General features: G+C 72.7%; 138 protein-coding genes, 3 pseudogenes and 2 riboswitches (1 of these 143 only partly in view). Of the genes and pseudogenes, 74 read left to right on the plus strand and 67 right to left on the minus strand.

The window, feature by feature from the left end; genetic code table 11:
* From QC282_RS05665 to QC282_RS05675, 3 genes are all read left to right on the plus strand, one after another.
* Positions 1-617, plus strand: partial view of an MFS transporter gene (locus QC282_RS05665; RefSeq protein ID WP_279548083.1) — the 3' portion only. Its footprint begins 613 nt before the window's first position; only the last 617 of its 1,230 coding nucleotides appear in the window; its start codon lies beyond the left edge, outside the window; its stop codon occupies positions 615-617.
* Positions 618-901: 284 nt separating this feature from the next.
* A complete protein-coding gene (locus QC282_RS05670; RefSeq protein ID WP_279548084.1) occupies positions 902-1,132 on the plus strand; it encodes a hypothetical protein in 231 nt (76 codons plus the stop codon).
* A 132-nt stretch (positions 1,133-1,264) separates the two neighbouring features.
* On the plus strand, positions 1,265-2,743 hold the full coding sequence (locus QC282_RS05675) for an FG-GAP-like repeat-containing protein (RefSeq protein ID WP_279548085.1): 1,479 nt from the start codon (positions 1,265-1,267) through the stop codon (positions 2,741-2,743).
* 145 nt (positions 2,744-2,888) lie between these two features.
* Here QC282_RS05675 and glnA (QC282_RS05680) read toward each other — a convergent pair whose 3' ends face one another.
* Positions 2,889-4,250: a type I glutamate--ammonia ligase gene (gene glnA / locus QC282_RS05680; RefSeq protein ID WP_279548086.1), complete on the minus strand. Its 1,362-nt coding sequence runs from the start codon at positions 4,248-4,250 to the stop codon at positions 2,889-2,891.
* Positions 4,251-4,647: 397 nt separating this feature from the next.
* Here glnA (QC282_RS05680) and QC282_RS05685 point away from each other — a divergent pair, with 397 nt between their 5' ends.
* The 3 genes from QC282_RS05685 to QC282_RS05695 all read left to right on the plus strand — a co-directional run bounded on the left by QC282_RS05685 (position 4,648) and on the right by QC282_RS05695 (position 8,366).
* Entirely contained in the window at positions 4,648-5,265 is a 618-nt protein-coding gene (locus QC282_RS05685) for a DUF3105 domain-containing protein (protein ID WP_279548212.1), read from the plus strand.
* Positions 5,262-5,888 carry a DUF305 domain-containing protein gene (locus QC282_RS05690; protein ID WP_279548087.1) on the plus strand — a complete coding sequence of 209 codons (627 nt, stop codon included), beginning with the start codon at positions 5,262-5,264 and terminating at the stop codon, positions 5,886-5,888. The genes QC282_RS05685 and QC282_RS05690 overlap by 4 nt, the downstream gene beginning before the upstream one ends.
* Positions 5,889-6,611: 723 nt before the next feature.
* Positions 6,612-8,366, plus strand: coding sequence for an NAD+ synthase (locus QC282_RS05695; RefSeq protein ID WP_279548088.1), 1,755 nt, complete (start codon positions 6,612-6,614; stop codon positions 8,364-8,366).
* Between the two features lie 5 nt (positions 8,367-8,371).
* Here the strand turns inward: QC282_RS05695 and QC282_RS05700 are convergent.
* A pseudogene (locus QC282_RS05700) lies at positions 8,372-8,580 on the minus strand (DUF397 domain-containing protein).
* Positions 8,581-9,018: 438 nt separating this feature from the next.
* Between QC282_RS05700 and QC282_RS05705 the strand changes: the two are divergent.
* Positions 9,019-10,566 (plus strand): pectate lyase, encoded by a 1,548-nt coding sequence (locus QC282_RS05705; protein WP_279548089.1) that lies wholly within the window; start codon positions 9,019-9,021, stop codon positions 10,564-10,566.
* A gap of 38 nt (positions 10,567-10,604) precedes the next feature.
* On the opposite strand, the gene QC282_RS05710 is transcribed toward QC282_RS05705, so the two are convergent.
* Together QC282_RS05710 and QC282_RS05715 are read right to left on the minus strand one after the other, a co-directional pair.
* The gene (locus tag QC282_RS05710; protein ID WP_279548090.1) at positions 10,605-11,054 is read right to left on the minus strand and encodes a VOC family protein; all 450 of its coding nucleotides are present in this window, start codon (positions 11,052-11,054) and stop codon (positions 10,605-10,607) included.
* A gap of 28 nt (positions 11,055-11,082) precedes the next feature.
* The gene (locus tag QC282_RS05715) at positions 11,083-11,601 is read right to left on the minus strand and encodes a pyridoxamine 5'-phosphate oxidase family protein (protein WP_279548091.1); all 519 of its coding nucleotides are present in this window, start codon (positions 11,599-11,601) and stop codon (positions 11,083-11,085) included.
* Between the two features lie 190 nt (positions 11,602-11,791).
* Here QC282_RS05715 and QC282_RS05720 point away from each other — a divergent pair, with 190 nt between their 5' ends.
* The gene (locus QC282_RS05720) at positions 11,792-14,797 is read left to right on the plus strand and encodes a bifunctional [glutamine synthetase] adenylyltransferase/[glutamine synthetase]-adenylyl-L-tyrosine phosphorylase (RefSeq protein ID WP_279548092.1); all 3,006 of its coding nucleotides are present in this window, start codon (positions 11,792-11,794) and stop codon (positions 14,795-14,797) included.
* Here QC282_RS05720 and QC282_RS05725 read toward each other — a convergent pair.
* Together QC282_RS05725 and QC282_RS05730 are read right to left on the minus strand one after the other, a co-directional pair.
* Positions 14,785-15,657, minus strand: a complete 873-nt coding sequence (locus QC282_RS05725) for a phosphatase PAP2 family protein (protein WP_279548093.1) — start codon at positions 15,655-15,657, stop codon at positions 14,785-14,787. The two genes, QC282_RS05720 and QC282_RS05725, sit on opposite strands and share 13 nt — an antisense overlap.
* Positions 15,658-15,787: 130 nt before the next feature.
* Complete coding sequence (locus QC282_RS05730) at positions 15,788-16,822, minus strand: LacI family DNA-binding transcriptional regulator (protein WP_279548094.1); 1,035 nt, start codon at positions 16,820-16,822, stop codon at positions 15,788-15,790.
* A gap of 425 nt (positions 16,823-17,247) precedes the next feature.
* On the opposite strand from QC282_RS05730, the gene QC282_RS05735 reads away from it, so the two are divergent.
* From QC282_RS05735 to QC282_RS05765, 7 genes are all read left to right on the plus strand, one after another.
* The gene (locus QC282_RS05735) at positions 17,248-18,519 is read left to right on the plus strand and encodes an extracellular solute-binding protein (RefSeq protein ID WP_279548095.1); all 1,272 of its coding nucleotides are present in this window, start codon (positions 17,248-17,250) and stop codon (positions 18,517-18,519) included.
* Between the two features lie 102 nt (positions 18,520-18,621).
* Entirely contained in the window at positions 18,622-19,626 is a 1,005-nt protein-coding gene (locus QC282_RS05740; protein WP_279548096.1) for a sugar ABC transporter permease, read from the plus strand.
* A 13-nt stretch (positions 19,627-19,639) separates the two neighbouring features.
* Positions 19,640-20,551, plus strand: coding sequence for a sugar ABC transporter permease (locus tag QC282_RS05745; protein WP_279548097.1), 912 nt, complete (start codon positions 19,640-19,642; stop codon positions 20,549-20,551).
* Positions 20,552-20,694: 143 nt separating this feature from the next.
* Complete coding sequence (locus QC282_RS05750; RefSeq protein WP_279548213.1) at positions 20,695-22,383, plus strand: glycoside hydrolase family 13 protein; 1,689 nt, start codon at positions 20,695-20,697, stop codon at positions 22,381-22,383.
* 224 nt (positions 22,384-22,607) lie between these two features.
* Positions 22,608-23,981: an alpha-amylase family protein gene (locus QC282_RS05755; RefSeq protein WP_279548098.1), complete on the plus strand. Its 1,374-nt coding sequence runs from the start codon at positions 22,608-22,610 to the stop codon at positions 23,979-23,981.
* A gap of 1,042 nt (positions 23,982-25,023) precedes the next feature.
* Positions 25,024-30,447 carry a pullulanase-type alpha-1,6-glucosidase gene (pulA, locus tag QC282_RS05760; RefSeq protein ID WP_279548214.1) on the plus strand — a complete coding sequence of 1,808 codons (5,424 nt, stop codon included), beginning with the start codon at positions 25,024-25,026 and terminating at the stop codon, positions 30,445-30,447.
* Between the two features lie 86 nt (positions 30,448-30,533).
* Entirely contained in the window at positions 30,534-30,890 is a 357-nt protein-coding gene (locus tag QC282_RS05765; protein WP_279548099.1) for a 5-carboxymethyl-2-hydroxymuconate Delta-isomerase, read from the plus strand.
* A gap of 6 nt (positions 30,891-30,896) precedes the next feature.
* Here the strand turns inward: QC282_RS05765 and QC282_RS05770 are convergent, their stop codons facing one another.
* The 4 genes from QC282_RS05770 to QC282_RS05785 form a co-directional block, all read right to left on the minus strand.
* Positions 30,897-31,586, minus strand: coding sequence for a TetR/AcrR family transcriptional regulator (locus QC282_RS05770; protein ID WP_279548100.1), 690 nt, complete (start codon positions 31,584-31,586; stop codon positions 30,897-30,899).
* A gap of 68 nt (positions 31,587-31,654) precedes the next feature.
* The gene (locus QC282_RS05775) at positions 31,655-32,713 is read right to left on the minus strand and encodes a PDR/VanB family oxidoreductase (protein ID WP_279548101.1); all 1,059 of its coding nucleotides are present in this window, start codon (positions 32,711-32,713) and stop codon (positions 31,655-31,657) included.
* A gap of 120 nt (positions 32,714-32,833) precedes the next feature.
* Positions 32,834-34,756 (minus strand): hypothetical protein, encoded by a 1,923-nt coding sequence (locus tag QC282_RS05780; RefSeq protein WP_279548102.1) that lies wholly within the window; start codon positions 34,754-34,756, stop codon positions 32,834-32,836.
* A gap of 35 nt (positions 34,757-34,791) precedes the next feature.
* Complete coding sequence (locus QC282_RS05785; protein WP_279548103.1) at positions 34,792-35,313, minus strand: tetratricopeptide repeat protein; 522 nt, start codon at positions 35,311-35,313, stop codon at positions 34,792-34,794.
* 148 nt (positions 35,314-35,461) lie between these two features.
* Here QC282_RS05785 and QC282_RS05790 point away from each other — a divergent pair, with 148 nt between their 5' ends.
* Positions 35,462-35,992, plus strand: a complete 531-nt coding sequence (locus tag QC282_RS05790) for a hypothetical protein (protein WP_279548104.1) — start codon at positions 35,462-35,464, stop codon at positions 35,990-35,992.
* An 89-nt stretch (positions 35,993-36,081) separates the two neighbouring features.
* Here the strand turns inward: QC282_RS05790 and QC282_RS05795 are convergent, their stop codons facing one another.
* The 6 genes from QC282_RS05795 to QC282_RS05820 form a co-directional block, all read right to left on the minus strand.
* Positions 36,082-37,596, minus strand: coding sequence for a DUF1996 domain-containing protein (locus tag QC282_RS05795; protein WP_279548105.1), 1,515 nt, complete (start codon positions 37,594-37,596; stop codon positions 36,082-36,084).
* Positions 37,597-37,741: 145 nt separating this feature from the next.
* Positions 37,742-38,761, minus strand: a complete 1,020-nt coding sequence (locus QC282_RS05800; RefSeq protein ID WP_279548106.1) for an SDR family oxidoreductase — start codon at positions 38,759-38,761, stop codon at positions 37,742-37,744.
* Positions 38,762-38,821: 60 nt separating this feature from the next.
* Positions 38,822-39,400, minus strand: coding sequence for a winged helix-turn-helix domain-containing protein (locus tag QC282_RS05805; protein WP_279548107.1), 579 nt, complete (start codon positions 39,398-39,400; stop codon positions 38,822-38,824).
* Positions 39,401-39,826: 426 nt separating this feature from the next.
* The gene (glnII, locus tag QC282_RS05810; protein ID WP_279548108.1) at positions 39,827-40,858 is read right to left on the minus strand and encodes a glutamine synthetase; all 1,032 of its coding nucleotides are present in this window, start codon (positions 40,856-40,858) and stop codon (positions 39,827-39,829) included.
* 413 nt (positions 40,859-41,271) lie between these two features.
* Entirely contained in the window at positions 41,272-42,168 is an 897-nt protein-coding gene (locus tag QC282_RS05815) for a hypothetical protein (RefSeq protein WP_279548109.1), read from the minus strand.
* Positions 42,169-42,226: 58 nt separating this feature from the next.
* Complete coding sequence (locus tag QC282_RS05820) at positions 42,227-42,586, minus strand: arsenate reductase family protein (RefSeq protein WP_279548110.1); 360 nt, start codon at positions 42,584-42,586, stop codon at positions 42,227-42,229.
* 175 nt (positions 42,587-42,761) lie between these two features.
* Here QC282_RS05820 and QC282_RS05825 point away from each other — a divergent pair, with 175 nt between their 5' ends.
* Positions 42,762-43,076 carry a hypothetical protein gene (locus tag QC282_RS05825; RefSeq protein WP_279548111.1) on the plus strand — a complete coding sequence of 105 codons (315 nt, stop codon included), beginning with the start codon at positions 42,762-42,764 and terminating at the stop codon, positions 43,074-43,076.
* A 146-nt stretch (positions 43,077-43,222) separates the two neighbouring features.
* Here QC282_RS05825 and QC282_RS05830 read toward each other — a convergent pair whose 3' ends face one another.
* From QC282_RS05830 to glnA (QC282_RS05840), 3 genes are all read right to left on the minus strand, one after another.
* Positions 43,223-44,407, minus strand: a complete 1,185-nt coding sequence (locus tag QC282_RS05830; RefSeq protein WP_279548112.1) for a winged helix DNA-binding domain-containing protein — start codon at positions 44,405-44,407, stop codon at positions 43,223-43,225.
* A 96-nt stretch (positions 44,408-44,503) separates the two neighbouring features.
* On the minus strand, positions 44,504-44,776 hold the full coding sequence (locus QC282_RS05835; RefSeq protein WP_279548215.1) for a hypothetical protein: 273 nt from the start codon (positions 44,774-44,776) through the stop codon (positions 44,504-44,506).
* A 174-nt stretch (positions 44,777-44,950) separates the two neighbouring features.
* Positions 44,951-46,360: a type I glutamate--ammonia ligase gene (gene glnA / locus QC282_RS05840; RefSeq protein WP_279548113.1), complete on the minus strand. Its 1,410-nt coding sequence runs from the start codon at positions 46,358-46,360 to the stop codon at positions 44,951-44,953.
* A 210-nt stretch (positions 46,361-46,570) separates the two neighbouring features.
* Here glnA (QC282_RS05840) and QC282_RS05845 point away from each other — a divergent pair, with 210 nt between their 5' ends.
* Positions 46,571-47,038, plus strand: a complete 468-nt coding sequence (locus QC282_RS05845; protein ID WP_279548114.1) for an RDD family protein — start codon at positions 46,571-46,573, stop codon at positions 47,036-47,038.
* A gap of 98 nt (positions 47,039-47,136) precedes the next feature.
* Here the strand turns inward: QC282_RS05845 and QC282_RS05850 are convergent, their stop codons facing one another.
* From QC282_RS05850 to lipB, 4 genes are all read right to left on the minus strand, one after another.
* Complete coding sequence (locus QC282_RS05850) at positions 47,137-47,838, minus strand: DUF4191 domain-containing protein (RefSeq protein ID WP_279548115.1); 702 nt, start codon at positions 47,836-47,838, stop codon at positions 47,137-47,139.
* Between the two features lie 91 nt (positions 47,839-47,929).
* Positions 47,930-48,130 carry a hypothetical protein gene (locus tag QC282_RS05855; RefSeq protein ID WP_279548116.1) on the minus strand — a complete coding sequence of 67 codons (201 nt, stop codon included), beginning with the start codon at positions 48,128-48,130 and terminating at the stop codon, positions 47,930-47,932.
* Positions 48,131-48,397: 267 nt separating this feature from the next.
* Complete coding sequence (lipA, locus tag QC282_RS05860) at positions 48,398-49,387, minus strand: lipoyl synthase (RefSeq protein WP_279548117.1); 990 nt, start codon at positions 49,385-49,387, stop codon at positions 48,398-48,400.
* A gap of 150 nt (positions 49,388-49,537) precedes the next feature.
* The gene (lipB, locus tag QC282_RS05865; RefSeq protein ID WP_279548118.1) at positions 49,538-50,335 is read right to left on the minus strand and encodes a lipoyl(octanoyl) transferase LipB; all 798 of its coding nucleotides are present in this window, start codon (positions 50,333-50,335) and stop codon (positions 49,538-49,540) included.
* Positions 50,336-50,567: 232 nt separating this feature from the next.
* Between lipB and QC282_RS05870 the strand changes: the two genes are divergently transcribed.
* Positions 50,568-52,031 carry a regulator gene (locus QC282_RS05870; RefSeq protein ID WP_279548119.1) on the plus strand — a complete coding sequence of 488 codons (1,464 nt, stop codon included), beginning with the start codon at positions 50,568-50,570 and terminating at the stop codon, positions 52,029-52,031.
* 12 nt (positions 52,032-52,043) lie between these two features.
* On the opposite strand, the gene QC282_RS05875 is transcribed toward QC282_RS05870, so the two are convergent.
* Positions 52,044-53,447: an NAD(P)/FAD-dependent oxidoreductase gene (locus QC282_RS05875; RefSeq protein ID WP_279548120.1), complete on the minus strand. Its 1,404-nt coding sequence runs from the start codon at positions 53,445-53,447 to the stop codon at positions 52,044-52,046.
* Between the two features lie 179 nt (positions 53,448-53,626).
* A complete protein-coding gene (locus QC282_RS05880) occupies positions 53,627-54,529 on the minus strand; it encodes a TIGR01777 family oxidoreductase (RefSeq protein ID WP_279548121.1) in 903 nt (300 codons plus the stop codon).
* A 73-nt stretch (positions 54,530-54,602) separates the two neighbouring features.
* On the opposite strand from QC282_RS05880, the gene QC282_RS05885 reads away from it, so the two are divergent.
* Positions 54,603-55,103 carry a GNAT family N-acetyltransferase gene (locus QC282_RS05885; RefSeq protein WP_279548122.1) on the plus strand — a complete coding sequence of 167 codons (501 nt, stop codon included), beginning with the start codon at positions 54,603-54,605 and terminating at the stop codon, positions 55,101-55,103.
* 262 nt (positions 55,104-55,365) lie between these two features.
* Complete coding sequence (locus QC282_RS05890) at positions 55,366-56,166, plus strand: peptidoglycan recognition protein (protein ID WP_279548123.1); 801 nt, start codon at positions 55,366-55,368, stop codon at positions 56,164-56,166.
* Between the two features lie 7 nt (positions 56,167-56,173).
* Here the strand turns inward: QC282_RS05890 and QC282_RS05895 are convergent, their stop codons facing one another.
* From QC282_RS05895 to QC282_RS05925, 7 genes are all read right to left on the minus strand, one after another.
* The gene (locus QC282_RS05895; protein WP_279548216.1) at positions 56,174-56,692 is read right to left on the minus strand and encodes a DUF4240 domain-containing protein; all 519 of its coding nucleotides are present in this window, start codon (positions 56,690-56,692) and stop codon (positions 56,174-56,176) included.
* A 56-nt stretch (positions 56,693-56,748) separates the two neighbouring features.
* Positions 56,749-57,735 carry a YafY family protein gene (locus QC282_RS05900; protein WP_279548124.1) on the minus strand — a complete coding sequence of 329 codons (987 nt, stop codon included), beginning with the start codon at positions 57,733-57,735 and terminating at the stop codon, positions 56,749-56,751.
* A gap of 60 nt (positions 57,736-57,795) precedes the next feature.
* The gene (gene aceE / locus QC282_RS05905) at positions 57,796-60,498 is read right to left on the minus strand and encodes a pyruvate dehydrogenase (acetyl-transferring), homodimeric type (RefSeq protein WP_279548125.1); all 2,703 of its coding nucleotides are present in this window, start codon (positions 60,496-60,498) and stop codon (positions 57,796-57,798) included.
* Positions 60,499-60,762: 264 nt separating this feature from the next.
* The gene (locus QC282_RS05910; protein WP_279548126.1) at positions 60,763-61,392 is read right to left on the minus strand and encodes a GntR family transcriptional regulator; all 630 of its coding nucleotides are present in this window, start codon (positions 61,390-61,392) and stop codon (positions 60,763-60,765) included.
* A gap of 305 nt (positions 61,393-61,697) precedes the next feature.
* Positions 61,698-63,170, minus strand: a complete 1,473-nt coding sequence (gene sucB, locus QC282_RS05915; protein ID WP_279548127.1) for a 2-oxoglutarate dehydrogenase, E2 component, dihydrolipoamide succinyltransferase — start codon at positions 63,168-63,170, stop codon at positions 61,698-61,700.
* Between the two features lie 57 nt (positions 63,171-63,227).
* Positions 63,228-64,616 (minus strand): dihydrolipoyl dehydrogenase, encoded by a 1,389-nt coding sequence (gene lpdA, locus QC282_RS05920; RefSeq protein ID WP_279548128.1) that lies wholly within the window; start codon positions 64,614-64,616, stop codon positions 63,228-63,230.
* Positions 64,617-64,859: 243 nt separating this feature from the next.
* Positions 64,860-66,419, minus strand: a complete 1,560-nt coding sequence (locus QC282_RS05925) for a leucyl aminopeptidase (protein ID WP_279548129.1) — start codon at positions 66,417-66,419, stop codon at positions 64,860-64,862.
* Between the two features lie 351 nt (positions 66,420-66,770).
* On the opposite strand from QC282_RS05925, the gene QC282_RS05930 reads away from it, so the two are divergent.
* The 5 genes from QC282_RS05930 to QC282_RS05950 all read left to right on the plus strand — a co-directional run bounded on the left by QC282_RS05930 (position 66,771) and on the right by QC282_RS05950 (position 73,512).
* Positions 66,771-68,822, plus strand: a complete 2,052-nt coding sequence (locus QC282_RS05930) for a hypothetical protein (protein ID WP_279548130.1) — start codon at positions 66,771-66,773, stop codon at positions 68,820-68,822.
* A gap of 121 nt (positions 68,823-68,943) precedes the next feature.
* Positions 68,944-70,464 (plus strand): GT4 family glycosyltransferase PelF, encoded by a 1,521-nt coding sequence (gene pelF, locus QC282_RS05935; protein WP_279548131.1) that lies wholly within the window; start codon positions 68,944-68,946, stop codon positions 70,462-70,464.
* Entirely contained in the window at positions 70,461-71,981 is a 1,521-nt protein-coding gene (locus tag QC282_RS05940) for a hypothetical protein (RefSeq protein ID WP_279548132.1), read from the plus strand. Before pelF ends, QC282_RS05940 begins: the two co-directional genes overlap by 4 nt.
* Entirely contained in the window at positions 71,978-72,709 is a 732-nt protein-coding gene (locus QC282_RS05945; protein WP_279548133.1) for a spherulation-specific family 4 protein, read from the plus strand. The genes QC282_RS05940 and QC282_RS05945 overlap by 4 nt, the downstream gene beginning before the upstream one ends.
* Positions 72,706-73,512 carry an endo alpha-1,4 polygalactosaminidase gene (locus QC282_RS05950; protein WP_279548134.1) on the plus strand — a complete coding sequence of 269 codons (807 nt, stop codon included), beginning with the start codon at positions 72,706-72,708 and terminating at the stop codon, positions 73,510-73,512. Before QC282_RS05945 ends, QC282_RS05950 begins: the two co-directional genes overlap by 4 nt.
* Positions 73,513-73,577: 65 nt before the next feature.
* Here the strand turns inward: QC282_RS05950 and QC282_RS05955 are convergent, their stop codons facing one another.
* Entirely contained in the window at positions 73,578-74,360 is a 783-nt protein-coding gene (locus QC282_RS05955; RefSeq protein WP_279548135.1) for an adenosylcobinamide-GDP ribazoletransferase, read from the minus strand.
* Positions 74,361-74,481: 121 nt separating this feature from the next.
* Positions 74,482-75,732 (minus strand): nicotinate-nucleotide--dimethylbenzimidazole phosphoribosyltransferase, encoded by a 1,251-nt coding sequence (gene cobT / locus QC282_RS05960; protein WP_279548136.1) that lies wholly within the window; start codon positions 75,730-75,732, stop codon positions 74,482-74,484.
* Positions 75,733-75,839: 107 nt separating this feature from the next.
* Here cobT and QC282_RS05965 point away from each other — a divergent pair, with 107 nt between their 5' ends.
* The gene (locus tag QC282_RS05965) at positions 75,840-76,748 is read left to right on the plus strand and encodes a class I SAM-dependent methyltransferase (RefSeq protein WP_279548137.1); all 909 of its coding nucleotides are present in this window, start codon (positions 75,840-75,842) and stop codon (positions 76,746-76,748) included.
* Positions 76,749-76,984: 236 nt separating this feature from the next.
* Here QC282_RS05965 and QC282_RS05970 read toward each other — a convergent pair whose 3' ends face one another.
* Positions 76,985-78,184: a bifunctional adenosylcobinamide kinase/adenosylcobinamide-phosphate guanylyltransferase gene (locus QC282_RS05970; protein WP_279548138.1), complete on the minus strand. Its 1,200-nt coding sequence runs from the start codon at positions 78,182-78,184 to the stop codon at positions 76,985-76,987.
* Between the two features lie 113 nt (positions 78,185-78,297).
* On the opposite strand from QC282_RS05970, the gene QC282_RS05975 reads away from it, so the two are divergent.
* The gene (locus tag QC282_RS05975) at positions 78,298-78,510 is read left to right on the plus strand and encodes a hypothetical protein (protein ID WP_279548139.1); all 213 of its coding nucleotides are present in this window, start codon (positions 78,298-78,300) and stop codon (positions 78,508-78,510) included.
* Positions 78,511-78,570: 60 nt separating this feature from the next.
* Here QC282_RS05975 and QC282_RS05980 read toward each other — a convergent pair whose 3' ends face one another.
* Both QC282_RS05980 and QC282_RS05985 read right to left on the minus strand, forming a co-directional pair.
* Complete coding sequence (locus QC282_RS05980; RefSeq protein ID WP_279548140.1) at positions 78,571-79,308, minus strand: bifunctional 2-polyprenyl-6-hydroxyphenol methylase/3-demethylubiquinol 3-O-methyltransferase UbiG; 738 nt, start codon at positions 79,306-79,308, stop codon at positions 78,571-78,573.
* An 86-nt stretch (positions 79,309-79,394) separates the two neighbouring features.
* Positions 79,395-80,018, minus strand: coding sequence for a DUF3043 domain-containing protein (locus tag QC282_RS05985; RefSeq protein ID WP_279548141.1), 624 nt, complete (start codon positions 80,016-80,018; stop codon positions 79,395-79,397).
* Positions 80,019-80,276: 258 nt separating this feature from the next.
* On the opposite strand from QC282_RS05985, the gene QC282_RS05990 reads away from it, so the two are divergent.
* From QC282_RS05990 to QC282_RS06010, 5 genes are all read left to right on the plus strand, one after another.
* A complete protein-coding gene (locus QC282_RS05990) occupies positions 80,277-81,062 on the plus strand; it encodes a PspA/IM30 family protein (protein ID WP_279548142.1) in 786 nt (261 codons plus the stop codon).
* A gap of 40 nt (positions 81,063-81,102) precedes the next feature.
* A complete protein-coding gene (locus tag QC282_RS05995; protein ID WP_279548143.1) occupies positions 81,103-81,387 on the plus strand; it encodes a hypothetical protein in 285 nt (94 codons plus the stop codon).
* Between the two features lie 98 nt (positions 81,388-81,485).
* Entirely contained in the window at positions 81,486-82,715 is a 1,230-nt protein-coding gene (locus QC282_RS06000; RefSeq protein WP_279548144.1) for a sensor histidine kinase, read from the plus strand.
* Positions 82,716-82,767: 52 nt separating this feature from the next.
* Positions 82,768-83,448, plus strand: a complete 681-nt coding sequence (locus QC282_RS06005; protein WP_279548145.1) for a response regulator transcription factor — start codon at positions 82,768-82,770, stop codon at positions 83,446-83,448.
* Between the two features lie 187 nt (positions 83,449-83,635).
* A complete protein-coding gene (locus QC282_RS06010) occupies positions 83,636-86,743 on the plus strand; it encodes an efflux RND transporter permease subunit (RefSeq protein ID WP_279548146.1) in 3,108 nt (1,035 codons plus the stop codon).
* A gap of 148 nt (positions 86,744-86,891) precedes the next feature.
* Here QC282_RS06010 and nadA read toward each other — a convergent pair whose 3' ends face one another.
* Complete coding sequence (gene nadA, locus QC282_RS06015; RefSeq protein WP_279548147.1) at positions 86,892-88,076, minus strand: quinolinate synthase NadA; 1,185 nt, start codon at positions 88,074-88,076, stop codon at positions 86,892-86,894.
* Positions 88,077-88,400: 324 nt separating this feature from the next.
* On the opposite strand from nadA, the gene erpA reads away from it, so the two are divergent.
* Positions 88,401-88,757, plus strand: coding sequence for an iron-sulfur cluster insertion protein ErpA (gene erpA, locus QC282_RS06020; RefSeq protein WP_279548148.1), 357 nt, complete (start codon positions 88,401-88,403; stop codon positions 88,755-88,757).
* Between the two features lie 94 nt (positions 88,758-88,851).
* Here erpA and QC282_RS06025 read toward each other — a convergent pair whose 3' ends face one another.
* The gene (locus QC282_RS06025; protein ID WP_279548149.1) at positions 88,852-90,417 is read right to left on the minus strand and encodes a hypothetical protein; all 1,566 of its coding nucleotides are present in this window, start codon (positions 90,415-90,417) and stop codon (positions 88,852-88,854) included.
* Between the two features lie 88 nt (positions 90,418-90,505).
* Positions 90,506-90,715: a hypothetical protein gene (locus QC282_RS06030; RefSeq protein WP_279548150.1), complete on the minus strand. Its 210-nt coding sequence runs from the start codon at positions 90,713-90,715 to the stop codon at positions 90,506-90,508.
* A 129-nt stretch (positions 90,716-90,844) separates the two neighbouring features.
* On the opposite strand from QC282_RS06030, the gene QC282_RS06035 reads away from it, so the two are divergent.
* Positions 90,845-91,819: a carbohydrate kinase family protein gene (locus tag QC282_RS06035; protein WP_279548151.1), complete on the plus strand. Its 975-nt coding sequence runs from the start codon at positions 90,845-90,847 to the stop codon at positions 91,817-91,819.
* Between the two features lie 15 nt (positions 91,820-91,834).
* Here the strand turns inward: QC282_RS06035 and QC282_RS06040 are convergent, their stop codons facing one another.
* A complete protein-coding gene (locus QC282_RS06040; protein WP_279548152.1) occupies positions 91,835-93,220 on the minus strand; it encodes a cysteine desulfurase/sulfurtransferase TusA family protein in 1,386 nt (461 codons plus the stop codon).
* 303 nt (positions 93,221-93,523) lie between these two features.
* Here QC282_RS06040 and coxB point away from each other — a divergent pair, with 303 nt between their 5' ends.
* From coxB to QC282_RS06060, 4 genes are all read left to right on the plus strand, one after another.
* On the plus strand, positions 93,524-94,483 hold the full coding sequence (coxB, locus tag QC282_RS06045) for a cytochrome c oxidase subunit II (protein ID WP_279548153.1): 960 nt from the start codon (positions 93,524-93,526) through the stop codon (positions 94,481-94,483).
* Entirely contained in the window at positions 94,480-96,222 is a 1,743-nt protein-coding gene (gene ctaD / locus QC282_RS06050; protein WP_279548154.1) for a cytochrome c oxidase subunit I, read from the plus strand. The genes coxB and ctaD overlap by 4 nt, the downstream gene beginning before the upstream one ends.
* The gene (locus QC282_RS06055) at positions 96,219-96,617 is read left to right on the plus strand and encodes a cytochrome c oxidase subunit 4 (protein ID WP_279548155.1); all 399 of its coding nucleotides are present in this window, start codon (positions 96,219-96,221) and stop codon (positions 96,615-96,617) included. The genes ctaD and QC282_RS06055 overlap by 4 nt, the downstream gene beginning before the upstream one ends.
* Before the next feature lie 129 nt (positions 96,618-96,746).
* Positions 96,747-98,015 carry an Ig-like domain-containing protein gene (locus tag QC282_RS06060; protein ID WP_279548156.1) on the plus strand — a complete coding sequence of 423 codons (1,269 nt, stop codon included), beginning with the start codon at positions 96,747-96,749 and terminating at the stop codon, positions 98,013-98,015.
* A gap of 28 nt (positions 98,016-98,043) precedes the next feature.
* Here the strand turns inward: QC282_RS06060 and QC282_RS06065 are convergent, their stop codons facing one another.
* Positions 98,044-98,445 (minus strand): hypothetical protein, encoded by a 402-nt coding sequence (locus tag QC282_RS06065; RefSeq protein WP_279548157.1) that lies wholly within the window; start codon positions 98,443-98,445, stop codon positions 98,044-98,046.
* 144 nt (positions 98,446-98,589) lie between these two features.
* Between QC282_RS06065 and QC282_RS06070 the strand changes: the two genes are divergently transcribed.
* The 6 genes from QC282_RS06070 (at position 98,590) to QC282_RS06095 (ending at position 105,755) form a co-directional block, all read left to right on the plus strand.
* On the plus strand, positions 98,590-99,210 hold the full coding sequence (locus QC282_RS06070) for a heme-copper oxidase subunit III (RefSeq protein ID WP_279548158.1): 621 nt from the start codon (positions 98,590-98,592) through the stop codon (positions 99,208-99,210).
* A 66-nt stretch (positions 99,211-99,276) separates the two neighbouring features.
* Positions 99,277-100,086, plus strand: coding sequence for a c-type cytochrome (locus QC282_RS06075; protein ID WP_279548159.1), 810 nt, complete (start codon positions 99,277-99,279; stop codon positions 100,084-100,086).
* Positions 100,083-101,141 (plus strand): ubiquinol-cytochrome c reductase iron-sulfur subunit, encoded by a 1,059-nt coding sequence (locus QC282_RS06080; RefSeq protein WP_279548160.1) that lies wholly within the window; start codon positions 100,083-100,085, stop codon positions 101,139-101,141. The genes QC282_RS06075 and QC282_RS06080 overlap by 4 nt, the downstream gene beginning before the upstream one ends.
* The gene (locus QC282_RS06085; protein WP_279548161.1) at positions 101,138-102,796 is read left to right on the plus strand and encodes a cytochrome bc complex cytochrome b subunit; all 1,659 of its coding nucleotides are present in this window, start codon (positions 101,138-101,140) and stop codon (positions 102,794-102,796) included. Before QC282_RS06080 ends, QC282_RS06085 begins: the two co-directional genes overlap by 4 nt.
* A 124-nt stretch (positions 102,797-102,920) precedes the next feature.
* On the plus strand, positions 102,921-103,985 hold the full coding sequence (gene trpD / locus QC282_RS06090) for an anthranilate phosphoribosyltransferase (protein ID WP_279548162.1): 1,065 nt from the start codon (positions 102,921-102,923) through the stop codon (positions 103,983-103,985).
* Between the two features lie 79 nt (positions 103,986-104,064).
* Positions 104,065-104,181: riboswitch (SAM riboswitch) on the plus strand.
* 191 nt (positions 104,182-104,372) lie between these two features.
* Positions 104,373-105,755: an aminotransferase class V-fold PLP-dependent enzyme gene (locus QC282_RS06095; RefSeq protein WP_279548163.1), complete on the plus strand. Its 1,383-nt coding sequence runs from the start codon at positions 104,373-104,375 to the stop codon at positions 105,753-105,755.
* On the opposite strand, the gene QC282_RS06100 is transcribed toward QC282_RS06095, so the two are convergent.
* The 7 genes from QC282_RS06100 to QC282_RS06130 all read right to left on the minus strand — a co-directional run bounded on the left by QC282_RS06100 (position 105,695) and on the right by QC282_RS06130 (position 112,102).
* A complete protein-coding gene (locus QC282_RS06100; RefSeq protein ID WP_279548164.1) occupies positions 105,695-106,903 on the minus strand; it encodes a glycerate kinase in 1,209 nt (402 codons plus the stop codon). The genes QC282_RS06095 and QC282_RS06100 overlap by 61 nt on opposite strands.
* Positions 106,904-106,914: 11 nt before the next feature.
* Positions 106,915-108,330: an SLC13 family permease gene (locus tag QC282_RS06105; RefSeq protein WP_279548165.1), complete on the minus strand. Its 1,416-nt coding sequence runs from the start codon at positions 108,328-108,330 to the stop codon at positions 106,915-106,917.
* Between the two features lie 196 nt (positions 108,331-108,526).
* On the minus strand, positions 108,527-109,189 hold the full coding sequence (locus tag QC282_RS06110; RefSeq protein WP_279548166.1) for a response regulator transcription factor: 663 nt from the start codon (positions 109,187-109,189) through the stop codon (positions 108,527-108,529).
* Positions 109,186-110,550 carry an ATP-binding protein gene (locus QC282_RS06115; protein WP_279548217.1) on the minus strand — a complete coding sequence of 455 codons (1,365 nt, stop codon included), beginning with the start codon at positions 110,548-110,550 and terminating at the stop codon, positions 109,186-109,188. Before QC282_RS06115 ends, QC282_RS06110 begins: the two co-directional genes overlap by 4 nt.
* A gap of 58 nt (positions 110,551-110,608) precedes the next feature.
* The gene (locus QC282_RS06120; protein WP_279548167.1) at positions 110,609-110,977 is read right to left on the minus strand and encodes a small secreted hydrophilic protein; all 369 of its coding nucleotides are present in this window, start codon (positions 110,975-110,977) and stop codon (positions 110,609-110,611) included.
* A gap of 112 nt (positions 110,978-111,089) precedes the next feature.
* Entirely contained in the window at positions 111,090-111,371 is a 282-nt protein-coding gene (locus tag QC282_RS06125; RefSeq protein WP_279548168.1) for an Lrp/AsnC ligand binding domain-containing protein, read from the minus strand.
* A complete protein-coding gene (locus QC282_RS06130; RefSeq protein ID WP_279548169.1) occupies positions 111,368-112,102 on the minus strand; it encodes a rhomboid family intramembrane serine protease in 735 nt (244 codons plus the stop codon). The genes QC282_RS06125 and QC282_RS06130 overlap by 4 nt, the downstream gene beginning before the upstream one ends.
* A 155-nt stretch (positions 112,103-112,257) precedes the next feature.
* Here QC282_RS06130 and QC282_RS06135 point away from each other — a divergent pair, with 155 nt between their 5' ends.
* The 5 genes from QC282_RS06135 to QC282_RS06155 all read left to right on the plus strand — a co-directional run bounded on the left by QC282_RS06135 (position 112,258) and on the right by QC282_RS06155 (position 117,696).
* The gene (locus tag QC282_RS06135; RefSeq protein WP_279548170.1) at positions 112,258-112,497 is read left to right on the plus strand and encodes a hypothetical protein; all 240 of its coding nucleotides are present in this window, start codon (positions 112,258-112,260) and stop codon (positions 112,495-112,497) included.
* Positions 112,498-112,581: 84 nt separating this feature from the next.
* A complete protein-coding gene (locus QC282_RS06140; RefSeq protein ID WP_279548171.1) occupies positions 112,582-113,925 on the plus strand; it encodes an NYN domain-containing protein in 1,344 nt (447 codons plus the stop codon).
* Positions 113,926-114,157: 232 nt separating this feature from the next.
* Complete coding sequence (locus tag QC282_RS06145; protein WP_279548172.1) at positions 114,158-115,198, plus strand: NlpC/P60 family protein; 1,041 nt, start codon at positions 114,158-114,160, stop codon at positions 115,196-115,198.
* A 251-nt stretch (positions 115,199-115,449) separates the two neighbouring features.
* Positions 115,450-116,472 (plus strand): NlpC/P60 family protein, encoded by a 1,023-nt coding sequence (locus QC282_RS06150; protein ID WP_279548173.1) that lies wholly within the window; start codon positions 115,450-115,452, stop codon positions 116,470-116,472.
* 33 nt (positions 116,473-116,505) lie between these two features.
* Positions 116,506-117,696 (plus strand): hypothetical protein, encoded by a 1,191-nt coding sequence (locus tag QC282_RS06155; protein WP_279548174.1) that lies wholly within the window; start codon positions 116,506-116,508, stop codon positions 117,694-117,696.
* On the opposite strand, the gene QC282_RS06160 is transcribed toward QC282_RS06155, so the two are convergent.
* Positions 117,653-118,906, minus strand: a complete 1,254-nt coding sequence (locus QC282_RS06160) for a glycosyltransferase 87 family protein (RefSeq protein ID WP_279548175.1) — start codon at positions 118,904-118,906, stop codon at positions 117,653-117,655. The genes QC282_RS06155 and QC282_RS06160 overlap by 44 nt on opposite strands.
* Before the next feature lie 121 nt (positions 118,907-119,027).
* Between QC282_RS06160 and QC282_RS06165 the strand changes: the two genes are divergently transcribed.
* Entirely contained in the window at positions 119,028-120,170 is a 1,143-nt protein-coding gene (locus tag QC282_RS06165; RefSeq protein WP_279548176.1) for a glycosyltransferase family 4 protein, read from the plus strand.
* A gap of 105 nt (positions 120,171-120,275) precedes the next feature.
* On the opposite strand, the gene QC282_RS06170 is transcribed toward QC282_RS06165, so the two are convergent.
* Positions 120,276-122,072 carry an AMP-dependent synthetase/ligase gene (locus tag QC282_RS06170; protein ID WP_279548177.1) on the minus strand — a complete coding sequence of 599 codons (1,797 nt, stop codon included), beginning with the start codon at positions 122,070-122,072 and terminating at the stop codon, positions 120,276-120,278.
* Between the two features lie 314 nt (positions 122,073-122,386).
* Between QC282_RS06170 and QC282_RS06175 the strand changes: the two genes are divergently transcribed.
* The 6 genes from QC282_RS06175 (at position 122,387) to QC282_RS06200 (ending at position 127,703) form a co-directional block, all read left to right on the plus strand.
* On the plus strand, positions 122,387-123,184 hold the full coding sequence (locus QC282_RS06175) for a metallophosphoesterase (protein ID WP_279548178.1): 798 nt from the start codon (positions 122,387-122,389) through the stop codon (positions 123,182-123,184).
* 136 nt (positions 123,185-123,320) lie between these two features.
* Entirely contained in the window at positions 123,321-123,761 is a 441-nt protein-coding gene (locus QC282_RS06180) for an SRPBCC family protein (RefSeq protein ID WP_279548179.1), read from the plus strand.
* A 288-nt stretch (positions 123,762-124,049) separates the two neighbouring features.
* On the plus strand, positions 124,050-125,219 hold the full coding sequence (locus QC282_RS06185; RefSeq protein ID WP_279548180.1) for an ArsA family ATPase: 1,170 nt from the start codon (positions 124,050-124,052) through the stop codon (positions 125,217-125,219).
* Between the two features lie 57 nt (positions 125,220-125,276).
* Positions 125,277-125,795, plus strand: a complete 519-nt coding sequence (locus QC282_RS06190) for a DUF5304 family protein (RefSeq protein WP_279548181.1) — start codon at positions 125,277-125,279, stop codon at positions 125,793-125,795.
* 55 nt (positions 125,796-125,850) lie between these two features.
* A complete protein-coding gene (locus tag QC282_RS06195) occupies positions 125,851-126,804 on the plus strand; it encodes an ROK family glucokinase (protein WP_279548182.1) in 954 nt (317 codons plus the stop codon).
* A gap of 146 nt (positions 126,805-126,950) precedes the next feature.
* Positions 126,951-127,703 (plus strand): endonuclease/exonuclease/phosphatase family protein, encoded by a 753-nt coding sequence (locus QC282_RS06200; RefSeq protein ID WP_279548183.1) that lies wholly within the window; start codon positions 126,951-126,953, stop codon positions 127,701-127,703.
* Positions 127,704-127,798: 95 nt separating this feature from the next.
* On the opposite strand, the gene QC282_RS06205 is transcribed toward QC282_RS06200, so the two are convergent.
* Together QC282_RS06205 and QC282_RS06210 are read right to left on the minus strand one after the other, a co-directional pair.
* Positions 127,799-128,398: a hypothetical protein gene (locus tag QC282_RS06205; protein WP_279548184.1), complete on the minus strand. Its 600-nt coding sequence runs from the start codon at positions 128,396-128,398 to the stop codon at positions 127,799-127,801.
* Positions 128,391-129,170 carry a carboxylesterase gene (locus tag QC282_RS06210; RefSeq protein ID WP_279548185.1) on the minus strand — a complete coding sequence of 260 codons (780 nt, stop codon included), beginning with the start codon at positions 129,168-129,170 and terminating at the stop codon, positions 128,391-128,393. The genes QC282_RS06205 and QC282_RS06210 overlap by 8 nt, the downstream gene beginning before the upstream one ends.
* Before the next feature lie 188 nt (positions 129,171-129,358).
* Between QC282_RS06210 and QC282_RS06215 the strand changes: the two genes are divergently transcribed.
* The 5 genes and pseudogenes from QC282_RS06215 to QC282_RS06235 all read left to right on the plus strand — a co-directional run bounded on the left by QC282_RS06215 (position 129,359) and on the right by QC282_RS06235 (position 134,318).
* Positions 129,359-130,147, plus strand: a complete 789-nt coding sequence (locus QC282_RS06215; protein ID WP_279548186.1) for a lysophospholipid acyltransferase family protein — start codon at positions 129,359-129,361, stop codon at positions 130,145-130,147.
* Positions 130,148-130,234: 87 nt separating this feature from the next.
* On the plus strand, positions 130,235-131,488 hold the full coding sequence (macS, locus tag QC282_RS06220) for a MacS family sensor histidine kinase (protein ID WP_279548187.1): 1,254 nt from the start codon (positions 130,235-130,237) through the stop codon (positions 131,486-131,488).
* Positions 131,481-132,164 (plus strand): response regulator transcription factor, encoded by a 684-nt coding sequence (locus tag QC282_RS06225; protein ID WP_279548188.1) that lies wholly within the window; start codon positions 131,481-131,483, stop codon positions 132,162-132,164. Before macS ends, QC282_RS06225 begins: the two co-directional genes overlap by 8 nt.
* A 71-nt stretch (positions 132,165-132,235) precedes the next feature.
* On the plus strand, positions 132,236-133,255 hold the full coding sequence (locus tag QC282_RS06230) for a 6-phosphofructokinase (protein WP_279548189.1): 1,020 nt from the start codon (positions 132,236-132,238) through the stop codon (positions 133,253-133,255).
* A gap of 68 nt (positions 133,256-133,323) precedes the next feature.
* Positions 133,324-134,318 (plus strand): annotated as a pseudogene (locus QC282_RS06235) (2-hydroxyacid dehydrogenase).
* Here the strand turns inward: QC282_RS06235 and QC282_RS06240 are convergent.
* Positions 134,270-136,177, minus strand: coding sequence for an anthranilate synthase family protein (locus tag QC282_RS06240; RefSeq protein WP_279548190.1), 1,908 nt, complete (start codon positions 136,175-136,177; stop codon positions 134,270-134,272). The pseudogene QC282_RS06235 and the gene QC282_RS06240 overlap by 49 nt on opposite strands.
* A gap of 99 nt (positions 136,178-136,276) precedes the next feature.
* Positions 136,277-136,333: a trp operon leader peptide gene (locus QC282_RS32395; RefSeq protein ID WP_121888102.1), complete on the minus strand. Its 57-nt coding sequence runs from the start codon at positions 136,331-136,333 to the stop codon at positions 136,277-136,279.
* 97 nt (positions 136,334-136,430) lie between these two features.
* Between QC282_RS32395 and QC282_RS06245 the strand changes: the two genes are divergently transcribed.
* Together QC282_RS06245 and QC282_RS06250 are read left to right on the plus strand one after the other, a co-directional pair.
* Positions 136,431-137,783 (plus strand): class II 3-deoxy-7-phosphoheptulonate synthase, encoded by a 1,353-nt coding sequence (locus QC282_RS06245; RefSeq protein WP_279548191.1) that lies wholly within the window; start codon positions 136,431-136,433, stop codon positions 137,781-137,783.
* Between the two features lie 145 nt (positions 137,784-137,928).
* Entirely contained in the window at positions 137,929-138,180 is a 252-nt protein-coding gene (locus QC282_RS06250) for a (2Fe-2S)-binding protein (protein ID WP_279548192.1), read from the plus strand.
* Positions 138,181-138,280: 100 nt separating this feature from the next.
* On the opposite strand, the gene bfr is transcribed toward QC282_RS06250, so the two are convergent.
* Positions 138,281-138,760, minus strand: coding sequence for a bacterioferritin (gene bfr, locus QC282_RS06255; RefSeq protein ID WP_279548193.1), 480 nt, complete (start codon positions 138,758-138,760; stop codon positions 138,281-138,283).
* Between the two features lie 195 nt (positions 138,761-138,955).
* Here bfr and QC282_RS06260 point away from each other — a divergent pair, with 195 nt between their 5' ends.
* Complete coding sequence (locus tag QC282_RS06260; protein ID WP_279548194.1) at positions 138,956-139,603, plus strand: sulfite oxidase-like oxidoreductase; 648 nt, start codon at positions 138,956-138,958, stop codon at positions 139,601-139,603.
* A 1-nt stretch (position 139,604) separates the two neighbouring features.
* On the opposite strand, the gene QC282_RS06265 is transcribed toward QC282_RS06260, so the two are convergent.
* From QC282_RS06265 to thiO, 5 genes and pseudogenes are all read right to left on the minus strand, one after another.
* A complete protein-coding gene (locus QC282_RS06265) occupies positions 139,605-140,489 on the minus strand; it encodes a deoxyribonuclease IV (RefSeq protein WP_279548195.1) in 885 nt (294 codons plus the stop codon).
* Between the two features lie 34 nt (positions 140,490-140,523).
* Entirely contained in the window at positions 140,524-142,452 is a 1,929-nt protein-coding gene (pknB, locus tag QC282_RS06270; RefSeq protein ID WP_279548196.1) for a Stk1 family PASTA domain-containing Ser/Thr kinase, read from the minus strand.
* A 188-nt stretch (positions 142,453-142,640) separates the two neighbouring features.
* A pseudogene (locus tag QC282_RS06275) lies at positions 142,641-143,432 on the minus strand (thiazole synthase); the annotation flags it as partial.
* 2 nt (positions 143,433-143,434) lie between these two features.
* The gene (gene thiS, locus QC282_RS06280) at positions 143,435-143,635 is read right to left on the minus strand and encodes a sulfur carrier protein ThiS (RefSeq protein WP_279548197.1); all 201 of its coding nucleotides are present in this window, start codon (positions 143,633-143,635) and stop codon (positions 143,435-143,437) included.
* A complete protein-coding gene (gene thiO, locus QC282_RS06285; RefSeq protein WP_279548198.1) occupies positions 143,632-144,816 on the minus strand; it encodes a glycine oxidase ThiO in 1,185 nt (394 codons plus the stop codon). Before thiO ends, thiS begins: the two co-directional genes overlap by 4 nt.
* A riboswitch (TPP riboswitch) is annotated at positions 144,814-144,925 on the minus strand. It overlaps the preceding gene by 3 nt.
* A gap of 65 nt (positions 144,926-144,990) precedes the next feature.
* Here thiO and QC282_RS06290 point away from each other — a divergent pair.
* The 6 genes from QC282_RS06290 (at position 144,991) to QC282_RS06315 (ending at position 149,983) form a co-directional block, all read left to right on the plus strand.
* On the plus strand, positions 144,991-145,344 hold the full coding sequence (locus tag QC282_RS06290; protein ID WP_279548199.1) for a hypothetical protein: 354 nt from the start codon (positions 144,991-144,993) through the stop codon (positions 145,342-145,344).
* Positions 145,345-145,372: 28 nt separating this feature from the next.
* Positions 145,373-146,614, plus strand: a complete 1,242-nt coding sequence (locus tag QC282_RS06295) for an FAD-dependent oxidoreductase (protein ID WP_279548200.1) — start codon at positions 145,373-145,375, stop codon at positions 146,612-146,614.
* 95 nt (positions 146,615-146,709) lie between these two features.
* A complete protein-coding gene (locus tag QC282_RS06300) occupies positions 146,710-147,075 on the plus strand; it encodes an Rv2175c family DNA-binding protein (protein WP_086855209.1) in 366 nt (121 codons plus the stop codon).
* 208 nt (positions 147,076-147,283) lie between these two features.
* On the plus strand, positions 147,284-147,937 hold the full coding sequence (gene thiE, locus QC282_RS06305; protein ID WP_279548201.1) for a thiamine phosphate synthase: 654 nt from the start codon (positions 147,284-147,286) through the stop codon (positions 147,935-147,937).
* Between the two features lie 130 nt (positions 147,938-148,067).
* Positions 148,068-148,991, plus strand: a complete 924-nt coding sequence (metF, locus tag QC282_RS06310) for a methylenetetrahydrofolate reductase [NAD(P)H] (protein ID WP_279548202.1) — start codon at positions 148,068-148,070, stop codon at positions 148,989-148,991.
* 56 nt (positions 148,992-149,047) lie between these two features.
* Complete coding sequence (locus tag QC282_RS06315; protein ID WP_279548203.1) at positions 149,048-149,983, plus strand: hypothetical protein; 936 nt, start codon at positions 149,048-149,050, stop codon at positions 149,981-149,983.
* A gap of 33 nt (positions 149,984-150,016) precedes the next feature.
* Here QC282_RS06315 and QC282_RS06320 read toward each other — a convergent pair whose 3' ends face one another.
* The 4 genes from QC282_RS06320 to QC282_RS06335 all read right to left on the minus strand — a co-directional run bounded on the left by QC282_RS06320 (position 150,017) and on the right by QC282_RS06335 (position 155,668).
* Positions 150,017-151,534, minus strand: coding sequence for an NAD(P)/FAD-dependent oxidoreductase (locus QC282_RS06320; protein WP_279548204.1), 1,518 nt, complete (start codon positions 151,532-151,534; stop codon positions 150,017-150,019).
* A 486-nt stretch (positions 151,535-152,020) separates the two neighbouring features.
* Entirely contained in the window at positions 152,021-152,650 is a 630-nt protein-coding gene (locus tag QC282_RS06325; RefSeq protein WP_279548205.1) for a TetR/AcrR family transcriptional regulator, read from the minus strand.
* Between the two features lie 50 nt (positions 152,651-152,700).
* Entirely contained in the window at positions 152,701-154,785 is a 2,085-nt protein-coding gene (locus tag QC282_RS06330; RefSeq protein ID WP_279548206.1) for a YhgE/Pip domain-containing protein, read from the minus strand.
* Positions 154,757-155,668: an ATP-binding cassette domain-containing protein gene (locus QC282_RS06335; RefSeq protein WP_279548207.1), complete on the minus strand. Its 912-nt coding sequence runs from the start codon at positions 155,666-155,668 to the stop codon at positions 154,757-154,759. The genes QC282_RS06330 and QC282_RS06335 overlap by 29 nt, the downstream gene beginning before the upstream one ends.
* Before the next feature lie 194 nt (positions 155,669-155,862).
* On the opposite strand from QC282_RS06335, the gene QC282_RS06340 reads away from it, so the two are divergent.
* The 3 genes from QC282_RS06340 to QC282_RS06350 all read left to right on the plus strand — a co-directional run bounded on the left by QC282_RS06340 (position 155,863) and on the right by QC282_RS06350 (position 158,198).
* On the plus strand, positions 155,863-156,438 hold the full coding sequence (locus tag QC282_RS06340; RefSeq protein WP_279548208.1) for an SAV_6107 family HEPN domain-containing protein: 576 nt from the start codon (positions 155,863-155,865) through the stop codon (positions 156,436-156,438).
* 261 nt (positions 156,439-156,699) lie between these two features.
* Positions 156,700-157,527, plus strand: coding sequence for a methyltransferase (locus tag QC282_RS06345; RefSeq protein WP_279548209.1), 828 nt, complete (start codon positions 156,700-156,702; stop codon positions 157,525-157,527).
* Positions 157,528-157,805: 278 nt separating this feature from the next.
* A complete protein-coding gene (locus QC282_RS06350; RefSeq protein WP_279548210.1) occupies positions 157,806-158,198 on the plus strand; it encodes a DUF3040 domain-containing protein in 393 nt (130 codons plus the stop codon).
* Between the two features lie 238 nt (positions 158,199-158,436).
* Here the strand turns inward: QC282_RS06350 and QC282_RS06355 are convergent, their stop codons facing one another.
* Together QC282_RS06355 and QC282_RS06360 are read right to left on the minus strand one after the other, a co-directional pair.
* Positions 158,437-160,824 carry a DUF3488 and transglutaminase-like domain-containing protein gene (locus QC282_RS06355; protein ID WP_279548211.1) on the minus strand — a complete coding sequence of 796 codons (2,388 nt, stop codon included), beginning with the start codon at positions 160,822-160,824 and terminating at the stop codon, positions 158,437-158,439.
* Positions 160,821-162,194: a DUF58 domain-containing protein gene (locus tag QC282_RS06360; RefSeq protein WP_279548218.1), complete on the minus strand. Its 1,374-nt coding sequence runs from the start codon at positions 162,192-162,194 to the stop codon at positions 160,821-160,823. Before QC282_RS06360 ends, QC282_RS06355 begins: the two co-directional genes overlap by 4 nt.
* Positions 162,195-162,226 lie beyond the last annotated feature (32 nt).

Raw genomic sequence — 162,226 nt, forward strand, 5'->3', positions numbered from 1 at the left:
CCCTCGGCACCACGGTCGCGGGCTTCGGCGCGCTGTTCGCGGCGTACAGCTACATCACGCCGATGCTCACCGACTCCGCCGGGTACGCCGACACCAGCGTCACCCTGCTGCTGGCGCTGTTCGGCGTCGGCGCGACGGCCGGCAACCTGCTGGGCGGCCGGCTGGCCGACCACGCGATGCGCGGCACGCTGTTCGGCGGCCTGACGGCCCTCGTCGTGACGCTGGCGGCGTTCCCGCTCCTCATGAGCACGCAGTGGACGGCCGCGGTGGCGGTCACCCTGCTCGGCATGGCGGCCTTCGTCACCGGCTCGCCGCTGCAACTGATGGTCATGGAGAAGGCGTCGGCGGCCCCGTCCCTGGCGTCCTCCGCCAACCAGGCCGCGTTCAACCTGGCCAACGCCGGCGGCGCCTGGATCGGCGGCCTCGCCCTCGCGGCGGGCCTGGGCACGACCTCCCCGGCACTGGCCGGCGCGGCCCTGGCCGTCCTCGGCCTGGCCGTCGCGGCGACGGCGTACGCGGTGGACCACCGCCGCGCGAACACGCCCCGCGTGTCGAAGGAACGCCTGGTGGCGTCGCATGTGCCGGAGCACGCGGACACGTCGACACCGGTGCGGTGAGCGCGTAGCCGCGCGGCAGGAGGAGAGGGCGCCCGGCTGGTGCCGGGCGCCCTCTTCGTCACCAGGCATCGCAGTGCTCACGGGCGGTGGCCTCCTCGCCCTGGGCTGGCGCATCCCCGGCATCGTGCAGTTGGTCGTCCTCGGAGGCGGGGCGATGCTGGTCCCTTCACTTGCCGCCGGTGGATAGCGCGCGCCTGCCGCGTCAGAAATCTCCGTTCGACGAGTCGACGAGTCAACGAGGACGGCGTCCGCCCGCACGTCGATGGCCAGGTCCCGGCCCGCCAGTGCGCCGCGTCGCCGCGCGGCATCCGGTCACGGTGGCCCGGCTGGTCGCTCCCGTGAAGACGGTCACTGGAGCCCTGCTGTCGCGGTACAGAACCGCCTTCGACACCCGGGGACTCCTGCTGGCCGTGCTGGCCGTGCTGGTCACGCCGGCGTCCACGACCGACCGGGACGCCGCCCGCATCCCGCTGCCCACGGCAAAGAGGCACTTCCGGTGGCCGGCGCGGGTCTGAGCCGACGGCGGCTACGCCGGCCACCTCACAGCGGTGTGGGCCAGTCCCGACCGATGGCGCAGGGCAACCATGCAGTCGGCCCACGGGTCACCTGTGTGAACACAGTCCCAACCGAGGGTGAAGAGGGTCGACGTGCGTAGAAGACTTCTGGCAGCCACAGCCGTGGCCGTGCTCGCGGCAGGCGGCCTGGCCCTGCCCCTCGCGGCTCCCGCCTCCGCCGTCGGCGCCACAGCCGACGACTTCAACGGCGACGACTTCAACGGCGACGGCTACAAGGACCTGGTGGTCGCCACTCCCAAGGCCACGGTGAACGGACAGACGCAGGCGGGGCAGTTGACCGTCCTGTACGGCTCGGCCTCCGGCGTCTCGGCCGGCCGTTCCGCACTGATCAGCCAGTACACCGCGGGAGTTCCGGGCACGGCGGAGGCGTACGACAAGTTCGGCACGTCCTACGCCACGGGCGACCTCGACGGCGACGGCTACACCGACCTGGCTGTCGGCGTGCCGTCGGAGAAGGCCTCGGCCGCTCCCGACTTCGGCATCGTCCAGATCCTGTGGGGTGGCTCCAGAGGGCTCGTCAACGGGGCGCTGACCGTGTACGCGGCGTCGGACTCGTCCTCCCGCTACCTGTACGGCTCCAACCTCGCGGTCGGCGACTTCGACGGCGACGGCCACGACCAGCTCGCCGTCACCGGCCACTCCGGAATCTCGGTGTTCGACGACGGATTCACGCGCAGCACGGCGCCCGCCCGGACCGACCTGTCGACCGGCCCCTCCGGGGCGACCCGGGGGACCGGAGCGATCGTGGCGGGCGACTTCGACGGCAACGGCGCCGCCGATCTGGCCGTCTCGGGGGACAACGACTACGAGGACGACGAGCACGGGGAAACGGGCGTGTGGCTCGGCTACTACGCGGGCGGCACCGACGGCATGACGTTCACCGACAATCCAGCGAGCGTGCCGCTCACCGCCGCGCACGCACGCGCGGCGGGCGACTTCGACAAGGACGGGTACGACGACCTGGTCACCTACGGACAGGGGGCCTCGGGAGCAGGCACCATCGCCGTCCACTACGGGGGCACCGGCGGCATCCCGGGCAGCACGCGCAGTCGGCTGATCGACCAGGACACCGCGGGGGTCCCGGGCGCGAACGAGTCGGGCGACGGCTTCGGCGGCTCCGTCTCCGCCGGCGACGTCAACGGCGACGGCTACGCGGATGCGGCAGTGAGCGCGTCCGCCGAGGCTGTCGGCACCCTCGAGTACGCCGGAGCGGTCTGGCTGCTCAAGGGCTCGGCCTCCGGACTGACCGGCACCGGTGCCCAGTCCTTCACACAGAACACCACGGGTGTGCCCGGCACCGCCGAGTTCGCGGACCACATGGGATCGGGCCTCCGGCTTCAGGACCTGAACGGCGACGGCCGCGCGGACCTCACCGCCGCCGCCCGCGGTGAGGACGTCTTCGACGACGACGTCCACTACTCCGACGGTGCCGACTGGATCCTGCGCGGCAGCGCCTCGGGGCTCACGACGTCCGGCGCGGTGTCGTTCAGCGAGAAGGCGTTCGGCCTGACCTACCGCAACAAGTCCTTCGGATCGGTGCTCGGAGGCTGACCGGACGACGGCCGGGCGGCCGGGGCGGCGAGTGGGCCACCTGCCGCTGAGCTGGGGCTTCGGTACCTGGTTGCGACGGGGCCGACGGTCCGTGACCGTCGGCCCCATTCGCTGAATCAGCGGGAAACCCCGCCCTGACCTGCGCTTACAGCACCGGCAGGTTCTTGCGCAGCTCGAAGGCGGTCACCTCGGAGCGGTACTCCTCCCACTCCTGCTTCTTGTTGCGCAGGAAGAAGTCGAAGACGTGCTCGCCGAGCGTTTCTGCGACCAGGTCGCTGCGCTGCATCAGGTCCAGGGCCTCGCCCAGGTTCTGGGGCAGGGGCTCGATGCCCATCGCGCGGCGTTCCCCGTCGGACAGGGCCCACACGTCGTCCTCGGCGCCCGGCGGGAGCTCGTAGCCCTCCTCGATGCCCTTCAGGCCGGCGGCCAGCAGGACGGCGTAGGACAGGTACGGGTTGGCGCCGGAGTCCAGGGAGCGGACCTCGACGCGGGCCGAGCCGGTCTTGCCCGGCTTGTACATCGGCACCCGCACCAGCGCCGAGCGGTTGTTGTGGCCCCAGCAGATGTACGACGGCGCCTCGCCGCCCGCGCCCGCCGTGCGCTCCGTGCCGCCCCAGATGCGCTTGTACGAGTTGACCCACTGGTTCGTCACCGCGGAGACCTCCGCCGCGTGCCTGAGCAGACCCGCGATGAAGGAGCGGCCGACCTTGGACAGCTGGTACTCGGCGCCCGACTCGTAGAACGCGTTGCGGTCGCCCTCGAAGAGGGAGAGGTGCGTGTGCATGCCGCTGCCGGGGTGCTCCGAGAACGGCTTCGGCATGAACGTCGCCTGCACGCCCTGCTCCAGCGCCACCTGCTTCATCACCAGGCGGAACGTCATGATGTTGTCGGCCGTCGACAGCGCGTCCGCGTACCGCAGGTCGATCTCCTGCTGGCCCGGGGCGCCCTCGTGGTGGGAGAACTCCACCGAGATGCCCATCGACTCCAGCATCGTGATCGCCTGGCGGCGGAAGTCCATGCCGACGTTCTGCGGGGTGTGGTCGAAGTAGCCCGAGTTGTCGGCCGGGGTCGGGCGGGAGCCGTCGACCGGCTTGTCCTTCAGCAGGAAGAACTCGATCTCCGGGTGCGTGTAGAACGTGAAGCCCAGGTCCGAGGCGCGCGCCAGGGCACGCTTGAGGACGTAGCGCGGGTCGGCGAAGGACGGCGAGCCGTCCGGCATGAGGATGTCGCAGAACATCCGGGCCGTGCCGGGCGCCTCCGCGCGCCAGGGCAGCACCTGGAAGGTGGACGGGTCCGGCTTGGCGATCATGTCGGACTCGTACACCCGGGCGAAGCCCTCGATCGCGGAGCCGTCGAAGCCGATGCCCTCGTCGAAGGCCTGCTCCAGCTCGGCGGGGGCCACGGCGACCGACTTGAGGAAGCCCAGCACGTCCGTGAACCACAGGCGTACGAAACGGATGTCGCGCTCCTCCAACGTACGGAGCACGAACTCCTGCTGCTTGTCCATCTTCCGCTTCCCATCCTTGCTGGTCAGGCCGCCTGTCTCCGGTACCGCGGGAGGCGGTCGGGCACCTGAGCATCCCACCACAACACCATTTCATGCGCGTTGCGGACCCTGATCGGGCGGCCGACCCCGGTCTTAACGCCTGGCGTACGGCGGGTTACCGCTCTGCCGCCCATCTTGCCTGCTGCCTGCTGTGCGCGTAACGGCGGGACGGACGGAACCCGGTTCGCGGTCTCGGCTGTTTCTTCGCATCCCAGTACGATCAGCGGGCCTCGTCCGTCACCTGCCCCGAAGGACACGAACCATGGGTTCCGCGAAGAACGGCTCCGGCAAGGCCGGCAAGACCGGCAGCACCGGCAACAACAGCAGCGGCTCCGCCCGTCAGGCCCGGATAGCCGAGATGCGGCGTGCGGAGCAGGCACGCGACCGGCGCAACCGGGCGCTGACCATCGGCGCCAGTGCCGTGGTCGTCGCCGCCCTCGTCGTGGGCGGCGTGGTGCTGGTGCGGTCGCAGTCCGACTCCGGCTCGTCCGACAGCGCCTCCGGCGACTCCAAGGGGTCCGGGAAGTTCGTGACCGGCGCGGACGGGGTGAAGGAGTGGAAGGGCAAGCTGGCCCGCAACCACGTCACCAAGGCCGTGGAGTACCCGACCGAGCCGCCCGTCGGGGGCGACCACAACCAGGTCTGGATGAACTGCAACGGGGACGTCTACACCAAGGCGATCAACAACGTGAACGCCGTGCACTCGCTGGAGCACGGGGCCGTGTGGGTGACGTACAACGCGAAGGCAGACAAGGCCGACGTGGACGCGCTCGCGGCGAAGGTGAAGAAGACGCCGTACTCGCTGATGAGCCCCGTGGAGGGGCAGCAGGACCCGATCATGCTGACGGCGTGGGGGCACCAGCGGACGGTGAGCGGGGCCGACGACCCTAACGTCGACAAGTTCTTCGAGAAGTTCGTGCAGGGCGCGCAGACGCCGGAGCCGGGGGCCGCCTGTACGGGTGGGCTGCCGCAGTGAGGCGCGCCGGCTGGATCGCGGGCGGCGCGGCGGCGGTGCTGGTCGCCGTCGGCGCGGTGACGTTCGCGGTTGCCGGGGACGCCGGGGACGCCGCGAGCGACGGGGCGGGCGTCGAGGTGCCGGCCGCGTCGTCCGCCGACGCCGGGTTCGCCCGCGACATGGCCGTGCATCACCAGCAGGCCGTGGAGATGTCGTACATCGTGCGGGACCGTACCGACGACGTGGAGGTGCGGCGGCTCGCGTACGACATCGCGCAGACGCAGGCGAACCAGCGGGGGATGCTGCTGGGTTGGCTGACCCTGTGGGGGCTGCCGAAGGTGTCGTCGGATCCGCCGATGACCTGGATGGGGATGAGCGGGGCGCCGTCCAAGGGGGACGGGGCGCTGATGCCGGGGATGGCGACGGACGCGGAACTGGAGCGGCTGGGGGAGCTGCGGGGGCGGGCGGCGGAGGTCTACTACCTGCGGCTGATGACCGAGCACCACAAGGGTGGGGTGCACATGGCGGAGGGGTGTGCCGCGAAGTGCACGGTCGAGGTGGAGAAGCGGCTGGCGCGGGGGATGGTGGAGGCGCAGGAGTCGGAGATCCGGCTGATGGCGGAGATGGTGCGGGAGCGGTCGTAGCGTCGTGGCGGTCGTGGCGGTCGTGGCGGTCGGTGGTGGCTGGGCTGGATGTGATGCCTGCGGCGGCCTGTGCGGGGCGGTGGGTGGCTTGCGTTGCGCCGTCGGTTCGGTGGCGGGTCAGCGCTGCGCTGTGCCTCCGGCGGTTGGCGGGGTGCCTGCGGCGGCCTGTGCGGGGCCGTGGGTGGCTTGCGTAGCGCCTTGTGCCGGTGGGTGGGTCGGGGCCGCGCCGGGGGGTGTCCGTCCTCGGAACGGCGCGGAATCGGTCACTTGAAAACGCCCTGGCGTTGACGCGCCAACCGCTGCGGGCGGACACCCCCCGACACGTCCCCTTCCCGCCGTACGCGACTGCGGCCCGGTGATCCGTCCTGTCCCGCCCATCCCGCGCGGCGGCTGCGGTGGCAGGGCGGCGGCACGCCGCAACCCGCGGGCAGTCGTGCCGCTGGGGCGGCACGGGTGGGCGCGGGCGGCAACCCGTCAGCGCCGGGCCGCGCGACCCACCCCCCGTGCACGCCAACGCCGGGCCGCGCGAACCCCTGCGGCAACATCAACGCCGGGTCGCCCGGACCCCCTGCGGGAACACCGACGCCGGGTCGCCCGGACCCCCGAGGGAACGCCAACGCCGGGTCGCCCGGACCCCCCGCGGGCACCGTGAACGCGGGCGGCGCGTTCGTCGTCACACCCGTCCGCCCCCCATTGCGTCGAAATGACGATTACACTGACCCCGTGCCTCAACTACGCCTCGCCCTGAATCAGATCGACTCGCGCGTCGGCGACCTCGTCGGGAACAGCGAGAGCATCGTCCGCTGGACCCGTCGTTCCGCCGAGCAGGGAGCGCATCTCGTGGCGTTCCCGGAGATGGCGCTGACCGGGTATCCCGTCGAGGACCTGGCCCTGCGGTCGTCCTTCGTGGAGGCGTCCCGTGCCGCGCTGCGCGCTCTCGCCGTCCGGCTGGCCGACGAGGGGTTCGGTGGGCTGCCGGTGGTCGTCGGCTACCTCGACCGCTGCGAGACCGCCCAGCCGAAGTACGGTCAGCCCGCCGGCGCCCCGCAGAACGCCGCGGCCGTGCTGTACGGCGGCGACGTCGTGCTCACCTTCGCCAAGCACCACCTGCCGAACTACGGCGTCTTCGACGAGTTCCGGTACTTCGTGCCCGGCGACACCCTGCCCGTGCTGCGGGTGCACGGGGTGGATGTGGCGCTGGCCATCTGCGAGGACCTCTGGCAGGACGGCGGGCGCGTGCCGGCGGCGCGGTCGGCGCGGGCCGGGCTGCTGCTGTCGGTGAACGCCTCGCCGTACGAGCGGGAGAAGGACGACACCCGGCTGGAGCTCGTCCGCAAGCGGGCCCAGGAGGCCGGCTGCACCACCGCCTACCTCGCCATGGTGGGCGGGCAGGACGAGCTGGTCTTCGACGGCGACTCCATCGTCGTGGACGCCGGTGGTGAAGTCCTCGCCCGTTCCCCGCAGTTCGCGGAGGAATGCCTCGTGCTCGACCTGCGGTTGCCCGCCGCCTCCGCGGACGCCCCCAGCGGCGTCGTGGACGACGGGCTGCGCATCGAGCGGGTCGTGCTGTCCGAGGAGCCCCTGCCCGCCTACGAGGCCGTGGCGAGCGGGACCTACGCCGCTCGGCTCGACGACGACGAAGAGGTGTACTCCGCCCTGGTCGTCGGGCTGCGCGCCTACGTCGAGAAGAACGGGTTCCGGTCCGTCCTCGTCGGGCTGTCCGGCGGCATCGACTCGTCCCTCGTCGCCGCCATCGCCTGCGACGCCGTCGGCGCGGGGAACGTGTACGGCATCTCCATGCCGTCCAAGTACTCCTCCCGGCACTCCCGCGACGACGCCGCCGAGCTCGCGCGCCGGACCGGGCTCAACTTCCGTACCGTGTCCATCGAGCCGATGTTCGACGCCTACATGGGCGCCCTGGGGCTGACCGGGCTCGCCGAGGAGAACCTCCAGTCCCGGTTGCGCGGGACGCTGCTCATGGCCGTCTCCAACCAGGAGGGGCACCTCGTCCTCGCCCCCGGCAACAAGTCCGAGCTGGCGGTGGGGTATTCGACGCTGTACGGCGACTCCGTGGGCGCCTACGGGCCCATCAAGGACGTCTACAAGACGCTGGTCTTCCGGCTCGCCGAGTGGCGCAACCGGGCCGCCGTCGCACGGGGGCAGACCCCGCCCATTCCGGAGAACTCCATCACCAAGCCGCCCAGCGCCGAGCTGCGGCCGGGGCAGGTCGACACCGACTCGCTGCCCGACTACCCCGTGCTCGACGCGATCCTGGCGCGGTACGTCGACCGGGACCAGGGGGCCGACCGGATCGTCGCCGCCGGGTTCGATCCCGCGCTCGTGACGAAGACGCTGCGCATGGTCGACACCGCCGAGTACAAGCGGCGCCAGTACCCGCCGGGCACCAAGATCTCCCCCAAGGGGTTCGGCAAGGACCGGCGGCTGCCCATCACCAACCGGTGGCGCGAAACCGGCTGAGGACCTCACCCCTGGCGGGCCTGGGCCACCGGACCGGCCCAGGCCCCGGGGGAGAGGGCCGGTCGGGGGCCCTGGGGGCCTTGGAGTCCCGGACACGGACAGCGCCGGTGGTCATGGCTGTTTCCACGCAGTCGTTGCCCTCGCCGCTGCTGCTGTAACTGCTCTTGAACCACGCCAGTGCGGAGGTGCCCGCGACGGCCGGGCCGTGGGTCATGACTCTCCAAGCCTCTGAGCGACCCGCCCGCCCCCAGCACCTCGTCCGCGCGCTGCAGGTGCTCCGGACGGGGAATCCGCTTGCCGCCCTGGCACGCCCCCGGGTGACCACGCCGTTCCGGCGTGATCCGGAATGGGGCCCTCCATAACTGTGCGGAGCCTTGCCACCTCCGTCGGCGGCATCCTATGGTGCGCGAACAGAAAGCGCTTTCCCGGTGAGGTGTGGGAGCGATCCCACCTGTCAACTCGGCGGCTGTCGCCGCTGGTTGGAGCGTCACCCGCAAGAGCCGTGCGAGCCGCCGCGGTGTCATGGCCCGCCCCTGGGCGGGGTGGCCGTGATGCGGCGGACTGTCATGCCCATGACACTCGGTTGCCCGTGGCCAAGGGCAGCCCGGCGCGGCGCGCACCACCCGTATCGATGACGAAAGGTGAGGCGAGAATGAGACGACCAGTCGCACTGCGACTCTGTGCGGTGCTGGCCACGGGGGCCGTCGCCGCCGCGGCCGGAGTGGCGCTGTCGATGCCCGAGGCGTCGGCCGCGACCGCCGGCGCCACCGGCTTCGCGAGCCAGAACGGCGGGACCACCGGCGGAGCGGGCGGGCAGACCGTCCGTGCCACCACGGGCACCGCGATCCACCAGGCCCTGTGCACCCGGGCCAGCAGCAGCACCCCCATCACCATCCAGGTGGAGGGGACCGTCAACCACGGCAACACCAGCAAGGTGTCCGGCCCCAGTTGCAGCACCGCCGACGGCGTGATCGAGCTGAAGCAGATCAGCAACGTCACCATCGTGGGCGTCGGCAGCGGCGCCGTCTTCGACCAGGTGGGCATCCACATCCGCGACGCCCGCAACATCATCATCCAGAACGTGACGGTCAGGAACGTCAAGAAGTCGGGCTCGCCCACCTCCAACGGCGGTGACGCCATCGGCATGGAGAGCAACGTCCGCAACGTCTGGGTCGACCACACCACGCTGGAGGCGTCCGGCGGGGAGTCGGAGGGCTACGACGGCCTGTTCGACATGAAGAACAACACCCAGTACGTGACCCTGTCGTACAGCGTCCTGCGCAACTCCGGCCGCGGCGGCCTCATCGGGTCCAGCGAGAGCGACCTGTCCAACGGCTACGTCACGTTCCACCACAACCTGTACGAGAACATCGACTCCCGCGCGCCCCTGCTGCGCGGCGGCATCGGCCACATGTACAACAACCACTACAAGAGCCTCAACGACTCCGGCATCAACTCCCGGGCCGGCGCCAAGGCCAAGGTGGACAACAACTACTTCGAGGACTCCAAGGACGTCCTCGGCACCTTCTACACCGACGCCAAGGGCTACTGGCAGGTCGGCGGCAACATCTTCGACAACGTGACCTGGTCCAGCCCCGGCACCGACAACTACCCCGCCGGGCCCAATCCGACGTCCAACACCACCGTGAGCATCCCGTACGCCTTCAGCCCCGACCCGGCCACCTGCGTGCCGAGCGTCGTGAGCCAGACGGCGGGCGCGGGCAAGGGACTTCGCGTGTCCGACGGCAGCTGCACCCCGCAGACCCCGAGCCCCACGCCGACCACCCCCACGCCCGACCCCACCGACCCCACGCCCACCCCGACCCGGCCCGGCGGCACCAACCTCAGCCTCGCGGCCGGCGCCGACGGCACCAGCAAGGCCGACGGGACCAGCTACGGCAACGTGCGCGACGGTGACCTGAGCACCCACTGGTCGCCGTCCGGCTCCACCGGCTCCGTCTCCGTGAAGTGGGGCTCCGCCACCACCGTCTCCACGGTCACCATCCGGGAGGCGGCGGGCTCCGCGGGCGCGATCGGGTCCTGGAGGGTCGTCAACCACGACACCGGCGCCGTCCTCGCCACCGGAAGCGGCGCGGGCGTCATCGACATCCCGACGACCACCCTGAGCAAGATCACGTTCCAGATCACCGGCTCGACCGGCACCCCGAAGGTCGCCGAGTTCGAGACGTACGCGAGCTAGGACGGGCGCGGGGGCCGCAGCCGACCGCGGTCCCCGCGCTACGCCCCGCCGCGCGCCGCCAGCGCCGCCAGCAGCCTGTGCAGCGGTTCCGTCGCCCTGCGCCGGTACTCCTGGACCGCCCAGCCGTTGCCGTCCGGGTCCGAGAAGTACATGAACGTCGCGCCGTCGTCCGGGGCGTACCGGACCGGCTCGGAGACGTCCAGGCCGCGCCCGACCAGTTCCGCGCGGGCCGCCCCGATGTCGGCGACGCACAGCTGGAGCCCTTGGTAGGAGCCGGGGGCCGGGCGGGGGCCCTTCGTCATCTCCCAGATGCTGTCGCCGAGCGCGACGGAACAGCCCGAGCCGGGCGGCGTCAGCTGCACGATCCGCAGTCCCGGCATGACCTCCTGGTCGATGTCGACGTGGAAGCCGACCTTGTCCCGGTAGAAGTCCCTGGCCCGGTCGATGTCGCTCACCGGAAGGGGGATCACTTCGAGGGTCATGTCCATGGACCCGGCTCCTTCGTCGCCGCGGGCGTCAGTCGAACCGCCACCGCGTCTGGCTGAACGGCTCCCCCTTACCGAACCCGAAAACGGTGCGCGGCGCCACCGAGAACACCACGGCGTGCCCGGGACCGTGGTGGAAGTACCCGTCGCGCACCTCGAAGTGCCAGAAGCCGCCGTACTTCGCCTCCCACGCGGCGGCCAGCTCCCGCAGCCTGCCGTCGTCGGACACCCGGACCGCCTCGCCCTCCACGACCAGGTCGTAGCCCCGGTTCCAGATGTTGGTGCCGGTGGTCAGCACGACGTGCGGGTTGGCGGCGATGTTGCGGGCCTTGCGCTCGTCGGGCCCGGTGCAGAAGTGCAGCGCGCCCCCCGACCACACCGCGGGCAGCGGCGTCACGTGCGGCCGCCCGTCCGGCCGTACCGTCGAGATCCAGAACAGTTCGGCCGAGGCGAGCAGCGACTCGGCGTCCGCCCACGGCGGCGCGGTGGCCGACGGGTCGCTGTAACGGGGATCGACGCGGGCCTCGGGCTCGCTCGTCGGATGCGTCATCGGTGTCCTCCCAACCGGGACGGTCCCGCGGCGGGCCGTCCCCGCGCGGGCCGCCCTCTTCACGGCGTTCCCCCGGCAGGTTCGACCACGCATGCCGGCGGAACTCATCGCTCCCGGCCCCGGAGCCGGGCCCCGGCCCTGCGGTTAGGCTCGACCCCGTACGGCATCGACGCAGGGCAGGAGGCCGAGGATGACGGCGCCGGGGCGCAGGAGCAGCACCTTCACGCGACTGCTGCGGCACGGCTTCACCGATGCCTCCGCCGCCGAACGGCTCCTGGACAGCCCGGAGCTCGCCCCGCTGCGCGACGACCCGGTCCTGCTGGACGCCCTCGGCGCCACCGCCGACCCCGACCTCGCCCTGCGGGGCCTGGTGCGGCTGCTGGAGGCACAGCCGGACGCCACCGCCCGCCGTGGACTGCTCGACACGGTGATCGCCGCCAAGCCGCTGCGCGACCGCCTCCTGGGCGTCCTCGGCGCGTCCGCCGCGCTCGCCGACCACCTGGCCCGGCACGCCGGCGACTGGCGGGCGCTCGTGATGTACGAGCCGCGCGATCTGCACCCCGGCGTGGCCGAGTTCGAACGCGGGCTCGCCGAGGCCGGCGACCCGGTCGCGCTGCGCGTCGCCTACCGGCGCTGCCTGCTGTCCATCGCCGCCCGCGACGTGTGTGGCACCACCGGCATCGCCGAGACCGCCGCCGAGCTCGCCGACCTCGCCACCGCCACCCTGCGCGCCGCCCTCGGCCTCGCGCGGGCCGCCGCGCCCGACGACGCGGCGCTGTGCCGGCTCGCGGTGATCGCGATGGGCAAGTGCGGCGGGCACGAGCTGAACTACGTCTCCGACGTCGACGTGATCTTCGTCGGGGAGGCCGTCGAGGGCGCCGACGAGGACAAGGCGCTGCGCGCCGCTACCCGGCTCGCAGCGCACATGATGCGGATCTGCTCGGAGACGACCGTCGAGGGCTCGATCTGGCCCGTGGACGCCAACCTGCGCCCCGAGGGCCGCAACGGCCCGCTCGTGCGCACCCTCAGCAGCCACGTCGCCTACTACCAGCGCTGGGCGAAGACCTGGGAGTTCCAGGCGCTCCTCAAGGCCCGCCCGGTGGCCGGCGACCTGGAGCTCGGAGAGCAGTACGTCGCCGCCGTGGAACCCCTGGTGTGGCAGGCGGCGGAGCGGGAGAACTTCGTCGCCGACGTGCAGAAGATGCGCCGCCGGGTGGTGGAGAACATCCCCGTCGCCGAGGTCGACCGCCAGCTCAAGCTCGGCCCCGGCGGCCTCAGGGACGTCGAGTTCGCCGTGCAGCTGCTCCAGCTGGTGCACGGCCGGGCGGACGCCTCCCTGCGCAGCGGGACGACGCTGGCCGCGCTGAACGCCCTCGCGGCGGGCGGCTACGTGGGCCGGGCCGACGCCGCCCAGCTCGACGAGGCGTACCGGTTCCTGCGCTCCATGGAGCACCGCATCCAGCTGTTCCGGCTGCGCCGCACCCACCTGGTGCCCGAGGACGAGGCCGACCTGCGCCGCATCGGACGCTCCCTGGGCCTGCGCACCGACCCGGTGTCCGACCTGCACCGGGAGTGGAAGCGGCACGCCGGCGCCGTACGACGCCTGCACGAGAAGCTGTTCTACCGGCCGCTGCTCGACGCGGTCGCCCAGCTCGCCCCCGGCGAGGCCCGGCTCAGCACCGAGGCGGCCCGCGAACGCCTGGTCGCCCTCGGCTACGCCGACCCGGCGTCCGCGCTGCGCCACCTGGAGGCGCTGGCCTCCGGCGTCAGCCGCAAGGCCGCGATCCAGCGCACGCTGCTGCCGGTGCTGCTGGGCTGGTTCGCGGACTCCGCCGACCCGGACGCGGGCCTGCTGAACTTCCGCAAGGTGTCGGACGCGCTCGGCAGGACGCCCTGGTACCTGCGGCTGCTGCGGGACGAGGGCGCGGCGGCGGAGAACCTGGCGCGTGTGCTGTCGGCGGGGCGGCTCGCCCCCGACCTGCTGATGCGGGCCCCGGAGGCCGTGGCGCTGCTCGGCGACGGCGACACCGGCGGGCGCGGCGGTCTGGAGCCGCGCGGGCGGGCCCAGCTGGAGCAGGAGGTCCTCGCGGCGGTCCGGCGCGCGGACGGCGCCGCACAGGGCGTCACGGCGGCGCGCGGGGTGCGGCGCCGCGAGCTGTTCCGCACGGCGGCGGCCGACATCGTCGGCTCCTACGGCACGGAGGCGCAGCCCGCCGAGGCCGACCAGGGCGCGCTGGTGGACCTGGTCGGCGGCGCGGTGTCCGACCTGACGGCGGCGACGCTGGCGGGCACGCTGCGGGCGGTCGTCCGGGAGGGCTGGGGCGACACCCTGCCGACCCGGTTCGCGATCATCGCCATGGGCCGGTTCGGCGGCCACGAGCTGGGCTACGGCTCCGACGCCGACGTGCTGTTCGTGCACGAGCCCCGGGACGGCGTCGAGGAGCGGGAGGCCGCCGACGCGGCGAACAAGGTCGTCTCCGAGATGCGCCGCCTGCTGCAACTGCCCACCTCGGACCCGCCGCTGCTGATCGACGCCGACCTGCGCCCGGAGGGCAAGTCGGGGCCGATGGTGCGCACCCTGAAGTCGTACGAGGCGTACTACCGGCGCTGGTCGCTGGCGTGGGAGTCGCACGCGCTGCTGCGGGCCGAGGCGGTCGCCGGGGACGAGGAGCTGGGCCGCCGGTTCATGGCGCTGGTCGACCCGCTGCGCTACCCGGCGGACGGGCTGGGGGAGGAGGCCGTACGGGAGATCCGGCGGCTGAAGGCCCGCATGGAGTCGGAGCGGCTGCCGCGCGGCGCCGATCCCCGGCTGCACACCAAGCTGGGTCCGGGCGGGCTGTCCGACGTGGAGTGGACCGTGCAGCTCATGCAGTTGCGGCACGGCGCCGAGGTGCCGGGGCTGCGCACGACGCGCACCCGGCAGGCGCTGGCCGCGGCGCGCGAGGCCGGGCTGATCGGGGCGGAGGACGCGGCGACGCTGGACGAGGCGTGGGTGCTGGCGACCCGGGTGCGCAACGCCGTGATGCTGGTGCGGGGCCGGGCCGGCGACACGTTCCCCTCGGAGGGCCGGGAGCTGGCGGCCGTGGGCCGCTACCTGGGCTACGGGCCCGGTCACGCGGGCGACATGCTGGACGACTACCGCCGCACCACCCGTCGGGCACGCGCGGTCGTCGACGCGCTGTTCTACGGCACCTGAGCGCGCCGGCGCCGGCGCGGTGCCGGCAGCGCCGGGCGCGGCGGCACCACCTTCGGCAGCGCGTACGGCGTCGCCCCGTACCAGGCACCGGCCACCGCGAAGCCGAACGCGAGGCACAGCATGCCGCCCACCGCGTCCAGCCAGAAGTGGTTGGCGGTGGCGACGATCACGACCAGCGTGGCCGCCGGGTAGAGCAGGCCCAGCACGCGGACCCAGGGGACGGTGGCGAGGGCGAAGATCGTCAGGCCGCTCCACAGCGACCAGCCGATGTGCATCGACGGCATCGCGGCGTACTGGTTCGACATGTTCTTCAGGTCGCCGGACGCCATCGAGCCCCAGGTCTGGTGGACCATGACCGTGTCGATGAAGTGGCCGCCGTTCATCAGGCGGGGCGGCGCGAGCGGGAACAGGTAGTAACCGACCAGGGCCACGCCCGTCGTCGAGAACAGCACGAGCCGGGTCGCCCCGTAGCGCCCGGGATGCGCGCGGTACAGCCACACCAAGACGCCGAGCGTCACCACGAAGTGCAGCGTCGCGTAGTAGTAGTTCATGCCGACGATCAGCCAGGTCACCGAATTCGCGGCGTGGTTGACGGACTGCTCGAAGGCGAGGCCCAGTTGGTGCTCGAACTCCCAGATCCAGTCGGCGTTGCGCAGCGCCTCGCCCCGCTGCTCGGGGACGGCGTTGCGGATGAGCGAGTAGGTCCAGTAACTCACCGCGATCAGCAGGATCTCGAACCAGAGCCGTGGCCTTCCCGGAGCCCGCAGCCGGCGCAGGAAGTCCTGGTCCGCGTCGTCCGCGACGAGGTGCGGAACGGCCTCGTCGCGGCCTTCCAGAGTCGTCACGGTCGTGTCACCCATGGGCACAGAGTCTGCCAGATAAGCCTTTCCCGACCGATCATCCTCCGGTCGGGTCCGGGACGCATGTTCTCCACCGGGAGGGGGCCCGGCGACTACCGCGCGCGCAGGGGGCGCGCGCCGCGCCTCCACCCTACGGACGATTCCGGTCTCCGGGTGCCGAAGCGGTCGAACCGCGCACCACCAGTTCCGGCATGAACACGAACTCGCTGTGCGGCGCGGGCGTCCCGCCGATCTCCTCCAGCAGCGTGCGCACCGCGGCCTGCCCCATCGCCGGGACCGGCTTGCGGACCGTCGTCAGGGGCGGGTCGGTGAACGCGATCAGCGGGGAGTCGTCGAAACCGACCACGGAGATGTCCTTCGGGACCTCCAGGCCGTGCTGCCGCGCCGCCCTTATCGCGCCGAGCGCCATCATGTCGCTGGCGCAGACCACCGCCGTGCAGTCCCGCTCGATCAGCGCCGTCGCGGCGGCCTGACCGCCCTCCAGCGTGTACAGCGAGTGCTGCACCAGCTCGGTCTCCACGGTCTGCGCGCTCAGGCCCAGCTGCTCCTGCACCGTGCGCACGAAGCCCTCGATCTTGCGCTGCACGGGGACGAAACGCTTCGGCCCCAGGGCCAGTCCGATGCGGGTGTGACCGAGGGAGGCGAGGTGCGTGACCGCCAGCGCCATCGCCGCGCGGTCGTCGGGGGAGATGAACGGCGCCTGCACCTTCGGCGAGAAGCCGTCCACGAGCACGAACGGCACGCCCTGGGCGCGCAGTCGTTCGTAGCGCTGCATGTCGGCCGTGGTGTCCGCGTGCAGTCCGGAGACGTAGATGATCCCGGCGACGCCGCGGTCCACGAGCATCTCCGTCAGCTCGTCCTCCGTCGAGCCGCCCGGCGTCTGCGTGGCCAGCACCGGCGTGTAGCCCTGCCTGGTCAGCGCCTGCCCTATGACCTGGGCCAGGGCCGGGAATATCGGGTTCTCCAGCTCCGGGGTTATCAGGCCCACCAGGCCCTCGCTGCGCTGCCGCAGCCGCACCGGGCGCTCGTAGCCCAGGACGTCGAGGGCGGCCAGTACGGACTGGCGGGTGGTGGCGGCGACGCCCGGCTTGCCGTTGAGGACGCGGCTGACGGTCGCCTCGCTCACCCCCGCCTGAGCAGCGATGTCGGCAAGGCGTGTGGTCACAGCACCGGACTGTAGCGGGCGTATGTCGCCTTGCCCACCGACCGGACGCCTGGTGCGCGCCGGTGAGCGGCGCGCCGCGGGTTGCTGCGTCATCGCGATCCCTCATGTCGTGGTCGGCGTCCTGTCCCGCAACGGATGATTCACCCGGCGGTAACGGATGGCAAGTGCTTGCAGAGTCTTGCACAACCCCCCGTTGGGCCGCCGTACCGCCCGTGGGCAGGGTTGCACGGTGGTGGCGGACAGGTCACGGCGGCGTAACTCTCGGCAGGCCTTGCACTTTTTTTCTGCAAGGTCTTTCGCGACGATTGCATCGCTGTTACGTTCACGTCGCCCGGCGCGGCGGCAACGACGCAGTCGGCAAGTCGAGCAGGAGCGGCAGACGGGGCCCCCTGCACCACACGGGCTTTCACCCTCAAGGAGAACTCATGCGGCGTGGCATAGCGGCCACCGCGCTGGTGGCGTCCCTCGCCCTCGCGGCGACGGCCTGCGGCGGCGACAGCGACAGCGGCGACAAGGCCGGCGGCCCGGTCACCCTCACCTGGTGGGACACGTCCAACGCCACCAACGAGGCGCCGACGTACCAGGCCCTGGTCAAGGAATTCGAGGCCGCCAACAAGGGCATCAAGGTCAACTACGTCAACGTGCCGTTCGACCAGGCGCAGAACAAGTTCGACACGGCCGCCGGCTCCAAGGGCGCGCCCGACGTGCTGCGTTCCGAGGTCGGCTGGACCCCCGCCTTCGCCAAGAAGGGCTACTTCCTGCCGCTGGACGGCACCGAGGCCCTCAAGGACCAGGGCAAGTTCCAGCCCAGCCTGATCGAGCAGGCCAAGTACGAGGGCAAGACGTACGGCGTGCCGTTCACCACGGACACCCTCGCCCTCGTCTACAACAAGGCCCTCTTCGAGAAGGCCGGCGTCGAGGCCCCCGAGACCTGGGACGACCTGAAGAAGGCCGCCGCCACGATCAAGGACAAGACGGGCGTCGACGGCTACTGGGGCTCCACCCAGGCCTACTACGCGCAGTCGTTCCTCTACGGCGAGGGCGCCGACACCGTCGACGTCGACGCCAAGAAGATCACCGTCGCCTCCCCCGAGGCCAAGAAGGCCTACGGCACCTGGCTGAGCCTGTTCGACGGCAAGGGCCTGCACAAGGCCGACACCACCGCCGACGCCTACGCCCACATCCAGGACGCGTTCGTCAACGGCAAGGTCGCCGCGATCGTCCAGGGCCCGTGGGAGATCACGAACTTCTACAAGGGCGCCGCGTTCAAGGACAAGAAGAACCTGGGCATCGCACCCGTCCCGGCCGGCTCCACCGGCAAGGCGGGCGCCCCGACCGGCGGCCACAACCTGTCGGTCTACGCCGGCTCCGACGAGGCCAAGCAGAAGGCCGCGCTGAAGTTCGTGAACTTCATGACCTCGGCCAAGGCGCAGGAGACCATCGCGCTGAAGAACTCCACGCTGCCCACCCGCGAGGACGCCTACAGCGTCAAGGTCGTCGCCGACCCGGGCATCGCCGGCTACCAGGGCGTGCTGTCCGCCGCCCAGCCGCGCCCGGCGCTGCCGGAATACAGCTCCCTGTGGGGTCCGCTCGACGAGGAGCTGCCGAAGATCGCGAGCGGCAAGGTGTCCCTGGACAAGGGCCTGAGCAACGCCGAACTCGCCATGGCCAAGCTGGTCCCGGACTTCAGCAAGTGATCCGGCCGGCCGCCGCATCCGCCCCGCGGGGACGGGTCCGGCGGCCGTCGGCCTGCCCGGCCACCCCTTCAGTGCCGTAGAACTTTCCAGAAGGTGTCGAACATGACAGTCGCCATCGACCGCGCGACCGGCAAGCGCCGCGGTGACCGCGCGCCGCGGCCCGGGCTGGGCCGGCGCTTCAAGCACAGCTACCAGAAGTACTGGTACGCCTACGCCATGATCGCGCCGGTGGCCGTCGTGCTCGGCGTCCTCGTGCTGTATCCGCTGGCGTACGGCTTCTACCTGACGCTCACCGACGCCAACAGCCTCAACACGGCCCGCACGATCGGCGTCAACGAGATCGAGGCCACCTACAAGTTCATCGGCCTCGACAACTACGCCGACATCCTGTGGGGACCGACGGCCTACGACCGGTTCTGGTCGCACTTCGTCTGGACGATCGTGTGGACCGCGCTGTGCGTCGGACTGCACTACACCATCGGCCTCGGCCTCGCCCTGCTGCTCAACCAGAGGCTGCGCGGCCGGACCCTGTACCGGCTGATCCTGGTCCTGCCGTGGGCCGTGCCGACCTTCGTCACCGTGTTCGGCTGGCGCTTCATGCTCGCCGACGCCGGCATCATCAACTCCTTCCTGGAGACGCTGCACCTGCCGACGCCGCTGTGGCTGGAGGACACCTTCTGGCAGCGGTTCGCCGCGATCATGGTCAACACCTGGTGCGGTGTGCCGTTCATGATGGTCTCGCTGCTCGGCGGCCTGCAGTCCATCGACTCCACGCTGTACGAGGCGGCCGAGATGGACGGCGCCACGGCCTGGCAGCGGTTCCGCTACGTCACCCTGCCCGGGCTCAGGTCGGTCAGCTCCACCGTCGTCCTGCTCGGCATCATCTGGACGTTCAACCAGTTCGCCGTGATCTTCCTGCTGTTCGGCAACACCGCCCCGGACGCCCAGATCCTCGTGACCTGGGCCTACTACCTGGGCTTCGGGCAGCAGCCGCGCGACTTCGCCCAGTCCGCCGCCTACGGCATCCTGCTGCTGGGCATCCTGATCGTCTTCACCTCCTTCTACCGCCGCTGGCTGAACCGCAATGACCAGCAGCTCGCGATCTGAGGCAGGAGTCCCCATGAGTACGACCACAGCCAAGACCCCCGCCGCAGCCGTCGACAAGGTCCCCGTGGCCCCCGAGCAGGGCAGGGTCCGCCGCCGCGGCGAGAGCGGCCTCGGCGCGTCCCTCGCCTCCCACGGCATCCTGATCGCCGCGAGCCTCACCGCGCTGTTCCCGATCGCCTGGCTGGTGTTCCTGTCGCTCGGCCCCGACAAGGACGACTATCTGCACCCCGGTGACATCTGGGGGAAGATGACGCTCGACAACTACGCGTTCGTCCTGCAGAACACGAACTTCTTCGACTGGCTGAAGAGCACGCTCGTCGTCTCGCTCGGCACCACGCTGATCGGCGTGATCATCGCCGCCACCACCGGCTACGCGGTGTCCCGCATGCGGTTCCCCGGGTACCGGAAGTTCATGTGGGTCCTCCTGGTCACCCAGATGTTCCCGGTGGCCGTCCTCATGGTGCCGATGTACCAGATCCTGTCGGAACTCCAGCTCATCGACACCTACTTCGGCCTCATCCTCGTCTACTGCTCGACCGCGGTGCCGTACTGCGCCTGGCTGCTCAAGGGCTACTTCGACACCATCCCGTTCGAGATCGACGAGGCGGGCCGCGTCGACGGACTCACCCCGTTCGGCACCTTCCTGCGGCTGATCCTGCCGCTGGCCAAGCCGGGCCTGGCCGTCGCCGGCTTCTACAGCTTCATCACCGCGTTCGGCGAGGTCGCCTTCGCGTCGACGTTCCTGCTCGACGACACGAAGTACACCTTCGCCGTCGGCCTGCAGAGCTTCGTCAGCGAGCACGACGCGCAGCGCAACCTGATGGCGGCCACCGCCGTGCTGGTCGCGATACCCGTCTCCGCGTTCTTCTACCTCGTGCAGAAGAACCTGGTGACCGGCCTCACCGCCGGCGGCACGAAGGGCTGACGCCGGTGACCGGACTCCCGCGCGCCTGACCGCGCGGGTGGCGGCCGCGGTGCCCATCCGACCCCGCTGACACCGCGGCCGCCTCGTCGCCACCCGCAGCCGACACCCCACACCCGATGACCCCGTTACGTTTCAAGGACGCCATGAGCCAGCAGCACTCCGCCGCCCCGGCCACCACCACCGCCTCCGCCACGGCCACCGTCTCCCGGCACCGCGACTGGTGGCGGGACGCGGTGATCTACCAGGTCTATCCGCGCAGCTTCGCCGACAGCAACGGCGACGGCATGGGCGACCTCGAAGGCGTACGCCGTCGCCTGCCGTACCTGCGCGACCTCGGCGTGGACGCCGTGTGGCTCAGCCCCTTCTACGCCTCGCCGCAGGCCGACGCCGGCTACGACGTCGCCGACTACCGGGCCGTCGACCCCATGTTCGGCACGCTCCTCGACGCCGACGCGCTGATCCGCGACGCGCACGGGCTGGGCCTGCGCATCATCGTCGACCTGGTGCCCAACCACTCCTCCGACCAGCACGAGTGGTTCAAGCGCGCCCTGGCGGAGGGCCCCGGCTCCCCGCTCCGGGAGCGGTACCACTTCCGGCCCGGCAAGGGCGCGGACGGCGAACTGCCGCCCAACGACTGGGAGTCCATCTTCGGCGGCCCCGCCTGGACCCGGATCACCGAGCCGGACGGCACCCCCGGCGAGTGGTACCTGCACCTGTTCGCCCCCGAGCAGCCCGACTTCAACTGGGAACACCCGGCGGTCGGCGACGAGTTCCGCTCCATCCTGCGCTTCTGGCTGGACATGGGCGTCGACGGCTTCCGCATCGACGTCGCCCACGGCCTGGTCAAGGCCGCCGGACTGCCCGACCTCGGCTCCGACGAACAGCTGAAGCTGCTGGGCAACGATGTCACCCCGTTCTTCGACCAGGACGGCGTGCACGAGATCTACCGGCAGTGGCGCACGATCCTCGACGAGTACGCGGGCGAGCGGATCTTCGTCGCCGAGGCGTGGACGCCGACCGTCGAGCGCACCGCCAACTACGTGCGCCCCGACGAGCTGCACCAGGCGTTCAACTTCCAGTACCTCAGCACCGCCTGGGACGCCGAGGAACTGCGCACCGTCATCGACCGCACCCTGGAGGCGATGCGCCCGGTCGGCGCCCCCGCCACCTGGGTGCTGTCCAACCACGACGTCACGCGGCACGCCACCCGGTTCGCCAACCCGCCCGGCCTCGGCACCCAGATCCGCCTCGCAGGCGACCGCGAACTCGGCCTGCGCCGCGCCCGTGCCGCCACGCTGCTGATGCTGGCGCTGCCGGGATCGGCGTACGTCTACCAGGGCGAGGAACTGGGCCTGCCGGACGTCGTGGACCTGCCCGACGAGGTGCGCCAGGACCCGGCGTACTTCCGCGGCGCGGGCCAGGACGGCTTCCGCGACGGCTGCCGGGTGCCGATCCCGTGGACGCGCACCGGTTCGTCGTACGGCTTCGGCGACGGCGGCAGCTGGCTCCCGCAGCCGGCGGGCTGGGGCGAGCTGAGCGTCGAGGCGCAGACGGGCGAGCCCGGTTCCACGCTGGAGCTGTACCGGGCGGCGCTCGCGGTGCGCCGGGAGCAGGCCGACCTGGGCGCGGGCGACGCGGTGGAGTGGCTGCGGGCGCCCGAGGGCGTACTGGCCTTCCGGCGCGGGGAGTTCGTGTGCGTCGCGAACACCACGGGGGAGTCGGTGACGACGCCGACGTACGGACGGGTGCTGCTCGCCAGCGGTGAGGTGGCCGAGGCGGACGGCGAGGCGAAGGTCCCGGCCGACACGACGGTGTGGTTCACCACCGCCTGAGAAACCGCTCGCCGGGGGCCCGTCGGGGCGGACGGATGTCCGCCCGGGCGGGCCCCCGCAAGTTTTTTCATTGAATTCCATACGGCCCGCTGCCTTTTCAGGCGGCGGGCCTTTAACATCTGCGTCACCGCAAGGTTGCTGGAAAGTTTCAGCAAGAACCGTCAGCGGTACCACCGGCCTTCCCCGGGCCGTCCCCACAGCCTTCGACGAAGAAGGAACCCCACATGGCACGCAGAACCCTCTCCGGGGCGCTCGCCCTCACGGCGGCCGCATTTGTCATGGCCCCGACCGCAGTCGAGGCCTCCCCGCCCGGCACCAAGGACGTCACGGCCGTCCTCTTCGAGTGGAACTTCGCCTCCGTCGCCAAGGAGTGCAGGAACACCCTCGGCCCGGCCGGCTTCGGATACGTACAGGTCTCCCCGCCCGCCGAGCACATCCAGGGCTCGCAGTGGTGGACGTCGTACCAGCCGGTCAGCTACCGGATAGCCGGCCGGCTCGGCGACCGCGCGGCCTTCCAGAACATGGTGAACACCTGCCACGCGGCCGGGGTGAAGGTCGTGGTCGACACGGTCATCAACCACATGTCGGCGGGCAGCGGCACGGGCACGGGCGGCTCGTCGTACACCAAGTACAACTACCCGGGCCTGTACAGCTCCTACGACTTCGACAACTGCACGTCGCAGATCACCAACTACCAGGACCGCTGGAACGTCCAGAACTGCGAACTGGTGGGCCTGGCGGACCTGGACACGGGCGAGGAGTACGTCCGCTCGGCGATCGCCAAGTACATGAACGACCTGCTCTCCCTCGGCGTGGACGGCTTCCGCGTCGACGCGGCGAAGCACATGCCGGCGGCCGACCTGGCGAACATCAAGTCCCGGCTGACGAATCCTTCCGCCTACTGGAAGCAGGAGGTCATCCACGGCGCGGGCGAGGCGGTCCAGCCCACCGAGTACACCGGCAACGGGGACGTCCAGGAGTTCCGCTACGCGTACGACCTCAAGCGGGTCTTCAACAACGAGAACCTCGCGTACCTGAAGAACTACGGCGAGGGCTGGGGCTACCTGAGCAGCTCCTCGGCCGGCGTCTTCGTCGACAACCACGACACCGAGCGCAACGGGTCGACGCTCAGCTACAAGGACAACGCCACCTACACGATGGCGAACGTCTTCATGCTGGCCTGGCCGTACGGGGCGCCGGACATCAACTCGGGTTACGAGTTCACCGACCACGACGCGGGTCCGCCCAACGGGGGCCGGGTGGACGCCTGCTGGCAGAGCGGCTGGAAGTGCCAGCACGCCTGGCCGGAGATCAAGTCGATGGTGGGCTTCCGCAACGCGACGCGGGGGCAGTCGGTGACGAACTGGTGGGACAACGGGGGTGACGCGATCGCCTTCGGCCGGGGCAGCAAGGGCTTCGTGGCGATCAACCACGAGTCGGGTTCGCTGACCCGCACCTACCAGACGTCCCTCCCGGCGGGGACGTACTGCAACGTGCAGAACAACACGCAGGTCACGGTGAACGGTTCGGGCCAGCTGAGCGCGACGCTGGCGTCGAACACGGCGCTGGCGATCTACGCGGGCAAGTCGACCTGCTGACACCCTGACGCCGGGCGCCGCGGTGCCAGACGTCCCGTCGACGCCGGGCGCCGTTCGGCTGCCCGGCGTTGGCGTGACCGCGGGGGGTTCGCGCGGCCCGGCGCCACGGGGTTGCCGCCCGCGCCGTGGCGCCCCGGGCGGCGCGCATGCCCGCGGCGCGCGACGTGCCGCCGCCCCGCTGCCCGGCGCTCGGCTGTCCGGCGTTGTCCGGTTGCCCGGCGTTGGCGTGACCGCGGGGTGGGTCGCGCGGCCCGGCGCTGACGGGTTGCCGCCCGCGCCCACCCGTGCCGCCCCAGCGGCACGACTGCCCGCGGCTTGCGGCAGCCGGTTGCCGCCCGACCGCCCGCTGCTTGGCACCCGCGTGGGACGGGCCACCGGGCCGCAGTCGCCCGCGGGGATGGGTGGGGCGGGACGGGCCACCGGGCGGCAGTCGCGTACGGCGGGAAGGGGACGTGTCGGGGGGTGTCCGCCCGCAGCGGTTGGCGCGTCAACGCCAGGGCGTTTTCAAGTGACCGATTTCGCGCCGTTCCGAGGACGGACACCCCCCGGCGCGGCCCCGACCCACCCACCGAACCGACAGCGCAACGCACGCCACCACCGCACCCGCACAGGCCGCCGCAGGCACCCGCCCAACCGCCGGAGTCACAGCGCCGCGCTGACCCGCCACCGAACGACGGCGCAACGCAAGCCACCCACCGACCCCGCACAGCCGCCGCAGGCACCCCGCGCGACCGCCGGAGTCACAGCGCGGCGCTGACCCGCCACCGAACCGACGGCGCAACGCAAGCCACCCACCGACCCCGCACAGCCGCCGCAGGCACCCCCCGCCCCACCGCCGGAGGCCCACGTAACGATCCGGCATGCAACCTCTTGCCGTCCCTTTCACGCCTCTTGCTGCAACCCTTGCGGCGGCGATACCGTCGCGCGGACGCCCGGCGATGGAGGCGGATATCGGCTGTCAGCCATCCGTAATCCGCCATCCGCCATCCCGAGGCGCAGGGGTCGGACCCGAATGAGCCGCAGTCGCAAGGAGTTCACGCCTGTGATACCGAGATGGCCGGCGCCGCCCAGGCGCCGCACCCCGCGCAGCAGACGGCTCGCGGCCGTCACCACCGCCGCACTCGCGGCATCCCTCGCCGCATCCCTCGTCCAGCCACTGCCCGCCGGAGCGGACACCACGGACACCGCACCCCCACCCGCCCCACCGTCCGACGCGAAGCTCGCCGCACAGCCCGCCCGCCACGACGCCACCCGCGAACAGTTCTACTTCGTCCTGCCGGACCGTTTCGCCAACGGCGACCCCCGCAACGACGAGGGCGGTCTGACCGGTTCACGCCTCACCACCGGCTACGACCCCACCGACAAGGGCTTCTACCAGGGCGGCGACCTCAAGGGCCTCACCAAGAAGCTCGACTACATCAAGGGCCTCGGCACCACCGCCATCTGGATGGCCCCCATCTTCAAGAACCAGCCCGTGCAGGGCGAGGGCGCCAACGCCTCCGCCGGCTACCACGGCTACTGGATCACCGACTTCACCCAGGTCGACCCGCACTTCGGCACCAACGCCGACCTGGAGACCCTCATCGACAAGGCCCACGCCAAGGGCATGAAGGTCTACTTCGACGTCATCACCAACCACACCGCGGACGTCGTCGACTACGAGGAGAAGTCCTACAGCTACCTCTCCAAGGGTGCCTTCCCGTACCTCACCAAGGACGGCACCCCCTTCGACGACGCGGACCACGCCACCACGGACACCTCCGACCGCTTCCCCGCAGTGACCCGCGACAGCTTCCCCCGCACCCCGACCGTCCCCACCGCCAAGAAGAACGTCAAGGTCCCGTCGTGGCTCAACGACCCGACGATGTACCACAACCGCGGTGACTCGACCTATGCCGGCGAGTCCACCACCTACGGCGACTTCTCCGGCCTGGACGACCTGTGGACCGAGCGCCCCGAGGTCGTCGAGGGCATGGCGAAGATCTACCAGCGCTGGGTCAGGGACTTCGGCATCGACGGCTTCCGCATCGACACGGTCAAGCACGTCAACATGGAGTTCTGGACCCAGTGGGCCACGGCCCTGGACGCCTACGCGGCCAAGCGCGGCCGCGACGACTTCTTCATGTTCGGCGAGGTCTACTCCGCGGACACGGCGATCACCTCGCCGTACGTCACGCAGGGCCGCCTGGACGCCACGCTGGACTTCCCGTTCCAGGAGACGGCCCGCCAGTACGCCTCCCAGGGCGGCAGCGCCCGGAAGCTGAAGTCGGTCTTCGCCGACGACTACCGGTACACGACGGACAAGGCCAACGCCTACGAGCAGGTCACGTTCCTCGGCAACCACGACATGGGCCGCATCGGGTACTTCCTGAACCAGGACAACCCGAAGGCCACGGACGCCGCCCTGCTGAAGCGCGCGAAGCTGGCCAACGAGCTGATGTTCCTCAGCCGCGGCAACCCGGTCGTCTACTACGGCGACGAGCAGGGCTTCACCGGCAGCGGCGGCGACAAGGACGCCCGCCAGCCGCTGTTCGCGTCCCGCACCGCCGACTACCTGGACGACGACCGGATCGGCACGGACCGCACGCACGCCGACGCCGCGTACGACACGGACGGCCCGCTGTACGAACAGATCAGCGCGCTCGCCGAGCTCCGCAGGGCGAACCCGGCCCTCACGGACGGCGTCCAGACCGAGCGATACGCGGCGGACGGCCCCGGCGTCTACGCGTTCTCCCGTACGGACACCCGGACCCGCACCGAGTACGTCGTCGCCTTCAACAACGCCACGGAGGCCAAGTCCGCGACGTTCGCCACGGGTTCGCCGGACACCGCCTTCACCGGCATCCACGGCACCGAGGCGACCGTCGGTGCGGACGAGGACGGGAAGATCGCCGTCACCGTCCCGGCCCAGTCGGCGGTCGTGCTGAAGGCCGCCCGCCCGCAGCCCGAGCCGGCCACCGCGCCGTCGCTCACCCTCAAGGCCCCGGCGGCGGGCGCCACCGGCACGGTGGAGGTGACCGCCGGCACCGACGAGGGAAACCGCGTCGTCTTCGCCGCGCAGACCGGCAACGCCGACTGGCGCGTCCTCGGCTCCGCCGACCACGCCCCGTACAAGGTCACGCACACCGTCGGCGCGGACGTACCCGCGGGCACCGCGCTGCGCTACAAGGCGGTCGTGATCGACGCGGCGGGCCGGATCAGGAGCGCCACCGCGGCGAGCACCACCGGCACGCCGCCCACCGAAGCGCCCCCCACCGCGTCCTCCCGCGACTACGCGATCGTCCACTACAAGCGGGACGACGGGAACTACGCCGACTGGGGCCTGTACGCCTGGGGCGACCTGGCCGACGGCGAGGCCACGGACTGGCCGGACAGCCACCCCTTCACCGGCCGTGACGCGTACGGCGCCTTCGCCTACGTGAAGCTGAAGCCCGGCGCGTCCGACGTCGGCTTCCTGGTGATCGACAAGGACGGCAACAAGGACGTCGCGACCGACCGCACGATCGACGTCACGAAGACCGGCGAGGTCTGGATCGAGCAGGGCAAGGACACCGTCCGCACCGAGCGGCCCGAGTACCCGGCGCAGGACACCTCCAAGGCGGTCCTGCACTACCACCGGGCCGACGGCGACTACGACGGCTGGGGCCTGCACGTGTGGACCGGCGCCGCGAACCCCACCGAGTGGTCGAATCCGCTGAAGCCGGTGAGGACCGACGCGTACGGCGCCGTCTTCGAGGTGCCGCTCACCGAGGGTGCCACCAGCCTCAGTTACATCCTCCACAAGGGCGACGAGAAGGACCTGCCCAGCGACCAGTCCCTGGACCTCACCGCGAACGGCCACGAGGTGTGGCTGCTGAACGGCCAGGAGAAGTACCTGCTGCCGCAGCCCGCGGGGTCCGCGGCGGCCGTCGACCTGACCACCTCCAAGGCGGTCTGGATCGACCGGGACACCGTCGTGTGGAACGGCTCCGACGCCGCCGCCTCCACCCAGCTGCTGTACTCCCGAAGCGGCTCCGTCAAGGCCGTGAACGGCACCCTGACCGGGGACGACGCACGCTGGCTGCGGCTGGCGAAGACGTCCCTGACCGACGCCCAGAAGGCCAAGTTCCCGCACCTGAGGAACCACACCGCCTTCTCCGTCGACCCGCGTGACCGGGACCGCGTCCGCGAGGCGCTGCGCGGCCAGGTCGTCGCCGCCCAGCGGGCCGTGAACGGCGCGGTGCTCGCCGCGACCGGCGTGCAGACCGCCGGCGTACTGGACGACCTGTACGACGCGACGAAGGCGGACCTCGGCCCGGTCTTCGCGGGCGGCCGGCCCACGCTGTCGGTGTGGGCGCCCACCGCGCAGTCGGTGCGGCTGGAGATCGACGGCTCCACGGTCGCCATGAAGCGGGACTCCGCCACCGGCGTCTGGTCGGTCACGGGCCCCGGCTCCTGGCGGAACAAGCCGTACCGGTACGTCGTGAAGGTGTGGGCGCCCAGCGTCCGCGAGGTCGTCACCAACAAGGCCACCGACCCGTACTCGGTCGCCCTCACCACCGACTCGAAGCAGAGCCTCGTCGTCGACCTCGGCGACCGGGCCCTCGCGCCGAGCGGCTGGTCCGCCCTGAAGAAGCCGAAGGCCGTGCCGCTCAGGGACGCCCAGATCCAGGAACTGCACATCCGGGACTTCTCCGTGGAGGACCGGACGGCGCGGAACCGGGGCACCTACCTGGCCTTCACCGACAAGGACAGCGCCGGCAGCAGGCACCTGCGCAGGCTCGCCGAGGCGGGCACGTCGTACGTGCACCTGCTGCCCGCGTTCGACATCGCGACCATCCCCGAGAACAAGTCCGACCGGGCGACCGTGGACTGCGACCTGGCCTCCTACCCGGCCGACTCGGCCGAGCAGCAGAAGTGCGTGGCGAAGGCCGCCGCGAAGGACGCCTACAACTGGGGCTACGACCCGTACCACTACACGGTCCCGGAGGGCTCCTACGCGACCGACCCGGACGGCACCGCCCGCACGGTCGAGTTCCGCAGGATGGTCAAGGCGCTCAACGAGGACGGTCTGCGCGTCGTCATGGACGTCGTCTACAACCACACGGCGGCCAGCGGCCAGGCGAACACCTCGGTGCTCGACCGGATCGTGCCCGGCTACTACCAGCGGCTCCTGGCGGACGGCTCGGTGGCGAACAGCACCTGCTGCGCCAACACCGCCACCGAGAACGCCATGATGGGCAAGCTCGTCGTGGACTCGATCGTCACGTGGGCCACGGAGTACAAGGTCGACGGCTTCCGCTTCGACCTGATGGGGCACCACCCGAAGGCGAACATCCTCGCCGTGCGCAAGGCCCTCGACGCCCTCACCCTCGACAAGGACGGCGTGGACGGCAAGAAGATCATCCTGTACGGGGAGGGCTGGAACTTCGGCGAGATCGCCGACGACGCCCGCTTCGAGCAGGCCACCCAGAAGAACATGGCGGGCACGGGCGTCGCGACGTTCTCCGACCGGGCCCGTGACGCGGTGCGCGGCGGCGGCCCCTTCGACGAGGACCCCGGCGTCCAGGGCTTCGCGTCCGGCCTGTACACCGACCCCAACCCGGCGGCGGACAACGGCACGCGGGCCGAGCAGAGGGCGCGCCTGCTGCACTACCAGGACCTGATCAAGGTGGGCCTGTCCGGCAACCTGGCGAGGTACCGCTTCACCGACACCGACGGCAAGGAGGTCACCGGCGACCGCGTCGACTACAACGGCGCCCCGGCCGGCTACGCGGACGCACCCGGCGACGCCCTCGCCTACGCCGACGCGCACGACAACGAGACGCTGTTCGACGCGCTCGCCTTCAAGCTGCCGAAGGACACCCCGGCCGCCGACCGGGCGCGGGCGCAGGTGCTGGCGATGGCCACGGCCGCCCTCTCGCAGGGCCCGGCCCTGTCGCAGGCGGGCACCGACCTGCTGCGCTCGAAGTCGCTGGACCGCAACTCCTACGACAGCGGCGACTGGTTCAACGCCATCCACTGGAGTTGTGCCGACGGCAACGGCTTCGGGCGCGGACTGCCGCCGGCGGCCGACAACGAGGCCAAGTGGCCGTATGCCAAGCCGCTGCTGAAGTCGGTCGCGGTGGGCTGCGAGCAGATCGACGGGGCCGCTGCCGCCTACCGGGACCTGCTGAAGATCCGTACGACGGAGCGGGCGTTCTCGCTCGGCACCGCCGAGCAGGTGCAGGCGAAGCTGTCCTTCCCGCTGTCCGGCAAGGACGAGACGCCCGGCGTGATCACCATGAAGCTCGGTGATCTGGTCGTGGTGTTCAACGCGACGCCCGAGGCGCGGGAGCAGCGCGTCTCCTCGCTCGCCGGGACGGCCCACCGGCTGCACCCGGTGCAGGCGTCCGGCGCCGACCCGGTCGTCAAGAAGGCGTCGTACGACGCGGACAGCGGCACGTTCCGCGTGCCGGCCAGGACGGTGGCCGTCTTCACCCGCTGACGGAAACCGCTTTCTGGACACGCGCGGCCGACGGGGCCGCCCGGAGTTAGGGTGGCCCCGTCGCCGTAGAACAGGAGTGCCCACCCATGCCGCAGATCACCGTCGACTACTCGGACCGGCTGGCGGACGACTTCGACCGTCCGGGCTTCGCGCGGGCCCTGCATGCCGCGACGGTCGAGATCGCGGCCGCCAAACCGCCCGCGTGCAAGACGCAGTTCCGCAGGACGCAGGACACGACCGTCGGCCCGGACACCGAGGGGCACGCCGTCGTGCACGTCGTGATCGGTCTGCTGGCCGGCCGCACCGACGAGACGAAGGCCCGGCTCACCGAGGCGGTCGTGGAACTGCTGAAGCGGTACGTGAAGCCCGCGGACGGTCTCGCCCTGCACGTGTCGGCCGAGGTGCGGGATCTGGACCCGTCGTACCGGAAGTACGAGAGCTGACCCGGTTCAGGACGCGAGGGCGATCAGCCGGGACGCCAGGTCGTTGAACGGGCCGTCGACCGGCTCGTCCTTGAGGACGCGGCGCAGCAGGGCGTTCAGCTCGTCGTCGTAGGCGGCGCTGACGGCCGCGAGCGCGGCGAAGTCGTGCACGAGCTGGGTCTCCAGCTCGGCGCGCGGAATGCGCCGCCCGTCCAGCCAGATCAGCGCCGTCGACTCCACGAGCGAGATCCACGAGCGTATGACCAGTTCCAGTCGGGCGGGCGGCTCGTCGACCCGCAGATGCGAAAGAATCTGGTCATACGCGGCCTGCCGCACGGCGTCGATGAGCGCGTTCGTGGTCGAGGACCCGACCGCCGGACCGCCGCGCATCAGGGCGGAGAAACCGGGCCCGTGCTCCTCCACGAAGTCGAAGAAGCGGCGCATCACCCGCAGCAGCCGGAGCCCCAGAGGGCCCTCCTTCGGCTCGACGAAGCGGGCCGCCAGATCGTCCGAGGCTCGCTTCAACGCGGCCTCGTACAGGCTGAGTTTGCCGGGGAAGTAGTGATAGACCAGCGGGCGCGAAATGCCCGCGGCCGATGCGATCTCGTCGATGGAGACCTCGTCGGGCGAGCGGCGGCTGAACAGTTCGAGGGCGACGCCGATCAACTGCTGCCGCCGCTCCTCGACTCCCATCCTGCGGCGAACCCCGGTAGTCATGCGGACACCTTACCGATCGAATCCGGCCTTCAACGGGTCCGATCCGACAAGGATGTTCGCAGGCACCGTCACATGTCGAGCACGAGCCGCTCGCCGCGGGCGCGGGAGACACAGATCAGCATCGAGTCGCCACGCTCCGCGTCCGTGAGCAGGTCGTCCCGGTGGTCGACCTCGCCCTCGACCACTCGCTGCTGACAGGTCCCGCACCAGCCCTGCTCGCACGAGGACGCGGTCTCCGGCAGTACCTCGCGCACCGCGGCCAGCACCGTCGTGCCGGCCGGCACGGTCACCGCCCGCCCGGTGCGGAGCAGTTCGACCTCGAAGGCGCCGTCGCCGCCCGCCGTGCGCGGCGCGAACCGCTCCAGATGCAGCTGCGACCCCTCGGGCAGCCGCTCCTCGACCGCCGCCAGCAGCCCCTCCGGGCCGCAGCAGTAGACGGCCGCGCCCTCGGGGACGTCCGCGAACAGCGCGTCGAGGTCGGGCGGTCCGGCCTCGTCCTCCGGGACCACGGTGACCCGGCCGCCCCGGGCGGCGAGCTTCTCGATCTCCTCCAGGAACGGCATCGAGGCCCGCGTCCGCCCGCCGTACAGCAGCCGCCAGTCGGTGCCCTCCGGCAGGGCGCGCAGCATCGGCAGGATCGGGGTGATGCCGATGCCGCCGGCGACGAAGACGTAGGAGTCGGCCGCGACGAGCGGGAACCGGTTGCGCGGGCCGCGCACCTCCAGCTCCATGCCCTCCCGCACCTGCTCGTGCACCTCGCGCGAGCCGCCGCGCCCGTCCTCGACCAGCCGGGCGGCGACGGTGTACGAGGAGGTGTCCTCCGGGTCCCCGCACAGCGAGTACTGCCGCACGAGTCCCGACGGCAGCACCAGGTCGAGGTGCGCGCCGGGCTCCCAGGGCTGGAGTTCCGTTCCCTCCAGGCGGAGTTGGACGACTCCGTCGGCGATCCGCTCGTGCGCGGTGACCAGCAGGCCGAGGTCCCGCGAGCGCGGCGGCACGGACTCGGACGGGCGGGGGATCGGGGCCCGGCCCCGGCGGTGGCGCAGGGCCCGCGTGGCGAGCAGTGCGACTCCCGCGGCGAGGGCGACGGTCCGGGGCTTCGTCAACAGGCGGCTCTTGTGGGACATGGCGTCAATGTACTGACGAGTAAGTCCGGGGTGAACCCCTGCGCGGGCTCTTATTTACATTTCTGTCAGCAAGAGGCGGTCGGCCGCGTGGCCGGTGCCGCACCCCCGGGAGCGGACCCGTCAGCCGAGACCGCTGATCGTCCGCCCGTCCCGCAGCGTCCCCTTCAGGCCCGCCTGCGCACCCTGCCCGGCCCGCACCGCCAGCACATTGCCGTGCACGGAGCCGCTGACGCCGCCGGTCGTGCGGATCGACTCGGTGTCGCGGCTGCCCGCCGCCAGCAGATACCAGTCCCCGGCCCCCGACTTCCACAGCACCCCGGCCAGCACGTGCGGGTCCTTCGCGCCGCACGCCGTCACGTTCTCCGCCTGCGCCACCACCGCCCCGTAGGTCCCGCCCGGCGTGTGGAACTGCGCCAGCACCCGCTCGCCGCCGCCCCGCCACGTCTCCGCGCGCGTGCACATCCACGCGGCCGAGCCGCTTCCGTCGGGCAGCCGCTGCTCGGCGTACTCCCAGGCGTTCACGCTCCGCACGCCCGCCGAACGCACCGCGGCCAGCGAGCAGGCGTACGGCGCCCAGGCGCGCCGCTCCCCGGCGCCGGTGGCCTCGGCGGCCGAGCCGGGGCGGCCCGTGGTGAGGCGGGCCGGTACCAGCTCGCCGAGGTCCGTCATCAGACGCGCACCGGTGCCGTCGGCCACCTTCAGCACGTGCCACGACGCGCACGCCCCCGACTGCCGGGCGGCCGGGCTCGCCAGCGGCGCCGTCACACCGCCGATGATCGCGAGCTCCTGCTCGGCGGAACCGGGCTTCGCGAGGTCCACGACGGACGCCCGCTTCACCCAGGGCGCCGTCAGATAGCGCACGTTGCCGTCGGTCCGCTCCAGCACCACCGCGCTCGCCTCGGCCCGGCCCGCGCCGTCGACCCGCGCGAAGTCGAGCGCGGCGCCCTGCGTGCCGTCCTTCGGCTCCGCGTACCGGGCGATGCGCAGACCGTCGTGCAGGATCACCACACGCGCGTTGCCGACGCTCCCGGCGTACAGCAGCTGGGGCGGTCCGGACGGGCCGCCGGACTGGGTGCCGGGCGTCGCCGACACCCGCACGGTCTCGCCGGGGCGGGCCCACACCGCCAGGGCGCGGCGCAACAGGGCCTTGTCGCCCGTGAGTTCGCCGCGCGCGGGCCACACGGAGAAGTCGGTGCGCGCGGAGGTCTGCCACGCGGCGGGCGCCACCCTCGTCAGCTTCCCCGGGTCCAGCGCCGCCTCGGCCGCGGGATTGCGCGCGTACGGCGGCGCGGCGGCACCGTCCGGGCCCCAGGCGTCACCGGGCAGACCGAGCAGCGCCCCGCACACCACCAGCGCCGCCCCGGCGGCGAGCGCCGCCCTCAGGTGCTGCCTGCGCCGCATCAGGTCCGTGGGCCGGGCCTGGAGCGAACAGGCGTCGAACTCGGGGGAGTCCAGCAGCGCGTACCGCTCCGGCACCTCACCGGCCGCGCGCAGCGCCTCCGCCACGTCGGCGACGCCCGCCTCGGCCAGCACCTCGCGCACGTCGCCCTCGGGAAGCCGCTCCAGGCCGCGCAGCACGTACGCGGCGCGGGCCGGGCCGGACAGCGCGGACAGCCGCTGGTCCAGGGCGAGTTCGTCGGCGCCGCCCGAGCGCGGGAACAGCTTCAGCCCCCACGCCTGGGGCAGCATCGGCGGCAGCTGGGAACGCCGGGGCAGCACCCGGAACCGGTACGGCAGATCCGCCTCCAGCGCCGTGCGCAGCACCCGCAGGCGGACCAGCGCGTAGCCCGGGTCGGCGTTCCGGCCGGTCGGCTGCCCCGGGACCAGGGGCGCGGGCGTGCGGCCGCGGGGCAGGGCGCGCTGGGTGAGGGCGTGCGCGGTCAGGACCCGCCTGTTGCGGCCGAGGCGGGGCGGCAGGACCAGGTAGGCGAGCCGGACCAGCCGGGAATAGTGCTCGACGAGCGCGGCCTCGGCCTGTTCGACGTCCACGGCCGGGTCGGCGGGGGAGGGAGCGGGGTGCGGGGCGACATCCTGTGACTGCACGTTCAGCAGAACGAGCGAATCGTTGGATGGTCACTTCACGCGCCCGGGGCACTCTCCGGAGCGGTCAGCAGCCGCGCGTAGTTCGCCATCGACCGCTGGTAGCGCGGCAGATGGGGCGCGAGGGCGCCCAGGACGAGCGACAGGCCCTCGCGGTCGCGGCCCAGGCTCGACAGGCACAGCGCGAGCGTCGCGCGGACCGCGTCGTCCAACTCGTCGGAGGGGGCGGTCAGTTCGGGCGTGAGCAGCTCGACGCCCTCGTGGGCCCGGCCGATGTTCCGCAGCGAGCTCGACAGCTGGATCTTCGTCCGGCGCGCCCGGTACGGGCTGACCTCGCCGAGACCGCGCGCCAGCGCCTCCCGGTACAGCGGGACGGCCTGGTCCGAACGACCCGTCGAGTCCCAGGCGCAGGCCCGCTCGAACGGGCCGAGCGGGCTGTCTTCGGGCAGTTCGGCGACGAGCCCGTCGATCACCGCGCGGAACTCGGCCGCCCGGTCGTCGCCGTAGTCGTCGAAGGACGCCCAGGCGGCGGCCACGCGGTCTTCCCAGTCCTGGTTCACCGGCACACCTTCGCACGGCGGGGCGGGTGAGGGCACGTGGTTTTGAGCGCGGTGCGTCCCGCGCCCGTATCCAGCGACGGGCCCCGGGCCGGGGCCGACCGCGGCATGCCGCTGCGCCGTGCCGCCGCAAGGGACCGGAGGAGACACGATGAGGGTGACCCGACCGAGGCTCGCGCTGACCGGGGCCGTGCCGGCGGCACTGGCACTGGCACTGGCGGGCTGCGACGACGGCGGCGACGGCGGCGGCGACGGCGGCGGGACCCGTGGGGCCGCGCCGCCCGGCACGGCGACCGGCAGCCGGGAGCAGCTGGCCGCCGCGGCGAAGTGCGAGCCGGACATGCAGACCGACGCGGACGAGATCCGCCAGGCCCTCTGCGGGACCGGCGACGGCAGGTACGTCCTCGCCACCTTCGCCACCGACCGCGGCCAGCGCGAGTGGATCAACACGGCCAAGGACTACGGCGGTCACTACCTCGTCGGCCGCAAGTGGGTCGCCGTCGGCCACGCGGACGTGGTGCGGTCGCTGCGCGGACGGCTGGGCGGGACGCTGGAGGAGGGCACCTCGCACGAGGGCCACACCGGGGGTGGCGGGGGCACTGGCGGCACCGGGGACACTGGCGGTACTGGCGGTACTGGTGGCACCGGCGGTTCGGGTTCGGTTTCTGATTCACACCACTGAGCGCGCACCGGAGCCGGCGGCGGGAACGCATCCCACCGCCGGCTCCTTGCCAGCCCTGTCGCCCCTGCCGCTGCCGGTCCGCTACCGGGTCACCGGCAGTCCTCGCCGTTGTTGATGCAGTCGACCACCCGGTTCATCAGCTCCTCGTCCATGACGTTGATGAAGTCGTCGTGGTCGGTGACCGGCTTGTGCAGCTGCTCCGGGAAACCGTCGACCGCGAACGGGTTCCGCACCTGCCCGTTCTCGATGCTGGGCCGCGGCACGTCGTAGACCAGGTTCATCGTCAGCTGCGGGATGGCCTGGAAGCCCTCCGGGCAGGCACCGGTGGCCGGGTCGGCGAACGCCACGTGGTCACGGTGGTTGGCGCTGTCGATGTTCTGGCCGTCCCAGCAGCTCTGGAAGTCGAAGATCCGGACCACCTTGGAGCCGTCCGGGCACAGCGGGTACTTGTCCGCGAGCACCCGGTCCTCGAAGCCGGTGCACGACCAGCCGGCGTTGGCGTTGGCGTCGCCGTTGGTGAAGGCCTTCGCGTCACCGGTGATGATGCGCAGGAACTTCGGCATCGCGACGACCTTGCTGCGCGGGTTGCCGACGAACCTGATCTCGGCGCTCTCCGCCTTCAGGATCGTGCCGACGTTGCCCTCGGCGCCGCCGCCCGGTTCGTTCGCGTCGAACTCCCGGCTGCCGTCCTGGAGCCGCAGCACCGGCCAGTAGTACGTGGATCTGTCGCCCGGGTTCTGGCAGCTCGTCTCGGCGTTCGCGAGGTCGTCGTCGCTGGAGAACGCGTCGTTGTCCTGGTTGCCGACGTAGTCGTGCGTGTGGTGCGCGCCGTTGTCGACGCCGGGCGCCACGATCAGGTTGTCGCTGTTGAACAGGTCGTTCTCGTTCACACCGCACTCGGTCGTGAACGTGCCCGTCGAGGCGTCCTCGCCCTGCTGCGGCTGCTGCACGTTGGGTTCGACTGCCGTGATGTCGGCGAAGTCCTCGGCGACCGGGCCCGCGGCCCCGTTGCCGTTGTCGTCCTGCCGGCCGCCGCCCTGGTCCTGACCGCCGTCCTGGCCGCCGCCCTGGTCCTGACCGCCGTCCTGGCCGCCGTCCTGGTCCTGGCCGTCGCCCTCGTCGGTCCCGGGCTGTTCGGCCGGGATGCCCCGGCACTCGGCGAACCGGTCCAGGCCGTCCGGCACGCTGCCGCCCGCCCGGCGGATGTTGATGCCGATCCGGTCGAGGGCGGCGCCGCGCTTCGACTTCAGCGGGCCGAGGACGGAGTTCTGCACGAACCCCGGGTCGCCCGCCTGGGCCCGGCGCGTCGACGCGAGACGGGCGTACGCCTCGGTGATCTGCTCGTCCAGGTTCGCCAGCTCCCTGTCGACGCCGGAGCGGGCCCCCCTCGGCAGGCGCCTGAGCTGCTGGCCGACGTCCGGACAGTCGATTGTGGCGATCTGCGCCCCCGCCGACCGGGTCCGGCCGTCCCGGCCGTCGGACTCGTGCGCCGAGGCGTGGAAATTCGCCCAGACCAGCCCGCCCCCACCGAGCGCCAGTGCCGCCGATGCGGCAATGGCCTTCGTGGCCAGTGGCGTACGGCGTTTTCGTGTAGTGCGTCCCATGGAACTCCTCTGACTTCCTTGCGGGGCAGCGAGGCGCCCGACAGGAGTGAAGCGGCGCCCTCCCATACGGAGTTGGTCCCACAGGTGTTCAGTCGTCCCGGGAATCGCCGGGAACGTGTGCTCGGCGATCGGGCCGGACCCCGGGTCAGGGGGTGGTGCCGGCCGCACCCCCGGCGAGCACCTTCGCCTCCACCTCCGGGTCGAGCCCCTTGCGGGTCCGGTCCGGCCGCTGCGGCGCCGTGCCGCCGATCTCCCGGAGCCACGCCCAGGTGTCGGCGACGGTGTCCGCCACGGGCCGGCAGCGCAGCCCCGCCGCGACCGCCCGCGACACGTCCGCGGCGTGCAGCGCGTCGTGCATGTCGCTGCCCGGCGGCACCCACACCGGCAGCTCCGTCCACGGCTCGATGCCCGCCGCCAGGATCACCTCCGGCTCGGTCCACCGCAGGTCGGCGCCGCCCCCGGTCACCCGGGCGCAGGCCTCCAGCAACTCGCCCATTGTCGCGTGCCCCTGAGGGCTGATCAGGTTGTACGGCCCGCTCAGCCCGCCCTGCGCCGCGTCGAGCGTCCACTCGGCGAGGTCGCGCACGTCGACGTACTCCAGCGGCAGGTCCCGCGGCCCCGGAGCCAGCACCGGGCCGCCGCGCGCCATGCGGTTCAGCCACCAGGGCAGCCGCCCCACGTTCTCGTACGGGCCGAGGATGAGCCCGGCCCGGACCAGCAGCGCCCGGTCCGCGCCGAAGGCATCCAGCGCCGCGAGCTCACCGCCCCGCTTGTCCTCCGCGTACGAGGTCTGCTCCGCGTCGGGCGAGGCGTCCTCGACCACCGGCGCGTCCTCGGTGTACCCGGCGGGCGGCGCCCAGGTGTACACCGAGCAGCTCGACACGTACACGTACCGCCCGGCGCGGTCCCGCAGCAGCCGCGCCGCGTCCCGCACCGCGCGGGGCGCCGCCGACCACGTGTCGACGACGACGTCCCACTCGGTGCCGTCCGCGGCGAGCGCGGCGAGCCCGTCCGGGGCGGTGCGGTCGCCGTGCAGGGACCGCACCCCCGGCGGGGCCGCGTGCCGGCCCCGGTTGAACACCGTCACGTCCCAGCCGCGCCCCAGCGCCGCCTCCACGACGGCCCGCCCCGCGAACTCCGTACCACCCAGCACCAGAAGCCTCATGCCGGTCACTCTGCCCGGCCCGGTCGGGGGACGGAACGGGAATCTGCCGTCAGCAGATCCTCAGCGCCCGGTCGGCGGCACGTACTTGTAGCCGACGCGGCGCACCGTCTGGATCGCCGCCCGGTGCTCGGGGCCCAGCTTGCGGCGCAGCCGGGCCACGTGGACGTCGACCGTGCGGCCGTCGCCCACGTGCCCGTAGCCCCACACCGTGCTCACCAGCTGGTCCCGGGTGTGCACCCGGCCCGGGTGGGCGACGAGGTGGGCGAGCAGCTCGAACTCCAGGTAGGTCAGGTCGAGTTCACGGCCGTCGACTTCGGCGGTGCGCCGCACGGTGTCGACCCGGACGAGCGGGACGCCCTCGTCGTGGCCGGGCGGGTCGCCGGCTTCCGGCCGGGCGGGCGCCGCCCCGAACGGCGGCTGCTGGTCGGCCGGGACGAGCACCAGATAGCCGATCATCGGCGGCCGGCCCGGCAGCGTGGGCAGAGTGTGCGGCGGGGCGGGCAGCCAGGTCGCGCCCGGCGGCAGCAGGTCCGTCACGTCGACGACCTCGTCCCGGTCGACGGGGCGCAGCCGGTGCCGCGGGGCGCCGGGGGAGTGGGCGGGGAACGTGGCGGAGGACAGGGGACGGGAGGTCGCCATGAGAGGTCAGCTCTTTCGCGCGAGGAGTTCGTCGGGAAAGGGCGACGGCCGCGAGTTCGTGATCGGGCGCGCCGCGGGACGTACGTCGTCCGCGCTGGCCGAAGGCCGGGGTACGGCTTTAAAGGGCCCGCGCGTTCACCGCGCGGCAACACACCCGGTCGAAGTCGTGGTGCTGACGGGAAGGCCAGAAGGGCTCCAGGTCGTGACGACCCGTCGCGGGGAACTTCTGGAAGCCGGTCATGAACCCATTGAAGCAGACACCCGCCGTCCGCAGCAGCGGTCTGTCACACACGGGACGCCGGCCCGGCCGCGCACCGCCCGGCCGCCGCCGTCGATCTGTGTGCCCCCCACCAGGACACGCGCCGCCGACGACGCGAGGGGGCGCCCACCGTGACGGTGGACGCCCCCTCGCGGGAAGCGGCGGGATCAGACCTGGCCGGCCTTCTCCAGCGCGGAGCAGCAGGTGTCGACGAGCAGGCGGGTCACCACGTACGGGTCGACGTTGGCGTTGGGACGGCGGTCCTCGATGTAGCCCTTGCCGTCCTTCTCGACCTGCCACGGGATACGGACCGAGGCGCCGCGGTTGGAGACGCCGTAGGAGTACTCGTTCCACGGGGCGGTCTCGTGCAGGCCCGTGAGACGGTCGTCGATGCCGGCGCCGTAGTTCTTGACGTGGTCGAGCGGCTTGGAGCCCTCGCCGAGCGACTCGCACGCGGTGATGATCGCGTCGTAGCCCTCGCGCATCGCCTTCGTGGAGAAGTTGGTGTGCGCGCCGGCGCCGTTCCAGTCGCCCTTGACCGGCTTCGGGTCCAGGGTGGCGGCGATGCCGAAGTCCTCGGCGGTGCGGTACAGCAGCCAGCGGGCCACCCACAGCTGGTCGGAGACCTCCAGCGGCGCGAGCGGGCCGACCTGGAACTCCCACTGGCCCGGCATGACCTCGGCGTTGATGCCGGACAGGCCGAGGCCCGCCTTCAGGCAGTTGTCCAGGTGCGCCTCGACCACGTCACGGCCGAAGATCTCGTCCGAGCCGACACCGCAGTAGTAGCCGCCCTGCGGGGCCGGGAAGCCGCCCTTGGGGAAGCCCAGCGGGTAGCCGTCCTTGAAGAACGTGTACTCCTGCTCGATGCCGAAGATCGGCTCCTGCGCGGCGAACTTCTCCGCGACCTCGACGAGCGCGGCACGCGTGTTGGTGGCGTGCGGGGTCATGTCCGTGTTGAGGACCTCGCACAGCACCAGGACGTCGTCGCCGCCGCGGATCGGGTCCGGGCAGCAGAAGACCGGCTTGAGCACACAGTCCGAGGCGTGACCCGCGGCCTGGTTCGTGGAGGAACCGTCGAAGCCCCAGATCGGCAGCGCGTCCAGGCCCGCGGGCTCACCCACGATGATCTTCGTCTTGGAACGCAGCTTGGCCGTCGGCTCGGTGCCGTCGATCCAGATGTACTCAGCCTTGAAGGTCACGGGCCACATCCTTCGGGGGTGGGTCTGGGCGCACTTGCGGGTGCTGCGGCGCTGCGGCACTGGGGCGCCGCGGATGGACGGAAGCCTGTCAACAGGCGATTTCCCGGCCATTGCCCGAATGTGAACCCCGTGTTACCTGGAGGTCGTGTGGCGCGATTCACGCTGTGAGGGAGCGCGCGCGCCGACCGGTCCCCGGAAAGCCGCTGATCAGGGCCGCGCGGCGGCACCGGCGCGACGGCTCGTATGCGATGGGAATGAGCCGGCGGGTGCTCGCGGGCGCACGCGGCGGCCCCGCCGCGCACGGAAACCACCGGCCGCCGCCGCAGCGACCTCCGCCACAAGAAGGCCGCAGCAACCCCCGTCACCAGAAGGCCGCAGCAAGCTCCGTCACCGGAAAGTCGCGGGGTGCCGCGTCACGCCCCGTCCTCGCCCTGCTCGTACGCCGCGACCCTGTCGTTCACGTACTGGAGCAGGTCCTCCGTCTGCCCGGTGAGCGCCGCCTCGCCGGTCTCGGCGCCGTCGCCCCACTGCCCGTTGGCGAAGACCACCGACCGCACGGTCATCACCCGCCGGAAGACACCGGCCGAGCCCGGCGGCACCGTCGGCAGGCCGGCCCCGGGCGGCGGATCGAGCGAGACGACCTGATACGACACCGGGTCCATCGAGGCCATCGCCATGACCCGGGAGGCGTCCTCGACGCGCTCGAAGCTCAGCACGGTGACCGTCACCTGCGAACGCCGCTCGGCGTCCGTGAACAGGGCCGCCGTCAGCCGCAGGCACTCCTCGCCCTGTTCGACGAGCTGGGCGAGGCCCGGCGACATGCCCCGTGCGCAGTCGGTGGTCGTGGCCAGGTCGACCCGCTCGTAGCGCGCGCCGCCGCTCAGCCGCACGCTCTTCTCCGGGAACGCCCGCTCCGGGCGGATCACCGGCCGGGCGAGCAGCGAGGGCAGGGCGGACGGGGCACCGGAGGGCAGTTCGGCGGCGACGGAGGGGGCCGCGTCGCCGGTCGCGGAGGGCACGGCCGCCGCGCCTTCCTCGCCGGTGTCGCCCCCGCCGCCGGTCGCCAGCACCACGCCCACGCCGATGGCCGCGACGAGCACCAGGCCCACCGTGCCGCCGGCGACACGCCGCAGCCGCCGGCCCCGGCGTATCCGCTCCTGCGCGGCGGCCCACTGGGCGTGCGGGTCGGGAGCCCCGTAGGGGTGCGGTCCCGGCTGTCCGTACGGGGTGCCGTAGGGGCCGCCGTACGGGGTGCCGTGAGGGTCTCCGTACGGGCTTCCGTGCGGGCTTCCATGATCACCGAAGGTCATGGCCGCGCAGGGTAACAGCGCACGGTGCCCGCAGCCGCACCGAGCGGCAAAACGTCAACTACCGGGACAGAGCATCCCGTACGGCCTCGTCGGTGCGGGCCACGACCGCCGTGCCGTCGTCCGCCGTGATGATCGGGCGCTGGAGCAGCTTGGGATGCCCGGCGAGCGCCGCGATCCAGCGGTCGCGCGAACCGGCGTCCCGCGGCCAGTCCTTGAGGCCCAGCTCCTTCGCGGCGGCCTCCTGGGTGCGGGTGATGTCCCAGGGTTCGAGACCGAGCCGGTCCAGTACGCCCCTGATCTCGTCCTCGCTGGGCACGTCCTCCAGATACCGGCGGACGGTGTAGTCGGCACCCTCCGCGTCGAGCAGTTCGACGGCGCTGCGGCACTTGGAACAGGCCGGGTTGATCCAGATCTCCATGCCGCCCACGGTACGCGAGAACCCGTCTGCCACCCGCGTCACACCACCCCCGAAAGCCCTTGTGGCCAGGGGCTTTTGTCAGTGGCGGGCAGTAGAATAGAAGCAGTGTTCGAGAGTGGCGCCGGGGTCGCCGAGGTCCCCGTGCCGGCGCTCTCACCGCGACAGGAGGATGCCTGTGCCCGCTGCCGCACTGAAGGCCAAGCCGCTGCCCACCCAGTCCACCGCGAAGCGTCCCGTCCTGCTCGACCTGCCCTACGCCCCCGTGGAGAAGCGCCCGTTGCCGCCGGGCCGCCCCCGCGAGTGGTACATCACGCACAACCGGCGTCTGAAGGCGATGCGGCTCGCGATCGCCCTGCTCGACTCCGGCGTCCACGTCCCGAACCAGGCCCGCAACGAGACCATACGGAAGGCGGCGCAGACCATCGGCGTCCACCCGCCGTCGGACACGACGTGCCACATGGTGCGGGCGTTGATGCGCTACTGCCGGTGACACGACCGGTGCCGGGTGCCCCGCGTGCGCGGGGTGCCCGGCTCTCGCGTGACCTTCGTCCCAGGGCTTGCCTGACAGGCGGCCAAGGGCATGCCTGACGGGCGTCCAGGGCATGCCCGACGGGCGGGGCATGCCCGCCGGGCGGCCTAGGCCGTCAACTCCCGCTCCAGCGGCGTCCGGAAGCGCGGAGTCACCCGCGTCGCCCCCGCCCAGCCGCGCAGCCGTCCGGCCTCCGAGGCGATCGCCGCCTCCGCGTCGCGGCCCACGTCCCGCGTGTCGAGGAGCCGCCAGACCACCTCCCCGTCGGCGCGCTGCGCCCAGCCGCCGACCACCCGTCCGTTCCACCACACCGTCGGCCCCACGTTCCCGCTGCGGTCGAACAGGGCCGCCCGCAGCTCCGGCGCCAGATACCAGTCCCGCTCCTGCCACGCCATCGCCGTCGGGTCCAGGGCCGGCAGGAGCGCCGCCCACGGCTCGCCGGGACCGGCCACCGCGTCCTCGTCGCCCTCGGCCACGTACCCCGTGCCCGCGTCCAGCGACACCGGCCGCGCCCCGATCGCGGTGAGCGCCCGGCGCACGTCGGTCACGCGCCACCCCGTCCACCACTTCAGGTCCGCCTCCGTCGCCGGCCCGCACGCCGTCAGCCAGTGCCGCAGCAGCGCGGCCCGGGCCTCGGCGGGGTCCAGCTCCGGATGGCGCGGGGCGAGCGCCCAGCGGAACCGGCTCGACGTCCAGGAACCGAGCGGCCGGCCCCGTACGACCTTGCCCTCCACGCCCAGCACCTTCAGCAGCCGCGTCGAAACGGTGTGGACGCCCTCGTAGCGCTTGCCGGCCGCGTACACGAACTGTTCCCTCAACCGCGGCTCCTCCACGGCGAGTTCGGCAGCCGTGGCCTGGCCGAGCCGGCCCAGCGCCGCCAGCGTCGACTCCTCGACCTCCTTCAGCCAGGCCGCGTCCGGCGCCCCTGCCGCCGCCATGTGCTGCAGCAGCGCGGCGCGCTCGCGGGCGGCGACGGTGAGGCCCGTCGAGGCGTGCACGACGGCGGTCAGCTCGGCGGGGAACACGAACACCGTGTGCCGCATGCCATGCATCCGCACCAGAGCCCGGTCCTCGTACAGGGCCCGCTCGGTCTCCGGCACGGTCCTCGCCGCGTCCGCGAGCCGCGCGCCGACCGCCAGATACACCGTCGCGGGGTCCGTGCCGTGCAGCGCCACCAGGGAACGGGCGACCTCCTCCGGGCTCGCCGCCCGGGCCGTCCCGGCCAGCCGGTGCCGCACCGCGAGCCGCGCCCGCCGCTCCGCCGTCGTGATGTGCCGCAACGTCTCACCCATGCACGCCTCCACCGTCACGTGGTCCGTCCGGCCATCGTCCCGGACACCACTGACAACGGGCCGGCGACGGCGGCACGGGGCGGTGCCGGACCGGCGTCAGAACGGCGGGCGGAAGCCCCCGTAGCCGAGCAGCACGATCAGGGCGGCCATGCCGCCGAGTACCAGGACGGTCGACAGCCAGGCCGGGCGGTGCCGGGAGAGCCCGCGGGAGCGGGCGGCGGGCTCGGGCCGGAAGGGGACCGGACCGGGCGGGTTGTGCTTCCAGCGCGCGGCCAGCATCCGGGCACGGGCCGAGGGCTCCTTGTGCTCGGCGCCGTCCGCCCACCGGAGGTCGTATTCTCGCTGTTCGAAGTCGTCCCGCTCGGACATCCCGGTCATCCCCGTCGTCTGTCGAACACCCGTCCCGGTCCAGGATCCCTCGTGCGGGCCGGTTCTGTGAAGCGGCACCGGCCCGCAGGGCGCCCGGACACGGCGAGGGCCCGCCGCCCCGGCTGGGGTGGCGGGCCCTCGAACAGCCCTCCGGGTCGGCGGACCCGGCGTCTGTCACACGTCGAAGTACAGCTCGAACTCGTGCGGGTGCGGACGCAGCTGCAGCGGCGCGATCTCGTTCGCGCGCTTGAAGTCGATCCACGTCTCGATCAGGTCGGGCGTGAAGACGTCGCCCTGGAGCAGGAACTCGTGGTCGGCCTCCAGGCGGTCCAGGACCGCGCCGAGGGAGGTCGGGACCTGCGCCACGTTGGCGTGCTCCTCGGGAGCCAGCTCGTAGAGGTCCTTGTCGATCGGCTCGGCCGGCTCGATCTTGTTCTTGATGCCGTCCAGGCCGGCCAGCAGCAGCGCCGAGAAGGCCAGGTACGGGTTGCCGGAGGCGTCGGGCGCGCGGAACTCGACGCGCTTGGCCTTCGGGTTCGAACCGGTGATCGGGATGCGCATCGCGGCGGAGCGGTTGCGCTGCGAGTACACCAGGTTCACCGGCGCCTCGAAGCCCGGCACCAGGCGGTGGTAGGAGTTCACCGTCGGGTTGGTGAACGCCAGCAGCGACGGGGCGTGCTTGAGGATGCCGCCGATGTAGTAGCGGGCGGTGTCCGACAGGCCCGCGTAACCGGCCTCGTCGTAGAACAGCGGGTCGCCGTTGCTCCACAGCGACTGGTGGACGTGCATGCCCGAGCCGTTGTCGCCGAAGATCGGCTTCGGCATGAAGGTCGCGGTCTTGCCGTTGCGCCAGGCCACGTTCTTCACGATGTACTTGAACAGCTGGAGGTCGTCGGCCGCGGCGAGCAGCGTGTTGAACCTGTAGTTGATCTCCGCCTGGCCGGCGGTGCCCACCTCGTGGTGCTGGCGCTCGACCTTCAGGCCGGCCCGGTCGAGCTCCAGGGAGATCTCGGCGCGCAGGTCGGCGAAGTGGTCGACCGGCGGGACCGGGAAGTAGCCGCCCTTGTAGCGGACCTTGTAACCGCGGTTGTCCTCCAGGGCGCCGGTGTTCCAGGCGCCGGCCTCGGAGTCGATGTGGTAGAAGGACTCGTTCGCGCTGGTCGCGAAGCGGACGCTGTCGAAGACGTAGAACTCCGCCTCGGGGCCGAAGTACGCGGTGTCGGCGATGCCGGTGGACGCGAGGTAGGCCTCGGCCTTCTTCGCCACGTTCCGCGGGTCACGGGAGTACTGCTCGCCGGTGATCGGGTCGTGGATGAAGAAGTTGACGTTGAGCGTCTTGTCGCGGCGGAACGGGTCGACCCGGGCGGTCGACAGGTCCGCGCGCAGCGCCATGTCGGACTCGTGAATGGCCTGGAAGCCGCGGATGGAGGAGCCGTCGAAGGCGAGCTCCTCGTCCGGGTCGAACGCCTCGGCGGGCACCGTGAAGTGCTGCATGACGCCCGGGAGGTCGCAGAACCGGACGTCGATGAACTTGACGTCCTCGTCCGCGATGAACTTCTTGGCCTCGTCGGCGTTCTGGAACATCCAGCTCCTCCTACTCCCGACCGTCCCGCCGGGGTGGTAGTTCGTTCGTGCGGCCAGTGCGGGTGGCACACGCTGACCTCGACCCTAGGGACGCGTGATTTCTCCGGCGTGACCCATTTGTTTCGCACAAGTTAACCGGCTCTCGTTCAACCGTAGCCCCGGAACACCCCACCGTCCCCCGGTCATGCGCGCGCGCAGTACCGTTGACGGGTGGACAACAGGCAAGCATTCGGATCATGGCTGTCGGGGCCGCGCGAGGCCCTGGAGAACGCGGGTGCGGATCTCGGTTACCGGGGCGAGCAGCTGGGTCTGCCGGAGGAGGGCCCCGGCTCGATCGCCCGGCCGGGGCGGCGCCTCGGCGCACTGGCGGTGGACTGGGGCCTGTGCCTGTTGATCGCATACGGTCTGATCACCGACGGCTACGACCAGGCCACCAGCAACTGGACGTTGCTGATCTTCTTCGTCCTGAGCGTCCTCACCGTCGGCACGATCGGCTGCACGCCCGGCAAGCGGATCTTCGGCATCCGGGTGCTCACCCTGGCCACCGGCACGGTCAACCCGCTGCGTGTCCTGCTGCGCACGGTGCTGCTGTGCCTGGCGATCCCGCCCCTGATCTGGGACCGCGACGGCCGCGGCCTCCACGACCGGCTGGCCGGCACGGTCGAGGTCCGCATCTGACCTGCGCCCCGCCCGCGCGTACGCGGACGCGGGGACGACGAAGGGGCGCCCGGAGTGATCCGGGCGCCCCTTTCCGTATGACGGGGTGACGGGCGTCGTCAGCGGGCCTTCGGTCCGCCCTTCGGCAGCTTCATGCCCTTCGGCATGGGCCCCTTCGGCAGCGGCATGTTGCTCATCAGGTCGCCCAGCGCGCGCAGCCGGTCGTTGGTCGCGGTGATCTGCGGGCCGGTGAGCACGCGCGGCAGCTTCAGCATCGTGGTGCGCAGCTTCTTCAGCTCGACCTGGCCCTCGCCGGTGCCGACGATCAGGTCGTGCACCGGTACGTCGGCCACGATGCGGTTCATCTTCTTCTTCTCGGCGGCCAGCAGGCCCTTGACCCGGTTCGGGTTGCCCTCGGCGACCAGCACGATGCCGGCCTTGCCGACGGCCCGGTGCACCACGTCCTGGCTGCGGTTCATCGCCACAGCGGGGGTCGTGGTCCAGCCCCGGCCGATGTTGTCCAGCACGGCCGCGGCCGCGCCCGGCTGGCCCTCCATCTGCCCGAAGGCGGCCCGCTCGGCCCGGCGCCCGAACACGATCGCCGTCGCGAGCAAGGCGAGCAGGAGGCCCAGGATGCCGAGATAGATGGGGTGACCGATCAAGAAACCGATCGCGAGGAAGACACCGAAGGTGACGATTCCGACTGCCGCGAGTACAAGACCGATCTTCTTGTCGGCCCTGCGGGTCATCTTGTAGGTCAGGGCGATCTGCTTCAGTCGCCCGGGGTTCGCAGCGTCCGCTGCGGTTTCCTTCCTCGCCATGCCACGAAGTCTACGTGCCCCCGGAAGCGCGGACGACGGCAGTGTCCCGGCGGGACACGGGCGGCGGGCCGGGCCGGAGGGAGCGGGAAGGTCAGGCGCGGCCGGACACGGTCTCGTCGAGAACGCGCTGCGCCTCGACCCGGTCCTTGGCGCGGCGGCGGTCCTCCAGCACGGAGGTCCAGGCGTTGCGACGGGCGGTGCGCTGGCCGCTGCTCAGCAGCAGCGACTCGACGGCGCGCAGCGCGGTGCCGAACGACGGAATGGCGGTGGCGCGAACGGGCGCGGCCTGCATCGTGGAGGTCCCCCCTCGGAGCGGCAATGGGTCTACGACCTGTGATTCCAGGGTCACTGATTGGTGTTACCAGGGCGTGACCGACCGGTCAAACACCCATGAAGCCCTGATGTGGCGCACCGGAACACGGACGCGGCCCCGGCGTACGCCCTCAACTGGGAGGACGGCCGGGGCCGCGGCTTCTCGGTCACTACCGGGGAGTAGTCGCTTGTGCGCGAATTCACACGCTCGCCGGACGCCGTGCGGGCGACGGGGGGTGACGGTACGTCAGACGGCCTGCGCGGCGATGTGGGCGCCGCCCTGCCGCTCGGCGGCCGAGTCGCGCTGCTCGATCGCCATCCGGTACAGCCGCCCGGCGCGGTACGAGGACCGCACCAGCGGGCCGGACATCACGCCGGAGAAGCCGATCTGCTCGGCCTCCTCCTGCAGCTCCACGAACTCGTGCGGCTTCACCCAGCGCTCCACGGGGTGGTGGCGCACCGACGGGCGCAGGTACTGCGTGATGGTGACCAGCTCGCAGCCCGCCTCGTGCAGCTGCTTGAGCGCCTCGCTGACCTCCTCGCGGGTCTCGCCCATGCCGAGGATCAGGTTCGACTTGGTGACCAGGCCGTAGTCGCGGGCGGCCGTGATGACCTGCAGCGAACGCTCGTAGCGGAAGCCGGGGCGGATGCGCTTGAAGATCCGCGGGACCGTCTCGACGTTGTGCGCGAAGACCTCGGGGCGGGAGGAGAAGACCTCCGCCAGCTGCTCCGGGACCGCGTTGAAGTCGGGGGCGAGCAGCTCGACCTTGGTGCGGCCGGCCTCGCGGTCCGCCGTCTGCCGGTGGATCTGGCGCACGGTCTCCGCGTACAGCCAGGCGCCGCCGTCCTCCAGGTCGTCGCGGGCGACGCCGGTGATGGTGGCGTAGTTGAGGTCCATCGTGACCACGGACTCGCCCACGCGGCGCGGCTCGTCACGGTCGAGGGCCTCGGGCTTGCCGGTGTCGATCTGGCAGAAGTCGCAGCGCCGGGTGCACTGGTCGCCGCCGATGAGGAAGGTCGCCTCGCGGTCCTCCCAGCACTCGTAGATGTTCGGGCAGCCGGCTTCCTGGCAGACCGTGTGCAGGCCCTCGCTCTTCACGAGGTTCTGCATCTTCGTGTACTCGGGACCCATTTTCGCCCGGGTCTTGATCCACTCGGGCTTGCGCTCGATGGGGGTCTGGCTGTTGCGGACCTCCAGGCGCAGCATCTTGCGTCCGTCGGGTGCGACTGCGGACACGTCGGCTCCCTAGCGTTGATTCTTCGGCGTCCTCAAGGGTACGCCCGTGGTTTCGGTGGTCCGGCGCCGGTGCGGGGCTGCCTGGGGGCTGCCGCCCCCATCCCCGGCCTCGGCCTGAACGGCCTCGTCCTCGAACGCCGGACGGGCAGGTCAAGCCGGCGTCTTCTCGATGACGCGCGGCTTGAGGTCCGCGTTCTCCAGGACGTCCCGCAGGTGGCGCTCGATGACCGGCAGGACCTCCTCGATCGTGACGTCCCGGCCCAGCTCGTTGGCCAGGGAGGCGACGCCGGCGTCGCGGATGCCGCACGGGATGATCCTGTCGAACCACTTGTTGTCGGGGTTCACGTTCAGCGCGAAGCCGTGCATCGTCACGCCCTTGGCGACGCGGATGCCGATGGCCGCGATCTTGCGGTCCTCGCGGCGCTGGCCCGCGTTGGAGGGCGCGTACTCGGGGCCGTTCAGGCGCGGGTCGAACTCGTCGTCCTGCAGGCGCGGGTCGAAGTCCAGGGACAGCCCGCCGAGCGCGGGGCGCTGCTCGACCGGGTCGCCGAGCACCCACACGCCGCTGCGGCCCTCGACCCGGGTGGTCTCCAGGCCGAAGTCGGCGCAGGTGCGGATCAGGGCCTCCTCCAGGCGGCGCACGTGCGCCACGACGTCCACCGGGCGCGGCAGCTTCTGGATCGGGTAGCCGACGAGCTGGCCCGGGCCGTGCCAGGTGATCTTGCCGCCGCGGTCCACGTCGATGACCGGGGTGCCGTCCAGGGGGCGCTCGTTGTCGGCGGTGCGGCGGCCCGCCGTGTACACCGGCGGGTGCTCCAGGAGCAGCACGGTGTCGGGGACGCGGTCCTCGAAGCGCGCCGCGTGCACCCGGCGCTGCTCGTCCCACGCCACCCGGTAGTCCACGGCCTCGGCACCGAAACCCATGCGGACGAACCGCAGCTCACTCACGGCAAGCGCCTCCCTCGAAGGTCGTAAGGCACGAAACGCGCCTACGCCACTGTACGACCGGACTCACGTCGTCAGCCTCGGGGTCAATCCTCACACGATCGGATGAATGCCTGGGGAAGTGTGCGATCACCCGGCTACGCTCCGCTACATTCGCGCCGACCACGAGGCCATAAGGGCTGCTCACAGGCAATCCGGGCACTTCGTTCCCGGAAGGCAGGAGACCGCACCGCAGATGACGGAACGACCCGCGCAGCGCACTCCCAACCGACAGCTCGCCGCGCTCATCGCAGAAGCGGGATTCTCCAACGCAGGTCTGGCCCGTCGCGTCGACCAGCTCGGTCTCGAACACGGGCTGGACCTGAGATACGACAAGACGTCCGTCACCCGCTGGCTGCGCGGGCAGCAGCCGCGCGGCACCACCCCCGCCCTGATCGCCGAGGTGTTCACCCGCCGTCTCGGCCGTCGGCTCACCGCGCAGGACCTCGGGCTCGACGCCTGCGCGCCCGTCTACGCCGGGCTGGAGTTCGCCGCCACCCCGGAGGAGGCCGTCGACATCGTCAGCGGGCTGTGGCGCAAGGACTCCGGCAGCCACGCCGAACTCCGCAAGATCGCGTTCACCCCGGCGGGACTCGTCGTGCCCAGCCGGGACTGGCTCATCGGCCGCCCCGACGACAAGGTCGCCCGCAGCGAGGTGCCCGTCCGGGTACCGGCCCAGGGCCGCCCGGCGGTACGGCGCCCGGCCGGACCCGCCACCTTGCCCGGCCGGCGCGGGCAGACCGACCGCAGCCCCGGCCAGCGGGTCACCGGCGGCGACATCGCCGCGCTCCGCTCCGTCGGGGAGCTGTTCCGCACCCTGGACGACATGTACGGCGGCGGCCACGCCCGCCAGGCCCTCGTGCGCTACCTGGAGCACGAGTGCGAGCCGATGCTGCGCGGCAGCTACGGCGAGCAGGCCGGGCGCCGCCTGTTCGCCGCGGCGGCCGACCTGACCAGACTCGCCGGCTGGACGTCGTACGACATCGCCGCGCACGGGCTCGCGCAGCGCTACTTCGTGCAGGCGCTGCGGCTCGCGCAGGCGGCGGCGGACCGGGCCTACGGCGCGTACGTGCTGATCACCATGAGCCGGCAGGCCGTCTACCTCGGCCACGGCCGGGAGGCCGTGCAGCTCGCGCGCGTGGCGCAGCAGGGCGTCGGGACCACCGTGCCACCCGCCCTGCAGGCACTGCTGCACGCCGCCGAGGCGCGCGGGCACGGCGTGCTCGGCGAGGTGCGCGCCTGCACCGCGTCCCTCGTGCGGGCCGAGCGCGCCCTGGAGACCGCCCGACCCGGCGACGAGGTGCCGCACTGGGCAAGGTTCTTCGACGAGGCGCAGCTCGCCGACGAGTTCGGGCACTGCCACCGCGACCTGCAGCAGTTCCGCGCCGCCGCGCAGCACGCCGAGCGCTCGCTGCAACTGCGCGCCCCCGTCTACGCCCGCAGCCGGGTGTTCTGCAAGGTCGTCCTCGCCACCGCCCGCCTGGGCCTCGGCGAACTCGACGAGGCCTGCCGCCTCGCCGCGGAGGCGGCGGGCCAGGCGGCCGAGATGCGCTCGGTGCGCGCCCTGGAGTACGTCAGGGACTTCGAACGCCGCCTGGAGCCCTACAAGGACGCGGCCCCGGCCCGGAGTTACCGGGACCGGGTGGCCGCCCTGGTCTGACCCCCGCCCGGCTCATGCCGCCGACGGCATCGACCGAGGCGGTTCCGCCGTGTGCATCGAGCCGCCCGCGCCCAGGTCCGTCAGGATGGCCGCCGACGCCCGGTGGCCCGAGTGCAGGGCGCCCTGGACGGTGCTGGTGTCCCGGTGGTCGCCGCACACGTAGAGCCCCGCCAGCAGCCGGACCGGCCGGCACAGGTCGTGCGGGGCGCCCATCGCCGGGACCGCCTCGGGGGTGTGGCGCACGGCGAGCGTCTCCCAGCCCGTGGTCGACGTGCCGTACAGCCGGGCGAGGTGCATGCGGACGGCGGTGTCGACGTCCGGCGGCGGTGCGCCGAGGACCGCCGACGTCACCAGCGTGCGGCCGGCCGGCGCGCGGGACGGGTCCACGCGGCTGACCACCGCCGTGTGCGCCACGGGCCCGCCCCGGTCCGCGTCCAGCACCAGGGACGCGCCCGTGGGCGGCGGCTCCGGGGTGGTGTGGTGCAGCACCGTCACCGGATGGAAGTCCGGCACCCGCAGACCGGGCAGCAGCTCGGCGGCGGCCCGCGCGTCCGTCGCCACCAGCACCGCGCGGCAGCGGATCTCGCCGTGCTCGGCCGTCGTCACCGACGTCGTGGAGACCGCGGTGACCCGCACCCCGGTGTGCACCGTGCCCGCCGGCAGCGACCGCGCCAGCAGCTCGGGCAGCGCCTCCGCGCCGCCCTCCGGCAGGCACAGCCGCCCCGCCGCGAACGCCCGCAGGGCGAGGTCCGCGCACCGGCTGGACGTGGTCAGCTCCGCGTCGCACAGCAGGGCCGCGAGCAGCGGCCTGAGGAACCCGTCGATGGTGCGGGCGGGCAGGCCGCGCGCCGCGAGAGCCTCGGCCGCCGGCAACTCGGGCCGTGCCAGCATCCGTTCGACGGGCGTGCCCGCGAGCCGGGTGAGCGCGGCACCGAGCCGCGCCTGGTCGACGGCGCCGCCGAGCGGGGCACCGGCCCGGCTCCGCGGCACCGCGGCGGGCCGCCCGGGCGTCCTGGCGGGCGGGGACCTGCGGGGCGCCGGCACCGACCTGGGGCCGCTCGCGAGGGCGCGTACGGCGTGGAGTGCGCCCCTTGCGCCCCCCGCGCCGGTCTGCGCGCCCGCGCGGTGATGCCGCCCGTCGCTGTGCAGCAGCACCCCCGGCGCGAACGGGCGCAGCACCAGCCCGTCCAGACCCGGCGTCAGCCGCAGCCCCGGATACGCCGTGGACAGCAACTGTCCGATTCTGTCGAGCCTGAAGCCGTCGACCTTCTCCGTCGCCATCCGGCCGCCCACCCCATGGGCGGCCTCCAGCACCACGGTCGACACTCCTGCGCCGGTCAGCCGATGCGCCGCCGCGAGCCCGGCGACCCCGGCTCCCACGACGACGACGTCCGCCTGATTCACGGGCTCAAGCACGTGCCCCTCCTCGAGGTTGCGCGGCCGCTGGAAACGTCATGCCCCCAACCGGCTCCAGGGATACCCGAGTTCGGCTTGAGGTTAGGCCCGTGATCGGCCCGGGGGAGTCGCGCACGCACAGGGCACGGGCGCACGACGGTCGCATGCCCGCCCGCGCCTGCGCCGCCCCGGCACCCGCGTCACAGCGCCGCCCGGATCGCCTCCTCGACCTCCGGGAACGCGAACCGGAACCCCGACTCCAGCAGCCGCGCCGGCAGCACCCGCGCGCTGCCCAGCACGTCCCCGGCCATCTCGCCGAGCACTCCCCGCAGCACCGGCGCCGGCACCGCGAACGGCGTCGGCCGGTGCAGCACCCGCCCCATCGCCGCCGTCACCTCACGGTTCGTCACCGGGTGCGGGGCGGTGAGGTTGAACGGCCCCGACAGCCCGTCCGTGTCCAGGAGATGGCGCAGCGCGGCCACCTCGTCGTGCAGCGCGACGAACGACCAGTACTGCCGCCCGTCGCCCAGCCGCCCCCCGAGCCCCGCCCGGAACAAAGGGAACAGCCGCCCCCACGCGCCGCCGCCCCGGGCCACCACCAGCCCCGTGCGGGCCAGCACCGTCCGCACGCCCGCCTCCCGCGCGGGCTCCGTGGCCGCCTCCCACTCCACGCACAGCGACGGCAGGAACCCCTCGCCCGCGGGCGCGCTCTCGTCCACGGCCCGGTCGCCGGTGTCCCCGTAGAAGCCGATCGCGCTGCCGTTCACGAACACCCGGGGCCGCTCGCCGGGGTCCAGCGCGGCGAGGGCCCCGGCGAGCGCCGCCGTCCCGTCCACCCGGCTGGAGCGGATCCGCGCCTTGTACGCCTGTGTCCAGCGGCGGTCGCCGACCCCGGCCCCGGCCAGATTGACCACCGCGTCGCACCCGGCCAGCGCCGCCGCGTCCACGGACCGCCGCTCCGGCTCCCACCGCGCCTCGTCCGCCGCCCGGGGCGCCCGGCGCACCAGGCGCACCACCTCGTGCCCGTCCGCGGTCAGGGACCGCACCAGGGCGCTGCCGACAAGACCGGACGCGCCGGCCACCGCGATACGGGAAGCTGCCATGGGCCCATCCTGCCGGGCCCGCCCGCGAAAAACAGGCGACCGGCCCCGACACGCGCGCCGTACAGTGACCGTCATGCCGCATCCCTCCATACGCCACGCCACCCGCGCCGACGAGGACTCGCTCGCGCGGCTCGACCTGGCCGCCTGGTCGCCCCTGCACGCGGTCACCCCGCGTCCCGAGCGCCCGGAGCCGTTCTTCCGCGAGCGCTGCGGGCCGCAGGACCACCTCGTCGCCGAGCTCTCCGGCCGCGTCGTGGGCTACGTGCGGCTCGGCTTCCCCACCGAGCTCGCCTCCAACGCGCACGTCCGGCAGATCCGCGGCCTCGCCGTCGCGGACGAGGCCCGCGGCCTGGGCGTCGGCCGGGCCCTGGTCCGGGCCGCCGTCGAGGAGGCCCGCCGCCTCGGCGCCCGCCGCATCACCCTGCGCGTGCTGGGCCACAACACCCCGGCCCGCAAGCTGTACGAGTCCGAGGGCTTCGTCGTCGAGGGTGTCCAGCCGGAGGAGTTCTGCCTGGACGGCACCTACGTCGACGACGTGCTGATGGGCCAGTCCCTGGTCCCGCTCGACGGCTGACCGCCGCCCGGCCGGCCTACGGCGTCGCCGGCCCCCCGGTGGCCACCGGCGCCGTCGCGTCCGCGGCGCGCGCCCGTCGTCCGCGACCTCGGACATCCCTCTCTTACGCGGGAGACGGCCCCGGTGAGCAGCGCCGCGCGGGGAGCCGCCGGAAACGGGCACACGCGCGTGCAGCACGAGAAACGCCGCGGACCGGCCCACGGTTCCACCGGGTGGCACAGCACACGTCGCGGGCCGGGCGGATCGGCCCGACAGTGGGACCATGCGTGTCGTCCGAAGCGCCCGAGGCGCACGGCAACCGCGCGCGGGCCGGACACCCGGCCTGCCAGGCGCCGTCCCGGCGGTGCTGGGCTGGCTGCCGGGGCTCGCCGCCGTCGCGGCACTCGTGCTCTGCGCGCACGGCGTCGACCGGCGCCCCGCCGCCCCCACGGCCCGCCCCGCCGCGCAGTACCACGCCCCCCGGCCGCACATCGTGCCGCGCTCCGCCTGGCTGGGCGACGCCGCCCGCCCGCAGCCCCGGCCGCGCTACGACGACGAGGTCGTCGCCGTGTTCGTCCACCACACCGACACGCCCAACGACTACGACTGCGCCGACACCCCCCGCATCCTGCGCGACCTCTACACCGGCCAGACCGGCGCCCGCGACTGGGACGACCTCGGCTACAACTTCGTCGTCGACCGCTGCGGCACCGTCTACGAGGGCCGCGCCGGAGGCGTCACCCGGGCCGTCACCGGCGCCCACACCCAGGGCTTCAACCACCGCACCACCGGCATCGCCGCCCTCGGCACCTTCACCGCGGGCGTCCCCGTGCCGCAGGAGATCGTCGAGGCCGTCGCCGCCGTGGCCGCCTGGAAACTCGGCCCGTCCGGCACCGACCCGCGCGCCATGGTCGACCTGGTCTCCAGCAACGGCCACAGCCGGTACGCCGCCGGCGCCACCGCCTCCCTGCCCGCCGTCGCCGGCCACAACGACGGCTACATGACCACCTGCCCCGGCGCCGAACTCACCGCCCGCCTCCCCGCGATCCGCGGACTGGCCGCCCAGTTGCAGGGCAGGCCGTGAGCCGCCGTCAGGCCCGGAACCGGTCCCACAGGCGGGGATACCGCTCCGCCAGCGCCCGCTCGTTCTCGAAGTCGACCGGCGTGCCCTCCGGCTCCGCCGGCGGCGGCGCGATGTCCAGGTCCGGCGCGACGGTGCCGGTGAGCTGCTCGTACGCCTCGTCCGCCGCGTAACCGAGCTCCTCGGCGTCGCCGTCGAGCTCCTCGTCGAAGTCGCCCAGCAGATCGGCGAGCGCGTCCGGGTCGTGCAGCGCCCCCTCGAACACCTCGCGCCCCTGGCCGATCAGCCAGCACCGGAAGAAGTCGAAGGCGTCGTCGCTCGCGCCGTCCAGCAGCACCCAGGCGGCGCCCCACAGGTCCCAGCGGTAGGCGCGGTTGTAGCGGACCTCGAAATGGCGGGCGAAATCCAGGACCGCCTCCGGATCGAGCCCCAGCAGGCGCTCCACGAGCTGGTCGGCCTGCTCCTCGGGATCGCCGTCGGCGGCCTCCCGGGCGTCGTCCACCAGCTGCCAGAACTCCGTCTCGTCCATCACGGGTCCAGCATCGGCCCTCGGCGCACCGGCCGCACGCGGAGTGCGGCGGATCGTTATGTGCCGTACAGCGCCGCGAGCCGCCGCGCGTCCGCCGCGAACCGCGCCCGCAGCGCGTTCGGCGCGAGCACCTCCACCTCCGGCCCGAGCGCCGCGAGCTGCGCGTGGGCGACATCCTCCGACTCCACCGGCAGGGTCACCGTCACCCAGCCGTCGCCGTCCGGACCGCCCGCCGCGTCCAGCGCCTCCCGCGCGGCCGGCGCGTCCACCGTGTACGGCAGCATGCGCACCCCCTCCGGGGACAGCCGCACCTCGACCCGCGCCCGCAGGATGGACCGCGCGAACTGCTCCGCCCGCTCCTCCCAGAACGCCGGCAGATCGAAGTCCTCCTCGCGCTCGAAGCGCTCCTCGCCCGCCTCCACCGACGTGAACCGGTCGATCCGGTACACCCGGAACGACCCGCTGCCCGCCACCCGGGCGCACAGGTACCAGACCCCCGCCTTGAGCACGAGCCCGTACGGCTCCAGCTCCCGGACCACGTCCCGCCCGTGCTCCGCCTCCCCGCGCCGGTAGCGCGCGGCGATCCGCCGGTCGTCCCACACCGCGTCCGCGACCGCCGGCAGCAGCGCAGGCGTCTCCGGTTCACGGAACCAGTTCGGCGCGTCCAGATGGAACCGCTGCGCCGCCGTGCGCGAGGCGTCCCTGAGCGACGGCAGCAGGGCCGCCGACACCTTCAGCCGGGCCGCCGACGCCGCGTCCTTGAGACCCATCTCGCGCAGCGCCCCCGGCACCCCCGACAGGAACAGCGCCTCGGCCTCGCTGCGGTGCAGCCCCGTCAGCCGCGTCCGGTACCCGCCGACCAGCCGGTAGCCGCCGGCCCGGCCCCGGTCCGCGTACACCGGCACGCCCGCCTCCGACAGCGCCTGCGCGTCGCGCGTGACCGTCCGCTCCGACACCTCCAGCTCCCGCGCCAGCTCGGCGGCGGTCATGGAGGGCCGGGACTGGAGCAACAGCACCATCTTGATGAGCCGGGCAGCACGCATGGACCACATCATGCAGGAGGCCCCCGCCGCGGCGGGGGCCTCCCAAGAACCGGCCGTGCCTTACAGGCCGTAGCGCTCGCGCGCCTCCTTCACGGCCGTCGCCTTGACCTCGCCGCGCCGGGCGAGCTGGGCCAGGGCGGCGACGACGATCGACTCCGCGTCGACACCGAAGTGGCGGCGGGCCGCGTCACGGGTGTCCGACAGGCCGAAGCCGTCGGCGCCCAGCGACGAGTAGTCCTGTTCGACCCACTGCGCGATCTGGTCCGGGACCTGACGCATGTAGTCGGACACCGCCAGCACCGGGCCCTCGGCGCCCTGCAGCGCCCGGCGCAGGAACGGCACCCGCTCCTCGCCGCGCAGCAGCGCCTCGTCGGCCTCCAGCGCGTCGCGGCGCAGCTCGCCCCAGGACGTCGCCGACCACACGTCGGCGGCCACGCCCCACTCCTCGCACAGCATCCGCTGCGCCTTGAGCGCCCAGTGGATCGCCGTGCCGGAGCCGAGCAGCTGGAGGCGCGGCGCGTTCGCGACCGGGGTCAGGCCCGCCGACTCCGCCGTGTTGAAGCGGTACAGGCCCTTGACGATGCCCTCGTCGATGCCGGGGACGGACGGCTTGGCCGGCTGCGGCAGGGGCTCGTTGTAGACGGTCAGGTAGTAGAAGACGTTCGGGTCCTCGCCCGGGGCCGCCTCGCCGTACATGCGGCGCAGACCGTCCTTGACGATGGCGGCGACCTCGTACGCGAACGCCGGGTCGTACGTCAGCGCGGCCGGGTTGGTCGCGGCGATGACGGGGGAGTGGCCGTCGGCGTGCTGCAGGCCCTCACCGGTCAGCGTCGTACGGCCCGCCGTGGCGCCGATGAGGAAGCCGCGGCCGAGCTGGTCGCCGAGCTGCCACATCTGGTCGGCCGTGCGCTGCCAGCCGAACATCGAGTAGAAGATGTAGAACGGGATCATCGCCTCGCCGTGCGTCGCGTACGACGTCGAAGCGGCGATGAAGTCGGCCATCGAACCGGCCTCGGTGATCCCCTCGTTGAGGATCTGGCCGTTCTTGGCCTCCTTGTAGTACATCAGCTGGTCGCGGTCGACCGGCTCGTACGTCTGGCCCTTGGGCGAGTAGATGCCGAGCGACGGGAACAGCGACTCCATGCCGAAGGTGCGCGCCTCGTCGGGGACGATCGGCACCCAGCGCTTGCCCGTCTCCTTGTCGCGGACCAGGTCCTTGACCAGTCGGACGAAGGCCATGGTGGTGGCCACGTTCTGCGAACCGGAGCCCTTGTCGAAGGAGGCGAAGGCCTTCTCGGCGGGCGCGGGCAGCGGCGCGACCGGGTGCACCCGGCGGGCCGGGGCCGGACCGCCGAGGGCCGCGCGGCGCTCCTGGAGGTAGCGGACCTCGGGGGAGTCGGCGCCCGGGTGGCCGTAGGGGACCACGCCGTCGACGAAGTCGCTGTCCTTGATCGGCAGGCCGAGGCGGTCGCGCATCGCCTTGAACTCGTCCACCGTCAGCTTCTTCATCTGGTGGTTGGCGTTCTTCGACGCGAAGCCCTCGCCGAGGGTGTGGCCCTTGACCGTCTGGGCCAGGATCACGGTCGGCGCGCCCTTGTGCGCGAGTGCCTTCTTGTACGCCGCGTACACCTTGCGGGACTCGTGACCACCGCGCGAGAAGTGGAAGCACTCCACGATCTTGTCGTCGCTCAGCAGCTTCGCCATCTCGACGAGCGCCGGGTCCTTGCCGAAGAAGTCGGCGCGGATGTAGGCGGCGTCGCGGGTCTGGTACGTCTGGATCTGCGCGTCCGGTACCTCGCGCAGGCGGCGTACCAGCGCGCCGGTGGTGTCCAGCTGGAACAGCTCGTCCCAGGCGGAGCCCCACAGCGTCTTGACGACGTTCCAGCCGGCGCCGCGGAACTGGGCCTCCAGCTCCTGCACGATCTTGAAGTTGGCGCGGACCGGGCCGTCGAGGCGCTGCAGGTTGCAGTTGATGACGAACGTGAGGTTGTCGAGCTCCTCGCGGGCGGCGAGCGCGAGGGCCGCCGTCGACTCGGGCTCGTCCATCTCGCCGTCGCCGAGGAACGCCCACACGTGCGAGCCGGCGGTGTCCTTGATGCCGCGGTGGGTCAGGTAGCGGTTGAAGCGCGCCTGGTAGATCGCGGAGAGCGGGCCGAGACCCATGGAGACCGTCGGGAACTCCCACAGCCAGGGCAGCCGGCGCGGGTGCGGGTACGACGGGAGGCCGTCGCCGCCCGCCTCGCGGCGGAAGTTGTCGAGGTGGCCCTCGTTCAGCCGGCCGTCGAGGAAGGCGCGGGCGTAGATGCCGGGGGAGGCGTGGCCCTGGATGTAGAGCTGGTCGCCGGAGCCGTCCTGCTCCTTGCCCCGGAAGAAGTGGTTGAAGCCGGTCTCGTACAGCCAGGCCGCGGAGGCGAAGGTGGCGATGTGGCCGCCGACGCCGTATTTCGAGCCGCGGGTCACCATGGCCGCCGCGTTCCAGCGGTTCCAGGCCGTGATCCGGGACTCCATCTCCTCGTCACCGTCCACGGCGGGCTCGGCGGCGGTCGGGATGGTGTTGACGTAGTCGGTCTCGAGGAGCTTCGGCAACGCGATGCCGGCGCCCTCGGCGCGCTCCAGTGTGCGGCGCATCAGGTACGCGGCACGGTGCGGCCCGGCCGCCTTGGCGACGGCGTCCAGCGAGGCCTGCCATTCGGCAGTCTCCTCGGGGTCGCGGTCCGGGAGCTGGTCGAGCTCGCTCGGCTGGATGGCGTAGGGGTCGGTCATGTCGCCGCCTTCCTCAGTCGAAGGGGGTTCCCTCATCGGTGTAAGGGTTCAGGGGTGCCCTTGATCTTTGGCAGGACAGGGCTGGAGGCTCTGGTGAGAGCCCGTCGGCGACTGTAACTCCCTGATCGATGATCGATCAAAGGGTTCGGGGCGAAAACCTCTTGATCACGAGAAAGTAGGCACGGGGTGCCTGCGACAAAGACACCGGGTGCCGCGTTATGGGGCTGTTTCCGCAGGTGGGACGTCGTTTGAGCGGGGTGCCGCTCAGGCTTCGTGACGGGGCGCGCAGCCCAGCACGTGCGCCTTCACGAGCTCCGCGATACGCGGGTCACGGCGCTTGAACGCGGCCACCAGCTCCTCGTGCTCCTCGGCGTACGACTGCTGGACCGTGCCCAGCCAGCGGATCGACAGCGCCGTGAACACCTCGATGCCCAGGCCCTCCCAGGTGTGCAGCAGCACCGAGTTGCCCGCCGCCCGCACCAGCTCCCGGTGGAACGCTACCGTGTGCCGCACCTGCCCCGTGCCGTCCGCCATGCGGTCCGCCTCGTACAGCGCGGAGACGTGCGGCTCCAGCGCCGAGCAGTCCTCCGCGAGACGCGCCGCGGCCAGCTCCGCCGCGATGGCCTCCAGACCGGCCCGGACCGGATAGCTCTCCTCCAGGTCGGCGGCGGTCAGATTCCGCACCCGCACGCCCTTGTTGGGCGCCGACTCGATCAGCCGCAGCGACTCCAGCTCCCGCAGCGCCTCCCGGACCGGCGTCTGGCTGACCTCCAGCTCGGTCGCGATCCGCCGCTCCACGATCCGCTCGCCCGGCTGCCAGCGCCCACTGATGATCCCTTCCAGGATGTGCTCGCGGATCTGCTCGCGGAGCGAGTGGACGACGGGCGCGGTCATGAGAGCTCCTTAGGGAGGGCCGGTCCAGTACAGCGGCCCGAAGGGCCCCGTCGAGGGGTGGCGGTCGGGCGACGGGTGGGACCCCGGGGGCGTTCGACGTTTAGACAATACGGCGCGTTCGCTCCGCGGGTAGGGCGCGCAGGGGGGCTTTTGCGCAGGTGAGACGAGGCGCACACGGCGCGTGAGGGCTGGGGGACGCAGTGACCGAGGTGCCTCGCCCAGTGGTGCCGTCCGACACGGGCCGAGCCCCCGCCCGGAGTGGAAATCCGGGCGGGGGCTCGGCTGTTGGTGCTTGATCCGGCAGGTCAGAGGCCGAGCTCGACCTCGAACTCGCCCGCCTCCAGGATCGCCTTGACCGCCGTCAGGTAACGGGCCGCGTCGGCACCGTCCACCAGACGGTGGTCGTACGACAGCGTCAGGTACGTCATGTCGCGGATGCCGATGACCGTACCCTCCTCCGTCTCGATGACGGCGGGACGCTTCACCGTGGCACCGATGCCGAGGATCGCGACCTGCCCCGGCGGCACGATGATCGTGTCGAACAGCGCACCGCGCGAACCGGTGTTGGAGATGGTGAAGGTCGCCCCGGACAGCTCGTCCGGCGTGATCTTGTTGGCGCGGACCTTGCCGGCCAGCTCCGCCGTGGCCTTGGCGATGCCGGCGAGGTTGAGACCGCCGGCGTTCTTGATGACCGGGGTCATCAGGCCCTTCTCGGAGTCCACCGCGATACCGATGTTCTCGGTGTCGAAGTAGGTGATGGTCCCCTCGGCCTCGTTGATCTTCGCGTTGATGACCGGGTGGGCCTTCAGCGCCTGGGCCGCCGCCTTGACGAAGAACGGCATCGGGGAGAGCTTGACGCCCTCGCGCGCCGCGAACGCGTCCTTGGCCCGGCCGCGCAGCTTCATCAGGCGCGTGACGTCGACCTCGACGACCGACGACAGCTGGGCCTGCTCGGTGAGCGCCTTGACCATGTTGTCGCCGATGACCTTGCGGATGCGCGGCATCTTCACGGTCTGACCGCGCAGCGGCGAGGCCTCCAGGACGGGGGCCTTCTTGCCGGCCGGCGCGGCCGCGGCCGGGGCCGGGGCGGCGGCGGCGGTCTTCGCGGCCTCGGCGGCGGCGATGACGTCCTGCTTGCGGATCCGGCCGCCGACGCCGGTGCCCTTGACGGTGGCCAGGTCGACGCCGTTCTCGGCGGCGAGCTTGCGCACCAGCGGGGTGACGTAGGCGCCGTCGTCACCGGCGGTCGCGGCGGGCGCCGGGGCCGGGGTGACGGGGGCGGGCGCCGGAGCGGCCGGGGCCGGCTCGGGAGCCGGGGGGACCTGCTGCTGCGGGGCCGGAGCCGCCGGGGCCTGCGGAGCCGGAGCCGGGGCCGCGGGAGCGGCCGGGGCGGCGGGCGCCTGGGCGGGCTGCGCCGGAGCCTGGGCGGGCTGCGCCGGAGCCGGGGCGGGCTCCGCCGGGGCGGGGGCGGGCTCCGCCGGGGCCTGGGCCGGCTGCGCGGGGGCGGCCGGAGCGGCGGGGGCGGCGGCCGGGGCGGCACCCGGCTGACCGATGACGGCCAGCTTCGCGCCGACCTCGGCGGTCTCGTCCTCGCCGACGACGATCTCGACCAGGACACCGGCGGCGGGCGAGGGGATCTCGGTGTCGACCTTGTCGGTGGAGACCTCGAGCAGCGGCTCGTCGGCCTCGACGCTGTCGCCGACCGACTTCAGCCAGCGGGTGACGGTGCCCTCGGTGACGCACTCGCCGAGCGCCGGAAGGGTTACGGAAACCGCCATGGTTTCGGTTGCTCCTTAGAAGTGCGGAAGTCTGTGTCGTCGCGCCCGGGGGCTCGCTCAGTCGTGCGCGTGCAGCGGCTTGCCCGCGAGGGCCAGGTGGGCCTCGCCGAGCGCCTCGTTCTGCGTCGGGTGGGCGTGGACGAGCTGGGCCACCTCGGCCGGCAGCGCCTCCCAGTTGTAGATCAGCTGGGCTTCGCCGACCTGCTCGCCCATGCGGTCGCCGACCATGTGGACGCCGACCACCGCACCGTCCTTGACCTGGACGAGCTTGATCTCGCCCGCGGTCTTGAGGATCTTGCTCCTGCCGTTGCCCGCCAGGTTGTACTTCAGAGCGACGACCTTGTCCGCGCCGTAGATCTCCTTGGCCTTGGCCTCGGTGATGCCCACGGAGGCGACCTCGGGGTGGCAGTACGTCACCCGCGGCACGCCGTCGTAGTCGATCGGAACGGTCTTCAGACCGGCGAGACGCTCCGCCACCAGGATGCCCTCGGCGAAGCCGACGTGCGCGAGCTGGAGCGTCGGGACCAGGTCACCGACGGCGGAGATCGTCGGGACGTTCGTCCGCATGTACTCGTCGACCAGGACGTGGCCGCGGTCCATGGCGACCCCGGCCTCCTCGTAGCCCAGGCCCTGCGAGACCGGGCCGCGGCCGACGGCCACCAGCAGCACCTCGGCCTCGAACTCCTTGCCGTCGGCGAGGGTGACCTTGACACCGTCCTGGGTGTACTCGGCCTTCTCGAAGAAGGTGCCCAGGTTGAACTTGATGCCGCGCTTGCGGAACGCGCGCTCCAGCAGCTTCGAGCTGTTCTCGTCCTCGACCGGGACGAGGTGCTTCAGGCCCTCGATGATCGTGACGTCCGCGCCGAAGGACTTCCACGCGGAGGCGAACTCGACGCCGATGACACCGCCGCCGAGGACGATCGCGGACTTCGGCACACGGTCCAGGACGAGAGCGTGGTCCGAGGAGATGATCCGGTTGCCGTCGATCTCCAGGCCCGGCAGCGACTTCGGCACGGAGCCGGTCGCCAGCAGGATGTGGCGGCCCTGGACGCGCCGGCCGTTCACGTCGACGGAGGTGGGGGAGGACAGCCGGCCCTCACCCTCGATGTAGGTCACCTTGCGGGAGGCGATGAGCCCCTGCAGGCCCTTGTACAGGCCCGAGACGACGTCGTCCTTGTACTTGTGGACGGCCGGGACGTCGATGCCCTCGAAGCTGGCCTTCACGCCGAACTGCTCGCTCTCGCGGGCCTGGTCGGCGATCTCGCCCGCGTGCAGCAGGGCCTTGGTGGGGATGCATCCTCGGTGCAGGCAGGTGCCGCCGACCTTGTCCTTCTCGATCAGGGCGACGTCCAGGCCCAGCTGCGCCCCGCGCAGGGCCGCGGCGTAACCACCGCTACCACCGCCGAGGATCACTAGGTCGAAAACGGTGCTGGCGTCGTTCGCCACGTCACGTCCTCCATGCATGTGCGCCGTACGCCGGTCGTCGGTGACCGGCAGGCGGCTGGTGTCCGGCCGCTCTTGCTTCGGCCCTTCGGTGGGGCCCTGTCCTGCCGAGCCCCATCTTCGCACTTGTCGGCGCACAAGGAGACGCGGGGCCGGTGTGTGAGACATGCCACCCGTTCGCCGCATCGGGACAAAACGGCCCCGCGGTGCCACGCACCCGGGGCCGTCGCCGCACAGTGACCGACCTCAGCCCAGGTCGCCCGCCGCGGTGAGCTCCGCCAGGCGCACCAGCGTCCGCACCGCGGTCCCGGTCCCGCCCTTGGGCGTGTACCCGAACGCGCCGCCCTCGTTGAACGCCGGGCCCGCGATGTCGAGGTGCGCCCAGGTGATGCCCTCGCCCACGAACTCGCGCAGGAACAAACCGGCGACCAGGCCGCCGCCCATCCGCTCGCCCATGTTCGCGATGTCGGCGGTCGTGGACTCCATGCCCTTGCGCAGGTGCTCCGGCAGCGGCATCGGCCACGCGGCCTCGCCGACCTCCTCGGCGGCCTCGTGCACCGCGGTGCGGAACGCGTCGTCGTTCGCCATGATGCCGAACGTGCGGCTGCCCAGCGCCAGCATCATCGCGCCGGTCAGGGTCGCCACGTCCACGATGGCGTCCGGCTTCTCCTGGGAGGCGGCCCACAGCGCGTCGGCGAGCACGAGCCGGCCCTCGGCGTCGGTGTTGAGGACCTCGACGGTCTTGCCGCTGTACATGCGCAGCACGTCGCCCGGGCGGGTCGCCGAGCCGGACGGCATGTTCTCGGCGAGCGCCAGCCAGCCGGTGACGTTGACGTCCAGGCCCAGGCGGGCGGCGGCGACGACCGCGGCGAACACGGCGGCGGCGCCGCTCATGTCGCACTTCATCGTCTCGTTGTGCCCGGCCGGCTTCAGCGAGATGCCGCCCGAGTCGTAGGTGATGCCCTTGCCGACGAACGCCAGGTGCTTCTTCGCCTTGGAGGAGGTGTACGACAGCTTCACCAGGCGCGGCGGGGACGCCGAGCCGGCGCCGACGCCGAGGATGCCGCCGTAGCCGCCCTTGGCGAGCGCCTTCTCGTCGAGCACCTGCACCTTGATGCCGTGCTCCTTGGCCGCGGCCTGCGCGACGGCCGCGCACGACTCGGGGTTGAGGTCGTTCGGCGGGGTGTTGACGAGGTCGCGGGCGCGGTTGAGCTCCTCGGAGACCGCGGCGGCGCGCTCCACGGCCGCCTTGTAGGCCTTGTCGCGGGGCTTGCCGCCGAGCAGCACCGCCTCGGCCAGCGGAGCCTTGCCGTCCTTCGCAGCGTTCTTGTCGTTCTTGTCGTTCTTGCCGTTCTTCTTGTACGCGTCGAAGGAGTACGCGCCGAGCAGCACACCCTCGCCGACGGCACCGGCGTCCGCCGCGTCGGCGACCGGCAGGGCGAAGGCGGCCTTCTTCGAGCCGGCGAGGGCGCGGGCGGCGGCACCGGCGGCCCGGCGCAGCGCCTCGGCGCCGTAGGCACCCTCGTCGCCCTTCGCGGGCTCCTCGCCCAGGCCCACCGCCACGACGAGCGGGGCCTTGAAGCCGGACGGCGCGGGCACCTTCGTCACCTCGCCCTCGGCACCGGAGGCGCCGAGGGTCTCCAGGACGCCGGCCAGCTTGCCGTCGTACGCGTTGTCCACGTCCTCGGCGCCCGCGGCGACGATCAGGTTCCCGGACCTGGATGCCGCGCCCTTGGCGACACCGATCACGATCGCGTCGGCCCGCAGGCCGGGCGCCGCGGCGGTGCTGAGAGTGAGAGCAGTCACGGTGGTGAATTCTCGCTTCCGATGTGAAGTTGCTGTGGCCGAGCGGGTGGGTCGACCGGGCCCGACGCCAGACCCTAGCTCCACGTGCACGGTGGACTGAGGGTGCGGTACCCGCCGGGGCCTTCACCCTGTCGGCGAACACCCGGGACGAGCCTACGCTCGTGGTCGCCCTCGCTCATTCCTGCGGGCGTTCACCCGCCGGTGGCGTCGCGGCCATGTCCCGACTCCCGCGCCCGGTGACCTGAGTCACACTCATCGCGTTCCGGTGAGTGGCTCGCTCACCGCTTTGCATGATTTCCACGGATCCTTCGCTTATCGACCGCGAGAGGATCATCTGGGGGGAGGACCGCCATGGCGCACCGTGCGCACCGCTGGACCCGACTGACCCGTCCGAGAGGCCCCGCCGCCGTGCTGACGGCCGCAGGGCTGCTGGCGCTGGGCCCGGGGGCACCCGGCGCCTCGGCAGCCGAGACACCGCGCGTCGACCTGAGGGTGCTGGTCGTCGACAACGGCGACAGCTCCGTCGGCGCGATCACCGACCGGCTCAGGAGCACGGGCGTCCCGTACACCACCGTCGACCTGACCGACCCGGGCCGCCCGGCCGTCACCGAGGCCTTCCTCAGCGACACGGTCAACGGCCGGCCCCGCGCCAGGTACCAGGGCGTCGTGCTGCCCAACGAGGCCCCGTTCGGCGCGGGTTCGGCCGAGCAGGCCGCCCTGGAGGCCTACGAGCGGACGTACGGCATCCCGCAGGTCGACGCCTACACCTGGGCCCACCCCGGAGTCGGCCTCGACCACACCGACGAGGGCGGCTGGGCCGGCTCCCTCGACGGCCGCGAGGCCACGGTCACCGAGGCCGGGCGGGCCGGGCCCTTCGGCTATCTGGAGGGCGCGTTCACCTTCGAGGACAACTCACCGGCCACCCTGGAGAGTTACGGCTACGTCGCCCGGCCCCGCGCCGGTTTCACCAGCTACGTCGACTCGCCGGTGCCCGGCGGGCAGGGCCGCGGCAGCCTGGTCGGCGAGTACCGCCACGACGGGCGCCGCGAGCTCGTGGTGACCTTCGCGTACAACCAGCACCAGCAGCAGTTCCGGATGCTCGCGCGCGGCATCGTCGAATGGCTCACCCAGGGCGTCCACCTGGGCCGGTCCCGCAACCACTTCGCCGTGCACGTGGACGACGTGTTCGCGCCCGACAGCCGCTGGGACACCGAACGCAACTGCACCCCCGGCGACTTCGACTGCGCCGGCGGCGACGGCGAGGGCACCGCGCCGATCCGCATGACCGCCGACGACGCGCGGTACGCCGCCCAGTGGCAGCGCGAGCGCGGCTTCACGCTCGACATGGTCTACAACGCGGGCTCCGGCGAGCAGTGGAAGAGCGAGCACGGCGGCACCGACGCGCTCACCGCACAACTCCTCGCCGACAAGGGCCAGTACCGCTGGATCAACCACACCTACACCCACCCCTACCTCGGCTGCGTGCAGGACACCTCCACCGTGCCGTGGAGCTGCGCGAAGAACGCCGACGGGTCGGTGAAGTGGATGGGCCGCGCCCAGATCGCCGCGCAGATCCGCGACAACCACGACTGGGCCGTGAACAAGGGGCTGCCCGTCGACCGCACCGAGCTGGTCACCGGCGAGCACTCCGGCCTGAAGACCCTGCCGCAGCAGCCGACGGACAACCCCAACCTCGCGGGCGCCCTCGCCGACAACGGCGTCAGGTGGATCGCCTCGGACAACTCCCGCGAGTCCGGCCAGCGCGCGGTGGGCGCCGCCGTCACCGTGCCCCGGCACCCGATGAACGTGTACTACAACGTCAGCACCGAGGCCGAGATGACCGACGAGTACAACTGGATCTACACCTCCCGCGCCGACGGCGGCAGCGGCGTCTGCGAGACCGACCCCACCTCCACCTGCCTGCCCGGACCACTGGACCCGGCCACCGGCTACGACACGCACATCGCCCCGCAGGAGGCGCGCACCGCCCTCGGCCACGTCCTCTCGGGCGACCCGCGCCCGCACTACGTCCACCAGTCCAACCTGGCCGAGGACCGCATCCTCTACCCGGTCCTGGACAAGGTGCTCGCCGACTACGCGGCCCTGTTCGCCGCCGACACCCCCCTGGAGAACCTGCCCCAGAAGGCCATCGGCACCGAACTCCAGCGCCGCGCCGCCTGGCAGACCGCCCTCGACAACAACCGCGTCACCGCCTACCGCATCGGCGACACCGTCACCGTGACGGCCCCGTCCGGGACCCACGTCCCGATCACCGCACCGGAGGGCACGAGGAAGCAACTCCTGCTGGGCACGGCCGCGTTCGGCACGCCGTACGCGGGTGGACGCTCCGCGTGGACGGCACCGGAGCTGCTGCAGTCCGCGGTCACTCTCGAACTGCCGTAACACCAACGCCCTCGAAAGGGCGCGGGGAACTGCGCGACCAGCCCACCACCGGCCCGCGGCCGGGCGACGGGCGGCAGTTCCCCGCACGACATCCGCATCATCCGGGGGGAGCCGCGCAGCGATGCGTACCGGCCGTCACGTCACCATGCTCACCGAAGGCACCTATCCGCACGTCCACGGAGGGGTCAGCACCTGGTGCGACCAACTCGTCAAGGGCATGCCCGAGGTCGACTTCCACGTCGTGTCGCTCACGGGCACCGGGCGCGAACCCGTGACCTGGGAGCTGCCGACCAACATCCGCCGGCACACCACCGTGCCGACCTCGGGCCCGCGCCCCGGCCGCGCCCGGCCCCCGTACGGCCGGGCCCGGCGCCGCTTCCTCGACACCTACGAACGGTTCCTGCTGTCGTTCCTCGACCCCGAAAGCCCCTTCGACTTCGGCGAGGCCCTGTACGAGCTGGCCGTGCTCGCCCGCGACGGTCGCCTCCCGGCGGCCCTGCGCACCGAGGCGGCCCTCAGGTCCCTGATGTGGACGTGGACCTCGCCCCACCTGCCGACGGCCGCCGCCCACCCCACCGTGCACGACGCGCTGACCGCCACCGACCTGCTGGAACACGCCCTGCGCCCGCTCGGCGCCCGCATCGCCGAGGACACCGTGGCGCACGCCGTCAGCAGCGGCCTCGCCACGCTGCCCGCGCTCGCCGCCCGCCACCTGGACGGCGTACCGTTCCTGCTCACCGAGCACGGCATCTACCTGCGCGAGCGCTACCTCGGCTACCGCCGCGACGCGCAGCGCTGGCCCGTGAAGGCCCTGATGCTCGGCTTCTACCGCGCGCTGAACACCCTCGGCTACCGCGCCGCCGACCTCATCACCCCGTGCAACCAGTACAACCGCCGCTGGGAGGAGCGCGGCGGCGCCGACGCCGGCAAGATCCGCACCGTCTACAACGGCGTCGACCCGCAGGCCTTCCCGCACGCCGGGCCCGAACCCGCGGCACCCACGCTGAGCTGGTGCGGCCGGGTCGACCCCATCAAGGACCTGGAGACCCTGATCCGCGCCTACGCCATGGTCCGCGCCGAAATCCCCGAGACCCGGCTGCGGCTGTTCGGCCCGGTCCCGCCGGGCGGCGAGGCCTACCGCACCCGGCTGGAGAAACTCGCCGCCGAACTCGGCGTCACCGACGGCCTGACCTTCGAGGGCCGCGTCACCGAGGTGTGGCGGGCCTACGCGGCCGGGCACGTCGTGATGCTGTCCTCCATATCCGAGGGCTTCCCGTTCTCCATCATCGAGGCCATGTCCTGCGGCCGTACGACGGTGTCGACGGACGTCGGGGGAGTGCGCGAGGCCGTCGGCGACACCGGGCTCGTGGTGCCGCCGCGCGAGCCGGAGAAGATGGCCGCCGCCGCGCTGACCCTGCTGCGCGACGGCGAACGGCGCCGCGCACTGGGCGAGTTGGCGCGCAGCCGGGTCATCGAACGCTTCACCCTGCGCCGTTCCGTGGACGCCTTCCGCACCATCTACCAGGAACTCGCCGGGCTGCCCCAGGTCTACGAGCCCGCGGTCGAGTCCGTCGCCGACTGGACCGCCGAACTGCGCGACCCCTGGTACGCGGCCGTCGCGACGGACGGGACCGACTGGTGAGCGGAAGCGTCTGGCTGCCGCCGGGCTTCCGCCCGGACACCCTGCCCGCGATCCCCCGGCAGCGCACCCCCGCCTGGGCGCAGCCCGACCCCGTGGACGAACTCGCCGACCGGCTCGACGACTTCGTGGCCGCCGCCGTCCACCCCGACGAGATAGCCGCCCTGCTGGAGTCCGACGGCCTGACCGACGACCGGATACGCGAGCGGTACGGCGCGAAGAACTCCTTCGCGCTCGCCGAGGAGCTCTACGAGCGGGTCGCCCGCCGCTACCCCGAACCGGCGGGCCCGGCCCACGACCCCTGGCAGACGGGCCTGCTGGGCTGTCTGCTGCGCGGCGTGGTCTTCGCGCTGCCCGGCCTCGCCTACGTCCTCGGCGCGCCCCTGCTGACGGGCCCGCGCGACCTCGGTCTGCCGGCGGGCACCGTGCCGCTGCTGGCGGGCGCGCTGTGGGGCTGGGCGTGGAACCAGGGCCTGTCCCACCGGGCGTACGCGTGGCTGGGCCTCGGGGACCGGGACGCCGCCCGGCGCTGTCTCCTCCTCGGGGCCGTGACCGGCGCCGTGCTCGGCGCCCTGGTCGCCCTGGCCGCCGCCGGCACCGCCGGTCCGGGCGCGGTGGCCTTCGCCGCGGGGCAGTCCTGCTACCTGGGCGCGGCGACCGTGCTGCTGGTCATGGGCCGCGAGAAGGCCTTGCTCGCCGCGCTGCTGCCGATGGCGGCGGGCGCGGCGTACGCCCTCGCGCGGCCGCTGCCGGACGCGCCGCGCTTCGCCCTGCTGCTGGGCTCCCTGCTGGCGGTGGCGGTCCTCGCGGTGCGTGAAGCGGCGCCCGCGCTGCGCGCACCGGGCGGCTGGAGCGCCGGACTGGCCGCGCTGCTGCCCTTCGGCGCGTCCGGCGCGTTCGGTGCCGTGCCCGCCGAACGGCGCCGCCCGGCCGGGCCCCGGCTCACCGGCTCGCTGCCGTACGCCCTGTTCGGGCTCGGCAGCGGAGTCCTCGTGCTGTACGCGGCGCTCGGCGACACCCTCGCCGGCCGGCAGACGAGCGCGGTCGCCGCACCGGCCGCCGTCGCCCTCACCCTCAGCATGGGGCCCGCCGAATGGCTGCTGTACCGCTTCCGCAGCAACAGCCTCGCCGGGCTGCGCTCCACCAGCACCCCGCGCGCCTTCCGCCGGGCCACCGCACGGACCGTCGCCACGTGCCTCACCGGCTACCTGGCCGCCCTGCTCGCGCTGGCCCTGGCCGGCTCCGCCCTGTGGCCCGGCGCCCCGCTCCTCGGCGGCGTCCGGCTGACCGGCCTGCTCCTGCTCGGCGTGGTGGTGTGGGCGGGCCTGCTGCTCCAGTCCTTCGGCGCGGTCCTCGCCGCGACGGCCGTGTGCTGCGCCGCCGCCCTCGCCCAGACCCTCACCCTCCTCACCCGCGCGGGCGACCCGCACCTGGTGGGCCTCGCCGTGTACGGCACGGCCGCCGCCGCACAGGCCGCCCTGGCGTGCGCGCTGCTGGGGAGAGCGACGGCCCACCGATGAGCCACCTGCCGCACCACGGCGCAGTGCCGTCCGAGTCCGCCGAGTCGCCGCGCGAGGGGAGCGAACCGGCCTGTCCGCCCGGCCAGTTGCTGGTCCCCTACTACGAGCACCCCACCGTCCGCCCCGCCGAATGGGACGCGATCGTCGCCGCCGCCCCGCGCCTGTACGGCGTCGTCCTCAACCCGGCCAGCGGTCCCGGCGAGCGTCCCGACCCGGCGTTCGCCGAGATCGCGGCCCGGCTGCGGGCGGCGCGGGTGCGCGTCCTCGGCTACGCCGACACCGGCTACGGCCGCCGCCCCCACGACGACGTGGTCCGCGACCTCGCCCGGCACCGCGACTGGTACGGCACCGACGGCGCCTTCCTCGACCAGGCCGCAGCCGGACCCGGTGAGTTCGCGTACTACCGGCGCCTCGCGACCGCCGCCTGGGCCGCCGGCTGCGGCACGCTCGCCCTCAACCACGGCACGGCACCCCACCCGTCGTACGCCCGCCTCGCCGACCTCCTCGTCACCTTCGAGGGGAGCTGGCAGTCGTACCGCGCCCTGCGCCACCCGCCGTGGCGCGGCTCCGGCGACGTGCGGCTGTGCCACCTGGTGTACGGCGTGCCGCCCGGCGTCGATTTCGCCGCCCGGGCCCGCGCGTCCGGCGCCGCCGTGCACTGTGCGGTTCCGGGCGACGGAGATCATCCTTGGGGTACGTTGCCCCACACCCTGGAGACCGCCCGGTGAGACGCCCGCCCCTGTTCGCCGCCCTGCTGGGCGCCCTGCTCCTGCTCCTGGCGGGCTGCACCGACGACCCCGACGGCAAGCCGGGGGAGGGCGCCACGGACGGCGCCCGCTGGCAGCCGCGCCCCGGCACGGACTGGCAGTGGCAGCTCAGCGGCCGCCTCGACACCTCCGTCGACGTGCCCGTGTACGACATCGACGGCTTCGACCACTCCGCGCAGACGGTCGCCCGACTGCACCGCGACGGCCGCAAGGTCATCTGCTACGTCTCGACCGGCGCCTGGGAGGACTTCCGCCCGGACGCCGGCGACTTCCCCCGCTCGGTGCTGGGCCGCGGCAACGGCTGGCAGGGCGAACGCTGGCTCGACATCCGCCGCGTCGACGTCCTCGAACCCCTCATGGCGGCCCGCCTCGACATGTGCCGCGACAAGGGCTTCGACGCGGTCGAGCCCGACAACATGGACGGCTACCGCAACCGCACCGGCTTCCCGCTCACCGCCGCCGACCAGCTGCGCTACAACCGCCTCGTCGCGCGGCTCGCCCACGAGCGCGGCATGTCCGTCGGCCTGAAGAACGACCTCGACCAGATCCCCGAACTCCTCGACGACTTCGACTTCGCGGTCAACGAGCAGTGCGCCCAGTACGACGAGTGCGAGGCCCTCACCCCGTTCGTCGAGGCCGGCAAGGCGGTCTTCCACGTCGAGTACGAACTGCCGACGCGCCGCTTCTGCCCGCAGGCCCGCGAGCTCCGGCTGAGTTCGATGCTCAAGAAGTACGAACTGGGCCCGTGGCGACGCGCGTGCTGAGCTCCACCGCGCGCGGCGGACGGGCGGAAGCGGCGCGTGGGGATCGTTTCAGCCCCGTGGTCGTTTCAGCCCAGTGACAGCACGACGAGCGCCGCCGTCGCCGCCGTCTCCGCGAGCCCGCCGAACACATCGCCGGTGACGCCGCCGAAGCGGCGCGTGCAGTGCCGGAGCAACAGTTCGGCCGCGCCGAGCGCGACGAGCACCGCCAGCGCCGTACGGACCACGCCGTCCGCCCCGAGGAACGCGCCGGACGCCGCCGCGAGCACGGTGACGGCCACGGCCACGCCCGCGGCGCCGCGCACCGGCACGACCCCGGCGACGGCCGCGCCGAGCCCCTCCGGCCGGGCCGCCGGCACACCGGTCCTGGCCGCCAGGGTCAGCGCGAGCCGGGCCACGGTGCCCGCGACGACGGCGGCCAGCGCGCCCCGCGCCCAGGAGTCGGCGTACGCCGCGGCCAGCGCGGCGACCTGCGCGAGCAGCACGAACACGAGGGTGATCACGCCGAACGGGCCGATGTCCGACTGCTTCATGATCCGCAGCGCGTCCTCGGCGGGCTTCCCGCTGCCCAGCCCGTCGGCGGTGTCGGCCAGCCCGTCCAGATGCAGCCCACGGGTGAGCAGCGCGGGCACGGCCGCCGAAGCGACGGCGGCGAGCGGCGCACCGGCACCGAGGAACAGCAGCGCCGACCCGGCGGCGGCGGCCCCGGCCCCGACGACCAGTCCGGCCAGCGGGGCGCACAGCATGCCGCCGCGCGCGGCGCCCCGGTCCCAGCGGGTCACCGCGACCGGGAGCACGGTGAGGGTGCCGAAGGAGAAACGCAGGCCGTCGGCCGATGGGGTACTGAACACCGGCGCAGATTACCGGGCGGTCAGGGAAGGGCCCGCGGCAGCCGCGGACAAAGTGTGCGTACGGGGCATCGACCGGAGCGGAACGCCATCGCGCCGGGCGGCCGGCCGCTGCTCCGCGCGCTCACCTCTCCGTGTCTCCCGCCGCTCCGGTTGCACCGGTTGCGCCGGTGGCCCCGGTCGCCCCGGTGGTTCCGTCGGCTCCGGTTGTCTCCGACGCTTCCGTCGCCCCGGTGGTCCTGGTGGTCCCGGCGGCCCCGGTAGTCTCCACCGTCTCCCACGCCCCGATCGCCCCGCCGGCCCCGGTCGTCTCCGCCGTCTCCGTCTCCTTCGGCTGCTCGGGCAGTTCCGCCGCCAGAGCGGCCGCCGCCTGGACCAGCGGGAGGGCCAGCAGGGCGCCCGCGCCCTCACCGACCGTCACCCCGTGGGACAGCAGCGGCTCCAGGGCCATCCGGTCCAGCGCCTTCGCCTGGCCCGGCTCCCCGCTGTCGTGCCCGGCCAGCCACCAGTCCGGCGCCCGGAACGCGATCCGCTGGCCCACCAGCGCACAGGCCGCCGCCACGACGCCGTCCAGCACCACCGGCATCTTCCGCACCGCGCTCTGCAGCAGGAACCCCGTCATCGCCGTGAGGTCGGCGCCGCCCACCGCGGCCAGCAACTGCAACTGGTCGCCGAGCACCGGCCGCGCCCGGCGCAGCCCGTCCCGGATCGCCGCGCACTTGCGCATCCACGCCAGGTCGTCGATGGCCAGCCCGCCCCGCCCGGTCACGACGGACGCGTCCGTCCCGCACAGCGCCGCGACCAGTACGCCCGCGGCGGTCGTACCGCCGACGCTGATGTCGCCGAGGACCACCAGGTCCGTGCCCGAGTCGGCCTCCACGTCGGCCACCGCGACACCCGCCCGGAAGGCGGCCTCCGCCTCCTCGGCGGTCAGTGTGTCCTCGATGTCGAGGCGTCCGCCGCCGCGCCGCACCCGGTGGCGTACGACGTCGGCGGGCAGCGTCTCGGGGTCGCAGTCCAGCGCCATGTCGACGATCCGCAGCGGCACGCCGAGCCGCCGCGCCAGCACCGACACCGGCCGGCCGCCCTCCAGGACCTCCCGCGCCAACTGCCCCGCGGTGCCCGCCGGCCGCGCCGACACCCCCAGCTCGGCGACGCCGTGGTCGCCGGCGAAGAGCACGACCTTCGGCCGCTCCACCGGCCGCACCGGTACGGCCGACTGCGCCGCCGCCAGCCACTCACCCAGCTCGTCGAGCCGCCCACGCGATCCGGGCGGCACGACCTGGCGGTCCCGGCGTGCCTCCGCGTCGCGGCGCACCCCGCCGTCGGGGCGCTCGATCAGATCGGTGAAGTCGTCGAGATTCAGCGAGCTCATTCGCCGAACAGTACCGGCCCGGGTCGAACAGCTCGCCGCCACATCGCCACCCCGTCACGGTGACGTCGTTGCACCGAAGATCGGTATCCCATACGTTCCGGTTTGTCATGGATCGCCGTTCGTCCCCGGGAGCCGCCGTGCCGTCCGTACCGTCCTCCTCTCGGGCCGCCGGCCGGCGCCGGGCCGCCGACCGCGTCGAACCCGCCCACGCCCGCGCCGACTTCCACGAGCCGCGCCGTCCCGACTGCCCCTGGTGCGGTTCACAGCGGGTGAGCCCCCGGCCGCCGGCCCCGTCGGGCGCGCGGCGGCTGCGCGCCGGGCTGACCGTCGCGCACCTCGCGCAGGGCGGCCCGGGCGACGTCCCGCTCGACGCGTGCGGGGACTGCGGGCACGTCTTCCAGAACCCCCGGCTCACCGCGGAGGGCCTCGCCCGCCACCTCCACGGCCGCGCCGAGGGCCGCGTGGCACGCCCCCTCGAACGCCGCCTCACCGCCCTCCGCCACCGCTCCGCCGCCCGCGCGCTGCTGCCCTTCCCCGAACCGGAGGGCTGGCTGGACGTCGGCACGGGCGAGGGCCACTTCCCGGCCGCCGCGCAGGAGTTCTTCCCGTACACGTCGTTCGACGGGGTGGACACCGACCGCCGCGTGGTCCGGGCCTACGCGGCAGGCCGCGTCGAGGAGGCCCACGTCGGCCGCCTGACCGACCCGCACATCGCCGCCCGGCTGCGCGCCCGCTACGACGTCGTGAGCATGCTCCACCACCTGGAGCGCACGCCGGACCCCCGCGCGGAACTCCTCGCCGCCCTCACGGTGCTCCGTCCCGGCGGCCACCTCCTGCTCGAACTCACCGGTCCGCGGGGCAGCTGGTGGACGGCCCCCGCCGACCCCGCCGACCTGCACCTGCCGCACCCGGCGAACGTCGAGGCGGAACTCCACGCCGAGGGCTGCACGATCCTCACGGCGCCCCGCCGCGCCCGCCCTTCCGGCCGGTACCGGGTCCTGGCCCGCCGGAACTGACCGGGTCGCCTGCCCGACTTGGCCGACCGGTCGCCGGAACTGCTCGGCCCGGCACGGAAATCGACCGGCCGCCTGCCGAACGCGGCAACGGGTCGGCCGTCTGCCGGAACTGCCCGGCCGAGCGCGGGACCCGGCCGACCGGTCGCCGGAACTGCCCGGCCGACCCCGGGGTGAAGCAGGGCGGCGGCCGACGGCGTCGCACACCACCGCACCCGGGCAGCACGCCGACCGCCCCCTCACCCCCGCAGCACCACCGCCTGCCCCGCGACGACGAGCACCACGTGCTCGCACTCCCCGGCGAACGCCGAGTTCAGCCGCCCCAGCTCGTCCCGGTACCGCCGTCCCGACGCGGTCGCCGGCACGATCCCCGACCCCACCTCGTTCGACACGGCGACCACGGTCCGCCGCGTCTCGCGCACCGCCCCGGTCAACTCCCGTACCCGCTCGCGCAACGCCCGCTCCCCGCCGTCCGCCCACTCGGCGTCGTCCCAGGCGCCCACGGCGTCCATCGCGTCCGTCAGCCACAGCGACAGGCAGTCCACGAGCAGCGGCGGCCCGTCGTCCTTCAGCAGCGGCACCAGATCGCAGGTCTCCACGGTCCGCCAGGACCCCGGCCGCCGCTCCCGGTGCGCGGTGACCCGCGCCGCCCACTCCGTGTCGCCGTTGCGGGAGCCGCCCGTCGCCACGTACAGCACGTCGGGGAAGGCCTCCAGGCGCCGCTCGGCCTCCACCGACTTCCCGGACCGCGCCCCGCCCAGCACCAGCGTCCGCCGGGGCACGTCGGGCACGTCCTCGTATGCGCCGACGGTCAGCGTCGTCCCGTCCGGCACCGCCCGTGCCCCGGCCGCCGCGAGCCGCCGCCGCAGCTCGGCGCCCGGCGGCACGTCGTGGTCGAGGTGCACGGCGACGACGTCGGTGGTCGGCCCGGCCGCGCCCACCGCGCGCAGCTTCGCGAGTCCGTCCGGCCGCCCCACGACGTCCGTGAGGATCATGTCGTACGGCTCGGCGGGCTCCTCAAGACCCGCCGGGGCGCCGCCCGGCGGCAGATACAGCAGCCGCTGCCCGTCCGGCCCGGTCACGGCGTACCCGGTGCCCGGCGCGTCCATCGCCACGGCCCGCACCCGATGTCCCGTCAGCAGCGCCAGTTCCCGCCCGTCCGGCACCCGCCCCGGCTGCGGCAGCCCCGCCGGCACCTCCACCGCGGGCCCGTCGTGCGGATGCGTCAGCAGCACCTGCCCCACGCCGCTCAGCGAGCGCCCCGCCCGCGCGGCGGCGAACGCCGCGCCGGGTGTCAGGTCGAGCAGCAGCGCCCCGTCCACGAGCACGGCGGTGGCCGCCCGCGCGTCCTCGCCGAGGGCGGACGCGCAGGCCGCGCAGGAACAGTCGGGGCGGGGAAGCCCCGCGGGAGCGCCGGTACCGAGCAGAGTGATGTCCACGCCCCCGATTTTCACGTGTCCGGGCGGGTCTTGCGCGTCCGGCTAGGCTCTGGGCAGGAGCCGGACCAAGATCCGGCTTCCGCTCTGCATGTGCTCAGACCTGGGAGGCGTACATGGCGGCATGGACGTGGCGGTTCGAGGCGGCCGACGGGACGGAGGTCCAGCCCGCGGTGCAGCCCGAGGAGTTCACCACGCAGGGGGACGCCGAGTCCTGGATCGGGGAGCAGTGGAAGGCCCTGCTCGACGGCGGCGTGGACCGGGTGCGGCTGTTCGAGGACTCCACGGAGATCTACGGGCCGATGAGCCTGCACGCGGACGAGTCGTGACCCGCTGACGCACGACGAAGGGGGCGGCCCACCGGGGCCGCCCCCTTCGTCGTGCCGTGCTCAGTCCCGCACGCCGCACAGGTGCAGCAGCGCGGCCACCCCGCGGTACGGGTCCGTGCGCCCCGCCCGCTCCTCGACCGCGAGCAGCGTCCCCGGGTCGGCCGGCGGCTCCGCGTCGTCGGCCGCCGTGTCCGTGAAGACCCGCACCCCGTACCAGGTGTGCAGCGGCGCCCCGATGCCCGCGAGCGTTCCCGTCAGCTTGCTCAGCCGGTCGGCCCGCCCGTCGGACACCGCCCGGACCGGCGTTCCCCCGTCCGGGCGAACCCGGGGGTGGGGCAGACGCTCGGCCGTGTCGAACGCGGCCAGCGCCCCGGCCCAGTCGCCGGACAGACCCGGCCGCATCGCGAGCGCGTCGCCGTTGCGGACCACCAGGGACAGCAGCCCGCCGTGCGCGAGCATCCGCGCGAGCCCGGCCAGCAGCGGGTCCGGCTCCTCGACGTGCATCAGCACACCGTGGCACAGCACCACGTCGAAGCTGCCCGGCAGGAAGTGCACGCCGGTGTCGCGGCCGTCGCCCTCGATGATCCGCATCCGCTCCCGGACGCCCTCCGGCTCGCCCGCCAGCGCCGTACGCGCCGCGGCGATCAGCGCCGGGTCCTGCTCAAGACCGGTCACCTGATGCCCGGCCCGCACCAGCCGCAGCGCCTGCGCGCCCCGGCCCATGCCGACGTCGAGCACCCGCAGCCGGCGCCCGACCGGGAACCGTCCGGCGAGCTGCTCGTCGAGCTGCCGGGCCACCAGTTCCCGACGGACGAGATCACGCAGTCCGCCCGGCCCGCTCAGCCGGGCGGCATCGGCCGTACCCGAGGTGAACGACGTCGTGCTCAGGGCCGCTCTCCGCGCTTGACCTGCGGCTTCGGCAGCCGGAGCCGGCGCATCTGCAGCGACCGCATCAGCGCGTAGGCGACGGCGCCGCGCTTGTTCTCGTCGGGGAAGCGCTCGTTCAGCTGCTTCTTCAGCCGGAAACCGGTGACCACGGAGTCGAGCACGATCAGCACGATCACCACGAGCCACAGCAGCAGCGCGACGTTCTGCAGGGAGGCCACGCGCACCATGCTCAGCACGAGGATGACGACGGCCATCGGCAGGAAGAACTCCGCGATGTTGAACCGGGAGTCGACGAAGTCACGCGCGAAGCGGCGGACCGGGCCCTTGTCGCGGGCCGGCAGGTACCGCTCGTCGCCGCTGGCCAGCGCCTGGCGCTGACGCTCCAGCGCGGCACGGCGCTCCTCGCGCTGCCGCTTCGCCGCGTCCTTGCGGGACATCGACGTGTTGGCGACGCTGCGGCGCTGCGACTGGGCCTGGCTGCGCTTGGGCGTGGGGCGGCCCTTGGGGGCCTCCGGATGACGGGGGTTCTTGGAGTCGGTCACCGTCTCGGCGGACGGAGCCTTCTCTTCCTTGGCACGGCTACGGAACACAAAGCCCAAGGGTACGGGGTGCGGCGGCATGGGCAGCAGCCCGGTGGGGAACGATCCCGCAACACCAGTCGTCTCTTACAGGACAGAAGGGGACGGCACCGGACAGCGAGTACGGGGATCACCTACTCCCTGCGCCGGACCGCGCGAGCAGTCAGTCGTCCTTGGGGATGAGCGCATCCGTCCCCGAACAGTGCGGTAATGGATGCAGGGCCCGTACTGTGGGTTCTGTCGCAGCAGCTGGAGCCGGAGTCCGTCAGAAGGGGGCGCGCGAAGCCCATGAGCGGTGTCATGAAGCGTATGGGGATGATCTTCCGCGCGAAGGCGAACAAGGCCCTTGACCGGGCCGAGGACCCGCGCGAGACCCTCGATTACTCGTACCAGAAGCAGCTTGAGCTGCTCCAGAAGGTGCGCCGTGGCGTGGCCGACGTGGCCACGTCGCGCAAGCGCCTGGAGCTCCAGCTCAACCAGCTGCAGTCCCAGTCCTCCAAGCTGGAGGACCAGGGCCGCAAGGCGCTCGCGCTGGGCCGCGAGGACCTGGCCCGCGAGGCGCTCTCCCGCCGCGCCGCCCTCCAGCAGCAGGTCACGGACCTGGAGACCCAGCACGCCACCCTCCAGGGCGAGGAGGAGAAGCTCACCCTGGCGGCCCAGCGCCTGCAGGCCAAGGTCGACGCCTTCCGCACGAAGAAGGAGACGATCAAGGCCACCTACACCGCGGCCCAGGCGCAGACCCGGATCGGCGAGGCCTTCTCCGGCATTTCCGAGGAGATGGGCGACGTCGGCCTGGCGATCCAGCGGGCCGAGGACAAGACCGCGCAGCTCCAGGCGCGGGCCGGCGCGATCGACGAGCTGCTCGCCTCCGGCGCCCTGGACGACCAGTCCGGCATGCACAAGGACGACATCCAGGCCGAGCTGGACCGGCTCTCCGGTGGTACGGATGTAGAGCTGGAACTGCAGCGCATGAAGGCGGAGCTGGCCGGAGGTTCGGCCGACGGACAGCAGGCCATCGAGGGCGGCACGGGCCGGCAGCAGTCCCAGCAGCAGCCGCAGGACACCCCGCGCTTCGACAAGCAGTAACCACCACGCAGCGGCCGGGGCCCACGCCGAGGAGGGCGACATGATCGTACGGATCATGGGGGAGGGACAGGTGAGGCTGGCCGACAGCCACCTCGCCGAACTCGACAAACTGGACGACGAGCTCCTGGCCGAGATGGAGAACGGCGACGGACCGGGCTTCCGCCGCACGCTCCAGGCCCTCCTCGCCGAGGTCCGCGCCCTCGGCGAGCCCCTGCCGGACGAGTCCCTGGAGCCCTCCGACCTGATCCTGCCGTCCTCGGACGCGACGCTGGACGAGGTGAGGGAACTGCTCAGCGACAACGGCGGCCTGATCCCCGGAGCCTGAGCGGGCCGGTCGGGGCCGAAGGTGGCCCGGGGCGCGGCCCGGCCCGGTCGCGCCGACGCCGGCCACGAAACGGCCGCGGGTCCGTACAGTTGGCAGGCGTGACCTCCCTCGACCGCGCCAGACGCCGGCTCAAGGCCCACCCCATGGCGCTCGACGCGGCCATCGCGGCCGGCGTGCTCGCATGCATGGTCGCCGGATCGTTCGTCGAGCCGCACCACGGCAACCGCATCACCTGGGGCGTACGCACCCCGGACGCGCTGAGCCTGGTGCTCATGACCCTGTGCGCCGCCGCGCTCGTCCTGCGCCGCCGGGTCCCGAGAACGGTGCTCGCCGTCACCGGCACCCTGTCCCTCGTCGAGTTCGTCACCGGCGACCCCCGCGCCCCCGTCGCCATGTCCGCCGTCATCGCCCTCTACACGGTGGCCGCCTCCACCGACCGCCCCACCGCCTGGCGCATCGGCCTGCTCACCATGTCCGTGCTGACCGGCGTCGCCATGATCGCCGGCCCGCTGCCCTGGTACGCGCAGGAGAACCTGGGCATCTTCGCCTGGACCGGCATGGCCGCGGCCGCCGGCGACGCCATCCGCAGCCGCCGCGCCTTCGTCCAGGCCGTGCAGGAACGCGCCGAACGCGCCGAACGCACCCGCGAGGAGGAGGCCCGCCGGCGCGTCGCCGAGGAGCGGCTGCGCATCGCACGGGACCTGCACGACGTCGTCGCCCACCACATCGCCCTGGTCAACGTGCAGGCCGGCGTCGCCGCGCACGTCATGGACAAGCGGCCCGACCAGGCCAAGGAGGCCCTCGCGCACGTACGGGAGGCCAGCCGGTCGGCGCTCAACGAACTGCGCGCCACCGTCGGCCTGCTGCGCCAGTCCGGCGACCCGGAGGCCCCCACCGAACCGGCGCCGGGCCTGGACCGCCTGGACGAACTCGTCGGCACCTTCCGCAGCGCCGGACTGCACGTCGAGGTCGCCCGCGCCGACCAGGGCAGCACCCCGCCCGCCGCCGTCGACCTGGCCGCGTACCGGATCATCCAGGAGGCCCTCACCAACGTGCAGAAGCACGCGGGTACCGAGGCGAGGGCGGAGGTCAGCGTCGTACGCGTGGGACCCCACATCGAGATCACCGTCCTGGACGACGGGACCGGCGAGGCCGAGCGCCCGGTGTCCGGCGGCGGGCACGGGCTGCTCGGCATGCGGGAGCGCGTCACCGCCCTGCGCGGCACCCTCACCACCGGTCCCCGCTTCGGGGGCGGCTTCCGCGTCCATGCGATCCTGCCGCTCAAGGCCCGCACGCCCGCCACACCAGAGACCGAACCGTCCACGTGACACCGGCCGCACGACAGCGTCCACGTGGCCGCCGCACCCGGGGGGACCCCGCATGACCATCCGTGTCCTGCTCGCCGACGACCAGGCACTGCTGCGCAGCGCGTTCCGGGTCCTCGTCGACTCCGAGCCCGACATGGAGGTGGTCGGGGAGGCGTCCGACGGCGCCGAGGCCGTGCGGCTGGCGAAGGAGCGGCAGGCCGACGTCGTGCTGATGGACATCCGGATGCCCGGCACCGACGGCCTCGCCGCCACCCGCCTGATCAGCGCCGACCCCTCCCTCGCTCAGGTCCGCGTGGTCATACTGACCACCTTCGAGGTGGACGACTACGTGGTGCAGTCGCTGCGCGCGGGCGCCTCCGGCTTCCTCGGCAAGGGCTCCGAGCCCGACGAGCTGCTGAACGCGATCCGCGTCGCGGCGGGCGGCGAGGCGCTGCTGTCGCCGACCGCGACGAAGGGCCTGATCGCCCGCTTCCTCGCCCAGCGGGACACCGACGACGAACGGGACCCGGCCCGCGCCGAGCGACTGGACGCGCTGACGGTGCGGGAGCGCGAGGTGCTGGTGCAGGTCGCGGGCGGCCACTCCAACGACGAGATCGCCGAGCGCCTGGAGGTCAGCCCGCTCACGGTCAAGACGCACGTCAACCGGGCCATGGCCAAGCTCGGCGCCCGCGACCGGGCCCAACTCGTGGTGATGGCGTACGAGTCCGGGCTGGTACGTCCAAGGGTGGACTGAGCCCGGCACGGCCCTACTGCGCCCGCAGTACGGGCCGCCCGGGAAATGGACCAGAGGGCTACGACCGGGCCGCCTTCCGTGGCCCAGGGTGTAGGAGGCGGGCACGGCATGCCCGCGCCTTCGTGCTTCTGCCGGCTCCGATCCCAGAAGCGCTTCGCCGTTTTCCACGGAAGAGGGACCCTCACCCATGTCCTGGCTGTCGAGATTCAGCCTCGCCCAACGGGCCCTGATAGGCCTCATGTCGATCGTCGCGCTCGTCTTCGGGGCGATCGCGATCCCGCAGCTGAAGCAGCAACTCCTGCCCACCATCGAACTGCCCATGGTGTCGGTGCTCGCCCCCTACCGGGGCGCCTCCCCCGACGTCGTCGAGAAGCAGGTCGTCGAGCCCATCGAGGACAACCTCGAAGCCGTCGACGGCATCACCGGCGTCACCTCCACGGCCAGTGAGGGCAACGCCGTCATCATGGCGTCCTTCGACTACGGCAACGACACCAAGCAACTCGTCGCCGACGTCCAGCAGGCCGTCAACCGGGCCCGGGTGATGCTTCCCGACGACGTGGAACCGCAGGTCGTCGCCGGCTCCACGGACGACATCCCGACCGTCGTCCTCGCCGTCACCTCCGACAAGGACCAGCAGGCCCTGGCCGACCAGCTCGACCGGACCGTCGTGCCGGACCTGAAGGGCATCGACGGCGTCGGCCAGGTCACGGTCGACGGCGTCCGCGACGTCGAGATCACCGTCACGCCCGACGACGCGAAACTCGCCAGGGCCGGCCTGACCACGCAGGCCCTCGCGCAGGCCCTCCAGGCGGGCGGCGCGACCGTCCCGGCCGGCTCCTTCGACGAGGACGGTGCCAACCGCACCGTCCAGGTGGGCGGCGGCTTCACCTCGGTCAAGCAGATCAAGGACCTGACGGTCCGGGGCGAGGGCAGGAAGCCGGTGCGCCTCGGCGACGTCGCCACCGTCGCGCAGGAGGAGGCCGGGGCCGACTCCATCGCCCGCACCAACGGCCGCCCCAGCCTCGCCGTCGCCCTCACCATGGACCACGACGGCAGCGCGGTCGCCGTCTCCGAGGCCGTCCAGGACATGCTCCCCGAGCTGCGCGCCGACCTCGGTGCGGGCGCCACGCTCACCGTGGTCAGCGACCAGGGCCCGGCCGTGTCCAAGTCCATCGAGGGCCTGACCACCGAGGGCGGGCTCGGCCTGCTCTTCGCCGTCCTCGTCATCCTGGTCTTCCTCGCGTCGATCCGCTCGACGCTCGTGACGGCGGTGAGCATCCCGCTGTCCGTCGTGCTCGCCCTGATCGTGCTGTGGACGCGGGACCTGTCCCTCAACATGCTCACGCTGGGCGCGCTGACCATCGCGGTCGGCCGCGTCGTCGACGACTCCATCGTCGTCCTGGAGAACATCAAGCGGCACCTCGGCTACGGCGAGGCGCGCCAGGAGGCCATCCTCAAGGCGGTCCGCGAGGTCGCGGGCGCGGTCACCTCCTCCACGCTCACCACGGTCGCCGTGTTCCTGCCGATCGGCCTGGTCGGCGGCATGGTGGGCGAGCTGTTCGGCTCGTTCAGCCTGACGGTGACGGCCGCCCTGCTGGCGTCCCTCCTCGTCTCCCTGACGGTCGTGCCGGTCCTGTCGTACTGGTTCCTGCGCCCGCCGAAGGGCACCCCCGAGGACGCCGGCGAGGCGCGCCGGCTCGCGGAGGAGAAGGAGGCCAGGAGCCGCCTGCAGCGGATCTACGTCCCCGTCCTGCGTTTCGCCACCCGCCGCCGGCTCACCAGCGTGCTGCTCGCGGCCGTGGTCCTCATCGGCACGTTCGGCATGGCGCCGCTGCTGAAGACGAACTTCTTCGACCAGGGCGAGCAGCAAGTCCTCAGCGTCAAGCAGGAGTTGGAGCCCGGCACCAGCCTCGCGGCGACCGACGCGGCGGCCCGCGAGGTGGAGAAGATGCTCGCCGGCGTGGACGGCGTCAAGGACTACCAGGTGACCGTCGGCTCGTCCGGCTTCATGGCGGCCTTCGGCGGCGGCACCGACACCAACCAGGCCTCGTACCAGGTGATGCTGGAGGACTCCGCGTCCTTCGAGGACGTACGCGACGACATCGAGGCCGGGCTGAAGAGGCTCGACGGCGCCGGCACCACCAGGGTCGCCGCCGGTGACGGCTTCGGCAGCCAGGACCTGAGCGTCGTCGTGAAGGCGGCCGACGCCGAGGTGCTGCGCCGGGCGGCCGACCAGGTCCGCGACACGGTGGCCGGCCTGGACGACGTCACGGACGTCACCAGCGACCTGTCGCAGAGCGTGCCGCGCATCTCGGTGCGGGCCAACGAGAAGGCCGCGGCGGCCGGTGTGGACCAGCAGACCCTGGGCGCGGCCGTCGCCAACGCCGTACGCGGCACCACGGCCGGCAAGGCGGTCCTGGACGACACCGAGCGCGACATCGTCATCCGCTCGGCGAAGCCGGCCAGGACGCTGGAGGAGCTGAAGAAGCTGCCGCTCGGCCCGGTGAAGCTCGGCGACGTCGCCACCGTGCGGCTGGTGGACGGCCCGGTCTCCATGACCCGCATCGACGGGCAGCGCGCGGCGACGATCACCGCGCGGCCGACCGCCGACAACACGGGCGCGGTCAGCGGCGAACTCCAGTCGGAGATCGACGCGTTGAAGCTCCCGGCGGGCGCCACGGCGGAGATCGGCGGTGTCTCGCAGGACCAGGACGAGGCGTTCGCGAACCTCGGCCTCGCCATGCTGGCGGCCATCGCGATCGTGTTCATGCTGCTGGTCGGCACGTTCCGCTCGCTCGCGCAGCCGCTGATCCTGCTGGTGTCCATCCCGTTCGCGGCGACCGGCGCGATCGGCCTGCTGGTCGCCACGGGCACCCCGATGGGCGTCCCGGCGATGATCGGCATGCTGATGCTGATCGGCATCGTGGTGACGAACGCGATCGTCCTGATCGACCTGATCAACCAGTACCGCAAGCAGGGCTACGGCGTCGTCGAGGCGGTCGTCGAGGGCGGCCGGCACCGGCTGCGGCCCATCCTGATGACGGCGCTGGCGACGATCTTCGCGCTGCTGCCCATGGCGCTGGGCGTCACGGGCGAGGGCGGCTTCATCGCGCAGCCGCTCGCGGTGGTCGTGATCGGCGGCCTGATCACGTCGACGCTGCTGACCCTGCTGCTGGTGCCGACGCTGTACGCGATGCTGGAGCTGCGCAAGGAGCGCAGGCTCCGCAAGCGGCAGGCCGAGCGGGACAAGCGCGCGGACGCGGAAGAGGCCGCGCCCGAGCCGGCCGGGGTGTAGGTGCCGCGCCCACCGCGCGGTGCGGCTCGGGCCCGGCACCGTCCGTGGCTCATGAGTGAAGGGCCCCGCCCCCGGGATGCCGTGAGGCACTCGGGGGCGGGGCCCTTTTCCGGCCGGCCCGCGCGGGCAGTCGGGCGGGGACGAACCGTTACGGCAGCGCCAGCATCCGCTCCAGCGCCAGCTTCGCGAACGCCTCCGTCTCCTTGTCCACCTCGATGCGGTTGACCAGCTTGCCGTCGGCGAGGGACTCCAGCGCCCACACCAGGTGCGGCAGGTCGATGCGGTTCATCGTGGAGCAGAAGCAGACCGTCTTGTCGAGGAACACGATCTCCTTGCCCTCGGAGGCGAAGCGGTTCGCCAGCCTGCGGACCAGGTTCAGCTCCGTGCCGATGGCCCACTTGGAGCCGGCCGGGGCCGCCTCCAGCGTCTTGATGATGTACTCGGTCGAGCCGACGTGGTCCGCCGCCGCGACGACCTCGTGCTTGCACTCGGGGTGCACCAGGACGTTGACGCCCGGGATGCGCTCGCGCACGTCGTTCACCGAGTCCAGGCTGAAGCGGCCGTGCACCGAGCAGTGGCCGCGCCACAGGATCATCCTCGCGCCGCGCAGCTCGTCGGCGGTCAGCCCGCCGTTGGGCTTGTGCGGGTTGTAGACGACGCAGTCCTCCAGGGACATGCCCATGTCGCGGACGGCGGTGTTGCGGCCGAGGTGCTGGTCCGGCAGGAACAGGACCTTCTCGCCCTGTTCGAAGGCCCACTCCAGGGCCCGCCGGGCGTTGGACGAGGTGCAGATCGTGCCGCCGTGCTTGCCCGTGAACGCCTTGATGTCCGCGGACGAGTTCATGTACGAGACGGGCACGACCCGCTCGGCCACGCCCGCCTCGGTCAGCACGTCCCAGCACTCGGCGACCTGCTCGGCCGTCGCCATGTCGGCCATCGAGCAGCCGGCGGCGAGGTCGGGCAGCACGACCTTCTGGTCGTCGGACGTCAGGATGTCCGCGGACTCCGCCATGAAGTGCACGCCGCAGAACACGATGTACTCCGCCTCCGGGCGCGCGGCGGCGTCCCGGGCCAGCTTGAAGGAGTCGCCCGTGACGTCGGCGAACTGGATGACCTCGTCGCGCTGGTAGTGGTGGCCGAGCACGAAGACCTTGTCGCCCAGCCGCTCCTTGGCCGCGCGGGCGCGCTCCACCAGGTCCGGGTCGGACGGCGAGGGCAGGTCGCCGGGACACTCCACGCCGCGCTCGCTCCTCGGGTCGGCCTCGCGGCCGAGGAGCAGCAGGGCGAGGGGCGTCGGCTGGACGTCGAGCTCCTGGGGCTGGGCGGTGGTCACGACACGCACCCTTTCTGTTCTGCGGCTCGCCGGGGCCGGAAGACCGGCCCCGGCGGGACATGCGGGACACCGATACGACTTTTCGTCGGATTGACGCTATTTATCATAACCGCTTCACGTCAGTTTGACGATGGCCATAGCGTCTGTGTGACGTGAATCCCGGCGGGCGCCGATTCATTCCCCGAAGAGGCGTTTTCCGCGTCCCCCGGCGTGTGCGAGCATGAAGACGGAGCCGAAAAGACACGCCCGGCCCGGAATGAATCCGCGGCCCCGCCGGTTGCAACCGTCGGCAAGCAGTCTCCGTACAACCCGGGAGAGATGTAGATGTCCGTATCGGACGAGACCACCACCGTCACCGACGGCATCATCCTGACCGACGCCGCCGCGTCCAAGGTCAAGGCGCTGCTCGACCAGGAAGGCCGTGACGACCTGGCGCTGCGCGTCGCCGTCCAGCCCGGCGGCTGCTCCGGCCTGCGCTACCAGCTGTTCTTCGACGAGCGCTCCCTCGACGGCGACGTGAAGAAGGACTTCGACGGGGTCAAGGTCGTCACCGACCGGATGAGCGCCCCGTACCTGGGCGGCGCCACCATCGACTTCGTGGACACCATCGAGAAGCAGGGCTTCACGATCGACAACCCGAACGCGACGGGTTCCTGCGCCTGCGGCGACTCCTTCAGCTGAGTCCCGGCCCGCACGCGGCTGAGCCCCGGCACGCACGCGAAAGGCGGCGCCCCCCGCGGAGGGAAGCGCCGCCTTTCGCGTGCCCGCGACGGGTCTACCGCGCCTGCGGCAGCCGCGCCCCCGGCTTCTCCAGCGGGACCGGCTCGCCGTCCGTGCCGACCACCGCGCGGTCGCCGAGCGGCGCGTCCAACCGCACGGTCAGGTGATGCACCTTGGCGATCAGGATGCACACCTTGCCCGGCCGCGGCGTCTCGGTCACCTTCACCGTCACCTTGCCGCCGCTCTCGCTCGCCGTCGCCGCGTAGTCGGCGCAGACCCCGCCCGTGAAGCTCACGGTCAGCTCCGTGCCCTCGGCGGTGTAGCCGTCGACGGCGACGTTCCGCGGCTTGCCGGTCCGCTCCTCGTCCGGTCCGGTCGGCCGCGGGCTGGGCCGCTCGGTCGGCCCCGCCGGCGGCGTAGCGGAGGTGATGTACCGCGGGTCGACCGCCGGGTGCGTCACGGTGAACGGGTCCTTCGCACCCGGCGCCCGCACCTCGAACAGCCAGGACGGCACCAGCGCCTGCCGGCCCGACACGAACTGCGCGGCCAGCCCGAACACCGCCTTCTCGACCGTGAGCGTCTGCCGCTTCGGCTCCGGGCTCGTCAGGTCGGTGCCCGGCTCGCACGGCGCCTGCGACCCGTCCTCGTGCGGCACGGGACTGGCGCAGCCGCCGATCCCCACCGGCCCGCCGCCCGGCGCCGCGTTCATCAGCTCCAGCGTCCGCTTCGCGTCCAGGACGGGATACGTGTCGCCCTTCACCGGCGCCTTCAGCTGACCGCTCGCGCCGACCACCTCGCCGCCCGCGCCCACCGTGACGCCCGTGCTCCAGCCGTACGTCGGCAGCCCGCCGACCAGCGGCTCGGCGTTCACCACCCGGTTCGCGCCCTGGGCCCGGCCCGCCGTGACCTTCGCGTCGTCCTGGCCCACCGCCTTCAGCACCGGCGCGGCGGCCTTCCTCGCGGCCTCCTCGCTCACCGGGTCGGCCGCCGTCCCGCTCGCCGACTCGCCCGCGCACGTGAGCTTGCCCGTGCAGTTGTCGGTGCCGGGCGTGTACCGGTAGAAGGTCCAGGTGCCCGGCGCCTGCCGGTTCACCTGAAGACTGGGCCCCGCGCCGTCCTTCGCGCCGATCCTCCAGGCCTGCCCCTGCGCCACCGGCGTCCCGTCGACGCCCAGCGCCCCGGCGAGCCGGGCCACCTCGTCCTTGGTGACCTGCCCCGCCGCCCGGTACACCGGCGCCGAGCCCGGCCCCTGCGGCAGCTTCCCGTCGGCCCGGTAGACCGAGCCGTACGGGTTCGGCTCGCCCGGCGCGATGCCGGGGCCGCCGCTGTGGACGTAGCCGTCCAGGGGCAGCGGCGGGGGAGTGCCGCCACCGCCGGGCGCCCCCGACGCCGCCTTGTCGTCCGAACCGCCGGACGTGCTCGCGGCGAGGTACGCCCCGCCGCCGCCGACGACCAGCACGGCCGCCGCGACCGAGGCGACGATCACCGGCGTCCGCCGGGCCGTCAGCCCGGAGCCGCTCCCGTCGCCGTCGTCCCGAGCCCCGCCGGTGCCGGACACACCGGCCTCCTCGGCGCCGGTCTCGGCCGCGGCGTCGTCGTTGTCGGGTCGCTCGGTGTTCACCGCATCGCTCCTTCGGCTGCACAGCTGTCACAGGGGGACAGCGATGGGACGCAGCGGGGGAGCGAGCGGTTCCCCTGGGTGCGCCGGCTCAGTCGCCGTAGTCCGACATCGCGTCCAGCAGCCGGGCCGAGGTCGCCGGCACCCGCACGCCGTGGATGAGCGACGGCGGCACCGGGCGGGCCGCGCCCCGGTCCGGCACCGCCCAGTGCGGGGCCATCCGGGCGCAGTCGCCGCGCAGCGACGCCAGATCGGCGTCGCGCTCGTCCGGGGCGGGGGCGTGGACCTCTGGGTTCGTCATGACGGCACCGTATGCAGGTTGTCCCACGCGAAGAAAGCTCTACTATCGGGTAGTTTTCCCTGCTTCAGCGCCACCCCCCGACCCGGTAGCGTGAACTGTCAATCCGCCTCCCTTCTGGAGAAACCAGCCGTGCGCATCGCAGTCACCGGCTCCATCGCCACCGACCACCTCATGACCTTCCCCGGCCGCTTCGCCGACCAGCTCGTCGCGGACCAACTGCACACGGTCTCGCTGTCCTTCCTGGTCGACAACCTCGACGTCCGGCGGGGCGGCGTCGGCGCGAACATCGCCTTCGGCATGGGCCAGCTCGGCACCAGGCCGATCCTGGTCGGGGCCGCGGGCTTCGACTTCGACGAGTACCGGGCCTGGCTGGACCGGCACGGCGTCGACACCGAATCCGTGCGCATCTCTGAGACGCTGCACACCGCCCGCTTCGTGTGCACGACCGACTCCGACCACAACCAGATCGGCTCCTTCTACACGGGCGCCATGAGCGAGGCCCGCCTCATCGAGCTGCAGACCGTCGCCGAGCGCGTCGGCGGCCTCGACCTGGTCTCCATCGGCGCCGACGACCCCGAGGCGATGCTGCGGCACACCGAGGAGTGCCGCTCGCGGTCCATCCCGTTCGCCGCCGACTTCTCCCAGCAGATCGCCCGCATGGACGGCGACGAGATCCGCATCCTGCTGGACGGCGCGACGTACCTCTTCTCCAACGAGTACGAGAAGGGCCTCATCGAGAGCAAGACCGGCTGGAGCGACGCCGAGATCCTCTCCCGCGTCGGCCACCGCGTCACCACCCTCGGCGCGCGCGGCGTGCGCATCGAGCGGGCCGGCCAGGACCCGATCGAGGTCGGCTGCCCCGACGAGGAGCGCAAGGCCGACCCGACCGGCGTCGGCGACGCCTTCCGCGCCGGCTTCCTCTCCGGCCTGGTCTGGGGCGTCTCCCTGGAGCGCGCCGCGCAGATCGGCTGCATGCTCGCCACGCTCGTCATCGAGACGGTCGGCACCCAGGAGTACCAGCTGCGCCGCGGCCACTTCATGGAGCGCTTCACCAAGGCCTACGGCGACGAGGCCGCCGCCGAGGTCCAGGCGCACCTGGCCTGACCGCACGCGGCACGGCTACCCGAGCCGGCGGACCACGTACGCCGAACCCCGGTCCGCCGGCTCCTCGCCGACGTACTCCTGCCCCCGCATCTCGCACCACGCCGGGATGTCGAGGCGCGCGGCCTCGTCGTCCGCGAGGACCCGGACCGTGCCGCCCACCGGCACGTCCCCGATGACCTTGGCCAGCTCGATCACCGGGATCGGGCAGCGCCGCCCCACCGCGTCCACGACCACGGCGACGCCGGACTCCGGCCGCACCTCCCCGGCGGCGACCGGCGCGCCCAGCTTCTCCCGCACCCCCGCCACCGCCCCGGGCAGCGCCGCGAGGAACCGGTCGACGTCCTCCTCGGGCGTCCCGGCCGGCAGCGACACCCGGACGTTGCCCTCGCTCAGCACGCCCATCGCCCTCAGCACATGGCTGGGCGTCAGCGTGCTGCTCGTGCAGGACGAGCCGGACGACACGGAGAACCCCTCCCGGTCCAGCTCGTGCAGCAGGGTCTCCCCGTCGGCATAGAGACACGAGAACGTGACGACGCCGGGCAGCCGGCGCACCGGGTCCCCGACCACCTCCACGTCCGGCACCAGCTCCGGCACCCGCGCCCGAATCCGGTCCGTCAGCCGCCGCAGCCGCGCGGCCTCCGCGTCCGCCTCGGCCCGCACCGCCCGCAGCGACGCCGCTGCGGCCACGATCGCCGGCAGGTTCTCGAAACCGGCCGCCCGCCCCGACTCCCGTTCGTCCGACGGCCCCCGCACCGCGAACCGCACCCCCTTGCGGACGACGAGCAGCCCGACCCCCGGCGGCCCGCCCCACTTGTGCGCGCTCGCCGTCAGCAGCGACCAGCCGCCGGGCACCGGCCCCCACCCGAGCGACTGGGCGGCGTCCACCAGCAGCGGCACCCCCGCCGCCCGGCAGGCCTCGGCCACCTCCGCCACCGGCTGCTCCGTGCCCACCTCGTGGTTCGCGGACTGCAGACAGGCCAGCGCGGTGTCCGGCCGCAGCGCCGCCGCGTACGCCTTTGGGGCCACCGCACCCGTACGGTCCACCGCCACGTGAGTGACCGTCCCGCCGTCCGCCTCGTGCGTCTCGGCCGCGTGCAGCACCGAGGAGTGTTCGACGGCTGACACGATCAGGTGACGCCCGGCCCGCCGTCGCCCGGCCAGCGCCCCCGCCACTCCCGTGTGCACGGCCCGCGTCCCCGACGAGGTGAACACCAGCTCGTCCGGCCGGCACCCCACCGCCTCGGCGGCGGCCTCCCGCGCGGCGTCCAGCAGCATCCGCGCCCGCCGCCCCTCCCGGTACAACCGCCCCGGATCGGCCCACCCTTCGTCGAGAGAGGCCATCAGGGCCTGACGGGCGACGGGATGGAGGGGAGCGCCGGAAGCAGCATCGAAGTAGGCCACGCCCCCACGGTAGAACGCGCGTACGCCAAAAGGAGCGCGGGGAACCGCGCGATCAGCCACATACGACCCCGCACCCGCCGAACCATGAGCACAACCCCACCCATTGGGCGCCCCGCACCCCCCACAACGCCTCGTCAGGGTGACCCGCGGCGCGTATGCCCCCCTCCCCGCGACCCCCGGATGGGCGTCGGCTAGGGTTTGGTCCGCATAAACATCCAAACCCCTGCCCGACGCAGGGCGGCGACCAACCAACGAGAAGGCCGCAGCCAATCCGCGCGGGCGAGACTCTCGGGAAGGCGCTACGTGAGTCCCAACGGCTCCGACCGCTCGCCGCGGCGCCCGATGCGGCGGAAGCTGCTGCAGGCACTGACCGCGGGCCTGGTCCTGGCGACCGCCACCGGTTGCACATACGAGGACTTCCCCCGCCTCGGTATGCCCACCCCGACCACGGAAGAGGCTCCGCGGATCCTCTCCCTGTGGCAGGGCTCATGGGCTGCCGCGCTCGCCGTCGGCGTGCTGGTGTGGGGCCTGATCCTGTGGAGTGCATTCTTCCACCGGCGCAGCCGCACCAAGGTCGAAGTTCCCCCGCAGACCCGGTACAACATGCCCATCGAGGCCCTGTACACCGTGGTCCCGCTCATCATCGTCTCGGTCCTCTTCTACTTCACGGCCCGTGACGAGTCCGAGCTCCTGAAGCTCGAGAAGAAGCCCGACGTCACGGTCAACGTGGTCGGCTTCCAGTGGAGCTGGTGCTTCAACTACGTGGAGAGCGTCGACGGCTCCTCGGGGGACGCGAAGTCCGCCAAGGAACTGGACGCGATCCCGGACAGGTACAAGGACCAGTTCCCGGCGAACGCCGGCGGTGTCTACGACTGCGGTGTCCCCGGCACCCGGAACCCGCAGACCAACAACCCGGGCCCCACCCTCTGGCTGCCTGAGGGCCAGCGGGTCCGCTTCGTCCTCACCTCGCGCGACGTCATCCACTCCTTCTGGGTGGTGCCGTTCCTCATGAAGCAGGACGTCATCCCGGGCCACACCAACGCCTTCGAGGTGACCCCCAACAAGGAGGGCACCTTCCTGGGCAAGTGCGCCGAGCTGTGCGGCGTCGACCACTCCCGGATGCTGTTCAACGTGAAGGTCGTCTCCCAGGAGCGGTACGAGCAGCACCTCAAGGACCTCGCCAAGAAGGGGCAGACCGGTTACGTTCCCGCTGGCATCGCGCAGACGAGCCACGAGAAGAACCGGGAGACGAACCAACTGTGAGCATCGTCAACGAACCTCAGGGCGCCTCGGCGCCGACTGAAGACTCGTATTACGAGGACGAGCTGCCGGTACGGCGCAAGCAGCCCGGCAACGTCGTGGTGAAGTGGCTCACGACCACCGACCACAAGACGATCGGCACGCTGTACCTGGTGACGTCGTTCGCGTTCTTCTGCATCGGTGGCGTCATGGCTCTGCTCATGCGTGCCGAGCTGGCCCGCCCGGGCCTGCAGATCATGTCGAACGAGCAGTTCAACCAGGCGTTCACGATGCACGGCACGATCATGCTGCTGATGTTCGCGACGCCGCTGTTCGCCGGATTCGCGAACTGGATCATGCCGCTGCAGATCGGCGCGCCGGACGTGGCCTTCCCGCGGCTGAACATGTTCGCCTACTGGCTCTACCTGTTCGGCTCGCTGATCGCGGTCGCCGGTTTCCTCACCCCGCAGGGTGCGGCCGACTTCGGCTGGTTCGCCTACTCCCCGCTGTCGGACGCGGTCCGCTCGCCGGGCGTCGGCGCCGACATGTGGATCATGGGTCTGGCCTTCTCCGGCTTCGGCACCATTCTCGGCTCGGTCAACTTCATCACCACGATCATCTGCATGCGTGCCCCCGGCATGACCATGTTCCGCATGCCGGTGTTCACCTGGAACGTGCTGCTGACCGGTGTGCTGGTCCTGCTGGCCTTCCCGGTCCTGGCCGCCGCGCTCTTCGCGCTGGAGGCGGACCGCAAGTTCGGCGCGCACATCTTCGACCCGGCCAACGGCGGGGCGCTGCTGTGGCAGCACCTGTTCTGGTTCTTCGGCCACCCCGAGGTGTACATCATCGCGCTGCCGTTCTTCGGCATCATCAGTGAGGTCATCCCGGTCTTCAGCCGCCGCCCGATCTTCGGTTACATGAACCTGATCGCGGCGACCATCGCCATCGCCGGTCTCTCGGTGACGGTGTGGGCGCACCACATGTACGTCACCGGTGGCGTGCTGCTGCCGTTCTTCTCCTTCATGACGTTCCTGATCGCCGTCCCGACCGGCGTGAAGATCTTCAACTGGATCGGCACGATGTGGAAGGGCTCGCTGTCCTTCGAGACGCCGATGCTCTGGGCGATGGGCTTCCTCATCACCTTCACCTTCGGTGGCCTGACCGGCGTCATCCTGGCCTCGCCGCCGATGGACTTCCACATCTCCGACTCGTACTTCGTGGTGGCGCACTTCCACTACGTCGTGTTCGGCACCGTGGTCTTCGCGATGTTCTCCGGCTTCCACTTCTGGTGGCCGAAGTTCACCGGCAAGATGCTCGACGAGCGCCTCGGCAAGATCACCTTCTGGACGCTGTTCTTCGGCTTCCACGGCACGTTCCTGGTCCAGCACTGGCTGGGCGCCGAGGGCATGCCGCGCCGGTACGCCGACTACCTGGCGGCCGACGGCTTCACCGCCCTGAACACGATCTCGACGATCAGCTCGTTCGTGCTCGGCCTGTCGATCCTGCCGTTCTTCTACAACATCTGGAAGACCGCGAAGTACGGCAAGAAGATCGAGGTCGACGACCCGTGGGGCTACGGCCGTTCGCTCGAGTGGGCGACGTCCTGCCCGCCGCCGCGGCACAACTTCCTCACCCTGCCGCGGATCCGCAGTGAATCCCCGGCGTTCGACCTGCACCACCCGGAGATCGCCGCGCTCGACGAGCTCGAGAACGTCGGTCACGGGGAGAAGGCCCTCGCTGGGGGCAAGGAGGCCGGCAAGTGAAGATCCAGGGCAAGATGTTCATGTGGCTGAGCGTCTTCGTCCTCGCCATGGCGATCGTCTATGGCGTGTGGTCGAAGGAGCCGGCCGGTACCACGGCCCTTTTCCTGACCTTCGGTCTGTGCATCATGATCGGCTTCTACCTGGGCTTCACAGCCAAGCGGGTGGACGTCGGCGCGCAGGACGACAAGGAGGCGGACGTCGCGGACGACGCCGGCGAGGTCGGGTTCTTCAGCCCGCACAGCTGGCAGCCGCTGTCCCTGGCCGTCGGAGGCGCCTTCGCCTTCCTGTCCGTCGCCATCGGCTGGTGGCTGATGTACTTCTCGGCGCCGCTGGTCCTGATCGGCATCTGGGGCTGGGTCTTCGAGTACTACCGCGGTGAGAACCGCACCCAGTAGCACGAGCGAAACACCCGGGAGCCCGGACACTCCGCACGGAGTGCCCGGGCTCCCTCTTTCGTCCCACACGGCTCACTCGTCCGGGTTACCCGCCGCGCCGCCGCCGACGATGCTCCCTACGTTGAGGCCATGAGCCACACCGACCCCCCGCGCAGCCGGACCGCCGTCGGCTGCACGCTGCTCGTGATCGCCCTCGGCGCGGGCCTCACCGCCTGCGGCGGCGACGACAGCCCGCTGGCGGCCGAGCCGTACGACGCGGCGGACCAGGTCTCCTTCAACGGCCGCGCCGGCGAGGGGAAGCCGACCGACCCGGACAAGCCGCTGGAGGTCGTCGCCGAGGACACCGACGGGCGCATCACCGACGTCACCGCCGTGGACGCGGCAGGACGCTACGTGGCGGGCGAACTCGCCGCCGACGGCACCCGGTGGCACAGCACCTCTCCGCTGGCCGCGGGCGCCCGCTACACGGTCCGGGTGAGCACGGAGAACGAGGACGGGGCGCCCGGCCGGAAGGTCTTCACCTTCGACACCGGCAGACCCACCGCCAAGAAGCGCCTGAACGTCACCTTCGGCCCCAAGCAGGGCACCTACGGCGTCGGCCAGCCCATCACGGCCGAGCTGTCCCTGCCGGTGAAGGACCGGGCGCAGCGGGCCGTCGTGGAGCGCGCCCTCAAGGTGCGCTCGACGCCCGCGGTGGAGGGCGGCTGGCACTGGGTCGACGACAAGGAGCTCCACTACCGGCCCAGGGAGTACTGGCCCGCCCACGCCACCGTCCGGGTGCACAGCAACCTGGAGGGCATCAAGATCGGCGACCGGGTCTGGGGCGGCCGGACCAAGCCCCTGAAGATCGGCATCGGGGACCAGGTCGTCGCCGTCACCGACGCGGCGGCCCACCGGCTGACGCTGTTCAGGAACGGCGAGGAGGTCAAGTCGGTCCCGGTCACCACCGGCAAGCCCGGCTTCGAGACCCGCAACGGCGTCAAGGTCGTGCTCGGCAAGGAGTACTTCGTACGCATGCGCGGCACCAGCATCGGCATCGCACCGGGCAGCGCCGAGGACTACGACCTGCCGGTGTACTACGCCACCCGGGTGACCTGGAGCGGCGAGTACGTGCACGCCGCGCCCTGGTCCGTGGGCTCCCAGGGCGCGGCCAACGTCAGCCACGGCTGCACCGGCATGAGCACCGGCAACGCCGAGTGGTTCTACGACAACGTCCGCGAGGGCGACGTCGTCAAGGTCGTCAACTCGGACGGCGACACGATGGAGGCGTTCGGCAACGGCTTCGGCGACTGGAACGTCCCCTGGGAGAAGTGGCAGCAGGGCAGTGCCCTGACCGCGGGCCCGTCCCAGGCGGCGGGCGCCCAGCAGACGGCCCGCCTGCGCCCCACGGCGACGTGATGCCGCCCGGGTGCCGGGTGCCCGGTGGCTAGGCGCTCAAGGAAGCCTTGCGCCGCAGCAGAGAGGCGAGGGCGCTCGCGAACTCCACGGGCTCCACCGGCAGGGTCACCGCGGCCTCGGCCCGGCTCCACGTCGCGAGCCACGCGTCCTGCGGCCGCCCGATCAGCAGCAGCACCGGCGGACAGTTGAAGACCTCGTCCTTGATCTGCCGGCACATCCCCATGCCACCCATGGGCACGGCCTCGCCGTCCAGCACGCAGACGTCGATGCCGCCCCTGTCCAGCTCCTTGAGGACGGCCGCAGGTGTCGCGCATTCCAGGAACTCGACCAACGGGGCATCGGGAGCGGGCCGTCGGCCGGTGGCCAACCGCACCTGTTCCCGGGTGTTGGAGTCGTCGCTGTAGACCAGCACCGTGGCGGTCGGCTGCATTGTTCCTCCGTGACGTCAGCGTCGTAAGGACAGGCCCGTGGGGCGGATGCTACCCCTCCGAACACCACGTCAACAGCGGTACGACCGTCCCAGACACTCCGAACGGCACCCCCCGGAGTGAGGGCGGGATAAGCGACCGACATAATGTCGGTCGTGGCGACAGCAACGACAGTAGAAACCGGGCACGCGCACCCGTCGGTCAATCGGCCGAACCTCGTCAGCGTCGGAACGATCATCTGGTTGAGTTCCGAGCTGATGTTCTTCGCGGCCCTCTTCGCGATGTACTTCACCCTGCGATCGGTGACAGGGCCCGACCACTGGAAGGAAATGGCGGATGCGCTGAACTTCCCGTTCTCGGCGACCAACACCACGATCCTGGTGCTCTCCTCCCTCACCTGCCAGCTCGGCGTGTTCGCCGCCGAGCGCGGTGACGTGAAGAAGCTCCGGATGTGGTTCATCGTCACCTTCATCATGGGTGCGATCTTCATCGGGGGCCAGGTCTTCGAGTACACCGAGCTGGTCAAGCACGAGGGCCTCTCGCTCTCGTCCGACCCGTACGGCTCGGTCTTCTACCTGACGACCGGCTTCCACGGCCTGCACGTGACAGGCGGACTCATCGCCTTCCTGCTGGTCCTCGGCCGTACCTACGCGGCCAGCAGGTTCACCCACGAGCAGGCGACCGCCGCCATCGTCGTGTCCTACTACTGGCACTTCGTCGATGTCGTCTGGATCGGCCTCTTCGCCACGATCTACATGATCAAGTAGCCGGGCCCGCTCCCGAGCACATCTCCAGAAGCATCGACGCAGAAGATCCTGACACCGGGGTAATCCGTGAAAAAGCTCTCCGCACGACGACGCCACCCGCTGGCGGCACTCGTCGTCCTACTCCTCGCGCTGGCATGCACCGGGGGGCTGTACGCCGTGTTCGCACCCGCGGACAAGGCGAAGGCCGACGAAACCGCCCAGTCCCTCACCATCGAGGAGGGCAAGAAGCTCTACTCGGTGGGCTGCGCCAGCTGCCACGGCACCGGCGGTCAGGGCAGCAGCGACGGCCCCAGCCTGGTCGGCGTGGGTGCCGCGGCCGTCGACTTCCAGGTGGGCACCGGCCGTATGCCGGCGCAGCAGCCTGGCGCCCAGGTGCCGCGCAAGAAGGTCATCTACTCGCAGGCCGAGATCGACCAGCTGGCGGCGTACATCGCCTCCCTGGGTGCCGGTCCGTCCGTCCCGACCGAGGAGCAGTACGGCCCGGAGGGTGCGGACATCGCCAAGGGCGGCGACCTGTTCCGCAACAACTGCGCGCAGTGCCACAACTTCACCGGCAAGGGTGGTGCGCTGACACACGGCAAGTACGCGCCCAGCCTTGAGGGCGTCGACCCGAAGCACATCTACGAGGCCATGCAGACGGGCCCGCAGAACATGCCGTCCTTCCCCGACACCACCCTGTCGGAGAAGAACAAGAAGGACATCATCGCGTACCTCGACGCGGTCAACGGTGACGACTCCGAGAGCCCGGGCGGCCTGGAGCTGGGCGGACTCGGTCCGGTCAGTGAGGGTCTGTTCGGCTGGATCTTCGGTCTGGGCGGTCTGATCGCCGTCGCCGTCTGGGTCGCCGCTCGGACCGCAAAGGCCAAGAAGTCATGAGTAGCCAACACATTCCCGAAGAGAACCTGCCGGCTGAGCAGGACACCACGCACGGCGCGGTGGACGTCGCGGACGACAAGCACCCGTTCGCCGACCCGGGCCTGCCGCCCCACGAGCCCCGGATCCAGGACATCGACGAGCGGGCCGCCAAGCGGTCCGAGCGTGCGGTCGCCCTGATGTTCACGGTGTCGATGCTGGCGACCATCGGCTTCATCGTCGCGTTCGTGAGCATCCCGATCGACCGGTCGGTGTACATCTTCCCGCTCGGCAACATCAGCGCGCTGAACTTCGCGCTCGGTGTGACCCTGGGTCTGGCGCTGTTCTGCATCGGCGCCGGCGCGGTCCACTGGGCCCGCACCCTGATGACCGACGTGGAGATGTCCGACGAGCGCCACCCGATCGAGGCGTCTCCCGAGCTGCGCTCGAAGATCCACGAGGACTTCCGCCAGGGCGCCAAGGAGTCGGCCCTCGGCCGCCGCAAGCTCCTGCGCAACACCATGCTCGGCGCGCTCACCCTGGTCCCGCTGACCAGCATCGTCCTGCTGCGCGACCTCGGTCCGCTGCCCGGCGACAAGCTGCGTCACACCCTGTGGTCCAAGGGCAAGCTGCTCGTCAACATGAACACGAACGAGCCGCTGCGTCCGTCCGACGTCGCGGTGGGCTCCCTCACCTTCGCCAAGCCCGAGGGCCTGGAGGAGCACGACCACAGCTTCCAGACCGAGATCGCCAAGGCCGCCCTGATGATCGTCCGCATCCAGCCGGACGACATCAAGGACAAGCGCGAGCTGGAGTGGTCGCACGAGGGCATCGTCGCGTACTCGAAGATCTGCACCCACGTCGGCTGCCCGATCTCCCTGTACGAGCAGCAGACGCACCACGTGCTCTGCCCCTGCCACCAGTCCACCTTCGACCTCTCCGACGGTGCCCGGGTGATCTTCGGTCCCGCCGGCCACGCCCTGCCGCAGCTGCGCATCGGCGTGAACGAGGAGGGTTACCTCGAGGCGCTCAGCGACTTCGAAGAGCCCGTCGGTCCTGCCTTCTGGGAGCGCGGATGAGTACCACCACCAACACCAACGCCGCCGGCTCCGACGGGCCGGGCCGCGCACGCGGGAAGGCACCGGCCGGCGAACGCGTCGCCGACTGGGCCGACGGCCGGCTCGGGATCTACTCCCTGGCCAAGGCCAACATGCGCAAGATCTTCCCGGACCACTGGTCCTTCATGCTGGGTGAGATCTGCCTCTACAGCTTCATCATCATCATCCTCACGGGTGTGTACCTGACGCTGTTCTTCCACCCGTCGATGAACGAGGTGGAGTACCACGGCAGTTACGTCCCGATGCAGGGCGTGCTGATGAGTGAGGCGTACGCCTCCACGCTGGACATCAGCTTCGACGTGCGCGGTGGTCTGCTCATCCGGCAGATCCACCACTGGGCGGCGATCATCTTCCTCGCCGGCATGTTCGTGCACATGATGCGCGTGTTCTTCACCGGCGCGTTCCGCAAGCCGCGCGAGGTCAACTGGCTGTTCGGCTTCCTGCTGTTCGTCCTGGGCATGTTCACCGGTTTCACCGGCTACTCGCTCCCGGACGACCTGCTCTCCGGCACCGGTGTCCGCTTCACGCAGGGCGCCATCCTGTCGGTGCCGATCGTCGGCACGTACATCTCGATGTTCCTGTTCGGCGGGGAGTTCCCGGGCGGCGACTTCGTCGCGCGGTTCTACTCGATCCACATCCTGCTGCTGCCGGGCATCATGCTCGGTCTGGTGGTCGCCCACCTGATCCTGGTCTTCTACCACAAGCACACGCAGTTCGCGGGCCCCGGACGGACCAACAAGAACGTCGTCGGCATGCCGCTGCTGCCGGTCTACACGGCGAAGGCCGGAGGCTTCTTCTTCCTGGTCTTCGGTGTCATCGCCGCCCTCGGCGGCATCGCGTCCGTCAACCCGATCTGGGTCCTGGGCCCCTACCGTCCGGACTACGTGTCCACGGGCGCCCAGCCCGACTGGTACATGGGCTTCGCCGAGGGTCTGGTCCGCGCCATGCCGGGCTGGGAGATCAACTTCTGGGGTCACACGCTCGTCCTGGGTGTGTTCATCCCGCTGGTGGTCTTCGGTCTCTTCCTCGGTGTGCTGGCCCTGTACCCGTTCATCGAGTCCTGGATCACCGGGGACAAGCGCGAGCACCACATCCTGGACCGCCCGCGCAACGCCCCGACCCGGACCGGTTTCGGCGTCGCGTGGATCACCGCCTACATGATCATGCTGATCGGCGGCGGCAACGACATCGTGGCCACGCACTTCCACCTGTCGATCAACGCGGTCACCTGGTTCGTCCGCATCGGCTTCTTCGTCGGTCCGGTCATCGCGTTCATCATCACCAAGCGGATCTGTCTCGGCCTCCAGCGCCGGGACCACGACAAGGTGCTGCACGGCCGCGAGTCGGGCATCATCAAGCGCCTGCCGCACGGTGAGTTCATCGAGGTGCACGAGCCGCTCAGCCAGGAGCAGCTCTACACGCTCACCGCTCACGAGCAGTACAAGCCGGTCGAGATCGGCCCGGCGGTCGACGAGAACGGTGTCGAGCGCAAGGTGAAGGGCTCCGAGAAGCTGCGCGCCAAGCTGAGCAAGGCGTACTTCGGTTCGGAGTCGCAGGTCCCGAAGCCGACCGTCGAGGAGTACAAGGAGATCACGAGCGGCCACGGCCACCACTGATCGCTGCGTTCGCCACTTCACGCGGAAGGGCCCCGTCCCGCTTTACGGACGGGGCCCTTCGCCGTGCCCGGGGCTGGATAGGGTGGGAACCAGTCTGAACACGGCTACGACCCAGGAGCGGCTGATGAGCGCTGTGACCCCCGCTGGAGGCGACACCGCGGCGGGCCGCACCTGGCCCGCCCTGCTGAACGGCCTGCTGGACCGCCGCGACCTGACCGCCGACGACACCGCCTGGGCGATGGACCTGATCATGCGCGGCGAGGCCACCGACGCGCAGATCGCCGGCTTCGCGGTGGCCCTGCGCGCCAAGGGCGAGACCGTCGAGGAGATCACCGGCCTGGTCCGCACGATGTACGAGCACGCCAACGTGATCCGGGTGCCCGGCGAGACGGTCGACATCGTCGGCACCGGCGGCGACGGCGCCAAGACGGTGAACATCTCCACCATGTCCGCGATCGTCGTCGCGGGCACCGGCGCCAAGGTCGTCAAGCACGGCAACCGCGCCGCGTCCTCCGCGTCCGGGGCGTCCGACGTGCTGGAGAAGCTCGGCGTGAACCTGGAGCTGACGCCGAAGCGGGTGGCCGAGGTCGCCGAGGAGGCCGGCATCACCTTCTGCTTCGCCGTGAAGTTCCACCCGGCGCTGCGCCACGTGGCGGCGGCCCGCGGCCAGCTCGGCATCCGCACGGTGTTCAACTTCCTGGGTCCGCTGACCAACCCGGCGCAGGTGACGTCCCAGGCGATCGGTGTGGCCGACGCGCGGATGGCGCCGATCATCGCGGGCGTCTTCGCCGAGCGCGGCAACTCCTCGCTGGTGTTCCGCGGCGACGACGGCCTGGACGAGCTGACCACGACGTCCACGTCCCACGTGTGGGTCGTCCGGGACGGCAAGGTGTCCGCGGAGACCTTCGACCCCAGGGACGTCGGCCTCGACCTGGTCCCGGTGGAGGCGCTGCGCGGCGCGGACGCCTCCTACAACGCGGAGGTCGCCCGCAGGCTGCTGGAGGGCGAGCCCGGCCCGGTCCGGGACGCCGTCCTGCTGAACGCGGCGGCGGCCCTGGTGGCCCTCAGACCGTCCGGCGCGCCGCTGACCGAGCAGATCCGGGCCGGCATGGCGCAGGCCGCCGAGGCGATCGACTCGGGGGCGGCCAAGCGGACGCTGGACCGCTGGGTGGCGGCGAGCCACGCCTGACGCGCACCGCCCTGTCGTACGTCCCGCGATCCGGACACGGGTTGCGGGACGTCGATCTTTTCCCGTACGTTCCTGTGCAGGTCATGAGTGACAGTCATGAGGCCCCGGCCGACTGTCCGGCAACCCTCCGTCCGTGGCGGGGTGCCCCGGGTGAAGACCAGGCCGCAGTCAGCAAGGTCTGCGGCAAGCGCGGACCCCTCGCACGCTCCTGATGAGCGTGGGGCCAGGGGTCCTGGTCGGTCGAGGGAGTTCCCCGTGAGCAAGCGAATGCGCTAGGGCCGCAGAGCCCCGCCTCCGCATCCCCCTTTTTTCACCTTTCGCCGTCCCGCGCCGTGAGCCCTGCCGGCTCGCGCGGTGATGCCGCCTGCCTCGTACGGGAGTTCCGCCATGCCTTCCTCCACCCCTGCCGCCGACCGGACCGTCCACGCCCCGCTGCCCGTGCTGGGCCGGGACGTCACCGTGCCGCTCGTCACCGGCGGCGAGGTCACCTACGCCGCGCTCGACTACGCCGCCAGCGCCCCCGCCCTCCAGCGCGTCTGGGACGACGTCGCCGCCTACGCGCCGTACTACGGCAGCGTGCACCGGGGCGCCGGGTACCTGTCGCAGCTGTCCACCGACCTGTTCGAGAACGCCCGCCGGACCGTCGCCGAGTTCCTCGACTGCCGCGGCGACGACCAGGTCGTCTTCACCCGGTCCACCACCGACTCCCTCAACCTGCTCGCCGCCGCGCTCCCGGCCGGCTGTGAGGTCTTCGTCTTCGAGACCGAGCACCACGCCTCCCTGCTGCCCTGGCGCGGCGCCCGCGTCACCTACCTCGACGCCCCGAGCAGCCCCCGGCAGGCGGTGGCGACGCTGGAGCGCGCCCTCGCCTGCCGCGAACCCCACGGCCCGGCCCTCGTCTGCGTCACCGGCGCCTCCAACGTCACCGGCGAACTGTGGCCGGTGCGGGAACTGGCCGCCGCCGCGCACGCCCACGGCGCCCGCATCGTCCTCGACGCCGCCCAGCTCGCGCCCCACCACCCGCTCTCCGTGCGGGAGCTGGACGTCGACTGGGTCGCCTTCTCCGGGCACAAGCTGTACGCGCCCTTCGGCGCCGGCGTGCTGGCCGGGCGCGCCGACTGGCTGCGGGAGGCCGACCCGTACCTCGCGGGCGGCGGCGCCAGCCGCAGGGTCACCCGCCGCGCGGACGGGGGAGTGGACGTCGAGTGGCACGACACGGCCGCCCGGCACGAGGCCGGCTCGCCCAACGTCATCGGCGCCTACGCCGTCGCCTCCGCCTGCAAGGCCCTCGCCGAGGCCGGGTTCGACACGCTCGTCGCCCGCGAGGAGTACCTGATCCGCAAGGTGCGCGAGGGCCTCGCCGACGTCCCCCAGGTGCGGTTCCTCTCCCTGTTCGGGGACGACGCCCCGCGCGTCGGCGTCCTCTCCTTCGTCGTCGACGGCTGGAACAGCTCCCACTTCGCCGCCGCCCTGTCCGCCGAGTACGGCATCGGTGTCCGCGACGGCCTGTTCTGCGCCCACCCGCTGCTGCGCACCCTGCTGGGCAGCGACCCGCAGACGCAGGGCGAGTGCGGCGCCCCCGAGGCCGCGCCCGGCGAGAAGTCCCTGAACGCCATCCGCGTCAGCTTCGGCGCGGGCACCCCGGACGAGCACGTGGACCGCTTCGTGACCGCCTGCCGGGAGCTCGTGCGGGACGGTGCCCGCTGGAACTACCGCACGGAGAACGGCCGTTGCGTCCCCGACACCTCCGCGGTGCCGGCCTCGGCGTGAGCCGGCAGCCGGGCGCCCAGCAGGATCATCCTCAGGGCCCGCTCGGTGGCGTCGGTGAGCAGTTCGGAGGCCCGCAACAGGGCCTCCGCCAGAGCCATCGGCGCGGGCAGGATGCCGTGACAGGCGTCGACCCCCGGCACCTCGTGGGCGCCCTCGCCGAGCGTGCCCGCGAGCGCCAGCACCGGACGGCCGTGCAGCTTGGCGCGCCGGGCCACCTCGGCCGGCACCTTGCCGCGCGGCGTCTGGTGGTCCAGGGCGCCCTCGGCGGTGACGACCAGGTCGGCGCGGGCCAGCCGGGCGTCCAGGTCCAGGTGGTCCAGGAGCACACCGAAGCGGGGCAGCAGACGGGCGCCGAGCGCGGCGAGCCCGGCGCCGAGCCCGCCCGAGGCGCCGGTGCCCGGGCCGGTGCGCAGGTCGGTGCCGGTGACGCGGAGGTCGCGGGTGAGGACGTACGCCCAGTTCTCCAGGCCCGCCGACAGGTCCTCGACCTGGGCCGGGGTCGCGCCCTTCTGCGGGCCGAAGACGCGGGCGACGCCGCGCTCCCCGCACAGCACGTTGAACGGGTTGCAGGCGACCAGCAGCTCCACGTCCGCGAGCCGGGGGTCGAGGCCCGCCGGGTCGACGCGGTGCAGCCGGACCAGTTCCCGGCCGCCGGGCGGGAGTTCGAGACCGTCCGCGTCCAGCAGCCGGGCGCCGAGCGCCTGGAGCGCGCCCGCGCCGCCGTCGGACGTGCCGGAGTCGCCGCAGCCGACCAGGATGCGGCGCGCGCCCGCGTCGAGCGCGGCACGGACGAGTTCGCCGACGCCGTACGTGGTGGTGGCGCCGGGGTCGCGCAGGGAGCGGGGGACCAGGGAGAGGCCCGCGACCGCCGCCATCTCCACGACTGCCGTGTCCCCGGAGCCGAGCAGCGCGAAATGCGTGCCGAGGGTCTCCCCGACCGGGCCGGTGGCGGCCAGCGCGACCAGCCGGCCGCCGGTGGTGGCGGCCAGCGTGGCGGCGGTGCCCTCCCCGCCGTCCACCAGCGGGATCAGGTCGACGTCTGCGGCGGGCAGGACGCGGCGCACACCGGACGCGATGGCGTCGGCGGCGGCCTGGGCGGACAGGGACTCCTTGAAGCCACTGGGGGCCACGGCGATACGGCTCAGCACGGTTGTTCTCCTCAGCGGGTCACGGGAACGCCGAGCAGCGGCCACACCGCGACGGCGAAGAGCAGGACGAGAAGGGCGGTCAGCGGCGCCAGCACGGCCGACAGCCGCAGCAGGTCCCGCGGGGTGTAGGTGGGGGTGCCGGGCAGCTCGGCGAAGAGCGTGACCGGTTTGGCGCTGGCGGGCAGGGTGTGGCAGAACCCGGCGGCCGCGGTGGAGGCGAGCGCGGCGGCGACCGGGTTGACCCCGGCGCCCACGGCCGCCGCGACGACCAGCGGCACCAGCACCGACGAGCGGGCCGACCGGGACTGCAGGACCAGGTGGGCCGCCGTGCTGACCGCGATCACGACCGCCAGGAACACGACCGGCGTGACGCCCGAGGGGAGCCCCGCAACCAGCCATTTCGCGGCCCCGGAGTCGGCGAGCGCGATGCCCATCGCCATCGTCGCGGCCATGAACAGCAGCAGTGCCCACGGCACCGTCCGCAGCGCGTCCTTCAGCCGGACCGTGCCGAACGCGGGCGACGCCGCGACGACCGCGCCGATCAGTGCGACGACCGCCGGCGGCACCCGGTGCAGCGGCTCGCTGCACCACAGCGCGACCACCGTCGCCAGCAGCAGCGCGCAGCGCGACTCGGCCTGCGTCCAGGGGCCGGTCACCGGCTGCTCGCTGTGCCGCTGTATCTCCTCCGCCGTCACGCGCACCGGGCCCGCGCGGTCCGCACGCCGGGTCGTCGTCAACAGCACGGCCTCGGCGGCCAGATGGGAGGACGCCACCGCCAGCGGCAGCCCGAGCAGCAGCCACTCGGTGAACCCGATCCGCTCCCCGGACGTCTCCCACAGCACCGACACGGTGATCAGATGCGCGCCCGCGCCGATCAGGGTCGCCACCGCCGACAGCAGGATCACGGTCGGAAACAGCAGCGCCAGCATCACGACCAGTCGCTTCCGGTCGCCGAGCGCCTTGGCGAGGGCCAGGAACACCGGCAGCGCCAGCGCGGCCCGGCCGGAGGTGGCGGGCACCGCGAACGCCGTGACGACCAGCGCGGCCGTCGTCAGGTGCACGAGCTGCCGCACGGTGCGCGCCCCGCCCACCAGGAAAGCCGCCGCCCGCCCCGCCAGCCCCGTCCGCGTCACCGCGGCGGCCAGCACGAAGGCGCAGATCAGCAGCCACACCGTCGAGTCGCCGAGGGTGCCGAACAGGGTGTCGCTGCTGATCACCCCGGTCGCGGTCAGCGCCAGCCCGGCGCCCAGCGCGATGTACGTGTCGTCGATCGGGGTGGCGATCCAGGCGCAGGTCGCCAGCGCGAACACGGCGAGCGTGAGCCGGGCGTCACCGGCGAGGCCGGGGAAGTTGCCGGGCACCGCGAGCAGCGCGCACAGCGACAGGGCGACGCACAGGGCGGCGGTCAGCCGGAGGTTCGGGGTCACGACATCGAGGGTTCACGCGGGCCGTGAGCCCTCAATGAGCCGCACATGAAGGAAACTTCACGCGGCCTGCGGCCCCGGGGGCTCACCGGGGAGCCGCCCCCGGGCTCAGGACGGCACCGGCCCCGGACGCACGAGGGAGCCGGCCTCGGACTCAGGACGGCACCGCCCCGGACGCACGAGGGAGCCGGACCCGCGCTCACCCGGGCAGCCGGTACCCCATGCCCCGCACCGTCTCCACCTGCTGCGCCCCGAGCTTCTTGCGCAGTGCCCGCACGTACACGTCCACGATGTTGGAGCCCGGGTCGAAGTCGTAGCCCCACACGTGGGAGAGGATCTGCTCGCGGGACAGCACCTGCCCCGGATGCCGCAGGAACAGCTCGAGCAGCACGAACTCACGGGCCGTCAGGTCCACCGTGCGGTCCCCGCAGCGGGCCCGCCGGGTGCGCAGGTCCAGGCTCAGCGTGCCCGAGCGCAGCACCGTCACCTCGGGCGCCCGGGCCGCCGTACGCAGCCTCAGCCGCACCCGGGCGAGCAGTTCCTCGAAGCGGAACGGCTTGGTCATCCAGTCGTCGGCGCCGCCCTCCAGGCCGGCCACCGTGTCGCGCACCGAGTCCCGCGCGGTCAGCACGATCACCGGGACCGTCACCCGGGCCTCGCGCAGTTCTCGCAGCACCGTGAAGCCGTCCCGGCCGGGCAGTCCGATGTCCAGGACGACGAGGTCGAAGCCGCCGGTCAGCGCGTACTCGTAGGCGGCGTCGCCGTCGCCGACGACGGTGGTCGTGAAGCCGCCCGCGCGCAGGCCCTTCTCCACGAAGGAGGCGATGCGCTCCTCGTCCTCGACGATCAGGATGCGGTTCACGTGCGTGCCTCTTCCAGGGTCAGTACGAAGGTGGCGCCGCCGCCCTCGGTCTCGCGCAGGCCGATCCGGCCGCCGTGCGCCTCGGCGATGGCCCGCACGATGGACAGCCCGAGCCCGGCGCCCGAGCCGCGCGCGCCGCGCCGGGCGGTGCCGCGCCGGAACCGCTCGAAGATCACCCCGGCGTCCTGCGGGCGCACCCCGGGGCCGGAGTCGGCGACGTACAGCTCGACGCGTGTGCCGTCCGCGCGGGAGCCGATGCGGATGGTCTGGCCGGGCGCGGTGTGCTGCACGGCGTTCTGGGCGAGCTGCACCATCGCCTGCGTGATCCGCTGCGGGTCCAACTCGGCCTCCCGGTCGGCGACTTCGGTGAGCTGCCAGTCGCGCTCGCCGAGGGTGCGGGCCTTGACGTAGACGTCGGCGGTGAGTTCGGCGAGCTGCACCGGCTCTGGGGTGACGAAGTCGGGCCGCTCGGCCTTGGCGAGCAGCAGCAGGTCCTCCACGATGCGGCTCATCCGGTCCAGCTGGTCGGTGACCAGCCGCACGGTCTCCTCGCGTTCGGCCGGGTCGTCGCCCATCAGCTCCAGATGGCCGCGCACGATGGTGATCGGGGTGCGCAGTTCGTGCCCGGCGTCGTCCACGAACTGGCGCTGCGCGGCGAAGGCCCGCTCCAGCCGGTCGAGCATCGCGTTGAACGTCTCGGCGAGGGCCGCCACGTCGTCCCGGCCGCGCACCGGGATACGGCGGGTGAGGTCCTGCTCGGTGAGCTGTGCCGCCGCGGTGCGCACCAGCCGCACCGGCCGCAGGATCCGGCCCGCGACCACCCAGCCGATGCCGGTGGTCAGCAGCAGCGCGACCCCGGAGATGGCGAGCAGGATGCGGGTCACCTCGTCGACCCGGTCCTGTTCGCGGCCCGGGTGGAAGGCGACGACGAACGCGGCCTCGGGGTCGCCGCCCACCCGCGCGACGGCGACCTTCGCCCAGCGGATCTCGCCCGAGGGGCGGTGCAGCGTGCCGGTGGAGCCGGGCGCCTCGAAGACGCGGCGGCGGGCGTCGGCGTCCTTGTGCAGCGGCAGCGGTACGTCGATGTCGCGCGGCTGGATGAGCTGCGCCGGTCCGCGGCCGGGCCGGGCGACCAGGCCGATCAGCTCCTCCTCCGGATCGGCGTACTGGCGTTCCAGGAAGACGTGCAGCAGCCGCGCCGGGTCGGTGAACGGGCGGCCGGTTGCCGGGTCGACGCCCCGCTCCTCGAAGTGGGCGAACTCGCCGGCCTCCTGGGCGAGCAGCCCGTCGACGCGCCGGTCGGCGTCCCGCAGCAGGATGGAGCGGGTGGTCACGGCCACCGAGGCGAGGGCGACCGCCATCACCAGCAGCAGCCAGAGCAGGATGCGGACCCGGGCGGAGATCCGCCGCCGCGGGCGGTCAGCCGTCGTCGCGTCCGTCGTCCCGGCCGCTTCCGGTGTCGTCGTCGCGTCCGTGGTTCCCGCCGCTTCCGGTGTCGTCGTCACGTCCGTCGTCCCCGCCGCCCCTGCCGCCCCTGCCGTCATCGAGGTCGTCGTCATCGTCGTCACCCGGGGGGCTGTCGGTCACCGGGGGCCGGGAGACGACCTGGTCGCTCGGCGTCGGTGCGGGCCGGGTGGGCGTCGGCTCGGGGGAGCCGCTGTCCAGCTCCACCCTGGGCGGGACCTTCGGCGGGTCGGGGCTGTCGGTGAGGGCGAAACTGGTCGCGGCGATGCCGAGCGGGATCGCCACGACGGCGGCCAGGGCCGCCATCCGGTGCGAGAAGACCATGCGGCGATCCTGCCCCCGCGGACCGCCGGCCAGGATGAGCCCGGGATGAAGAACTCTTCATCCGGGCGCGGGCGGCGGCGGGGCGTCGGGCGGTCCGGTCGGAGGCGTCCGCTCAGCTGTCGAGGCCGATGGCGAACGCCGCCTCCAGGTCGTGCTGCGAGTAGGTGCGGAACGCCACGTGCGTGTCCGTGCCCTCCACACCGGGGATCTTGCTGATCCGGCCCGGGATGACCTCCGCGAGATCCTCGTGCTGCTTCACGCGCACCATCGCGATCAGGTCGTACGTGCCGGTGACGGAGAAGACCTCGCTCACGCTGTCCAGCGAGGCGATCTGCTCCGCGATCTCGGGGATCCGGTCCACGCTGGTCTTGATGAGGACGATCGCGGTGATCACGGCTGGTTCTCTCCCTCGGGGGCCGGCGCTGGGGCGCTGTTCACTCTAGTCGTACGCCACGAGCGCACCCAGGCGCAGACGAAGCCCAGCCCGAACCCCATCAGGTGCGCCAGGTACGCGACGCCCGGCCCCGAGGACGCCCGGCCCGCCGCCAGCCACTGCAGCACCGCCCAGAACGGCAGCACGACCCACGCCGGGAAGCGCAGCGGCAGGAAGAACAGGAACGGCAGGAGACTGGTGACGCGGGCGCGCGGGAACAGGTACAGAAAGGCGCCGAGGACCGCCGAGATGGCCCCCGACGCGCCGACCAGGGACTGTGGGGAGCCGGCGTTGGCGGCGGCGTAGCCCAGCAGGGCCAGGTAGCCGCAGCCGAGGTAGAAGAGGGTGAACCGCACGCGGCCCATGCGTTCCTCGGTCATCGTTCCGAAGACGTAGAGGAAGAGCATGTTGCCAAGCAGATGGACCCAGCTGCCGTGGACGAACAGCGCCGTCGCCGGGGTGAGGGCGGCGCCCGGGGAGCCGCCGAACAGATCCGCCGGGATCACGCCCCAGCGCCGGAAGTAGGCCCGCTGCGCGGTGAGCAGCTCGTCTCCGGTGCCGTACCCGGGATGGAGGCCCGACGCCGGACCGATCAGGAAGATCAGACAGCACAGCGCGATCAGCCCGTACGTCACCGGCGCCGACGGACCCCGGACCGCCCGCCCGGCCGGCGCTCTCCAGTTACCGATCATGAACAGAGCATGGCGTAACCGGACGCATCGCGACAGACCGCCTCGCCGCCGTGGACGGACGGGCGGCGAGTACCCGCCAGGCCGTAGGGTTACGAGCCACACGCACCGGGGAGTCCGGCGCGACACGGACACCAGAAGGAAGGCGAACAGTCACGATGACGGTTCCCCTGCCGACCGCCACGACGCGGTGGCGCTGCGCCCTCTGCGGCAACCTCACGCGCTTCGACGTGACCCGCTCCTCCAAGGTCGTCGAGTACGTCCACCTCGACCTGGCCGGAGAGCCGAAGGTCGAGGAGCGCGAGGTGCTCAGTGAGACCATCGAGTCGGTGCGGTGCCGCTGGTGCAACGCCGTGGACCAGGTGGAACTCGTGGACAGGCCGGCCGCCGGCTCCTGACGGAGCGGGCCCGGCGCAGGGCGATCCCCGACGGGCCCCGATCCGGGACCGGCGCGGGATCCCGCACAGGCATTGGGGTGACGGATGGTGGAGACCACGGGTGGGAGGCCGCAGGACGGCGCCGCCGAGGTGCTCGACCGTCCGCTGCCGGACGGTGTGCGCCGCCGGGTCGTGCAGATCGTGTCCGACGGCTTCGGCGCGCTGACCATGGCGGAACTGCCCGCGCAGCTCAGGCAGTACGCCCGGTTCACGCCGACGCGCCGGGTGAAGTTCGCCGGCAACGCCATGGCGGCCGCGCTGGAGACCGACCCGCTGTTCCGGCAGCGCGTCGGCGAGAAGCTGAGAGAGGCGCAGCCGGAGATCGCCGGCGCCCTGGACTCCGGCTCACCGCCCCCGGCCGCGGACCCGCTCGACGTGGCGGCCGCGGCCTACGTGCTGCGGCCCACCGGCTGGGTGAAGCTCGTGACCGCGGCCGGCGAGGAGGCCCTGCGGGCCGACGCCGAACGCGCCGACGAGGAGAACCGCGCCGAGCTGGAGCGGCTGCGCGCCGAACTCGCGCAGGCCCGCGAGCACACCCGGGCCGAGACCGAGCGGCTGCGCGCCGAGCTGGAGTCGGCGAAGAAGGAAGCCGAATCGCTGCACCGCAAACTGCGCTCCGCCCTCAGCGACGTCAAGCGCGGCGAGGCGGCACTGCGCAAGGCGCACGCCGAGACCGAGGCCGTCCGCGCCGAGGGGCACACCCAGGTGTCCGCCGCCGAGAGCGAGAGCCGGCGGCTCAAGGCCCGCCTCGCCGAGGTGGAGGCGACCCTGGAGGCCACCCGCCGGGCCGCCCGCGAGGGCCGCAGCGTCGAGGACATGCGGGTCCGGCTGCTGCTGGACACCCTGCTCGACGCCACGCAGGGGCTGCGCCGCGAACTGGCCCTGCCGCCGGTGTCGGTGCGGCCCGCCGAGACCGTGGACGCCGTCGAGCCCGGCCGGATGACGCCGAAGGACATCGCCGCCCGCGCGCTGTCCGAGAACGACCCGGCGATCCTCGACCAGCTGCTCGCGCTGCCGCAGGCCCATCTGGTCGTCGACGGCTACAACGTCACCAAGACCGGCTATCCGCAGATGCCGCTGGAGAAGCAGCGCCTCAGGCTGCTCGGCCAGCTCTCCCAGCTCGCCGCGCAGACCGGCGCCGAGGTGACGTGCGTCTTCGACGGCGCCGAGCTGGCCGCGCCCGTGCTGCTCGCGCCGCCGCGCGGCGTGCGGGTGCTGTTCTCCAAGCCGGGCGTCACCGCCGACGAGCTGATCCGCCAGCTGGTGCGCGCCGAGCCGCCGGGCCGGCCCGTCATCGTCGCCTCCACCGACCGCGAGGTGGCCGACGGGGTCGCACGCGCCGGCGCACGCCCTGTCGCGTCCGCGGTGCTCCTCAAGCGGCTTTCCTGACCGCTGATTCACTTCTGCCCCAACCGCAACGTACCTGCGCTATGCCCGAATTGACGGAACCGTCACGCAACGTAGCGTCAAGCAGGCGTCACTGCAGGTGAGTTGAGGGCTGAGAATGCGGTGCGTAACCGGGATATTTCGGCAGAGGATTTGAACTGATCACGGCTGGGTCACTAGGGTCAGCCCTCGAACCCGCGAACGGGTGATCACTGAGGAGAAGGAGCTCGCCCCCGTGGCGTCCCACCGTCGACCCAAGCAGCCGAGTCGCACCCGTGTGACCGTGCTGACCACCGCAGCCGCCGCTGCCGTCGCCCTCAGCTCCCAGGCCGCCAACGCCGCGCCCAGCGAGAAGCCGAGCAAGGACGAAGTCAAGGCCAAGGTGGACAAGCTCTACGAGCAGGCAGAGCACGCCACCGAGAAGTACAACGGGGCCAGGGAGAAGCAGGAGAAGCTCCAGAAGGAGATCTCCACCATCCAGGACAACGTCGCACGCGGTCAGGAAGAGCTCAACGACCTGCGCGACGGCCTGGGTTCGATGGCCAGCGCCCAGTACCGCTCCGGTGGGATCGACCCCTCCGTCCAGCTGTTCCTCTCCGCCGACCCGGACGACTACCTCGACAAGGCGTCCACGCTCGACCAGCTGAGCAGCCAGCAGGTCGAGGCGCTGAAGAAGATCCAGGACAAGCAGCGCGAGCTCGCCCAGGAGCGCGCCGAGGCCTCCGAGAAGCTCAAGGACCTGGCGTCCACCAGGACCGAGCTCGGCAAGAAGAAGAAGGAAGTCCAGAGCAAGCTCGCCGCCGCGCAGAAGCTGCTCAACACCCTCAGCGCCAAGGAGAAGGCCGCCCTCGCCGCCGAGGAGGCACGCGCCACCCGCAGCAGCGAGCGCGAGGCCCTCAGCGGCTCCAACTCCGCCGCCTCCGGCCGGGCCGCCGCGGCCTACGCCGCCGCCCAGTCCAAGCTCGGCTCGCCCTACGTCTACGGCGCCACCGGCCCGTCCTCCTTCGACTGCTCGGGCCTGACCTCGTGGGCGTACGCCCAGGCCGGGGTGTCCATCCCCCGCACCTCCGAGGCGCAGTCCCAGATAGGCACCCGCATCAGCTCCGTCGGCGACCTCCAGGTCGGCGACCTGGTGTTCTTCTTCAACGACCTGCACCACGTCGGCCTGTACGCGGGCAACGGCCAGGTCATACACGCCCCGCGCACCGGCACGGTGGTCCGCTACGAGTCGATGAACACCATCGGCGGCCCCTTCATGTGGGGCGTCCGGGTCTGACCCCGGCCCCCTCCCGCACCTCTTCAGGCCCGCACGCCGTACCGCCCGAACGGGCGAATTGCGCATCGCGGTGCCGACCCCACGCCCCGCCGGTGACCTGCGTCAGCGGCGGGGCGTCACCGTGCGTGCACACGGCGGTCGTTGGTGGGCGCCCCGTCCCGGGGTTACTGTCTGCCGCGCTTCCCTCACCGCCGGGCCCTCCCGGCACCGGGGAGCGGACCTGTCCGCCAGCGGAAGGAGTGCGGCTTCCCGTGGGTTCCCATCGTCGCGTTGCACCGTCCGGCCTCGACCGGGGCGCGGCCGCCGCGCTCGGCGTGCTGTCCGCCGCGGCCGCCGCCCTCGGCGCCGTACCGGCCCCCTCGGCCCCGGCCGCGCCACTCGACGACACGCGCGCCGAGGTCGACCGCCTCCACACCGCCGCGGAGCAGGCCACCGAGGCCTACAACAAGGCCGGCGAACGCGCCGGCACGCTGCGCCGGCAGGTCCGCGACGCGCAAGGCCGCATCGCCCGCCAGCAGCAGCACGTCAACACCCTGCGGGAGGCGCTCGGTTCCCTGGCCGGCGCCCAGTACCGCGAGGGCGGCATCGACCCGGCCGTCGCCCTGCTGCTCACCTCCGAACCGGACGACTACCTCGACAAGGCGGCCGTGCTCGACCGGATCGGCGCCCGCCAGGCCGGCGAACTGCGCACTCTGCGGAAGGCCCTGCGCGAACTCGCCCAGGAACGCGCGGAGGCGGCCCGCAAGGTCGCCGAACTCGACCGGAGCCGCAAGGCCGTCGCCGCCCACAAGAAGACCGTCGAACGGAAACTCGCCGCGGCCCGGCGGCTGCTGAACTCCCTGTCGGACGACGAGCGCGCCGCCTACGACCGCGCCTCCCGCACCGGCCGCGCCGACCTGTTCGGCCCCGGGGGCGACGCCCCGGCCTCCGGGCGGGCCGCAGCGGCCCTCGCCGCCGCCCGGGCAGCCCTCGGCAAGCCCTACGTCTGGGGCGCCAACGGCCCCGCCGCCTTCGACTGCTCGGGTCTGACCCAGTGGTCGTACGCGCAGGCCGGGGTCGCCCTGCCGCGCACCTCCCAGGCGCAGCGGTACGCCGGCCGGCAGGTCCCGCTCTCCGAGGCCCGCCCCGGTGACCTGGTCACCTACCGGTCCGACGCCAGCCACATCGGGATGTACGCCGGCAACGGCCAGGTGATCCACGCACCCCGCCCGGGGGCCCCGGTGCGCTACGACCCGGTGGGCATGATGCCGGTCTCCTCCGTCACCAGGGTCTGACCCGCACGCCGCTTCGCCCTTACCCTCGGGAAGGTGGCGGGTCGAAGGCGGGTGTCGGGTTCCTCGGTGGTGGCGCTGTGCCTGCTGCTCGTCTCCCTCGTGGCGTGCGGCGGACGGCCGGACACCGAACCGCTGCGGGCCGACGTCCAGCGGGTCCTGGACCGGCGCGCCGAGGCCCTCCTCGACCGCGACGAGCGGGCCCTGCTGCGCACCGGCGCCCGGGCCGGGTACGACAACCTGCGGGCCGTGCCGCTGGACGACTGGACGTACCGCGTGAAGGACGTGCGGCGCAGCGGCGACACGGTCACCGCCGACACCGAACTGCGCTACCGCGTCCGCGGGTTCGACCGCGCCCCCGTCACCACGGCCCGCACCCTGGAGCTGAGCCGGGACGCGGACGGACAGTGGTCCGTGGACTCCGACCGGCCCGCGAGGAAGTCCGCGCAGCAGCTGTGGGACCAGGGCGCCGTGCGGGTCGTCCACGGCACGCACAGCCTCGTCCTCGGCGTCGGCCAGTCCCGCGCCGCGCTGGACCGCTTCGCCGGGCTCGCCGACCGCGCGGTGCCGGCCGTGTCGGACGCCTGGCACACCGCATGGTCCCGGCAGGTCGTCGTGCTCGTACCGGAGTCGCTGGAGGGCATGGCCGGGCTGCTGGGGTCGCCCGCCTCGTCCTACCGCGGGATAGCGGCGGTCACCACCGGCGAGACCGGCGCCCGCGACACGGCACCCGCGGACCGGGTCGTCGTGAACCCGGACGCGTACGGGATGCTCGGCTCCGTCGGCCGGCAGGTCGTCCTCACCCACGAGACCACCCACGTCGCCACCCGCGCCCACACCACCCCCGCGACCCCGCTGTGGCTGTCCGAGGGCTACGCCGACTGGGTCGGCTACCGCGGCACCGACCGCACGCCGGAACAGGCCGCGCCCGAGCTGGCCGCCGCCGTCACCGGGGGGCGGCTGCCGGCCGGGCTGCCCAAGGACGGCGACTTCGGCTTCGACGGCGACGCGAACGCGCTGGCGCGGGCCTACGAGAGCGGCTGGATGGCCTGCCGGATGATCGCGGACCGCTGGGACGAGGAACGCCTCGGTGAGTTCTACCGGGCCGTCGGCGGCCACGGGGGACGGTCCGGGGCGGTCGAAAGCGCCCTGAGCCGGGTGCTCGGCACCACCCTGGAGGACTTCACGGCCGAGTGGCGGGACTACCTGCGGTCGGAGTTCGGCTGAGCGGCGCCGGGACGACCGCGTCGAGCGCCGGTGCCGCACCCGGGACGGTCGCGCGCCACAGGCGGACCGCCGCGACGAGGGTGGCCGCCAGCAGCAGGCCGTTGCGGACGAACAGCAGGCCGACGCCCAGCGCGTCACTGGCGACGACGTGCGCGAACCACAGCGGGAACTCCAGCACCGTCACGAAGGACGCCGCCAGCACCATCCCGACGGGCAGCCGCATCCGGCTCGCCGGGTGGCACAGGCACACGGCCGCCACCCCGACCAGCCACACCAGGTACTGAGGGCTGATCACCCGGCTCGTGGTCGTGAACATCAGCACCGCCACGAACGCCGCGTCCGCGACCGTGTGCGCCTCGAACCGCCGCGCCAGCAGCCGCCACAGCAGCAGCCAGCCGAACGCCATGCCGGTGAGGAACAGCGCCGCCGAGCTCACCACGTCCACGTACGGGCCGAGGAACTCCACCGAGCCGTAGTTGAGCAGCACCTCGCCGCTCCAGCCGAACTGCCGGGCCACGTGGAACACCAGCGCGCCGAGCGACTCCACCTCGGTGCCCCGGTCGCGCTGGTAGGTGAGGAACGCGAACGCCCCCGGCATCGTCACGGCGAAAAGCCCCGCCAGCACCGCGCCGGTCAGCGCCGCCGCGGCCCACGCCGAGCGCCGCCGGACGGCGAGGAGCACCAGCGCCGGCCACACCTTGAGCAGGGCGCCCAGGCCCGCCAGCACGCCCATCGCCCGTGGATGCCGGGCCCCCGCCAGCAGCGCCGCCACCGCGACCGCCGTGACCATCACGTCGTAGCGCGCGTACACGGTCGGGCCGAGCAGCGGCATGCCCGCCACCCACACCCAGGCGCCGCGCGGGGACAGGCCGGGGCGGCGGCCCGCGTACGCCAGCAGGGCGAGGACGACCAGATCCGCGAGGCAGGCCAGCACGAAGAACGCCGTCGCGTAGTCCAGGAAGGGCAGCGCCGCCGGGGAGAGGATCGCCAGCGCCGCCGCCGGCGGGTACTGCCAGGTGACGTCGTCCAGGGGGAACGTCCCGGTGCGCAGCACCTCGTACCAGCCCCGGTAGATCCCGGACACGTCGCTCGTGACGTCCGGGCCGGGGAAGACGTACACCTTCAGGACGAACAGCATCAGGGGCAGCCGCGTCAGGGCCCAGACCGCCAGCAGCGGCACCAGGTACCGCCGCACGCCCGTCGTCTTCACGTGATCCCTGCCCCGTCCGCTCGCCGCCCGATGGGGCCATGATGTCGTGGACGGCCCGGCGCCTGCCACCCAGCCCGGTCGGGCACGCCCGTGAACAGCGGGTTGGGTAGGGTCGGCGACGATGCACAAGACCCTGATCGTGACCAACGACTTCCCGCCCCGGCCCGGCGGAATCCAGGCGTTCCTGCACAACATGGCGCTGCGCCTCGACCCGGACCGGCTCGTCGTCTACGCCTCCACCTGGAAGCACGGCGCGGAGGGCCGGCGGGCGACCGCCGCCTTCGACGCCGAGCAGCCCTTCACGGTCGTCCGCGACCGGACGACGATGCTGCTGCCGACGCCGGGGGCCACCCGGCGGGCCGTCGGGCTGCTGCGTGAGCACGGCTGCACCTCGGTGTGGTTCGGGGCGGCGGCACCCCTCGGGCTGATGGCACCGGCGCTGCGGAGGGCGGGCGCCGAGCGGATCGTGGCCACCACCCACGGCCACGAGGCGGGCTGGGCCCAGCTGCCCGCCGCCCGGCAGTTGCTGCGCCGCATCGGGGAGGGCACCGACACGCTCACCTACCTCGGCGAGTACACGCGCTCACGCATCGCCGGCGCGCTCACCCCCGGGGCGGCGGCCCGGATGGCGCAGCTGCCGCCCGGCGTCGACGAGAAGACCTTCCACCCCGGCTCCGGCGGCGAGGAGGTGCGGGCCCGGCTCGGGCTGACCGACCGGCCCGTCGTCGTGTGCGTCTCCCGGCTGGTGCCGCGCAAGGGGCAGGACACGCTCATCGAGGCCATGCCGGGCATCCTGGCCGCCGAGCCGGACGCCGTGCTGCTGATCGTCGGCGGCGGCCCCTACGAGAAGGACCTGCGCCGGCTCGCCCGCGACACCGGGGTGGCCGGTTCCGTGCGCTTCACGGGTTCCGTGCCCTGGTCCGAGCTGCCCGCCCACTACGGCGCCGGCGACGTGTTCGCGATGCCGTGCCGGACCCGGCGCGGCGGACTCGACGTCGAAGGACTCGGCATCGTCTACCTGGAGGCCTCCGCGACCGGTCTGCCCGTCGTCGCCGGCGACTCGGGCGGCGCGCCCGACGCGGTGCTCGACGGCGAGACCGGCTGGGTGGTGGAGGGCGGCTCGGCCGAGCAGGCCGCCGAGCGGATCGTCGCCCTCCTCGGGGACGCCGAGCTGCGCCGCCGGATGGGGGAGCGGGGCCGGGCCTGGGTCGAGGAGAAGTGGCGCTGGGACCTCCTGGCGGAAAAGCTCAAAACGCTGCTGTAGTACAGCGCCCCGAAGGGGCGCGGACAACTGCGCAGCCACGGACGACGGAAAGCCGCCGACGGCGAAGGGGGCACCCTCAAGGCGCCCCCCCGCTCACCGACGGAGTCACTTCGCGTAGATCGCCTCGATCTCGTGCGCGTAGTCCTTCGCCACCACGTTCCGCTTCAGCTTCAGCGACGGCGTCAGATGCCCCGACTCCTCCGTGAACTGCGAGGGGAGGATGCGGAACCTGCGCACCGACTCCGCCTTCGACACCGCCGCGTTGCCATCGTCGACCGCCGACTGGATCGCGGCGTTCAGGTCCGGGTCGTCGCGCAGTTCCGCCGCCGTGACGCCCGCGGGCTTGCCGTGCTCGGCGGCCCAGCGGCCCAGGAACTCCTCGTCGATGGTGACCAGCGCGCCCACGAACGGCCGCCCGTCGCCCACCACCATGCACTCCGCGACCAGCGCGTGCGCCCGGATACGGTCCTCGATCACGGCCGGGGCGACGTTCTTGCCGCCGGCGGTCACCAGGATCTCCTTCTTGCGGCCGGTGATCCGCAGGTAGCCGTCCTCGTCGAGGGTGCCGATGTCGCCGGTGTGGAACCAGCCGTCGGCGAGCGCCTCCTCGGTCGCGCCAGGGTTGTTCCAGTACTCCTTGAAGAGGTGCTCGCCGTGCAGCAGCACCTCGCCGTCGTCGGCGATGCGGATCACCGAGCCGGGCAGCGGCTGGCCGACCGTGCCGATCTTCTGCCGGTCCCAGGGGTTGAACGCGGTCGCGGCGCAGGACTCGGTCAGGCCGTAGCCCTCCAGCACCGAGAAGCCGATGCCCCGGAAGAAGTGCCCGAGGCGCTCGCCGAGCGGGGCGCCGCCGGAGATGGCGTACTCGCCCTTGCCGCCCAGCACCGTGCGCAGCTTGCTGTAGACCAGCTTGTCGAACACCTTGTGCTTGATCTTCAGGCCGACGGACGGCCCGGACGGGGTGTCCAGCGCCTTGCTGTAGGCGATGGCCGTGTCCGCCGCCTTGTCGAAGATCCTGCCCTTGCCGTCGGCCTGCGCCTTGGCGCGCGCCGAGTTGTAGACCTTCTCGAAGACGCGCGGCACGCCGAGGATCAGCGTCGGCCGGAACGCGGCCAGTTCGTCGGTGAGGTTCTTGATGTCGGGGACGCAGCCCAGCTTGATCGGCGCGAGCATCGGCGCGATCTCCACCAGCCGCCCGAAGACGTGCGCCAGCGGCAGGAACAGCAGCACCGAGCACTCGCCGGTGCGGAACAGCGGGCGCAGCCGCTCGACCACGTTGCCGCACTCCGCGAAGAAGCTGCGGTGGGTCAGCACACAGCCCTTGGGGCGGCCGGTGGTGCCGGAGGTGTAGACGATGGTCGCCGGGTCGTCGGCGCGGGCGACCGAGCTGCGCTCCTCGACCGTCCGGTCCGTGACGTCCTGACCGAGCCGGCCCAGCTCCTCGACCGCGCCCGCCTCGATCTGCCAGACGTGCTTCAGCTCGGGCAGCCCGTTGCGCACCGACTCGACGGCCGCGGCGTGCGTGTCCAGCTCGACCACGCAGGCGGTCGCGCCGGAGTCGCCGAGGATCCACTGCACCTGCTCCGGGGAACTGGTCTCGTACACCGGCACGGTGACCGCGCCCGCGCACCAGATCGCGAAGTCCAGCAGCGTCCACTCGTAGCGGGTGCGCGACATCAGGGCGACCCGGTCGCCCGGCTGGACGCCGGAGGCGATGAGGCCCTTGGCGGCGGCGTGCACCTCGGCGAGGAAATCCCGTGCCGTCACGTCCTGCCAGGCGCCGCCGGTCTTGCGGGCGATGACGGCGACGTCCGGATGCTGCGCGGCGTTTCTGCGGACGATGTCGGTCAGATTGCCGTCCGCAGGGACCTCGTACAAAGCCGGAAGGCTGAACTCGCGCAAGACTGCTGCTCCTCATAGGGCGCCGGCGCCACGACGTTGTGCGATGCGACGGTGCGGTCCAAGGCTCGGGCAGGTGCTCAGAGGTTCGGCCACGGGGCGGAGCCCGCTGGTTGAATACCTGAGCACGACTGGACTGCCCGGACGTTACCCGCCGGTATGGCGTCTTCGACAGGGGGGCCCGGCGAGATGTTCGCTGCGTCACACGGATTGGTGTTTCTTCGCGCACAGTAGTCCAGGGCTTTTGTGACTTGCGAGTAACCGCAGGTCGGGTCGCCACTGTTCACGTGTGCCGCACACGCCTACCCTTGATCGTCATGGCCCCCACACGAGCCGGTAACCGCAGGACGCGCGTGCACGTCGTCAGCGACGTGCACGGCAACGCCCGTGACCTGGCGAGGGCCGGTGACGGCGCCGACGCCCTGATCTGCCTGGGTGACCTCGTCCTCTTCCTCGACTACGCCGACCACTCCCGCGGCATCTTCCCCGACCTGTTCGGCGTCGAGAACGCCGACCGCATCGTCGAGCTGCGCACCGCCCGCCGCTTCGAGGAGGCACGGGAGTTCGGGGCGCGGCTGTGGGCCGGCATCGGCACCGACCGCGCCGCCGTGATCGAGAAAGCGGTGCGCAAGCAGTACGCCGAGCTGTTCGCCGCGTTCCCCGCACCGACGTACGCCACGTACGGCAATGTCGACATGCCGCGCCTGTGGCACGAGTACGCCGGACCCGGCACCACCGTCCTGGACGGCGAGCGCGTCGAGATCGGCGGCCGGGTCTTCGGCTTCGTCGGCGGCGGACTGCGCACCCCGATGCGCACGCCGTACGAGATCAGCGACGAGGAGTACGCCGCGAAGATCGAGGCGGTCGGCGAGGTCGACGTGCTGTGCACGCACATCCCGCCGGAGGTTCCCGAGCTGGTCTACGACACGGTGGCGCGGCGCTTCGAGCGGGGCAGCCGGGCGCTGCTGGACGCGATCCGCCGCACCCGCCCCCGGTACGCCCTCTTCGGCCACGTGCACCAGCCGCTCGCGCGGCGCATGCGGATCGGGGCGACCGAGTGCGTGAACGTCGGCCACTTCGCCGGGACCGGACGGCCCTGGGCGCTGGAGTGGTGAGGCCCGCGCAGGTGGGGTGAATCCGGAGCGATCGCCGCGCGGTAGCCTTCACGCTGCACACACTCACGTCCGCGCGCGACGTCGGTCCCGGCGCGTGACGAGCCCTTACCGGCCCGCATCTGGAGGAGCCACGTCGATGGCGGAACACACCAGCTCGAGCATCACGATCGAGGCGGCACCGGCCGATGTCATGGGGGTGATCGCCGACTTCGCCCGCTACCCGGACTGGACCGGCGAGGTGAAGGAGGCCGAGGTCATCAAGACGGACGACCGGGGCCGCGCCGAGCAGGTCCGCCTCGTCATGGACGCGGGCGCGATCAAGGACGACCAGACCCTCGCCTACACCTGGACCGGCGACCACGAGGTCTCCTGGACCCTGGTCAAGTCCCAGATGCTGCGCTCCCTGGACGGCGTCTACAGCCTGAAGCCGACCGCCAAGGGCACCACGGAGGTCACGTACCGCCTCACGGTGGACGTCAAGATCCCCATGCTCGGCATGATCAAGCGCAAGGCGGAGAAGGTCATCATCGACCGCGCGCTGGCGGGCCTGAAGAAGAGGGTGGAATCGGGAGCGTAACCGCTCCGCGGGTTCACGGGGGCTGCGGGTGCTTGTGCCCCCGAGGGGGGCGAGGGTCGGCGCGCCGCGCATCCTGCGGGTCGACGTCCTGCCCGGCCGCGGGCAGTCGGGCCGCTGGGGCGGCACGGGTGGGCGCGGGCGCACCCCGCGACGCCGGGCCGCGCACCCCACCCCCGGGGACAACGCCTCGCACCCACCCACGCCGGGGGGACAACGCCCCGCCCCCGGAGGACAACCCCACGCCCCAGCCACCCCGGGGAGCGCCCCCGCATCCGTTACGTTCAACGCATGCGCACCCTCCTGCTGACCGGCCCGGGCGGCACCGGCCGTACCACCCTCGCCGCGGCCACCGCCCTGCACGCCGCCCGCGAGGGCACCCGCACCCTCCTGCTCACCACCGACCGCGCCGACACCCTCGGCGCCGCCCTCGGCACGAGCACCGGCCCGGCCCCGAGGACGGTCGCCCCGAACCTCACCGCCTGGCGCCCCGACCCCGCCGACGACTTCCGCGCCGACCTCACGGCCCTCCAGGACCGCGTCTCCGGAGCCCTCGACCTCGTCGGCGCCTCCCGCCTCGACCCCGAGGAACTCACCCCGCTGCCCGGCGCCGAGGAACTCGCCCTGCTGCGCGCCCTGCGCGACGCCGCGCTGTCCGAGGCCCACGACCTCCTCGTCGTCGACCTGCCGCCCGCCCCGCAGGCCCTCGCCCTGCTCGCCCTGCCCGAGGAACTGCGCCGCTACCTGCGCCGCCTCCTCCCGCCCGAGCGGCAGGCCGCCCGCGCCCTGCGCCCCGTCCTCGGCCGGCTCGCCGGCGTCCCCCTGCCCGCCGAGTGGCTGTACGAGTCGGCCGCCCGCTGGGACGTGGAACTCGCCGCCACCGAGGCCGTCGTCGCCGACCGCGACACCGTCGTACGGCTGGTCGCCGAGCCCGGCCCGGCCGGCGCCGACGCCGTCCGCATCGCACGCCTCGGCCTCGCCCTGCGCGGCCTGCGCACCGACCTGCTGGTCGCCAACCGCGTCCTGCCCGAGACCGGCCACGACACCTGGCTCGCCGGCCCCGTCGCCCAGCAGCGCAAGACGCTGGCGGAGTGGCACGAGTCGTACGACGTCCGCCTCGTCGCCCACCTCGGCCGTGACCCGCGCGGCACCGACGACCTCCAGGCCCTCGCCGTACCCGGCGCCCCGACGGACGCGCCTCCCGTCGCATGGCCCGTCACCGACCGCATCGCCGACGACGGCGTGCTCGTCTGGCACATCCCGCTGCCCGGCGCCGAGCGCGACGACCTCGACCTCGTCCGGCGCGGCGACGAACTCGTCGTCACCGCCGGCCCGTTCCGCCGCATCGTGCCGCTGCCGTCCGCGCTGCGCCGCTGCACGGTCGAGGGCGCCGCCCTGCGCGACGGCGAACTGCGCATCCGGTTCGCGCCGGACCCGCGGCTGTGGCCGCGCACCCGGTGAACGGGGAGCGCACCTTCCGGTAACGTCGGAGGGACGAACCGTAGTCAGGAGGCCGTCATGAGCGAAGAGCGCCCGGCGCCCGACGCCCCCGAGCCCGAGGCGGCCGACGAGGTCCGGGTGTCCGACGCGGACGCCGACGCCTGGGCGACCGCCGCCGCGGAGGACCTCGAAGCGGAGCAGGCCCGCCGCCGCACCCAGTACGGACCGCCCCCCGGCTCGGCCGCCGAGGAACTGCGCAAGCTCGTGGACGCGGTCGCCGACAGGCTGTCCGACCTCCAGTCCCCCCTCCTGGGAGCCGCGGGACCCGCCGCGCAGCAGGCCGTACGGCAGGTCGTCCAGCAGGCCAAGGCCGCCGTGGAACCCGTCATCGAGCGCAACCCGGACGTCTTCGACCACCTGGCCGCCGCCGGCGGCGAGCTGCTCGCCGCGTACCGCTCCGCCGTCCAGGCCCAGGAGCGGCGCTGGACGAGCGGCGGGGCGGACCCTCGCGATCCGGGCGAGCGGGACGACAGAGACGACAGAGACGACAAGGACGGTCCAGGTAGTGGACCGGGGCAGCACATCGACTTGGACTGACCCTCCCCTCGGGTACGGTTGGCCGTAGCGGGGCTCGACCGAAACTGAGGGATTCATGGGACTCACCATCGGCGTCGACATCGGCGGCACGAAGATCGCGGCCGGCGTGGTCGACGAGGAAGGCAACATCCTCTCGACCCACAAGGTGCCGACCCCGGGCACGCCCGAGGGCATCGTGGACGCCATCGCCTCCGCGGTGGAGGGAGCGCGCGCGGGGCACGAGATCGTCGGCGTGGGCATCGGCGCCGCCGGCTACGTCAACCGCCAGCGCTCCGAGGTCTACTTCGCGCCCAACATCCACTGGCGCAACGAGCCGCTGAAGGAAAAGGTCGAGGCCCGCGTGGGTCTCCCGGTCGTCGTGGAGAACGACGCCAACGCCGCCGCCTGGGGCGAGTACAGGTTCGGCGCGGGCAAGGGCCACCGCAACGTCATCTGCATCACGCTCGGCACCGGCCTCGGCGGCGGCATCATCATCGGCAACAAGCTGCGCCGCGGGCACTTCGGCGTGGCCGCCGAGTTCGGCCACATCCGCATGGTGCCGGACGGCCTGCTGTGCGGCTGCGGCTCGCAGGGCTGCTGGGAGCAGTACGCCTCCGGCCGCGCCCTCGTGCGGTACGCCAAGCAGCGCGCCAACGCCACACCGGAGAACGCGGAGGTGCTGCTCGGGATGGGCGACGGCTCCCCGGACGGCATCGAGGGCAAGCACATCTCCATGGCCGCCCGGCAGGGCGACCCGGTGGCCGTCGACTCCTACCGCGAGCTGGCCCGCTGGGTCGGCGCCGGTCTCGCCGACCTCGCCTCCCTCTTCGACCCGTCCGCCTTCATCGTCGGCGGCGGCCTGTCCGACGAGGGCGAACTGGTCTTGGACCCGATCCGCAAGTCATACAAGCGTTGGCTCGTCGGCGGCAACTGGCGTCCGGTGGCCGACGTCCTGGCCGCCCAGCTCGGCAACAAGGCCGGTCTGGTCGGCGCCGCGGACCTCGCCCGCGAGCCCGACCCGGTGATGTAACCGGCTCCGCGACAGCACACCGCAGCGCCCGCCGCAGCTCCCGCAGAAGGGGGTCGGCGGGCGCCGCCGTGTCCGGCCGGACCGCGCCGTCCCTCCTCCGGGTGACGTGCCGGACGAGGCGGCCGGTGCGGCGTATCTTGATCAGCATGGCGACGCCCGAGCTGCCCGACTCCCGGACCGAAGCCGACGGTTCCGCCGTCATCCGCGTCCTGAGCTACAACGTCCGCTCCCTGCGCGACGACACCGCCGCGCTCGCCCGCGTCGTCCGCGCCTGCGCGCCCGATCTGGTTCTCCTCCAGGAGGCGCCGCGCTTCTTCCGCTGGCGCAAGAAGCTGGCCCGGCTCGCGGCCGCATCGGGGCAGGTGATCGTCTCGGGCGGGGCCACAGCGGCGGGTCCGGCGATCCTGTGCGGCCTGCGGGCCACCGTCGAACACACCGAGGACGTGCTGCTGCCCCTCACCCCGGGGCTGCACCGGCGCGGTTTCGCCACCGCCGTCGTACGGTTCGGCGGTGCCCGGCTCGGTGTCCTGAGCTGCCATCTGAGCCTGCAGAAGGACGAGCGTCACGAGCAGGCCGGCATGCTCCTCGACCGGCTCGCCGCCCTGGGCACGGAGCACGCCGTCGCGGGCGGCGACCTCAACGAACGCCCCGGCGGGCGCACCTTCCGGCGGCTCGCCGACGGGCTCCAGGACTGCTGGGCCGCGGCGCCCTGGGGAGGCGAGTACACCTCCACCCCGGTCGACCCGCACCAGCGCATCGACGCGATCTTCGCGACGAAGGGCATCGAGGTACTCGGCTGCGGCGTACCGCTCGGCCACCCCGGTGTGACCGGCGCGGACCTGCGGGCCGCCACCGACCACCTGCCGGTCCTGGCCGCCCTCAGAGTGCCGGCCGGCTGACGGGGCGGCAGCCCTCGCAGCCACCGCGCACCGTGCCCGGCCGGGTGACGACGGCTCTCACCGCCGCCACGGCCGTGCGACGGCCCCCGGCTGTGTCAGACCACCGCGCCCCGGCCCGGGTCGTCCTCCTCCTCGTCGCCCGGGGTCATCCGCATCACCAGCGTGACGAACCCGCCGAGGAAGCCGCCGATGCCGAGCGTCGTCAGCCACCACGTCATGTCCCAGCCGAGCAGCACCGCCAGCAGAAGCAGCACCGGGCCGCCGAGCACGCCCAGCCAGGCGAACTTGGCGGTCACGTCGGCCTCCGGCAGCGGCGGCGGCTCCGGCGGTACGAAGTGGCCCTCGTCGTCCTCCTCGAAGTCCTCCTCCGAGGGCTCGGCCACCGAGTAGTCGCGCGGCCCGATCCCGGGCGCGAACGACACGGAGCTGCCCACCGGCCGGGCGGACGCGGGCCGCTCCTCCTCCGGCTCGTCGTCGCCGGCCGGGGCCTTGCGCGCCGGCGCCTCCGGCTCCGTGTTCGTCTCGGACTCCAGCAGCGCCAGGTCCTCGATCGACTTGAACGGCTTGGCGCCCGGCGGGTCCGGGGGCTCGTCGCCGTACCCCGCGACGATGGCCGCCCAGGCCGCGTCCTCGTCCAGCGGCGCGCCCTTCTCGTCCGGCTCGCGGTCCTCACGGTCGGAGTCGTGCTCAGCCACCTACGGCCGTCCCTTCCTTGCCGACACCGGGTGCGATCCGGGCGATGAACGAGAGGCTCTCCTCGAAGATCCGGTCCGCGTCAAGGTCCAACGTCGCGACGTGGTAACTCTGTTCCAGCACGATCTCCGTCACGTCCGTGGAGGACACCCGGCTCAGGATCCGCGCCGAGTCGGCGGGCGGCACGACATGGTCCTGCGGGCTGCGCAGCAGCAGCAACGGCTGGGTGACCTGCGGCAGCTCACGGTCCACGACCCGGAAGAAGGCGCGCAGCGAGTGCGCCGCGTGCAACGGCACCCGGTCGTAACCCACCTCGGTGGCGCCCGGCTTGGCGATGTCGCTCGCGATGCCCTTCGTCGTCCGCACCAGATGCCGGGCCACGGGCAGGGCGTACGCGGACAGGCCGTGCACCTTGTTCGCCGGGTTGACCACCACGACGCCGTCCACCGCGGCGCCGTGCCGGGCCGCCAGCCGCAGCGCCAGCGCGCCGCCCATCGACAGGCCGGCCACGAACACGCGCGCGCAGCGCTCGCGCAGGGCCCGCAGCTCGCGGTCCACCTCCGCATACCAGTCGGGCCAGCCCGTGAGCTGCAGGTCCTCCCAGCGGGTGCCGTGCCCGGGCAGCAGCGGCAGCGAGACGGTCAGACCGCGCTCGGCGAGGCGGTCCGCCCAGGGGCGCAACGACTGCGGGCAACCGGTGAAGCCGTGACAGAGGAGCACGCCGACCTCCCCGCCCTCGTGGCGGAACGGCTCGGCTCCGGGGAGGACCGGCACCTTCGGTCTCCTGTTCGTGAAGAGGCTGACACGTCGAATGCGGGGACTCCGCTCGCGCGTATCGCTCGCGGGTACTTCACCGTACGCGACGGCACTGACACCGACCAGGGCCGTCGGGCCGTTCGACAGTGCTCCGGGATAAGGTCTGAGCGACAGACACAGGAGGCACTCGGTTGTTTTACGGCGCGATGAAGGTCACCGTCGGGGGGCCGTTGAAACTCGCCTTCCGACCCTGGGTCGAAGGCCTGGAGCACATTCCCGCCGAGGGCCCGGCCATTCTGGCCAGCAACCACCTGTCGTTCTCGGACTCCTTCTTCCTGCCCGCGGTCCTCGACCGCAAGGTCACCTTCATCGCGAAGGCCGAGTACTTCACCACGCCCGGACTCAAGGGCCGGATGACCGCCGCCTTCTTCAAGGGCGTCGGCCAGCTCCCGGTCGACCGCTCCGGCGCGCGCGGCGCGGGCGAGGCCGCCGTCAGGAGCGGCATCGAAGTGCTGGAGCGTGGCGAGCTGTTCGGCATCTACCCGGAGGGCACCCGCTCGCCCGACGGCCGCCTGTACCGCGGCAAGCCGGGCGGCCTCGCGCGCGTGGCGCTCGCCACCGGAGCGCCCGTCATCCCGGTCGCCATGATCGACACCGAGAAGATCCAGCCGCCCGGCAAGGTCGTCCCGAAGCTGATGCGCCCGGGCATCCGGATCGGTCGGCCGCTGGACTTCAGCCGCTACCAGGGCATGGAGCACGACCGCTTCGTCCTGCGCGCGCTGACCGACGAGGTCATGTACGAGATCATGAAGCTGTCCGGCCAGGAGTACGTCGACATGTACGCCACCGCCATGAAGCGGCAGCTGGCGGAGGCGGCCAAGGCCGAGAAGGAGGCCGCGAGGGCGGCGAAGGCCGCGCTCGCGCAGGCCGGGAAGGACCAGGCGCACAAGGAGAGGGCGGCCCGCGAGCAGGTCGCCGAGAAGCAGGGCGAGTAGAGCCGAGCACGGCGGACCGGCCCGCGCGACGCGGGCCGGGCGGAGCGGTCCGGACCCCCGCGGGGGCCGCGGCCGGGGGTGGGGGACATGGCCAGACGCGAGAGAGTCATGAGGATGTCGGTCGAGCAGCCGCTGTGGCGCGCGCTCGCCGGCTACCGGGTGCTCACGCTGGTGTACGCGGTCGGGATCTTCGCCACCACCCACGACGAGTTCGCCCGCCCCTGGGTCGCCGTCGCCTACTTCGCCGTGCTGACCGTGTGGACCCTGGCCACCCTGCCCCGGGTCGCGGGCGCCGACAGCTGCACCAGGGGGTTCCTCGCCGCCGACCTCACCGTCGCGCTCACCGGCATCCTGCTCACGCCGGTCGCCGACGCCCACGAGCGGGTCCAGGCGGGCGGCCCGACGCTGCCGTCGATATGGACCGCCGGCGCCGTCCTCGCCTTCGCGATCAAGGGCGGCTGGCGCTGGGCGGCCCTCGCCTCCACGCTCGTCGCCGTCGCCAACCTGATCGAACGCGGCAGCCCCGCCCGCGACACCGTCCACAACGTCATCCTCGTCTGGGTCGCCTCCATCGCCATCGGCTACGTCGTCGAGGTCGCCCGCGCCTCCGAGCGCACCCTCGCCCGCGCCCTGGAGATCGAGGCCGCCACCCGCGAGCGGGAGCGGCTCGCCCGCGACATCCACGACGGCGTCCTTCAGGTGCTGGCGATGGTGCAGCGGCGCGGCGCCGTCATCGGCGGCGAGGCGGCCGAGCTGGGCCGCATGGCCGGCGAGCAGGAGGTGGCGCTGCGCAACCTCGTCTCCGGCGGCATGGTGCCGGTCTCCCGGGTGTCGTACGACGCCTCCCAGGGCGCCGTCGTACGGGCCGTGGAGGAGGACGACGACGCGGCCGGGGACGACCCCGTCGACCTGCGGGCGCTGCTCGCCCCGTACGCCGGCGCAGGCGTCAGCCTCGCCGAGCCCGGCGCCCCGGTGCCGCTCGCGCCCGGCGCCGCGCGCGAGGTCGCCGCGGCCGTCGGGGCCGCCCTGGACAACGTCCGCAAGCACGCCGGGGAGCACGCGCGCGCGTGGATCCTCGTCGAGGACGAGCCCGGCGAGATCGTGGTGACCGTACGCGACGACGGGCCCGGCATCCCCGAGGGCCGTCTCGCGCAGGCCGAGGGCGAGGGGCGGCTCGGCGTGGCCCAGTCGATCCGCGGCCGGCTGCGCGACCTCGGCGGCAGCGCGGAACTGATCTCCGTCCCGGGGCAGGGCACGGAGGTCGAACTGAAGGTACCGAAGGACACGGCGGACGCGGCGCGCGCGACGCACGCACGGGGGAAGGCCACGAGCGATGACTGAACAGCAGGCCCCGATCAGAGTCATGGTGGTCGACGACCACCCCATGTGGCGCGACGCCGTCGCCCGCGACCTCGCCGAGTCCGGCTTCGACGTGGTCGCCACCGCGGGCGACGGCGACCAGGCGGTGCGCCGCGCCAGGGCCGCCGGGCCCGACGTGCTGGTCCTCGACCTGAACCTCCCCGCCAAGCCCGGCGTCCAGGTCTGCAAGGAGGTCGTCGCCGACAATCCGGCGGTGCGGGTCCTCGTGCTGTCCGCGAGCGGCGAGCACGCCGACGTCCTGGAGGCCGTGAAGTCCGGCGCCACCGGCTACCTGCTGAAGTCGGCGTCCACCGAGGAACTCCTCGACGCGGTGCGCCGTACGGCCGCCGGCGACCCCGTCTTCACGCCGGGCCTCGCCGGTCTGGTCCTCGGCGAGTACCGCCGCCTGGCCTCCGAACCGGCCCCGGCCGCCGCCCCGGACGCGGACCAGTCCCGCGCCCCGCGGCTGACCGACCGCGAGACCGAGGTGCTGCGCCTGGTCGCCAAGGGCCTGAGCTACAAGCAGATCGCCGAACGCCTCGTCATCTCGCACCGCACGGTCCAGAACCACGTCCAGAACACCCTCGGCAAGCTGCAGCTCCACAACCGCGTGGAACTCGTCCGCTACGCCATAGAACGCGGACTGGACGACGAGTGATCCCACCCGAAGCGCCGTCCGCCCGCTAGCGTGGACCCGTCGGGACAACACGGCGGAGGGACATTCCCATCATGCGGGTCGGAGTACTGACCGGAGGCCGTGACTGCCCGGGGCTGAACGCCGTGGTCCGGGCCGTCGTCCGCAAGGGCGTGCAGGAGTACGGCTACGAGTTCGTCGGCTTCCGGGACGGCTGGCTCGGGGCGCTGGAGCGGGAGACCGTCCCCCTGGACATTCCCGCGGTGCGCGGCACGCTGCCCCGCGGCGGCACCATCCTCGGCTCCTCGCGCACCGACCCGCTGGCGCACGAGAACGGGGTCGGCCGCATCAAGGACACCCTCGCCGAGCTGGAGGTGGAGGCGCTCGTCACGATCGGCGGCCGGGACACCCTCGGCACGGCCGCGCGGCTCGCCGACGAGCACGGCGTTCCCTGCGTCGGCGTGCCCAAGACGATCGACAACGACCTGCCCGGCACCGACTACACGGTGGGCTTCGACACCGCCGTCGGCGTCGCCACCCAGGCCATCGACCGGCTGCACACCACCGCCGAGTCCCACAAGCGGGTGCTCGTCGTGGAGGTGATGGGCGGGGAGAGCGGCTGGATCGCGGTGCACTCCGGCCTGGCCGGCGGCGCCAACGTCATCCTCATCCCCGAGCAGCCCTTCGACGTCGAGCAGGTGTGCGGCTGGGTGACGTCCCGGTTCAGGGCGTCGTACTCGCCGATCGTGGTCGTCGCCGACGGGGCCGTGCCGAAGGAGGGCCGCGTGGTCCTCAGGGGCGGCGCGACCGGGCAGGTGCGGCTGTCGGGCGTGGGGGAGTGGCTGGCGGCGGAGATCGAGCACCGCACCGGCAAGGAGGCCCGCACCACGGTGCTGGGCCACACCCAGCGCGGCGGCTCGCCCAGTCCGTTCGACCGCTGGCTCGCCACCCGCTTCGGGCTGCACGCCGTCGACTGCGTCCGGGACCGCGCGTTCGGCACGATGGTCGCGCTGCGCGGCACGGACATCGTCCGCGTCCCCCTGCGGGAGGCGGTGGCCGGCCTGAAGCAGGTGGACCCGGCCCGCTACGCGGAGGTCGGCGTCTTCTTCGGGTGAGGTTCACCGCCCGCCCGGTCCGGGTGACGTTCCCCCGTCCGTCCCGCTCCACCCCCTTGGAGAACCCCGTGGAAATCCTGGCGTTCGGAGTGCAGGCCGACGAACGGCCCCTGATCGAGCGGGCGTTCCGGGAGCACCACCCGGTGCGCTGTCTGGACGTCTTCCTCAACCAGGACACCGCGCCCATCGCCGCCGGGCACGAGATCGTCTCCTCCAGCGTCAACGCCGACCTCGGCGCCGGCGTCCTGGAGATCCTCGCCGCCGGCGGCACCCGCATGGTCGCCCAGCGCTCCACGGGCTTCAACAACATCGACCTCGACGTCGCCGAGCGCCTCGGCATGACGATCGCCCGCGTCTCGTCCTACTCGCCGTACGCGGTCGCCGAGTTCGCCTGGACCCTCGCCATGGCCGTCAACCGCCGGGTCGTGCGCGCCTCCACCCGCACCCGCGACTCGACTTCCGCCTCGACGGCCTGATGGGCCGCGACATGCACGGCCGCACCGCCGGCGTCCTCGGCACCGGCAGGATCGGCGAGGCCTTCGCCCGCATCGCGCACGGCTTCGGCATGAGACTGCTCGGCTGGGACGTCGCCGAGAACCCGGCCTGCGTGGAGCTCGGCATGACGTACGTGCCCAAGGAGCGGCTCCTGGCCGAGGCCGACCTGGTCAGCCTGCACGTGCCGCTGATGCCCGAGACGCAGCACCTGATCGACGCGGCAGCCCTGCGGGCGATGAAGGACGACGCGGTCCTGGTGAACTCCAGCCGCGGCGGCCTCGTCGACACCGCGGCCCTCGTCGCCGAGCTGCGCGCGGGCCGCTTCACGGGCGTCGGCCTCGACGTGTACGAGGCCGAGGCGGGCCTGTTCTTCCTCGACAAGTCCCTGGAGGCCATCGCGGACGACACCCTGGCCCGCCTCGTGACGTTCCCGAACGTCCTGGTCACGTCCCACCAGGCGTACTACACGGTGGACGCCGTGAACCAGATCGTCGACGCCACCGTGCGCAACGTCCTCGACTACCGGGCCGGCCGCCGCTCCGGCAACATGCTCGTGCCGCGCAGCTGACCGACCAGCTCGCGCACGATCGCGGCGCCGTTCAGCGTCAGCACCGACTCCGGGTGGAACTGCACGCCCGCGACCGCGTTCACCGGCGCGCCTCCGGCACGGCCCGGCCCCCGCAGCGCGTGCACCTCACCGTTCGCGGCCCGGCTCACCTCGATGTCGTGCGCGGCCAGCTCCCGCAACGCCTCGTCGTCGCAGCGCGCCACGAAGCTGTTGTAGAAGCCGACGGTCTCGCTCCGCCCGAACAGGTCGATCCGCGTCTGCGCCCCCTGGTACGGCACGTCCTTGCGGACGATCTCCAGCCCCAGCTCGGCCGCGATCAGCTCGTGCCCGAGGCAGACGCCGAGCACGCCGTGCCGGTGCTCGCGCAGCACCCGGGCGGTCAGCTCCCGCAGGAACCGCATCTTGGGGTCCGCGAGGTCCGAGGGGTCACCGGGGCCGGGGCCCAGCACGACCGGCCCGGCGTGCCCGAGCACCGCCTCCCGCAGCCCCGGCTCGTCGTAGCGCCGGACGGTCACCTCAAGGCCGGAGGAGCGCAGCACGTGCGCGAGCATCGCCGTGAAGGTGTCCTCACCGTCCACGACCAGCGCGTGCCCGGTCAGCGCCTCGGACCGGTCCTGCATCCGCAGCCAGAACGGCGCGAGCGAGGCCCGGCGCCCGTCCAGCGCCGCCCGCACCCGCGGGTCGTCGGCCAGCCGGGCCCCGGTCCGCTCCGCGCGCGGCCGGGACGGCCGTACCCCGAGCGCCGCCAGCACCCCGGCCGCCTTGGCGTGCGTCTCCGCCACCTCGCCCGCCGGGTCCGAACCGCGGACGAGCGTGGCGCCGACCGGCACCCGCAGCCGCCCGGCCGGGTCGATGTCGGCGGTACGGATGAGGATCGGCGAGTCGAGGGTCTGGGCGCCGCCCGCGTCCCTGCCGATCAGGGCCAGCGCGCCGGCGTAGTAGCCGCGCCCGCCGGACTCGTGCCGTTCGATGACCCGGCAGGCGTTCTGCACCGGCGACCCGGTGACGGTCGCGGCGAACATCGTCTCCTTCAGCACGTCCCGCACGTCCAGCGAGGACCGGCCGCGCAGCTCGTACTCGGTGTGCGCGAGGTGGGCCATCTCCTTCAGCCGGGGCCCGACGACGACGCCGCCCCTGTCGCCGACGGTGCACATCATCTTGAGCTCCTCGTCGACGACCATCGACAGCTCCTCGATCTCCTTGCCGTCGGCGAGGAAACCGAGCAGGTGCTCCGGGGTGGGCCCCTCGGCCGGGTAGCGGTAGGTCCCGCTGATCGGGTTCATCACGACCGTCCCGCCCGACATCCGCACATGCACCTCGGGACTCGCCCCGATCAGGGTCCGCTCCCCGGTGTGCACGACGAACGTCCAGTACGCGCCCCGCTCGCCCGCCAGCAGCCGCCGGAACAGCGCCAGCGCGTCGGCCCGCCCGAACCCGGGGATCTCCGCGCGGTAGGTCCGCCGGATCACGAAGTTGGCGCCCTCGCCCCGCCCGATCTCCTCGTCCAGCACCCGTCCGACGACGCGCTCGTACTCCTCGTCGGTCACGTCGAACCCGCCGTCCTCGACGCGCACGGCGCGGTCCGGCAGCGCGGCGAGCGCGTCGGCCATCGGGATCTCGTACGACTCCTCGGGTGTCAGCGCCAGCAGGGGCGTGCCGTCGTCGCGCACGTCGAAGCCGCGCTCGCGGATCTGCCGGAACGGCACCAGCGCGAGGCACACGTCGGGCAGGTCGGCGAGCCGGTCGTACCGCGCCACCGGCCCGAGCAGCAGCTCGACCACGTCGTGGTCGTGCCCGGGGGAGCGGCGGCGCAGCAGGGCGAACGGGCGGGAGTCGCCCGGCAGGTCGGTCAGATGCATGGTCGTCGTGGTCCTTCTGGGAAGGAGGGACGACCCGGGCCGTGAAACGCCGAAGGCCGCCCCTCGGGCGGCCTTCGCGAAGTCGGTGCGTACGCGCAGTCAGTGGGCCGCCGAGGGAGCGGTCCACCACCAGGTGCGGGTCGAGTGCGCGAACATACGGCGCACCCTACCCCAGGTCCGCGGGCGGTACGTCGCGTCTCACTTCCTGGGCACCGGGACGGAAGGCGGGACGCCACCCCGTAATGTTGAGGTCGTGACCGTGAACGCTAAGACCAGCCAGAGCGCTGGCAACACCTGGCGAAACCTGCCCGCGGCGCAGCAGCCCGAGTACCCCGACGCCGAGGCTCTGCGCGCAGCGATCGCGGACCTCGAGTCGTATCCGCCGCTCGTCTTCGCGGGCGAGTGCGACCAGCTGCGCGCCCGGATGGCGGCCGTCGCCAAGGGAGAGGCGTTCCTCCTCCAGGGCGGCGACTGCGCCGAGGCCTTCGACGCGGTGTCCGCCGACCACATCCGCAACAAGCTCAAGACACTGCTCCAGATGGGCGCCGTGCTGACGTACGCCGCCTCGGTGCCGGTCGTGAAGGTGGGCCGGATCGCCGGCCAGTACTCCAAGCCGCGCTCCAAGCCGACCGAGACCCGCGACGGCGTGACGCTCCCGACCTACCGGGGCGACTCCGTCAACGGCTTCGCGTTCACCGAAGAGGCCCGCGTCCCGGACCCCGAGCGGCTCAAGCGCATGTACCACGCGTCGGCGTCCACGCTGAACCTGGTGCGTGCCTTCACCACCGGTGGCTACGCCGACCTGCGCCAGGTGCACGCCTGGAACCAGGACTTCGTGAAGTCCTCGCCGTCCGGCCAGCGCTACGAGCAGCTCGCCCGCGAGATCGACAACGCGCTGAACTTCATGCACGCCTGCGGGGCGGACCCGGAGGAGTTCAAGACCGTCGAGTTCTTCTCGTCGCACGAGGCGCTGCTGCTGGACTACGAGTCGGCGCTCACCCGCGTCGACTCGCGCACCGGGCAGCTGTACGACGTGTCCGCGCACATGGTGTGGATCGGTGAGCGCACGCGGCAGCTGGACCACGCGCACATCGAGTTCGCGTCGCGCATCCGCAACCCGATCGGCATCAAGCTCGGCCCGACGACCACGGCCGAGGAGGCGCTGCAGTACATCGAGCGCCTGGACCCGGAGCGCGAGCCGGGCCGGCTGACCTTCATCGTCCGCATGGGCGCCGACAAGATCCGCGACAAGCTCCCGGAGCTGGTGGAGAAGGTCACGGCGTCCGGCGCGGTGGTGGCCTGGGTGACCGACCCGATGCACGGCAACACCTTCGAGGCTGCCTCCGGGCACAAGACGCGCCGCTTCGACGACGTGCTCGACGAGGTCAAGGGCTTCTTCGAGGTCCACAAGGAGCTCGGCACCCACCCGGGCGGCATCCACGTGGAGCTGACCGGCGACGACGTCACCGAGTGCGTGGGCGGCGGTGACGAGATCTTCGTCGACGACCTGCACCAGCGCTACGAGACGGCCTGCGACCCGCGGCTCAACCGCAGCCAGTCGCTCGACCTGGCGTTCCTGGTCGCCGAGATGTACCGCGACCAGTAGGCGCACGGGCACAGCGTGCTGTGGGGCGCGGATCACATTCGATCCGCGCCCCACCCCACTTTTACGCCACCTGCGCGGCGGGTAAGGTTAGGTTTGCCTCACCGAGAAAGTCGGGGACGGCACGACCTACGACCCCGCCCGGGAGGTGAGCCGCGTGTACGTCTGCAGTTGCTTCGGGATCACCGAACAGCAGGTGAAGCGGCACGCGGAGGACGGTGCCTGCACCCCCCGCCAGATAGCCTCGGCCTGCAAGGCCGGCACCGACTGCGGGTCGTGCGTGCGGCGCATCCAGGCCATCCTAGGCCGGGGCGCCTGCCCCCGCCGTGACCTCGCCGAACAGGGCATGCCGGTGCTGTCCGACCTCCCGACGGCCCAGGGTCTGGACGAGGCCGCCTAGGGCCTGTCGTTTGGACCGGCCGGGCTGTGAGGTGCTGCGGCTCTTGGCCGAGCCGTGCGTGCCGGACCCCGCGACGCCGGGATGATCCGTGCGACAGGCCCTAGCTCTCCGGCTGCTCGATGAGCTGCGCCAGGTAGAGCGCCTCGCCGAGCTTCTCGACCAGGTCGAGCTGGGTGTCGAGGTAGTCGATGTGGTGCTCCTCGTCCTCCAGGATCGACTCGAAGATGTTCGCGGACGTGATGTCGCCCTTTTCCCGCATCACCTTGATGCCGCGCTTGAGGCGGTCGATCGCCTCGACCTCGATCTGCCGGTCCGCCTCGAACATCTCCTTGACGGTCTGGCCCACCCGGACGTGGAACAGCCGCTGGTAGTTGGGCAGCCCGTCCAGGAAGAGGATCCGGTCGGTCAGGACCTCGGCGTGCTTCATCTCGTCGAACGACTCGTGCCGCGTGTACTTCGCGAGCTTCGTCCAGCCGAAGTTCTCCTGCATCTTCGCGTGCAGGAAGTACTGGTTGATCGCGGTGAGCTCGCCCGTGAGCTGCTCGTTGAGGAATTCGATGACCTCGGGGTCGCCCTGCATCGCAGAGGCTCCTTCCAGGCGGGGGGAACTGGCGGGTTGCGCCGCATGATTGCACCGCCGGAGAAGATCGTCCAGTAAGTCTGTGCTTAGTAAGTAAGGGCAGGCTTAGTCCGGATTGATGCGAAATGGCCGCACTCTCCGCGGCGCGGGCGGGGCCGGTCAAGTCCATCGCCCGAGGTCTGTCAGGATGGAGCCATGGGTCAGCCGGCGGAGCGCGAATCGGGAGAGCGCGATTCACAGGGAGTGGCACAGCCCGAGCTTCCCCCGGGGCAGCGGCTCCAGCGGGGCTGGCCGGTCACCCACTACGGGCCCGTCCCCAAGTTCCGCCCCGAGCGCTGGGAGTTCCGGGTCTTCGGCGCCACCGCCGGCGGCGAGAAGCACTGCTGGAACCACGACGAGTTCACGGCCCTGCCGTACACCACCGTCGTCGCCGACCTGCACTGCGTCACGAAGTTCAGCATGCTCGGCGCCGAGTGGGGCGGCATCCCCGCCCGCACGATCCTCGACATCGCGCCGCCCGCGCCCGAGGTCACCCATGTGATGGTGTGGGCCGAATACGGCTTCAGCTCCAACCTGCGGCTGACCGACTTCGCCGCCGACCGCACCCTGTTCGCCACCCACAAGGACGGCGAGCTCCTCACCGCCGAACACGGCTTCCCGCTGCGCCTGATCGTGCCGCACCTGTACGCCTGGAAGGGCCCGAAATGGGTGCGCGGCGTCGAGTACATGACCGCCGACCGCCGCGGCTTCTGGGAGGAGCGCGGCTACCACAACGTCGGCGACCCGTGGAAGGAACAGCGCTACTCCTACCAGGAGCAGCCCGGTGAGGGCCCCGAGCTCTGACTCAGCCGGCGGCCTCTCTCAGCTTCTTCAGGCGCTCCACGTCCGCCGCGTGGCCCTCCTTGCCGCCGGGCGTCTCGATGACCAGCGGCACGCCCTCGGTCGCGGGATGCGTCATCAGCGCACGGAACGGGTCCTCGCCGATGTGACCGGCGCCGATGTTCGCGTGGCGGTCCTTGTGGGCGCCCACCACGTCCTTCGAGTCGTTGGCGTGGATCAGCTTCAGCCGGCCCGGCCCGACCGTGTCCACCAGCAGGTCCAGCGTCCGGTGCATGCCGCCCGGGCCGCTCAGGTCGTGCCCGGCCGCGAAGACGTGGCAGGTGTCCATGCACACGCCCAGCTTCGGATGGGCGTCCAGCGCCTCGAAGTACGGCCCGAAGTCCCAGGTCCGCGAGCACAGCGAGGAGCCCTGCCCGGCCGTGGACTCCAGCAGCAGATACGGATCGTCGTCGTGGGTCAGCTCGTCCAGCAGCGGCAGCAGATGCTCACGGACCTGCCTCAGCGCCACCGGCCGGTCCCGGCCGCCCGTCGCGCTGCCCGTGTGCACGACCACGCCCAGCGCCCCGATCGCCCGGCCGCGCCGCAGCGAGTGCCGCAGCGACTCCACCGAGCGCTCGACGGTCGCCTCCGTGTGGGAGCCGAAGTTGATCAGATAGGGGGCGTGCACGTACGCCGGGATCGCCTCCGCCTCGCACGCGGCGCGGAACGCCTCGTCCTGGCGCGGATTGCCGGCCGGGGTGGCCCAGCCGCGCGGGTTGGCGACGAAGACCTGCACGGTCTCGGCACCGAGCTCACGGGCGTACGACAGACCGACGGAGTGGAGACCGCCGGCGACGGGGACATGGCCGCCGACGGGATTGCGGGAACGGCCGGACTGCTGACTCTTCACCCGATCAGGGTGTCATGCCGCCCGGCCCGCCCCGTCAGCGGATCTCGATGGTGACGGTCGACCCCTTGGGGGCCTTCTCCCCGCCCGCCACGGACTGCCCCTCGACGGTGTCGCCGAACAGGCCGAGCAGGCCGCGGTCCTCCTCCACCTCGAACCCGGCCGCCTCCAGCTCCCGCCTGGCGTCGTCCACACTGTCGCCGACCACGTCCGGGACCTCGACCATCTCCGGGCCCTTGGACACCGTCAGCGTCACCGTGTCGCCCTCGGCGGCCCGGCTGTCGGGCGCCGGGGTCTGCCGGGCCACCCGGCCCTTGTCGTACGCGGAATTGACCCGCTCGGCGGCGATCTTCACCTTCAGGCCGGCCTCCGTCAGCTCGGCCCGCGCATCGTCGAGGTCGTCGCCGGTGACGTCCGGCACGTCGATCGGGCTGCCCTTGCTGACGCTGAGCGCGACGGCCGAGCCCGCGCGGACCGTGGTGTTCGTCACCGGGGCCGTCGAGATCACGAAACCCCGGGGAACGTCGTCGCTGAACCCCCGCGTGACCATGCCCGGCTCCAGGCCGTCCTGCTTCAGCACCGCGCGGGCCTTGTCGAGCCGGTAGCCGGCGAGGTCCGGCACCTTCACGTTCTTCGGGCCGTCGGAGATCGTCAGCGCCACGGAGTCGTTCTGCCGTATGCGGCTGCCCGCCTCCGGGTCCGTGCTGATGACCGTGCCCCGCTTCACCGTGTCGCTGTAGGCGTGCCGCACCGTGCCCACGTCGAGCCCGGCCTCCTCCAGCCGGTCCCTGGCCTGCGCCTCCGTCTTCGTCAGCAGCGGTGGGACCTTCGTGAACTGGCCGGAGTTGATGTACCAGACGCCCGCGCCGACGCCGAACACCAGCAGCACCGCCAGCACGACCGCCAGCGGACCGCGCCCGCGCAGCCCCGGGCCGCGGCGCGGGAGGGGCGGCGGCGGGGACTGGAGACGGCTGGTGCGGTGCACGCCCGCCGCCTCGTCGTCCTCGTCGACCGGCAGCGGACGGGGCACCGTCAGCGCGCGCGGGATCACGCTCGTCCGGTCCTCGGCGATGTCGTGGTCCGAGGTGAGCGCCAGCGGCGGCACCGCGTCCAGCTGGGCGGCACCGAGCGCGGCACGCGCCTCGCGGGTCTGGGCGAGCAGCGCCACCGCGTCGTGCGGCCGGACGTCCGGGGTGCGGGCGGTCGCCGACGCCACCAGCTCGTCCAGCTCGTACGCCATGCCGGGCACGGCGGCCGACGGCGGCGGCACGTCCTCGTGCAGGTGCTTGTAGAGCACGATCGCGGGGGAGTCCCCGTCGTGCGGCTTGTCGCCGGTCAGCATCTCGTAGAGGACGACGCCGCACGCGTAGACGTCGACGCGCGGGTCCGCCGTCCCGCTCTCTATCTGCTCGGGCGCGAGATACGCCACCGTGCCGAGCACGGTCCCGGTGGTGTTCGTCACCGTGTCCACGGCCCGTACGAGACCGAAGTCGGCGACCTTGACCCGGCCGTCGTCCCCTATGAGGACGTTCTCCGGCTTCATGTCCCGGTGCACGAAACCGGCGCGGTGGGCGGCGCCCAGCGCGGCGAGCACCGGCTCCAGGATGTCGAGCGCGGCCCGTGGCTGGAGCGCGCCGCGCTCGCGCAGCACGTCGCGCAGGGTGCAGCCCGCCACGTACTCCATGGCGAGGTAGACGTACGGGCCGTCGGTGCCCTGGTCGAAGACCTGCACCACGTTGGGGTGGGCGAGGCGCGCCACCGACTTCGCCTCGCGGATGAAGCGCTCGACGAACGACCCGTCGGCCGCGAGCGACGGATGCATCACCTTGAGCGCGAGCACGCGGTCCAGGCGGGTGTCCACGGCCCGGTAGACCGTGGCCATCCCGCCGACCGCGATGCGCGCCTCGACGCGGTACCGCCCGTCGAGCAGCTGCCCGACCAGAGGGTCCTGAAGGGTCGTGTCCACGCAGGTGAGTGTACGAGCCGCCACTGACGCCCAAGCCCGCACCGGAGCTCTGCAGCCGACCTGTGACGCTTCCCACGGAGGGGACGGCCACCGCGGAGGAAGGCGGCCGACGGCGCTCAGCCCGAAGGAGGTCGCTCCACATCCCGGCCGGCCGGGAGCGGGTGGTGCGCCGGTGGGAGAGAAGCCTGGAAAGCCGGCCGCTCCGGGTCCAGCACCGCCCGGCCCTCCGCGGGAGACGACGCCTCCGCGAAATGCCGCCGGGGAATCCGCCCCGCCCGGTACGCCAGCCGCCCCGCCTCCACGGCGCACCGCATGCCGGACGCCATCAGCACCGGCTCCCGCGCCCGCGTGACCGCCGACGCGAGCATCACGCCCGCGCACCCCAGCTCCATCGCCAGCGCCACGTCGGACGCCGTCCCCGCACCCGCGTCCAGGATCACCGGCACACGCGCGTGCTCGACGATCAGCTGGAAGTTGTGCGGGTTGCGGATCCCGAGCCCGGACCCGATGGGCGACCCGAGCGGCATCACGGCCGCACAGCCGACGTCCTCCAGCTTCCGCGCCAGCACCGGGTCGTCGTTCGTGTACGGCAGCACGGTGAACCCGTCGTCCACCAGCGTCTCCGCCGCGTCCAGCAGCTCGATCGGGTCCGGCAGCAGGGTCCGCTCGTCGGCGATGACCTCCAGCTTGATCAGATCCGTACCGAGCGCCTCCCGGGCCAGGCGCGCGGTCAGCACCGCCTCGCCCGCCGTGAAGCAGCCCGCCGTGTTCGGCAGCACCCGGATGCCGAGCCTGTCCAGCACCGACAGCACGGACCCGTGCACCGACGGGTCCACCCGCCGCATCGCGACGGTCGTGAGCTCCGTGCCGGAGGCCACCAGCGCGCGCTCCAGCACGTCGAGGCTGGGCGCCCCGCCGGTGCCCATGATCAGACGGGACGTGTAGGACGTACCGCCGAGGACGAAGGGATCGTCGGCCATGGTCAGCCTCCTTGGACGGCGGTGAGGACCTCGACGCGGTCGCCCTCGGACAGGGGCGTCGACGGCCACTCGGTGCGGGGGACGACGGTTTCGTTGAGGGCGGCGGCCACGCCGGACGGCGCCGCGGTGAGCGACTTCACGACGGTGTCGAGAGCCGTGCCGGGCGGGATCTCCCGGGGCTCCCCGTTGACCGAGATGTTCATGCGGGCTGCTCCGTGAGTCGTGCGGACCGCTCCGTGGGCGCGGTGCCGAAACGCTTCGGGGTGAAGGGCCTGGCTTCCTCGGGCAGTTCCCCGGTGGCCAGCGCGTGCGCCACGGCGTCGCCGGTGACCGGCGTGAGCAGCACGCCGTTGCGGTAGTGCCCGGTGGCCAGCAGCAGTCCCGGCAGCTCGGTCGGGCCGAGCAGCGGCGCGTTGTCCGGGGAGCCGGGACGCAGCCCGGCCCGGGTCTCCGTCAGGGGCAGCTCGGTGATGCCCGGCACCAGCTCGTGCGCGTCCCGCAGCAGCTCGTACACGCCGCCCGCGGTGACCGTGGTGTCCCAGCCCAGCTCCTCCGTGGTCGCGCCGACCACCAGCTCGCCGTTCTCACGGGGCACCAGGTACACCTGGCCGCCGCGCACGACGGCGCGCACGGTCCGGCTCAGGAACGGCGCGTACCGCTGCGGCACGGCCAGCCGTACGACCTGCCCCTTCACGGGACGCACCGGCGGCAGCACGGCGTCCGGCACACCGGCGAGCCGCCCGCTGAGGCTGCCCGCGGCGAGGACGACCTGACCGCCGCCCAGCCCGGTGCCGTCGGCGGTGACGACGCCGGTGGCCCGGTCGCCCAGGGTCGTGAGCCGCTCGGCCCACTGCCGGTGGAACACCACGCCGGTCCGTTCGCAGGCGGCCACGAGCGCGCGGGCCAGGCGCCGCGGGTCGACCTGGTGGTCGCCGTCGACCCGCAGGCCGCCGCGCACGCCGGGCGCGAGCATCGGCTCCAGACGCCGGCACTCCCGCCCCGACAGCCACTCCGACTCAAGGCCGGACTGCTGCTGGAGGGCGTGCAGTTCACGCAGGTGGGCGCGGTCGTCGGAGTCCAGCGCGACGGCGAGCGTGCCGCAGCGGCGGTAGCCGAGGCCGTGTCCGGTGAGGTCGGTGAGCTCCGCCGCGAAGTCCGGGTAGCGGCGGGCCGACGCCAGGTTGAGGGCGAGCAGGGTCTGCTCGCCGTGGTGCAGTTCCGTGACGGCGGCCAGCATCCCGGCGGCCACCTGCGCGGCTCCGCCGCCGGGCTCGGGATCGACGACGGCCGTGGCGAACCCGCGTTGCGCGGCCCGCCAGGCCGTCACCAGGCCGATGATTCCGCCCCCTACGACGAGGACGTCTGGTGTGCGCGTGGGCGACATGGGCGTCCAGCCCCTCCCTTCGCCGGCATGACCCGGATCAGGTTCGTACGGTCGGAGGCCGCCAGCCTCCCTCTCAGCCCGGTGCGTCCGGGCTCCCGCGAGTGCTTTACGGTGGCCACCTTAGGCCCTGTCGTCCGGCCTTCGCAGCTCGCACCGTGCAAGGGAGCCTCAGCCGTGGCACGTTCGCTCGACGGTCTGGTCCTCGCCCCCGTCGCCGACCAGGCCCCCGGCCAGGTGGGCACCCGCACCCGCTTCGCCTACCACGAGAACGACGGCGAGATCTGGGCCGACTACGCGGGCGGGGACGTCGTGCGCGGGCACCTCGTGGGCACCCGGCGCGGCGACCGGCTGGACTTCCGCTACGTCCAGCTCAAGCGGGACGGGACGACCTCCTCCGGGCACTGCGTGTCGACCGTCGTCGAGCTTCCCGACGGGCGTGTGCGCCTGGACGAGACCTGGGAGTGGGAGTCGCAGGAGGGCGGCGGGACCAGCGTTGTGGAGCAGGTCACGTGCCCGGCCACTGACTGACGGTTCGTCAGGTGTCTATGGTGATCGGGTGAGCGAGCAGACGCAGGACCGGGCAGGGGACACGCCGCGCCGCGTGGTCGTCGTGGGCGCGGGCATGGCCGGCGTGCAGACCGCCGTCGCCCTGCGGGAACAGGGCTTCACCGGCACCGTGACGCTGATCGGCGCCGAACCCCACCAGCCGTACGACCGGCCGCCGCTGTCCAAGGCCGTCCTGCTGGGCACGGCCGAGCATTCCGCCTTCGACGTCGACTTCGAGGCGCTCGGCATCGAACTCCGGCTCGGCCGCGAGGTGCTGGGCGTCCGCCCCGCCGACCACGCACTCGACACCGCCGAGGGGCCGGTGCCGTACGACGTCCTCGTGCTGGCCACCGGCGCCGAACCGATGCGTCTGCCGGGCGCCGAGGGCGTGCCCGGCGTCCATCTGCTGCGCACCCTCGACGACGCCGAACGGCTGCGGCCCGTGCTCGCCCGGCAGCACGACATCGTGGTCGTCGGCGCCGGCTGGATCGGCGCCGAGTTCGCCACGGCGGCGCGCGAGGCGGGCTGCGCGGTGACCGTGGTGGAGGCGGCGGAGCGGCCCCTCGCGGGCGCGCTGCCCGCCGAGGTGGCCGAGCCGATGGCCGCCTGGTACGCCGACGCCGGTGCCGTCCTGCGCACGCACACGCGCGTGGCGCGCGTCGAGCCCGGTGCGGTGCTCCTCGACGACGGCTCGCGCATCCCGGCCGGTGCCGTCGTCGTCGGCATCGGCGCCCGCCCCGCCACCGCCTGGCTCGCCGGCTCCGGCATCGCCCTGGGCGCGCGGGGCGAGGTGGTCGCCGACGAGCAGCTGCGCACCTCGGCGCCGGACGTCTACGCGGTCGGCGACTGCGCCTCCTTCCCGTCCGGGCGCTACGGCGAGCGGCTGCTGGTGCACCACTGGGACAACGCGCTCCAGGGCCCGCGCACGGTGGCCCGGAACATCGTCGGCGGCGCGATCGGCCAGACCCCCGCCGTCTACGACCCGGTGCCGTACTTCTGGTCCGAGCAGTTCGGGCGCTTCGTGCAGTACGCCGGCCATCACACGGCCGCCGACACCGCCCTGTGGCGCGGCGACCCGTCCGGACCGGCCTGGAGCGTCTGCTGGCTGCGCGACGACCGGCTGGTCGCCCTGCTCGCGGTGGGACGGCCGAGGGACCTGGCCCAGGGCCGGCGGCTGATCGAGGCGGGCGCCGTGCTGGACCCGCGGCTGCTCGCGGACCCGGCGCGGCCCCTGAAGGCGGCGACGGCCTGACACCCGCGCCACAGCCCCTGTACACGGTGGGTGCGCGCGCCGACGCGGGGGGCTCCGGCTTCCGACTGTCAGTGGCAGATGGCAGGCTTGATTCCGTGACCGAGATTGACGCAAAGATCGATGCTCTCGTCCCCGCCTGGCTCACCCTCCCCGACATCGCCGAACAGCTCGGCGTCGAGGTGACGCGTGTGCGGCAGCTGGTCAAGGACGGCCAGCTCATCGCCGTACGCCGCGGTGAGAACCGCGCGCTGCACGTACCCGCCGCCTTCATCGACGGGGACAAGGTCGTCAAGGGCCTGTCCGGAACCCTGACGCTCCTGCGGGACGACGGCTTCACGGACGAAGAGATGCTGGAGTGGCTCTTCACCCCCGACCCGAGCCTGCCCGGCACGCCCGCGCAGGCCCTGAGCGAGAATCGCGGCACGGAGGTGAAGCGCCGCGCCCAGGCGCTCGCCGTCTGAGCCCGAGCCCGACCTGACATACCGTCCGGCGTACGGGCCGGCCCCGCCCGGGTCCCGGCCCCGGACCGGCACGGCCCGCCCGCGCCCCGGTGCTGGCCCGGCCCGTACGCCACAGACACCGTGCGTCACGAGACACCGTGCGTGACGCACGCGCGTGTGCCACCGACGGCACACCTGCCCGCGCACCGAACCCCGGGGGGACCCACGCATGCCCGACACCGCCACCGCACGCGCCGCGCTCGGCGACGCCCGTGTCTACCTCTGCACGGACGCCCGCAAGCGCCAGGGCGACCTGCCCGAGTTCCTGGACGCGGTCCTCGCCGGCGGGGTCGACATCGTGCAGCTGCGCGACAAGGGCATGGAGGCCGCCGAGGAACTGGAGCACCTGAAGGTCTTCGCCGACGCCTGCGCCCGGCACGGCAGGCTCCTCGCGGTCAACGACCGCGCGGACGTCGCCCACGCCGCCCGCGCCGGCGTCCTGCACCTCGGCCAGGGCGACCTCCCGGTCCCGGCCGCGCGCGCGATCCTCGGTGACGAGATCCTGATCGGCCGCTCCACGCACGCCGAGTCCGAGGCCGCGGCAGCCGCCGCCCAGGACGGCGTGGACTACTTCTGCACCGGCCCGTGCTGGCCCACCCCGACCAAGCCCGGCCGCCACGCACCCGGCCTGGACCTGGTGCGGTACACGGCCTCCCTGGGCACCGACCGCCCCTGGTTCGCCATCGGCGGCATCGACCTCGGCAACCTGGACCAGGTGCTGGAGGCCGGCGCCCGCCGGGTCGTCGTCGTCCGGGCGATCACCGAGGCGGACGACCCCGGAGCGGCGGCGGCGGAGTTCGCCGAGCGGTTGCGCGAGGCGTAGGCGGGTCCTCGCAGGGCCTGTGGACCCGGTTCGGGGCCCACATGTCCAAGGGGTGGACAAGAAGTGGACAATTCGGGCAAATTTCCGGCATTCGGTTGGGGGACCGTCACCGCCTGACTAACCTGCGGGTATGGCCCTCGGAACCGCATCCACCAGGACAGATCGCGCGCGAACGGTGCGCGACATCCTCGCCGGCGGCAAAACGACGTACTCCTTCGAGTTCTCGGCGCCGAAGACGCCCAAGGGCGAGCGAAACCTGTGGAGCGCGCTGCGCAGGGTCGAGGCGGTCGCGCCCGACTTCGTCTCCGTGACCTACGGCGCCGGCGGCTCGACGCGCGCCGGCACGGTCAAGGAGACCCAGCAGATCGTCGCCGACACCACGCTCACCCCGGTCGCCCACCTCACCGCGGTCGACCACTCCGTCGCCGAACTGCGCAACATCATCGGGCAGTACGCCGACGCCGGCATCCGCAACATGCTCGCGGTGCGCGGCGACCCGCCCGGCGACCCGATGGGCGAGTGGGTCCCGCACCCGCGGGGACTGACGTACGCGGCCGAACTCGTCCGGCTCATCAAGGAGTCGGGCGACTTCTGTGTGGGCGTCGCGGCCTTCCCGGAGATGCACCCGCGCTCCGCCGACTGGGACACCGACGTCGCGCACTTCGTCGACAAGTGCCGGGCCGGCGCCGACTACGCGATCACCCAGATGTTCTTCCAGCCGGAGTCCTATCTGCGGCTGCGTGACCGAGTCGACGCGGCCGGCTGCGACACCCCGGTCATCCCCGAGGTCATGCCCGTGACCAGCGTGCGGATGCTGGAGCGGCTGCCCAGGCTGAGCAACGCCTCGTTCCCGGACGCCCTGAAAGAGCGGATCCTCGCAGCGAAGGACGATCCGGCGGCTGTACGCTCCATTGGCATCGAGTTCGCCACGGAGTTCTGCGCGCGACTGCTGGCCGAGGGAGTCCCCGGACTGCACTTCATCACGCTGAACAACTCCACGGCCACGCTGGAAATCTACGAGAACCTGGGCCTGCACCACCCGCCGCGGGCCTAGACCGGTCGCACGGGTATACGACACACTGCGTAGCGGCCACTGGGAGAGGGGCGTACATGGGCTGGACGGTCCTCTACATCGCGTTCGGCATCGTCGCGTTGTGGCTGCTGGGCGAGGTGCTGCTGCAGTACAAGGCACGCCTGCGCTGGCGGCTGCTGGCATTCGCCGGGTTCCTCGGTGTCGTCCTCGGTGTACTCATCCCGTCCGTCGTCGTGATCGGACTGGGCGCCGCCGCCTTCGCGGTCGGCCAGACCTACGTCACGCTGTCGTTCCGCAGCGGCTTCGCGGCCGGCTGGGCGGTCAACGCGCCCGCCCTCAGCAGCAAGACCCGACGCTACGACCGCGACCGCCAGGAGCCCTCCCCGGAGGACTCCGGACTCGCCGGCGAGAGCGAATACGGCGACGGCACGCGCACGCGGAGTGACGGCGACCGGCCCTACGGGACCGACGACTACGACCGCGACGACGTCTTCACGCCCGCCCGCCCCACCGCCGACCCGACGCCCGCCGAGTCGACCGCGGTGTACGCGCCGCAGCCCCTGCCCGACGACACCGGCTCCTACGGCGTGTACGCCGACACCGGCTACCCCCAGGGCGACCCGCAGCACGCGGCGGCCGCCCAGGGCGCCGACCAGAACTACGCCTACGGCTACACCGGCTACGACCAGAACTACGGCTACGACGCCACGGGCCAGCAGCAGTACGCCGCCTACTCCGACCCGTACATCGGCACCCAGACCTACGGCGGCGCCCCGTACGACCCGGCGGCCTACGGCCAGCAGGCGTACGGACAGCAGGACTACACCCAGGACCAGTACGCCGCGGGCTACGGCGGCGAGACCCCGCCCGGCGGCGTGTGGGTGCCGCAGCAGCGCAGCACCGACGACCCCTACGGCGGGGAACTGCCGCCCGAGCAGCCCTACCCGTACCAGGGCGAGCAGCCGCAGCAGCCGACGCAGGGCACCGGGTACGACGAGCAGTACCGCTACTGAGCGGCGCCGCCGGCCGAGCGGTGCCGCCCGCGCTCACTGCGAGCCGCGGAACTCCGGCCCCTCCACGATCAGCCCGGCCACCAGCGCGCCCGACATCCCCGCGTGCGGCAGCCCGCCGCCCGGATGGGCCCAGCCGCCGACGGTGAACAGACCCGGCAGGCGGGTGCTGTTCGACGGGTGCAGCAGCCGCCCCTCGGCCGCGGCCAGGGCCGGCGCGGGAACCGCACCGCCTTCCGCGGCGGTCTCCGCGGCGATGTCGGCCGGCGTGCGCACCTCGTGCCACAGGATGCGGTCGCGCAGGCGGGGGACGGCCCGCTCCGCCGCGGCGATCATGCCGTCGGCGTGGTGCTCGAAGCCCTCGGACCCGGCCCCGCCCCGCTCGCCGGACCGGGCGGGCACCGTCGACGTCAGCGTCACGGCCTCGTGACCGGCGTCCGGAACCAGCTCGGGGTCGTCGGGCCGCAGGACCGTCACCGTCGGAGGACCGACCGCGCCGGGCGGCGTACCGAACAGCGCGTCCAGCTCCGCCTCCCGGTCCGTCGCGTGCACCACCGTGCGGTGCGCCGTCCCCTCCGGCCGCGCCCCGCGCAGCGCCAGCAGCACCGTGAGCCGGCTCGCCGGCCCGCGCTGCGGCGGGACCCCGGCGCCCTCGCGCACCGCCGACTGTCCGGCGAGCCGGTCCAGCACGCCCGGCGCCGCACCGGCGACCACGTAGTCGGCCTCCGCCACTTCCTGGCCGGCCAGCTCCACGCCCGCCACCCGGCCGTCCTTCTCCACGATCGCGGTCACCTCGGCGCCGAAGCGGAACTCCACCCGGCGCGCCACGCACCGGTCGTGCACCGCGCGGGCCAGCTCCCGCAGCCCCCCGCGCACGTACCACATGCCGAAGGCGTGCTCCATGTACGGCAGCACGGCCGCGCTCGCCGGCGTGAGGCGCGGGTCCAGGCCGTACGCGAGGGCGTGGCTCTCCAGCAGGGCGGCCAGCCGCGCGTCCCGCAGCTCCCACGCGGCGACCTCGGCGAGCGTGCCGGCCCGGCGGGTGCGCAGCAGCCGCTTGTGCGGCACCGCCGGATACGGCTCCCGCTCGGCCAGCACCTGCCAGTTCGGCCACAGCGGCTCCTCCAGCAGCGGCCGGCGCGTGCGGTCCCAGGCCTCGCGGGCGCGCACCAGGAAGTCGCCCCAGCGGCGGCCCGCGCCCTCGCCCAGCGCCTCGTCCAGGGCCGCGACGACACCCGCGCGTGAGGCGTTCGGCAGGGCGACCCGTGTGCCGTCCGCGAAGACGTGCCGCGAGGACGGGTCGACCTGGACCAGATCGACGCAGGCCTCCAGCGGCTCCTTGCCGGTCTTGACGAACAGGTCGCGCCAGACGGCGGGCAGCGGCAGCAGCCCCGGACCCGTGTCGAAGGAGAAGCCGTCCCGCGTCACGCGGCGCAGCGCCCCGCCGTACGTGTCCGTCCGCTCGTACACCGTCACCCGGTGGCCCGCGACGGCCAGCCGGGCGGCGGCAGCCATCGCGCCCATCCCGGCGCCGATCACCGCAATCCGTGCCATGACCGCGACTTTATCCGCCCCCACCGACAGTCCCGCCGCGGGCCTGTGAACAGCGGCTTTCCGGTCCTCGCCGGGTGGTGCCTGCCGGTGTCGGCCATGCCGGGGGAGTACCGGCGCGGACGCGCTCGGCACCAGGCGCGGCGCGGGCCCGCGGTGGCCGGTGCGCAGACCTGAGTACATGTACCTAGAACGACAGTTGAGTACGCGCGCGGATGGGTGCGGGCCCGCTCGAACGAGAGAGTGGAGGCACGGAGAAGGGGCGCGGCACCGGCACCGGCGACACGGGGCGCCGGAACGGTGCGGCCCTCGATCCGCTCCTTCCGCCGGCCGGCGGTCGGCGGGAGCGAGGCACGGGGGAGACCCGGGGGACGACCGGAAACGGGGTTCGACGGGGGGACGTACGGGGGAGCAGGGGAAGCGCCGGTCCGACGGCGGCCCGCGGGGGACGCGGCCACGACGGACCGGCGCTTTCACGTGCGCGGCCGGTCAGCCGCGGCCGCTCACCCGGCCCTGCAGCAGGCGGGACAGCGCCGCGTGCACGTCGTCCAGGGAGCGCTCCGGCTGGAAGGCCTGCCAGTCGAGCGCGGCCACCAGCACCATGCCGACCAGCGCCGCCGCCGTCAGCGGCACGTCGATCTCCTCGCTGAACTCGCCGCCGGCCACCCCGTCGCGCAGCACGCCCTCGACGACCGCGACGGCCTCCTGACGGACCACCATCAGCGTGGACTGCCAGGCGCGGTTGGTGCGCCACAGCTCCGCCACGTACAGCTGGGTGAAGGCCGGGTAGCGGTCGATGAAGACGAGCCCCGCGCGGATCATCGCGTCCAGGGCGTCGACCTTGCTGCCGCCCTCGCGCGCGGTGCGCTCGGCCGCCTCCCGAAGAGACGCGGTCAGGAGGCCGACGCCGTGCCGCAGCAGTTCCTCGAACAGGACGGACTTGCTCGCGAAGTTGTAGTAGACCGTGCCCTTGGCGACTCCGGCCCGCTCGGCGATCTCGTCCACCGTGGTGGCGGAGAAGCCCTGCTCGGCGATGAGCGTGACGGCCGCCTCGTAGAGCTTCTGCCGGGTGATCTCACGGCGGGTCCTGCCGCCCGACGTGGCGCTGCTGCTTTCCATGGCCCCGATTCTCACAGGTACGGGGCCCTTCTCGGGCACGGTCGGCGCGGTCACAGGGTCAGCTCCGGGTGCAGCCGGTCCAGTGTCCACACCTGACGCCGGCGGGCCGACAGGGCGGTCAGCGCGAGCGCGCCCGCGGTGAACGCCACCAGCACCGCGCACGCCTGCCACACGGGGCCGAGTCCGCCGCCCGTGATGAGCCTGCGGAGCGCGTCCACGACGTGGCTCATCGGCAGGAAGGGATGCAGCGCGTTGAAGAAGCCGGGACTGGTCTGCACGGGGTAGGTGCCGCCCGCCGAGGTCAGCTGGAGCATCAGCGCCGCCAGGACGAGGATCCGGCCCGCCGCGCCGAAGCGGGCGTTCAGCCACTGCACGATCGCCGCGAAGCACGCCGTCACCAGGAACAGGAAGCCCACCGTGCCGGCCGCCCGCGCCATCCGCAGCCCCACCGCCCAGTGCAGCACCGACATCAGGGCCACCGTCTGGAGCACCCCGATCGCCACCACCGGCAGCCAGCCCGCCAGCGCGATCCGCCACGCCGGGGCGCCCGCGGCGAGCGCGCGCCGGTTCAGCGGCGCGATCACCATGTACGCCACCATCGCGCCCACCCACAGGGACAGCGGGATGAAGTACGGGGCGAAGCCGGTGCCGTAGTTGGGCGCCTTGTGCAGGTCCTCGGACACCAGCCGGACGGGGTCCGCCATGACGTCCGTGCGCCGGTCGCGGTCCTTCTCGCCGTAGTCGGGGATCTGCTTCGCGCCGTCGTGCAGACCGCCCGCGAGCTTCCCGGAGCCGTCCACCAGCTTGTACATGCCGCCGTTCAGGTCCTGCGCGCCCGTGCTGAGGGCGCCGACGCCCTCGTCCAGGTCCGCCGCGCCCGTCTCGGCGCCGCCGAGGCCCTTGTTGAGCTTCTTTGCGCCCGCCGCGACCTTCCCGGCGCCCTCGTTCAGCTTGTTGATCTTCTTCACGGCCGCGTCGAGGTCCTCCGACAGGTGCGGCGCGTGGTCGGCGAGCGCTCGCGCCTGCTGCTGGAGGGTCGCGAGGTGCTTGTCCAGCCGCTTGAGGTCGCCGTTGTGGTCGGCGACCAGCGTGTTGAGATCGTCCGCGACGACCGCCACGCCGGCCGCGGCGTCCCTGGCCTTCTCCAGGTCGGCGCAGGCCGCGTCGGGGAGTACGGGGTCGTCGCAGCGCGTCCGGTGGATCGCGGTCAGCGTGTCGGCCGCGGCGTGGGCCGTCTTCGCCGCGCCGGGCGCCCGTTCGGCCAGCGTGTCCAGGTTGTCGCGGATCGCGCCGGACGAGTCGGCCACGAGCCGGGCCGTGTCCCCGATGGTCTTCTCGTTGTCCTTCAGGAACGGGCCCGCCTTGCCCGCGAACCCGTTGACCAGGTCGGCGAGCGTCTGCGTGCCGTCGGCGACCTGCCGGGAACCGGACTGCAGATCGCCCGCGCCCGTGTGCAGCTTCTTCAGGCCCTTGGACAGCTTGCCGCTGCCGGCCTTGGCGTCCGCCAGTCCGTCGGCGAGGTCCTTGGCGCCCTTCTCGGCCCTGCCTATGCCGCCCTTGAGCCGGTCGGCGCCCTTGGCGGCCTTCACCGTCTCGCCGTGGATGTCGGAGAAGGAGATGAAGATCCGGTCCAGGAACGACCGGGACGCCTTCGTCGACGCGGCCTGCCGCACCTCGCTGAAGACCGTCCGCGAGATCTGCCCGACGATGTAGTTGTTGGCGTCGTTCGTGCGCACCCGGAGGGCGCCGGTCTCCGGGGAGGCGCCCGAACTGGACGCGATGCGCCTGCTGAAGTCGGCGGGCATGGTGAGCGACAGGTAGTACGTGCCGTCCTCCACACCTCTGCGGGCCTCGGCGGCGCTCACCTCGCGCCAGTCGAAGGTGTCGCTCTCGCGCAGCCCTTCGGCGATGTCGTCGCCCGCCGTGAGCCGCTCGCCGCCGGCGCTCGCGCCCTTGTCGTCGTTCACGAGCGCGACGGGGATGCGGTCCAGACGGCTGTACGGGTCCCAGAACGACCACAGGTACAGGGCGCCGTACAGCAGGGGCAGCACCAGCAGCGCGACCAGCGCGGCCCTGGGGAGCCTGCCGCGCCCGAAGCGCCTCAGCTCAAGCGCGGCCAGTTTCGGCGAACGCATCGGCCGCCGCCTCCTTCGCTACGTCGTCGTTCGCGTCGTGGTCGCTGTCGTCGTTGTGGTGGTCGTCGTCGCCGTTGTTGTGGTCGTCACGGCTGCCGATACGGCTGTCGCTGTCGCTGTCGCTGTCGCTGTCGTCGGTGTCGGTGTCGGTGTCGATGCCGCGGTCGCCGGTGTCGTGGTCGTCGTCCGGGTCGGCGGCGGGCCGGGTGGGCACGACGACCGTGCCCTCGGGGGCCTCGCCGCACACGGCCACGACCGTCGTGCCACCGGCGGCGACGGACCGCAGCAGTGCCCACATCTCGTCGCGCTCGGCGGCCGACAGCTTCAAATCGGCGTCGTCCACGCCGAGCAACCGCGGGCGGCCGACGAGCGCGAGCGCGACGGACAGCCGCAGCGCCTCCAGCCGCTCCAGGTCCCGCACGGCGGTCCGGGCGCCCTTGGGCAGCGCCTCCAGGTCGAGGCCGGCGGCGGCCAGCGCGGAGTCGACCCGCAGCTTCGCCTCGCTTCGGCGCTCGGCCCGCGGGCGCAGCAGCGCGCGCAGCGAGCCGCCGAAACGGCGCTGGAGCAGCGCCCGCTCGCGCAGGTGCTCGCCCACGGTCAGGGCCGGGTCGAGCTCGGTGACACCGGCGACGTGCGCGAGCGCGCTGACGCGCCGGGCCGCGGACATCCGCCGGGGCAGCCGGGCCCCGCCCACGGCCGCCGTGCCCTCGGTCGCCTTCATCCGTCCGGTCAGCGCGAGCAGCAGACACGTACGGCCGGACCCCGAGGGCCCCACGACCGTGATCAGCGAACCGGGCTCCGCGTCGAAGGCGACCCCGCGGAAGGTCCAGCCGCGCGGGCCCCTGAGCCCGAAGTCCCGGGCCGTGACCGCGATTCCGTGCACGGTTCCCCCTCCCCTCAAGTGAACCTGCGAATGGAAATGTTTTTGAACTGACCAGTCAGTGCAAAAGCTAGCCCGAACTCGCGATCGAAGCAAAACCCCAGGTCAGAACGGATTGTCAGTGCCATACCTCACGATGGGCACATACGGCACCCCGTATGAGGACGTGCCGTCACACAGACGACAGGAGGTTCGTCATGGCCAACCCGTCCGCAGCCGCCGCCCGTCGGCGCCGCGCCACCGGCCCTGCCCCCTCACTGACCGGCCCCGCGACCGACGTCCACCCCGTACTGCGCCGGGCCACGGCACCGCCCGCCGCCCTCGACCTGCTCGCCCAGGCCCGCGCCGGCCTGGACGAGGCCGCCTCCCTGGAAACGCCCAACGAGCGGTACGCGACGGCCCACCTCGCCGCCCTGCGCACCGCCGCCGCCGTACTCGCCGCACTCGGCCGCCCGGAGACCAGCCCACGAGCCCGCGCCCGCATCCGGAGCGCCTGGGAAGTGCTCCCCGAGATCGCGCCCGAGCTCTCCGAATGGAGCGCGCTGTTCGCCTCGGGAGCCCGGCGCCGCGCCCGGGCGGAGGCGGGCATCCAGGGCGCGGCGAGCAGTCGGGACGCCGACGACCTGATACGGGACGTGGCGATGTTCCTGCGCCTGGTGGAGCGGATGCTCGTCCTCCAGCCGGTCCTGCCGCAGCCGCGCGCGGACACCGACCAGCCGGAGCGCCGGGGCCGTGGCGTCGGCCGGGACCGTGACATGCCGGACGCCGGCTGACGGGGCCGCCCGCGGGCACCGGGCGGCACGGTGCCGCAGGCGACAGGGCCCCGGGGGTGACCAGGCAGGGGCCCGAAGCAACGGGCTCGCGGATGCCGGGCGGGCCGCCGCGGGCAACGGGCCCGCGGTGACCGGGCAGGGCGCCGGAGGCAATAGGGTGGAGGGCGCCTGAAGCCCTGCCCGCCCGTACACCGGACCGGGGAGGGCACCCCGTTCGCTCCGCCGTCCACCGGGCGGTGCCGTGCCGAGGAGTCAACTGCCGTGTCGGACCCGATGCGCCCGCCCGCCTCCCACCACCACCCTCGAACGGCGTCGCTGCGCTCCGGCTCCTCCCAGCCCCGCGCCTCCATCCGTACCGCCGTGGTCTGGGAGGTCCTCCAGGAGGCCCTGGACCGCCGGGTCAAGGCCACGGGCCGCCAGGCGCTGGACGTTCTCGACACCGGCGGCGGCAGCGGCAAGTTCGCCGTGCCCGTCGCCCGCCTCGGCCACCGCGTCACCGTCGTCGACCCCAGCCCGAACGCGCTGTTCGCCCTGGAGCGCCGCGCCGCCGAGGCCGACGTCGCCGACCGCGTGCGGGGCGTCCAGGGCGACGCCCACGGCCTCTTCGACGTGGTCGAGCGCGGCGGCTACGACGCCGTGCTGTGCCACGGCGTCCTCGAATACGTCGACGACCCGGCCGAGGGCGTCCGCAACGCGGTCGCGGCCCTGCGCTCCGAGGGCGTGCTCAGCCTGCTCGCCGCCGGCCTGGGCGGCGCCGTCATCGCCCGGGCCCTCGCCGGCCACTTCAAGGAGGCGCGACAGGCGCTCACGGACCCCAGCGGCCGCTGGGGCGAGGGGGACCCCATGCCGCGCCGCTTCACCGCCGAGCAGCTCACCGGGCTCGTCGAGGGAGCAGGCCTGGAGGTCGCCGCCGTACACGGCGTGCGGGTCTTCGCCGACCTCGTGCCCGGCGTGCTGGTGGACACCGAGCCGGGCGCCCTGGAGGCGCTGCTGAAGCTGGAGGAGGCGGCGGCCGAGCTTCCGGCGTTCCACTCCGTGGCCACGCAGCTCCATGTGCTCGGTGAGACCCGCGTGGCGGACGAGGCCTGAGCAGGCCCTTGCGGTGCGCCGCTGATCAGCACATCAATGGCACATGCAGTACGCCACAGGCCCCCCGAATGGAGGCACGGCGCCGTATGATCGAGGGAGACCGCCCGGCATGACGGGCCGGTAGCTGGGGAATGGAAGCTTCAGCGGGCCGGGACGTCCATGGCGGGTTCCGGTTGGCCAATTGGCGCAGAGGGGCGGGTTTCACGGGGGCGATTCCCTGCCTATCCTGAAGAGACCCCCCCGGGTCGCCCCGGCGACTGCACGATGAGGAGGACTCCGTGCCGCTCTCGGAGCACGAGCAGCGAATGCTCGAGCAGATGGAGCGAGCGCTGTACGCCGAAGATCCCAAGTTCGCGTCGGCGCTTGAGGGAAGCGGGCTGCGCACGTACACCCGGCGGCGGGTCTACCAGGCGGTTGCCGGCTTCCTCGTAGGTATTGCGCTCCTCATGGCAGGAATGGTCGCCCAGCAGGTCTGGCTCAGCGTCGTCGGCTTCCTCGTGATGCTGGGCTGCGCGGTGCTCGCCGTGACCGGTTGGCGCAAGGCACCCAAGCCGGGTGAACAGCCGGCCGCCGGTGCTCCGACCCCGCGTCGTCAGGGCAGGCAGCGCCGCTCCATGATGGACCGCATCGAGGAGCGCTGGCAGCGGCGCCGTGACGAACAGGGCCATTAGCCCCGCCTACGTCTCCCCGTACAGGTGAAGACACGCGTGAGGGGGTGACCACCGGGATCGGTGGTCACCCCCTCACGCATGCGCTGGTGCTGCCGCAGGCCTGTGCCGCCGCCCTTCGGAAGCGGGCGGTGCAATGCCGACTGACCTCTGCCACCCGCTGCCGACGCGAACGCCAAGGCGCCACTGCCGCACCGAAAGGGCCGGGCTGCGGCACAGCGTGCTGCCGCCCGGCCCCTCCTCAGCCCTGCTGCCGGGTCGGTCTGCGCAGTGTGGGGCGGGCCGCCGCGGCGCGGCCCTTGACGTCCGTCCACCACGCCGACGTCGTCCACACCACCCGCACGGCCGAACGCGGCGCGAACACCGCGCGCAGCCGGCTGCCCCGGCTCGCCGCGGCCGTCAGGCCGGCGATCACCCGGCGGACGTCGTCCGCGAGGCCCGGTGTCGGATGCGGCCGGGGCGCGTAGAGGGCCTGTTCGACGGCGCCCGCCACCCGGTGCACCGACGACGCGGCATCCCCGTCGAGACGCCCCAGCCGCACGATCCGGGCGGCCGCCCCGCGCGGTGTACGCGACTCCTCCGGCACGATCCCGAAGTCCCACGCCGTGTCGGTCAGCTCCTGCCACACCGCCAGCGTGTGGGCCGCCGCGCCCTCCTCCGAGCGGCCGTGCGCACCGAGCCGCACGGCCCGGGTCCGATGCCGCCACAGCATCGGTGCCAAGGGGAGCGCCACCGCGGCGAGGCCGCCCAGCACCCACAGCAGGACCACCCACCACTTGGGTCCGTCGTCGTCCACGGCGAGCGCCGCCTGCGAGGACTCGGTCGGGCAGGCGCCGTCCAGCCGCTTCTGCTCCACCGTGCAGCCCGCGCTCCTGGAGGGCGCGGCGGACTGCGCCGTCGACGCCGACTCCGACGGCCGGGCCGGGTTCGGCAGCGAGCTGCCCGGCGTGTCCGGCACCGTGTACGACGGGGTCGTGCCGCGGCTCGGCGTCGGCTCGAAGCGGGTCCAGCCCACGCCCTCGAAGTACAGCTCCGGCCACGCGTGCGCGTCCTTCAGGCTCACCGACACGGTGCTGTCGGCCTGCGGGGTGCCCGGCGCGAAGCCCACCGCGACCCGGGCCGGTATGCCCAGCGAGCGGGCCATGGACGCCATCGCGAAGGAGAAGTGCACACAGAAGCCCTGCTTGTCGCGCAGGAAGCGGGCGATGGCCTGGGAGCCGCTGCCGACCTGGACCCGGGTGTCGTATTCGAAGTCGCCGGTGACGGAGAAGTAGTCCTGGAGCTTGACCGCCTGCTCGTAGGGGTTCGCCGCGCCCTCGGTGACCTGCTGGGCCGTGCGGGCCACCACCTCGGGCAGCGAGTCCGGCAGCTTCGTGAACTCCCGCGTCAGCGACGCCGGCGGGGCCGGTGCGGCGGCGAGCTGGTCGGCCGTCGGCTGCACGTCCAGGCTCGACACCTGGTACGTCAGACCGCGTGTGTTCTGCCCGTGGTCGCCGACCAGGGTCATGCCCTCCGGCTCGTAGCGCCAGTCGCCGCGGATCCGGACACCGCTCGGCGGGTACGGCATGGGCAGCCAGTCCTGGGCGTACCAGCCGGCCGCGGAGATCGTCGTGTCGAACTCGGCGCGCTTCACGCCCGGGCCGAGACCGGCCGGCGTCGGGAAACTCCCCTCCGGCACGGCCGTGATCTCCCGCTTGGCGGGCTTCCACGTGGTGCCGTCGAAGTCGTCCAGCGACACGATCCGCAGGTAGAGGTCGGAGACGTCCTCCGCCTCGGTCCGCACCGTCAGGACCGTGCGGTCCTCCTCCACGTTCAGGCTGTCGCGCAGGGACACCAGAGGGTTCACCGCGGAGATCGTGCCGCCGCCGCCCGTGCCGCCGCCCACCCCGGTGCCGGCCGCGTCCAGCAGTCCGCCGTTCATGGCGGGCAGACCCAGCGGCACCACCAGGGCGATGCCCAGCGCGACCATGCCTATGCGCCGCCCGGTGCGCACCGGGGACAGGGCGCCCGAGTCGCCGCCCGGCGTGCGCGAACCGCCGCCGAAGACCCGGCCCCACTGGGAGAGCCGGTCGCGCCCCTCGGCCAGCAGCAGGAACAGATAACCCGCCGCCGCGATCAGGAACCACACCCAGTCGGCGCCGCCGTCGGACAGACCCGCCGCCACCGAGTACAGCGCGAGCAGCGCCAGCCCGGCCGGGGCCGCGGTGCGGAACGTGACCGCCAGGGCGTCCACCATCAGCCCGATCACCAGCACACCGCCGACCAGCATCAGCCGGATGCCGTCGGACAGCGGGGCCGGGATCGCGTACCGCCCGACGTCGTCCGTGCCCTGCCGGAGCAGGTCGGCGAAGTGGGCGAAGGCCTCGGGGCCCGGGACCAGACCCGCGAACGCGTGCTCCCGCGCGAAGACCAGGGTGAGCATCACCAGCGTGACGAGCGCCTGCGCGGCCACGGTCAGGGGCCGCGCCAGCGGCACCCGGCGCGTCACCATGCCCACACCCGTCTGCACCGCCAGCAGGAAGCCGCCCTGGAGGATCCACGTGGCCGGCTCGACCAGGGGCAGCAGCGCGCCCGCGGCCATCAGCGTGGCCGCCCAGGCGCACAGCGCCAGTCGTGCCCGACCGCTCATGACCGCCCTTCCCCACCGCTCCCCGCGACGACACCGGTCCGCTGCCGGTCCGCCTGCCGCCACATCTCGTCCAGCGGGGCGCCACGCGGCACCGCCACGGCCGTCCAGCCCGCCTCGCGCAGCATCCGCAGCCGCTGCCCGTGCTCGTTCAACGGCCCGGCCACATCGCTCGGTTCCCGCCCCCAGGCGTCGCTGTCCAGCAGGAAGGCGACCGCGGCCCCGCTGCGGTGCCGCATCCGCGCGACCACCGCCGCCTGCTGCTCGTCCAGGTCGCCGAGGAAGGCGACCAGCAGCCCCTCGCTGCCGCCCCGCAGCACGTCGTACGCCCGCGACAGGCCCGCGCCGTCGGAGTGGTCGATCACCGCCAGGGTGTCCATCATCATCCCGGTCGCGTCCGCCGCCTCCTGGCTGGCGCCCGCGAAGCCGTCCGAGCCCTCGCCGGGCACCGAACTGCCGGTGTCGGTCAGCAGCCGCACCGAGAAGCCCCGCTCCAGCATGTGCACCAGCACGGACGCGGCGCCCGACACCGCCCATTCGAAGGCCGAGTCCGGCCCGGCGCCCCGGAAGGCGACGGCCCGGGTGTCGAGCAGCACCGTGCAGCGGGCCCGCTGCGGCTGCTCCTCGCGGCGCACCATCAGCTCGCCGTAGCGCGCGGTGGAACGCCAGTGCACGCGGCGCAGGTCGTCGCCGTGGCGGTACCCGCGCGGGATCACGTCGTCCTCGCCGGCCAGCGCCAGGGAACGCTGCCGTCCGTCGCCGTATCCCTTGGCCTGGCCGCCCAGCCGCACCGGTGGCAGGGGCTCCACGCGCGGGATCACCGTCAGCGTGTCGTACGCCGGGAAGGACCGGGTCAGCTCGCACATCCCGAACGGGTCGGTCAGCCGCAGCTGGAGCGGGCCCAGCGGGTAGCGGCCGCGCAGGTCGGAGCGGACCCGGTAGGACACCTCGCGGCGACCGCCCGCCTCGACCCGGTCCAGCACGAAGCGGGGGCGCGGGCCGAGCACGTACGGCACGCGGTCCTGGAGCATCAGCAGACCCGTGGGCAGCCGCGAGACGTTGTCCATCCGCAGATGCACCCGGGCCTCGGAGCCGGCCGGCACGCGCGCGGGAGTGAGCCGGCGGCTGCCCGCAACCCGGTACCGCGTGCGGTACAGCACCGCCGCGCACACCAGCGGCAGCACCGCCAGCAGCAGACCGACCCGGAGCAGGTCGCTCTGCCCGAGCACGTAGGCGCACACGGCCGCCGCGATCCCGGCGGCCAGGAAGGAGCGGCCACGGGTGGTCAGGCCGGACAGCGCCGTACGGATGCCGCCCCTGTCGCCGCCCTCGCTCTCCGCGAAGCCGGCGCCCCCGGGGGCGGGGGAGGTCATCACAGCCTCCGGGGCGGCTGCTGGCCGTACGC

Source organism: Streptomyces sp. DH24 (assembly GCF_029813775.1).
Classification (GTDB): Bacteria; Actinomycetota; Actinomycetes; order Streptomycetales; family Streptomycetaceae; genus Streptomyces.

Coding starts and splice junctions, on each gene's coding strand:
- glnA (WP_279548086.1), bottom strand. CDS start 4,250: ATGGACAAGCAGCAGGAGTTCGTGCTCCGTACGTTGGAGGAGCGCGAC.
- QC282_RS05685 (WP_279548212.1), top strand. CDS start 4,648: ATGCGGCGTGCGGAGCAGGCACGCGACCGGCGCAACCGGGCGCTGACC.
- QC282_RS05705 (WP_279548089.1), top strand. CDS start 9,019: ATGAGACGACCAGTCGCACTGCGACTCTGTGCGGTGCTGGCCACGGGG.
- QC282_RS05710 (WP_279548090.1), bottom strand. CDS start 11,054: ATGGACATGACCCTCGAAGTGATCCCCCTTCCGGTGAGCGACATCGAC.
- QC282_RS05715 (WP_279548091.1), bottom strand. CDS start 11,601: ATGACGCATCCGACGAGCGAGCCCGAGGCCCGCGTCGATCCCCGTTAC.
- QC282_RS05720 (WP_279548092.1), top strand. CDS start 11,792: ATGACGGCGCCGGGGCGCAGGAGCAGCACCTTCACGCGACTGCTGCGG.
- QC282_RS05725 (WP_279548093.1), bottom strand. CDS start 15,657: ATGGGTGACACGACCGTGACGACTCTGGAAGGCCGCGACGAGGCCGTT.
- QC282_RS05735 (WP_279548095.1), top strand. CDS start 17,248: ATGCGGCGTGGCATAGCGGCCACCGCGCTGGTGGCGTCCCTCGCCCTC.
- QC282_RS05740 (WP_279548096.1), top strand. CDS start 18,622: ATGACAGTCGCCATCGACCGCGCGACCGGCAAGCGCCGCGGTGACCGC.
- QC282_RS05745 (WP_279548097.1), top strand. CDS start 19,640: ATGAGTACGACCACAGCCAAGACCCCCGCCGCAGCCGTCGACAAGGTC.
- QC282_RS05750 (WP_279548213.1), top strand. CDS start 20,695: ATGAGCCAGCAGCACTCCGCCGCCCCGGCCACCACCACCGCCTCCGCC.
- QC282_RS05755 (WP_279548098.1), top strand. CDS start 22,608: ATGGCACGCAGAACCCTCTCCGGGGCGCTCGCCCTCACGGCGGCCGCA.
- QC282_RS05765 (WP_279548099.1), top strand. CDS start 30,534: ATGCCGCAGATCACCGTCGACTACTCGGACCGGCTGGCGGACGACTTC.
- QC282_RS05770 (WP_279548100.1), bottom strand. CDS start 31,586: ATGACTACCGGGGTTCGCCGCAGGATGGGAGTCGAGGAGCGGCGGCAG.
- QC282_RS05775 (WP_279548101.1), bottom strand. CDS start 32,713: ATGTCCCACAAGAGCCGCCTGTTGACGAAGCCCCGGACCGTCGCCCTC.
- QC282_RS05790 (WP_279548104.1), top strand. CDS start 35,462: ATGAGGGTGACCCGACCGAGGCTCGCGCTGACCGGGGCCGTGCCGGCG.
- QC282_RS05795 (WP_279548105.1), bottom strand. CDS start 37,596: ATGGGACGCACTACACGAAAACGCCGTACGCCACTGGCCACGAAGGCC.
- QC282_RS05800 (WP_279548106.1), bottom strand. CDS start 38,761: ATGAGGCTTCTGGTGCTGGGTGGTACGGAGTTCGCGGGGCGGGCCGTC.
- QC282_RS05805 (WP_279548107.1), bottom strand. CDS start 39,400: ATGGCGACCTCCCGTCCCCTGTCCTCCGCCACGTTCCCCGCCCACTCC.
- QC282_RS05815 (WP_279548109.1), bottom strand. CDS start 42,168: ATGACCTTCGGTGATCATGGAAGCCCGCACGGAAGCCCGTACGGAGAC.
- QC282_RS05820 (WP_279548110.1), bottom strand. CDS start 42,586: ATGGAGATCTGGATCAACCCGGCCTGTTCCAAGTGCCGCAGCGCCGTC.
- QC282_RS05830 (WP_279548112.1), bottom strand. CDS start 44,407: ATGGGTGAGACGTTGCGGCACATCACGACGGCGGAGCGGCGGGCGCGG.
- QC282_RS05835 (WP_279548215.1), bottom strand. CDS start 44,776: ATGTCCGAGCGGGACGACTTCGAACAGCGAGAATACGACCTCCGGTGG.
- glnA (WP_279548113.1), bottom strand. CDS start 46,360: ATGTTCCAGAACGCCGACGAGGCCAAGAAGTTCATCGCGGACGAGGAC.
- QC282_RS05850 (WP_279548115.1), bottom strand. CDS start 47,838: ATGGCGAGGAAGGAAACCGCAGCGGACGCTGCGAACCCCGGGCGACTG.
- QC282_RS05855 (WP_279548116.1), bottom strand. CDS start 48,130: ATGCAGGCCGCGCCCGTTCGCGCCACCGCCATTCCGTCGTTCGGCACC.
- QC282_RS05870 (WP_279548119.1), top strand. CDS start 50,568: ATGACGGAACGACCCGCGCAGCGCACTCCCAACCGACAGCTCGCCGCG.
- QC282_RS05880 (WP_279548121.1), bottom strand. CDS start 54,529: ATGGCAGCTTCCCGTATCGCGGTGGCCGGCGCGTCCGGTCTTGTCGGC.
- QC282_RS05885 (WP_279548122.1), top strand. CDS start 54,603: ATGCCGCATCCCTCCATACGCCACGCCACCCGCGCCGACGAGGACTCG.
- QC282_RS05890 (WP_279548123.1), top strand. CDS start 55,366: ATGCGTGTCGTCCGAAGCGCCCGAGGCGCACGGCAACCGCGCGCGGGC.
- QC282_RS05895 (WP_279548216.1), bottom strand. CDS start 56,692: ATGGACGAGACGGAGTTCTGGCAGCTGGTGGACGACGCCCGGGAGGCC.
- QC282_RS05900 (WP_279548124.1), bottom strand. CDS start 57,735: ATGCGTGCTGCCCGGCTCATCAAGATGGTGCTGTTGCTCCAGTCCCGG.
- aceE (WP_279548125.1), bottom strand. CDS start 60,498: ATGACCGACCCCTACGCCATCCAGCCGAGCGAGCTCGACCAGCTCCCG.
- QC282_RS05910 (WP_279548126.1), bottom strand. CDS start 61,392: ATGACCGCGCCCGTCGTCCACTCGCTCCGCGAGCAGATCCGCGAGCAC.
- sucB (WP_279548127.1), bottom strand. CDS start 63,170: ATGGCGGTTTCCGTAACCCTTCCGGCGCTCGGCGAGTGCGTCACCGAG.
- QC282_RS05930 (WP_279548130.1), top strand. CDS start 66,771: ATGGCGCACCGTGCGCACCGCTGGACCCGACTGACCCGTCCGAGAGGC.
- pelF (WP_279548131.1), top strand. CDS start 68,944: ATGCGTACCGGCCGTCACGTCACCATGCTCACCGAAGGCACCTATCCG.
- QC282_RS05945 (WP_279548133.1), top strand. CDS start 71,978: ATGAGCCACCTGCCGCACCACGGCGCAGTGCCGTCCGAGTCCGCCGAG.
- cobT (WP_279548136.1), bottom strand. CDS start 75,732: ATGAGCTCGCTGAATCTCGACGACTTCACCGATCTGATCGAGCGCCCC.
- QC282_RS05965 (WP_279548137.1), top strand. CDS start 75,840: ATGGATCGCCGTTCGTCCCCGGGAGCCGCCGTGCCGTCCGTACCGTCC.
- QC282_RS05975 (WP_279548139.1), top strand. CDS start 78,298: ATGGCGGCATGGACGTGGCGGTTCGAGGCGGCCGACGGGACGGAGGTC.
- QC282_RS05985 (WP_279548141.1), bottom strand. CDS start 80,018: ATGCCGCCGCACCCCGTACCCTTGGGCTTTGTGTTCCGTAGCCGTGCC.
- QC282_RS05990 (WP_279548142.1), top strand. CDS start 80,277: ATGAAGCGTATGGGGATGATCTTCCGCGCGAAGGCGAACAAGGCCCTT.
- QC282_RS05995 (WP_279548143.1), top strand. CDS start 81,103: ATGATCGTACGGATCATGGGGGAGGGACAGGTGAGGCTGGCCGACAGC.
- QC282_RS06005 (WP_279548145.1), top strand. CDS start 82,768: ATGACCATCCGTGTCCTGCTCGCCGACGACCAGGCACTGCTGCGCAGC.
- QC282_RS06010 (WP_279548146.1), top strand. CDS start 83,636: ATGTCCTGGCTGTCGAGATTCAGCCTCGCCCAACGGGCCCTGATAGGC.
- erpA (WP_279548148.1), top strand. CDS start 88,401: ATGTCCGTATCGGACGAGACCACCACCGTCACCGACGGCATCATCCTG.
- QC282_RS06030 (WP_279548150.1), bottom strand. CDS start 90,715: ATGACGAACCCAGAGGTCCACGCCCCCGCCCCGGACGAGCGCGACGCC.
- QC282_RS06060 (WP_279548156.1), top strand. CDS start 96,747: ATGAGCCACACCGACCCCCCGCGCAGCCGGACCGCCGTCGGCTGCACG.
- QC282_RS06065 (WP_279548157.1), bottom strand. CDS start 98,445: ATGCAGCCGACCGCCACGGTGCTGGTCTACAGCGACGACTCCAACACC.
- QC282_RS06070 (WP_279548158.1), top strand. CDS start 98,590: ATGTCGGTCGTGGCGACAGCAACGACAGTAGAAACCGGGCACGCGCAC.
- QC282_RS06080 (WP_279548160.1), top strand. CDS start 100,083: ATGAGTAGCCAACACATTCCCGAAGAGAACCTGCCGGCTGAGCAGGAC.
- QC282_RS06085 (WP_279548161.1), top strand. CDS start 101,138: ATGAGTACCACCACCAACACCAACGCCGCCGGCTCCGACGGGCCGGGC.
- trpD (WP_279548162.1), top strand. CDS start 102,921: ATGAGCGCTGTGACCCCCGCTGGAGGCGACACCGCGGCGGGCCGCACC.
- QC282_RS06095 (WP_279548163.1), top strand. CDS start 104,373: ATGCCTTCCTCCACCCCTGCCGCCGACCGGACCGTCCACGCCCCGCTG.
- QC282_RS06115 (WP_279548217.1), bottom strand. CDS start 110,550: ATGGCGGTCGCCCTCGCCTCGGTGGCCGTGACCACCCGCTCCATCCTG.
- QC282_RS06120 (WP_279548167.1), bottom strand. CDS start 110,977: ATGGTCTTCTCGCACCGGATGGCGGCCCTGGCCGCCGTCGTGGCGATC.
- QC282_RS06130 (WP_279548169.1), bottom strand. CDS start 112,102: ATGATCGGTAACTGGAGAGCGCCGGCCGGGCGGGCGGTCCGGGGTCCG.
- QC282_RS06135 (WP_279548170.1), top strand. CDS start 112,258: ATGACGGTTCCCCTGCCGACCGCCACGACGCGGTGGCGCTGCGCCCTC.
- QC282_RS06140 (WP_279548171.1), top strand. CDS start 112,582: ATGGTGGAGACCACGGGTGGGAGGCCGCAGGACGGCGCCGCCGAGGTG.
- QC282_RS06165 (WP_279548176.1), top strand. CDS start 119,028: ATGCACAAGACCCTGATCGTGACCAACGACTTCCCGCCCCGGCCCGGC.
- QC282_RS06175 (WP_279548178.1), top strand. CDS start 122,387: ATGGCCCCCACACGAGCCGGTAACCGCAGGACGCGCGTGCACGTCGTC.
- QC282_RS06180 (WP_279548179.1), top strand. CDS start 123,321: ATGGCGGAACACACCAGCTCGAGCATCACGATCGAGGCGGCACCGGCC.
- QC282_RS06185 (WP_279548180.1), top strand. CDS start 124,050: ATGCGCACCCTCCTGCTGACCGGCCCGGGCGGCACCGGCCGTACCACC.
- QC282_RS06190 (WP_279548181.1), top strand. CDS start 125,277: ATGAGCGAAGAGCGCCCGGCGCCCGACGCCCCCGAGCCCGAGGCGGCC.
- QC282_RS06195 (WP_279548182.1), top strand. CDS start 125,851: ATGGGACTCACCATCGGCGTCGACATCGGCGGCACGAAGATCGCGGCC.
- QC282_RS06200 (WP_279548183.1), top strand. CDS start 126,951: ATGGCGACGCCCGAGCTGCCCGACTCCCGGACCGAAGCCGACGGTTCC.
- QC282_RS06215 (WP_279548186.1), top strand. CDS start 129,359: ATGAAGGTCACCGTCGGGGGGCCGTTGAAACTCGCCTTCCGACCCTGG.
- macS (WP_279548187.1), top strand. CDS start 130,235: ATGGCCAGACGCGAGAGAGTCATGAGGATGTCGGTCGAGCAGCCGCTG.
- QC282_RS06225 (WP_279548188.1), top strand. CDS start 131,481: ATGACTGAACAGCAGGCCCCGATCAGAGTCATGGTGGTCGACGACCAC.
- QC282_RS06230 (WP_279548189.1), top strand. CDS start 132,236: ATGCGGGTCGGAGTACTGACCGGAGGCCGTGACTGCCCGGGGCTGAAC.
- QC282_RS06240 (WP_279548190.1), bottom strand. CDS start 136,177: ATGCATCTGACCGACCTGCCGGGCGACTCCCGCCCGTTCGCCCTGCTG.
- bfr (WP_279548193.1), bottom strand. CDS start 138,760: ATGCAGGGCGACCCCGAGGTCATCGAATTCCTCAACGAGCAGCTCACG.
- QC282_RS06260 (WP_279548194.1), top strand. CDS start 138,956: ATGGGTCAGCCGGCGGAGCGCGAATCGGGAGAGCGCGATTCACAGGGA.
- thiS (WP_279548197.1), bottom strand. CDS start 143,635: ATGAACATCTCGGTCAACGGGGAGCCCCGGGAGATCCCGCCCGGCACG.
- thiO (WP_279548198.1), bottom strand. CDS start 144,816: ATGTCGCCCACGCGCACACCAGACGTCCTCGTCGTAGGGGGCGGAATC.
- thiE (WP_279548201.1), top strand. CDS start 147,284: ATGCCCGACACCGCCACCGCACGCGCCGCGCTCGGCGACGCCCGTGTC.
- metF (WP_279548202.1), top strand. CDS start 148,068: ATGGCCCTCGGAACCGCATCCACCAGGACAGATCGCGCGCGAACGGTG.
- QC282_RS06315 (WP_279548203.1), top strand. CDS start 149,048: ATGGGCTGGACGGTCCTCTACATCGCGTTCGGCATCGTCGCGTTGTGG.
- QC282_RS06320 (WP_279548204.1), bottom strand. CDS start 151,534: ATGGCACGGATTGCGGTGATCGGCGCCGGGATGGGCGCGATGGCTGCC.
- QC282_RS06325 (WP_279548205.1), bottom strand. CDS start 152,650: ATGGAAAGCAGCAGCGCCACGTCGGGCGGCAGGACCCGCCGTGAGATC.
- QC282_RS06330 (WP_279548206.1), bottom strand. CDS start 154,785: ATGCGTTCGCCGAAACTGGCCGCGCTTGAGCTGAGGCGCTTCGGGCGC.
- QC282_RS06340 (WP_279548208.1), top strand. CDS start 155,863: ATGGCCAACCCGTCCGCAGCCGCCGCCCGTCGGCGCCGCGCCACCGGC.
- QC282_RS06355 (WP_279548211.1), bottom strand. CDS start 160,824: ATGAGCGGTCGGGCACGACTGGCGCTGTGCGCCTGGGCGGCCACGCTG.
- QC282_RS06360 (WP_279548218.1), bottom strand. CDS start 162,194: ATGACCTCCCCCGCCCCCGGGGGCGCCGGCTTCGCGGAGAGCGAGGGC.